General features: G+C 42.1%; 224 protein-coding genes, 2 tRNA genes and 1 pseudogene (2 of these 227 cut by a window edge). 111 read left to right on the forward strand and 116 right to left on the reverse strand.

What is annotated here, in order from left to right:
* The 5 genes from AC4MBN_RS09105 to AC4MBN_RS09125 all read left to right on the forward strand — a co-directional run.
* Positions 1-470 carry the 3' portion of a MetQ/NlpA family ABC transporter substrate-binding protein gene (locus AC4MBN_RS09105; RefSeq protein ID WP_419365534.1) on the forward strand. 361 nt of this gene lie to the left of the window's left edge, so the window shows 470 of its 831 coding nt (coding positions 362-831); the start codon falls outside the window, past its left edge; it ends in the stop codon at positions 468-470.
* A 10-nt stretch (positions 471-480) separates the two neighbouring features.
* Complete coding sequence (locus tag AC4MBN_RS09110) at positions 481-1,551, forward strand: methionine ABC transporter ATP-binding protein (protein WP_491880142.1); 1,071 nt, start codon at positions 481-483, stop codon at positions 1,549-1,551.
* The gene (locus tag AC4MBN_RS09115) at positions 1,532-2,191 is read left to right on the forward strand and encodes a methionine ABC transporter permease (RefSeq protein ID WP_159123258.1); all 660 of its coding nucleotides are present in this window, start codon (positions 1,532-1,534) and stop codon (positions 2,189-2,191) included. Before AC4MBN_RS09110 ends, AC4MBN_RS09115 begins: the two co-directional genes overlap by 20 nt.
* A 111-nt stretch (positions 2,192-2,302) precedes the next feature.
* Positions 2,303-3,394, forward strand: coding sequence for a redox-regulated ATPase YchF (ychF, locus tag AC4MBN_RS09120; protein ID WP_005236355.1), 1,092 nt, complete (start codon positions 2,303-2,305; stop codon positions 3,392-3,394).
* A 216-nt stretch (positions 3,395-3,610) separates the two neighbouring features.
* The gene (locus AC4MBN_RS09125; protein WP_312157597.1) at positions 3,611-4,225 is read left to right on the forward strand and encodes a superoxide dismutase; all 615 of its coding nucleotides are present in this window, start codon (positions 3,611-3,613) and stop codon (positions 4,223-4,225) included.
* Positions 4,226-4,434: 209 nt separating this feature from the next.
* On the opposite strand, the gene AC4MBN_RS09130 is transcribed toward AC4MBN_RS09125, so the two are convergent.
* Both AC4MBN_RS09130 and AC4MBN_RS09135 read right to left on the reverse strand, forming a co-directional pair.
* Entirely contained in the window at positions 4,435-4,569 is a 135-nt protein-coding gene (locus AC4MBN_RS09130) for a hypothetical protein (protein ID WP_340810753.1), read from the reverse strand.
* A gap of 184 nt (positions 4,570-4,753) precedes the next feature.
* Positions 4,754-5,248, reverse strand: a complete 495-nt coding sequence (locus AC4MBN_RS09135; RefSeq protein ID WP_419365531.1) for a hypothetical protein — start codon at positions 5,246-5,248, stop codon at positions 4,754-4,756.
* Between the two features lie 128 nt (positions 5,249-5,376).
* On the opposite strand from AC4MBN_RS09135, the gene AC4MBN_RS09140 reads away from it, so the two are divergent.
* The 6 genes from AC4MBN_RS09140 (at position 5,377) to dapC (ending at position 12,401) form a co-directional block, all read left to right on the forward strand.
* Entirely contained in the window at positions 5,377-6,105 is a 729-nt protein-coding gene (locus AC4MBN_RS09140; RefSeq protein ID WP_491880953.1) for an AzlC family ABC transporter permease, read from the forward strand.
* Positions 6,102-6,449, forward strand: coding sequence for an L-valine transporter subunit YgaH (ygaH, locus tag AC4MBN_RS09145; RefSeq protein WP_491880143.1), 348 nt, complete (start codon positions 6,102-6,104; stop codon positions 6,447-6,449). The genes AC4MBN_RS09140 and ygaH overlap by 4 nt, the downstream gene beginning before the upstream one ends.
* 95 nt (positions 6,450-6,544) lie before the next feature.
* Positions 6,545-7,177 (forward strand): hypothetical protein, encoded by a 633-nt coding sequence (locus AC4MBN_RS09150; protein WP_491880144.1) that lies wholly within the window; start codon positions 6,545-6,547, stop codon positions 7,175-7,177.
* Between the two features lie 127 nt (positions 7,178-7,304).
* Positions 7,305-8,519: a formate-dependent phosphoribosylglycinamide formyltransferase gene (gene purT / locus AC4MBN_RS09155; protein ID WP_419365561.1), complete on the forward strand. Its 1,215-nt coding sequence runs from the start codon at positions 7,305-7,307 to the stop codon at positions 8,517-8,519.
* Between the two features lie 23 nt (positions 8,520-8,542).
* Positions 8,543-11,209 (forward strand): [protein-PII] uridylyltransferase, encoded by a 2,667-nt coding sequence (gene glnD, locus AC4MBN_RS09160; protein WP_419365528.1) that lies wholly within the window; start codon positions 8,543-8,545, stop codon positions 11,207-11,209.
* A gap of 22 nt (positions 11,210-11,231) precedes the next feature.
* Positions 11,232-12,401, forward strand: a complete 1,170-nt coding sequence (gene dapC, locus AC4MBN_RS09165) for a succinyldiaminopimelate transaminase (protein ID WP_419374629.1) — start codon at positions 11,232-11,234, stop codon at positions 12,399-12,401.
* Between the two features lie 130 nt (positions 12,402-12,531).
* Here dapC and AC4MBN_RS09170 read toward each other — a convergent pair whose 3' ends face one another.
* Positions 12,532-13,008 carry a glutathione peroxidase gene (locus tag AC4MBN_RS09170; protein ID WP_491876707.1) on the reverse strand — a complete coding sequence of 159 codons (477 nt, stop codon included), beginning with the start codon at positions 13,006-13,008 and terminating at the stop codon, positions 12,532-12,534.
* Complete coding sequence (gene msrB, locus AC4MBN_RS09175; RefSeq protein WP_004784131.1) at positions 13,005-13,424, reverse strand: peptide-methionine (R)-S-oxide reductase MsrB; 420 nt, start codon at positions 13,422-13,424, stop codon at positions 13,005-13,007. The genes AC4MBN_RS09170 and msrB overlap by 4 nt, the downstream gene beginning before the upstream one ends.
* Before the next feature lie 152 nt (positions 13,425-13,576).
* Between msrB and AC4MBN_RS09180 the strand changes: the two genes are divergently transcribed.
* Both AC4MBN_RS09180 and AC4MBN_RS09185 read left to right on the forward strand, forming a co-directional pair.
* Positions 13,577-14,812, forward strand: a complete 1,236-nt coding sequence (locus AC4MBN_RS09180; protein WP_004784132.1) for a pyridoxal phosphate-dependent aminotransferase — start codon at positions 13,577-13,579, stop codon at positions 14,810-14,812.
* A gap of 209 nt (positions 14,813-15,021) precedes the next feature.
* Positions 15,022-16,230, forward strand: a complete 1,209-nt coding sequence (locus tag AC4MBN_RS09185; RefSeq protein WP_419374631.1) for a YbfB/YjiJ family MFS transporter — start codon at positions 15,022-15,024, stop codon at positions 16,228-16,230.
* A gap of 74 nt (positions 16,231-16,304) precedes the next feature.
* On the opposite strand, the gene AC4MBN_RS09190 is transcribed toward AC4MBN_RS09185, so the two are convergent.
* The 3 genes from AC4MBN_RS09190 to AC4MBN_RS09200 form a co-directional block, all read right to left on the reverse strand.
* Entirely contained in the window at positions 16,305-18,293 is a 1,989-nt protein-coding gene (locus AC4MBN_RS09190) for an acyltransferase family protein (RefSeq protein ID WP_491880145.1), read from the reverse strand.
* An 88-nt stretch (positions 18,294-18,381) separates the two neighbouring features.
* The gene (locus tag AC4MBN_RS09195) at positions 18,382-18,933 is read right to left on the reverse strand and encodes a M23 family metallopeptidase (protein WP_419365523.1); all 552 of its coding nucleotides are present in this window, start codon (positions 18,931-18,933) and stop codon (positions 18,382-18,384) included.
* Between the two features lie 173 nt (positions 18,934-19,106).
* Positions 19,107-19,235, reverse strand: coding sequence for a hypothetical protein (locus AC4MBN_RS09200; protein ID WP_491880146.1), 129 nt, complete (start codon positions 19,233-19,235; stop codon positions 19,107-19,109).
* Between the two features lie 880 nt (positions 19,236-20,115).
* Here AC4MBN_RS09200 and AC4MBN_RS09205 point away from each other — a divergent pair.
* Positions 20,116-20,280 carry a hypothetical protein gene (locus AC4MBN_RS09205; RefSeq protein ID WP_491876705.1) on the forward strand — a complete coding sequence of 55 codons (165 nt, stop codon included), beginning with the start codon at positions 20,116-20,118 and terminating at the stop codon, positions 20,278-20,280.
* 683 nt (positions 20,281-20,963) lie between these two features.
* Here the strand turns inward: AC4MBN_RS09205 and AC4MBN_RS09210 are convergent.
* On the reverse strand, positions 20,964-21,149 hold the full coding sequence (locus AC4MBN_RS09210) for a hypothetical protein (protein WP_419365520.1): 186 nt from the start codon (positions 21,147-21,149) through the stop codon (positions 20,964-20,966).
* 247 nt (positions 21,150-21,396) lie between these two features.
* Positions 21,397-21,537, reverse strand: a complete 141-nt coding sequence (locus AC4MBN_RS09215; RefSeq protein WP_373686382.1) for a hypothetical protein — start codon at positions 21,535-21,537, stop codon at positions 21,397-21,399.
* Positions 21,538-22,006: 469 nt separating this feature from the next.
* On the opposite strand from AC4MBN_RS09215, the gene AC4MBN_RS09220 reads away from it, so the two are divergent.
* Entirely contained in the window at positions 22,007-22,789 is a 783-nt protein-coding gene (locus AC4MBN_RS09220) for an rRNA large subunit pseudouridine synthase E (RefSeq protein ID WP_419374634.1), read from the forward strand.
* 8 nt (positions 22,790-22,797) lie between these two features.
* Here AC4MBN_RS09220 and AC4MBN_RS09225 read toward each other — a convergent pair whose 3' ends face one another.
* Positions 22,798-24,156: a heavy metal sensor histidine kinase gene (locus tag AC4MBN_RS09225; protein WP_419374635.1), complete on the reverse strand. Its 1,359-nt coding sequence runs from the start codon at positions 24,154-24,156 to the stop codon at positions 22,798-22,800.
* Complete coding sequence (locus AC4MBN_RS09230; protein WP_491880147.1) at positions 24,153-24,824, reverse strand: heavy metal response regulator transcription factor; 672 nt, start codon at positions 24,822-24,824, stop codon at positions 24,153-24,155. Before AC4MBN_RS09230 ends, AC4MBN_RS09225 begins: the two co-directional genes overlap by 4 nt.
* 174 nt (positions 24,825-24,998) lie before the next feature.
* Between AC4MBN_RS09230 and AC4MBN_RS09235 the strand changes: the two genes are divergently transcribed.
* The 3 genes from AC4MBN_RS09235 (at position 24,999) to paaI (ending at position 26,435) form a co-directional block, all read left to right on the forward strand.
* Positions 24,999-25,442 (forward strand): GlcG/HbpS family heme-binding protein, encoded by a 444-nt coding sequence (locus AC4MBN_RS09235; protein ID WP_491880954.1) that lies wholly within the window; start codon positions 24,999-25,001, stop codon positions 25,440-25,442.
* Between the two features lie 31 nt (positions 25,443-25,473).
* Positions 25,474-25,872 carry a hydroxyisourate hydrolase gene (gene uraH / locus AC4MBN_RS09240; protein ID WP_419374637.1) on the forward strand — a complete coding sequence of 133 codons (399 nt, stop codon included), beginning with the start codon at positions 25,474-25,476 and terminating at the stop codon, positions 25,870-25,872.
* Between the two features lie 170 nt (positions 25,873-26,042).
* Positions 26,043-26,435 carry a hydroxyphenylacetyl-CoA thioesterase PaaI gene (gene paaI / locus AC4MBN_RS09245; RefSeq protein ID WP_180004073.1) on the forward strand — a complete coding sequence of 131 codons (393 nt, stop codon included), beginning with the start codon at positions 26,043-26,045 and terminating at the stop codon, positions 26,433-26,435.
* Between the two features lie 72 nt (positions 26,436-26,507).
* On the opposite strand, the gene AC4MBN_RS09250 is transcribed toward paaI, so the two are convergent.
* A complete protein-coding gene (locus AC4MBN_RS09250; RefSeq protein WP_491880148.1) occupies positions 26,508-28,211 on the reverse strand; it encodes a M61 family metallopeptidase in 1,704 nt (567 codons plus the stop codon).
* 175 nt (positions 28,212-28,386) lie between these two features.
* Between AC4MBN_RS09250 and AC4MBN_RS09255 the strand changes: the two genes are divergently transcribed.
* The 3 genes from AC4MBN_RS09255 to slyD all read left to right on the forward strand — a co-directional run bounded on the left by AC4MBN_RS09255 (position 28,387) and on the right by slyD (position 31,820).
* Positions 28,387-29,700: a D-alanyl-D-alanine carboxypeptidase PBP6B gene (locus AC4MBN_RS09255; RefSeq protein WP_491880149.1), complete on the forward strand. Its 1,314-nt coding sequence runs from the start codon at positions 28,387-28,389 to the stop codon at positions 29,698-29,700.
* Between the two features lie 214 nt (positions 29,701-29,914).
* Positions 29,915-31,201 carry an NAD(P)/FAD-dependent oxidoreductase gene (locus tag AC4MBN_RS09260; protein ID WP_419374640.1) on the forward strand — a complete coding sequence of 429 codons (1,287 nt, stop codon included), beginning with the start codon at positions 29,915-29,917 and terminating at the stop codon, positions 31,199-31,201.
* 136 nt (positions 31,202-31,337) lie between these two features.
* Positions 31,338-31,820, forward strand: coding sequence for a peptidylprolyl isomerase (gene slyD / locus AC4MBN_RS09265; RefSeq protein WP_004784172.1), 483 nt, complete (start codon positions 31,338-31,340; stop codon positions 31,818-31,820).
* A 140-nt stretch (positions 31,821-31,960) separates the two neighbouring features.
* Here the strand turns inward: slyD and AC4MBN_RS09270 are convergent, their stop codons facing one another.
* From AC4MBN_RS09270 to AC4MBN_RS09290, 5 genes are all read right to left on the reverse strand, one after another.
* Positions 31,961-32,734 (reverse strand): M48 family metallopeptidase, encoded by a 774-nt coding sequence (locus tag AC4MBN_RS09270; protein ID WP_419365514.1) that lies wholly within the window; start codon positions 32,732-32,734, stop codon positions 31,961-31,963.
* A 112-nt stretch (positions 32,735-32,846) separates the two neighbouring features.
* Positions 32,847-33,155, reverse strand: a complete 309-nt coding sequence (locus AC4MBN_RS09275) for a hypothetical protein (protein ID WP_004784177.1) — start codon at positions 33,153-33,155, stop codon at positions 32,847-32,849.
* A 93-nt stretch (positions 33,156-33,248) separates the two neighbouring features.
* Positions 33,249-34,034, reverse strand: a complete 786-nt coding sequence (locus AC4MBN_RS09280) for a M48 family metallopeptidase (RefSeq protein WP_419374641.1) — start codon at positions 34,032-34,034, stop codon at positions 33,249-33,251.
* 129 nt (positions 34,035-34,163) lie between these two features.
* Positions 34,164-35,483 carry an adenylosuccinate synthase gene (locus tag AC4MBN_RS09285; RefSeq protein ID WP_004784184.1) on the reverse strand — a complete coding sequence of 440 codons (1,320 nt, stop codon included), beginning with the start codon at positions 35,481-35,483 and terminating at the stop codon, positions 34,164-34,166.
* Positions 35,484-35,562: 79 nt separating this feature from the next.
* On the reverse strand, positions 35,563-36,729 hold the full coding sequence (locus tag AC4MBN_RS09290; RefSeq protein WP_491880150.1) for an ATP phosphoribosyltransferase regulatory subunit: 1,167 nt from the start codon (positions 36,727-36,729) through the stop codon (positions 35,563-35,565).
* Between the two features lie 473 nt (positions 36,730-37,202).
* On the opposite strand from AC4MBN_RS09290, the gene AC4MBN_RS09295 reads away from it, so the two are divergent.
* Positions 37,203-37,949, forward strand: a complete 747-nt coding sequence (locus AC4MBN_RS09295; protein WP_491880151.1) for an AzlC family ABC transporter permease — start codon at positions 37,203-37,205, stop codon at positions 37,947-37,949.
* Entirely contained in the window at positions 37,946-38,245 is a 300-nt protein-coding gene (locus AC4MBN_RS09300; RefSeq protein ID WP_419374643.1) for an AzlD family protein, read from the forward strand. The genes AC4MBN_RS09295 and AC4MBN_RS09300 overlap by 4 nt, the downstream gene beginning before the upstream one ends.
* A 36-nt stretch (positions 38,246-38,281) precedes the next feature.
* On the opposite strand, the gene AC4MBN_RS09305 is transcribed toward AC4MBN_RS09300, so the two are convergent.
* Positions 38,282-38,578: a hypothetical protein gene (locus tag AC4MBN_RS09305; RefSeq protein WP_005236433.1), complete on the reverse strand. Its 297-nt coding sequence runs from the start codon at positions 38,576-38,578 to the stop codon at positions 38,282-38,284.
* Between the two features lie 179 nt (positions 38,579-38,757).
* A complete protein-coding gene (locus AC4MBN_RS09310) occupies positions 38,758-39,786 on the reverse strand; it encodes a type I glyceraldehyde-3-phosphate dehydrogenase (RefSeq protein WP_419374644.1) in 1,029 nt (342 codons plus the stop codon).
* Positions 39,787-40,195: 409 nt separating this feature from the next.
* On the opposite strand from AC4MBN_RS09310, the gene alaS reads away from it, so the two are divergent.
* From alaS to csrA, 3 genes are all read left to right on the forward strand, one after another.
* Positions 40,196-42,889 (forward strand): alanine--tRNA ligase, encoded by a 2,694-nt coding sequence (gene alaS, locus AC4MBN_RS09315; protein ID WP_491880152.1) that lies wholly within the window; start codon positions 40,196-40,198, stop codon positions 42,887-42,889.
* A 64-nt stretch (positions 42,890-42,953) separates the two neighbouring features.
* Positions 42,954-44,234 carry an aspartate kinase gene (locus tag AC4MBN_RS09320; RefSeq protein ID WP_419365509.1) on the forward strand — a complete coding sequence of 427 codons (1,281 nt, stop codon included), beginning with the start codon at positions 42,954-42,956 and terminating at the stop codon, positions 44,232-44,234.
* Between the two features lie 248 nt (positions 44,235-44,482).
* A complete protein-coding gene (gene csrA, locus AC4MBN_RS09325; RefSeq protein ID WP_004784202.1) occupies positions 44,483-44,740 on the forward strand; it encodes a carbon storage regulator CsrA in 258 nt (85 codons plus the stop codon).
* A gap of 79 nt (positions 44,741-44,819) precedes the next feature.
* On the opposite strand, the gene rnhB is transcribed toward csrA, so the two are convergent.
* The 6 genes from rnhB to yaaA all read right to left on the reverse strand — a co-directional run bounded on the left by rnhB (position 44,820) and on the right by yaaA (position 50,747).
* Entirely contained in the window at positions 44,820-45,410 is a 591-nt protein-coding gene (gene rnhB / locus AC4MBN_RS09330; RefSeq protein ID WP_004784204.1) for a ribonuclease HII, read from the reverse strand.
* 57 nt (positions 45,411-45,467) lie between these two features.
* Complete coding sequence (locus AC4MBN_RS09335; protein WP_208462779.1) at positions 45,468-45,848, reverse strand: hypothetical protein; 381 nt, start codon at positions 45,846-45,848, stop codon at positions 45,468-45,470.
* 184 nt (positions 45,849-46,032) lie between these two features.
* Positions 46,033-46,377 (reverse strand): hypothetical protein, encoded by a 345-nt coding sequence (locus AC4MBN_RS09340; RefSeq protein WP_491880153.1) that lies wholly within the window; start codon positions 46,375-46,377, stop codon positions 46,033-46,035.
* Between the two features lie 82 nt (positions 46,378-46,459).
* Positions 46,460-47,461, reverse strand: coding sequence for an adenosine deaminase (locus AC4MBN_RS09345; protein ID WP_491880154.1), 1,002 nt, complete (start codon positions 47,459-47,461; stop codon positions 46,460-46,462).
* 73 nt (positions 47,462-47,534) lie between these two features.
* On the reverse strand, positions 47,535-48,857 hold the full coding sequence (locus tag AC4MBN_RS09350) for an NCS2 family permease (protein WP_004815389.1): 1,323 nt from the start codon (positions 48,855-48,857) through the stop codon (positions 47,535-47,537).
* Positions 48,858-49,964: 1,107 nt separating this feature from the next.
* Positions 49,965-50,747: a peroxide stress protein YaaA gene (yaaA, locus tag AC4MBN_RS09355; protein ID WP_491880155.1), complete on the reverse strand. Its 783-nt coding sequence runs from the start codon at positions 50,745-50,747 to the stop codon at positions 49,965-49,967.
* A gap of 122 nt (positions 50,748-50,869) precedes the next feature.
* On the opposite strand from yaaA, the gene AC4MBN_RS09360 reads away from it, so the two are divergent.
* Positions 50,870-51,502, forward strand: coding sequence for an alpha/beta hydrolase (locus tag AC4MBN_RS09360; protein ID WP_419374649.1), 633 nt, complete (start codon positions 50,870-50,872; stop codon positions 51,500-51,502).
* A gap of 32 nt (positions 51,503-51,534) precedes the next feature.
* Here AC4MBN_RS09360 and AC4MBN_RS09365 read toward each other — a convergent pair whose 3' ends face one another.
* From AC4MBN_RS09365 to pheA, 5 genes are all read right to left on the reverse strand, one after another.
* Complete coding sequence (locus AC4MBN_RS09365; protein WP_491880156.1) at positions 51,535-52,080, reverse strand: GNAT family N-acetyltransferase; 546 nt, start codon at positions 52,078-52,080, stop codon at positions 51,535-51,537.
* The gene (locus tag AC4MBN_RS09370) at positions 52,068-52,433 is read right to left on the reverse strand and encodes a hypothetical protein (RefSeq protein ID WP_419374651.1); all 366 of its coding nucleotides are present in this window, start codon (positions 52,431-52,433) and stop codon (positions 52,068-52,070) included. Before AC4MBN_RS09370 ends, AC4MBN_RS09365 begins: the two co-directional genes overlap by 13 nt.
* 100 nt (positions 52,434-52,533) lie before the next feature.
* Positions 52,534-54,780 (reverse strand): bifunctional prephenate dehydrogenase/3-phosphoshikimate 1-carboxyvinyltransferase, encoded by a 2,247-nt coding sequence (locus AC4MBN_RS09375; RefSeq protein ID WP_491880157.1) that lies wholly within the window; start codon positions 54,778-54,780, stop codon positions 52,534-52,536.
* A 3-nt stretch (positions 54,781-54,783) separates the two neighbouring features.
* Positions 54,784-55,875 (reverse strand): histidinol-phosphate transaminase, encoded by a 1,092-nt coding sequence (gene hisC, locus AC4MBN_RS09380; protein ID WP_419365504.1) that lies wholly within the window; start codon positions 55,873-55,875, stop codon positions 54,784-54,786.
* Positions 55,876-55,941: 66 nt separating this feature from the next.
* Positions 55,942-57,051 (reverse strand): prephenate dehydratase, encoded by a 1,110-nt coding sequence (pheA, locus tag AC4MBN_RS09385; protein WP_034170724.1) that lies wholly within the window; start codon positions 57,049-57,051, stop codon positions 55,942-55,944.
* Between the two features lie 486 nt (positions 57,052-57,537).
* Here pheA and AC4MBN_RS09390 point away from each other — a divergent pair, with 486 nt between their 5' ends.
* Positions 57,538-58,056, forward strand: a complete 519-nt coding sequence (locus tag AC4MBN_RS09390) for a DJ-1/PfpI family protein (RefSeq protein WP_180179014.1) — start codon at positions 57,538-57,540, stop codon at positions 58,054-58,056.
* Between the two features lie 81 nt (positions 58,057-58,137).
* Here AC4MBN_RS09390 and AC4MBN_RS09395 read toward each other — a convergent pair whose 3' ends face one another.
* Both AC4MBN_RS09395 and AC4MBN_RS09400 read right to left on the reverse strand, forming a co-directional pair.
* Positions 58,138-59,280 carry an acyl-CoA dehydrogenase family protein gene (locus AC4MBN_RS09395; protein ID WP_005236468.1) on the reverse strand — a complete coding sequence of 381 codons (1,143 nt, stop codon included), beginning with the start codon at positions 59,278-59,280 and terminating at the stop codon, positions 58,138-58,140.
* Positions 59,281-59,446: 166 nt separating this feature from the next.
* Positions 59,447-60,790: a dicarboxylate/amino acid:cation symporter gene (locus AC4MBN_RS09400; protein ID WP_491880158.1), complete on the reverse strand. Its 1,344-nt coding sequence runs from the start codon at positions 60,788-60,790 to the stop codon at positions 59,447-59,449.
* A 414-nt stretch (positions 60,791-61,204) separates the two neighbouring features.
* Here AC4MBN_RS09400 and AC4MBN_RS09405 point away from each other — a divergent pair, with 414 nt between their 5' ends.
* On the forward strand, positions 61,205-62,206 hold the full coding sequence (locus AC4MBN_RS09405) for a glycosyl transferase family protein (protein WP_491876689.1): 1,002 nt from the start codon (positions 61,205-61,207) through the stop codon (positions 62,204-62,206).
* Between the two features lie 59 nt (positions 62,207-62,265).
* On the opposite strand, the gene AC4MBN_RS09410 is transcribed toward AC4MBN_RS09405, so the two are convergent.
* Together AC4MBN_RS09410 and AC4MBN_RS09415 are read right to left on the reverse strand one after the other, a co-directional pair.
* The gene (locus tag AC4MBN_RS09410; protein ID WP_484458619.1) at positions 62,266-62,538 is read right to left on the reverse strand and encodes a YeaC family protein; all 273 of its coding nucleotides are present in this window, start codon (positions 62,536-62,538) and stop codon (positions 62,266-62,268) included.
* Between the two features lie 2 nt (positions 62,539-62,540).
* Positions 62,541-63,479, reverse strand: coding sequence for an NAD(+) kinase (locus AC4MBN_RS09415; protein ID WP_125279078.1), 939 nt, complete (start codon positions 63,477-63,479; stop codon positions 62,541-62,543).
* A 191-nt stretch (positions 63,480-63,670) separates the two neighbouring features.
* On the opposite strand from AC4MBN_RS09415, the gene mrcB reads away from it, so the two are divergent.
* On the forward strand, positions 63,671-66,061 hold the full coding sequence (gene mrcB, locus AC4MBN_RS09420; protein ID WP_491880159.1) for a penicillin-binding protein 1B: 2,391 nt from the start codon (positions 63,671-63,673) through the stop codon (positions 66,059-66,061).
* 14 nt (positions 66,062-66,075) lie between these two features.
* A complete protein-coding gene (locus tag AC4MBN_RS09425) occupies positions 66,076-66,624 on the forward strand; it encodes a tetratricopeptide repeat protein (RefSeq protein WP_419374656.1) in 549 nt (182 codons plus the stop codon).
* A gap of 41 nt (positions 66,625-66,665) precedes the next feature.
* Here the strand turns inward: AC4MBN_RS09425 and AC4MBN_RS09430 are convergent, their stop codons facing one another.
* Positions 66,666-67,565 carry an NUDIX domain-containing protein gene (locus AC4MBN_RS09430; protein ID WP_491880160.1) on the reverse strand — a complete coding sequence of 300 codons (900 nt, stop codon included), beginning with the start codon at positions 67,563-67,565 and terminating at the stop codon, positions 66,666-66,668.
* 138 nt (positions 67,566-67,703) lie between these two features.
* On the opposite strand from AC4MBN_RS09430, the gene hemP reads away from it, so the two are divergent.
* Complete coding sequence (gene hemP, locus AC4MBN_RS09435) at positions 67,704-67,874, forward strand: hemin uptake protein HemP (protein WP_004784247.1); 171 nt, start codon at positions 67,704-67,706, stop codon at positions 67,872-67,874.
* An 88-nt stretch (positions 67,875-67,962) separates the two neighbouring features.
* Here the strand turns inward: hemP and AC4MBN_RS09440 are convergent, their stop codons facing one another.
* The 4 genes from AC4MBN_RS09440 to tfpB all read right to left on the reverse strand — a co-directional run bounded on the left by AC4MBN_RS09440 (position 67,963) and on the right by tfpB (position 72,308).
* Positions 67,963-69,285, reverse strand: a complete 1,323-nt coding sequence (locus AC4MBN_RS09440; RefSeq protein WP_491880161.1) for a sensor histidine kinase — start codon at positions 69,283-69,285, stop codon at positions 67,963-67,965.
* A complete protein-coding gene (locus AC4MBN_RS09445; protein ID WP_419365499.1) occupies positions 69,282-69,953 on the reverse strand; it encodes a response regulator transcription factor in 672 nt (223 codons plus the stop codon). Before AC4MBN_RS09445 ends, AC4MBN_RS09440 begins: the two co-directional genes overlap by 4 nt.
* A gap of 136 nt (positions 69,954-70,089) precedes the next feature.
* Positions 70,090-70,455: a NirD/YgiW/YdeI family stress tolerance protein gene (locus tag AC4MBN_RS09450; RefSeq protein WP_034170733.1), complete on the reverse strand. Its 366-nt coding sequence runs from the start codon at positions 70,453-70,455 to the stop codon at positions 70,090-70,092.
* Positions 70,456-70,550: 95 nt separating this feature from the next.
* A complete protein-coding gene (tfpB, locus tag AC4MBN_RS09455; RefSeq protein ID WP_491880162.1) occupies positions 70,551-72,308 on the reverse strand; it encodes a type IV pilus assembly ATPase TfpB in 1,758 nt (585 codons plus the stop codon).
* A gap of 213 nt (positions 72,309-72,521) precedes the next feature.
* Here tfpB and AC4MBN_RS09460 point away from each other — a divergent pair, with 213 nt between their 5' ends.
* Entirely contained in the window at positions 72,522-73,787 is a 1,266-nt protein-coding gene (locus tag AC4MBN_RS09460) for an MgtC/SapB family protein (RefSeq protein ID WP_491880163.1), read from the forward strand.
* A 129-nt stretch (positions 73,788-73,916) separates the two neighbouring features.
* The gene (locus AC4MBN_RS09465; protein ID WP_491880164.1) at positions 73,917-74,975 is read left to right on the forward strand and encodes a hypothetical protein; all 1,059 of its coding nucleotides are present in this window, start codon (positions 73,917-73,919) and stop codon (positions 74,973-74,975) included.
* 53 nt (positions 74,976-75,028) lie between these two features.
* On the opposite strand, the gene tsaA is transcribed toward AC4MBN_RS09465, so the two are convergent.
* Entirely contained in the window at positions 75,029-75,748 is a 720-nt protein-coding gene (tsaA, locus tag AC4MBN_RS09470) for a tRNA (N6-threonylcarbamoyladenosine(37)-N6)-methyltransferase TrmO (RefSeq protein ID WP_180033815.1), read from the reverse strand.
* Between the two features lie 105 nt (positions 75,749-75,853).
* Here tsaA and AC4MBN_RS09475 point away from each other — a divergent pair, with 105 nt between their 5' ends.
* Both AC4MBN_RS09475 and AC4MBN_RS09480 read left to right on the forward strand, forming a co-directional pair.
* Entirely contained in the window at positions 75,854-76,633 is a 780-nt protein-coding gene (locus AC4MBN_RS09475; protein WP_005236496.1) for a ferredoxin--NADP reductase, read from the forward strand.
* A gap of 370 nt (positions 76,634-77,003) precedes the next feature.
* Positions 77,004-79,418: a membrane-bound PQQ-dependent dehydrogenase, glucose/quinate/shikimate family gene (locus tag AC4MBN_RS09480; protein WP_491880165.1), complete on the forward strand. Its 2,415-nt coding sequence runs from the start codon at positions 77,004-77,006 to the stop codon at positions 79,416-79,418.
* A 70-nt stretch (positions 79,419-79,488) separates the two neighbouring features.
* Here AC4MBN_RS09480 and AC4MBN_RS09485 read toward each other — a convergent pair whose 3' ends face one another.
* The 3 genes from AC4MBN_RS09485 to AC4MBN_RS09495 form a co-directional block, all read right to left on the reverse strand.
* The gene (locus AC4MBN_RS09485; protein ID WP_180105119.1) at positions 79,489-79,671 is read right to left on the reverse strand and encodes a YgdI/YgdR family lipoprotein; all 183 of its coding nucleotides are present in this window, start codon (positions 79,669-79,671) and stop codon (positions 79,489-79,491) included.
* Between the two features lie 18 nt (positions 79,672-79,689).
* Positions 79,690-79,941, reverse strand: a complete 252-nt coding sequence (locus AC4MBN_RS09490; protein WP_180002853.1) for a hypothetical protein — start codon at positions 79,939-79,941, stop codon at positions 79,690-79,692.
* Positions 79,942-80,131: 190 nt separating this feature from the next.
* Positions 80,132-80,755, reverse strand: a complete 624-nt coding sequence (locus tag AC4MBN_RS09495) for a cation efflux transmembrane domain-containing protein (RefSeq protein ID WP_491880166.1) — start codon at positions 80,753-80,755, stop codon at positions 80,132-80,134.
* Between the two features lie 85 nt (positions 80,756-80,840).
* Between AC4MBN_RS09495 and AC4MBN_RS09500 the strand changes: the two genes are divergently transcribed.
* The 3 genes from AC4MBN_RS09500 to AC4MBN_RS09510 all read left to right on the forward strand — a co-directional run bounded on the left by AC4MBN_RS09500 (position 80,841) and on the right by AC4MBN_RS09510 (position 83,052).
* Positions 80,841-81,251 (forward strand): Cd(II)/Pb(II)-responsive transcriptional regulator, encoded by a 411-nt coding sequence (locus AC4MBN_RS09500; protein ID WP_312332070.1) that lies wholly within the window; start codon positions 80,841-80,843, stop codon positions 81,249-81,251.
* A gap of 133 nt (positions 81,252-81,384) precedes the next feature.
* Complete coding sequence (trhP, locus tag AC4MBN_RS09505; protein WP_491880167.1) at positions 81,385-82,794, forward strand: prephenate-dependent tRNA uridine(34) hydroxylase TrhP; 1,410 nt, start codon at positions 81,385-81,387, stop codon at positions 82,792-82,794.
* Positions 82,795-82,797: 3 nt separating this feature from the next.
* Positions 82,798-83,052, forward strand: a complete 255-nt coding sequence (locus tag AC4MBN_RS09510) for a YfhL family 4Fe-4S dicluster ferredoxin (protein ID WP_419374667.1) — start codon at positions 82,798-82,800, stop codon at positions 83,050-83,052.
* A 248-nt stretch (positions 83,053-83,300) separates the two neighbouring features.
* On the opposite strand, the gene ahpF is transcribed toward AC4MBN_RS09510, so the two are convergent.
* The 4 genes from ahpF to AC4MBN_RS09530 all read right to left on the reverse strand — a co-directional run bounded on the left by ahpF (position 83,301) and on the right by AC4MBN_RS09530 (position 87,988).
* Complete coding sequence (gene ahpF / locus AC4MBN_RS09515) at positions 83,301-84,866, reverse strand: alkyl hydroperoxide reductase subunit F (RefSeq protein WP_180131193.1); 1,566 nt, start codon at positions 84,864-84,866, stop codon at positions 83,301-83,303.
* A 225-nt stretch (positions 84,867-85,091) separates the two neighbouring features.
* Complete coding sequence (locus AC4MBN_RS09520; protein WP_491880168.1) at positions 85,092-86,009, reverse strand: hypothetical protein; 918 nt, start codon at positions 86,007-86,009, stop codon at positions 85,092-85,094.
* A 37-nt stretch (positions 86,010-86,046) separates the two neighbouring features.
* Entirely contained in the window at positions 86,047-87,180 is a 1,134-nt protein-coding gene (locus tag AC4MBN_RS09525) for a toxic anion resistance protein (RefSeq protein WP_005236518.1), read from the reverse strand.
* Between the two features lie 16 nt (positions 87,181-87,196).
* Complete coding sequence (locus AC4MBN_RS09530) at positions 87,197-87,988, reverse strand: tellurium resistance protein (RefSeq protein WP_491880169.1); 792 nt, start codon at positions 87,986-87,988, stop codon at positions 87,197-87,199.
* Between the two features lie 401 nt (positions 87,989-88,389).
* On the opposite strand from AC4MBN_RS09530, the gene AC4MBN_RS09535 reads away from it, so the two are divergent.
* On the forward strand, positions 88,390-88,878 hold the full coding sequence (locus AC4MBN_RS09535; RefSeq protein WP_005236522.1) for a TIGR00645 family protein: 489 nt from the start codon (positions 88,390-88,392) through the stop codon (positions 88,876-88,878).
* A gap of 63 nt (positions 88,879-88,941) precedes the next feature.
* Here the strand turns inward: AC4MBN_RS09535 and rnk are convergent, their stop codons facing one another.
* The 3 genes from rnk to AC4MBN_RS09550 all read right to left on the reverse strand — a co-directional run bounded on the left by rnk (position 88,942) and on the right by AC4MBN_RS09550 (position 92,375).
* Positions 88,942-89,346 (reverse strand): nucleoside diphosphate kinase regulator, encoded by a 405-nt coding sequence (gene rnk, locus AC4MBN_RS09540; RefSeq protein ID WP_034171243.1) that lies wholly within the window; start codon positions 89,344-89,346, stop codon positions 88,942-88,944.
* 391 nt (positions 89,347-89,737) lie between these two features.
* Positions 89,738-90,991, reverse strand: coding sequence for a serine hydroxymethyltransferase (glyA, locus tag AC4MBN_RS09545; RefSeq protein ID WP_004784306.1), 1,254 nt, complete (start codon positions 90,989-90,991; stop codon positions 89,738-89,740).
* Between the two features lie 154 nt (positions 90,992-91,145).
* The gene (locus tag AC4MBN_RS09550) at positions 91,146-92,375 is read right to left on the reverse strand and encodes an alpha/beta hydrolase (RefSeq protein WP_491880170.1); all 1,230 of its coding nucleotides are present in this window, start codon (positions 92,373-92,375) and stop codon (positions 91,146-91,148) included.
* 350 nt (positions 92,376-92,725) lie between these two features.
* Between AC4MBN_RS09550 and AC4MBN_RS09555 the strand changes: the two genes are divergently transcribed.
* On the forward strand, positions 92,726-93,424 hold the full coding sequence (locus AC4MBN_RS09555; protein WP_419365339.1) for a putative quorum-sensing-regulated virulence factor: 699 nt from the start codon (positions 92,726-92,728) through the stop codon (positions 93,422-93,424).
* Between the two features lie 294 nt (positions 93,425-93,718).
* Positions 93,719-94,069, forward strand: a complete 351-nt coding sequence (locus AC4MBN_RS09560) for a hypothetical protein (RefSeq protein WP_166135969.1) — start codon at positions 93,719-93,721, stop codon at positions 94,067-94,069.
* A 263-nt stretch (positions 94,070-94,332) separates the two neighbouring features.
* Here AC4MBN_RS09560 and AC4MBN_RS09565 read toward each other — a convergent pair whose 3' ends face one another.
* Entirely contained in the window at positions 94,333-94,557 is a 225-nt protein-coding gene (locus AC4MBN_RS09565) for a hypothetical protein (protein ID WP_419365342.1), read from the reverse strand.
* Between the two features lie 618 nt (positions 94,558-95,175).
* The gene (locus AC4MBN_RS09570) at positions 95,176-95,829 is read right to left on the reverse strand and encodes a hypothetical protein (RefSeq protein WP_419365344.1); all 654 of its coding nucleotides are present in this window, start codon (positions 95,827-95,829) and stop codon (positions 95,176-95,178) included.
* Between the two features lie 178 nt (positions 95,830-96,007).
* On the opposite strand from AC4MBN_RS09570, the gene AC4MBN_RS09575 reads away from it, so the two are divergent.
* Together AC4MBN_RS09575 and AC4MBN_RS09580 are read left to right on the forward strand one after the other, a co-directional pair.
* On the forward strand, positions 96,008-96,877 hold the full coding sequence (locus AC4MBN_RS09575) for an IS982 family transposase (protein WP_491880955.1): 870 nt from the start codon (positions 96,008-96,010) through the stop codon (positions 96,875-96,877).
* Positions 96,878-97,019: 142 nt separating this feature from the next.
* Positions 97,020-97,193: a hypothetical protein gene (locus AC4MBN_RS09580; RefSeq protein ID WP_179993406.1), complete on the forward strand. Its 174-nt coding sequence runs from the start codon at positions 97,020-97,022 to the stop codon at positions 97,191-97,193.
* A gap of 63 nt (positions 97,194-97,256) precedes the next feature.
* Here the strand turns inward: AC4MBN_RS09580 and AC4MBN_RS09585 are convergent.
* A tRNA-Arg gene (locus AC4MBN_RS09585) sits at positions 97,257-97,332 on the reverse strand.
* 189 nt (positions 97,333-97,521) lie between these two features.
* On the opposite strand from AC4MBN_RS09585, the gene AC4MBN_RS09590 reads away from it, so the two are divergent.
* From AC4MBN_RS09590 to AC4MBN_RS09620, 7 genes are all read left to right on the forward strand, one after another.
* Positions 97,522-98,457 (forward strand): ABC transporter ATP-binding protein, encoded by a 936-nt coding sequence (locus AC4MBN_RS09590; protein WP_323713398.1) that lies wholly within the window; start codon positions 97,522-97,524, stop codon positions 98,455-98,457.
* Positions 98,454-99,227: an ABC transporter permease gene (locus AC4MBN_RS09595; RefSeq protein ID WP_180179032.1), complete on the forward strand. Its 774-nt coding sequence runs from the start codon at positions 98,454-98,456 to the stop codon at positions 99,225-99,227. The genes AC4MBN_RS09590 and AC4MBN_RS09595 overlap by 4 nt, the downstream gene beginning before the upstream one ends.
* Positions 99,227-100,042, forward strand: a complete 816-nt coding sequence (gene queF, locus AC4MBN_RS09600) for an NADPH-dependent 7-cyano-7-deazaguanine reductase QueF (RefSeq protein WP_491880171.1) — start codon at positions 99,227-99,229, stop codon at positions 100,040-100,042. Before AC4MBN_RS09595 ends, queF begins: the two co-directional genes overlap by 1 nt.
* Before the next feature lie 19 nt (positions 100,043-100,061).
* Entirely contained in the window at positions 100,062-100,715 is a 654-nt protein-coding gene (locus AC4MBN_RS09605) for a hypothetical protein (protein WP_491876673.1), read from the forward strand.
* Between the two features lie 289 nt (positions 100,716-101,004).
* Complete coding sequence (mltB, locus tag AC4MBN_RS09610) at positions 101,005-102,006, forward strand: lytic murein transglycosylase B (protein WP_491880172.1); 1,002 nt, start codon at positions 101,005-101,007, stop codon at positions 102,004-102,006.
* A gap of 289 nt (positions 102,007-102,295) precedes the next feature.
* Positions 102,296-102,910 carry a septal ring lytic transglycosylase RlpA family protein gene (locus AC4MBN_RS09615; protein ID WP_491880173.1) on the forward strand — a complete coding sequence of 205 codons (615 nt, stop codon included), beginning with the start codon at positions 102,296-102,298 and terminating at the stop codon, positions 102,908-102,910.
* A gap of 232 nt (positions 102,911-103,142) precedes the next feature.
* Positions 103,143-103,598, forward strand: coding sequence for an Mpo1 family 2-hydroxy fatty acid dioxygenase (locus AC4MBN_RS09620; RefSeq protein ID WP_419365353.1), 456 nt, complete (start codon positions 103,143-103,145; stop codon positions 103,596-103,598).
* Positions 103,599-103,643: 45 nt separating this feature from the next.
* Here the strand turns inward: AC4MBN_RS09620 and AC4MBN_RS09625 are convergent, their stop codons facing one another.
* The 3 genes from AC4MBN_RS09625 to rpsB all read right to left on the reverse strand — a co-directional run bounded on the left by AC4MBN_RS09625 (position 103,644) and on the right by rpsB (position 105,989).
* Positions 103,644-104,150, reverse strand: coding sequence for a DUF3465 domain-containing protein (locus AC4MBN_RS09625; protein ID WP_491876670.1), 507 nt, complete (start codon positions 104,148-104,150; stop codon positions 103,644-103,646).
* Between the two features lie 75 nt (positions 104,151-104,225).
* Positions 104,226-105,101, reverse strand: coding sequence for a translation elongation factor Ts (tsf, locus tag AC4MBN_RS09630; RefSeq protein ID WP_004784491.1), 876 nt, complete (start codon positions 105,099-105,101; stop codon positions 104,226-104,228).
* A gap of 141 nt (positions 105,102-105,242) precedes the next feature.
* On the reverse strand, positions 105,243-105,989 hold the full coding sequence (gene rpsB, locus AC4MBN_RS09635; protein ID WP_004784492.1) for a 30S ribosomal protein S2: 747 nt from the start codon (positions 105,987-105,989) through the stop codon (positions 105,243-105,245).
* A gap of 207 nt (positions 105,990-106,196) precedes the next feature.
* On the opposite strand from rpsB, the gene map reads away from it, so the two are divergent.
* A complete protein-coding gene (gene map / locus AC4MBN_RS09640) occupies positions 106,197-107,024 on the forward strand; it encodes a type I methionyl aminopeptidase (RefSeq protein ID WP_004784494.1) in 828 nt (275 codons plus the stop codon).
* Between the two features lie 253 nt (positions 107,025-107,277).
* Positions 107,278-108,513, forward strand: coding sequence for a pyridoxal phosphate-dependent aminotransferase (locus tag AC4MBN_RS09645; RefSeq protein ID WP_005236666.1), 1,236 nt, complete (start codon positions 107,278-107,280; stop codon positions 108,511-108,513).
* A gap of 44 nt (positions 108,514-108,557) precedes the next feature.
* Here the strand turns inward: AC4MBN_RS09645 and AC4MBN_RS09650 are convergent, their stop codons facing one another.
* Together AC4MBN_RS09650 and AC4MBN_RS09655 are read right to left on the reverse strand one after the other, a co-directional pair.
* Complete coding sequence (locus AC4MBN_RS09650) at positions 108,558-109,895, reverse strand: MATE family efflux transporter (RefSeq protein WP_180002831.1); 1,338 nt, start codon at positions 109,893-109,895, stop codon at positions 108,558-108,560.
* Positions 109,896-110,240: 345 nt separating this feature from the next.
* Positions 110,241-110,651 (reverse strand): GFA family protein, encoded by a 411-nt coding sequence (locus AC4MBN_RS09655; RefSeq protein ID WP_491880174.1) that lies wholly within the window; start codon positions 110,649-110,651, stop codon positions 110,241-110,243.
* A gap of 161 nt (positions 110,652-110,812) precedes the next feature.
* On the opposite strand from AC4MBN_RS09655, the gene AC4MBN_RS09660 reads away from it, so the two are divergent.
* A complete protein-coding gene (locus tag AC4MBN_RS09660) occupies positions 110,813-111,256 on the forward strand; it encodes a PaaI family thioesterase (protein WP_419374676.1) in 444 nt (147 codons plus the stop codon).
* Between the two features lie 12 nt (positions 111,257-111,268).
* Here the strand turns inward: AC4MBN_RS09660 and AC4MBN_RS09665 are convergent, their stop codons facing one another.
* Complete coding sequence (locus AC4MBN_RS09665; RefSeq protein WP_491880175.1) at positions 111,269-111,712, reverse strand: hypothetical protein; 444 nt, start codon at positions 111,710-111,712, stop codon at positions 111,269-111,271.
* 236 nt (positions 111,713-111,948) lie between these two features.
* On the opposite strand from AC4MBN_RS09665, the gene AC4MBN_RS09670 reads away from it, so the two are divergent.
* Positions 111,949-112,024, forward strand: a tRNA-Asn gene (locus tag AC4MBN_RS09670).
* Positions 112,025-112,391: 367 nt separating this feature from the next.
* Here the strand turns inward: AC4MBN_RS09670 and AC4MBN_RS09675 are convergent.
* The 11 genes from AC4MBN_RS09675 to AC4MBN_RS09725 all read right to left on the reverse strand — a co-directional run bounded on the left by AC4MBN_RS09675 (position 112,392) and on the right by AC4MBN_RS09725 (position 121,752).
* Positions 112,392-113,045: a MiaE family protein gene (locus AC4MBN_RS09675; protein ID WP_491880176.1), complete on the reverse strand. Its 654-nt coding sequence runs from the start codon at positions 113,043-113,045 to the stop codon at positions 112,392-112,394.
* A 13-nt stretch (positions 113,046-113,058) separates the two neighbouring features.
* Entirely contained in the window at positions 113,059-113,784 is a 726-nt protein-coding gene (gene pdxJ / locus AC4MBN_RS09680; RefSeq protein WP_491880177.1) for a pyridoxine 5'-phosphate synthase, read from the reverse strand.
* A gap of 13 nt (positions 113,785-113,797) precedes the next feature.
* On the reverse strand, positions 113,798-114,508 hold the full coding sequence (gene recO / locus AC4MBN_RS09685; protein ID WP_208462209.1) for a DNA repair protein RecO: 711 nt from the start codon (positions 114,506-114,508) through the stop codon (positions 113,798-113,800).
* Positions 114,509-114,519: 11 nt separating this feature from the next.
* A complete protein-coding gene (locus AC4MBN_RS09690) occupies positions 114,520-114,717 on the reverse strand; it encodes an NF038104 family lipoprotein (protein ID WP_180139347.1) in 198 nt (65 codons plus the stop codon).
* An 18-nt stretch (positions 114,718-114,735) separates the two neighbouring features.
* Positions 114,736-115,764, reverse strand: a complete 1,029-nt coding sequence (gene era, locus AC4MBN_RS09695; protein ID WP_004784513.1) for a GTPase Era — start codon at positions 115,762-115,764, stop codon at positions 114,736-114,738.
* Positions 115,764-116,462 carry a ribonuclease III gene (gene rnc / locus AC4MBN_RS09700; RefSeq protein ID WP_004784515.1) on the reverse strand — a complete coding sequence of 233 codons (699 nt, stop codon included), beginning with the start codon at positions 116,460-116,462 and terminating at the stop codon, positions 115,764-115,766. The genes era and rnc overlap by 1 nt, the downstream gene beginning before the upstream one ends.
* Positions 116,434-116,805 (reverse strand): DUF4845 domain-containing protein, encoded by a 372-nt coding sequence (locus AC4MBN_RS09705; RefSeq protein WP_034171224.1) that lies wholly within the window; start codon positions 116,803-116,805, stop codon positions 116,434-116,436. Before AC4MBN_RS09705 ends, rnc begins: the two co-directional genes overlap by 29 nt.
* A gap of 24 nt (positions 116,806-116,829) precedes the next feature.
* Positions 116,830-117,657 carry a signal peptidase I gene (lepB, locus tag AC4MBN_RS09710; protein ID WP_159124070.1) on the reverse strand — a complete coding sequence of 276 codons (828 nt, stop codon included), beginning with the start codon at positions 117,655-117,657 and terminating at the stop codon, positions 116,830-116,832.
* Between the two features lie 21 nt (positions 117,658-117,678).
* Positions 117,679-119,496, reverse strand: coding sequence for a translation elongation factor 4 (gene lepA / locus AC4MBN_RS09715; protein WP_419365365.1), 1,818 nt, complete (start codon positions 119,494-119,496; stop codon positions 117,679-117,681).
* A gap of 260 nt (positions 119,497-119,756) precedes the next feature.
* Positions 119,757-120,242 carry an acyl-CoA thioesterase gene (locus tag AC4MBN_RS09720; protein ID WP_419365366.1) on the reverse strand — a complete coding sequence of 162 codons (486 nt, stop codon included), beginning with the start codon at positions 120,240-120,242 and terminating at the stop codon, positions 119,757-119,759.
* 124 nt (positions 120,243-120,366) lie between these two features.
* Entirely contained in the window at positions 120,367-121,752 is a 1,386-nt protein-coding gene (locus AC4MBN_RS09725; protein ID WP_034171221.1) for a Do family serine endopeptidase, read from the reverse strand.
* 236 nt (positions 121,753-121,988) lie between these two features.
* On the opposite strand from AC4MBN_RS09725, the gene nadB reads away from it, so the two are divergent.
* Positions 121,989-123,617 (forward strand): L-aspartate oxidase, encoded by a 1,629-nt coding sequence (nadB, locus tag AC4MBN_RS09730; protein WP_491880178.1) that lies wholly within the window; start codon positions 121,989-121,991, stop codon positions 123,615-123,617.
* 117 nt (positions 123,618-123,734) lie between these two features.
* Here the strand turns inward: nadB and AC4MBN_RS09735 are convergent, their stop codons facing one another.
* From AC4MBN_RS09735 to pabC, 4 genes are all read right to left on the reverse strand, one after another.
* Positions 123,735-124,175, reverse strand: a complete 441-nt coding sequence (locus tag AC4MBN_RS09735; RefSeq protein ID WP_171505604.1) for a PaaI family thioesterase — start codon at positions 124,173-124,175, stop codon at positions 123,735-123,737.
* Between the two features lie 91 nt (positions 124,176-124,266).
* Entirely contained in the window at positions 124,267-124,866 is a 600-nt protein-coding gene (tmk, locus tag AC4MBN_RS09740; protein ID WP_491880179.1) for a dTMP kinase, read from the reverse strand.
* A 2-nt stretch (positions 124,867-124,868) separates the two neighbouring features.
* A complete protein-coding gene (gene mltG / locus AC4MBN_RS09745; RefSeq protein WP_180139341.1) occupies positions 124,869-125,927 on the reverse strand; it encodes an endolytic transglycosylase MltG in 1,059 nt (352 codons plus the stop codon).
* Position 125,928: 1 nt separating this feature from the next.
* Positions 125,929-126,744 carry an aminodeoxychorismate lyase gene (gene pabC, locus AC4MBN_RS09750; protein WP_419365371.1) on the reverse strand — a complete coding sequence of 272 codons (816 nt, stop codon included), beginning with the start codon at positions 126,742-126,744 and terminating at the stop codon, positions 125,929-125,931.
* 161 nt (positions 126,745-126,905) lie between these two features.
* Here pabC and AC4MBN_RS09755 point away from each other — a divergent pair, with 161 nt between their 5' ends.
* From AC4MBN_RS09755 to AC4MBN_RS09790, 8 genes are all read left to right on the forward strand, one after another.
* Positions 126,906-127,916 (forward strand): sulfate ABC transporter substrate-binding protein, encoded by a 1,011-nt coding sequence (locus AC4MBN_RS09755; protein WP_491880180.1) that lies wholly within the window; start codon positions 126,906-126,908, stop codon positions 127,914-127,916.
* A 174-nt stretch (positions 127,917-128,090) separates the two neighbouring features.
* Positions 128,091-129,107: a sulfate ABC transporter substrate-binding protein gene (locus AC4MBN_RS09760; protein ID WP_491880181.1), complete on the forward strand. Its 1,017-nt coding sequence runs from the start codon at positions 128,091-128,093 to the stop codon at positions 129,105-129,107.
* A gap of 30 nt (positions 129,108-129,137) precedes the next feature.
* On the forward strand, positions 129,138-129,743 hold the full coding sequence (locus AC4MBN_RS09765; protein ID WP_340835989.1) for an RBBP9/YdeN family alpha/beta hydrolase: 606 nt from the start codon (positions 129,138-129,140) through the stop codon (positions 129,741-129,743).
* Positions 129,744-129,829: 86 nt separating this feature from the next.
* The gene (cysT, locus tag AC4MBN_RS09770) at positions 129,830-130,663 is read left to right on the forward strand and encodes a sulfate ABC transporter permease subunit CysT (protein ID WP_491880182.1); all 834 of its coding nucleotides are present in this window, start codon (positions 129,830-129,832) and stop codon (positions 130,661-130,663) included.
* Positions 130,660-131,553 (forward strand): sulfate ABC transporter permease subunit CysW, encoded by an 894-nt coding sequence (gene cysW / locus AC4MBN_RS09775; RefSeq protein ID WP_419365374.1) that lies wholly within the window; start codon positions 130,660-130,662, stop codon positions 131,551-131,553. Before cysT ends, cysW begins: the two co-directional genes overlap by 4 nt.
* 11 nt (positions 131,554-131,564) lie before the next feature.
* The gene (locus AC4MBN_RS09780; RefSeq protein WP_491880183.1) at positions 131,565-132,626 is read left to right on the forward strand and encodes a sulfate/molybdate ABC transporter ATP-binding protein; all 1,062 of its coding nucleotides are present in this window, start codon (positions 131,565-131,567) and stop codon (positions 132,624-132,626) included.
* Positions 132,627-132,678: 52 nt separating this feature from the next.
* Entirely contained in the window at positions 132,679-133,602 is a 924-nt protein-coding gene (locus tag AC4MBN_RS09785) for a CysB family HTH-type transcriptional regulator (RefSeq protein WP_419365375.1), read from the forward strand.
* Positions 133,603-133,721: 119 nt separating this feature from the next.
* Positions 133,722-134,924, forward strand: a complete 1,203-nt coding sequence (locus AC4MBN_RS09790) for an outer membrane protein transport protein (protein WP_491880184.1) — start codon at positions 133,722-133,724, stop codon at positions 134,922-134,924.
* A 60-nt stretch (positions 134,925-134,984) separates the two neighbouring features.
* On the opposite strand, the gene carO is transcribed toward AC4MBN_RS09790, so the two are convergent.
* Positions 134,985-135,719 (reverse strand): ornithine uptake porin CarO, encoded by a 735-nt coding sequence (carO, locus tag AC4MBN_RS09795; protein ID WP_491880185.1) that lies wholly within the window; start codon positions 135,717-135,719, stop codon positions 134,985-134,987.
* Between the two features lie 300 nt (positions 135,720-136,019).
* Between carO and dapD the strand changes: the two genes are divergently transcribed.
* The 5 genes from dapD to AC4MBN_RS09820 all read left to right on the forward strand — a co-directional run bounded on the left by dapD (position 136,020) and on the right by AC4MBN_RS09820 (position 139,413).
* On the forward strand, positions 136,020-136,841 hold the full coding sequence (gene dapD, locus AC4MBN_RS09800; RefSeq protein ID WP_004784553.1) for a 2,3,4,5-tetrahydropyridine-2,6-dicarboxylate N-succinyltransferase: 822 nt from the start codon (positions 136,020-136,022) through the stop codon (positions 136,839-136,841).
* Between the two features lie 131 nt (positions 136,842-136,972).
* Entirely contained in the window at positions 136,973-137,683 is a 711-nt protein-coding gene (gene queE, locus AC4MBN_RS09805; protein ID WP_419365377.1) for a 7-carboxy-7-deazaguanine synthase QueE, read from the forward strand.
* A 33-nt stretch (positions 137,684-137,716) separates the two neighbouring features.
* Positions 137,717-138,385 carry a 7-cyano-7-deazaguanine synthase QueC gene (queC, locus tag AC4MBN_RS09810; protein ID WP_034704975.1) on the forward strand — a complete coding sequence of 223 codons (669 nt, stop codon included), beginning with the start codon at positions 137,717-137,719 and terminating at the stop codon, positions 138,383-138,385.
* A 27-nt stretch (positions 138,386-138,412) separates the two neighbouring features.
* Positions 138,413-138,874 carry a hypothetical protein gene (locus AC4MBN_RS09815; RefSeq protein ID WP_419365378.1) on the forward strand — a complete coding sequence of 154 codons (462 nt, stop codon included), beginning with the start codon at positions 138,413-138,415 and terminating at the stop codon, positions 138,872-138,874.
* Between the two features lie 80 nt (positions 138,875-138,954).
* A complete protein-coding gene (locus AC4MBN_RS09820; RefSeq protein WP_419374692.1) occupies positions 138,955-139,413 on the forward strand; it encodes a peroxiredoxin in 459 nt (152 codons plus the stop codon).
* 76 nt (positions 139,414-139,489) lie between these two features.
* Here the strand turns inward: AC4MBN_RS09820 and AC4MBN_RS09825 are convergent, their stop codons facing one another.
* Positions 139,490-140,089 carry a LysE/ArgO family amino acid transporter gene (locus AC4MBN_RS09825; protein WP_180179053.1) on the reverse strand — a complete coding sequence of 200 codons (600 nt, stop codon included), beginning with the start codon at positions 140,087-140,089 and terminating at the stop codon, positions 139,490-139,492.
* 107 nt (positions 140,090-140,196) lie between these two features.
* On the opposite strand from AC4MBN_RS09825, the gene AC4MBN_RS09830 reads away from it, so the two are divergent.
* On the forward strand, positions 140,197-141,099 hold the full coding sequence (locus tag AC4MBN_RS09830) for a LysR family transcriptional regulator ArgP (RefSeq protein ID WP_419374693.1): 903 nt from the start codon (positions 140,197-140,199) through the stop codon (positions 141,097-141,099).
* 45 nt (positions 141,100-141,144) lie between these two features.
* Here the strand turns inward: AC4MBN_RS09830 and AC4MBN_RS09835 are convergent, their stop codons facing one another.
* Both AC4MBN_RS09835 and AC4MBN_RS09840 read right to left on the reverse strand, forming a co-directional pair.
* A complete protein-coding gene (locus tag AC4MBN_RS09835; RefSeq protein ID WP_419374694.1) occupies positions 141,145-141,708 on the reverse strand; it encodes a YceI family protein in 564 nt (187 codons plus the stop codon).
* Positions 141,709-141,755: 47 nt separating this feature from the next.
* Entirely contained in the window at positions 141,756-142,325 is a 570-nt protein-coding gene (locus AC4MBN_RS09840; RefSeq protein WP_180139317.1) for a nicotinate-nicotinamide nucleotide adenylyltransferase, read from the reverse strand.
* A 101-nt stretch (positions 142,326-142,426) separates the two neighbouring features.
* On the opposite strand from AC4MBN_RS09840, the gene AC4MBN_RS09845 reads away from it, so the two are divergent.
* The 3 genes and pseudogenes from AC4MBN_RS09845 (at position 142,427) to AC4MBN_RS09855 (ending at position 144,984) form a co-directional block, all read left to right on the forward strand.
* Positions 142,427-143,227 carry an enoyl-CoA hydratase gene (locus AC4MBN_RS09845; protein WP_419365380.1) on the forward strand — a complete coding sequence of 267 codons (801 nt, stop codon included), beginning with the start codon at positions 142,427-142,429 and terminating at the stop codon, positions 143,225-143,227.
* A 73-nt stretch (positions 143,228-143,300) separates the two neighbouring features.
* Positions 143,301-144,095, forward strand: coding sequence for a nitroreductase family protein (locus AC4MBN_RS09850; RefSeq protein WP_419374695.1), 795 nt, complete (start codon positions 143,301-143,303; stop codon positions 144,093-144,095).
* A gap of 258 nt (positions 144,096-144,353) precedes the next feature.
* Positions 144,354-144,984: pseudogene (locus AC4MBN_RS09855) on the forward strand (hypothetical protein).
* Between the two features lie 79 nt (positions 144,985-145,063).
* Here AC4MBN_RS09855 and AC4MBN_RS09860 read toward each other — a convergent pair.
* The 5 genes from AC4MBN_RS09860 to purL form a co-directional block, all read right to left on the reverse strand.
* Entirely contained in the window at positions 145,064-146,530 is a 1,467-nt protein-coding gene (locus AC4MBN_RS09860) for a carotenoid oxygenase family protein (RefSeq protein ID WP_419374696.1), read from the reverse strand.
* A 139-nt stretch (positions 146,531-146,669) separates the two neighbouring features.
* Positions 146,670-146,987 (reverse strand): YqfO family protein, encoded by a 318-nt coding sequence (locus AC4MBN_RS09865; protein ID WP_180104432.1) that lies wholly within the window; start codon positions 146,985-146,987, stop codon positions 146,670-146,672.
* A gap of 17 nt (positions 146,988-147,004) precedes the next feature.
* Positions 147,005-147,886: a LysR family transcriptional regulator gene (locus AC4MBN_RS09870; protein WP_419374697.1), complete on the reverse strand. Its 882-nt coding sequence runs from the start codon at positions 147,884-147,886 to the stop codon at positions 147,005-147,007.
* Between the two features lie 479 nt (positions 147,887-148,365).
* Positions 148,366-148,491: a KGW motif small protein gene (locus AC4MBN_RS09875; RefSeq protein ID WP_253144109.1), complete on the reverse strand. Its 126-nt coding sequence runs from the start codon at positions 148,489-148,491 to the stop codon at positions 148,366-148,368.
* Between the two features lie 314 nt (positions 148,492-148,805).
* The gene (gene purL, locus AC4MBN_RS09880) at positions 148,806-152,639 is read right to left on the reverse strand and encodes a phosphoribosylformylglycinamidine synthase (protein ID WP_491880186.1); all 3,834 of its coding nucleotides are present in this window, start codon (positions 152,637-152,639) and stop codon (positions 148,806-148,808) included.
* A 1,304-nt stretch (positions 152,640-153,943) separates the two neighbouring features.
* Here purL and AC4MBN_RS09885 point away from each other — a divergent pair.
* The 12 genes from AC4MBN_RS09885 (at position 153,944) to pal (ending at position 166,396) form a co-directional block, all read left to right on the forward strand.
* Positions 153,944-155,581: a sodium:solute symporter family transporter gene (locus AC4MBN_RS09885; protein WP_419374699.1), complete on the forward strand. Its 1,638-nt coding sequence runs from the start codon at positions 153,944-153,946 to the stop codon at positions 155,579-155,581.
* Between the two features lie 11 nt (positions 155,582-155,592).
* Positions 155,593-155,724, forward strand: a complete 132-nt coding sequence (locus AC4MBN_RS09890; RefSeq protein ID WP_004645659.1) for a putative transporter small subunit — start codon at positions 155,593-155,595, stop codon at positions 155,722-155,724.
* 196 nt (positions 155,725-155,920) lie between these two features.
* Positions 155,921-157,261, forward strand: coding sequence for a deoxyguanosinetriphosphate triphosphohydrolase (locus tag AC4MBN_RS09895; RefSeq protein ID WP_166138742.1), 1,341 nt, complete (start codon positions 155,921-155,923; stop codon positions 157,259-157,261).
* 120 nt (positions 157,262-157,381) lie between these two features.
* On the forward strand, positions 157,382-157,984 hold the full coding sequence (gene ruvA, locus AC4MBN_RS09900) for a Holliday junction branch migration protein RuvA (protein ID WP_180010680.1): 603 nt from the start codon (positions 157,382-157,384) through the stop codon (positions 157,982-157,984).
* Between the two features lie 221 nt (positions 157,985-158,205).
* The gene (ruvB, locus tag AC4MBN_RS09905) at positions 158,206-159,207 is read left to right on the forward strand and encodes a Holliday junction branch migration DNA helicase RuvB (RefSeq protein ID WP_034170977.1); all 1,002 of its coding nucleotides are present in this window, start codon (positions 158,206-158,208) and stop codon (positions 159,205-159,207) included.
* Between the two features lie 523 nt (positions 159,208-159,730).
* Positions 159,731-161,080 carry an amidohydrolase gene (locus tag AC4MBN_RS09910; protein WP_419374700.1) on the forward strand — a complete coding sequence of 450 codons (1,350 nt, stop codon included), beginning with the start codon at positions 159,731-159,733 and terminating at the stop codon, positions 161,078-161,080.
* 260 nt (positions 161,081-161,340) lie between these two features.
* Complete coding sequence (gene ybgC, locus AC4MBN_RS09915) at positions 161,341-161,748, forward strand: tol-pal system-associated acyl-CoA thioesterase (RefSeq protein WP_419374701.1); 408 nt, start codon at positions 161,341-161,343, stop codon at positions 161,746-161,748.
* A 27-nt stretch (positions 161,749-161,775) separates the two neighbouring features.
* The gene (gene tolQ / locus AC4MBN_RS09920) at positions 161,776-162,474 is read left to right on the forward strand and encodes a protein TolQ (RefSeq protein ID WP_166138751.1); all 699 of its coding nucleotides are present in this window, start codon (positions 161,776-161,778) and stop codon (positions 162,472-162,474) included.
* A complete protein-coding gene (tolR, locus tag AC4MBN_RS09925; RefSeq protein ID WP_159124030.1) occupies positions 162,474-162,923 on the forward strand; it encodes a protein TolR in 450 nt (149 codons plus the stop codon). Before tolQ ends, tolR begins: the two co-directional genes overlap by 1 nt.
* 3 nt (positions 162,924-162,926) lie before the next feature.
* The gene (gene tolA, locus AC4MBN_RS09930; protein ID WP_419374702.1) at positions 162,927-164,282 is read left to right on the forward strand and encodes a cell envelope integrity protein TolA; all 1,356 of its coding nucleotides are present in this window, start codon (positions 162,927-162,929) and stop codon (positions 164,280-164,282) included.
* Between the two features lie 202 nt (positions 164,283-164,484).
* Positions 164,485-165,768, forward strand: coding sequence for a Tol-Pal system beta propeller repeat protein TolB (tolB, locus tag AC4MBN_RS09935; RefSeq protein WP_419374721.1), 1,284 nt, complete (start codon positions 164,485-164,487; stop codon positions 165,766-165,768).
* Positions 165,769-165,823: 55 nt separating this feature from the next.
* Entirely contained in the window at positions 165,824-166,396 is a 573-nt protein-coding gene (gene pal, locus AC4MBN_RS09940) for a peptidoglycan-associated lipoprotein Pal (protein WP_004784608.1), read from the forward strand.
* A 90-nt stretch (positions 166,397-166,486) separates the two neighbouring features.
* Here pal and AC4MBN_RS09945 read toward each other — a convergent pair whose 3' ends face one another.
* Positions 166,487-166,672, reverse strand: coding sequence for an NF038105 family protein (locus tag AC4MBN_RS09945; RefSeq protein WP_159124034.1), 186 nt, complete (start codon positions 166,670-166,672; stop codon positions 166,487-166,489).
* Positions 166,673-166,855: 183 nt separating this feature from the next.
* On the opposite strand from AC4MBN_RS09945, the gene AC4MBN_RS09950 reads away from it, so the two are divergent.
* From AC4MBN_RS09950 to AC4MBN_RS09970, 5 genes are all read left to right on the forward strand, one after another.
* On the forward strand, positions 166,856-167,830 hold the full coding sequence (locus AC4MBN_RS09950) for a class 1 fructose-bisphosphatase (protein WP_419365392.1): 975 nt from the start codon (positions 166,856-166,858) through the stop codon (positions 167,828-167,830).
* Positions 167,831-167,879: 49 nt separating this feature from the next.
* Positions 167,880-168,656, forward strand: coding sequence for a TrmH family RNA methyltransferase (locus AC4MBN_RS09955; RefSeq protein ID WP_159124036.1), 777 nt, complete (start codon positions 167,880-167,882; stop codon positions 168,654-168,656).
* A gap of 167 nt (positions 168,657-168,823) precedes the next feature.
* Positions 168,824-169,438 carry an RNA polymerase sigma factor gene (locus tag AC4MBN_RS09960; protein WP_004784615.1) on the forward strand — a complete coding sequence of 205 codons (615 nt, stop codon included), beginning with the start codon at positions 168,824-168,826 and terminating at the stop codon, positions 169,436-169,438.
* Positions 169,435-169,752: a hypothetical protein gene (locus AC4MBN_RS09965; protein ID WP_004784617.1), complete on the forward strand. Its 318-nt coding sequence runs from the start codon at positions 169,435-169,437 to the stop codon at positions 169,750-169,752. The genes AC4MBN_RS09960 and AC4MBN_RS09965 overlap by 4 nt, the downstream gene beginning before the upstream one ends.
* On the forward strand, positions 169,742-170,149 hold the full coding sequence (locus AC4MBN_RS09970) for a DUF3106 domain-containing protein (RefSeq protein ID WP_159124038.1): 408 nt from the start codon (positions 169,742-169,744) through the stop codon (positions 170,147-170,149). Before AC4MBN_RS09965 ends, AC4MBN_RS09970 begins: the two co-directional genes overlap by 11 nt.
* Positions 170,150-170,199: 50 nt before the next feature.
* Here AC4MBN_RS09970 and AC4MBN_RS09975 read toward each other — a convergent pair whose 3' ends face one another.
* The 4 genes from AC4MBN_RS09975 to cxpE all read right to left on the reverse strand — a co-directional run bounded on the left by AC4MBN_RS09975 (position 170,200) and on the right by cxpE (position 176,482).
* Positions 170,200-172,611 carry a CSLREA domain-containing protein gene (locus tag AC4MBN_RS09975; protein WP_419374704.1) on the reverse strand — a complete coding sequence of 804 codons (2,412 nt, stop codon included), beginning with the start codon at positions 172,609-172,611 and terminating at the stop codon, positions 170,200-170,202.
* Positions 172,612-172,620: 9 nt separating this feature from the next.
* Entirely contained in the window at positions 172,621-174,420 is a 1,800-nt protein-coding gene (gene rbtA, locus AC4MBN_RS09980; protein ID WP_419374705.1) for a rhombotarget A, read from the reverse strand.
* Positions 174,421-174,541: 121 nt separating this feature from the next.
* Entirely contained in the window at positions 174,542-175,246 is a 705-nt protein-coding gene (gene hda, locus AC4MBN_RS09985) for a DnaA regulatory inactivator Hda (protein ID WP_159124042.1), read from the reverse strand.
* A gap of 15 nt (positions 175,247-175,261) precedes the next feature.
* Positions 175,262-176,482 (reverse strand): chloramphenicol efflux transporter CxpE, encoded by a 1,221-nt coding sequence (cxpE, locus tag AC4MBN_RS09990; protein WP_419374706.1) that lies wholly within the window; start codon positions 176,480-176,482, stop codon positions 175,262-175,264.
* Positions 176,483-176,617: 135 nt separating this feature from the next.
* Between cxpE and purM the strand changes: the two genes are divergently transcribed.
* Positions 176,618-177,688 carry a phosphoribosylformylglycinamidine cyclo-ligase gene (gene purM, locus AC4MBN_RS09995; protein ID WP_159124044.1) on the forward strand — a complete coding sequence of 357 codons (1,071 nt, stop codon included), beginning with the start codon at positions 176,618-176,620 and terminating at the stop codon, positions 177,686-177,688.
* Positions 177,689-177,694: 6 nt separating this feature from the next.
* Positions 177,695-178,324, forward strand: a complete 630-nt coding sequence (gene purN / locus AC4MBN_RS10000) for a phosphoribosylglycinamide formyltransferase (protein WP_419374707.1) — start codon at positions 177,695-177,697, stop codon at positions 178,322-178,324.
* A 64-nt stretch (positions 178,325-178,388) separates the two neighbouring features.
* Here the strand turns inward: purN and AC4MBN_RS10005 are convergent, their stop codons facing one another.
* Together AC4MBN_RS10005 and sppA are read right to left on the reverse strand one after the other, a co-directional pair.
* Positions 178,389-179,192 (reverse strand): alpha/beta fold hydrolase, encoded by an 804-nt coding sequence (locus tag AC4MBN_RS10005; RefSeq protein ID WP_419374708.1) that lies wholly within the window; start codon positions 179,190-179,192, stop codon positions 178,389-178,391.
* Positions 179,189-180,211, reverse strand: coding sequence for a signal peptide peptidase SppA (gene sppA / locus AC4MBN_RS10010; RefSeq protein WP_166137701.1), 1,023 nt, complete (start codon positions 180,209-180,211; stop codon positions 179,189-179,191). Before sppA ends, AC4MBN_RS10005 begins: the two co-directional genes overlap by 4 nt.
* Before the next feature lie 127 nt (positions 180,212-180,338).
* On the opposite strand from sppA, the gene AC4MBN_RS10015 reads away from it, so the two are divergent.
* On the forward strand, positions 180,339-181,313 hold the full coding sequence (locus tag AC4MBN_RS10015) for a lysophospholipid acyltransferase family protein (protein WP_419374709.1): 975 nt from the start codon (positions 180,339-180,341) through the stop codon (positions 181,311-181,313).
* Here AC4MBN_RS10015 and AC4MBN_RS10020 read toward each other — a convergent pair.
* The 3 genes from AC4MBN_RS10020 to AC4MBN_RS10030 form a co-directional block, all read right to left on the reverse strand.
* Positions 181,302-183,764: a DNA internalization-related competence protein ComEC/Rec2 gene (locus tag AC4MBN_RS10020; RefSeq protein WP_419374710.1), complete on the reverse strand. Its 2,463-nt coding sequence runs from the start codon at positions 183,762-183,764 to the stop codon at positions 181,302-181,304. The two genes, AC4MBN_RS10015 and AC4MBN_RS10020, sit on opposite strands and share 12 nt — an antisense overlap.
* An 84-nt stretch (positions 183,765-183,848) precedes the next feature.
* A complete protein-coding gene (lolD, locus tag AC4MBN_RS10025; RefSeq protein WP_419374711.1) occupies positions 183,849-184,532 on the reverse strand; it encodes a lipoprotein-releasing ABC transporter ATP-binding protein LolD in 684 nt (227 codons plus the stop codon).
* A complete protein-coding gene (locus AC4MBN_RS10030) occupies positions 184,525-185,760 on the reverse strand; it encodes a lipoprotein-releasing ABC transporter permease subunit (RefSeq protein ID WP_034170943.1) in 1,236 nt (411 codons plus the stop codon). Before AC4MBN_RS10030 ends, lolD begins: the two co-directional genes overlap by 8 nt.
* A gap of 26 nt (positions 185,761-185,786) precedes the next feature.
* Between AC4MBN_RS10030 and AC4MBN_RS10035 the strand changes: the two genes are divergently transcribed.
* Complete coding sequence (locus AC4MBN_RS10035) at positions 185,787-186,350, forward strand: PilZ domain-containing protein (RefSeq protein ID WP_180004111.1); 564 nt, start codon at positions 185,787-185,789, stop codon at positions 186,348-186,350.
* A 20-nt stretch (positions 186,351-186,370) separates the two neighbouring features.
* Here the strand turns inward: AC4MBN_RS10035 and AC4MBN_RS10040 are convergent, their stop codons facing one another.
* Positions 186,371-187,264 (reverse strand): DMT family transporter, encoded by an 894-nt coding sequence (locus AC4MBN_RS10040; RefSeq protein ID WP_180179069.1) that lies wholly within the window; start codon positions 187,262-187,264, stop codon positions 186,371-186,373.
* A gap of 14 nt (positions 187,265-187,278) precedes the next feature.
* Complete coding sequence (locus AC4MBN_RS10045; protein ID WP_159124052.1) at positions 187,279-187,764, reverse strand: YaiI/YqxD family protein; 486 nt, start codon at positions 187,762-187,764, stop codon at positions 187,279-187,281.
* A 248-nt stretch (positions 187,765-188,012) separates the two neighbouring features.
* On the opposite strand from AC4MBN_RS10045, the gene AC4MBN_RS10050 reads away from it, so the two are divergent.
* Complete coding sequence (locus AC4MBN_RS10050; protein WP_159124053.1) at positions 188,013-188,945, forward strand: hypothetical protein; 933 nt, start codon at positions 188,013-188,015, stop codon at positions 188,943-188,945.
* Between the two features lie 598 nt (positions 188,946-189,543).
* On the opposite strand, the gene serC is transcribed toward AC4MBN_RS10050, so the two are convergent.
* Complete coding sequence (serC, locus tag AC4MBN_RS10055; protein WP_180179070.1) at positions 189,544-190,626, reverse strand: 3-phosphoserine/phosphohydroxythreonine transaminase; 1,083 nt, start codon at positions 190,624-190,626, stop codon at positions 189,544-189,546.
* Between the two features lie 436 nt (positions 190,627-191,062).
* Here serC and AC4MBN_RS10060 point away from each other — a divergent pair, with 436 nt between their 5' ends.
* Genes AC4MBN_RS10060 through AC4MBN_RS10075 form a run of 4 tightly spaced genes read left to right on the forward strand, consistent with a single transcriptional unit; the run spans position 191,063 to position 195,866 of the window.
* Positions 191,063-192,544, forward strand: a complete 1,482-nt coding sequence (locus AC4MBN_RS10060; protein ID WP_419374712.1) for a TolC family protein — start codon at positions 191,063-191,065, stop codon at positions 192,542-192,544.
* A gap of 11 nt (positions 192,545-192,555) precedes the next feature.
* Complete coding sequence (locus tag AC4MBN_RS10065) at positions 192,556-193,635, forward strand: HlyD family secretion protein (protein WP_419374713.1); 1,080 nt, start codon at positions 192,556-192,558, stop codon at positions 193,633-193,635.
* Positions 193,636-194,778 (forward strand): ABC transporter permease, encoded by a 1,143-nt coding sequence (locus AC4MBN_RS10070; protein WP_168382332.1) that lies wholly within the window; start codon positions 193,636-193,638, stop codon positions 194,776-194,778.
* A complete protein-coding gene (locus tag AC4MBN_RS10075; RefSeq protein WP_491880187.1) occupies positions 194,775-195,866 on the forward strand; it encodes an ABC transporter permease in 1,092 nt (363 codons plus the stop codon). The genes AC4MBN_RS10070 and AC4MBN_RS10075 overlap by 4 nt, the downstream gene beginning before the upstream one ends.
* Positions 195,867-195,899: 33 nt before the next feature.
* Here AC4MBN_RS10075 and AC4MBN_RS10080 read toward each other — a convergent pair whose 3' ends face one another.
* From AC4MBN_RS10080 to AC4MBN_RS10110, 7 genes are all read right to left on the reverse strand, one after another.
* Positions 195,900-196,319: an outer membrane protein assembly factor BamD gene (locus tag AC4MBN_RS10080; RefSeq protein ID WP_168382334.1), complete on the reverse strand. Its 420-nt coding sequence runs from the start codon at positions 196,317-196,319 to the stop codon at positions 195,900-195,902.
* Between the two features lie 74 nt (positions 196,320-196,393).
* Positions 196,394-199,366, reverse strand: coding sequence for a DNA gyrase subunit A (gene gyrA / locus AC4MBN_RS10085; RefSeq protein ID WP_419374715.1), 2,973 nt, complete (start codon positions 199,364-199,366; stop codon positions 196,394-196,396).
* 295 nt (positions 199,367-199,661) lie between these two features.
* Entirely contained in the window at positions 199,662-200,279 is a 618-nt protein-coding gene (locus AC4MBN_RS10090; RefSeq protein WP_180010664.1) for a hypothetical protein, read from the reverse strand.
* 309 nt (positions 200,280-200,588) lie between these two features.
* Positions 200,589-200,981 carry a hypothetical protein gene (locus AC4MBN_RS10095; protein ID WP_419365408.1) on the reverse strand — a complete coding sequence of 131 codons (393 nt, stop codon included), beginning with the start codon at positions 200,979-200,981 and terminating at the stop codon, positions 200,589-200,591.
* A gap of 140 nt (positions 200,982-201,121) precedes the next feature.
* The gene (locus AC4MBN_RS10100; RefSeq protein WP_125278450.1) at positions 201,122-202,054 is read right to left on the reverse strand and encodes an electron transfer flavoprotein subunit alpha/FixB family protein; all 933 of its coding nucleotides are present in this window, start codon (positions 202,052-202,054) and stop codon (positions 201,122-201,124) included.
* A gap of 18 nt (positions 202,055-202,072) precedes the next feature.
* Positions 202,073-202,825, reverse strand: coding sequence for an electron transfer flavoprotein subunit beta/FixA family protein (locus AC4MBN_RS10105; protein ID WP_159124425.1), 753 nt, complete (start codon positions 202,823-202,825; stop codon positions 202,073-202,075).
* 514 nt (positions 202,826-203,339) lie between these two features.
* Positions 203,340-203,945 carry a LysE family translocator gene (locus AC4MBN_RS10110; RefSeq protein ID WP_419365410.1) on the reverse strand — a complete coding sequence of 202 codons (606 nt, stop codon included), beginning with the start codon at positions 203,943-203,945 and terminating at the stop codon, positions 203,340-203,342.
* Positions 203,946-204,057: 112 nt separating this feature from the next.
* Between AC4MBN_RS10110 and AC4MBN_RS10115 the strand changes: the two genes are divergently transcribed.
* Positions 204,058-204,552 (forward strand): Lrp/AsnC family transcriptional regulator, encoded by a 495-nt coding sequence (locus AC4MBN_RS10115; protein ID WP_005236726.1) that lies wholly within the window; start codon positions 204,058-204,060, stop codon positions 204,550-204,552.
* A gap of 48 nt (positions 204,553-204,600) precedes the next feature.
* Here the strand turns inward: AC4MBN_RS10115 and AC4MBN_RS10120 are convergent, their stop codons facing one another.
* The 7 genes from AC4MBN_RS10120 to AC4MBN_RS10150 form a co-directional block, all read right to left on the reverse strand.
* Positions 204,601-204,975, reverse strand: coding sequence for a hypothetical protein (locus tag AC4MBN_RS10120; protein WP_180012776.1), 375 nt, complete (start codon positions 204,973-204,975; stop codon positions 204,601-204,603).
* A 207-nt stretch (positions 204,976-205,182) separates the two neighbouring features.
* The gene (gene xerA / locus AC4MBN_RS10125; RefSeq protein WP_491880956.1) at positions 205,183-206,073 is read right to left on the reverse strand and encodes a site-specific tyrosine recombinase/integron integrase; all 891 of its coding nucleotides are present in this window, start codon (positions 206,071-206,073) and stop codon (positions 205,183-205,185) included.
* Positions 206,074-206,102: 29 nt separating this feature from the next.
* Positions 206,103-206,720, reverse strand: coding sequence for an alpha/beta fold hydrolase (locus AC4MBN_RS10130; RefSeq protein ID WP_419374716.1), 618 nt, complete (start codon positions 206,718-206,720; stop codon positions 206,103-206,105).
* 96 nt (positions 206,721-206,816) lie between these two features.
* Positions 206,817-207,662, reverse strand: a complete 846-nt coding sequence (dapF, locus tag AC4MBN_RS10135; RefSeq protein ID WP_491880188.1) for a diaminopimelate epimerase — start codon at positions 207,660-207,662, stop codon at positions 206,817-206,819.
* A 12-nt stretch (positions 207,663-207,674) separates the two neighbouring features.
* Complete coding sequence (gene lysA, locus AC4MBN_RS10140; protein WP_491880189.1) at positions 207,675-208,919, reverse strand: diaminopimelate decarboxylase; 1,245 nt, start codon at positions 208,917-208,919, stop codon at positions 207,675-207,677.
* A 24-nt stretch (positions 208,920-208,943) separates the two neighbouring features.
* Positions 208,944-209,177, reverse strand: coding sequence for an LPS translocon maturation chaperone LptM (gene lptM, locus AC4MBN_RS10145; RefSeq protein WP_419365431.1), 234 nt, complete (start codon positions 209,175-209,177; stop codon positions 208,944-208,946).
* Positions 209,178-209,308: 131 nt separating this feature from the next.
* Entirely contained in the window at positions 209,309-210,712 is a 1,404-nt protein-coding gene (locus tag AC4MBN_RS10150) for an amino acid permease (protein WP_166137739.1), read from the reverse strand.
* Positions 210,713-211,033: 321 nt separating this feature from the next.
* Between AC4MBN_RS10150 and AC4MBN_RS10155 the strand changes: the two genes are divergently transcribed.
* The gene (locus tag AC4MBN_RS10155; RefSeq protein WP_005236738.1) at positions 211,034-212,380 is read left to right on the forward strand and encodes an alanine/glycine:cation symporter family protein; all 1,347 of its coding nucleotides are present in this window, start codon (positions 211,034-211,036) and stop codon (positions 212,378-212,380) included.
* A gap of 72 nt (positions 212,381-212,452) precedes the next feature.
* Here AC4MBN_RS10155 and AC4MBN_RS10160 read toward each other — a convergent pair whose 3' ends face one another.
* On the reverse strand, positions 212,453-212,884 hold the full coding sequence (locus AC4MBN_RS10160; protein WP_419374718.1) for a hypothetical protein: 432 nt from the start codon (positions 212,882-212,884) through the stop codon (positions 212,453-212,455).
* A gap of 188 nt (positions 212,885-213,072) precedes the next feature.
* Here AC4MBN_RS10160 and radA point away from each other — a divergent pair, with 188 nt between their 5' ends.
* The 3 genes from radA to AC4MBN_RS10175 all read left to right on the forward strand — a co-directional run bounded on the left by radA (position 213,073) and on the right by AC4MBN_RS10175 (position 216,357).
* Complete coding sequence (radA, locus tag AC4MBN_RS10165; RefSeq protein WP_166137748.1) at positions 213,073-214,461, forward strand: DNA repair protein RadA; 1,389 nt, start codon at positions 213,073-213,075, stop codon at positions 214,459-214,461.
* 117 nt (positions 214,462-214,578) lie between these two features.
* Positions 214,579-215,583, forward strand: a complete 1,005-nt coding sequence (locus AC4MBN_RS10170) for a Tim44 domain-containing protein (RefSeq protein WP_166137751.1) — start codon at positions 214,579-214,581, stop codon at positions 215,581-215,583.
* Positions 215,584-215,832: 249 nt separating this feature from the next.
* Complete coding sequence (locus AC4MBN_RS10175; protein WP_419374719.1) at positions 215,833-216,357, forward strand: tetratricopeptide repeat protein; 525 nt, start codon at positions 215,833-215,835, stop codon at positions 216,355-216,357.
* Positions 216,358-216,391: 34 nt separating this feature from the next.
* Here AC4MBN_RS10175 and AC4MBN_RS10180 read toward each other — a convergent pair whose 3' ends face one another.
* The gene (locus AC4MBN_RS10180) at positions 216,392-216,970 is read right to left on the reverse strand and encodes a hypothetical protein (RefSeq protein WP_491880190.1); all 579 of its coding nucleotides are present in this window, start codon (positions 216,968-216,970) and stop codon (positions 216,392-216,394) included.
* Between the two features lie 233 nt (positions 216,971-217,203).
* On the opposite strand from AC4MBN_RS10180, the gene ahcY reads away from it, so the two are divergent.
* The 6 genes from ahcY (at position 217,204) to AC4MBN_RS10210 (ending at position 227,139) form a co-directional block, all read left to right on the forward strand.
* Positions 217,204-218,586 carry an adenosylhomocysteinase gene (gene ahcY / locus AC4MBN_RS10185; protein WP_419365418.1) on the forward strand — a complete coding sequence of 461 codons (1,383 nt, stop codon included), beginning with the start codon at positions 217,204-217,206 and terminating at the stop codon, positions 218,584-218,586.
* A gap of 183 nt (positions 218,587-218,769) precedes the next feature.
* Positions 218,770-219,606: a methylenetetrahydrofolate reductase [NAD(P)H] gene (gene metF, locus AC4MBN_RS10190; RefSeq protein ID WP_284879109.1), complete on the forward strand. Its 837-nt coding sequence runs from the start codon at positions 218,770-218,772 to the stop codon at positions 219,604-219,606.
* A 31-nt stretch (positions 219,607-219,637) separates the two neighbouring features.
* Positions 219,638-220,348 carry a 16S rRNA (uracil(1498)-N(3))-methyltransferase gene (locus tag AC4MBN_RS10195; RefSeq protein WP_159124482.1) on the forward strand — a complete coding sequence of 237 codons (711 nt, stop codon included), beginning with the start codon at positions 219,638-219,640 and terminating at the stop codon, positions 220,346-220,348.
* A gap of 177 nt (positions 220,349-220,525) precedes the next feature.
* A complete protein-coding gene (locus AC4MBN_RS10200; protein WP_419375307.1) occupies positions 220,526-223,402 on the forward strand; it encodes a putative bifunctional diguanylate cyclase/phosphodiesterase in 2,877 nt (958 codons plus the stop codon).
* Positions 223,403-223,543: 141 nt separating this feature from the next.
* A complete protein-coding gene (locus AC4MBN_RS10205; protein ID WP_419365421.1) occupies positions 223,544-225,823 on the forward strand; it encodes an NADP-dependent malic enzyme in 2,280 nt (759 codons plus the stop codon).
* 83 nt (positions 225,824-225,906) lie between these two features.
* Complete coding sequence (locus AC4MBN_RS10210; protein WP_004784716.1) at positions 225,907-227,139, forward strand: multifunctional CCA addition/repair protein; 1,233 nt, start codon at positions 225,907-225,909, stop codon at positions 227,137-227,139.
* A 159-nt stretch (positions 227,140-227,298) separates the two neighbouring features.
* Here AC4MBN_RS10210 and AC4MBN_RS10215 read toward each other — a convergent pair whose 3' ends face one another.
* On the reverse strand, positions 227,299-227,424 hold the full coding sequence (locus AC4MBN_RS10215; RefSeq protein WP_419375306.1) for a hypothetical protein: 126 nt from the start codon (positions 227,422-227,424) through the stop codon (positions 227,299-227,301).
* A gap of 123 nt (positions 227,425-227,547) precedes the next feature.
* Here AC4MBN_RS10215 and AC4MBN_RS10220 point away from each other — a divergent pair, with 123 nt between their 5' ends.
* A complete protein-coding gene (locus AC4MBN_RS10220) occupies positions 227,548-227,742 on the forward strand; it encodes a GNAT family N-acetyltransferase (protein WP_491880957.1) in 195 nt (64 codons plus the stop codon).
* A gap of 39 nt (positions 227,743-227,781) precedes the next feature.
* Here the strand turns inward: AC4MBN_RS10220 and epmA are convergent, their stop codons facing one another.
* The 3 genes from epmA to AC4MBN_RS10235 form a co-directional block, all read right to left on the reverse strand.
* Positions 227,782-228,762 carry an EF-P lysine aminoacylase EpmA gene (epmA, locus tag AC4MBN_RS10225; protein ID WP_419375305.1) on the reverse strand — a complete coding sequence of 327 codons (981 nt, stop codon included), beginning with the start codon at positions 228,760-228,762 and terminating at the stop codon, positions 227,782-227,784.
* On the reverse strand, positions 228,759-229,826 hold the full coding sequence (locus AC4MBN_RS10230; RefSeq protein WP_419375304.1) for a 4-phosphoerythronate dehydrogenase: 1,068 nt from the start codon (positions 229,824-229,826) through the stop codon (positions 228,759-228,761). Before AC4MBN_RS10230 ends, epmA begins: the two co-directional genes overlap by 4 nt.
* Positions 229,827-230,037: 211 nt before the next feature.
* Positions 230,038-230,686, reverse strand: the 3' portion of a protein-coding gene (locus AC4MBN_RS10235; protein ID WP_419375303.1) for an acyl-CoA dehydrogenase. It continues 575 nt past the right edge of the window; only the last 649 of its 1,224 coding nucleotides appear in the window; the start codon falls outside the window, past its right edge; its stop codon occupies positions 230,038-230,040.

The following is a 230,686-nucleotide window of genomic DNA, read 5'->3' on the forward strand; positions in this document are numbered from 1 at the left end:
AGAAAATTAACAGTCTGGATGAACTTAAAGACGGCGCGAAAGTTGTGGTACCAAACGATCCAGTCAATCAGGGACGTGCGCTACTGTTATTACAACAGGCGAATCTAGTGACATTGAAAGATCCAAACAACCACCTGTCAAGCCTGAAAGATATTGCAGTGAATCCGAAAAATCTTCAGTTTGTTGAAGTTGAAGGTCCACAAACCGCTCGTGCCATTGATGATGTTGATCTGGCATTCGGTTACCCGCATTACCTACGTCTGGCTAAAACAGCTGATCCAGAACAAGCATTGTTATTTGACTCTAACAAAGACAACCGTTATGCAATCCTGTTTGCCGTACGTGAGGACTATCAGGACAAAAATGACAAGCTGAAAAAATTTGTTGAAATCTATCAGAACTCACCTCGCGTGAAGGAAGCATTAGATGCTGACTTTGGTGCGAAGCTCTGGTTCCCGGGCTGGAAATAAGGAGAATACTATGGTGAGTTTTGGTTCTCAGGTGGCGTTTTCTGTCCCGCATATCAAGATCCGTAACCTGAACAAATATTATGAAGTACAAGGCAAATCGGTACATGCCTTAAAGAACATCAACCTAGATATTCCTGAAGGTAAAATTTTCGGGATTATCGGTAAAAGTGGCGCTGGTAAATCTTCACTGCTACTCACTCTAAATGGTCTGGAACAGATCAGTAAGGGTCATATCCATATCCACCAGCAGGATCTGGCAGGACTCACCCATGCTGAACTGATCCAGTTACGTCAGCGCATTGGCATGATCTTCCAGCACTTCAACCTGATGTCTGCCAAAACCGTCTGGGAAAATGTAGCTCTGCCTTTAAAAGTTGCAAATTATAAAAAATCAGACATTGATGCGCGTGTAAACGAAGTGCTGCAACTGGTCGGCTTAAGCGATAAGGCTCAGAACTACCCTTCTCAGCTATCCGGTGGCCAAAAACAGCGTGTCGGTATTGCCCGCGCGCTGGTGCATCACCCGAAAATTCTACTCTGTGATGAAGCCACTTCTGCACTGGATCCGGAAAGTACCTCAGTGGTGCTGTCTTTACTGAAAGAAATCAACCAGAAACTCGGCATCACTATTGTACTAATCACCCATGAAATGCAGGTCATTCGTGAAATCTGCGATCAAGTCGTCGTGATTGAAAAAGGTGAAATTGTTGAAGCGGGTGAAGTCTGGTCAGTGTTTTCCAATCCACAGCAGCAGATTACCCAGGAACTGCTGAATCTGGAACAGCTGGAACTGCCATTTTCGATCAGTCCTGAAGTGACAACAGATACCACGCATAGCATTATCAAACTGCGCTATGCCTCTAGTGTTCAGTATTCCCCAGATTTGAAAGTGATTTTCGAACAGTTCGAGCATCCGGTGCATCTCTATCAAAGTCATATCGACAGCATCCAGAATCATCTGGTCGGTAGCCTGATTGTCGCAGTTGCCGATCTAAATCTGGATACTGACTTACTTCAGCAAAAACTAAAACAACACATTGCACAGATTGAGGTGATTGGCTATGCACGACCAACTCATTGATTTATTACTAACAGGAACCACCGATACCCTCATCATGGTTGGTGTATCCGCAATCGTTGCCTTTCTGATTGGTTTACCGATGGCAGTAGTACTGGTCAGTACATCTGAACACGGGATCTATCCATCCAAACCCATTAATCAGGCTCTGGGCTGGATTGTAAATATTACCCGTTCGGTGCCTTTCCTGATTTTAATGGTCGCTTTAATTCCCCTTACCCGCTGGATTGTAGGCACCAGCTATGGCGTCTGGGCAGCAGTTGTACCTTTAACGTTGGCCGCGACTCCTTTCTTTGCGCGTATTGCTGAAGTGAGTTTACGTGAAGTCGATCAGGGACTGATTGAAGCGGCTCAAGCGATTGGCTGTAACCGTAAGCAAATTATCTGGCATGTGCTATTACCTGAAGCTTTACCAGGGATTGTGGCCGGTTTTACCGTCACTTTGGTGACCATGATTAACTCATCAGCAATTGCCGGTGCTATTGGTGCCGGTGGTCTGGGCGACATTGCCTACCGTTATGGTTATCAGCGTTTTGACATGCAGATCATGCTGGCAGTGATTGTGGTACTGGTGATTCTGGTCATGCTGGTTCAGGCCACTGGTGATACCCTGTCGAATCAGCTCGACAAACGTAAAATTTAAAAACATCTATTTCATAAGTTTTCAACAAAGCACCTAGCCATGACCTGACTTTGTCATGGCTTTCATGTAAAATCACTGGCAATTTTTATATAACGCTTTGTGAGTTATTTCATGGGTTTTAATTGTGGTATTGTAGGCCTGCCTAACGTTGGTAAATCTACGCTTTTCAATGCATTAACTAAAGCTGCAATTGCTGCGGAAAACTTCCCATTCTGTACGATTGAACCAAACACCGGTATCGTGCCTGTGCCTGATCCACGCCTGGACAAACTTGCTGAAATCGTAAAACCACAACGCGTGGTACCAACTACCATGGAATTCGTGGACATCGCGGGTCTGGTTGCTGGTGCTTCCAAAGGCGAAGGTCTGGGTAACCAGTTCCTGGCGAATATTCGTGAAACTGATGCAATTGCTCACGTTGTTCGTTGTTTCGAAGATGAAAACGTGATTCACGTCAACGGGAAAATTGATCCGCTTGATGACATCGCAACCATTAACACCGAACTTGCTCTGGCTGACCTTGAAACTGTGACTAAAGCAGTGACTCGTCTGGCGAAGTCTGCAAAAGGTGGCGATAAAGAAGCTGTAGCCACTAAAGCCGTTCTAGAAAAAATCTTACCTCTGCTTGATGAAGGCAAACCTGCCCGTGCAGCAAATCTGGATGATGACGAACGTAAACTGGTTCGTGGCTTTGGTCTATTAACACTTAAACCAACTATGTACATCGCTAATGTGGCAGAAGACGGTTTTGAAAACAACCCGCACCTCGATGCGGTACGTGAACTGGCAGCTGCTGAAAATGCAATCGTGGTTCCACTTTGCAACCAGATCGAAGCTGAAATTTCATTGCTTGAAGATGAAGACCGTGCCGAATTCCTGGAAGCAATGGATATGGAAGAGCCGGGTCTGAACGTGGTAATCCGCGCAGGCTATTCACTGCTAGGCTTGCAAACTTACTTCACTGCCGGTGTTCAGGAAGTTCGTGCCTGGACGGTTAAAGTCGGTGCTACTGCCCCTCAAGCAGCGGGTGTCATTCATACTGACTTCGAAAAAGGCTTTATCCGCGCAGAATGTATTGCTTATGATGACTTCGTACAGTACAACGGCGAAGCTGGCGCTAAAGAAGCTGGTAAATGGCGTCTAGAAGGTAAAACTTATATTGTTCAGGACGGTGACGTTCTGCACTTCCGTTTCAACGTATAAGTTTGAAACCAAAAAATAGCCCCGATCATTCGGGGCTTTTTTGTTACCAAATTTGGCTTCTTGCCATTTTCATACGCATATTTACATCCTATTTATAAAAATCTCATCCCATAACATAAATGATAATAATTCTCATTGTATTTAATGCAACTCAAGCGTATTTTAAAATTTAGTCGAAAATTCCACTCACTCAATCACGCTTAAGGACAATTAAAAATGAGCTATACCCTTCCCGAACTCCCTTATGCTTATGATGCATTGGAACCACATATTGATGCTAAAACCATGGAAATCCACCACACCAAACATCATCAAACTTATATCAACAACATCAATGCAGGTATTGAAGGCACAGAATGGGAAGATCTTTCTGTGGAAGAACTGGTGAGCAAAGCCAATCAGGTACCTGAAGATTTGAAAAATAATGTGATTAATAATGGCGGCGGTCATGCCAACCATTCCCTGTTCTGGACAGTAATGAGTCCAGATGGTGGTGGCAATCCTGAAGGTGAAATTGCACAGGCGATCGACAAGGAGCTTGGCGGCTTTGAAGCCTTTAAAGAAGCTTTTACCAAGGCAGCCCTGACCCGTTTTGGCAGTGGCTGGGCTTGGCTCAGCGTGGCACCTGATCAAACCATTATCATAGAAAGCAGCGCCAATCAGGACTCACCCCTCATGCATGGCAATACCCCGATTCTAGGTCTGGATGTCTGGGAACATGCCTACTACTTGAAATACCAGAACCGTCGTCCTGAATATATTGCCGCTTTCTTTAATGTAGTGAACTGGAAGGAAGTGAATCGCCGTTATCTGGAAGCACTTTCAACATAAATCAATACAGTAGGACGAAACATCATGTCTTGGCACTCTTTACGTTTGTTCTGCGGTCTCAGTATTCTTTTGGGCGGAGCAGTGTTGTATCTAGAACGTCTGTTCATGTTGCTTTAAGACATGATCGTCTAATGTATGGGAAGCCTTATTCTGAGGCTTCTTTTATTTTTTGCTGTTTAATTTTTTCTATAGGGAGATGGATTTAAAATTTAAGAACGCAATTCACAGACATTGACGCTATCGAAGCCATTGGTACATGGTGCCACTTCACACGCATGAGACGCTTGTACTGCACTTACTAAAACTGCACTCAAACTTATCGCTAAAAACAATTTATTAAACATTTAAAATGACTCCAAAAATTAACTTTTATCTCTAAATCGCTTGATTATGAGTCAATTATAGAACTTTTTTAATGATTCAGGGCAATCTTTCTTAATTTTAATTATTGTTTATTTATATAAATAGAATCGTTTTTTATAACAAAAAAGCGGAACCGAAGTCCCGCCTGAAGATTATAAAACCCGATTAAGACTGTTCAGCTACTGCATTACCTTTCTGCTTTGGATCAGTATTTCCCAGTTCAGGATGAGCAATTGCTCCCTGACATTGCTGTTTATCACGCTCATAGTCGGCCTGTTTCTGTGCCACGCTACTGCTATTTTCAACGGTGCTACGTGCCCAGATTTCCAGACTGGTTAAAGCTTTGCGACATAAGGCATATTTTCCTTCCGTCACTGAGTCAGTCATTTTCACATTAATGCGCCAGTCAGTACTCAATTTACGGGCCGGTTGACGTACCTGAGCATCGATCTGCTCCATTTCCTTGTTATAGACCAGCGGATCGACTTCATTCATGAATTGCCATGCAGTATTAGCATAAGTCGTTGCATCATTGGAGAGTTTAGGTGCCGCTTTAATTTCGGCCTTTGGCGCTTGACTGTCATTTCCACAAGCTTGAAGAAATAAGGTGCTGCCGATTAAAACACCGACCAGCATTGCACGTGTCTTGAACATCAACATATCAGAATCGCCAGTTAAACATTTCGGCACTATGCTAGTAAATTCGCGTACAATACACAATCTTGATTTAATCCCTGTTTTAACTCTCTCCCTCAAGGTGTTTTGTGTCTGACCACAATCCAGTAGCGATGCAACCTGCCGGTTTCTGGCAAGGTGCCAAAGATAGCCAGGCCATTATATTTACTTACCTTCCGGTCTCCTTTGCCTTTGGCGTTTCCGCCACCCAATTCGGCTTTACTGCCTGGGAAGCCTTATTTCTGTCCTGCTCCATGTATGCCGGTGCCAGTCAGTTTTTAGTTGTAGCACTACTTGGTAGCGGTACTTCGATCTGGATGACTGCACTGACCGTGATTGCTTTAGACATTCGTCATCTTTTATACGGCCCAGCTTTACAAAACCTGATTCAAGATCGTTTAAACCTGAAGAAAACCGCAGTCTGGGCTTGGGGTCTTACTGATGAAGTCTTTGCTTCAGGTATGATCAAGCTGTCACAACGGCGCCAAGAATGGTCAGAATCATGGATGCTCGGTCTGAGTCTGTTTAGCTGGCTGTCTTGGGCGACAGGTTCATTTCTAGGCGGCTTATTTGCTGATCAGGTCAGTCATCTGCCTCAATTCTTGCAGGCGGCTTTAGATTTCCTGCTACCTGCCCTGTTCTTGAGTTTCTTGTTAGCAGCCTTTGAAAAGAAACATACCTTTGTCGTGACCATCACGATTATTGTCTCAGCCATTGCCTGTTATTTTATCGATTTGTCTGCTGCGATTTTTATCGGCATCAGTTCCGGCATTTTGGCCGGCCTGTTCAAGCACTATGTACTGAAAAAACCAGATCCTGAATATGCAGGAGATCAATCATGAATCTTGAAATTATCTTGGTCGGGATTATTGTCGGGATTGCCAATTTCGCCTCGCGTTTTGGTCCATTTTATGTGATTCAAAAATTTCAGCAGGGTTCGCAAAAACGTGGTGCACTATGGCTTAAAATTGCCTTAGGTTCGATTGGAATTGCTGCCATCAGTTCCATGCTGGTTGTGGCGACCTTACCGCCCTTATTGGAAATGCCAGACAAAAGCTTTGCCATGCTGATCGGTTTTATTGTACTCGCTGGACTATATTTTAAGTTCAAGAAAATCGTCATGGCGACCTTAACTGCAGCCTTAACCTATGGCCTGATTTATACCTATATCCCCGTGCCTTTTTAAGCCTTTTAGAAAATTAGAAATCTCATTCAAGACTTATGCTAAATTAAATACATAAGTCTTTTTTATATAAGAAGAAAAATAAGGAAAGTATTGGCATGTTCGAGCCAAAGCAAATGATTGAAGGGAAAATATTTATTCATCATCGACGTGATGAAATGTTGGCTATTTTTAACCAGTATGAATTACCCGGCTGCTATTTTGAATGCTTTATTAATGCACAGAATTTTACTGGTCATTTTGTAGAAGTGGTTGCTGAACCCTCAGATCATGTCCGTGTCATTTATATTCAGAAGCATGGCAAAAATAAAATCATTGCCCTATATAATCAGACTCAACAGGTGATCCATCTGCATCCCAAACAAATCATTTTTAGCCGATGGAGCCTGCTACATAAAGGCATTCCAAATCTCATTTATGTATTTTGCTTTAGTATAATTTTACTGTTTTTATTCTTTGCACTTGTCGCAATGTCAAATCATCAATTCCATTTTTTCACTGTATTCCTCGATGCACTGCAATTTTCAGGATTTGGTTTATTGCTATGGATATTTGGTTTTATCTGTCCTTTTTTCATTCCCTTTTACGCCTTTAAGAGAATACAAAGTCTGAAACTTCTCCATCAACTTCAGCTCAATGACAAGCAAATTCTGCATATGGAAAAACTCAATCCGCAAAACCGGATTTATCATTTAAACCCTGTGAAAAATACAGTAAAGCAAACTGCCTGATTTCAGATGCGATTCTCTATAAACTTTTATAAATAAAACTGCTGGCCAATATCACAATTTTGTATGAAACTCGGCTTATCTCGGCATTGAGTTCTGTTATGCTAAAAGTCCATAAAATCAAGCATGGATAATACACATGAACGTGACTATTGGTACTCCTCTTCAATCTTCAGCTTTTAAAGTTCTATTGCTAGGTTCAGGAGAACTAGGTAAGGAAGTGGTGATTTCCTTGCAACGTTTAGGTGTAGAAGTTCATGCTGCAGATCGTTATGCAGATGCTCCGGCCATGCAGGTGGCACATTTTTCTTATGTCTTAAATATGGCAGATGCAGCGGAACTCAAACAGCTCATTCAAAAAATTCAGCCGCATCTCATTGTTCCTGAAATTGAAGCCATTGCAACAGAAGTATTGGTTGAAATCGAAGAACAGAATATTGCCACCGTGATTCCGTCTGCCAAAGCAGTTAACCTGACCATGAACCGTGAAGGCATTCGTCGTCTGGCAGCTGAAGAACTAGGCTTACCGACGTCTGCTTATCGCTTTGCCGATTCTCTGGAATCTTTTCGCGCAGCCTGTGATGACATTGGTTATCCAAACTTTGTGAAACCAGTGATGTCTTCTTCAGGTAAAGGCCAATCTCGCGTGAAAAGTTTTGAAGAAGTCGATGCTGCCTGGGAATATGCGCAAACAGGTGGTCGAGTTAATCAGGGCAAAGTGATTGTCGAATCACAGATTGATTTTGATTTTGAAATTACCCTGCTTACTGTACGGGCTAAGAATCCTAAAACTGGCGAAATCGAAACCTCTTACTGTGATCCAATCGGACACCGTCAGGACTCAGGCGACTATGTAGAAAGCTGGCAGCCTCAGCCAATGAGTCCCGCTGCTCTGGAAGAATCAAAACGTATCGCCAATAAAGTCACCACAGCATTGGGCGGTTGCGGTATTTTTGGTGTAGAACTCTTTGTCAAAGGCGACAAAGTATGGTTTAGTGAGGTTTCACCTCGCCCGCATGACACTGGTCTGGTCACTTTGGCTTCCCAGTTCCAGAGTGAATTTGAACTGCATGCCCGTGCTATTTTAGGCTTACCAGTCAATACAGCTCGCCATAGTGTGGCTGCTAGTGCCGTGATTTACGCAGGTGTCGATGATCGCAATCTTTCATTTTCTGGCCTGAATCTTGCTTTAGCCCATGCCGATACCGATTTACGTCTATTTGGTAAACCTGAAGGCTTTAAACGCCGCCGTATGGGTGTCGCGACTGCGCGTGCAGAAAACATTGAACAGGCTCGCGAGCTGGCTCAACAGGTTGCAGACCAAGTTAATGTGAATCAAAATTAAGTAAATACAACGGACCACTGTTCATGATCAATACCTCCCCGCTGCTGAATTACATTAAAAGTCACAATGACATCAAAGCGATCAATCAATGGCGTAGCGATGTAGAAAATCAGCTTCAGGAATGTTTTGAAAATGGACAATCCATCCGTGACATCATTCAGGCACGCTCTAACCTGATTGATGAGGCTCTGCAATTCTTGTGGAATCATGCTGGACTGGATCAGACTGATTTGGCGCTTTTCGCAGTCGGCGGTTATGGCCGCCGCGAAATGCTGCCATATTCAGATGTCGATATCATGATCCTCTCTGAAGATGATTTCACTCCAGAGCAGGAAAAGCTGATCTCCAGCTTTATTTCCTCTCTTTGGGATGTCGGTAATTTCCAACCGGGCATCAGTGTTCGTACCATCAATGAATGTGTCAATCAGGCCAGCAGCGACCTTACGGTAGCGACTTCCTTAATCGAAGCACGTCTGATTATTGGCAATGAAAATTTGACCAAATGGCCACGCCGGATCGTGTCACAAACTTGGACTGATAAAACCTTTTTTGATGCGAAAATGGATGAGCAGCACAAACGCTATGCTCAGCACAATAATACTGAAAGCAATCTGGAACCGGATATTAAAAATGCACCGGGCGGTATCCGTGATATTAACCAGATTGGCTGGATTGCCAAACGTCATTTCCGTGTCAACCGTATTTATGACTTGGTGCATCTGGGCTTTATCTCAGAGTTTGAACTTGCCGTACTCGAAGAAGCTGAAAGCTTCCTTTGGGAAATTCGTCATCATTTACACCGCCTGACCAAGCGCGATGAAAACCGCCTGCTGTTCGATTATCAACGCGATATTGCGGCGATGTTTGGCTATACCCGTGAAGAAGGTCAGTCACCGAACTATCCAATCGAACAGTTCATGAAGCGCTATTACCGTAGCGCGCAGCAGGTTTCGACCCTGAATGAAATGCTGCTGGCTTATTTTAATGAGTCCGTGATTACCCCACGTTTACCCCAATATGAACGCCAGATTGAGGAAATCAATGAAAATTTCAAACTGGTCGATGGCAAGTTAGCAGTTCAACATCACAAGATTTTCTCGGAAAAACCAAGTGCCATTCTGGAAATCTTCTATTTGCTGGCCAATCGTCCTGAAATTGAGGGTATTCGTGCTCGTACTTTACGTCTGCTCACGCTAGCAGCTAAACGTATTGATCAGGATTTTCGTGATAATCCGGTACACCAGGCCCTGTTTATGGCCATCATTCGTTCACCGCATCGCCTGTATGAAACCTTGGTGGCAATGAAACGTTATGGTGTTCTGGGCAAATATATTCCGGCTTTCGGACAGATTACCGGCCTAATGCAATATGACTTATTCCACATCTATACCGTGGATGCACATACCCTGCTCTTGATCCGCAATCTGAACCGCTTCAAGGAACCCGAATTCGCCAAAGAGTTCCCGGTCGTCAGCTCCGTGTTCCAGCGCTTAGCACGTCGTGACATTGTTTATCTAGCGGCTATTTTCCATGATATTGCCAAAGGTCGTGGCGGTGATCATAGTGAGCTTGGTGCAGCCGATGCGATTCAGTTCTGCCGGACGCATGGCTTTACCGAACGGGAATGCAATCTGGTTGCCTGGCTGATTGAAAACCATTTATCCATGTCAGTGACTTCACAGAAAAAAGACATTTCCGATCCGGATGTGGTCAAAGAATTTGCTGAAAAAATGGGAGATATGGAGCATCTGGATTATCTGTACACCTTGACTGTAGCAGATATCAACGCGACCAATCCAAAACTCTGGAATACCTGGCGTTCATCTTTGATGCGTCAACTCTATACTCATGCGCGTGATGTCATCCGTTCTGGCTTGGGCCGTCCGGTTGATTACCAGATGCTGATTGAAGATACCAAATTTGAAGCCAGTGAGCGTCTGGTAGAACATTTCTCACTTTATGATGTCGAAAAAGTCTGGCAGGAACTGGGCGATGACTACTTCCTGAAAGAATCTGCCGATGAAATCGCCTGGCATACCCGTGCCATTCTGGAACATGGGGATAATCCTGCACCATTGGTATTAATGCGTGCGCATCGTAAGTATGCGCAGGATGCCGTACAGATCTTCATCTATACCCAAGACAAACCAAATCTGTTCGCCACCACGGTTGCTGTTCTGGATCGCATGAACCTGGACGTTCAGGATGCCCGGATTATTACCGCAACCAAAGCCTTTAGTCTGGATACCTATGTCGTCCTTGACCGTTTTGGCACGCTCCTGACCGATCCGGAACGTGAGGCAACTGTCATTGAAGCCTTACAGGATGCTTTAAGTCATTCTGATGAATATCCAGGTCTGATGCAGCGCCGCATCCCGCGTCAGTTACGTCATTTTGATATTGAAAATACCGTCGATATCACCCTTAATGAAGCTTTAAACCAGAATATGGTTGAAATTGCGACACTTGACCATCCTGGTTTACTTGCGAAAATTGGCGGTTTATTTATGATGCAGGGTCTGGATATTCACTCTGCTAAAATTGCCACACTTGGCGAACGTGCTGAAGATATTTTCTTTGTCACCAAAAAAGATGGCAGCCCAATGACCCAAACAGAGTCTGACAATTTTGCAGCGGCATTAAAAGCTGCTCTGGATGAGGCCTCACATCAGGTCAATGCTCAACACTAACACACTGCTCGGTAACACATTCATGAACTCTAGCTTGTCTTTATTGCATCCATATCCGTTTGAAAAGTTGAATAAACTTTTCGCGGATATCCAGCCTGCGAATATGCCTTTGATTCCCCTTTCAATTGGTGAACCGAAGCATCCAGCACCCGAGTTTGTGAAACAGGCGATTATTGATAATTTTCAGCATCTATCAACTTATCCGAACAGCAAAGGTTTACCTGAATTACGTGAAAGCATTGCCAACTGGCTGACTCGCCGTTTTAAACTCAATAGCATCAGTGCAGACAGCAATGTATTACCGGTCTCTGGTACCCGTGAAGCGATCTTTTCTTTTGTCCAAGCTTTGATCAATCGTGAAGATGCGCCTTATGTGGTGATGCCAAACCCTTTCTATCAGATTTATGAAGGTGCTACCCTGCTTGCAGGTGCAAAACCTCATTTCATCAACTGTACTGAAGAAAATGATTACTTAGGCGACTTTGATACAGTTCCGGCTGAAGTCTGGGAAAAAACTGCCCTGTTATTTGTGTGTACACCGGGCAACCCAACAGGTGCCGTTCTTTCTAAAGAGCAGTTTAAAAAGCTGATTGCACTGTCAGACAAATATGATTTTGTCATTGCTTCTGATGAATGTTATTCAGAACTCTGGTTTGATGAAGCACCGACAGGTTTACTGGAAATGTGTGCCGAGATTGGCCGAGATGACTATAAAAACTGTGTCGTTTTCCACTCCCTGTCTAAACGTTCTAACCTGCCAGGTATGCGTTCAGGTTTTGTTGCAGGCGATGCCACTTTACTCAAACCTTATCTGCAATACCGTACTTATCATGGTGCAGCGATGCCGGTGCAACACCAATTAGCATCAATTGCAGCCTGGAATGATGAAGCGCATGTAGAAGAAAACCGGGTACAGTATCGTGCCAAGTTTGATTTGTTCCAGAAAGAATTGGGTCACTTGCTTCCGCTGAAAAAACCGGATGCCGGATTCTACTATTGGCTTAAAGTGGACAATGATGAAACTTTTGCCAAAATGTTGATGGAAAAAGCGCATATCAAAGTATTACCAGGCCGTTACCTGTCTCGTGAAACTACGCAAGGCAACCCGGGTGAAAACCATGTGCGTCTGGCATTAGTCGCTGATCTGGCACAATGTGAGCAGGTAATTCAGCGTTTAAAAGCGATTCTTTAATCTTTTTAGATCTAAACACAAATAAAAAACCCACTTTCCAGAAGTGGGTTTTTTATGGATATTGACTACAAATTATTTTTTTTATTTCACTTATTTTCTATTCATTAGAAATTAGACATTTCAAATAAACTTATAAAACCTTTTCAATTTCTGTTTCAAGATCTTCAGGTTTGGTGGTAGGTGCAAAACGGTTTAATACCTTGCCATCACGACCAATCAGGAATTTGGTGAAATTCCACTTAATGCCATTTCCTAGAATTCCTTTAGAATTATTGGTCAAGTAACGGAAGATCGCATGTGCTTCCGGACCTTTTACATCCACCTTGGAAAACATTGGGAAAGAAACCCCATAATTTTTCTGACAAAATTCACCGATCTGTTCATTTGAACCCGGATCCTGTCCGCCAAACTGGTTGCATGGAAAACCTAAAATTTCCAGTCCCTGCTCTTTATATTTCTGGTAAAGCTTTTCCAGACCTGCAAATTGTGGAGTGAAACCACATTTGCTCGCGGTATTTACGATTAAAAGTACTTTCCCTTCATAATCTGCAAGTCGTTTGTTTTTCCCATCTAACAATTCAGCTTCAAACTGATAAATGCTGGTCATGGATAAGTTTCCTCGTCAGTTTTTTCTTGTGTTTGTAATTCTAAAGAGGCCGAGTTTACACAATAACGTAAGCCAGTCGGTTCCGGACCATCCGGGAAAACGTGTCCCAAATGTGCATCACAATGATGACAAACAATTTCTGTTCTCACCATACCATGTGAAGTATCAGGTAATTCCTCTACAACTGAGCTGCTCACAGGACGATAGAAGCTTGGCCAGCCGCAACCGCTGTCATATTTGGTGGTTGAAGAAAACAGTGGTGTACCACAGCAACGGCAGACATAAGTCCCTTCCTGTTTTGTATTCCAGTACTTGCCTGTGAATGCCGGTTCAGTTCCTTTTTCACGCGTAATGCGAAACTCTTCTGGTGATAACTCTCTTTGCCATTCCCGGTCTGTTTTATTGAGTTTTCCCATCACTAACTCCTTTAAATCTTTGACATTCAATGTCATGCTTCAGTACTTCCATATTTACGCTAGAGATGAAAAAATTTCTAGCGAAATTTCAGCATAGATTGTGATATTTGCGTAATCTATAGGTTTAACTTAAAAATTAATTGGATGGAATTATGTCCGGTATTGGTAACACCCCCCCTCGCGAGATCAAGAAATCGTCTAAGCTTGAGCATGTTTGCTACGACATTCGCGGACCAGTGTTACGAGCGGCCAACGAGATGGAAGAAGCCGGACATAAAATTATCAAACTGAATATCGGAAATCCCGCCCCATTCGGCTTTGAAGCCCCGCAAGAAATCATTAATGATGTTGCACTGAACCTACCAAATGCGATTGGTTATACGGATTCCAAAGGGATTTTCCCGGCACGTAAAGCGATCTGCCAGTATTACCAGCAAAAAGGCATTCTGGATATGCACGTGAATGACGTGTATGTCGGCAATGGCGTATCTGAGCTGATCGTGATGGCGATGCAAGGCCTGCTGGATGACGGCGATGAAATGCTGATTCCAATGCCGGATTATCCATTATGGACTGCAGCAGTGAACCTGTCTGGCGGTACTGCGATTCACTATAAATGTGATGAAGAAGATCACTGGTATCCAGATATTGCGGATATGGAAAGCAAAATCACGCCAAATACCCGCGGGATCGTGATTATCAACCCGAATAATCCGACCGGTTCGGTTTATCCGCGTCATGTATTACAGCAAATCGTGGATCTGGCGAAGAAATATGACCTGATCCTGTTTGCTGACGAAATCTATGACAAGATTGTCTACGATGGCATTGAACATGTATCAGTAGCTTCGCTTGCAGGCAAGCAATTATGTGTATCGTTCAATGGTTTATCTAAGGCCTATCGTATTGCCGGCTACCGTTCAGGCTGGATGGCGATTACTGGTGATAAATCACGTGCAATGGACTATATTGAAGGCCTGGATATGCTAGCTTCAATGCGTCTTTGCGCGAATCATCAAGCACAATATGCAATTCAGACTGCACTCGGTGGCTATCAATCTATTAATGACTTGATCCGCCCAGGTGGCCGTCTATATGAACAACGCAATATTGCCTGGGAAATGCTAAACGAGATTCCAGGTGTATCTTGTGTAAAACCTGAAGGTGCAATGTACTGCTTCCCTCGTCTTGATCCTGAAATCTATCCGGTTGAGGATGACGAGAAACTGATGCTTGATCTGTTACGTGCCGAGAAAGTTCTATTGGTTCAAGGTACTGGTTTTAACTGGCCAACACCGGATCATTTCCGTGTGGTGTTCCTGCCAGCAGAAAATGAACTGCGTGAAGCCATTACCCGTTTAGGCCGTTTCCTGGCAAAAATGCGTTAATTTATAAAAGTTAACTCAAAAAACCGCATTCATGAATGCGGTTTTTTATTGTTTAAAAAATTTCCGCGACAAGCTTTATAGATATTTAAAAAGAGGCATGCTGTTAATCCAGCGTTTCTTTTTTCAATAAAATCTATTCAGCCTTTTCTCCTTTAGCTTGATGATTCATGCTATTTTTTGAACAAATATAAAACTCCAAGAGTACATGGATGTCCTCAAATACGGTCAAGCTTAGTCTTTTTCTCTGCCTGAGCATGTGCTTAGGCATCGGCATTCTGCGTTTTTCCTATACCGCATTGTTACCTGGTACACGGGAAGCCTTTGCCTGGAGCACGAGCTTTGCCAGTCTTTTGGGTAGTGCCAATCTACTGGGTTATTTAATCGGTGCTTTTGCAGCGATGCGCTTGCCCCAAGACCGAAGCATGAGCACTTATATTCAGCTTGCTGCAATAGCTGGAATGCTTAGCCTATTCTGTTGTGCCTTTGCAGGATTTTCTGAAATCTGGTATATCAGCTGGCGCGTGATTTCCGGTATTAGTGGTGGCCTGCTCATGATTTTGTCACCAAGTGTCGTGGCTCAGTGCTGTGATTTAAAAGACCGGTTTAAAATCAATTTTGTTGGTTTTAGCGGGATTGGATTAGGGGTTTTACTGGCTACCCTGTTTCTGCCTTATCTTGACCAGATTTCCATACGTACGGCCTGGCTGATCTTATGTGGGTTTGCCCTTATGATTTGTATCTGCTTAAGCCTACTGATACAACAATTTAAACCCTATCTAGCTAAACAATCTGTTTCTCATGCTGCTCAAGTCCCTTTAAATACAGTTTTTTATAGTTTACTGGTGGTTTATGCTTGTAGTGCATTTGCCTATATTCCGCATTCCCTGTTCTGGATTGACTATCTCAGCCATGAACTAGGATTAAGCTTATTTTGGATTAACTTTAACTGGATTCTATATGGCTTAGGCAGTGCCTTAGGAGCTTTCTCTGCCTATATTCTGGCAAGAAAATTTGGCAATTTTACTGCCTTGAAAATTCTTTATAGTGTATATATTCTGGCAATTTTTATCGCGACTCTAAATGCTAATCCATTCCTGACTTTTAGTTCTTCTTTTTTTACTGGAATGTTGAATCCCGCTGTGGTTTTCCTTACCTCTTATACCATTTTACAACTGTATGGACTGGCCTATAAAAAGCTTTGGAGCATTGCGACTCTATGTTTTGCCTCTGTTCAGCTGATTGGAGGATTGAGTTTTAGTGCCCTGCAATATCTTGGATTAAACTACCATCAACAGTTTATGCTGGCCGCTTTAGTTTTATTAGCCGGAACTTTGCAATTGGTCTGGAATACACGTTCTTCCAAATATAAGACAGATGAGCAACCGCAACCGGTTTCTGTTCAAGAAGAAAAGAATTAAATAAAAATTAAAGTCAGACAATGACCCAAATCCCAATTGATAAAACCACATCATTAAACGTGGTTTTATTCCATTTAATCTTTCTTCAAATCTTTAAGCGGGTTACCAAACTGTTTTAGATATTCAACACCCAATTGCCGTGAACCCTGATCATTAAGATGATTATCATCCTTAAAACGATACAAAGGCACATCATTCAGCATCGTTTTACATGCCTGCTGATCACAGATGACTTTGGTTGGATCAACGATTTTCAATTGCGGATATTTCAGTTTTGCTTCTGCCAAAATCTGATTGAATTGCTTTAAATGTGCTTCATAACTTTTTCGAGAAACTGTACATGAAGCGTCTCGATGAAGAATCTCTTTACGAATATTACAATCAGATGGAATCCCTTCCCAGTCTAGATGTGGGACATCATTAATTAGAATAACCTGATCACTAGATTGATGGGCAATTTCTAAGGCTTTCATCAAACCTGCTTTAAATATCTCTTCCTCAGTATGATGGACACTATCTTTAAGTTTCACATCATCGTCAAAGTACTGCGCATAAGAGCCCGCCAGAATAATCATTGGATAACGGGTTTCTGCCAGATGCGCAGTAATAGCATCATTACGTTTTTGGAATTTGGTCAATTCTTTCCATTGATTCAGCTTTAATTCAAATCGCTGCACACCTGGCAGATAAAAGGTAGAACTTTGTGTAACGTCATAACCGCGTAAATTGGCGTCCTTTGCCCATTCATCCAGCATTGCTGTATAGGCATTGGCATGGGAATCGCCAATCAACAGGAAATCAATATCTTCTTTAGATTGTCCTAAGATACAATCTTGAGCACTGGGCAAAACATCTGGATCCGCGGTATCCATGCAGTTACTACGAATCACATGTGCATACGTATGTAATGCTTCCTGTTTGTCATGCACCGACTTTGGAAAACGCTCCGGGAAACCTTCATGTGTTTTGATGGTTTGGGCGATCGCAATAAAACTGGCTGCAGGCAACAGAAACCCAAGAATAATCACTTTATAATTTGCAGCCATCACAAAGCGTTTCAGTGGTGTTTCAGCCAGTTTATAAGTCAGAAATGCACATATAAGTGACAGAAAAACAATAATAATCTGATTTTCCAGATTCAATGGCAGCATATAAATGCCAAAGAATACGATTATCGGCCAGTGCCATAGATACAGAGGATATGAAATTTTGCCAATCCATGTACTAAGACGATTACTCAGCAATAAATTACTTGAAGATATGGATTGCCCCAGATAAATAATTAGTGCCGTTGCAAGACATGGGATCAATGCCATCAGTCCCGGAAATGGGGTTTGCTGATCAAAATAAATTGCAGTTGCAAATAGAACACCCACTCCCGCCCAGACCAATCCCTGTAATAGTTTTTTTGGCACATTTGGTTTTGGCAAGCAGCTAATCAATGCGCCAATCAACAACTCAAACGCCCGTACCGGCATACTATAATAAGCTTTGGCCGGATTATGAGTCAGTTGTTGTTGGGCGTATATAACTAAAGTGACAATGAATACACTAATGACAAACCAAAGATATTTACGCGAGGTTTTACTCAAGAATAACCATAGTAAGAGTGGCCAGAAAATATAAAACTGCTCTTCTACGCCCAATGACCATAAATGTAATAAAGGCACATTTTCTACATTCGGACTGAAATAATCTCCTACCTCATTCCGCATATACAGATTGGCAATAAGCACAGTCGCATACATGACACTTTTGAAATATTCTATCAGTTCACCCGGCAACATCACCTGCCAGGTAATTAGACTGACAATTGCCAGTACAGTAAAATATGCAGGTGCCAGACGGATCACCCGTTTCTTATAAAACCGGGCAATTGAAAATTGCTGCAACTCAATATCGCGCGTCAGAATGGTCGTGATGAGATAACCGGAAATGACAAAGAAAATATCAACACCAATATAGCCGCCAGAAAATAATGACCAGCCGAGATGATTGAAAATGACCAATGATACTGCAATAGCTCTCAGGCCATCGATATCTGGTCGATAAGCAAAACTCATAAAAACACGAAAAGCGGGAGATACGCTATTTTATGCTTTTCACTCTTTAGATGGCGATCTTTTACATTTTTTTTACATTCACTTGCGCTTATTCCAATTCTTCTACCTTTAAATAAGGATAAGGATTGGTTGCACCTTCCCCACTGAGATAAATCCCATAATGCAAATGTGGTGGTGTATTTTTTGCATTACCGGTATTGCCGACATAGGCAATGATTTCACCTGCTTCTACCCAGTCTCCTTCCTGAATATGTTCAGCATAATCATCTAGATGAGCATAATAATGTTGGCTTAAATTCGGGCCAGTAATCCAGATAACTTTACCGCCCAAATTATTGGTTCCAATCTTGCGGACGATCCCTTGGGTCGCACTGACTACCGGTGTTCCCCGTTTAGCAAAAATATCAGTCCCCTCATGTTTGCGACCTTCACTCCTTGCTCCACCCCAGGTATCCTGAATCTGGCGAGCTGTTACTCCTTGTACAGGAATTTCTACTGGTCTAATCAGCTCAGCTTTTTTTAATTGCCAATAGAGGTACGGACTTTTCCAGCCCGCTGGCTCACCTGAGGGCGGTGGCTGACAGGCAGTGAGTAATATATTTAAGGAAAATATTAAAAGCAGGATTCTGGGAATTTTCACAATAGCTCACATAGCCGTTTAATGAGGGGTTCGTTTTATCTTAAGGAATACACAGAAATTTAAAGTCAAAATCCTGTTATTTTTAGTGATGTTTTTTCCAGATTATTTTTCAGAAACAGTCTTAAAAATAACAAAACCCTCAGCTGAGGGTTTTGTTAAATCAAGTCTAAATTTTATTTACGCTTTTTCGCACGGGATGGTTTAGAGGGTTGCTGCTGTTGCTGTTGTTGCTCTTCATTTTGAGCACTGTCCTTTTTATCCTTTTGCTGGACTTGCTTGTGTTTTGCTCTTGATTTAACCATAGCATAAACTCCTTTGAAGAACTGTCTCTATCACTGGAAGTTGCATTAATCACTCTAACCTTTATATAAAATAAGCCAATCACTGAGCTGTATCTAAATACGTCAATGTAAAAGCATCTTTATTAAGTGATTCAATTCTGATTAGATCTTTATTCAAGGTATTTACATCGCTTACATAGCGTTGCATGTTGATACCTGTTTTAACTCTGAGTATAGATCTGGTTTTCTGAATGAAACCTTTCAAAAAATCTAACAATAAATGCGGGTCCAATGTGATGAGCCAAATTCAGCATTGATTTATCAACGTTCACAAAGTTTCCAGTTCAGACTCAGACCAACACAGTAATAGTATATTTAGCATGAGAGGCTACAAAAATGTAGACCACAGTTTTCGCTATAAAGGAATAACTGCATGATAAGGTAAATTGAATATTAAATCTGTATTCAAAGTCATCTTGTCACTATCTTCAGGTTTAACAATTTATTAATTTCCGATTGTGGTGCTACTTCCATAGAATCTGCTAAGGTTCAAATATTCTTAGCTCTATAATATTTTCTATTGTTCTTATTTTAATTATTTTTTAATCCATATTATTTTATTCAATAAATGATTATATTTTCTTTAAAGGAATTAAATTTTAAGTTTATTAAATTTATATCATTCTAGTTATAAATTTAAGAAAATTTAATATTTTCAATTTCTAAAACATTTCTTTAATTAATTCTACAAAATAATTCATAAGATAATTGTTCTTACATAAGGTGAAAGGGTTTTCACGCTAAGCCCGAATATCTTACATAAGCAGATACCGCTCATACATGCCCACAGAGTTTTATCCCCTACACTGAAATCAAGTTTTAGAAAATTAGAGGATTTTATATGAAACAGTTTTCGAAAGTTCTAATACTCATCATGATGGGTTTTTATGGTACTTCTACTATTGCAGCAGATGCTATTCCTTTGGAAGCTAAAGCCGCCGCAGAAGCACAAAAAGCTGCACTAGAATATTCTGAAAATCAGAAGAGTGATTCAGACTCAGACTAAAAACAAAATAAAGCCCACGAAGGGCTTTATTTACATACGGGGAACCATTAGGAAAAGTTATTTTAATAACTTAATGATTGTCCTACTCCATAAACCATCAAGGTAATAAGGAATACGACCAATGCGGAGACAGCTAATTCTGCTTTAGTCATGTGTTTTACCCTCATGGAGAGCTGTATATTATTTATACACCATCTAAGCATAAAACTAAATAACAAAATATTACATAATCTTGAATAATTAAACTAAAGTAAAACAAAACATAAGAGATCAAGACTATAAATTAAAACATTTATTGTCAACCAATATCTATTTAATTTTCATAAATTTATAGAATTTCATTTGAAAAAATGAATAGATTATTTCTTTAAAACCATAAAATAATCTTTGTTTATAAAAAATTTTTCTATGTAATATATTGCCATTCCAAAATTTAAACTTTTGAACTTCATGTCTTTTTAAGTTATTTCATAGGTTTTAATTTTACTATTTCATAATGTATTTTCCTTATTTTCTATCAAATTAATACTAGACATCAGAACTATATTTTTAAATAATCAATAACTGCTAATTTACTCTCAATGAAATTATTTTTCTCTATAAAGATCATTTTTTATTATTTTTAAAAATATCAATTTATAAACTTAAAGATTCTTATAAAAGAATCTTTAAGTTTTGAATTACTACATAGATTTGAGTACTTCTAACTCGAAATCAAGCTCCATCATCTTTTCCAGATTTGGTACAATTGCATTCACCCAAGTGCCACTACTCCAGACTTTCAGAATTCCATTTTCTTCCTTATAGAATGCACAGTCCTGAGCTGATATATGATGAATAACCTGGGTTCCTTCTGGTATATTTCTCATACAAACCTCCACACATTTGGTTTATTTTTAATTTAGCAGAAGATTTGAATTTTTCGTTTACATTGCTTTATAGAGTTGTATTAATTGACTATTTAATAGATTAATCATGTAACTTTCATTTTGATATAAATTTTCTTACTCATCTTATCTAAAAATATTTAAATGATAAAAATAAAAAATCCCAACAGGATATGTTGAGATTCTCTATTTATAATTAGCTTAAGCTAACGGTAAATATGAATAATGCTCAGGCTATAAAATCTCGTAAAATGTGTTGATTTATTACTTCATCAAAACTTAGATTTGAAAGATTTTGCTTGTTATGTTTGACGGTTTTATAACAATAACTCGCTGCAATACCCATACTAATTAAAGTCAACAATTTCATTGTTCACCTCAAAATTAAAAATATTAGAAACTGTGAAATTAAAATATCAGCTTGCTTTGTAGTGGTCTAAGCCAGTTTGGAAAGCTTTTTGTATGGTATGTAAATTCGTCAAAACTATTTCAGGTCTATAAAAATCATTATCAATTTTTTGCTTTGCCTTGAATTACCTTATTTTCCCTTAACCGGCTCGACGAGTGCAGTAGAAAATAAGGATCATTGATGATTAACATTCTTAAACGGAAGATCATATTTGAATATAAAAAGTACATCATTTTAAAGCGGCATGGTCGCAATCAAATTTGATGCAAAACATAAATTCAAGGAAGATAAATCAGAATCTGCTATGATAGCTTCCACTTAGTGGACTCTTTTATGTTTTCCCTTATCTCCTACTTATAAGTAAAGGAGTATCACAATGGGCAACATGACTGCCACACCAGAATTATTTTATATATTTTAGTAGGTTAAAGTGAAAATTGTCATTCTTAACAAGCCTTATGACGTCCTCTCCCAATTTCGTCCAGATGAAAAACATCAGACTATGGCTGATTTCGTAGACGATCCGGATCTGCGTATTGCCGGTCGTCTGGACATGGATTCTGAAGGTTTGATGTTCCTGACCGATCATGGTGGTTTAAACCAATATATTACCAATCCAGCCAGCAAAAAATTCAAAACTTATCTGGTTCAGGTCGATGGCGATATAACCGACGAAGCTCTAGAACAGCTTCGTAAGGGTGTTGAACTGAATGACGGTATTACGCTGCCAGCCAAAGCAATTAAAGTCACTGAACCGGAATGGTTATGGGAACGCAATCCTCCTGTACGTTTCCGTGCTTCTGTTCCAACTTCATGGGTCGAAATTTCAATCTGTGAAGGCCGTAACCGTCAGGTACGTCGTATGACTGCAGCAGTCGGCTTTCCTACCTTACGCTTGATCCGCACTAAAATCGGTTCGATTGATCTGGTTCAATTAGGTTTACAGCCAGGTGAAACTAAAGAAATTGAACCCCTACTTTATCCAGACTTTAAAGATGTGCCTGCTCAAGAACCTTACCGCTCGCGCTCTTATGTGAAAAAACCGGGTGGCACCGGTGGTAAACCGATTAACAAGAAAGTAACGAAAGACGGCACCAAGAAAAAAACCGGTACACCGCGTATCTGGCAAATGGAAGAAGGTGAGAAACCACGTCGCAAGACCAATGGTACCACCCGTCCAAATACCAAGAGTCGTGGCCGTCGTACACGTTAAGCCACTGCTTAGATCGGGAAGATCAAACTAAAAACCACACCTTGAGGATGGTTATTCACCTGAACTTCCCCCTGATGCAACTGCATAATCGACTGCACAATCGCCAAGCCCAAACCACCCGTTTGGGCTTTTTGATGCCGGCTGCTATCAACTTGATAAAATCGTTCAAACAGATGGACTAAATGCTGTTCGCCAATATGTACACCTGCTGTCAGTACATCAATCCGGCAGCTATTTTCTGTAGTCATCGCCGTGATTCTGATCTCACCATTTTCCTTTCCATACTGCACTGCGTTGCTGAGTATATTGGCAAGCGCACGTTGCAGATGTTCCGGATGCGCAGATATATTCAGTTGAGCCGGAATATCCGTATAAATAGATATATTTTTTTCTTCTGCCAAGAACTCAAAATATGCCAGCAAATCCCCTATGATCTGGCTCAGTTCTAGTGTCTGTTTTTCTATCTGATATTGACCATGTTCCACCCGAGCAATAAACAGCATGTTTTCAATCATCTGGGTCAGACGTTCATATTCTTCCAAATGAGAATACAGCAGATTTTCTAATTCATCGCGACTGCGTGACTTCGACAAGGCAATCTGGGTTTGCCCCATCAAGTTATTTAGGGGCGTTCGTAATTCATGAGAAATATCTTCAGAAAATCGGGCCAGCTGTTCATAGCCTTGCTGGATTCGGTTCAGCATGGCATTCACGGCCTCTGTTAATTGCTGCACCTCAATAGTCCGGGCTGGCAACTTGATACGCTGATCCAACTGCTGCACACTGATCTGCTGAGTCGCGTAAATTAACTGACGCATGGATCGCAATAGATAGTGTCCCATCAGCCAGGCTAACAAGGTGGATAAAATAATACCAAGCAGAGTGTATATCACTAATTTTATCAAGTAATGCTTTAAAACCTGTTGCCCTGCTATGAGTTGCTTACCGGCAATCAGTTGATAAGTCTGTCCATTAAACTTCACTTGCTTAAATGCCAAACGGGTCGTGGGTTGTTCAAGCTTATTATTTTGATAATTCAGCTTGGTATGATAATCCAATAGAGGAATCGCGATATTTAGAGGATTAATATCAATTAATGTATTCTGCGCGTTTTTAAGGATCAGTAAATTATCTTCCTGTCCAAGCATATTCTCATAAAGCTCTGGATGTTCGATCAGCACCTGAAAGCTTTGCTGATCAGCCAGAAATATTTCAATCCTGGAAATCCGCAAGGCCAAGGCTTCATCCTGCTGTTGTTGCACCATCTGCTGCATATTATGATAGGACAACCCGCCGATGCTTAGAAAAACGATACAGGAAATGAGACCAAAGGCGATGCCGAGACGTGTGCCCAAATGCATTTTCATGCTTGCACATCCAGTTTATAGCCCATACCACGTACCGTATGAATAAGTTTTGGACTGAAATGGTCATCAATTTTAGAACGTAATCGGCGTACAGCAACATCAACGACATTGGTGTCAGTATTAAAATTAATATTCCAGACCAGTGAAGCAATTTGGGTACGGGTTAAAACTTCAGACTGGTGTTCCATCAGCAACTGTAAAAGCGCAAACTCTTTTTGGGTAAGATCAATTTTTTGCTGGTCTCGAAATACTTCCCGGGTTAAACGATTCAGCTCTAAATTGGCCACCTGATACACCTCATGTTCAGTTCGAGGTACACGGCGCAGCAAACTTTTGATTCGGGCCAAAAGTTCGATATAAGAGAAAGGCTTGGTTAAATAGTCATCTGCACCCAGTTCCAATCCTTTGACCCGGTCAAGCACATGATCTTTGGCAGTCAGCATGAGTACGGGAACTTTAGAGAAAGTACGCAAGGTTTTGAGGACTTGCCAGCCGTCCAGGTCGGGCAGCATCACATCCAGCAATACCAGATCAATCGGTTGCTGTTCCAGCACCGATAAGGCATGCAGGCCATTACCCACCTGTGTAGTTTGGTAGCCGGATTCATTTAAGCCTGTGGCCAAGAAGCCGGCAATTTTGGTTTCATCTTCTACAATTAAAATATGCATGGGCTGAGTTTAATCAATTTCATACAGCGCAAAGATTACAAATTGGTAATCTGATTGTCATCCATGGGCTTCAATTCTTTGATTATGATCTTCTCAATTTCTATATGATTGAACAGTATCATGAGAAGCAGATTGAATCAGAGAAAAATATTGTTATATCTAGCGAGCTTGGCGATGGTCAGCTTAAGCCATGCTGAATTAAAAACGGCCTATATTATGGAATTAAGCACAGCAAACCAACTTGCTGAGAACGTCATGCAGGCTTGTCAGAAAGCCAGCAAACCCGCTGCAGTCACAGTACTGGATCAAGGCGGCAATGTTCTGGCCAGCCAACGGCATGAATCTGTCGGAATTCACAATTTAACTGCATCACAGCGTAAAGCCTTTACTGCATACTCGACTAAGACAAGTACATTGGATTTTATGCGTCATGCACAAAAGAACCCAGATGCACAGAATTTAAATACCTTGGATGAATTGTTATTGCTTGGCGGCGGGGTACCTGTGGTTTATAAAAACCAGCTCATTGGCGCTGTTGGCGTTGCAGGCTCTGGTGGCTCTGAACAGGATCATCAGTGTGCCGTACAAGGCATTCAACATACTTTAAAACAACTTTAATTTTATCCATCTCTAGAGTAGGAACAGACAAATGAAAAAAATTATTTTTGGTACTCTTCTAGCAACGACAGCAAGCTTTTCTTTTGCACAGAATCCTTTAAGTGTGCATGTGCTGAATCAGGAAACTGGTCTGCCTTCCGCCAATGTCACGGTGATTCTGGAAGCTCAACAAGGTGACAAGTGGGTAAAACTGAATGAGTTAAAAACAGATGCCAATGGCCGTATCAAAGAGTTTTATCCTAAAGATACAGCTTTACAGAAAGGCATCTATAAAGTGACCTTCAAAACCGGTGACTGGTTTAAAGCCAATAATCAACGTACCTTCTTCCCTGAAGTACCTGTGGTATTTACGATTGACGGTACTCTAGAGCACTATCATATTCCGTTATTACTGAGCTCTTATGGCTATTCAACCTATCGTGGTAACTAATTCTTAGTTTCTGTAAGCGTCATTTCTATGGCGCTTTATTTTGATGTGTAAAACAGCTGCATTTCATCATTCATCTGGCTTTCGCTTGTTATTTATCTCCTGGAATGTTATTTATGATTCACATAATTAATATTTTTAAAACAAAGTGTATCCAAAAAAGGAGTTCTGCAATGGATCAGCAAGTGAACCAGATGTTTAATCAGGACCGATTAATTCAGTATCTCGGTGCACATCTAATTTCCTATAACCACAATCATGCGAAGATTGAACTTAAAGTGTCTGAACAACATTTACAGGGACATCAGACCTGTAACGGCGCTGTGATTTTTGCATTAGCTGATGCTGCATTTGCCATTGCCTGCAATACCGGCGAATACCCAGCAGTCGGCCAACATTGTGGTATTCATTATCTGAAACCGGCACTGCTCGGTGATACCCTTACCGCCATAGCTGAACATAAAGCCAGTAGCGGTCGCAGTGGGATTTACGATATTCAGATCCTGAATCAGGAAGATCAAATCGTGGCTGAATTCCGTGGAACCTCACGACTGATCGTTAAATAATTATTCTAAAACTTAATGCAATAAAAAAAACCGGTGCATCAACACCGGTTTTTTAAAACAGCAAATGCTAAATTAAGCTTTCAACCATTTCTCAGCTTTAGTTTGATCTTCAACTTTCAATTCAACTTCAGTCAGTTCAGAACCACCATTTTGAACGTCAAAAGTCATCAGCTCATCACGACGGAATGCATGGACAGTATAAGTACCTTCCTGTTTCGCATATTTCTCGACAAGTTTCGTCGTTGCTTTAAGTCCATCAATCGCCACAATCACATCATTCGCTGAAAGGCCCGCTTTCACCCCTGCTCCATCACGACGTGCAGACTGAACCAGCACACCTTCAGGCTTATCTACAAGTTTCAAACCAAATGGTAATGACTTGTCATTTTTCAGCGTATAGCTCACGCCAAATTCAGGTAATAACTGATCTAATGGCAATTCATCAGTAGTATTGATCAGGTGATTAATCTGTTCTAACCAGTTATCACCAGTCAATTCCTGACACAATTCGAAAATAGTGCGTTCATTGACCTGAATGCCATTTTGCGTATTTTCATATAGCTTACGCATCAAAGCGTCCAGACTTGAGCCACGCAGACGTAAACCTAGATCCAGACAAAGTGCAACTAAACAGCCTTTATTGTAGTAGCTGGTACCGGCATTATTTGAGTTTTCATCCTGACGATAGAATTTTACCCAGGCATCAAAGCTAGACTCAGATACTGACTGAATAAAACGTCCCGGGTTTTGCAAATAACGGTCAATCTGCGCTTTGAGCAATGCAATATAAGATTCCTGATTAATCACGCCACTACGTAGCAGAATCAGGTCATCATAATACGACGTAAACCCTTCAAAGATCCAAAGCAAAGAGGTATAGCCTTCTTTATTTAGATCATAATTCACGAAGTTTTCTGGACGAATAAATTTCACTAACCATGAATGGAAATACTCATGACTACATAGGCCAAGGAAACGCTGATAATCTTTCGATGGCTCTTCAGGCTCATCTACTTTAGGAAAGTCATCACGCGGTGTAATCAGACTGGTTGAGTTCGGATGCTCCAGACCGCCATAGCTGTTACCGGTTGCCATGGTCATAAAGGTATAATCATTAAACGGCGCAGAACCGAACATGGAAATTTCTGTCGCACAGATTTTCTCAATGTCCTGCTTCATACGCTGTTCATTCATCGCATGTTTGCCTGACACCACAAACTCATGCGGAATGCCATTGGCTTCAAAACTGAATCGGGTCTGCTCTGCCAGTTCAAACGGCGCATCAATCAGTTCAGCATAGTTTTTAGCTTTTAAGGTATAACGACCTTTGACCAGACTTTTGGCCTGCATACCCGTCGCAAGCTGGAAATGTTTCAGCTCATCCGGCAGGAATACTTCAACTTCAATTTCTTTATGTTCCTGACCTTCCAACCCCAAACATGCACAAGCCGGGTTCACATAGAGACGGTTTTGATCCACATATGCACCACGAACAGACAGGTCATACGCGTAGACATCGTATTCCACAGTAATCAGTTCATGATCCGTATTGAATAAACGCCATTTATTCTTTTCAAACTTCTGGATTTGTAGCTGGCGTCCATCCTCATCATAAGCCTTGACTGCTTCAATATGCTTTGAGAACTCGCGAATCAGGTAACTGCCCGGAATCCAGGTCGGTAAAGAAAGGACTTGTGTTGGGTCTGCTAAAAAGCGAAGAGTTACGTGAATAAGATGCTGACGATAATCGTCAAATTCGATTTGATAATGCAACATAATGGGCGATATAAAATACAAATAAATGAGTTATAGCTTAGCTTAGCATTTTTTAGGCCAGTATTGCTTAGCTGTCGCATTTGTCTACATTTCTGACTAGCTATCCTTAAAAAAAAGGCATAGCATGCGTGAAAATTAAATCGTTCATCGACCGGTTGGTTATTAAGGAACACCTTTGAAATACATCATCTCACTGCTTGCAGTTCTCAGCCTGTTTGTGCCTGCAATTTCATATGCTGCCCTTCTAAATATTGTGCCTGAAAGCGTTGAAGCAGAAGCCTGGACCATTCTTGACTCACAGTCAGGCCAAGTCATTGCCGAACACAATGCCGACGTTCAACGTGCACCAGCTTCCCTCACCAAAATGATGGTGGCTTATATTGCACTAAAGGAAATTCAGGCGGGTAAATTAGATAAAAGTGAAGTATTAACTGCAACACCGATTGTGAAAACAGTGATGTGGGATGAGTCACAAATGTATCTGAAAGAAGGTGAGCAGATTTCGATTGATCAGCTTCTAGCTGGCCTGATTATCATGTCGGCGAATGATGCTGCTGTGACATTGGCAGAAAAAATTTCAGGTGATATTCCAAGCTTTGTCGAGCGAATGAATCGGGAAGCAAAAGCTTTAGGTATGGTTCATACCCATTTCCAGAATCCGGCCGGTATTACCATGCCTGAGCACTATTCTACTGCAGCGGATCTGGCGCGTTTGTCGGCAGCTGTAGTCAATCAAACTCCGGACTATCTATATTATTCCAAACAGCCAAGTTTTACCTATAACAACCATTTCCACCGTGCCACTAACCGTGTGTTGCAAGTGGACTCAAGCGTGGATGGTTTAAAAACAGGCTTTACTCGCGCAGCCGGCTATAACCTGGCGCTTACCGCCAATCGTCCGACTTATGATATGGAACTACCCCACCGTCGTTTGATCGTGGTGGTTTTAGGTACCAAAAGTGCTGCCAAACGCGCTGAAGTGTCGCATAAGTTGATGAATCTGGCATATACCTATACCCGTAATGAAGTCGCCATTAAAGACAAACAGCTACTGGCTGAATTACCAGTGATCAAATCGACTTTGAAAATGTTTAAGGTAGAGACCAAGCAGCCGCAGATTATTACGACATCTTTATATGATCAGAATTATGCCATTGATCTGAACCAGTTCGATCAAAACCATCAACGGGTGATGTTGAATACAGGTGATGGTGTAATGCAAAGCATTGAACCGCTCCATGAAACCCAAACTCATATCAATGTAGAAATGACTGCTTCTGAGTTGATTGCACCTATGGCCAAAGTGATGCCATTAGCGACGATTCATGTCTATCAGAATAATCAGCTTATTCGTACCATCCAGATTGAAGATATGGTGGAACTTGAAGAAGCCAGTTTCTTCCAGAAATTTCTGAGCTGGTTATCCAGCTTCTTCGGTATCTTTGCAGAAAGTGCGCCAAGTGCCAAACTCTATCCAATCCAGAAATAAACACTGAATACAGTTAGAAGGCCTCTCATTTGCCTTCTAACTCCCCCCTTAAATTTCTCCCTTTTCTCTCGTCAATTTTACCTCCCCTGACATAATTGCTACGTTTTGTAATTTGTATAACAATTCTAATCAAGACGGCCTGCTGCCCATGCCATAGTATATTTGGTCTAAATTTCTCTTATTTTTATTAGAAAAATAAATAGGTTAATAATATATGACAGCACATCGAATCGTAATTGTAGGTGGTGGCGCAGGTGGGATGGAGCTGGCTACTCAACTGGGCGAAACCTTAGGCAAAAGTGGCAAAGCGCATATTACCCTAGTAGATCAGAAACTGACGCATATCTGGAAACCCTTATTGCATGAAATTGCTGCAGGTACGCTTAATCCGCATGCAGAAGAAACCAATTATTTTAGTCATGCTGCGGCTCATCATTATCACTTTGTGCTGGGAACATTTGTTGACCTAGACCGTGAGGCTAAAGAAATTATTCTGGAAACAGATTACTTTTCTAAAAAAGCCCAGCCTAAACAGAAGAAACACATCAGCTATGACACGCTAGTGCTGGCATTAGGTTCTACTTCCAATGATTTTAATACGGAAGGTGTTGCCCAATACTGTCATTTTCTCGACAGCCGCCAGCAGGCCGATGTCTTCCAGCAGGATCTGCTACATCTTTATCTCAATGCTCAAAATCAAACCTCTTCCCGTGAGCTTAAAATTGCCATTATTGGAGCCGGTGCAACTGGTGTAGAACTGGCTGCCGAGCTGGTGATCGCCAAACAAAACTTTTTTAAATATGGTCTGAACAAGATTGATCCAAATAAAGTCAAAATCACTTTGATTGAAGCTGCTGATCGGATCTTACCTGCCCTGTCTGAGACAATGGCTGAACACACTATGGAGCAACTCGATCGTCTAGGTATTGAGGTATTAACCAGTCATAGGGTCGCTAAAGTCGATGAAGACCAGATTTATTTTGCTGATGGTTCAAGCCTCGAAGCAGAAATTAAAGTCTGGGCTGCTGGAATTAAAGCACCTGAAGTTCTGGCCAAACTTAAAGAACTGGAAAAAGACAACATTAATCGCCTAAAAGTTTATGCAACTCTGCAAACTCTATCAGACCCGGATATTTTCGTTTTTGGTGATTGTGCTCATTGTCAGCCTGAAGCAGATCAACCGGTTTTAGGCCCACGTGCGCAGGTCGCCAGCCAGCAGGCTGCTTTTCTGGTCAGAGCCTTAAAAGCACGCATTAATGGCGAAAGCTATTTACCGATGTTCAAGTTTTCTGACAAAGGTTCATTAGTGTCTTTAAGTCAAAATAGCGCTGTCGGTGAATTATTGGGTCAGGTCAATGTTCAAGGCTTTGTCGCGAAATCTATGTATGTATCCCTGTACCGGATTCATCAGGCCACTATTCATGGCTATACCCATGCTGGCCTGTTAACTGCCAAAGACTTTGTTACACGAAAAATTGCACCCAAGCTGAAATTGCATTGAAATTGTAAATATTGTCCTCATATATGAAAAAATCGTCATTAAACATGTCAAATTGCATTTTTTTGCTATTTTTAGTCTACAAAAATACAATTTCACTTTATGATGTACCCTTAAAAAATTGAATGGATCAATTAATATGACTGCTATTGCAAATAACCTCGTGGTTTCTTTCCACTACACATTGACTAACGCAGAGGGTGAAACTCTCGACAAATCTCAAGGTGAACCACTTGCCTATTTGCACGGTGCAGGTAACATCATCCCTGGTTTAGAAAAAGCTTTAGAAGGCAAAACTGTTGGTGAAAAATTCACTGTAAATGTTCCTGCTGCTGAAGGCTATGGCGAATATAACCCAGAGCTAGTGCAAGAAGTGCCTAAACAAATGTTCCAAGGCGTAGACAACATCCAGGCAGGCATGCAATTCCAAGCACAAACTGATGACGGCGTTCAAATCGTAACTGTTAAAGCAGTTGAAGGTGACAACGTAGTTGTTGATGCTAACTTCCCGCTTGCTGGTCAAGATTTAACTTTCGAAGTTGAAATCGTGTCTATCCGTGAACCTTCTCAAGAAGAACTTGATCACGGTCACGTACACGGTGCAGGTGGTCACCACCACTAAGACTTCCCAGTCTTTAGCACAAAAAGGCAAAGTGAAAACTTTGCCTTTTTTATTGCCTTAAGATTTTAAATATAAAAAAAGCAGGACTACTGCCCTGCTTTTCATCATTAAAATCGCGAACTACTCAAATTACGCAATCATTAACGTTTGTTATAGATCTGCATTGCTGTTGGCAGATTTTGACGCATTGCTGCGATACGTTGACTGTTCGATGGGTGAGTAGACAGGAAAGTCACGCCAGTGCTGCCGCCTTCAAGCTTGTTCATTTTTTCCCAAAGGGTAATCGCTGCATTTGGATTATAGCCAGCGCGCGCCATAAGGGTTAAACCACCTTGGTCCGCACGACTTTCCAGATTGCGTGAGTAAGGTAAGCCGATACCAATCTGGCTACCCAATTGTGCCACTGCAGCACCACCCTGTCCTACGCCCGCTGCATTTAAACCTATGCCCAATGCCAGATCAGTCAGGGCTTGTGCACCAAGTTTCTGTTTCGCGTGCTCTTCCAGGGCATGGACCATTTCATGACCCATAATGGCTGCAATTTCAGCATCGGTCAGATTCAGCTTGTTCACGATACCGGTATAGAACACCACTTTACCACCAGGTGCCACAAAAGCGTTGACCTGATCAGATTTCAGTACGGCTAACTGCCATTGGAATGCAGTGCCTGTCTGGTTCAGCTGGTTGGCATAAGGTTTTAAACGGTTAAAAACAGCATTAATACGACTGTATGTCGCTGAACTGGTATCCAGCTGACCTTTCGCTTTAGCGTCTGCCACCATGGCATTGTAGCTTTGGCTGGCTGAAGCATTTAAAGTCGCAGTATCTGCACCTGCAATATCGGCAATAGTTGTACAACCAGACAAAGTAATGGCTGCGGCTGCGCCCATACCTAACAAGAATTTATTTTTCATTATAGTGACTCCACCATAAGCAAAAGGTTAATTTACATTGTAAAAAATTATAAGTTAAAGGCTGGAGCAACTAAATGTACAATTACTTCATCTTGTTATATTTTATGTAATTTTAACCCCAATACTGTATCGCAAGCCAATAAATCAGACAGACAATATTTAAACCTAAATATAAATGACACAAAGGTTTAATTTTTTCTTCTAAAATTTCACTTTTACGCTTAAAAAATAGAAAAGCATTCTGCAGCAAGATGACCGGTACCAATACACAGGCAATGATCACGCTCAAGCCAATGAATGCCCCATAAATAATGTCAGGATCCTGAGTTTGGGCACGGATGATCAGCATCGCAATGGTCGGTGCGCCACCCATCGCGAATAACAAGGAATAGAACATCGTTCCCGAGATATTTTTATGCATCCTGCATACTCATATTTTATTTTGTTTTATTCTAACAAGCGCCATGCCACTGCACAGCACTTGCCGTTAAGACTTTAGTCCTGAATTTCGAAATTATTTCTTAGTCTTGTATACCGTCATCGCTTCAGGCATCAGCTGTTGCAAGGCTGCAATTCGGTCATCATTCGTTGGATGCGTAGAAGTAAATTTATTCAGGACACTATTACCACGGCTGTCTTGTGCATTCATTTTTTGCCACAACGTAATCGCTGCATTCGGGTTATAGCCCGCACGTGCCATCAGCATGAGACCGCCTTTATCGGCACGGCTTTCCAGATTACGTGAGAATGGCAAACCCACACCAAATTGAGCACCCATATCCAGCAGTAGCCCACCATAACCACCCGCGGACTGCCCGACATACTTGCTACCGATACTTACTGCCAGATCAGTCAGTGCTTGCGCTCCTACCTTATTTTTTGAATGTTCCTCAAGCGCATGCACCATTTCATGCCCCATGATGGCAGCAACTTCATCGTCTGTGAGTTTTAGTGTATCAACAATACCCGTATAGAACACCACCTTGCCACCTGGTGCGACATAAGCATTAATCTCGTTGGATTTAATCACCGCCACTTGCCAGTCAAACTTCTGACCGGTCTGATTCAGTTGATCCGCATAAGGCTTCATTTTCAGGAAAACACGGTTTACTTTTTTATAGGTGGCAGAAGTCGTATCCAGAATCTGTTTCTGCTTGGCCTCTGTCAGCATCTGATTATAGCTTTGTGCTGCACTCAGATTTAATGTAGCTGAATCAGCTCCCATCAAATCTGCAACCGTAGTACACCCCGTTAATGTGGTCGCAATGACCATCCCCGCCAATAAATTTTTATATTTCATGACCTTCTCAAATATATAAGGTCAAAACATCATAAAGAATCCAAACAGGTTTTCAATCATTTTTATAAGCTTTTCCAAATAAAAAACCCTGTGAAATCACAGGGTTTTTATCATTTTCAACTTAAAGGATTAAGCATCAAACGGATGGCGAAGAATAATGGTTTCTTCACGGTCTGGACCAGTTGAAATGATGTCGATTGGACATTCAATCAATTGTTCAAGACGTTTCACATAGTTAATTGCCGCTTGTGGCAATTGATCTAGTGATTTCGCACCGAAAGTAGATTCTTTCCAGCCTGGCATAGTTTCGTAGATTGGTTTTAAAGTTTCAAATGCAAGCGCATCAGAAGAACCAACACAGCCAGAATCAGCAGCTTCGTAACCTACACAGATTTTCACTTCTTCTAAACCGTCAAGAACGTCAAGTTTAGTCAAGCAAATACCAGACAGTGAGTTCACTTCTACTGAACGACGCAGGATTTCAGCATCGAACCAGCCACAACGACGTTGACGACCAGTAGACGCACCAAATTCTGAACCTACAGTACCCAGGTGTTTACCAATTGCATCACCTGTATCTGTTGCAGCGTCATACACCAACTCAGTTGGGAATGGGCCTGAACCTACACGAGTGGTGTATGCTTTAGTAATACCCAGTACATAGTCAAGGTGTAATGGACCAAGACCTGAACCTGAACTTACGCCACCAGCAGTCGTGTTTGAAGATGTTACGTACGGATATGTACCGTGGTCAACGTCAAGCAATGAACCTTGCGCACCTTCGAACATGATTTTCTTGCCAGCTTTACGGTAAGCGTGAAGTTCACCAGTCACGTCCATAACCATAGGCTCGATCACTTTGCGCCATTCGTCGCAAAGCGCAAGTACGTCTTCAACTTTAACTGCTTCAACACCGAAGAATTGAGTCAATTGGAAGTTGTGGTATTCAAGCAATTCTTCAAGCTGAGCTTTCAGATGTTCGCCACCACGTACCAGGTCAGCAACACGGATTGCACGACGCGCCACTTTATCTTCATAAGCAGGCCCGATCCCACGACCAGTTGTACCGATTTTCGCATTACCACGTTTTTTCTCACGAGCTTGGTCAAGTGCGATGTGGTGCGGAAGAATCAATGGACAGTTTGGAGAAATGCGTAGACGTTCACGTACTGGCACGCCTTCTTTTTCAAGAATATCCATCTCTTTGATGAGCGCTTCAGGTGAAAGAACCACACCATTACCAATTAAGCACAATACGTTTTCACGTAAAATACCTGATGGAATGAGGTGTAATACAGTTTTCTTACCACCAACCACGAGAGTATGACCTGCGTTATGTCCGCCTTGATAACGAACTACTGCAGCCGCTTGATCTGTGAGCAGGTCGACGATCTTACCCTTACCTTCGTCGCCCCATTGGGTACCAAGTACCACAACATTCTTGCCCATAATAGCCTCATTACATCATGCTGTTAAAGTTGAAAGTCCCACTCAGCGACATGAACACTGAGTAAAACAATTAAAGCGATTAAATCGTTTTGATGGTCCACTCACCGTCCACATTCACCAGCTGGTGAGTTGCATACGGTACTGAGTTTAAATCATCATTACCTAATAACTGAATTACACTTAAGCCTTGTGCACGGGTTGCCTGAATCGCATTTAATAACGCAGCATCTGTACCCTTAGGTGCTACCACAACTTTAGCTGTAGCAAACTTGCCTGCACTTAAAGCATATAAGTCACAGGAGAAACCGGTTGCCGGACGTGCACGACCAAAATGCTCACCAATGCCATCATAACGGCCACCTTGTGCCAGTGCAGCAGCACGGTTCGGTGCATAAACGGCATACATCAGGCCGGTGTGATAATGGTATGAACGTAACTCGACGACATCAATCCCAATATGCAGATTCGGCCAGCGTGCCTGAACTTCATTTTTGGTGGTTTGCAGTGCATCAAATGCCTGTTTGAAGGCTGGATTTTCTAATACTTCAGCACTTAAATTCGTTTTTAAAGCATCCAGGTCACTTGCAAAGCGGCCAAGCGTATAAAAGTCTGAACCAAACTTAAGATTTGCAGTAAATTCAGCCAGTTCTGGCAATGCTTTACGTTGATAAAGATCAGACAATTGGCGTTCGGTTGCTTTACTTAAACCGGCTTGTGCAATCAGGCTACGGAACAGCCCCACATGACCTAAGTCAAGGTGGATGCCGTCGGCCAGATCTGCTTCCTGAATCAGGCTGATCATCAGGTCAACCATTTCCACGTCAGCATCAATGCTGTCTGAACCAAATAATTCTGCACCTAATTGCAATGGTGCACGTGTGGTATTAAATCCTTGAGGTTTCGTATGTAAAACCGTACCCGCATAACAATAACGAGCCACACCTTCCACTGGATGTACATGCGCATCGATACGAGCCACTTGTGGTGTCATATCGGCACGCACACCAAGCAAACGGCCAGACAGCTGGTCGATCACTTTAAAAGTGGCTAAGTCTAAATCCTGATTCGATTCTGAGAGAGAAGATAGAGATTCAATGTATTCAATAAATGGCGTGTACACCAGCTGATAACCTCGAGATGCGAGGAAATCCAGTGATTGACGGCGCAGGCTTTCGATGACTTGCGCTTGTTCTGGTAATACATCAGCTACACCATCAGGTAATAACCATGTCTCTGAAATGGGCATGTTGTAAACCTAAATTCTTGTCAGCGCGGAATAAACCGCATAAAAAAATCGGGAGCACACCCGATTTCTCCTAGTCTAGCACGATCGTTTAGGCTGTGCATCGCAATTTTGATAATTTTCTCTGACTGAACAAAGGACTTAGATAGATAAACCAAATCATCTCCCTCTTATTAAGAGAAGATAGGCTGAATAAAATTTAATAACCAACATATCAAATTGATTTTCTAATATATTTTCCCGACCAAAACAATGACGAAAAACTTATTCTTGATTCAATCCTTATCTATCCAAGGGTAAGAATTTATAAAATACCAGTACTAGATGCTTAAAAATAATCCTATACAAAAACCCAATATGGAGACTTAAATGACCAAGAAAACAGCATCATTCTGGTAGAGTTTAAAGGGACTGCAAAGACTCCAGTATTTCTTATAAACTTTCTTTCTCCTTCTAGAATAAAACCCGATCATCTCATGCCTCCCTTTCAGTCACGTATAACGCCTTCTGATGCCACTCCTCTGAGTGAATTCCAGCGTGGTGTGAAAGACTGCCTACCTTTATTATTAGGTGTAATTCCTCTGGCGCTGGTTTTGGGTGCAACAGCAGCACAAAAAGATTTTAGCCTGCTTGAAGTGCCTTTATTGACCGGGCTAAACTTTACTGGCGGTTCCGAGTTTGCAGTTTTAGAAGCCTGGACTGATCCACCGCATCTGCTTACCTTAATCTTTATTACTTTTCTCATTAACAGCCGCTATATTCTGCTCGGTGCCAGTCTGGTGCCTTATTTAAGACATCTTCCAAATCGAAAAATCTTTCCGGCATTATTTTTTATGGTCGATGAAAGCTGGGCCTTAAGCCTGACAGATGCACAGCGTCGACTGGCACAGTTTGGTTATCGATATGCTTTTAGTCTGCCTTATTATGCCGGGCTATGTATTGTTCTTTATCTGGCTTGGGTCGGCTTTACGACACTCGGTGCCCTGCTTGGACCCGTGCTAGGAGACATTAACCGTTTTGGTTTTGATATGGCTTTCCCCGCCATTATGCTGGTCTTACTGAAAGGTATGTGGAAAGGCTTTACTGAAGCCAGACCTTGGCTAATCAGTTTTATTTGTGCTGCACTGGCTTATAGCTATCTACCAGGCAACTGGTACGTACTAATCGGTGCATTTACAGGAATTGCCTCTGCCTTCTGGCTAATTCAGGAGGATGAAGCATGATCCAGATGAATACCTTAATCGCGATCATACTGGTTGCCCTAACCACTTATGCTACCCGCCTGCTCGGATATGTACTACTCAAAAATAAAACTTTGAGCAAACGTCAGCGTAAAATTCTGGAAGTGATTCCAGGCTGCGTACTGATTTCGATGATCACCCCATATTTTTTACGAGATGATCCGGCTGATCTGATCGCTATAATGGTGACACTATTCGTTGCATCATGCTTTGGCATGCTGCCGACCATTTTAATTAGCATGGCCTCGGCAGCTATTTTAAGAACGTTACTGGTTTAAATCCTTTATATAAGGCTAAGCCAGCATGAAAGAGTCTTATGACTTTGGTTCTACTACTTTAGCGAGCAGATTTACCAGTTCTGCATTTTGCAGCTCAACTTTTTGCAGTTTGGCTGTAGTCTGATCCAGTACTTCCTGCTGCACATGCATCTTTTTCGCCAGATCCTGCATAATTTCCAAGGTCTTTTTTAAATTTTCTTCCAGATGCGCCACTTTTTCCTCAACTGGCACGCCTTCCACACTTTGTGAACTCTCATTATTATTAAATTGCAGCCAGATCAAAAAAATCACAGCCAAGGTCAGTAATATAATAAATCCCCAGATCAACATCATGTGCTTGCTCTTATTCCATTTAATTATCTTTATCTTAACGAAAAAATATCCAGATCATAGAAATATTCGGCATAAATCCAGAGCTTTTCGATCAATTACGTCCAAGTTCTTATTCATTTTCCTCTAATTTTTTAATCTTGTATAAAAAAGCACCCCATTTGGGATGCTTTCAAAATAGCTTAATGTGTATAAAAGGAATCACAGAGATCCAGTAACCGGTTGGCATAACCCCATTCATTGTCATACCAGGCAAATACTTTGGCTTGATGCCCCACCACCATGGTCTGGGTCAAATCCACAATCAATGAATAAGGCGAATGATTAAAATCGCTAGAGACCAAAGGCTCATCTGTCACAGACATGATTTCAGCAAAATCCTGACGTGCAGCGTTCATTAATACTTCATTCAACTGATGATCAGTAATGGGTGACTGGGAGATAAAGGTTAAATCAATGGCCGCTACATTAATGGTTGGCACGCGAATCGAATAACCATCAATCCGGTTCTCCATCTTCGGCATTACGCGTTTGAGCGCACCCAAAGCTGAAGATGTGGTTGGAATAATATTTTGCCCGGAAGCACGGGCACGTCTTAAATCACGATGGGCATGATCCAGTACAGACTGATCCGCTGTCACCGCGTGAATTTCAGTCATCAGTGCAGTCTCAATCCCAAAGGCATCATCAATGATTTTGACTAGCGGTACCAATGCCTGCGTAGTACAGGAAACACTGGAAATAATCTGGTCACTTTCTTTGACATCTCGATGGTTGACGCCATAGACAATTGCGGCATCCACCGTATCAAATGGTGCAGCACCGATAATCACCCGTTTTGCCCCGGCAGTAATATGCTGAGTCGCAGCCTCACGCGAACGGAACAGGCCGGTACATTCCAATACCACATCAATATTCAATTCCCGCCATGGCATTTCCACCGGATTCGCCTGTCTTAACACCTGAACTTTCTGATAAGCATCGCGGTAAGTGACATGCAGGTAGGCATACTCATCTTCATAAGTCAGATCGACCTGCCCCGGGAAACGGCCATGAGTAGAATCATATTTAAATAGATGCAATAAGGTTTCAACGTCGGCAACGTCATTAATGGCAACGATGTCAAAATTAAAATCTTTCGGATTTTCAAACCATGCACGCAACACATTGCGTCCGATTCGTCCAAAACCATTAATTGCGATACGTTGCATCGACATTCCCTACTGCGGCATAAAACTTTGTGCGCCTATATTAATGGAATTATCCAGCTGACTGATAACTATTCAGCTAAATCCACTAAAAATTACACAGAATGTCCAATATTTCATCGAAAAATTCATGCTTTAATAAAGGCAATGCGAAGTTTCTGTTACCGAGATTTGAAATAAATTGCTGTAATGACAATAGCTTTTGATTTTGCAGGGCATTTTTCTGATTTTTCCAATATTCATTCCTTATAGTTTTATGATCTATAAATATGAAAATCATTGGTTGAACAGGCATTTTCCGTTATAATTTGGCGTTTTTAAATATTTAAGCCCCGCATTGCAGCAAAGAACCAACCTTCTTGTCAGACTGTGATGTTTTTAGCCAAATCGGAAATTATGGAGTGACTTGGTTGTGAGTACTCGTTTTATGACATCAGCTGAAATTCGCGAAGCTTTTTTAAGCTACTTTGAATCGCAAGGGCATACACGTGTCGCGTCGAGTTCTCTGGTTCCTGCCAACGACCCAACATTATTGTTTACCAATGCTGGTATGAACCAGTTTAAAGACTGCTTCCTGGGTCTGGAAAAACGTGACTATGTTCGCGCAACATCTTCACAAAAATGTGTACGTGCAGGTGGTAAACACAACGACTTAGATAACGTTGGCTACACAGCTCGTCACCACACATTCTTTGAAATGCTGGGTAACTTCTCGTTTGGTGATTACTTCAAACGTGATGCCATTAAATTTGCCTGGGAATTCCTGACCAGCGACAAATGGCTGGCGCTACCTAAAGACAAATTGTACGTAACTGTGTATCACACTGATGACGAAGCGTTTGATATCTGGAATAAAGAAGTTGGTCTAGATGCCAGCCGTATTATCCGCATTGGTGATAACAAAGGCGAAAAATACGCATCAGACAATTTCTGGGCAATGGGCGATACCGGTCCTTGTGGCCCATGTTCTGAAATCTTCTATGATCACGGTGAACACATCTGGGGTGGCCTGCCTGGCACGCCTGAAGAAGATGGCGACCGTTTCATTGAAATCTGGAACAACGTATTCATGCAGTTCAACCGTACTGCTGATAGTGTATTACACCCTCTTCCAGCACCTTCTGTTGATACAGGTATGGGCCTTGAGCGTATTTCAGCTGTTCTTCAGCATGTTAACTCGAACTATGAAATCGACCTGTTCCAAAACCTGTTAAAAGCTGCTGCTGAAATTATTGGTTTAGATACTTCAGATATTGAAGCGAAAGCACAAGCTGAAAACAAACCGGTTGAATACCCTGCTTCACTTAAAGTGGTTGCTGACCATGCACGTTCATGCTGCTTCCTGATTGCGGATGGTGTAAACCCATCGAATGAAGGTCGTGGTTATGTACTGCGTCGTATTATCCGTCGTGCAGTTCGTCATGGTAACAAACTGGGTGCAACTGGTTCATTCTTCCACAAAATGCTTCAGCCTTTAATTGATGTGATGGGCGCAGCTTATCCTGAACTTGAAGCAAACAAAGCACGTATCGAAGCTGCATTGCTGAAAGAAGAAGAACAGTTTGCTAAAACACTTGAGCAAGGCCTGAAATTGCTTGAAGGTGAATTGGCGAACCTGAAAGGTTCTGTGATTCCAGGCGAAGTGGTATTCAAACTTTATGACACTTACGGCTTCCCAACTGACTTAACTGCCGACATCGCACGTGAACGTGATTTAACGATTGACGAAGCTGGCTTTGAGAAAGAGATGGCTGCACAACGTCAACGCGCACGTGATGCAGGTAAATTCGCAATCGACTATAACAGCGTTGTTAAAGTTGAAGGCGAAACTCAGTTTGAAGGTTATGACGCAACTGCAGGTCAAGGTCAAATCATCGCGATCTATAAAGATGGCGAGCAAGTTGACGAAGTGGTTGAAGGCGACGAAGCACTGATCGTATTGAACCAAACTCCTTTCTATGCAGAAAGCGGTGGTCAAATCGGTGATACAGGTATCTTCAAAAACGATACGGGTATTTTCGAAGTTCAAGATACCAAAAAATCTGGTGGTGCGTTCGTACACCAAGGTATCGTGACTATGGGTAACCTGAAAGTTACTCAAAACGTTGAAGCAACGGTTAAAGCCGAGATTCGTGCTGCAACTGCACGTAACCACTCTGCAACTCACTTGCTACATGCTGCCCTACGTCAAATCCTGGGTTCACACGTACAGCAAAAAGGTTCATTGGTTGCGTCTGACGTTCTACGTTTCGACTTTGCAAACGACCAACCTGTAACTTTTGAACAGCTGCAAGAAATTGAACGTCTTGTCAATGCCGAAGTGATTGCCAACACAGCTGTAACCACTGAACTGCTCGACATCGAATCTGCGAAAGCCAAAGGTGCGATGATGCTGTTCGGTGAGAAATACGGTGAAGAAGTTCGCGTATTATCTATGGGTTCAGTAATTGACGAGAAAAACTTCTCAATCGAACTGTGTGGCGGTATTCACGTAAAACGTACGGGTGACATCGGTCTGTTCAAAATCACGTCTGAAGGTGGTGTCGCAGCGGGTGTACGTCGTATTGAAGCAGTAACCGGTACTAAAGCTGTTGAAGCCGTACAGAAAGTCGACCGTGATGTTCAATATATCAATGGTTTGTTAAAAGCACAGAACCATCAAACAGTCGAAAAAGTTGAAGCTGTGGTGGACACTGCGCATCAATTGCAAAAACAGATTGAACAATTGAATCAAAAATTGGCAAGCCTACAAGCCGGTGAACTTTTAAGTCAGGTTCAAGAGCTTGCTGGTCGTAAAACACTGATCACTACTGTTCAGGGTATGGATGCGAAAGCATTACGTAACCTACACGACGGTGTGAAATCAAAATTAGAAAATGCAGTCATTGTTCTTGCAGGTGTAGAGGGTGACAAGGTGAGCTTGATTGCATCTGTAGCGAAAGACTTTACTGCTTCTATTAAAGCGGGTGACATCATCAAACACTTGGCAACTGAGCTAGGTGGTAAAGGTGGTGGTAAACCTGACTTGGCACAAGGTGGCGCGCCACTTAACGAGAAGTTTGCTCCAGTGATGGCTGATTTAGCAGCTTGGCTTGAAGCAAAATAAAAACTTCATTTTGTGTAACTGACCCTGATCGGAAAATCAGGGTCATGGTTTATATGGAACAACTATGGCATTAATCGTTCAAAAATATGGCGGTACCTCAATGGGTACTCCCGAGCGCATTCTCAATGTTGCTCGTCGTGTGAAGCGCTGGCATGACCACGGCCACAAGGTAGTGGTTGTTGTATCAGCAATGAGTGGCGAAACCAATCGTCTGCTTGCTCTCGCGAAGGCCATTACCGAAACCCCTGACCCACGTGAACTTGACCAAATGGTTTCTACGGGTGAACAGGTAACGATTTCCATGCTCGCAATGGCGTTGAATTCGATCGGTGTTGAAGCTAAATCTTTGACTGGTCGCCAGGTTGGTATTAAAACCGACAGCTCATTTACCAAAGCCCGTATTGAATCAATTGATACTGATGTATTAACTGAAAATCTGGATGCAGGTCGTGTAATTGTGGTTGCTGGTTTCCAAGGCTTTGATGCTGATGGTAATACAACAACGCTTGGCCGTGGTGGTTCTGATACTTCAGGTGTTGCACTTGCTGCCGCCCTGAAAGCCGATGAATGCCAGATTTACACAGACGTAGATGGCGTATATACGACTGACCCTCGTGTTGCACCAAAAGCGAAAAAAGTAGACCGTATCTCTTTCGAAGAAATGCTGGAAATGGCATCTTTAGGTTCTAAAGTCCTGCAAATTCGTTCAGTAGAATTTGCTGGTAAGTACCAAGTACCTCTACGCGTACTCTCAAGCTTCGATAATGACAATGATGGCGCATTTGACGAAGACTTTAAAAACAACGTCGGAACTCTTATTACTACTGAACTGGAAGACAACATGGAACAGCCAATTATCTCTGGTATCGCGTTCAACCGCGACGAAGCTAAACTGACTATTCTGGGTGTTCCAGATGAGCCAGGTATTGCATCTAAAATTCTTAAACCAATTGGTAATGCCAATATCGAAGTGGATATGATTATCCAGAACGTTGAAGAAGATGGTACAACTGATTTCACGTTTACTGTAAACCGCGGTGAACTCGCTAAAGCTAAAAAAATCCTTGAAGAAACCGCTCAAGCGATTGGCGCACGTGAAGTTGCAACTCGTGATGACATCGTAAAAGTTTCGATCGTAGGTGTAGGTATGCGTTCTCACGCTGGTGTAGCGAGCAAAATGTTCACTGCACTTGCTGATGAAGGCATCAATATCCTGATGATCTCTACTTCTGAAATCAAGATTTCAGTAATTATCGAAGAGAATTATCTTGAGCTTGCAGTTCGCTCACTTCACACTGCGTTCGGTTTAGACCGTGAATATGGTGAATCTAGCACACGCGCTTAAGAGAACTACAAAATACCGTCATTGTCTGACAGTATTTCATTAAATCTCTACAAAAATGCAGGGCCACTATAGTTTTTTTTATAGTGGCTCTGTTATATTAAGCCTAAGGATTTTCAACAGTCTGGATAGTTAACCTCTTCATTTCATGGACAGGACTTTCTATTCAGACATTAATTATATAATTTTAGGTTGTGTTTTTTTATTACATTCAATAGATTGCAGGTTTTGCATTTTGCAAGGAGAGAAACATGCTGATTTTGACTCGACGCGTCGGGGAAACTTTAATGATCGGAGACCAAGTCAGCGTGACTGTACTTGGCGTAAAAGGCAACCAGGTTCGTATTGGGGTAAATGCTCCGAAAGAAGTCTCTGTACACCGTGAAGAGATTTACCAGCGTATCCAGCATGAACGTGCAATGCATGAACATCTTCAGCATATTGACCAGGATTATCAGCCTTCTTCTTATGAAGATGACAACCAGACACAAAATAACTTTAACCGTTAATTTTGTATGGCTATAAAAGCGGCTTTTAAGCCGCTTTTAATTTGTCTAATTTTCAACTGCATAGCAAAATAATCAGACTTTATCCCGCCTGCTGCTGATCAAGCAACGCTGCCAGCACTTTTTTCACCGGCCCAAAACTGCGACGGTGCTCATCAATCACCCCGTGTAAGGCAATCGCTTCAAAATGCGCTTTGGTCGGATACCCCTTATGCTTGGCAAAGCCAAATTGCGGATACTTTTGATCCATCTCCACCATCTGGCGATCACGGGTCACTTTTGCCAGAATACTGGCTGCCGAAATCTCAGGATGTAAGGCATCACCACCTACGACGGCATCACAGCTCATCGCAAGGCCCTGAGGAATCTTGTTACCATCGACCAGCACATGTTCCGGCTGAATGCTTAATGCTTCCACAGCGCGGCGCATTGCCAGTAAAGAGGCCTGCAAAATATTATGCTCGTCGATTTCTGCCGCAGAAGCTTCAGCAATCGCCCAAGCCAATGCTTTTTCCTGAATCTCAATAAAAAGTTTTTCGCGCTTCTTCTCGCTTAGCTTCTTGGAATCATTTAAGCCCTCAATCGGGTTATTCGGATCCAATATCACAGCCGCAGCGACCACCGATCCTACTAATGGCCCACGCCCTGCTTCATCTACACCAGCAATGTTCATTTTATTTCCCATAAAAAATAGGCTGAACCAGTCAGCCTATTCAAATTTGATTTTGACTTAGTTTACAGCTTCAGCCACACAAGCGTTAATAGTATTTGCAACAACATTGCCTACAATAGTCGCACGTGCTGTCGGATCAATTGCTGCAGTTGCCAAATCCACCGCAGTCACATTCTGTGGTGCTTTTTCACTCACACAACCACAGATTTCAGACTGGATATTCTGTTTTTGTGTTTCTGTCATTAAACGTGTTGCAGTTTGCCAAGCCGGAATATTATTCAGTTCAGTGACACATTTTGCATTGATGGCAATTTTAATGGCTGCAGAACCGAGCTGCTGACCTGTACTTGCTTGAGTGGTTGTACCCGTACCTTGTGGTGCTACGCAGGCAGAAAGAACAAGTGCTAATGGAGCAACAACAGCCAATAATTTTTTCACGGATTTTATCCTTTTTTCAGCTTTTAAAATATGCGGCTATTGTGCCGAATTTTATCGCAATAAGAAATCTAAAAATGAGTCATGATGTCTAATCTGCACGCAGCCAGACTCATAGCCATCACAGGAAAGAAGACTCACTACTAATCTAAAGGTAAAGTCTGGATAAGCCAGCACCCAAAAATCCTTAATTGATAAACTCACCCATACAGCCTTTTAAGCTATTGGCAATTGCTTTGCGGGTTAGCTCCTTTTTGGTTTCTTCATCAACAGTTGCTTTTAACAGAGTTTTGGCCGGCACACCTTGCAAAGCATGCTCACCCACACAGCCACATACTTTTTGCTGTAAATGCTGTTTATTGGCTTCAGCCATGAAATAAGTCCCCATTTTCCAGACTTTGGAATCTTTCAGCTCTTGGCCACACTGATATTCAATCACAGGTTTCAGGGCTTTCTGAGTCATTGAGGTATCTGCACAAGCAGGATTGATTAAGCTAACAGCCAGAACAGGCCACAGGAATTTTAATTTCATCTTCGGTTCATATATCAGATTAAATAAAAAGGCAGAGCGAACTCTACCCTCTTTGGGCTAACAAATTTGCTGAAATGATATTTTAAGCGAGTGCCTGAATCAGGCTGATCCATTTCTGTTTTTCAGCATCAGAAATAAATGAAGCTTCAAAAGAATTGATTGCCAGCTGTTTAAGTTCTTCATTGCTTAGATCCAAAGCTTCAGCAATGGCAATGAAATTGTCATTCATATAACCACCGAAATAGGATGGATCATCCGAATTCACTGTCACATGCACACCCTGCTGCAACAGGCGACGGATATTATGCTGCTGCATATCATCCACAACACACAGTTTTAGGTTTGATAAAGGACAAACAGTAAGTGGCATCTTCTCTGCAATCAAACGCTGCATCAATTCTGGATCTTCCTCAGAACGTACGCCATGATCAATACGGTTGACTTTTAATAAATCCAAAGCTTCCCAGACATATTCTGCCGGACCTTCTTCACCCGCATGTGCAACCACCAGAAAACCGGCTTCACGTGCTTTGGCGAAAACACGTTCAAACTTAGACGGTGGATGCCCGACTTCACTTGAATCCAGCCCTACTCCAATGATTTGATCTTTATAAGGCAGCGCTTGTTCTAATGTTTCAAATGCTGCTTCTTCACTAAGATGACGCAGGAAACACATGATCAGATGTGAAGTAATGCCTAATTTAGCTTTCGCATCATCACAGGCTTTCTGCAAGCCATTAATCACGGTTTCAAAGGCAATGCCACGCTCAGTATGCGTTTGCGGATCAAAGAACATTTCAGTATGCACGACATTATCATCTGCGCATTTTTCAAAATACGCCCAGGCCAGATCATAAAAGTCCTGTTCATGAATCAGAACATTGGCACCCGCGTAGTAGATATCCAGGAAAGATTGCAGATTATGGAAATTATAAGCCTGCTTCACTTCCTCAACCGATTTATAAGGAATGCTAATTTCATTACGCTGTGCAATCGCAAACATTAACTCAGGTTCAAAGGTACCTTCGATATGCACATGCAGCTCAGCCTTTGGCAAGGCCTGAATCAATTCAAGACGGTTCATCGCTACTCCTGATTAAACCTGAGAAAAAAAAGGGTGCAAACTGAGTTTACACCCTTTTGATATTCGACAAAAATTAGCCGCCAAACATCCAGAACTTCAATGCCCACAGTACTGCGATGATCCACACCATGTATGGCACAGTTTTCGCTTTACCTGTCAGCAGTTTAATCAGCGCATAGCTGATAAAACCCATTGCGATACCATCTGCAATTGAGTACGTAAATGGCATGAATACAATGGTCAGGAATGCTGGAACCGCTTCAGTAATATCATCCCATTCAATATGGACAATACCCTGAATCATCAATACACCGACAAATAGCAATGCAGGTGCAGTAGCAAAACCCGGTACAGATTGAGCCAATGGAGCCAGGAATAAGCAGGCAATGAATAGTAAGCCCACCACAACTGCAGTCAGACCAGTACGACCACCTGCTGCAACACCCGCTGATGATTCAATATAAGGTGTAGTTGAAGAAGTACCCAAAGCAGCACCTGCAACAATCGCAGAAGAATCGGCAAATAATGCTTTTTTCAGACGCGGCAATTTACCATCTTTTAACAGACCTGCACGATGTGAAACACCTACTAACGTACCCGTAGAGTCAAACAGATCGACCAGGAAGAATACGAAGATCACACCGATCAGGCTAGCTGTAAACAGACCTTGAAAGTCCATTTGCAGGAAGGTTGGTGCCAGAGAAGGAATTTGACCCACTACACCCTGGAACTGGTTATAACCTAAAGCAGTAGAAATTGCAGTGATTACCAGAATACTGATAATAATCGCACCACGTACTTTGAAGTGATGCATTACTACCACTAACAGGAAGCCAAGTAGCGCAAGCATAACTGTTGGCTGTTTCAAATCACCCAGACCCACCAAGGTCGCTTGATTATCAACAATAATGCCAGCATTTTTAAGTGCAACTAGGGCCAGGAACAGGCCAATACCACCACCAATTGCCAGTTTGAGTGACATTGGAATGGCATTGACAATCGCCTCACGTATTTTGAACATACTGATGGCAATGAAGACCAGACCAGATACAAATACTGCACCTAATGCAGTTTGCCAAGGCACACCCATTCCCAGACAGACTGAGTAAGTAAAGAAGGCATTCAGCCCCATACCCGGTGCAAGTGCAATTGGATAATTGGCAATAAGCCCCATTACCAAACAGCCAATTGCGGCTGCAAGACAGGTGGCTACAAAGACAGCCCCATGATCCATCCCGGTTTCGGATAAAATCATCGGATTAACAATAATGATGTAACACATTGTCAGGAACGTGGTTACACCTGCCAGAACTTCTGTACGGAAACTGGTTTTGTTTTCACTCAGTTTGAACAGACGTTCCAGCATATTTTCTGAAGATGGATTAGGAGTCGTCATGACCTAGCCCCTATTGAGTAAACTTTATGCTTTAAGCATGCCGCCGGATTCATGAAACTTTATAGAAAACTTCATGAATTTTAAGGATCTGTTAGCAACGAATATGCCAGCTTCGCCATTTAGCGGGTCAAAATGTTTCAATAGCGAACAGTAAGAAAACTGCGCTAGAAAAACTCAAAAAACAATCTAAACAAAAAAGCTGCATAACCCCTATGCAGCTTTTTTCATCATTAGAATCAAATACTTAATTTAAGTAAATTTGATCTAACTTTATCTTTTGCAAATTATAACACATTGATTTCTGATTGCTTCTTAGAATTTATATTTTATTAAAAATTAATATAAGTCAGTTTTATTATTATTAAATTTTCTTTTATTTATTATGATTTTATTTTTATTTTTTTACCTGATTCCTTAATCAAAACGCTTAGTTCAAATCTATTAAGGTCGGGGCCGATTTGCATTCAGCAATTTAGTTGAATGTTGTACTTCTCTCAGAATCTGATGAAGCTCTTCATGTTTTTTTGTTTCGGCCTGTTGGTGAACACAATAACCGAGTAAACCCACCATCAGCACAAAAATAGGAATTGTATAAATTTTCATTTTTGTAGTTGAGTTATGTAACAGCATTAAAGTTATGCTAACAAATTAACAATAAAATTGTGACATAGTCTACAAATAACCCGATAAAATGCAGTTTTTTCAATTATTTAGAGTTTTTATATTCTTCATTTTTCTATACTTCTTATTCAATTAATCATAATTTTTTGAGCCATATTTTTTTATTTTTTAGTCATTTTTTGAATATTAAAAGAAATTAATTGATTGATTCTATTTTTTATTTTTTTAGAAATTTGTCTTTACTATATAAATTTATCGAATGAAAAATATCTTTTAAAGCTCCCTATAGCTTTCATTATTTTATTTAGCTTTTCTTCTAAAAAATTCATCCATTTCCTGTTAAAAATTCTTCTAAATAAATGATATTTTGAAAGTTCCTTCCCTATTTTTTAATTTTTATTCAATTCAACCTAATATTGCTAAACTTAAATTTACCCAAGACTTTTAAGAAAATTTCTTCATTCAGTCTTGGGTGAATCTTTTACCTTAAGCAGCCAGCTGCTCATCACGTTTAAATACCAACTCACCTTTTAGTGAACTTTCAGCATCAAAATAATACCCATCGGTATTAAAGGCTTTTAAGTCTTCAGTTCGTTTGATCTGGTTTTCAATGATAAAGCGCGCCATTAAACCACGAGCTTTCTTGGCATAGAAGCTGATGACTTTATATTTGCCATTTTTCTGATCTAAAAATACCGGCTTGATGATTTCAGCCTGAATTTTGCTTTCTTTCACTGCCTTGTAATATTCATCGGAGGCGATATTGACCAGAATTTCAGACTCTGCTGTTGCCAGGTCATAATTGATCAGATCAGTAATAGTATGTCCCCAGAACTCATAAAGATGAGCACCACGTGGGTTAGTCAATTTGGTTCCCATTTCCAGACGGTAAGGCATCATCAGATCCAGCGGACGCAATAAGCCATATAGGCCGGATAACATACGCAGATGGTTCTGTGCATAATGAATCTGATCCTGCTTTAACTGGTAAGCATCTAGACCGGTATAAACATCCCCTTTAAAGGCAAAGATTGCCTGACGAGCATTGGAAAAATCAAAATCTGGCTGCCAGTCTCTAAAGCGTTCCGCATTCAGATTGGCAATTTTTTCACTGACGCTCATTAAGCTGGCAATTTCAGTTGCTGATAACTTGCGGGCAACTTCTATCAATTCCTGGGAATGTTCAAGCAATCTTGCCTGAGTAAATTGATCGGTAGGTAAAGGTGTTTCGTAATCTAAAGTCTTGGCTGGTGAAATTAAAGCAAGCATAGCAACCTGGTTAAAAAATGATTAATCAAACTATATCAGTAGACTTATTTTAATTCCAATTCATGTTTTTATTTATCATAATCGTTAAAATAGAAAATTCTCCTGCAATTTATCGGTTTTCTATGTCCGAACCAATCTTCCTCCAAGGCCCTGCTGGCCAACTTGAGGTTTTTGTGGATTATCCTCAGGGTGAAGTGAAAGGATTCGCGATTGTTTGTCATCCCCATCCATTACAAGGTGGCACACCACAACATAAGGTTCCGGTGTTACTGGCACAAATGTTTTTAGAGCGTGGTTGTGTTGTCTATCGTCCAAGTTTCCGTGGTTCTGGTCAAAGTGCCGGTCTGCATGATGAAGGCTTTGGTGAAACAGATGATATACTTGAAGTCATTAAATATGCGCGTCACCAGCATATTGGCCTGCCTTTCTTTGCAGGCGGTTTCAGTTTTGGTGCACATGTCATGGCCAAGTGTTACGCCGCCCTGCCAGTTGAACTGCAACCTTCAAAAGTGATTTTGTGTGGTTTACCGACTGCGACCGTAGCTGGCCTACGTCACTATGTTACCCCACCGATCAAAGGTGATATTTTATTTATCCATGGTGAAGCGGATGATGTCACACTTTTATCTGACATGATTGAATGGGCCAAGCCTCAACGTCATCTGGTCACGATCTTGCCCGGTGCAAACCATTTCTTTACTGGTTATTTAAAGCAGCTCCGGATTGCGATGAGCCGTTTCCTCGCATTAAGCTGATCAAGAAAAACCTCATCATTTGATGAGGTTTTTTATTCAGTCATTAAATCTTTAGCGTGTATTTCATAAATTACAGCCCGATATTTAGGCTTATCTAGGTGGCTGGTAATTTTTCCACCCAAGCGCTCTGCAATTTTCCGGCTAGACCAGTTTTCTTCTGCTACCGGATAGCTCAAAACCTTAATCCCTAATGTATTGAAAGCATAGGCCACAATACAACGTACTGCTTCATGTCCATAATGATGACCATGCGCCGTTTCACGAATCCAGATACCCACTTCAGGTATTTCATCATGCAGTCGATGCAAACCACATAGTCCGATAAATTCATGTCTTTCAATATGACGAATCACAAAGATATATTCTTTATGATCAGCCATATTGTTTAGCCAGTTTTGCCAGACTATTGCAAATACCTGTTCAGATTCCGGTGCATCCCATGCCATAAAACGGGTCAGACTCGGGGTAATCAAGGCATAGGCTTCCGCAGCATCGGATGGCTTAAAATAATCTAAAACAAGACGTTCGCTTTGCAGTATGGGCGAAAGTCTTTGAATCGGTTGAATTAGTTTTTCCACTCGAACTCACTAAAACTTTCTTGTTCTTTCAGCGATGCTTCAACGGCTTGTGCCAACTGATTTAATAAACTTTGTTCTGTAATCCGATCCAGCCAGTCCTGTTCTTCATCCGGGTAAGAGGCGATTTCACAAATCAGGTGCCCTTCCTGGTCTCGTGTCTCACAGCTCACTGATAATGGTAACTCGTGTTCATCGACACTTATGGCCACTTGTGCGCCACTTTGCGCCAAGGTTTTAAAGCCATATTTACCGAGCTCTTCCGTCAGCAGATGCGCCACATATTCCTGAGTCTGCTGACTGCCCTGTAATTGTTCCTGGCTCTGAGGGTTGGCCATAAATTTTAATTTTCGCATTGCTACATCCAAATGGCTTTTTTGTTGTATGGTTTTAGCATAAGCCAATATAAACAAAACAGCCAAGCAAAAGCTTGGCTGTTTCATGTAAATTTTAGAATTATTCTGTCACTTCAATCGCCAGACCCGCTTGAGCACTCAATTCAGTGAAGGTTGGGAAGCTGGTTGCGACGGTTTCAGTCCCAACAATCTTGATTTCACTTGAGTTACGCAGACCTGCAATCGAGAAGCTCATTGCGATACGATGGTCATGATGCGATTCAATTTCACCACCTGTGAAGATTGGTGACCAGTCACCTGCCTTACCCTTACCTTCGATAATGATGCCATCATCAGTTGGCGTACAGTCAATGCCCATGGTTTTCAGACCATCTGCCATCACTTGAATACGATCCGATTCTTTGACACGCAGTTCAGCAGCACCTGTCAGGATGGTTTGACCTTCAGCACAAGCTGCCGCTATAAACAATGCTGGGAATTCATCAATTGCTAGTGGCACTTGGTCTTCCGGCATATGAATGCCTTTTAACGTACGTGTACCACGGATCCGGATATCCGCAATCGGTTCACCGCCCGCAATACGTTCATTTTCAACTGTAATGTCAGCGCCCATCTGTTTCAGGATTTCGATGACACCAGTACGAGTCGGGTTAATCCCCACAGCTTCCAAAGTCACATCTGAATTTTCAGTGATCGCCGCACCGACCATAAAGAAGGCTGCAGATGAAATATCAGAAGGCACCTGAATGTTAGTACCTACCAGTTTTCCACCACCTTGCAGGGAAATACGGTTAGCTTCAGTTTTTACGTCATAACCAAAAGCACGCAACATACGTTCAGTATGGTCACGGGTTGGTTCAGGTTCAGTCACTGAAGTTTCACCTTCTGCCCAAAGACCCGCCAGTAGAATGCCTGATTTCACCTGAGCAGATGCCATTGGCAAGTCGTATTGAATACCTTTCAGGTTTTGATTACCAGTAATCGATACTGGTGGTGTACCACGTTCACCCGTAGTTTGAATCTGTGCACCCATTAAACGTAATGGTTTAGCAATACGCTCCATCGGACGTTTAGATAGTGAAGCATCACCAGTCATTACAGAATCAAATTTCTGTGCTGACAGCATGCCAGACAGCAGACGCATGGAAGTACCCGAGTTGCCCATGTAAAGCGCAGACTTCGGTGCTTTCAAGCCTTGCATACCCACGCCATGAATGGTCACTTCACCATTTTTAGGACCTTCAATGCTTACACCCATATCACGGAACGCCTGTAAAGTTGCAAGCGCATCTTCACCCTCAAGGAACCCGGTCACATGCGTTGTACCTTCAGCGATAGCACCAAACATGATGGAACGATGTGACACAGATTTGTCACCTGGCACGGTAAATTTACCCTGGAACGTCTTGGCACCTGGTTGAATGGTAAATTGTTGTGTCACTTTATTTTTCTCCATGAGAGGTTTCTTGGCGAGCATATGATTGAAGTGCTGACGCGCCGCCTGCGCATGCACCAACAAGCCCATTAAGGCTTGTGAATCTTCATCTTCAATCAGCTTGCGGATAATCGCGAGTTGAGCTTCAAAGCCGTCCACGGCATTGAGAATCGCCTTTTTATTGGCAAAAAAGATGTCATGCCACATTTGTGGATCGCTGGCGGCAATACGCGAGAAGTCGCGGAAGCCACCGGCAGCATAACGAAAAATATCCAGATTGTCTTCGCGTTTGGCCAGTTGTTCGACCAGGTTGAAGGCCATCAGATGCGGAAGATGGCTGGTATGGGCCAGCACTTCATCGTGCTTTTCCACATCCATACAAATCACTTCCGCTTTGGCCGCCTGCCACAGTTGAATCAGTTTATCGACCGCCCATTGTCCGCTGCTTGGTAACGGCGTCAAAATCACCTTGTGATTAGCGAACAGATCCACCTTACCCGCATGTACACCAGTATGTTCTGCACCAGCAATCGGGTGCCCCGGCACAAAACCGGCTGGCAGATTTTCACCAAATATGGCTTTGGCTGCATCCACCACATTGCCTTTGGTACTGCCAACATCAGTCAGGATGACATTTTCCGACAGATAAGGCTTGATGGTTTCCAATACCTTTTGCGTTGCACGCACAGGTAGTGCCAGCACCACTAGGTCTGCCCCCTTAACGGCTTCTACAGGATTTGCATAGCCGTTGGAAATCAGACCAAGTGCCTTGGCATCTTCCAAGGTTTTTTGTGAGCGGGTCGATGCCACGATGTCATTGGCTAAATGCTCGGCCTGAATGACACGCGCCAGACTTGAACCAATCAGTCCAAGTCCGATAAAGGCAACTTTTTCAAACAGTGGCTGCGACATAACTTAAGCTTTCGCCTCTAAGCCAAGTACTTTACCTAATGCAGCAAGGAATTTGGCATTTTCAGCTTCAGTACCAATTGATACGCGCAAGTGGTTTGGAATACCCACTGGACGTACGATCACGCCTTCTTTCAACAACTTGTTAAATGTTTCAGCTGGATCAGCCTGTACATCAACCAAGATGAAGTTTGTGCGTGAAGGTACATAGTTCAGGCCTAAAGCTTTGAAGCCAACTTCAAGCTGTGCCATACCTGCTTTATTTACTTGACGAGATTTCTCGATGAATGCTTCATCTTTCAGTGCAGCGACCGCCGCAACCATCGCTAAATGGTTCACGTTGAATGGCTGACGGATACGGTTTAAGAAGTCAGTCACTTCAACAGATGCCAGGGCAAAACCTACACGAAGCGCTGCCAGACCATAGCACTTAGACAGCGTACGGCTGACAATCAGATTTGGATACTGTTTCAGGAATTTCAGGCTATTGAAGTTCTCTGGGAAATATTCCACATAAGCTTCATCCAGTACCACAATCACGTTTGCAGGCACTTTCTGCATGAACGCTTCAAATTCGGCTTCTTCGAACCACGTCCCTGTCGGGTTGTTCGGGTTTGCAATAAAGATCAGCTTGGTGTTGTCTTTTACCGCAGCTGCCATCGCTTCAAGGTCATGCGAGAAACCTTTTGCTGGGACTTCAATTGCTTCTGCATTAATCGCTTGAGTGACCAATGCATATACCGCAAATGCGTGCTGGCTATAAATCACTGAATCTTTTTCAGAAACAAATGCACGGGCAAATATTTCAAGTAAGTCGTTTGAACCATTACCCAAAGTAATCTGGTTATGATCAAAACCGAATTGTGTCTTGATCTGATCTTTCAGGATAAAGCCACCGCCATCAGGATAACGGCCAATTTCCGCCAGTTCCGCAGCCACTGCTTCTTTGACTTTATCTGAACAGCCTAGCGGGTTTTCATTTGAAGCCAGTTTCACGATATCAGTGATGCCCAACTCACGCTCAAGTTCACTGATCGGTTTACCTGGTTGATATGGCTTTAATTTAGAGATGCCTTCATTGGCTGGGACAAACGACATTTTATACTTCCGATTTACAGATGAAACAGTGGCTAGCACCCTCGCACTAACCACGAAAGGCTGCTTTTATAAAACAGCTGCAGGATATGAACCAAGCACGCGGACTTCTTTCACAAGCGGACGAATTTCTTCAATCGCAGCTTTAACATTTTCCTGCTCAATATGACCTTCAAGATCGATAAAGAATACATAAGCCCATTTTTCAGGAAGTGCAGGTCGAGTTTCAATACTGGTTAGACTAATGTTGTGCTTGGCAAATGGAGCCAGAATTTCCAGCAATGCACCGGCACGGTCATGTGCAGACACCAGTAATGAAGTTTTATCATTACCGCTTTGTGGCACTTTTTCACGGCCAATCACCAGGAAGCGTGTCGTGTTCTCTGGGTTGTCTTCAATATTGCTGTGCATAATCTCAAGATTATAAATATTCGCAGCAATTTCAGAAGCGATCGCAGCAGAATGCCATTCATTCTGAATACGGCGTGCCGCTTCAGCATTTGAACTGAGTGCCACACGTTCTACACCTGGATAATGAGCATCCAGCCATTTACGGCATTGAGCCAGAGTCTGCTGGTGTGCGTAGATCTGCTTAATACTGTCTTTACGGGTATTTTCAGAGATCAGGAACTGGTGATGGATGGGTAATTCTACTTCGCCAATCACATTCAGATGCGAAGTCTTGAAACAGTCTAAAGTGTGGTTCACTACACCTTCAGAGGAGTTTTCAACAGGCACCAGACCATAATGCGCACTGCCCGCTTCTACTTCACGGAATACTTCATCAATGGTGGGTAATGGACGCACCACAGCATCATGACCAAAATGTTTCAATACTGCTGAGTGTGTGTAGGTACCAACAGGTCCCAAGAATGCAATACTTTGCGGTGCTTCGAGCGCCAAACAAGCTGACATGATCTCGCGGAACAGACGTGCCATCGTCGTATCTGACAATGGTCCTTCATTGCGCTCCATAACATTGCGCAAAACCTGTGCTTCACGTTCCGGACGGTAAAACAGCGGATTTTCTTCAGATGCGAATTTCGCTTTTGCTACAGCCTCAGCCAAACGTGCACGACGGTTAATCAATTGCTGGATTTGTTGATCAACTGAATCGATATCTTCACGAATTTTAGCCAAATCTAAAGAAGCCGTTGTGTTTTGATCGTCGTTGATCATCGTGATGTCGCCCTTCATAAACCTTATCTGTGCAGTATAACAATAGTGTGCCGTAAATGTTACACAATATAACTTTAGTAGATTAATTCTTAAAAACAGGGAGTTGATTTTAACCGTTCATCGCTTTAGTCATATCTGGTAACATTTCTTTCAGCATTTTCGCATGTTTTACATTATCAAATTGTAAACTTTGCCCGCTCATCTTAACTGATTTTTATCAAGATGAAATATCACTATTTCTTAATCTACATAACGATTTTAAGCATAAGAAAATAAAAATAAAGCCATCTCGATACCTCTAGTTTGACCAATTAAAATCTGAGTGACAGTTCACAATAAAATGCACATAGAAAACTGTTTTTTTAGTCATTTTCCTTTGATTTAATTGGATTTTTTACACTGAATCACTATTTGGTTACAAAGCAGAGACGTTTTTTAAACCTTAAATCGCTAGTCTAATTTAAAACTATATTGGGGGTGCCTATAATGCCAAAAAGAATAGCGGTACTTGTAACGAATAATTTTGAAGATCTTGAATATACTGAGCCTGTTGCGGCCTTACTCGCTGCAGAGCACAGTGTCTGTAATATTGAACTGCATGCCGGAAAAGTCGTACATGGACTACATGGCCAGTCGAGTGTAACCATTGATCGGGGAATTGATCATATCAGTATTGATGATTTTGATGCCTTACTCATTCCGGGCGGTGAATCACCAGTTTCCCTCGCCAACGATACGCGAGTCTTACATTTTATCCAGGCTTTTAATGAGGCCAAAAAGACCATCTTCAGTTTTTGTGATGCATCTTTATTACTCAGTGAAGCTGATGTTTTAAAAAACCGCATCATTACCAGTATCCGTGCACATGCTCCTCGGGTACAACATGCGGGTGCGACTTATTATGATGTCGAACTGGTCAATGACAATAATCAGCTGATTTCATCTCGAGTACCCAATGATTTGCCAATTTTTATTCATGAATGTCTGGATGTACTAAAATCTTAAAATAATAAAACATCTAGATTTCAAGAATATTCTTTCCATAAAAAAAGAGTCCATTTAGGACTCTTTTTTATCTGTTGATTTTTAACGTCCAAGCAGACCACGTGCAACAATTTCTTTCATGATTTCATTGGTACCGCCATAGATCCGTTGAATGCGGGCATCAACAAAGAAACGCGAAATCGGATATTCCGTCATATAGCCATAACCACCAAAGAGCTGAAGCAGATTATCAGCAACTTTCATCTGCATATCAGTAGAGAAACTCTTTAGCGCTGCTGCCGTTTCTACATCCAGCTTGCCTTGCATATACAACTCAACATTCTGGTTATAGAAAGCTGCTGTTGCCAGCTCGTCAATCTTGGCCTGTGCCAGTACAAAACGGGTATTCTGAAACTGGCCAATCGCCTGACCAAAGGCCTGACGCTCTTTGACATATTGAGTCGTTACATCAATCGAGCCACGAATGGCGCCTAGTGCAGTAGCAGCAATAGCAGTACGTTCACGTGGAAGTTCCTGCATCAGATAGACAAAGCCCTGACCTGGCTGACCCAGCAACTGGTCTTTCGGTACTTTGACATTATCAAAGAACAGCTCTGAAGTATCCTGTGAATGCAGACCAATCTTGTCCAGATTCTTGCCTTTTTTAAAGCCTTCCAGATGCGTATCCACCAGCATCAAAGACACACCTTTGGCGCGTGCTTGCGGATCGGTTTTCACGGCTAATACGACTAAGTCAGCATGCTGACCATTGGAGATAAAAGTTTTAGAACCATTCAACAGATAATGGTCATCCTGCAAGATGGCATTGGTTCGCATGGCTTGCAGATCAGAACCTGCACCCGGCTCAGTCATACCAATCGCACCCACTACTTCACCAGACACCATTTTCGGTAGCCAGTATTTTTTTTGTTCTTCAGTACCAATATGCAGGATATACGGCGCTGCGATATCCGAGTGACAAGACAGGCCGGTTGAAATGGCGCTATAACCTGCTCGAGCTGACTCTTCAATCAACATTAGGGAATAGTGGGTCGGAACACCATAGCCACCATATTCTTCCGGAACATCGACACACAAGAAGCCATTTTCGCCCATCGCATTCCAGACTGAACGCGGCATCATGCCTTCACGCTCCCACTCTTCATAGTAAGGCGCTACATGTTCATTCATAAAGCGTTTGAAATTGTCACGGAAAAGTTCCAGGTCAGCATCGTAAGCCAGCATTCTTTTATCCTTATCGTGTTTATCGTTTTATTTCCTGTGCACAGGCTAACTATTTTTAGAAAGGCTGTCATGTACCTGACTTATTTTTTCGCTAACTTCACAGTCAGATAAAAATAAAAAAGGAAGCCGAAGCTTCCTTTTTATGACCTATAAGACGAACTCAAACTTAATGAGCGTTGTTGCCTTCTTGCGCCATTTTTTCATCAATTTCAGCCGGATTTGCTAATGCATAGTTCAGCTTGTCCATGTCTAACTGACCGACCCATTTTGCTACAACCAGAGTCGCCAAAGAGTTCCCGACCAGATTGGTCAAGGCACGGGCTTCAGACATGAAGCGGTCAATACCGAGAATCAAGGCCAGACCTGCAACCGGAATATTACCTACAGCCGCCAAAGTTGCTGCCATCACGATAAAGCCTGAGCCAGTTACACCTGCTGCACCTTTAGAAGAAATAAGCAATACAAGAAGTAAAGTAATCTGGTGGGACAAATCAAGTTGCGTATTGGTTGCCTGTGCAATAAAGATTGCCGCCATTGTCAGATAAATCGAAGTACCATCCAGGTTAAATGAATAACCGGTTGGAATGACCAGACCTACCACTGACTTTTCAGCACCTGCAAGCTCGAGTTTTTTCAACATGCGTGGCAATACAGATTCAGACGATGAAGTACCGAGTACAATCAGTAACTCTTCACGAATCAGGCGAATCATCTTGACAATGCTAAAGCCGGTAAAGCGAGCAATTGAACCTAGCACAATAAAGATGAACAGCAAACAGGTGATATAGAAGCAGATGATCAACTGGGCCAATTGCGCCAGAGAACCGATCCCATATTTACCGATCGTGAAAGCCATCGCACCAAATGCACCAATAGGCGCAAGTTTCATAATCATGTTCACGATGTTAAAGAACACATGTGAAATCTGATCTACCAGTTTGAGAACTGGCTTACCTTGTGCACCCAATTTATGCAGCGCAAAACCGAACAGGATCGCGAATAAAAGCACTTGCAGGATTTCACCTTCAGCGAAAGCTCCCACTACCGTATTCGGAATAATATTCATCAGGAAATCAAGGGTAGACTGCGACTCGCCTGAAGTTACATACTTCGAGATTCCCGCAGTATCCAGACTGGCTGGATCAACATTCATGCCAACACCTGGCTTGGCAATATTAATTACCAGAAGACCAATGATCAGTGCCATCGTTGACACGATTTCGAAGTAAAGTAGAGCGACACCACCAGTTTTACCGACTGATTTCATGCTCTCCATACCTGCGATCCCGCTAACCACGGTACAGAAAATCACAGGTGCGATGATCATTTTAATTAAACGGATAAATGCATCACCCAGCGGCTTAAGCTGTTCGCCCAGACCTGGAACATATTGTTCTGCACCATTAATGATTTGTGTACCACTTGGCGAGAAATGTCCGACGAGGATACCCGCAATAATGGCTACAATCACTTGAAAATAAAGCGACTTATAAATTGGTTTTTTAGCCATAACCTTACTTCACGATATACTTCTAACCAGAAGCAATATTCAGTTTTCACTTATTTTTAAAAAACAAGCGTCCAATACTTCATTGTCTGAAACAAAAAAGTGCCTATGTATCAAGAAATTAATCTGATACTGAAATTAGAATGTGTATGTACGTTTAACAATCACAGGAACACCGATCTTCAAGAAAAATCAGTGCATTGATCAGGAGATGAAGCAAACACAAGAATTGCGTGAAATTTTAACCGCTTTTTAGACTTTTGTTTAACCCGAAATGTTAAATTTGCCTAAATACCAAACAATACTTCTTAGACTATAGTCTTATAAAACTATAATAATTCTGCAAAATAAGAAGGTGAAATACCAATATCAGCGTAAAATATGCCAATACTTGATGAACATGATTGATCTATGCCCATGACCACAAAGCGAAATATTTATAAAGATGCCGAACATCCTTTTGCCCAGTTTATTCGTATTATTGGCAAGGGAAAAAATGGTGCACGTTCTTTAAGCTATGAAGAAGCCTATCAGGCTTTTAGCATGATCCTGAAAAATGAAGTACTGGACGTACAACTGGGCGCTTTTCTGATGCTATTACGCGTCAAGGAAGAATCTGTTGATGAACTCGCAGGCTTTGTGCAGGCAACCCGTGACCAACTGAATTTTAAGGCGCTTGATGTTGATCTAGACTGGTCGTCTTATGCAGGCAAACGCAAACATTATCCTTGGTTCATTCTGGCTGCGCTTACCCTTGCTAAGCATGGCTATAATATCGTGATGCATGGTGCTTCAGGTCATACCTTGAATCGGGTCTATACAGAACAGGTACTTAACTACTTAGGCTATCCGATCTGCCAAAATGATGTTGAGGTGGAACAGCAGCTTAAAGACAAACATTTTGCTTACCTGCCATTGGAGGTGATCTCTCCAATTCTGGCTGAGTTGATCGGGCTACGTAATGTCATGGGCTTACGCTCTCCGATTCATACGCTGGCACGCCTGATTAATCCATTTAATGCCAAAGCAACTTTACAGGCTATTTTCCACCCTGCTTATCGTAGTTCACATCAGCAGTCCGCTTATAAATTAGGTTATCAAAATAGTGCGGTCATTAAAGGTGAAGGTGGCGAATTTGAACGTAACCCGGATGCCAAAACTTTAATCTGTGGAATTAAGAATGGCGAACTTTATGAGCACGAATTACCAAAACTGACTGACAACCGTAGTCCGATTGAAGAAGAGCTGGATCTGGCTGTGTTTAAGCAAGTATGGGAAGGTCAACGCTCACATGAATATGGGGAAATTGCAGTTGTCGAAACTATGGGCATTGCACTGTATACCATGGGTGAATGTGACAGCTATGAAGTAGCGATGCAAAAAGCCAGAGAACTCTGGAATAGCCGTCTTTCGGTTTGATCAGACCAGAAAACAGACATTAAAAAAGACCACATCTGTGGTCTTTTTTTCGGTTTCGATTAAACGAAACGGATCGGCTTGAATTCCGGCTCATTTTTGTGATGATCATCATCACATTGTTCGCCCTCTTCTTTAGTGCCACGATCGATATAACCGCTACGTTCGGTTTCTGGCAGGTTTTTCATTTCCCAGGCATAGACAGCCTGCATACAGGTGTGACGCTGCTCCTGAGTCAGCGCTACACCATTCGGCCATTTGCCAATTTCAATGGCTGTTCTTAAGCGTTCTACAATCTCAGGATTGAGTACGGCAAGCATTTGTTCAATATTCATATTTAATCCTGCTTAAGATAGTCGAAGTCCTGATTCCAGCCCAGTTTGGTTCGACATGCATTATAGAAGTCATAACCTGGCGGATGCAGAAGATTCAGTTTAAAGGGATGCTTACGAATATGGACGCTATCGCCAACATTCAAAGACACACTGTGTTGTCCATCCGCACTCACCATCGGCAGTACGCGATTTTCACGAATCATCAGTTTAATTTCACTATGCCCTCCGACCACAATCGGACGTGAAGACAAGGTATGCGGATGCATCGGCACCAGCACAATTGCATCCATACTTGGATGCACAATCGGTCCACCACCGGACAGTGCATAGGCTGTCGAACCGGTCGGTGTAGACACAATCAAGCCATCACTATGCTGGCGATAGACATATTGTCCATCAATATTCAGCTCGAAATCAATCATGTGTACCGATTTGCCCGAGTGCAAGACCACATCATTCAGGGCAATCGCATCATAGATGATTTCACCTTTGGAGCGAACTTCCATTTCCAGCAAGAAACGGCGTTCTGCCTGAAAATCACCTTTTAATACCTGATCCAGTTTGAAGATGACTTCAGTTGGCTTGATATCGGTCAGGAAGCCCAAACGACCACGGTTCACCCCGATCACTGGCGTATTGTATTTTACCAATGCCCGCGCTGCATGTAACAGTGAACCATCCCCACCCACCACAATGACCAGATCAACCACTTCGCCCAACAAGGCACGGCTAACTGTTTGGGTATTCTGATAAGGAACCAGTTCAGCTGTATCTGCATCAAAAACAGGATGTAGACCTAAATTGAGCAGATGATCGTGGATCAGGCATAAGGTTTCAACCACTGAAGATTTATCCGGGCGTCCAATCAACCCGATATTTCGAAATGTCTTGTGGGAAATTTGCACCAGTGTCGTCGCTCCGCTTCGAATCCTGCTTATCATAACATTAAGCTTGAATAGGATGACAATTTATAACATGACAAAGCTGTGCAGGATTGAATTGAAATAGATTGAAATTAAGGAGAAAATGTGAAGTTTAATTTTAATTTTAATCTCAATAATTGATTAAATATTGCAAAATAATGAAAAGCTTCGCATGATTAGCACAATTTCACAGGGTCTTATCGTCATTTATGAAATCTGAACGAGGTATGGGGTTCATTGCCTTAATCTTCTCCATTCTAGTCATTTCTGCATTTGTAGCATTTAGTATCTATTTGATTAAATTAGATAATATTGTGCGTGAAAAATTTGAGGGTCAACGCTGGGATATTCCGGCCAAGGTTTTCGCACGCCCGATGGAAGTGTATGTAAATGCCCCTGTCAGCCAGCAGGATTTCCAACAAGAATTAAAATTACTGGGTTATAAAGGTTCAGACAGCTATACCAAATCGGGCAGCTTTGTCAGCACTGGCAATACCATGTATGTGCATACCCGTGGCTTTGATTTTGGCGATCGCGTTGAACCTGAACAGGTATTGAAAGTTAGCTTTAATGGCGATCAGATTGCTGAAGTAAGTGCGACTAAACCCTCTTCTAGCGGGATTGCCCGTCTGGAACCTTTATTGATTGGTGGTATTTACCCGCAGCATAATGAAGACCGTGTGCTGATTAAGCTCAATAAAGTGCCTAAACCGTTAATTGATGCTTTAATTGCCACTGAAGACCGCAATTTCTACAATCACCATGGCGTATCTCCACGCGGGATCGCACGTGCGGTAGTGAGCAATATTACTGGTGGTAAGCGTCAAGGTGGTTCAACCCTCACCCAACAGTTGGTCAAGAATTTTTATTTAACGCCAGAACGTACCTTAAAACGTAAGGTAAATGAAGCCTTTATGGCGATGCTGATTGAATTGCATTATGGCAAAGATGAGATTCTGGAAGCCTATTTAAATGAAGTGAATCTGGGTCAGAACGGTAACTATTCCGTAAATGGTTATGGTCTGGCTTCACAATTTTATTTTGGCTTGCCACTACGTGAACTGAATATTTCCCAACAGGCCTTTTTAGTCGGTCTGGTCCAAGGTCCAAGCCTGTATAACCCATGGCGCAATCCTGAACTTGCGAAAAAACGTCGTGATGTGGTTCTGAATAATATGCTGGTAATGGGTAATCTGACTCAAGATCAATATGAAACAGAAACTGCCCGTCCGCTGAACGTGATTTCCAAGCCAACTTTAGGCCCTGCCCGCTTCCCGGATTTTCTGGACATCGTTCGCCGTCAGTTGCGTACCGAATATCAGGAAACTGATTTAACCAATCAGGGTCTGCGTATTTTCACCACCTTAGATCCATTGGCACAAACCCGAATTCAGGACAGCTTTAAGGAAAGCGTAGCCCGTTTAAGTAAAGGCAATCCAGGTCGTCTAAAAGATTTGCAAGGTGCTGTTCTGGTCGCACACCCTGAAAATGGCGAACTGGTTGCAGCGGTAGGTTCTACTCAGGACTTTACCGGTTTTAACCGGGCTTTAGATGCCAAGCGTCAGGTGGGTTCATTACTCAAACCGGTGATTTATCTGACAGCGCTAGAATCGAATCGTTACCACTGGGCCAGTCCAATTGAAGACAGCCAGATCACCATTCAAAGTGATGGCAAACCATGGACACCGAAAAATTATAGTGGTAGCGCACATGGTGTAGTACCGATGTCTCTTGCCCTGTCACAATCCTATAACCTGTCTGCGGTGCGTTTGGCACAGGAATTTGGCCTGTCGACCTTTATCAACCATCTGCAAAAATTTGGTGTGACTTCTGACATTCCATCTTATCCATCTATTTATTTAGGTGCAGTAGATATGTCACCGATGGAAGTGATGAATATTTACGGTAACTTCGCAACAGGTGGCTTTAAATATCCGGTGAAATCGATTCGTTCTGTAGTTGATGCGAATGGCCACTCGCTTGAACGTTACAGCTTAAGTGTTCAGCCGACGATTGATCCAGCATCAGCCTATGCTCTGAATTATGGTTTACAACAGGTCATGTCGAGTGGTACTGGTCGTTCTGCTTATAACAGTTTGCCACGCAACCTGAATCTGGCGGGTAAATCGGGTACGACAAACGATACCCGTGATTCATGGTTTGCAGGTTATTCTGGCAACTATATGGCAGTGGTCTGGTTAGGTCTGGATGACAACAAAGTCACTGGATTAACCGGTTCTTCAGGTGCACTTCCAGTTTGGACCAATGTCATGAAACAGCTCCGTCAGAAGTCGGTGAATCTGGCTCAGCCTAATGAAATCGAATGGCACTGGCTGGACCGTTCTACAGGTAAACTGACTGCCCAAGGCTGTGATGGTGCCATGTATATTCCGATTTCACGTCATGCCCTGCCAAATCAGGCGACTGCTTGTGGCATCTCACATTACGCCACTGAGCCTTATACGATTGATTCAGAACCTTCACCAGAAGATGAGGAAGAAGATGATCTCAGTCGTTATATACAAGAAAGTGAAACAGAAATAGAACGCGAAGTTGCTAAACAAACCCGTATTATCGCGAGTGGAAGTTATAGCCAATAATTGAGTCTATGTTTATGTTAAGAAAATTGATTCCTGGTCTGCTCATCCTCGGTTTGGTGGGCTGCCAAAGCATATCGGAGCCAGAACAGCCTGCGGCTCCGTCCAAACCTCCGGTTCAACAAAAACCAAAATCCTCTACACCTGATGGTGTAGTGATTACGCCCTATGATCGACCGGAGATTAAACGTCAGAAGATTGTGATCCCTGAGCAAAAGCCCCAGGCACAAAAATTTGATGATGGACGTAACTTGCCTGCATTTAAAAAATTGATGCAGCAAACTCAGCAAGCCTATAGCAAGCAGCAATATAATCAAGCTGAAACTTCTGCCGTACAGGCTCAGCGTTTGGCGCCTCAAGCTTCAGAAACTTATCTGTATCTTGGCTTGATCGCAAACCGTAAAAACCAGCCGGCCCGTGCTGATGCATTTGCCCTACGTGGTTTAAGCTATGCACAGACCAATGCAATGAAAAAGCAGCTCTGGCAGGTGCGCCTGAAAGCAGCTCAACTGCAAAAAAACACCAAAGCCATTCAGCAAGCTCAGCAGGCCTTAAAGAAATTTTAAGGCCCTGGCGTGAGCCCTGTTATTTATAATAAGTTTCTAACTTAAACATAACGGATCCCTGCAATCCCATAAGCATACTGGTTTTGAGCATGGTCTAGATCTTCAGCTTTCAAACCGCCTAAAGCAAATACAGGAATCTGTACCTGTTCAGCCATCTGTTTAAATTTTTCCCAGCCCAAAGCTGCAGTATCAGGATGTGTCTCTGTTGCCAGTACCGGGCTGAGTAAAGCTGCTTCACAGCCTATGTTTTCTGCATGTTTTAATGCTTCCAGATCATGACAGGCTGCAAGATAACGATAGCCACCAGTCAGCTCCCCTTTTTGCAGTTGCATCAATTGAGACTGTTTCAGGTGAATCGTGCGAATGGTTTGCTGCTGCAATTCATTCAGTTGTGACCAAAGTTCCTGATTGATGATCAATCTGGATAACTGATCGACTGGAATCTGCTGTAACTGGCTGATGTGTTCAGGGCTGGCCAATACTCGCCAATACAGCATCTGGTCTGTTTCCAGATTATTCAGGTGACTTAAGTCGTCAGAAATTTTGATCTTGCGCGGCCATTGCAGCTTTTGAATCATGGCCTGATTGGCTTTAGGAAAATTTAGTTCACTGAGTTCATCCCGGCTATACCAGCGCCATTGCTGCTTGATTCCAGCTAATTGTTCTGGCTGAACCGAAGCATGGAAAATATGTAGATTGACGATGACATCTTCATATTCATGCGAAATAAAATCAAAAGCCTGCCATTGCTCAATATCAATTCCGACTTCTTCAATCACTTCACGTCGACATGCCTCTATAGGCAATTCGCCCTGTTCTACTTTTCCGCCTGGAAACTCATATTTATTGCCCTGATGCTGTTTGGCTTCACGCCAGCCGACCAGCACCTGATTTTGATGAAATAAAATAGCGATTGCGACATGAATCGTGGCTTTGGACATAATGTTCTGAACCATTGAAGTTTTACAGATTGTAAGCAAATTAGAGTTTTTTATAAATGAAGCAATTATTCGTTGACAGATCTATTCGATAATGATTATCATTTAAATCAATCCAAAACACACCACGGAGTCGACGGAATGAACGCACCATTTAGCCTATTTACCCGTAATAATGATACTCAGCATGCGCTACCGATGTTGCATTCGAATAATTTATTTGCGCTTGGACGAGAAATCCGGATTATGCATGCGGGTGAAGAATACCGTCTACGTTTGACTCGTAATAACCGTCTCATTCTGACCAAGTAATTTAAATACTCCAAAAATAATAAACGTGGGAACAGGCAGTATGAATCAGCGCATACTGCTTTTTTAATTGCTAGATCCAATGACTATATTATTTAGATTGAAAAATTAATGAAACTTTAAGTCCACCCAAACCTGACGGCGCATAATCAATCTTGGCCGTATGTAACTGCATAATCTTTTGACAAATCGACAGCCCTAAACCTGAACCTTGTGTTCGTGTCCCCAAGGCCCGGTAAAAACGCTCGCCTAAACGTTGCAATACGTCGGCCTGAATCCCCTCTCCCGAATTTTCAATCACGAGTTGCATATTCTGGCTTTCAACTATCGTCCTGATTTCGACCTGTCCCTGCATAGGCGTATAACGAATGGCATTATCAACCAGATTGCGGATACAGCTAAAAATCAGCTCTGCATTTGCTTCAATCACTGCATCTTCAAGTTTTAGGTTCCAGTGGATCTCTTTTTCCGGAGCAAAAGGTTGTAAAGCTTGTAAAACATCCTGAATCAGAACTTTAAGATTAACTTGTTGTTTGGGCAGCTGCTCTGCATGTTCTGGATCAAGCCGAGCCAATAGCAATAAGTTTTCCAGAATCTGCGTTCCGCGGTTGACGTCATTCTGGATCATTTGTAACGCTTGCCTAAGTTGGGCATCTTCCTGATATTTACGTTTCAGCACCTGTAAACGCATTTGAATGGCAGACAATGGGGAACGCAACTCATGTGAAGCATCGGCAGTAAAACGTTGCTCGGCAGCCAATGACTTTTCCAGCCTGCTCAACATGGCATTCAGCTGACGGATAATCGGTTGCAATTCAGTAATCTCAGGATCAGGACTTTGAACCGGAGTGAGATCCTGTGCAGATTTAGAACCGATTTCTCGGGAAATTTTATTTAAAGGTCTTAATTGCCGCTTAATGGCAAAACGTAAAATCAGCCACTGTAATATCCATAGGATAAATAAAATCCCGGCGAAACCTAAAGTCGTTTGCCAAAGCTCATCAAAGCGTACCGAAAGCGGTTGTACCACTTTCACTTTCAAATCTTGATCTTCAGCAATCAGAATTCGAATAAAATGACCTTTTTCATAATCAAAGTGAAACCCGTTTTTTTGTGCAAGTGGTATCTCATTAATCAGTTCATCATCAATTGAAGTGGTCAGTACCCGCTGATTCAGCAATAAGGCATATTGAATATCAAACTGCTCACTGATTTCATCAACCTGCGTATTTTTGGCCTGGTTCACATCTCCTAAAAGTAACTCTGAAATTTCCTCCATCAGGTCATCATGCAGATCAATCGCCTGATAGCTGGAAATTCCCAATAACAGCAGCCACGCCAGAAATCCTGCCAGTATGGAACTGAACATGGCATGTTGAATCAGCCGGCTTTGCAGGGAAATGGGTGCCTTCATATGGAGGCCTCGGGTTTATGCATCCGGTAGCCCAAGCCACGAATGGTTTTAATCATCTGACTGCCAATTTTTTTACGTAGCTGATAAATAAAGACTTCAATCGCATTGCTTTCGATTTCATCTCCCCAGGCATAGAGTGATTCCTCCAGCTGCTCCCGGGTAATGATATGTTCTGGTTTTTGCATCAGCTTATATAAAATCTGGAATTCTTTTGCAGTCAGATTAATGCTCTGCCCCGCCTTCATTACAGTCTTGGCTTGGGTGTCCAGACTAAGATCCTGCCATTGCAGGATATGATTTGGCATTTGCTGTTTTTGTCTGAGCTGGGCACGCACGCGAGCGGAAAGTTCTTCCAGACTAAAGGGTTTTACCAGATAATCATTGGCCCCCAGATCGAGTCCTGCAACCCGATCATGAACACTGTCCTTGGCGGTGATAAATATAACGGGCGTATCTTTCTGTTTATTGCGCAAGCTTTTAAGAATGTCATCTCCAGTTGCATTCGGCAGGCCACGATCCAGCAAAATACAGTCATACTGATGCTGTTGAATCGCCAGAATGGCATGATCCCCTCGATCGACCCGATCAATTACATACCCGTCCATTTCCAGCCAGGTTTGAATACTTTCCGCCTGAGATTCATCATCCTCTGCCAAAAGAATACGCATGCTATGCTCCGCTTATTTTATCTTTCTATCTTGCCTTGAAAAAGTTCCAGACTCAAAAAAACCACATGCTTTTTGGTAACTTGCATGTGGTTTTTTGTTGCTGTCTTCAGATTCAGTTCAGGAAATCCTGCTGAAATTAGAACTGAACTTGGTCGACATCAATTTCAACACGTTTCGCAGGTTTATAGTCAATGTCCACTTCACCAATGATTACCACAGGTGTTTTAGCTGATACTGGTTTACCTTGCCAAAGTTCATCATCAATTTCGACAGTGATGGTGCCAGTATTGTCACGGAACTGGTATTTTTCATCACCGACAGCTTTTACTACATACCCTTTCAGCTGAACCTTGCTGTCATCTTTCATGGTCAACGCTTGCTTAACTGTAGTCGTTTTAGCAAATGCAGCCTGATTCACCGCAGTTTCACTACTCGCAACTGCGACAGTCCCAATTGAACCCATTAATGCAGCTGCTAAAACAGTATTCATCATCATTTTCATTGCAGTTACCTCTTTTTAAAGTCTTGCCCTGTTTCGATGATGCTATTAAAACAGCCGAAGATGAATTGAATCTTAAGATTGCTTCATCTTCAGAATTAATTTAATGGCACAACTCTCAAGACTTCTTCAAGCGTGGTGACCCCTTCCAGAATCTTGCGAGCACCGGCAATCCGTAAAGGTTCTACCCCTTCTTTTTTTGCCTGCTGACGTAACTGATTCAGGTTAGCATCCGCTCCGATTAATTGCTTGGTGGTCAGGCTAAGCGGCATAAACTCATAAATCCCGATTCGGCCTTTATAACCGGTATGACGACATTCTTCACAGCCAACTGCTTTAAAGACAAATTCCGGACGTGGTAAAGGATAGTCCACTGCCAGATGCTGCCATTCCTGCTCATCCAGGAAACTCTCTTGCTTGCAATGCGGACATAGCTTACGCACCAGACGCTGAGCCAAAACCCCCAAGATGGTGGCTGCTGTTAAAAATGGCTGTACACCCAGATCATGCAAACGGGTCAGACTCGACGGCGCATCATTGGTATGCAAGGTAGAAAGCACCAAGTGACCGGTTAATGCAGCCTGAATCGCCATATTGGCCGTATCTTGGTCACGAATCTCACCCACCATAATAATATCCGGATCCTGACGCATCAGTGCACGCACACCATCTGCAAAGCCCAGCTCAATCCCGTTATTGACCTGCATCTGGTTAAAGCTTGGTTCCAGCATCTCAATCGGATCTTCAATCGTACAGACGTTCACCTGCTCAGTCGCAAGCTGCTTTAAAGTGGAATACAGTGTGGTGGTTTTACCTGAGCCGGTCGGTCCGGTGACCAAAATAATACCGTGACTATGGCTGGTCAGATTATTCCAGTCATTGAGTAAATGTCCTTCGAAACCGAGCTGCTGAAAACTTCTGACTAGAACCTCCGGATCAAAAATACGCATTACCAGCTTTTCACCAAATGCGGTGGGTAAGGTCGATAAACGCAGTTCTGTTTCCTGCCCTTTTGGAGTCCGAGTTTTTAAACGACCATCCTGTGGTTTACGTTTTTCTGCCACATTCATCCGGCCCAGAATCTTGATTCGGGAAATAACTGCGGTCAAGGTATTGGCTGGCATATTATAGATGGTATGCAATACTCCATCAATCCGAAAACGGATCTTGCCGGTGTCTTTGCGCGGTTCCATATGAATATCACTGGCACCCTGCTCAAAGGCAAATTGCAGCACCCAGTCTACCAATTTCACGATATGCTGGTCATTGGCATCCGGATTCTGGGAATCACCCAGTTGCAGCAAGGCTTCTACACCTTTATTTTCCCGGTCATAAGCAGATGATTTTTGCGAGCCACTGACTGCACGACTGACCTGATAATACTCAACAATATAACGCTGGAGCTGTTCCGGATTGAGCAATACCCGTTCAATTTTTTTCGGTGCAATATTCTGTTCGAGGTTTGAGACCCATTCAGTTTTATAAGGCTGATCTGTGGCGATCAGAACTTTATCTGGTTGAATTTCTACTGCCAGAATACGGTTACGCAGTGCATATTCCTGTGACATCACATTGGTCAAGGCCTGCACATCAGCTTTGAGCAGATCGATGATATAGAACATTAAACCAGTTTTTTCTGCCAGCCACTGACATAAACGGTTGAGTGTCAAAGTACTTTGAGGATGGGACTGATCAACCAGACTAAAGTGCGCGATCCATTGCAAGGGATGCCATTTTATTTGTTCACGCTGACGATGTGTGGTCTGAACTCGCATCCGGTCACGTTCAGTTATTTTTCCGTCTTTTAAAAGCTGATCCAAACACCAGCCTGTATCAATTTCAAAATCAAATTTCATGATTGATGGTCCCCAAAACTGCCTCCACTATAACAAGTTTTTCCTGTTTTTCGCATTCCATCGCGACTTCTCAAACTAGAAAGCGGGTTTATCTTTCATGAACATTAAGCACATCACTTGGGTTTGAGTTCATAACCTTTTTCTGCTTGTCGATGTATCAATTTTTCGCCTATATTTCAATCAGGATATTTTATTCAATCGCTGAGGCCAGGTATGGATTTAAGCGTGGTTCCCTTAAGTGAAAGTAGTTCCTTTCATGAGTTGCTTACTATACTGACTGCTGCCTTAGGATGTGGTTTGCTAATCGGACTGGAACGTGAACGGCACAAACAGCGTGAAGAACAGGCCAGTTTTGCCGGGCTACGCTCTTTTGCGATCTGTGCTTTATTAGGCGCATTGTGCTTTTTATTAGGAATGGCAATGGGTCTGGCCGGTGCACTCATTATTGGCGGCATCGTCATTTTTTCTATCCGAAACCAGATAGAAGATCCGGGAATTACCACTGAATTGGCCTTTATCATGACCTATTTCATAGGGGCGATTTGTTTATGGAATATTCCTCTGGCTGCAGGGCTAGCAGTTCTGATCACGATAATTTTAATGGCCAAACACTCTATGCATAATATTGCCGGACAGTGGATTACTGAGGCTGAATTTAGGGATGGATTACTATTATTAGCCTTAATTCTGATTGGTTTACCGCTAACCCCTGACCAGCCTTTATGGGGTGAAGTGCTGAACCCTTATCTGATTTTAAAATTAGTAACTCTAATACTGGTAGTTCAAGCTTTGGCACATATCGCTAAACGTTTCTTCTCGACTAAAAATGCTTTGATGCTGTCTTCAATTGCTTCAGGTTTTGTTTCCAGTACCGCAACTATTGCTCAATTAGGTATACAGGTCCGTAAAGGTGAAATGGATGCAAAATCCAATGCCGGTGCTGCCCTAATGTCCTGTATTTCGACACTAGTTCTATTATTCATTGTAGTCGGAGGCGTTTCCTGGGACTGGCTAAAAATTCTTCTTCTACCGTCGTTGGTCGCTATGGTTATTCTGGCTGCATGTGCATTTATATTATTACATAAAGCCGAACCAGCCAAAAATCAGGAGTCTCCGGAATCTTCTGACAGTAAAATGTTTAGTCTCAAGGAAGCTGTGATTATCGCTGCCGCATTAACCCTGATTCAGGCTGGCGTTTATGGATTGGAAATATTACTGGGCAATGCTGGTCTTCTGGCGGGTACTTTATTTGCGTCCTTATTTGAAATTCATGCCGCAATGGCCAGTGTGGTCATTCAAGGAGATCCCTCCAATACCCGTTTGATCTATGCCTTACTCTTAGGTTTAGGCGCACATGCTTTGGCTAAATCGGTCAATGCAGCCTTAACAGGTGGTTTTAAATTCGCGTTGTATTTTGCACCGATACAGATTTTACATATGGCGGTGTTGATTGGTATTTTGTGGTGGATGACATTTTGATTGTTAAGTATATTTAAATAGTTAATTTTTATATATTTTGCAAATTTAATTTTGATATTTATTCGCTATAATTAGTCTGCTTTATTTTAAAAAACAATTTTATTACTACGATTTTTTATAGGGATTTTTATGAAATTTAAGAATTTATCACTCGCAGTTTTTAGTGCATTCATGCTAAGTGCTTGTGGTGGGGGCTCCTCTTCTTCTGATTCAAACCCTGGAACTGGAACTGGAACTGGAACTGGAACTGGAACTGGAACTGGAACTGGAACTGGAAATACTACAACAAATGATTCCGAATGGTCTGCCTATTCTCCTTCATATTTTACTGGCTCCGATTATTTATTCGACAAACTCACTTTTACGAGTAAAGGAGATACGCAGTATGTCCGTGTAGACTATTTAAGCAACCTAAAAGATATGGAAAATCTTGATATAAATGAACTGTATATTTTTGGTGATTACTTAACCAATGAAGGTCTGTACGAATTAGAGTTAAATAAAGATCCTGAATTAGGCTATAAAATTGGATCACTTCTAAAAAACTCGGTGACTGAGAAAACTTATATTCCATCCTCTAAAATTGGACATACAGGCCTTCAATTAACTGAAAAATATGAGTTAGTCGATCTATCTGGTAAACCATTGATTGAATACATAGACACTCATCTGTATCTAGTCTCTTCCGAACCCAAGCTAAATAATTATGGGGATTTCGGACAACTCTATCTTTCAAAACTTAAAGGCAAGACATTTCCAAGTGGCTCAAAATGCTTAAGAGGATTAAGTTTATCTTCGAGCAAAGACTTCATTATGATGTATCAAAATCCATACGATACTTTTGATAGTTTCCCAGACATATTCTCTGACGGATATAAAACTATAAACTTAGGTGGATATAACGCTTTCATCTCGAATTCAATTTACCCAAATGAATATGTTAGTGCCCTTGTGCAAATTGATAATAAATATCGAATGGGTGAATACAATAAATCAGGTACCTATTACTCTTTAAATAAAGAAATTGAAATTGAAAGACAAATTTTAAAAGAACTTAAGTCTGACAACCTTACAGATGCAGAGGATATTTTAGAACAAGAGTTATATATTCAATCTTTACAAAAAGAATGTACTGTTTTCAACTCTACTGCTAGTCAAGAAATTGATAAATATCGTAAATTGAAGTAAAAATATGACTAGAGATAAGCGTATATAAGATACGCTTATCTTAGTTTCTTCAATCACAATTCAGTATATTCTATTTCTGATATATAAACAGATAACTCTCTTACCAAAAACCTCACATCTAAATCCGCAAACTTCATTCCATAAACCCGTTCCTCATCATCCTGATAAGCAGGTCTCGGATCCAAAGAGAGAACTTTTTCGAGTTCTTGCAGTATTTGTGGAGAAACTTTTCCCTTACTCATGAACTGCTGTTTTTGCTGCTCCGCCTCTTCTGTCCAAATTACCGATTTACGTTGTGGCTCATCCTGTGCATAACCACTTTGTGCCTCAATCACGGCATCTGAATACTGAATATAGGGTTTAATGTCTATAATCGGCGTTCCATCTAACAGGTCACTTCCTGTGACATAAACCCGGACATTTTTACCGACTTTTTCGACACGATTTAATTTCACGACTGATAAACCAATGGGTGCAGGACGGTACATACTACGTGTCGCAAACACCCCGATTTTCTGGTTTCCGCCTAAACGGGGTGGACGAACCTGCGGACGAAATTGCTGGCTCTGCTGATTTTTATTATCATGAAACTGCCAGACTAACCAGAGATGACTAAACTCTTCGATGCCTTCAAATGCGAGTAAATCATTATATGGACCGGTCATTTCAATATAGCTTTCAACCTGTACCAAATTAGGCTGACGCGGGATGCCAAACTTTTCTTTATAGGGAGAATGCATATAGCCAATAATCGGCAGAGTGAGTTCGGTCATAATCACTTTTTTTGATAAGCTCAATTAAATATATTCAGTTTATAGAGAATGAATTTAGATTAGAATAGCAACCTGTTCTAATTTGATAACTTATTGAGACCTTTAATGGCTGCTTTTAACGTCGAAAAGATTACTCACGTCCACCATTGGAATGACACTTTATTCTCTTTTAAAACGACTCGTGACACTGCATTACGTTTTAAAAACGGTCAGTTTGTGATGATCGGCCTTGAGGTCAATGGCAAGCCTTTAATGCGTGCGTATTCAATCGCAAGTGCAAACTATGAAGAAGAGCTAGAGTTTTTCTCTATTAAAGTGCCAGATGGTCCTCTTACTTCTATTCTACAAAAAGTTAAAGTTGGCGACGAAATCCTGGTTTCTAAAAAACCTACAGGTACGCTGGTTCTTGATGATTTAAACCCAGGTAAAAACCTGTACCTGCTTTCTTCGGGTACTGGCCTTGCACCATTCCTTTCTGTGATTCGTGATCCAGAAACTTATGAACGTTTCGAAAAAATCATCGTCGTTCACGGTACACGTTTCATTTCAGAACTGGCTTATCAAGATTTGATTTTGAATGAAATTCCAAACCATGAATTCTTCGGTGAATTGGGCGCTAAAGAAAAATTAGTGTATTACCCAACTGTTACTCGTGAAGAGTTCCATACTCAAGGTCGTGTAACCACTGCGATTGAATCTGGTCAATTATTCGAGAAAATCGGTCTGCCACGTTTCAACCCTGAAACTGACCGTGCAATGCTTTGTGGTTCTCCTGCATTCCTGGACGACGTTGCTGCGCTTCTGGATCAACATGGTCTGAAAGAATCTCCACGTATGGGGGTTCTGGGCGATTACGTAATTGAACGTGCATTCGTTGAAAAATAAACTGCAAAAACCTTTTGCAATTCAAAACGCATGCTTAAAGCATGCGTTTTTTATATCTAGTAAGTCTTAATCTGAAAGAATTAACCCAAGCTATTCTTGACTTAAAATTTCTTATAATTAGGACACTTAGAAAAACACAATTGTTTAAAACAATAAAATAAATGATAAATATCAATACTCACATTATATTTTTTAGTCAAAAATTCCTTCTTAAATGTTAGAATATGTAACTGTAATTGATTTCTCCTGAGGATTTATCCTCGCTAAAGACTTAGTTACATAAACTCTGTAAACTTTAAATTCGATCTGTTTTGATCCCATTCTCCTGTTTCACCGTTTATGCAACCAAGCCGTTTTTTATAGGCAAGGTATGAGCACTGAACAACCCTCCTCTATCGAGCGTACAGGGTCTAAAGTCTATCGATATTTTGTAGTCGTACTGACTTTACTTGTTGCGCTGTACTTGATCATTCAAGGCGCTAAATTACTCAGCCTCGGTGGTACAAGTTATTATCTCATTGCAGGGATTGCCTATGTTGCAATCGCCATTTTCTATGCGATGAAAAAAGCCCTTGGTTTCTGGCTTTCTATTATTACTTTTATTGCAACCATCCTTTGGGCAATTGCTGAAGTTCAAGGTTTGAGCTTCTGGCAATATATTCCACGTCTGGTGGTTCCAACTATTCTGTTTGTCCTCAGCATGTGGGCAAGCAAAAGCCTGCCAGCACTCAATGCTGCAAAAATCAAAGCTGCCAATCTTGTTGGCTTTGCCGGTTTCTTTGCCTGTGTCGCAGCCCTGATTGCTGCTTTCTTCCCGCACGGCAAAATCCTCAATCCTGTTGATATCGTACAAGACCCTGCTCTGGCTAAACCGAATGCAGAAAACCCGGACAACTGGGAATATTTCGGTCGTAATGGTAACGGTACCCGCTTTGCGCCGTACACTGACATTACCCCTGAAAATGTCAAAGATCTGAAAGTCGCTTGGACTTATCACACTGGTCGTGATACCTCTGCCGGTGTCGATGAAAATACACCGATCCAAATTGGCAGCACATTGTACTCTTGTACACCGACTAACATCATTTCAGCGATTGATGGTGACAGCGGTAAAGCACTTTGGAAATATGATCCCCATGCGAAAACTGCAGAGCATATTACCTGCCGTGGTGTCGGTTACTATGATGCAACTACAGACAAATCTTTAACTGCAGCAGACCTACAAGCACCGGGTATTAAAGCTTGTCCACAACGTATCCTGACTTCTACTGTTGATGGTCGTTTAATTGCCTTAAATGCCAAAACTGGTGCTTTATGTCCAGAATTTGGTGTGAATGGTCAGGTCGATGTTCTGCATGACATGGGTCCTACTGAACAAAGTAAACGTTACCACCCAACATCTACTCCACTCATTGCAGGGCATGTCGCTGTATTAGGTGGCTGGGTACGTGATATCGTACATGGCGAACCTTCTGGTGTTGTACGTGCCTATGATGTACGTACTGGTAAATTGGCTTGGGCTTGGGATGTCGGTAATCCTGAACTGGTTGGTGAACCTAAAGATGGCAAAGGCTTTACTTTAGAAACACCAAACATGTGGACTATTCCTACTTATGACAAAGACCTGAATCTGGTTTACTTGCCTACAGGTAATGGCCCTCCTGACTACTGGGGTGGTGACCGTGACGCAGCCAAAGAAAAATTTGGTTCTGCCATTGTTGCGGTAAATGCCTTAACTGGTAAAACTGTTTGGTCTTATCAAACTGTTCACCATGATGTCTGGGATTATGACTTGCCGTCACAACCTGTGCTTTATGACATGACTGATGATCATGGCAAAAAAGTGCCTGCGTTGATTCAAACCACCAAAATGGGTCAAATCTTCGTTCTTGACCGCCGTACTGGTAAACCGATCACTAAAGTTGAAGAACGTCCAGTCGACACCAATGGTGCTGAAGGCGAAAAATTGTCTCCTACCCAACCATTCTCTGTTGGCATGCCACAAATTGGTAATGCGACATTGACTGAGCAGGATATGTGGGGCATCTCAACCTTTGACCAGCTGGCATGTCGTATCGACTTTAAAGACTCTGTCTACAACGGTTTATATACTGCACCTGGTGAAAAACCATATATCGAATGGCCTAGCCTGCTCGGTGGCTTCAACTGGGGCGGTATCTCCATTGATGAATCGACTGGTATGATGTACGTCAACGATATGCGTATGCCACTTCGTATGTCTCTTGTTCGTAAAGAAGATATGAGCAAATACCATATCTCAACTGACGAAGTTCCAGGATTCATGGGTACAGTACGTCCACAATTGGCTGGTCCTTATGCTGGTGTGAAAATTGACATCATGCAGTCTAAACTGGGTGTGCCTTGTAACAAGCCACCGTTTGGTACCATGACTGCCATCGACTTGAAATCTAAAAAAGTCGTTTGGGAAGTCCCAATGGGTACAGCGAAAGAATTGGGTCCATTAGGTGTTAAAACCCATATGCCAATTCCTTTAGGTATGCCAACACTCGGTGGTCCTACTTCAACTGCTTCTGGTCTGGTGTTCTTCGCAGGTACTCAGGATTATTACCTACGTGCGTTGGATTCAAAAACTGGTAAAGAAGTGTGGAAAGCTGAGCTTCCTGTTGCTGCTGTTGCTGCACCGCTGATTTATAAATCTCCAAAAACTGGCAAACAGTATGTTGTCATCTCTGCAGGTGGTGCAAGCCATTCTAAAGATGTTGGCGACTATATCATTGCCTTTGCTTTACCCGACCAAAAATAATTTTTTAATGGATAAAGAAAAAACCGAAGCTTAGGCTTCGGTTTTTTATATAAAGTGAATCAAAATCACATTAACGATTTGCACCTTCCTGGTTTGCAGAACCAGAACAGCCTGCACCACCACCGATAATAAAACCGCTTTCTGCTTTGCATGAACCGATCATACGGCCATGTGAGTCAAATGTAGTCACTGTTGATGCACAACCAGTTAGTACAATAGTCGCTGCTAATGCAATAAGTGCTGATAATTTCATAATATTCCCCTCTAAGATTTATGGTGCTAAATGAATCTGATTTTGACTTGGTGGTACTGGCAATAAACCTGTCTTGGCATCCACCGTATTGTAGTTCACGCCAATTGCATTGCCTGATCCATTACAATGAGCACTAGCAGTTGAAAGCAGACCACGTGTAGCTTTACATGATCCAATCACCTGACCAGATGCGTCATAAGTGACGACCATAGAACTACAGCCAGTCATCAGTACAATAGTTGAAAGTGAAAATAGTTTTATGAAGCTCATTGCTCCCCCTCAAAAACACTAAAAAATTTAAATTGTTTAGTTATATGAATCTTTTCTAAATTTCGCGCATGATTCTTCCTAAATTTATCGCATTTGTAAAGCTTTATTTTTCATCTATTTTTTAGACTTATGGCTAATAAAAAAGCTGCCTGATCAGCAGCTTTTTCATAATTAAATTTAATATTAAGAATCAGACTGACTCATGCTGCAATACTCGTTCAGCTAAAGCCTGTTTCACCACATGATATCCAGCACTTAAGCCTAGACTTGCCATAATGAATGCAACAATAACATCTGGCCATAGACTGCCAGTGCCAAACACTCCCACTGCTGCCAGAATGACAGCCACATTGCCAATGGCATCATTACGGCTACATAACCAGACCGATTTCATATTGGAATCCCCATCCCGGAAAGTATATAAAATTATGGCTGTGACAACGTTTGCGATTAAGGCCAATATCCCGATGATCCCCATCGTAATGGCTTCAGGTGGAATACCTTGCATAAAGGCATAAATCACTTTACCAATGACGACCAGACCAAATACTGCCATGGTCAATCCTTTAATCAGAGCAACTGTTGCACGCCAATACAGACTTGCACCAATCACCGCCAGAGAAATACCATAATTCACAGCATCTCCAAAGAAATCTAGCGCATCTGCCCATAAGGCCGATGAATGTGCATAGGCACCGCCGATCAGCTCTACACCAAATAAGGTCAGGTTAATCAACAATGCAATCCATAAAGCTGTTCTAAATTTGCTATTAGAGTTGTGCGGCGCGGGTTCATGACTACAACTACAGGCCATATTATTCTCCGATGATTTTTTATCCTGAATGCGATAAAGTCATTAGAAACTATGGAGTCACTCCAAGGTCAAGCCTGAGGTATTTATGTCACATTATTTGATTTCTGATATAGCCAAGAAAACTGATTTAAGTACTGATACCATTCGATTTTATGAGAAAAGAGGTTTGATTCAGCCGAATTTTCGAGCAAGTAACCAGTATCGTTATTATGGCGAAGATGCCTTAAAACGCTTGATTTTTATCAAACGCTGCCGTGCTTTAGGCATGTCTTTAAAAGAAATTGAATACCTGATTCAGCTGGAGCAGAATCCAGAACAGGATTGCTGTGAAGTTAACCAGATGATTGATCAGCACCTTATAGATATTTCAAATAAAATTAAAGAATTACAGTTATTTAAACAGCAGTTAATGGCGCTTCGCGAAAGCTGTAATACCCCAACCACGATTGATCATTGCCAGATTTTGAAAACACTGGAATCTATTGAAAATAGCTGAAATATTTATGGATATTTTAAATCGCTTACTGTTTATCTTTTAACTTGAAATTGAGTTGAATTATGCCAATTCCGAGTTATTTACTAGGTTGAATCCTGATTTTAGATGACTAGAATAAAGACGTACTTTTTATATGTCTTTCGATTTTATCATGAGCATTTCTCACGTTACCGAACTTCTCTCACCTGCTGGCTCCCTAAAAAACATGCGTTATGCCTTTGCTTATGGTGCAGATGCAGTCTATGCCGGCCAGCCGCGTTATAGCTTGCGTGTTCGTAATAATGAATTTGACCATGACAATCTGGCGATTGGTATCAAGGAAGCTCATGCGCTTGGAAAAAAATTCTATGTGGTTGTGAATATTCAGCCGCATAACTCCAAACTGAAACATTTTATTCGCGATCTTGAACCAGTTGTGGCGATGCAGCCAGATGCACTGATTATGTCTGATCCTGGCTTGATCATGATGGTGCGTGAGCACTTCCCGGATATGGATATTCATCTTTCAGTTCAAGCCAACGCAGTGAACTGGGCAACGGTGAAATTCTGGAAAAACATGGGCCTCACTCGCGTAATCCTGTCACGTGAGTTATCCATCGAAGAAATTGAAGAAATCAAACAGCAAGTCCCAGATATGGAGATTGAAGTCTTCGTTCATGGCGCACTGTGCATGGCCTATTCTGGCCGTTGCATGCTGTCTGGTTATATGAACAAGCGAGATGCCAATCAGGGTGCCTGCACTAATGCCTGCCGCTGGGAATACAAAGTACTGGATGCCAAGGAAGATGTGACTGGTGACGTGATCCCGGTTAAAAATATTAATTCTGGCTGTTGTTCAAAAGATGCTGATGAGTCACGTATGCAAGTACAACATCAGTTTGATGAACCCGTGTTATTGCAACGTAATGACGAGAATATGTTCGCTGCTGAAGAAGACGAGCACGGCACCTATTTTATGAATTCCAAAGACCTGCGTGCAGTGCAGCATGTAGAACGTCTGACTAAAATTGGCGTACATTCACTAAAAATTGAAGGTCGAACCAAATCTTATTTCTATTGTGCGCGTACTGCGCAGATTTACCGTAAAGCCATTGATGATGCGCTTGCTGGTAAACCATTCGACCCTTCATTGATGACTCAACTGGAAGGCTTGGCAAACCGTGGCTATACCGAAGGGTTCCTACGCCGTCATGTACATAGTGAATATCAAAACTATGAAAATGGTTCATCGAGTTTCGATCATCAGCAGTTCTGCGGGGAAGTGTTAGAGCGTAATGGCGACTATATCAAGATTGATGTGAAAAACCGTTTTGTCGTCGGTGATTCACTAGAGTTGATGACCACTAAAGGCAACATCACTTTTACCTTAACTGAGATCAAAGACCGTAAAGGCAATCTGATTGAAGATGCCAAAGGTTCAGGTCATATCGTTGAAATTCCAGTTCCAGCAGATGTGGATATGACTTATGCCCTGCTGATCCGTAATCTGCCGACATCGACTGCGGATATTTCTGCCTCTTCACTGGCTTATCAGGCGAGTTAAAAAATGGCGCTCTTGATTACCGATAAATGTATCAACTGTGATATGTGCTTACCGGAATGCCCAAATGAAGCAATTTATGAGGGCGATAAGGTCTATGAAATTGATGTCACTCGTTGTACCGAGTGTGTGGGTTTCTATGATCATCAAACCTGTATTGCCGTCTGTCCGATTGAATGCATTGTGCCGCATCCCGAGCATCGGGAAACGAAAGAACAGTTAATGGAGAAATTTAAAGGTTTAAATCTGTTCAAAGCTTGAATGATGCATGAAGTCTTATGACTTCATCTAAGAACAACCTTGGGGAAAGATAAAAATAAGGGTTGAAAACAAAAATTGTCCAGAGGAAAGGAACAGCTAAAAGCGATTGGGGACGCTTTTGGCTGATCTAACAATAACTAAAAAAAGGAACCCGGGTGTTAGCGTCCTGAGTTCCTATAAAGCGAAAATAATAATAGGTGTTTGAGATGAAGCACCTGGAATGTGGGGATTCCAGGTGCTCTTTTTTTTTACTGACCAGAGCGAATGATGTAATCAAAGGCAGATAATGATGCTTTGGCACCTTCACCAGTCGCGATGATGATCTGTTTGTAAGGCACAGTAGTACAGTCACCTGCAGCAAACACACCTTTCACATTGGTTTCATTACGTTCGTTAATCACGATCTCACCACGGTTGGTTAGCTCAACATCAGTTCCTTTCAGGAAATCCGTGTTTGGCAACAAACCGATCTGAACAAAGATCCCTGCTAACTCAACAGTGTGCTCTTCATCAGTTGCACGGTCTTTGTATTTCAACGCTGTAACTTGTGAACCGTCACCGATGACTTCGGTAGAAAGCGCATTTTTGATTACAGTGGTGTTTGGCAAGCTGTTCAGTTTGTCCTGCAATACCTGATCCGCACGCAGTTTGGTATCAAATTCAACCAGCGTTACATGCTCAACAATCCCCGCAAGGTCAATCGCAGCTTCTACACCCGAGTTACCACCACCAATCACCGCAACACGTTTGCCTTTGAACAATGGCCCATCACAGTGTGGGCAGTACGCTACCCCACGAGTTTTGTATTCTGCTTCACCTGGAACATTCATCTCTCTCCAGCGTGCACCGGTAGACAGAATGACTGTTTTAGATTCAAGTTTCGCACCATTCTCTAAAGTCACTTCTACCAGACCATTGGCTGTGCTATCTGCACCTTTGATGTCAGAGACACGTTGCAGGTTCATGATGTCAACACCGTATTCACGCACGTGTGCTTCCATTTCAGCGGCAAATTTCGGACCTTGAGTTTTTTGCACTGACGTATAGTTTTCGATGTCCATGGTATCCATCACCTGACCGCCCATGCGTTCAGCCACGATCCCAGTTTTGATACCTTTACGTGCTGCATAGATCGCTGCAGTATTACCAGCAGGTCCACCACCGATCACCAACACATCAAATGCATCTTTGGCATTCAGTTTTTCAGCATCTTTGGCTGCGGCATTGGTATCCAGTTTGGCAATGATTTCTTCCAAAGTCATACGACCCTGACCGATATGTTCATTGTCCTGGAAGACCATCGGTACGGCCATGATTTTGCGTTCTTCCACTTCGTCCTGGAAGAAGGCACCATCAATCATGGTTGCTGTTGTACCCGGGTTATAAATGGCAATCAGGTTCAATGCCTGCACCACATCCGGACAGTTATGACAGCTCAGTGATACGAATACATCAAAGTCAGATTTAATGCCCAAGCCTTTAATCGATTCCAGAACTTCAGCAGAAACTTTGGGTGCATAGCCTGAAGTTTGTAGCAATGCCAAAATCAAGGAAGTAAACTCATGGCCCATCGGCAAGCCTGCAAAGAACACACGAGGCTGTTCACCGGCTTTTGCAACACCAAAGCTTGGTGCACGTTTGTTGGTACCATCAAAACGGGCAGTGACTAAATCAGAAAGCTGAGCGATTTCCTCAACCAGTTCTTTGATTTTGGCTGATTTGTCAGAGCCATCCAGAGTTGCCACTAATTCAATCGGGCCTTCCAAACGTTCAAGTAGTGTTTTTAATTGAGCTGAAGTATTTTGATCTAACATTGCTAACGTCTCCAAGGGAGTAAATATTTATTCGATGAAGCTATATTAAGTGAATAAAAAAAATAGGTAAAACAGTTTGTTTTTATCTTAATGATCGTTTTTATAGATCTAAACCATCTCCTCATTTTATTTTTTATTATCGCTAGAATTTATGCCTTTTATCCCAAAGAAACCGAATATAGATTGGAAAATAAAAATGCTCCTTTTAACGGAGCATTTTTAAGTTTAGAAGATTCGCTGTTCAATACGTAGCGAACGCCCCTTAATTGAATTGGCCAGTGCATATATGATTAAGCTAAGCAAGGCAAATAAGATGGCAATGCCAATAATGATGACATTGGTAATCTTGCTGACTTGTTCTGCTTGCTGAGCTTGACGATCTACACTTTGTGCTACAGGCGTTAGGCTTTTACCATAGACCTGTTGCTGCATCGTCCAGATTTGTTCCGGTTTAAATCCGTATTGTTCAAACTTGCTATCCTGCCGCTCTGCCTTAACCACTTGTGCGACATAAGGTCGGGCTGCAGATAAATCGACGGGTTTATGCAAGAGTGCAGTTTGGGCGAGTAAATAAGATTTCACCGGTGAAGGGATATCGGAATCAACCAGATAACGTGCCACTTCACTATCATTGATATTACTATCGTAATAGACCACCTGCTGATAAGCATCTTCTCGGTCATTTCTCAAGTCATATTGCCAATAAGTCAGTCCTGACCAGATCACGATAAAGGAAATCAGCCAGCCTACAAACTTCAATATGAAAGACTGAAAGCGAACATAGAAGAAGCGAAACTTCTTCAGCAGCCCAACAAGAAAAAATGCACCAATAAAAGAGGCAAAGATTTTCAGGATCAGCCAGCCAAACCAGCTTAACAGAGCAAAGAAATAATCCGGACTATCCCCAATACTGGCCAGATTAGCATCGACACTAACTGGCAAATGCAGCTGCTGAAGCTGAGTACTCAGGCCAAAAAAGCCATAAACCAGTTCCTGCTGAAAGAACAGGCCTATCACAGATGCGATACAGACCGTAGAGGTGGTCAGCCCCAAAAGCATCAAATTACGTTGACGCTTTTTGAGTGCGACGACCCCTTGCTTGATTTCCTGAGGATTTACAGCATATTCATCTAAGGGCGGCAATCTCTACTCCTTTTTTTAGATCTTGGCCCTACTGGATTTAGTTGGGTTTAGATCCACTGGTACTTGATTCAATCACCAAATGATTCAGATTATCTTGCAAGGCTCTTAAACGTACCGTTGCTTCAGTACGTTTCTGTACACCTTCTTTCTGGATCTGAATCACATCATTAACAGTTTTAATGAGGGTATTTTGCACATGTTCAAGCGTTTCAATATCAATAACAGAACGCTGGTTGGCTTTTGCCGTATCGACTGAGTTCTGATGCAATAAATCTGCATTACGGCGTAATAGCTCATTGGTCGCATCATCAATGGTATTGGCTAGCTGTACGCTGTTCTTCTGTTCATTCAGTGAAATGGCCAGACTGATCTGGTTTTTCCATGCCGGTAACGTAATATTTTTAATGGCATAGAACTTATCGACCAGCATCAGGTTATTGGACTGGATAATGCGGATCATTGGCAAAGTCTGCATCGCAGATTGCTGCAGTACCTGTAAATCACTGATGCGTTTTTCCAGATTATTGGCTAGATGATTGAGGTCATAGATTTTTTGCGTGGTGCTCTGATCTTGTGGCAAAGCTGTGAGCGCAGCAATTTCCTGCTGCAATTCCTGTTCACGTAAACGTCCAGCTGCAATATGAATACCCAGCTGCTTGTATTCTTCCTGCACCCCATCGAACATTTTATCCAGCGTATCAACGCGGGCTTTTAATCCGGATTGCGAAGTTTCAATTTCCTTGACCAGCACATCAATCTGTTCTTTGGTGGTATTGAAATGCGAGTCAAAGTTATCTTTCACGCCCTTAAATTTGCTGATGATATTGCCAAGAAATCCTGAACTCTTTTTCTTGTTCAGGATACTGCTGGTATTCAGTTGCTGTGCCACTTGCACCACCTGATTCAGCTTTTGACCGGTTGCATCCAAATCTTTGTTCTGCACCAGATTCAGCAATTCATCGGTATAGCTTGAAGTTTTGGTGGCTATATTTTTGCCATATTCGGCCACACTATTATGACTCATATTTTGCAGTTCTTTACGTGCTGCCAAGACCTCCTGAAAATCGGCAGGCTGCAAGCCCAGCTCTTTCAGATCCATTTGCTGGAACTTCTGTTCAGTCAGTTCAGTTGAGCTTTCGACAGGTAAATTTACTACATCAGATTTGGTCATGTTTCACCTTATATTGTTATGTATTCGAGGGTTTCTCGAGTGACTTTTTTAACGTTTTAATCAGATTGTCTCGGCTATTATCAAGTTTTTCCAGATCACTTGTCGAGTGTTTCGTCTGGCTTTGTTTGACATGATATTGCCAGGCCGGAATCAGCACCTGTTGCGCTTCTTTAAATCGATCCAGCAGGCTATAAGACAGTTGCTGGGACAATTGCATCTGGGTAATGGCAATGTCATTACTGCTTTGCAAGGTTCTTAAGGTATGCACCTTTTTTGACAGCCGCTCAGAAAAATTATCCAGTGGATGCTGATTCCTGACAAACTGCGGATATTCAAATAAAAATTCTTCTGCTGCCACAATATGCTTGGCCATTTGCTCACGTAAACCGATCAGCTGCTGGAATCGCGATTGGGATTTCTGGATTTCAATTTGCAACTTACGGCTAAGGTGATCTGCCTGATCCAGTAAATAGTCCAGTTTTTTATAGTATTCAACCTGACTTGAGCCATAGTCCAGATCAATACCCAGCCATTTCTGCAAGGCATTAAATTTACGTTTTTTCAGATATTTTTTTGATTGAGCCAGCATGTGAATCAGCTGTTCAATCGTCTGGCTCAGTTGTTGGGTCAGATGCGGATCTACCCCATTTAATAGTACGGACTGCGCCTGAATAAGTGGGTCAGCATAATGATTCAGCTTGTATTGATCGTTGAGTAAAGGCACAAGTTCATTGCGCTTGATACTTAGAATCTCGCTCTGCTCTACTGCAATGTCTTGGATTGGAATCAAAACATCTATCTGTGACATGGCCCTTTAAACTCAGTGAATTCGATTTTTATAGTACGTCTTTTCATTCAACATAACATGTAGCATTTTGCAAAGGAATGCTTCAAGCCATAGAATTTTCTTTATATAAGTTGAAGATATTGTTGGAATTAAGTTTGGCCTACAGTCATTTCTTGTATGAATCATTTTACCTCTAGCCTGCTGTTGCTCTCTATAACCTTTCCCATCGGCCTCAAATAGGCTAATAACCAACTAAATAAGAATAAGCACAATAAATGCCAAGTTATTTTATGATCTTAATTAAGCTTTTTTTAAACTTAAGAATACTCATAAGACATTATAAAACATAAATAATTCTCGAATTTTAAGCATGAATTATTTATGATCAAGATCAACAATAAAGTAGGTAACCTGAGAATAAAATGGAACGTTTTTTTCATAATACGATGTATGCCGCACGCTGGATCTTAGCTCCTGTCTATTTTGGTTTATCATTCGCTTTATTATTGCTGGCCTTAAAATTCTTTCAGGAAGTGATTCATGTCCTGCCGCATATCTTTGAATATACTGAAGCTGACCTGATCCTGGTGATTCTATCCCTGGTTGATATGACCATGGTTGGTGGACTTATTGTGATGGTAATGTTTTCAGGTTATGAAAATTTCGTTTCACAACTCAAAATCGATGAAAATAAAACCCGCCTGAACTGGCTCGGTACTATGGATGCCAATTCGCTTAAACTCAAAGTTGCGGCTTCCATCGTAGCTATTTCTTCGATTCATTTACTGCGTATTTTTATGGATGCCCGCAACGTCGAGAATGACAAAATCATGTGGTACATCATTATGCATCTGACTTTTGTGATTTCTGCATTTATTATGGGTTATCTGGATAAACTCACAAAGCATTAAAACATGGATATTAAAAAGCCCCGATGATAGGGGCCTTTTTATATTGGCGAATTAACTAAAAAATTATAGATAGTCACCTTCTCGTTCCGGCTGATACAGCACTTTTTCAATCGTGACTTTCATCAACTGACCATCAGGTTGTGGCCATTCAATGGTCTGTCCTTCTGCCAAGCCCAAGATTGCAGTTCCAATCGGTGCTACGACATTCACTTGCCCTTTTTCACCTTTAAACTCATGCGGGTAGACTAAGGTGATTTCTACAGGCTCCGTTGATGGTGCAATCGTCAGCAATGCACGCGCATGCATGGTCACCACATTGCTTGGCATGTCCTCTGGCTTGACCACTTCAGCACGAGCCAGTTCATCTTCCAGTTGAAGCATGGTCTCACTGAGCTTGTCTTGATTTTCAAGCATGGTTTCGAGACGCTCCACATCCTGTTCAGATAAAATAATTTTTGGTTTAGCCATTCTTACTACCTTGATTAATGAATGATTGAATAGTCTTTAAAAAGCAAATGAATCTAGGTTCTAAGTGGTTAATCAGATTAAATTAAGTTCAAATGTAAAAAAATCTTTTTTAGCTGCTAAAAAATTGTGGCTTAACTCAGAAGCTGTAGCTGTTTTTTAAAGAATGTAACCAGTTTTAGAAAAACTCAATACTCTTTTCGAAATCAGATTTATAGGATCTGTATTTCTCAACTTTTTTATAAAAGTATAAGTATTTTATATACAGGATTGATTAGGCTTTGATCTTATCTTCTCTTTTAACTGATCATAAAAGTGAGCAGCAGAAGATGAGTCAGAAAAAATATCACCCAATAAAAAAAGCCCCCTTGAGGGGGCTTTTCTCAAGTTAGGCTTATTTAGCGTAAACAGGGAATTTAGCGCAAACAGCAGCAACTTTTTCTTTAACAGCAGCGATCACAGCTTCATCGCCTTTAGCATCAAGGATGTCAGCGATCCAACCAGCAAGTTCACGAACTTCTGATTCACCGAAACCACGAGTCGTTACAGCAGGTGTACCGATACGGATACCTGAAGTCACGAATGGAGAACGTGGATCGTTTGGTACAGAGTTTTTGTTCACAGTGATGTGAGCAGCACCTAACCAAGCGTCAGCATCTTTACCAGTGATGTCTTGTTTGATCAGAGACAACAAGAACAGGTGGTTTTTAGTGCCGCCAGATACAACGTCATAACCGCGTTCGATTAGAACTTCAGCCATTGCTTGAGCATTCTTAACCACTTGTTGTTGGTATGCTTTGTATTCTGGTGCCATTGCTTCTTTGAAGCAGATTGCTTTAGCAGCAACCGCGTGAACCAGAGGGCCACCTTGGTTACCTGGGAATACGGCTGATTGAAGTTTTTTCTCGATTTCTTCATTTGCTTTCGCAAGGATCAGACCTGAACGAGGACCACGAAGAGTTTTGTGAGTAGTCGTTGTTGTTACGTCAGCAATTTGAACTGGGCTTGGGTAAACGCCAGCAGCAACCAAACCAGCAACGTGAGCCATATCTACAAACAGGTAAGCGCCAACTTTATCCGCGATGTCACGGAAACGTTGCCAATCTACGATTTGGCTGTATGCAGAGAAACCAGCTACGATCATACGTGGTTTGTGTTCTACAGCTAAACGTTCAACTTCTTCATAATCGATCTCACCAGTTTCTGGGTTTAGACCGTATTGAATTGCATTGTAAGTTTTACCAGAGAAGCTTACTTTCGCACCGTGAGTCAAGTGACCACCGTGAGCCAAGCTCATACCCAATACTGTGTCGCCTGGGTTAAGAAGTGCTAGGTAAACTGCAGAGTTTGCTTGAGAACCAGCATGTGGCTGAACGTTAGCATAATCAGCACCAAATAATTCTTTAGCACGGTCAATTGCCAATTGTTCAATGACATCTACATATTCACAACCGCCATAGTAGCGTTTGCCTGGGTAGCCTTCTGCATATTTGTTAGTGAGTTTTGATCCTTGAGCTTCCATTACTGCTGGTGAGCAATAGTTTTCAGAAGCGATCAACTCGATGTGCGCTTCTTGGCGTGCATCTTCGTTAGAGATTGCTTGAGCGATTTCTGGATCAAATTCAGCAATAGAGATATTGGCAAACATTAGCGAGGTCCTATTAAATTAGGGCTTTTAAGCCGTGCTAAGATTGGCGCGTATTGTAACATGAACTTTGCCAATTTCGACCATGAACTTTATTCAGTTTGCAATAAAAAATAGCTCATGCTTAAAAAACATGAGCTATAGAGATAAAAATAAGTTATTGAATTGGCATTAGAGATTTTACATCTGAAATAATATTAGCAATATTCAGTGCATAGACGCTGCCATGGTCCCATGAACCGTCCGTAATATAGCGTACCGAGGTTTGTTTCTGATTCGCTAAGCTCACTAAAACATCTGTTGCAGCCTTTGGAACAGTAGGATCCGCCTCTCCTTGATAAATAATCACAGGTGTAGACACTTTAACCTGTAAAGGCTGAGAGTCTTTTTCCAGGAAATTCTTCACGACTGAAATAGTCATAAAATTAGCTTGAGTACGCGGATATCCTTCCAGATTTCCATTGGTTTGGGCATAAGTTCCCATTGCCATACCGAATTTGTTGCCTAATACATCATAACAATCTGTTTCAGCATTCTTGGCAATCTCGTCTGTTGGTGTTTTAAAAACCTGACTATATTGCAGATTTGGATTCGGATTACGCAATCCCGCGACGATCAGCGCGGTAAAAGTATCTAAAGATGCTAGAGTTTGAATCTTTTTATTCAGATCTGGTTCTTGTCCAGCTTGAGCTTCTCCACCGGCCAGAATCAGACTGAAATTAGAAGCAGGGGCTAAAGCTACCGTACCTTTATACGTCATTTGAGAAGCACGTGCTGCATATTGGGCAGCGCCTAAAGCCGCTTGACCACCTTGAGAATGACCGACAGCCATCCATTGATTAGAAGCATCCGAACCTAAATAGTCTTTTGCTGCGACTACAGCATCGGTAATCGAATAAGCTTCACTCTTAAGATTAAGGAAAGGATGAAGTTCTTTTCCACCCGGCTCTCCTAAACCTTCATAATCAGGTGCAACGACCACATATCCAGCTTGAAGAAATCCGGCAATCATATTTTTGATATAAGGATTTATTTCATTGCGACTTGGCGCACACTGATCGGCCACACCCGTTGTACCATGTGCCCATGCCACTATCGGCCAACCTTTTGCAGGAGGCGTTCCTTTTGGAGTGAAAAGCAGTGCCGTCGCTTGGGTTTCCTTATTATTAGTACCTAACATCTTATAGGTCATGACCACACTTTCATCAGCAACAGCAGACAAATCTGTTTTGTTATAGGCTACAGGTGTTGCCACTACAGGATTGTCGATATTATTTACGGGGATAGCAGGTTTGGATTCATAATAACGATCATCATCGCTATCATTACAGGCAGTTAAAGCTACGCTTAGCGCGAGTAGAGAACCAGTCAATACATGACGTTTCATCGATCTTATCCTTGTCTTAATTATTATCTCTCATGATTTTTATAGTTTTATCTTTATCCGTTGATAAAACTAGACATTAATTTCCCAAGTTATTTCATTAAATACAAGAGATTATTTTGTTATTTTTCTAATAAATAGTGATTTAATTTATGACCATTCCGATACGATAAATTTAAGTTTTGGAAATATTTACATAAACTTTAAAAACTATTATTTATGAGTCTAGATTACAAATGTTCTGTATCAGTCAAAAAGTCTGCAATTAAAGATGAAATCCGGCATTTCAATTGTCAGGATCGAAACAATAATGTTAGATTTTGATATCCACTTTTTTCAGGCATATTTTCGTCATGCAGGCTATCATTCTCGATACTGAAACCCATACCTTGAATGGTCAACCCATTGAAATTGCCTATGCGCCTGTAGAGATCATAGATCATAAAATCAGTCTGGATAAAAGCCGCTTGTTTGATCAGCTTTATTCATGCGACGAACCAATTTCCTTTGCAGCAATGGCTGTACACCATATTCTGCAGTCCGATTTGGAAGGACAACCGCACTACAGCAGCTTTGAACTTCCGCAAGAAACCACTTATATCATTGGCCATAATATTGATTATGATATTCGTGCCCTAGAAAAATGTGGCGTCGATTCATCGAATATTAAAGCAATTTGTACCCTTGCCCTCGCCCGCCGGGTTTGGCCAGAGGCAGAAGCACATAATATCTCTGCATTAATCTATATGATTACCAAAGGCAGTGAACGCGCTCGGGAAATGATCCGTAAAGCCCATCGCGCCGATATGGATATCATTTTGACAGCAAATATTCTGATGCATATTGTGCATCACCTGAAAATCAGCAGTATTGAAGAACTCTATGAGGCATCTGAAGATGCGCGTATTCCACGAACCATCAATTTTGGTAAGCACCGTGGCACTGCGATTGTTGATCTTCCTGCTGACTATGTTCAGTGGCTCCTTCGTCAGGATGATTTAGATCCCTATCTACGCAAAGCATTGGAAAATACGGCGATCCTTACACTGTAAATTAAATTTTTTCGTCCCTCTTTAAATATGGAGAGGGATTTTTAACTAATCATGTTTTGTTTTATTCAGCAAGGAAATAAAGTCTTTTATAGAAGAATACCTTAGTCTTTAAAGCTCTTAACTAATCGATATTCAGAATAAAAATAGATACAAATCAATATCAATTTATTGATTTTTAAAAGTTTAATATTTAATCCTTTCTCACACCTAACTGTTCTAATACTTTAGCGTGATAGAACACACCTCTAAACAGGTGCATATAGAAAATAATATAAATTAATACTCTTACTTCCCATGCAATATTATCTTGAATTCGATGCCTTTGATAATCCCATGCAACTCAGTAAAGTGGGTAATTGGGTGATCACCTTTTTAAGTCCAGCTGAAGAATTGGACACTATACAACTTGCGATTACTTATGTACTGCCACGCCAGATCAGTGACGCATTACAGCCACGACGGGTATTAATTCAAAAGAGTTCAATTGAACATCATTGGCTAATTCAAACAATTGAATGTTTTGACAGCGCGACCAATCAGGAAGTTCATATCAGGCCGGCAGATGAACTGGGACAGCAAACACTTCATCAAATTCTGGACGAGTTTGACCGTTATGATGTAAATGTCACATTAAAAGTTTTCTGAAATAATACTTTTCTCAGAGCGTATTTTTGAAGAAGTTCATTTAGATCATCTATGTAGATAGCTTGATGCTATATAACATAAAAAATTAAGAAACTGAGAAATGATAAGAATTTATCCAATCTCTTCGAATTAAATTCATCAGTTTTTATTCTGCATCAAACAATTTGATAAAAAAGTGAATTAATATATCAAAATCAAGCTCATCATTTGATGAGCTATATCTTTTTTAAGGGTCGCAAAGCAGCTTAATGAATCCCGGATCTTTATTTAGGATCCAAAACACGATAGATACAGTCAGTCTGCTCACTGGCAAATAACAGTTCAATCGTTGGCCTGATAATTTCATCATCCACTACAATATATTCAACTTGCTGTTCCAAACGCTGGGACGGATCACTATGCTGAGCACCAGCACGTAGTAATGCTTTTACATTCAGGATTTTGCCATACTGGTTTTTGACTCGCACTTCAATTAAATCTTCTGTCATCGTCATACCTCCCTTTATTGGCATTATTAAATTTGCTTGTCTGAATTCTTATAACATAGTTATTTGAAAGGCTTTCAAACGAATATGTAAGATTTTTTAGCGAGCACCTTTTATTGACTATATAGTCGCTAATGAAGAATGTGCTATACAAATAAATGAGTCAAAATTATTAATAAATCTCGCTTAAAATTTTGCATTAAAAAGCCCGCATCGCTGCGGGCTCTGTGTTGGATGGCTAGTGCTAGATTTATTGCCTGAACGTAAGTTCCAGCTCAACTAACTGTCATTGATCCGTCCAACTTATTGGTAGCGTCGTTTCGTTTTATGACCTACCATGAGTTCAATATAGCAGGATTTTTTTTACCTACAATACGCTTTTACACTTTTAAAAGAAGACTTATACAATATTTAAATTGTGCTTTTTCAAAAGCAGATTAGAATATTTTGGCTGGATCAATAGAGTACTACAAACAACTCTATTCTTTTCTATCTCTATACCCTATCTATTTAAATTTTAATAAAAATATTCTTTATTTATATGAAAAATGAATAATTTTATCTAGATGCAATTTCAAGTCTTAAGTAAACGAATTCGCTATTAAGGCGATTGATTAGCCACTAAAAGTAATAGCGAAAACCAAATTGATAAGTAACCCCATTTAAGTCCAGATCATCACTCTTGCCAGAGACACATGCGCCATTCATACAAATCTTGGCATCACGGTTAAACATCCATTGATAACCAAAAGATCCAAATAAATCTGCTTCAGGAGCAACTTTATAACCGACTTCCAGTGCAACAGGAATTGTAAAATAATCCAATTCAAGATCGATTCGACCAAGATCTGCATCCGTTTCACTTTCATCTACCCAGCTCATTCCCAAGCCTATAGAAACTGCTGAATAAAGCTGATCATTTTCCAGAAATTTATTTTTTATCCCAATTGCAACTTGATTGTAATCAATATCTGAACTTTGAAATTTGTATTCGGCCCATAAGCTGGCTGTCGGATGGGATTGATATTCACCATTAATAAACAGCCCATCGAATGATTCAGTACCAAAAAAACTGTCTGACCCTATTTTTGAACCGGCGTAGCCAAAAGCTAAAGAGTACTGACTTATTAGGTTTTCTTGAGCATGATAAGGTGTAGTCGTAATAACTGCTTTATCTATTGGAGCAGGATTACCATGTTGAATAGCTAAAGGTGTATTCGCTCCAGCTAATGAAGAAGCTCCAATCATCAACCCAATGAATAATAATTTTTTCATATCTATGTCTCATTTTTATTGTGAGCATAAGATACTAATTTTTTAGAAGAAAAACTACTCAGCACATCTATTTCACATCTATTTATAACCCGAATCGCGGATAAAAAATTGACTTGAAAAATAAGAGGACTAGAGCCATCAGTTGAGTTACCACACAAAACTTAAAACTCTAGTCCCGATGTTTAATAGTACCGAATTATTTTGCGTAATTGATGATTTCTTTCTTAAATTTGAAGCAACCTACTGGAATTTCCTTAAACAAAGTCGTCGTTTCTCCAGAGTCCGAACCGCTCACTTGAGTATCTCAGAAATCACTTTTATCGCGATCTGGTATAAATGTTCTCATTTCACTAATTTCAAAGCATTTTTCACATGGTTGAAACAGGATAAAAATCATTTATTTAAAAGCTTACCCTGTTACCAACGGATGATTCATCTGATTAATAGACATCAATTAGCTCTACACGCTTTACATGTGGCGCTAATGAAAGGCCAACGTACACAATATTTATGGATTGATTCAACAACTCTGCCAGTTTGTAAAAATCAACGTATTCAACGCCATAAATCATTAGTCCAAATTGCATCACGTGGTAGAAGCTCAATGGGCTGGTTTTATGGCTGTAAATTACATATTGTGATGAATCAATTTGGTGAAATTGCTTGTTCTACTTTATCCAATGGACATTTGGCTGATATCAAAATGGTTGAGAGACTCGTTAAAGAGATGGAAGCAAAGTTGTATGGAGATCGTGGCTATATTAGTCAAGAACTGAAGAGTAGGTTGAAAGAGCAAGGTATTGATTTAATTACCTATCATCGAAAAAACATGCAGGCTATACAACTTTCTGAGTCAGATAAATATCACTTAAAACAGCGCAATAAGATAGAGACTTTATTCAGTTTATTGAAAGGTCAGTACAATTTAGTGACAAGCAAAGCACGTAGTGTTCATGGATTTCTAGGAGGGATTTACGCGTCCTTGTGTGCATATCAACTGATCCATAAAAATAAGCCAACAATTCAAATTATGAAGTCATCGGCTTAAGCAGGATTCGGGTATTTATAGAAACAACAATTTATGAGATTAAACAGACTATAAATACAACAATGTAATTCATCCACTTTTATAGAATTAAAGGACTAGGGCGACTTATACATACATATATATTCCCAAGAGGTAATTCCCGATGGCTAAACCAGATGAAGAACTGAATGAAGAGTTTCCAGAAGAAGAATTAGATCCACAAGAGAAACAGGATCGAGAGATTCAACGCGGTCAGTTAGGCGTGAATCAAGACCCTCAGGTGAAAAGAGATCAAATACGTCAAAAACATCAGGATGAAGAAGAAGAGAATCCATAATTTATTTTATAAATCTGGAGTTGGGTTGCTTTTTGTTCAAAGTAAGAAAAATTTATAAAATGATGGTGCGGCCAGCGGGACTCGAACCCACGCCACAGGCTTCGGAGACCTGTACTCTATCCAGTTGAGCTATGGCCGCAGCTTTTTGGAATGCGCACATCATAACAAAAAAATGCATAAGGTAAAGCAACTATCTATAACTTCGTTATTTTTATGCCTATCCTTTATACAGTGTGCCAAAACAGCAACAGAGAATTCCATGTGAATGACTTGGTTTATTCTGCAAGATCACTCACAATATCTCAACTTTTCACCATTTGAGATCTCTATGACTGATGCGCTGACATTAAGGGATTTGTCGAAGACCTATGGAAATGGTTTTCAGGCACTTAAAGGAATTAACTTAACTGTACCTGAAGGTGAATTCTATGCCCTACTAGGACCTAATGGCGCGGGCAAGTCCACTACTATTGGTATTATCAGTTCATTAACAAGAAAAACCTCTGGAACCGTTGAAATTTTTGGTCACAATCTGGATACTCACCCTTCTGAAGCCAAACAATGTTTAGGCGTGGTACCCCAAGAATTTAACTTCGCCCAGTTTGAAAAAACCTTTGATATTCTAGTCACTCAAGCCGGTTATTACGGTATTCCTAAAAAAATTGCCCAAGCGCGTGCTGAAGAATATTTAAATAAACTGGGTCTTTGGGAAAAACGTTCTACTCAAGCTCGCATGCTTTCAGGGGGTATGAAACGTCGCCTGATGATCGCTCGTGCGATGATGCATGAACCAAAATTATTGATTCTGGATGAACCAACAGCCGGTGTGGATATCGAATTGCGTCGTTCCATGTGGGATTTTCTTAATGAAATGAACGGTAATGGTACTTCTATTATTTTAACGACTCATTATCTGGAAGAAGCAGAGATGTTGTGTCGTCAAATTGCGATTATCGATCGTGGTGTGATCAAAGAAGATACCACCATGAAGAATTTCCTGAATCAGCTCAATGAAGAATCCTTTATCTTCGATCTGGCTGCACCTATTGAGCCATTAAATATTGAAATTATTGGTGTGAAATTTAATTTAGTAGATCCAATGACCTTAGAAGTGACACTGGATAAAGCCCATTCCATGAATGATTTGTTCCAGTTACTGGAATCACAGAACATTCAGGTACGCAGTATGCGTAACAAGTCAAACCGCTTAGAAGAACTATTTGTGAAAATGGTCGAGAAAAATCTGGATGGAGCTGCACAATGAATATAAATCAGCTCGGCGTCGCCTTATATACCATCGTTCATAAAGAAGTTCGCCGCTTTATGCGGATCTGGCCGCAAACTTTACTGCCACCTGCCATTACCATGAGTCTATATTTCGTGATCTTCGGTAATCTGGTCGGTTCACGTATTGGGGAAATGGGCGGGTATAGCTATATGGAGTTTATTGTCCCCGGTCTGATCATGATGGCGGTGATTACCAATAGTTATGCCAACGTCTCCTCCAGTTTCTTTAGCTCAAAATTTCAGAAAAGCATTGAAGAGCTAATCATGAGTCCAGTACCTTTACATGCCATTTTATGGGGATATGTATTGGGTGGTGTAATTCGTGGTCTGTTGGTTGCGATTATTGTCAGTGCCATGAGCCTGTTTTTTGCAGACCTTTATATTACCAACTGGTTTGTGACTATATATACAGTACTCATTACCTCGCTATTATTCTCTCTAGGCGGTTTTATTAATGCTGTCTATGCCAAATCTTTTGATGATATCTCGATCATCCCGACTTTTGTACTCACACCACTGACCTATTTAGGCGGTGTGTTTTATGCGATTTCAGCCTTAAGTCCGTTCTGGCAAAATCTCTCTTTAGTTAACCCGATCGTATATATGGTCAATGCGTTCCGTTTCGGCATTTTAGGTCATAGCGATGTCAATGTTTCCATTTCATTGGTCGTGATTACTTTCTGGTGTGCCGTGCTTTACGGTATTGCTTACTATTTATTGTCTCGTGGTTCAGGAATGCGTGAATAATGAGTGTAGAACATTCTCTCCTTGGTAAAGACACCAACTACCCAACAGAATATCAGCCCGATATTTTGTTCCCGATTTCCCGTGCGCCTGCCCGTGAAAAATATGCCCATGTTGAAGCTATTCAGCAAGGCAAAGACTGGTGGCATGTTTTTGAAATTTCTTGGTTAAATGCTATCGGCGTGCCTCAAGTGGCGATTGGTCGGATTACCCTGCCAGCATTTTCCCCAAATCTCATTGAATCAAAATCTTTAAAGCTGTATTTCAATAGCCTGAACTTTGCCAAGTTTGATTCGAAAGAGGCTTTTATTACAACTGTTGAAAAAGACCTCTCAAAAGCTGCTGGTGCTGAAATCACACTGGATCTTTTCCATGTTGATGAACTTGAAATTTCTAAGCCTGAGGGTATCTGTATTGATGACCTGACTCCGGAACGCCTGGAAAATCATCCGGACGCTTCTTTATTGTCTTTAGATCAGCAAAGCGATGAAAATATCGAAGTGCAACTCTATTCACATTTATTAAGAAGTAACTGCCCAGTCACTGGACAACCGGACTGGGGTACAGTATTTATACGCTATCAGGGCAAAAAACCTTGTTATAAGAGTATTTTGGCTTATATTATTTCGTATCGTCAGCACAACGGTTTTCACGAACAATGTGTGGAACAGATGTTTGCCGATATCTGGCAAAATCTGAAACCGGAAAAGCTGATGGTATATGCGACCTATACACGCCGTGGTGGATTGGATATCAACCCTTGTCGTGTATCGGATTCCACATGGATGCCTCGCCCTATTCGTTTAGCGCGACAATAAAAAACATTGAGGTTTAAGAATGCCTTTTTTTGGTTTTATTCCTTCTGCAGAACTATTAAATACAATTCAGACTGCACAGAAAAATAAAAACTCGAGTGAACCGCTTTATCCACTGCGTGATAAAACCGCATTAATGATTAATGATGAAATTATTGATGCAATTCTCACGGAACTGGTACGCCGTTTTCCTGCGAGCGAAAAACGCGATACGGCAGAAAAACTGGCGGGCTATATCAAGTCCACTGTGGCAGTGTTACTGAAACAGTTGCTGGGTAAAGCGCCAAATGAAGTCGTCAAAGAGTCGATTGCTTTTTCTGAACGCAGCCTGTTTAAAGATCCGGAAGGAAACTTCCGTATTGGTGAGTCTCTGGATGCCAATCTGGTCACCAACCTAAAACACCATTATGCAGCATTAAAAGCTGGCCAAAGTGTCGATAAGCAGAGTCTCAGCAATCTGTACAAACAGTTTGGTGAAGCAACTGTACGTCATTTTATGGTCGACTTTAATAAAACCTTAGATTTAGGCATGATTAAACGCAAGGCTGCTGATATTGGTGCTTCAGCTGTAATCAAAGCGATTAATATTGCAGCAGATAAAATCATCCTGAATTTAAATAAGGATGAGTTGCAGGCGATGGCAGAATATCACGACACTTTATTCTTTACTGAATAAAGCCGCATATTTATTCAAAAAATGCAGATTAAGCCTGACTTCGGTCAGGCTTTTTTGTGGCTTAAGAAATAGCTTGTTACAGTTATTGTGAACTAAAATACAAAATGCTGAAAAAACAACCAACCTTTTCCTGTTTTTAAGGGAGTTTATATGACTCCTATTCATCAGAATGTTATCTTTAATATTGCCTCTAATGCCAGAAAATTGAGAAAAGTGAATTGATCTTTTTCATGGCACGATTCAAATGACATAGCCACAAACCTACCAAAAAATTGGAAATCATACCAAGATGTTGAAATCGAATTTTTATAAAAAATTGAAGCAGCTTTCGATCCTTGTCAGTGCATTCGGACTCAGTAGTTTAAGCCTGGCCAACGATTTTCAATATCATCCCTCTTATGCCAGTTTCAAACAGAACACTATGCAGACCTATGGTCTAAGTGCTCAGCAAGTAGACAGTGCAATGACGGGAGCAAAAAATCTTCCAAATATTATCAATATCATGAATCGCCCAGGTGAAAGTAAGCCATGGTATGCCTATAAGACCAATTTTTTGTCTGAAGGCACGATTCAACGCGGTGTACGTTTCAAGCAGCAATATGCTGCAACATTAAATCGCGCCGAGCAGCAGTTTGGTGTACCACAATCGATCATTTTGGGTATTTTGGGGGTTGAGACCGGTTTTGGCAGCAACAAGGGTTCATTTGTGACCCGTGATGCACTGGCAACTCTTGGCTTTGGTTATGAACGTCGTGCGCAATACTTCCAGGATGAACTGGCGGCATTGATCGCATGGTCATATAAGGATGGTGTGTCAGCATCCTCAATCGTCGGTTCTTATGCAGGTGCTGTCGGCTATCCGCAGTTTATGCCAAGTAATATTCCAAAGTATGGGGTCGACTATGATGGTAATGGCCATATCGATCTACGTAATTCTGCGGTAGATGCGATTGGTTCAATTGCAAACTATCTGGCTCAAAATGGCTGGCAACGAGATCAGCCAATTGCCTTTCCTGCCCGTTATAGCGGTTCGAATCCTGATTCTGTCATCGCCAAGGATCTCACACAGCCAACGCCTTATGGAGTAGTCAAAACCCAAGGGATCAGTCCGATGAATCCGATTGTTCGTATTGATGATCTTGATATGGTCAATGTCATTCAATTACAAGAAAATTATGGACCGATTTACTATATTACTTATCCGAATTTTCAAGTGATTACCACGTACAATCGTAGTCGTATGTATGCCACTGCATTGTGGCTTTTAGGTACAGAAATTACGAGCCGATAACAGTAAAAATTACTACATACTATTAAAGTCAAGATTTTTATTAAACAAAATGCCTAAATTTTAGGCATTTTTTACGCCTTGTTACAATATTGATTATTTTTTAATCACTCATTGTTTATTTTGCGTACTTTTTTTAACTATTTTAATTAAACACTAGACAGCCAGTTGCCAGCATGAATATTATCCAATTCGTTAAATGTAGTTGCATAAGTTAAATATCAGGCATGTTTATAGGGTTATCAGCTACTTAGGCCCAATCTAATGAAACATGCTGTTAGGAGTTGATTCAATGCATTCTTCTTTTCTGAAGTATTTTATGGCCATCGCCGTGACCGTTACCCTAACGCAATCGCAAGCAGATATGGTTCAGTCATCATCATTCAATAATGATCATGACAATTCGCGTCTTGCAGCGCGTGTATTAAACAAAGAAGCTCAAAGCTTCAATTCAAATTTCACAAATTTGAACAGCCTTTCAATCACTGAGCGTTCTGGCGATAAAGTTCGTCGTCAAACCATTGCAGCAAAAATTGCAATTCCTGCAGAAGAGCCTTCAGTGATTGAGAAACTGAACAATGTTGCTTCAAACACAGTTCGTAAATTCAGTCAGACAGGTACAGCATCTTGGTATGGTCGTCAGTTCCATGGCCGTAAAACTGCCAGTGGTGAAACATTCGATATGAATGCAATGACTGCTGCACACCGTAGCCTGCCATTAAACTGCTTTATCCGCGTGACCAACAAAAACAATGGTAAGAGCGTGGTTGTGAAGGTGAATGACCGTGGTCCATTCCATGGCAATCGTGTTCTAGATTTATCTTACGGTGCTGCTAAACAGCTTGGTATTACCAATGCTGGTACTGCACATGTCAATATTGAGCGTGTAGATGGTCCAAACTCATAAGATTTGACCGCTCTACATTTAACTCAAAAGCCACAGTCATGTGGCTTTTTTATTTGGTGATGTAGAGCAGGAATTCGAACTGCTTTTATCCTTAATACTGTCGATGTTATTCCATTCAGGTATAAGCCTTCTCTAACCCTTATCAACCCACTATCGATTTCATTTTGACCATACCTCCAAACTGTTTTATATTTTGAAAACTAACAGTACGTTCATGGATGGGAGCGATAGAATGAAAACAATATCCGAATGGTTAGATGAATATAGTGAAAGTCATCAAAACAAAACCAACAAACTGATCCATTGGGTCTGCGTGCCTACCATCTATTTTTCCATTATTGGAATCATGGCGCACTTTAGCGCTTTACTGACTGCCCTGCTCTTGGTTCTGGCTTTTGTGTTTTATGCACGTTTAGATATCGTACTGGCTGTAGCAATGGCAGCGCTAACCCTGATGATGGCCTGGTTCATCTGGGTTTTACCTGTAGGTGTCGGTTTCTTTATAGCCTTGTTTGTTTTTGCCTGGATTGGGCAATTTTATGGACACAAAGTCGAAGGTAAAAAGCCTTCTTTCTTTAAAGACCTTCAATTCCTTCTCATTGGCCCGTTATGGTGCATGGATGCCTATTTAGGCAAAGTCCTACCTAAATGGAAATCTCGTCAATCTGAGGCAATACAGTGCGCTTAAAGCGTATGTAATATCATTACATTTATAAAACCAAGGAAAATTCCCTTATTGATAGGTTTTTCCTTGGTGTTTTAACCAACCGCTGATGTGCTTATTGGATGGATCATGATGGGTCCAATGAATCACCCCACCTTTGTCGCTATATTCATATTCACCAAAAAACTCAACCTGATCACCTTTTTGAATATTCTGGATGCGTGGCGCCAGATCAATATTGTGCGCAACCAATACAGTTTGACCAGTAGATAATTCCAGAATAAATTTCTGATGACGGGAACCTTCATTATCATCTTTTAATAACGCTACCACCTTACCGCTCGCCTGAACCTGAAGATCACTTTGTCTTTGCTGGTAAGCTTGCTCTATACGCTGGGTATCATCAGAAACCTTATGCGTACTTTTTTGAACATTAGGCTGCTCTTGAATCGCAACTTCTGCTGAAGGTACAAAAGTATTGGTCTGTTGTTTAGATTCTGATAAATCCAGACCTAAATAAGCAGCCACCAAAAGTGCAATGACAGCCCCGATCCCCATATTGGTTTTATTTGCCATAATTTCTCCTTGATCATTCTTTATTTAGTCATAAAAAAAGCCCCATTCGGGGCTTTTTTCTAATTCGTTACCGAATTATTTTGCAGCAGCCTGAGCAGCAGCAACTTCTTCAGCGAAAGAAAGCTCAGCTTTCTTCTCGATACCTTCACCCACTTCGAAACGAACGAAGTTAGCAACAGTAGTACCAGTCGCTTTAAGAACTTCAGCAACTTTCTTGTCGTTGTCGATTACGTATTGTTGACGCTCAAGAACAACTTCGTTCAGGTATTTCTCAACAGAACCTACAACCATTTTCTCAACGATGTTTGCTGGTTTGCCAGATTCAAGTGCTTTAGCTTCAGCGATTTCTTTTTCTTTCGCGATAAGGTCAGCAGGAACTTGTTCAGCGTTTACAGCAACCGGATTGAATGCAGCAATGTGCATTGCCAAGCCTTTACCAGTTTCAGCATCACCTGAGTAAGATACAACAACACCGATACGAAGACCGTGTTTGTAAACAGCAAGGTTTTCACCTTCAACAATTTTCGCACGACGTACTTGGATGTTTTCACCGATTTTTTGAACTAGCGCAATACGAGCTTCTTCTACAGTAGCACCATCTTCAAGTTTAAGTTCAGCGATTTTAGCAGCGTCAGTTTCGTTTGCAGCAAGTGCAGCAGCAGCAACTTTCGCAGAGAAACCAGCAAAGTTTTCGTCTTTAGCAACGAAGTCAGTTTGGCAGTTTACTTCTAGAAGGATTGCTTTGTTGCCTTCTTGAGCAATTGTGATCGCACCGTCAGCAGCAATGTTACCAGCTTTTTTAGCTGCTTTTGCTTGACCAGATTTACGAAGGTTGTCGATCGCTAATTCGATGTCACCACCAGCTTCTGTCAAAGCTTTTTTACATTCCATCATTGCTAGACCAGTACGATCACGCAGTTCTTTAACCATGCTTGCTGTAACTGCAGTCATGTTTATCTCCTAAATTCGGTAGAAAATGAATTCTTTTTAGAACAGAAACGGCCCAGAGGATTCTCATGGGCCGCCTGCATACATAACGCTTACTTTGCCACCATCACGTGTCGCAAAAATGACAAGCTAGCGTCTAACGCATTAAGCCTCAGAAGCAGGAGCTTCTTCTGCTTTAGCTTGTGCATTTGCTTGTGATTGAGCATATTCTTTACCAGCAAGAATCGCATCAGCCATAGCAGAAGCATAAAGTGTTACTGCACGGATCGCATCGTCGTTACCCGGAATAACGTAGTCTACGTTGTCTGGGTTAGAGTTAGTATCAACGATACCGATTACAGGAATACCAAGGTTTTTAGCTTCTTTAATTGCAATCGCTTCGTGATCAACGTCGATTACGAATAATGCGTCAGGTAAACCACCCATGTTTTTAACGCCGCCTAAAGCACGTTCAAGTTTTTCCATCTCGCGGCTACGTTCTAAAGCTTCACGTTTAGTCAGCTTAGCGAAAGTACCGTCTTGAGATTGAGTTTGAAGGTCTTTTAAACGGTTGATAGATTGGCGAAGAGTTTTCCAGTTCGTCAACATACCACCTAACCAACGGTGATCTACGTATGGTTGACCAGCGCGTTGAGCTTGTTCACGGATGATTGCAGAAGCAGCACGTTTAGTACCAACGAACAAAACTTTGTTCTTTTTGCTAGCCAATTGGTTAGCGAAGTTCAAAGCATCATTTAACGCAGGAACAGTGTGCTCAAGGTTGATGATGTGAATTTTGTTACGCGCGCCAAAGATGTATTGACGCATTTTTGGGTTCCAGAAACGAGTTTGGTGACCAAAGTGCGCGCCAGCTTGTAGAAGGTCGCGCATGCTTACGTTGTAATCTGCCATTTTCTTTACCTTAAAGTTTGGGTTAGGCCTCCATATATCCGCATTCTCCACCCTTGCGGGCACCCAGAGTAATGTGACGATATATGTGCGGATTTTTAATACACCATTCCATCAGCCTCGCAAATATATTCACGAAAAAGCATTTGATAAAATGGGCGGCTATTTATACCATAGTCACATACAAATTTCCAAAAGTTTTTAGAGATCATGAACACTACTTATCAAGCTCCCCGTCGTTTAATCAAATCCGCAGAAGATATCGAAAAGATGCGTATCGCTGGACGACTGGCTGCAGAAGTGTTGGATATGATCAAACCGCATATCAAACCCGGCGTAACGACACTGGAATTGGATACGATTTGTCATGACTATATTGTAAATGTGCAGAATGCTATTCCTGCATGTTTAGGTTATGGTGCAGCGCCTGGCCGCCCTGCTTTCCAGCATACAATCTGTACATCTGTAAACCATGTGGTCTGTCACGGGATCCCATCTGAAAACAAGATCCTGAAAAAAGGCGATATTTTAAATATTGATGTCACTGTCATCAAAGATGGTTTCCATGGCGACACCAATATGATGTACATCGTGGGTGGTGAAACTTCAATTCTGGCCAACCGTCTGTGCAAAGTCGCTCAAGAAGCCATGTATCGTGGTATGGCTGTAGTTAAACCCGGTGCAACGATTGGTGATATTGGTCATGCGATTCAAAAATATGTTGAATCTGAACGTTTTAGCGTTGTTCGTGAATACTGTGGCCACGGAATCGGTACAACTTTCCATGATGAACCACAGGTGCTGCATTATGGTCAGCCAGATACCGGGATGGTTCTTGAAGAAGGTATGACTTTTACGATTGAACCTATGGTGAATGCGGGTGTTTGGCAAACCAAACTGTTGGGTGATAAATGGACTGTGGTCACTAAAGACCATAAATTATCGGCTCAATATGAGCACACTCTTTTAGTAACAAAAAATGGCATTGAAGTGCTGACTGCTCGTCCTGAAGAAGATTTGTCACGTTTTAGTGCATAACAACAACACTTTCTCATATAAATGGTCACTTTAAAGTGGCCATTTTTAGTTTATATTTCCCCTATTATTCTCATCCTCAAAGCATATTCTTAGTTCCTGTCTATCTAAACTACCTATCGATGTTCAAGATAAGGTTGCACTGATTCAGCATTTTTTTCGTATATTTTTCCAAATTCTTTTGCCCAATGTGCACCATTTTAGGCTAAGATAATGTGCTTTTTATTTTTTAATCCCTATAAGAAGGAATACTGCCGTGGACGTACGTCTCTCTGATCGTGTGAATGCCATCAAACCGTCCCCTACGCTTGCTGTGACAAACAAGGCTGCTGAACTGAAAGCTGCTGGTCACAACGTTATTGGTTTGGGCGCAGGTGAGCCAGATTTTGATACCCCTCAACACATCAAAGATGCAGCAATTGCAGCAATTAACAACGGTTTCACCAAATACACCGCTGTTGATGGTACGCCAGGTCTTAAAAAAGCAATTATTGCTAAATTAAAACGTGACAATAACCTTGACTATCAAGCAAACCAAATTCTGGTTTCTTGTGGTGGTAAACAGTCTTTCTTTAACTTGGCACTTGCTTTGTTAAACAAAGGTGATGAAGTGATCATCCCTGCTCCATTCTGGGTGAGCTATCCAGACATGGTGATCATTGCTGAAGGTACACCAGTAATCGTGAAATGTGGTGAAGAACAACGTTTTAAAATTACTCCTGAGCAATTAGAAGCTGCGATCACTGACAAAACTCGTCTAGTGGTATTAAACAGCCCTTCTAACCCGACTGGCATGATCTACACTAAAGCTGAATTAGAAGCTTTAGCTGCAGTACTGCGTAAATACCCAGAAGTATTCATCGCATCTGATGACATGTACGAACCAATCCGTTGGGAAGATGAATTCTACAACATCGCAACTGTTGCCCCAGACCTTTACGACCGCACTATCGTATTAAACGGTGTGTCTAAGGCATATGCGATGACAGGCTGGCGTATCGGCTATGCAGCAGGTCCTGCTAAACTGATCGGTGCGATGAAAAAAATCCAGTCTCAATCAACTTCTAACCCAACTTCTATTTCACAAGTTGCTGCAGAAGCTGCATTGAATGGTCCTCAAGACGTTCTTGTACCAATGGTTGAAGCGTTTAAACGTCGTCATGACCTAGTTGTGAATGGCTTGAATGACATTAAAGGTATTTCTTGCCTACCTGCTGACGGTGCATTCTATGCATACGCAAACATCAAACCATTGATCCGTGCGAAAGGTCTGAACTCTTGCACAGAATTCTCTGCTTGGTTACTGGAAGAAACTGGTGTTGCAGTCGTTCCTGGTGATGCATTCGGTCTAGGCGGTTTCATGCGTATCTCTTACGCAACTGCTGACGAAGTATTAGTTGATGCACTTGCACGTATCAAAAAAGCTGCTGATTCTATCGAAGGCGTTGATGAGGCGATTGCTTCGATCGAAGCTGAAAAAGCTGCAAAATAATCTAATTGATTAGATGAAAAAACCCGCGATGATCGCGGGTTTTTTTATGCAGTTTGTATATGCTTACGGTATTTAAGTGCCAAGCACAGCAAGCACATCAATGCAGCGAAGGTATATGAAATAGCCAGCATCCACCAAAAGCCATGAATTCCCAATGCATTGAAACCAATATTCATAAATGAAATAGGATGATAGGCAACATACCAACCTCCACCTAAACCAAGTACCAAAACTGCACCTGTAAAAATAAACATGGGCAATACCACTTCTTTCCAGCAGCGCAGCATATTGACACTAATTACCAGAATGGCATCAAAGATATGCATCCAACACACGAGCATCATCAAACTGAATGCCACAGCCAATACCTGCTGATCACCACTAAATAAAGTAATAATCCCACTCTGAAAAATCCATACAAAACTAGCGAGGCAGAATCCAATCGACACAACAACTACAACTGCTTTTTTGCTTAATTGCCATGCTGAATCAATATGTTCTGCGCCAATTTTTGTCGATACCAAAATACTAAAAGCAGACCCCATTGACATCGGCACCATAAACATCAATCCCGTCAAGCCCAGCATAATTTGATGAGAATTTATAACGATGTCCCCCAAGGGTAAAATCAGCAATGCAATCGCACTTATGGCAAATACATCCACAAACGTGACAACACCATTAGGCACACCAATTCTGAGAATTTTGAGCAAGGTAGCCCAATGTAAAAATGTGCCTGACCACTGTATTTGTAATTTCTTCTCTAGAAATACAAAATAATAAACAAATAACAATAACCACTGTGCAACCAAACTTGAAATGAAAGCACCTTGCACACCATAAGCAGCGATATAACCTTCAACACCAAAAATCAGGCAATACCCTAATAACCCCTTGATGATTAAATACAAAATATTGGCATAAAATACACGTTTAGCCTGCCCACAAGTTTGCGTCAGAATATATAGAATACGTAATAAAAGATGTCCTGGAATTACCCATGCCATTAACCACAAACAGGGTGTAATCAGGGCTTGCAGTTCAGCATCAGCTTTTAAAAGATTCAATAAGGGTGTGGCATGGGTAAATAACCAAGCTGCCAAAACAGATAGTGTAAGTACAATCAAAATACTTTGTTTCACAATCTGCTGTATTTCAGAAAAAGCCTGACGCCCATTGGCTTCAGCCAGTTCTTGCATCATGCCTTGCAGAACTCCGACCCCTGAAACAAAACACAATGAATAAATTGAAACACACACAGCCATAGCAGCAACATGCTGGGGTGAAAAATGTGACAGGAAGATCACATCGAATAAACCACCCAGCATAATAATGGCATTACTCAGAAAAATAGGCACCCAAAGATGCAAAAACTGTTTCATTGCAAGATCACTCTATTATTAATTCTTTTCTCGAAATTTATTTTCAAACTGAATTATTTGAGGCTTCGACATACAATGAAAATTACATACAATCCTTGTGCCATAAATCATTATATTTATTATCCTTTATAAAAAAATTACTCACATGCTTTCAATTTTCAGACTATTTACCAGTCCAAAAATTGAAATTCCCTCCTTAAGTTTTTTAATAATGATATAAAAAAGAAAAAATGATAATGACAGGAATAGTATTTCTATTGCATGAAAAGCATACTGATAATACCTTTGCTTTAAACATATAGGATTCTTTAATTAAATAAGAGGAACCAGACATTATGCTCATTTTCAGGAATCAGGTTGCTGAAACATGGCAATGACTTCAGCTTCTGTCATTTTTTGGGTTTGATTGTTAAATGAATAAAATGCTGGCTGATGATCGACATAAATCTCCAAATTAAAATCCAGATCCTCTGGCAGTTGCTCTAAAGTAAATACATTAATATTGGCAAAGGAATGGTCTTTGGTCCGCCAGAAAATAAAAGTACCGCAGGCATTGCAAAAACCACGCTCTGCCCATTCAGAAGTACTTGCAACAGATAAATGCTGCTGATCAATAAAGTGAATATTTTCTATATCAATAGACATGAGAGGCCCACTTGTCTGGCGGCGGCACATTGAGCAATGACAGGTGGTCACTTCATGATTTCTAAGCTGCACTTCAAATCGAGTCGCACCACATAAACATCTCGCTTTCATGATTATTCTTCCTCGATATTATTATTTTTAATCATTTTACCGGATTCATTATAAGTAAAAGGCTTTGTACATTTCCTCATACAATTTTTTATTGCTGATCGAAGCACCATCTGCCTAAACTTGTCATTCAAATCCAGTATTTAAAATAATAAGGACAAGCTATGGATCTCAAGAATCTTTCAGGTTTGCAGATTATGCAAGAGATGCTTAAGGGCAACCTGCCTATGCCTTCTATGGCAACCACTATTCCCATGTCTGCAAGCGAAGTTGAACCGGGACATGTGACCTTTCTTGTAAAAGCTGATGAACGCCATCTGAATCCTATGGGAGGTGTACATGGCGGTTTTGCTGCAACTGTTTTAGATACAGTAACAGGCTGCGCGATTCATACTTTACTTGAAGCAGGTGTCGGTTATGGCACAATTGATTTGAATGTAAAAATGTGTCGTCCAATTCCTCACAACCAAGAACTAAAAGCAATCGGAAAATCAATTAATCTCAGTAAAAATCTAGGTATTTCTGAAGGTCAAATTCTGGATGACGAAGGTCGCATTTATGCCCATGCCACAGCAACCTGCATGATTTTTCGCAATTCTGACCATTAAGGTGTTTAAGACTTAAAGTACGCTCCATTTCCCTTGCAGTGCTTTTACCAGTTTCGGTTGGGTCAAAGCCCGATATTCGAAATAGTGCTTGGAAACATTCGCCACACTCAATTCCCGAGTTTCTTTAGCAGAAGCTTGCCACACTTTAGACTGGTTCGATCCGGTCAGAAGATTGCCAGCAAGCGCATAAATATAAAGATCTTTTTTCTGAGCTTTAGGCGTATTTAGGAATATTTCAAAACTAAATTGGCGTTCTTGTTCGACCAGCCACTTTTCTGCAAACCATAATTGCAGCAAGTCACCCAGATACAATTGTTTGATCGCTAAGGGCCATAAACGGATTTCTGCACCAGCCACAGGGGTAAAGTATTGAGCTGAATCTTGAATAATATCGAGATAATGATCTTGATAAAAAGGCAGCTGAGAGAAGATTTGAGGGATAGTGAGCGTATTCATTCGCTTTCTCCGGTTTAGCCATTTTTGTGCTGGCAAGTAGGTTTAAATCCACACTGTTTGACCATTTGGTCAAACGACTTTATGTTTTCAATCTAACAAGTGAAATTTGTTTTGACAAGCATTTTTTAAGAATTTAATGCAATCGTTTAAATTAAAATCAGATAAGTGCAATTTGTAATAAATATGACAGTTTTTGCTTGACCCTTGGTAAAATCTCTCTATAATCGCATTCAGATTCTCCCATAGCTCAGTCGGTAGAGCGACGGACTGTTAATCCGCAGGTCCCTGGTTCGAGCCCAGGTGGGAGAGCCAAATTCAAGAAAGCCCGCAGCATTAAAGCGGGCTTTTTTATTGCCTGAAATTTCATTTATAAAATGATTCAATTCTTTTTTCTCTTATATATTCTCACCTTGCCCTTTTATTTACCTAGTTAGATTGGCTTATATTTTCATTTAATCAAATGTGTTTATACATACTTATTTTTAGTTGATAGCACCGTTTACTATCTTGCATGATACTAATTTCTCCACTCTTACTGTAATAAACATCAGATTAAATTCTATATTGCTTAGGCTATTTTAAATTCTTTTAATAAATAAGTTAGCTACAGATTCTTTATATTTATAAAAAAATCCCCCAATTTGGAGGATCTTTTTTGATGTCTTAATTAAGTAGCTTCTTAAGCTGCTTTTGCAGGCACACCACTATGGAAACGAAATATTTCATCTGGACTGAGAATCAGATTCTTTTCCACTTCCCGAATATGATCAATACGACTCTGAATATCTTCTTGCGGATTTTTCAGTTTTGCAGTTTTGGCTACATCTAAAGCTAAGGCCAAGTAGTCCTCAAAATGACGAGATTCAGATTTTAGTAGATAACGGTAGTAACGCCCTAGTTCTTCATCTACCAGCGGTGCAAGCGCATAGAAACGCTCACAAGAACGTGCTTCTACAAAAGCACCTATCACCAGCACATCAATCAGCGCCTCTGGCTCATAGGTCCGGATTTCCTTACGCAAACCACCCGCATAACGCCCTGCACTGAGTCCAATCCATTGCTGGCCACGCTTATTCATGAATTCCAGCACTTGCTCATAGTGCAGCATTTCTTCACGTACCAGTTGCGCCAGTTTCACCTGTAAATCTACGAAGAAGCTATAGCGGAACATTAGGTTCATTGCTGTACTGGCTGCTTTCTTCTCACAGTTGGCATGATCCTGCATCAGGATCTCCAGATTCTGTAATGCCTCATCGAGCCATGCTTTTGGTGTTTCACAACCTAAGAAGCCAATGACAGGCTTCATCAGTTCATCATAATCAATATTTGACATATGTTTCGCAATCTTAACGCGCAGCTTTAATTACAGCTTTCATTTGTTGAACCGCTTGCGCCAGTCCAACAAAAACTGCATCAGCAATAATCGAGTGACCAATATTTAATTCATGAATTTGAGGGATCGCAGCAATTGGAGTGACATTATCCAGGTTCAGACCATGACCTGCATTGACCACCAAACCTTTAGATGCTGCATACTCTGCCCCTTTGATAATACGCTCTAGTTCAACCTGCTGTGCTTCAGGCGTTGCTGCATCGGCATAAGCACCTGTATGAAGCTCAATTGTAGGTGCACCACACGCCACTGCCGCATCAATCTGGGCAATATCTGCATCAATAAATAGCGACACGTCACAGCCAATCGCAGATAATTCCTGAGTGGCTTTTTTCACATCTTCAAAATGACCAACGACATCCAGACCACCTTCAGTTGTCACTTCCTGACGCTTTTCTGGCACAAAGCAGACATGCTGTGGCTGGATTTCTTTAGCAATCGCAACCATTTCATCAGTTACGGCCATTTCCAGATTCATATGGGTAGTTAATACCGGACGCATACGACGTACATCTTCATCCTGAATATGTCGGCGGTCTTCACGCAAATGCAGGGTAATTCCCTCTGCACCGGCCTGCTCACAGATCAATGCAGCATTGACTGGGTCTGGGTACGTCGTACCACGTGCTTGTCTTAAAGTTGCGACATGGTCAATATTGACACCAAGTAATGCAGCCATAATATTTTCCTAACTACGATTGAGATTGAGAATTTTGGATCCACAATTGTCGACTTTTCAGTGGTCGGTCACCGAGTAAAGCAGTGATCACCTGTCGATATAGCTTCGTCAGTAATTGTAACTGTTCTGGATTAAAATCCCTACCATTTTCATAGTGCTGCATTGTTAAAATCTGCTGACCTGACATGGTTGAGCGCAAGGCTTTAGCCGAAGGCATAAAACCTTCATTCAACTGAAAATAGTAATGTTGCAAGGGATTGATCTGTGCCTGATTGGCATCGACCGAAAAATCCAGTTCATAGCCAAGTTCTTCTAATAAGATATGTTCAAACTGGCGTAAAACCTGTTTTAAATAAGTATTGGGATTTTCTTGATCGGAGAGTTTTTGCAAGGCATTCAATGTTTCGCCATATTTGGCAAAGGTCAGCGGCATTTGCACTTCAAGCGGACATAAACGCAACAGGATTTCATTCAGATAAAAGCCAGAAAAAAAGGCATCGCCGAAAAAAAAGATCGGCTGATTAACAATTTCTAATTTGGTGAAGTTTTTCAGTTCAGATTTGCCTGAGGCTAGCAAGCTGATGGGTTGATATTGGGGTGGTGGATTTTGTCTTAATATCCCATCGATACGGCCATATTCCTGGGTAAATAAATGCACAATATGACTGCGATCGCGATATTTACGATGATGAATCAGGTATCCATGCAGCACTTCATTACGCATAGGCTGCTTCTTTAGTCTTTATTCTTTTTTGATTTTTTCTCTTCTTCTTCATCATCCCCATCAGGAATGGCGGCACCCACAACAGCCGCGGTCCCTTTGACCGCGTACTTTGTGGTTTTATAGGCAACTTTGGCAGGAACGGTCACTACTTTATGAATACAGCCCTGCAAAAATAAAACACATGCAATGACTGCCAGAAATTTCATCATGATCCGTTCCCGTCCAATTTAAATGTCGCTATAACCTAGACTTTTCAGTGCCCGCTCATCATCAGACCAGCCGCCTTTGACTTTCACCCAAAGCGTTAGCATGATTTTCTGCTCGAACATTTTTTCCATGTCGACACGAGCATCCATACCGATTTTTTTCAGCTTGGAGCCTTTTTCACCAATCACAATGGCTTTCTGGCCAGCACGATCAACGAAAATAGTCGCATCAATATAAGTACATGCCGGCTTCATACGACCTGTTTTTTCGTTCAGGGTCGGCTCTTCAGTTTTGAAAGATTCGATCTGAACAGTTAAATCGTATGGTAGTTCTTCACCTAACTGACGCATGATCTTTTCACGGATAATTTCAGAGGCCAGGAAACGCTCTGAACGATCAGTGAGCTGATCCAGTGAATATAGCGGTGGCTGGAATGGCAGGTACTTGGCAATCGTATCGCGTAAGTGTTCGAGGTTGGCACCACGAAGTGCAGACACTGGTACGATTTCAGCAAAGTTCATCAGTTTGGCACGTTCACGAATCAGCGGTAAGGCCTCATTCTTGTTCTCGAACGTGTCCAGCTTGTTGATTACCAGAATCACCGGCATATCCGCATTTTTTAATTTCTCCAGAACAAGCTCATCGTTCTGGGTCCATTTTTGTGCATCAACTACAAACAGCACCAGGTTCACGTCACGCAATGCAGAGTGCGCAGCTCGATTCATCATTTTATTGATGGCACGCACTTCTTTCTTATGCATCCCCGGTGTATCAACAAATACTGCCTGAGATTTTTCACGTGAATCAATCCCTACGATTTTATGACGTGTGGTTTGTGGCTTACGTGAAGTAATCGAAAGTTTCTGGCCCAGTAAGTGGTTCATCAAGGTTGATTTACCCACGTTTGGGCGTCCGACAATCGCCACGAAACCGCTGCGATAATCAGAAGGAATTTCAGTACCCTGTGCACTGAAAAATTGACTAATCAAGTCATTGCTGTCGCTTTGCGACTCGTGATCAGCATCAATGTGATCGGAATGAGTAGTCATTAAGACTTATGCTCCAAATGTTTTAAAATATCTGCCGCAACCGCCTGTTCAGCGAATCGTCGGCTTGAACCTTCACCGGCCATGACCGGTAAGCCTTCTACCTGGCATTCCACTTTGAAATGCTGGTTCGGGGCATCACCCTGAATATCTACAACCTCGTAAACTGGGAGAGGTTTTTTACGTGCTTGTAAATATTCCTGTAGGCGTGATTTAGGGTCTTTCAGCTGGTCAGTTGGTTCTATATTGTCTAAATACGGTTCGTACCATTTTAGCACAATCGCCTGTAGTACAGTGAGATCACCGCAATCCACATAGATCGCACCAATAATGGCTTCGACCGTATCCGCAAGTATAGACTCACGATGATGACCACCCGATTTCAGCTCACCCGTACTGAGAATCAGGTTCTGACTCAATTTTAGATCATTAGCAATTTTCCCTAACGCTTCCTGTCGGACAAGAGTCGCACGCATACGCGTCAGACGGCCCTCGTTTTCCTGCGGGTAAGCAGTAAAGAGATAATTGGCTATGATCATCCCTAAAAGAGAATCGCCTAGAAATTCTAGGCGTTCATAGTTGTGTTTATGACTGACTGAACGATGGGTCAATGCCAGTTTTAACAGATCAGCTTGTTTAAACTGATAGCCGATCCGTTTGGCAAGACGCTCATCATTTAGTTTTGACTGTGCTTTGATCAAAATCTTTCTCAAACTTCATCACTAAATCGATATTCATTATAAAATTCTTGCGAATTTCATAATTCTTGTGCACCTGTAAACCATCAGTGTTGGTTACCTTGGCAATTTCATCAAACTTCAGATCGCGAATATTGTTCATTTCTAAACGCTGACCCATCTGCTGACGAAATTTTTCTGGTGCAATATTTGCCGGAGAACTCTTTAAAAGTTCCTCAATCTGATTGTCCACCATACGATCATCAAAGTATGGCCCCCAAACTGCAATCGCCACTTTGGCAAGAAAAGCAAACCCCACGATTGCAAATAAAATTCCAATATACGAAGCACCTTGTTGATGTTTCATTTTTTATTTTCCTGACTGAAATAATTAATCGATTATTCCGTTTCGACTAAACGATGGCAGTTTAAAGCCAGGTTCTTTATGCATCCAGATATAGAATGCGCGACCTGTTAAGTTTTCTTCCGGAACAAAGCCCCAGAAACGACTGTCAGCACTTTGATCGCGATTATCCCCCATCGCAAAGTAATGACCTTCTGGAACTTTCACTTCCCAATATAAACCATTTTCAGTTGAAAACTTACCATTTTCTATATAGTTAAGGAATGGAGCCTGACGAGCTACATTTACTCCTTCCAGTTCACGCATAGTGAAAGTATGTTCGCCAATGGTTTCTTTATGATAAATCGAATTTGGCGTATCCAGGCGATCTTTTTCACGGCTGAATTCTACTGGAACTTTTGCTACTTTCTCACCATTAATGGTTAACTGGCCATGATCATAAACAATATGATCACCTGGCAAACCAATTACACGTTTGATATAGCTAATCGTTGGTTGTGGCGGATAGCGGAAGACCACGACATCACCACGTTCCGGGCTACCTGTATCCAGAATTTTTGTATTTACAATTGGTAATTTCACACCATAGTCAAATTTATTGACCAGGATAAAATCACCGGTTTCCAGTGTTGGAACCATGGAGTCTGATGGAATATTGAAAGGTTCGTACAGGAAAGAACGCAATACTAAAACGACGGCCAAAACCGGCCAGAAATCATAAGCCCAGGTAATAATGAAGTTTTCATTGCCCTTGCCTTTGGTCTGTCGTTGTTTCAGAACAAACTTATCCAGCAACCAGACCGCGACGAAAAATAAGGTCGCAGGAACAAGAATCAAATTAAAATCAAAATCCATGGGCTTATTATCCTTATAGTATTAGCGTTCGACTTTCAGTACAGCTAAGAACGCTTCTTGTGGAATTTCAACACTACCCACCTGTTTCATACGTTTCTTACCTTCTTTCTGTTTTGCAAGAAGTTTCTTCTTACGTGATACGTCACCACCATAACATTTTGCCAATACGTTTTTACGCATTGCTTTTACGGTAGAACGGGCAATAATTTGCGCACCAATGGCCGCCTGAATTGCCACATCAAACATCTGACGAGGAATTAGATCTTTCATTTTTTCAACCAGTGCGATCCCACGATGACGTGCATCCTGACGGTGGCAGATCATTGCTAAAGCATCGACTTTTTCACCATTGATCAGGACATCCACTTTCACCAGTGATGAACTTTCAAAACGCACAAAGTTGTAATCTAGTGACGCAAAACCGCGTGAACAAGATTTCAATTTATCAAAGAAATCCATCACCACTTCGGCCATTGGAATTTCAAAAGTAACAGATACCTGATTCGCCATGAACTTCATGTCTTTTTGTACGCCACGGCGCTCAATACATAGGGTCATGACATTACCCAGGTATTCCTGTGGCACGAGGATATGACATTCTGCAATTGGTTCACGCAGGTCTTCAACAGTTGAACCATCTGGCATTTTTGACGGGCTGTCGATGTAAATGGTATTGCCATTCTTCATCACTGCTTCATAAATTACTGTTGGTGCTGAAGAAATCAGATCCAGATCGTATTCACGTTCTAAACGCTCTTGTACGATCTCCATGTGCAGCATACCTAAGAAGCCACAGCGGAAACCGAAGCCTAGAGCATCAGAACTTTCTGGTTCAAAGAACAGCGCAGAGTCATTAATTTGCAGTTTATGCAATGCTTCACGGAAAGGTTCAAAATCACTGGAATCAATTGGAAACAAGCCTGCATATACCTGTGGTTTTACTTTTTTGAAACCAGGTAATGTTGGAACTTCTGGAGTAGTTGCCAGTGTAATGGTATCACCCACTGGTGCACCAAAAATGTCTTTAATACCGGCAATCACGAAACCAACTTCACCCGCTTCAAGGATATCGGTTTCAGTATGCTTCGGATTAAAAATACCGACTGAAGTGATGATATGTGTCTGACCAGTCGATTTCACCAGCATCTTGTCGCCCTTGCGAACACGACCCTGTTTCACACGAACCAGAGATACTACGCCCAGGTAATTATCGAACCACGAGTCCACAATCAGTGCTTGTAGCGGTGCATCACGATCACCTGTAGGAGCCGGAATCGTATCTACCAAGGTTTCTAATACACTTTCAATACCTAGACCGGTTTTTGCTGAACAGGTCGGTGCTTCAGTCGCTTCGATACCAATAATATCTTCAATTTCCTGAATTACACGTTCAGGCTCGGCCTGCGGTAAATCAATCTTGTTCAGTACAGGAAGAACTTCAAGCCCCTGTTCAATCGCAGTATAGCAGTTTGCTACAGACTGGGCTTCTACCCCCTGGGCAGCATCTACCACCAACAGTGCACCTTCACACGCAGCAAGAGAGCGCGACACTTCATAAGAGAAATCCACGTGTCCCGGCGTATCAATGAAGTTCAACTGATATTCCTGACCATTAGGATGCTTATAGTTCAAGGTCACAGAAGTGGCTTTAATAGTAATCCCACGTTCGCGTTCAAGCTCCATGGAATCGAGTACCTGTGCCTGCATTTCACGATCCTGCAAACCACCACAAGTTTGAATGAACCGATCCGCCAGAGTCGATTTACCGTGGTCAATATGCGCAATAATCGAGAAGTTACGAATGTTTTTAATATCAACAGATTTTTTAGCTTGCGCCATGGGCTACCTTGAGAAAAAAACGCGCCATGCAATTTAAAAAGTCATTGCATAACAAAAGCCGAATAGAAATTGCCGAGGATTATAGCAGAATGGAGATACAGAAAAAGAATTATCTTTCTTCTCTCTTAGCTGTCTTAAGCACATGACCAGTTTTTTCTTATTTTTCTTTTCCTCAGCTTTTATCCAAGAAAACAGCTTGTTAAATGGGCTGCTTCCTATTTGGTAGCTCCCCTCTATTCAATCTCGATATCATCACCTTATTAGATTGATTCTTCTCTTATCGCCTTTGCTTCTTCTCTCAAATATAAATTAGAAAAATCATAAGGATTAATACTGTCTGAGAGGGGCTGATAGGCTTGGGTAAAACTTGGCGACATACGCTTCGGGCGACCCGACGCAATTTCGATACAGGCCCACTGCGTGCTACCGGTAAATAGGACATTCTGATCCTGTGGACGATAAAAAGCATACTGTCTGAATGAGTACAAGGCATTCAGATCACTTAACCAGGTTCTTAAAATCAGCTCATCCCCTTCAAATGCCGCTTTGCGATACTGGACATGATGTTCAACTGCAACCATGGCATGTTTAAGTTGCAAATATTCATTTAAACCGAGTCCTAATTGCTCGATATGGGCCGAGGCCACATCCTGCATCCACTGCACATAAACTACGTTATTCACATGTCCTAGACGATCAATATGTTCAGGTTGTACCTTCAAAACTTGGTCAAAAATACCGGTCACTTTTCTCTAATCCTTTATCGCAATTTTTTCTATGTACAGAGTCTACAGAAATTATGCCTCGGGTAAATTGTGAAGAATAAAAAACCGCCTATACAAGCGGTCTTTTATTGAAGATTCATTTATTTTATGAAATGCGCATCCCGACAATGGCACGTTGACCCTGACGAATCAGACCGACACGAGCAACACTGCCTTTTTTTAGATCTGCCACAGCTTCCACAAACTGGTTACTGTTCAATATCGCTTTACCATTGATTTGAGTCACGACATCATTTGGCATAATCCGTGCCTGAGCTGCGATCCCGTCTCTGCGAACATCCTGAATGACTACACCACCCTTAATCTCTAAACGTTCTTTTTCAGCCGGGCTTAATTCACGAATAGTAACGCCTAATACCGGACCTTTATTTGGCTGAGCCTGGTTGCCTGCTTTGGCTGGCGTTTCATCTGGCGCAGTCGTTAGAGTTGCATTGATATTACGGCGTTTATCATCACGTAATACTTCTAACTGGATCTGCTGTTTAGGTGCAGAACGGTTCAAATAGTTCAGCAACTGACTAGTGCGTGAAATATCAGTACCATTGTATTTTAAAATCACGTCACCGGCTTGTAGACCCGCTTTAGCCGCTGGCGAGTTTGGTGCCACCTGGGTAATTAAAGAACCTTCTGGCTTAGATAATTTATAAGATTCAGCCAAAGTACGGTCGATATCTTGCAGGCTTACACCCAGATAAGAACGGGTCACTTTACCATCGCGTTTCAGCTGGTCAGCGACTTCCATAGCGACATCAATGGGAATCGAAAATGACAGCCCCATATAACCGCCAGTACCACTGAAGATTCGTGAGTTCACCCCAACCACTTCACCGCGCTGGTTAAATAGCGGCCCACCCGAGTTACCTGGATTCAGGGCCACATCAGTCTGAATAAATGGGACTGCGGTTTCGCCCATCATATTACGCATCTTGGCACTGACAATCCCGGCAGAAGCGGAGTAGTCAAAACCAAAAGGTGAACCGATTGCTAATACGGGTTCACCTACACGTAATTTATCAACATCACCAGTACGCAGTTCCGGGAAACCTGAACCATTGACTTTCAACAAAGCGACGTCGGTACGCTCGTCGCTTCCCACGACTGTCGCATCAATTTCCCGACGATCATTCAAGGTAATTGTCACTTTAGACGCATCTTCAACTACGTGGTGGTTGGTCAGCAGATAGCCATCCTTACTAATAAAGAAGGCACTCCCATATCCGGTTTTTTCCTGCGGTACACGTGGCTGCGGAATAATCACCTGATTACCAAAGAAACGGCGTAAAATTTCAGGAACCTGTTGTTGCAAGAGCTCTTCTTCGCTCATTTTCTTGACAACACTCACACTGACAACTGCCGGACTGACCTGATCAACCAGGTTAGAAAAATCGACGGGTGTTACTGCCTGTAACTGAGCAGCACTCATGGTAACAGTCGCTGCAAATAATCCTTTTTTTAAATCCAGAATTTTCATATAAATTATTCACCCAAATTGTTGATAAATTTATGTAAATAGGTTTTATCACAAACTTCATATATTTTAAGTAACAATATGTTCGAAAGCTTGAATGTTGGCAACCTTTAATTTTTCTAAAGCATTAAGTTAAAGCTTTTATTAATTTTTTTCATCAATAAATGAGCACTTAAACGCTTGCCTTTTGTACAAAAAAGCGCTCTGATTAACGGACTTTTTTCAATTAGCTGATGGACATGTCTAATTTTCCCCTTACCCATCATTTTGACGTGATCATTGTGGGCAGTGGTGGTGCCGGTCTTAGTCTAGCACTTTCTTTGCCTGAACATTTTAATATTGCAGTTCTTGCCAAATCCACCCTGACCGATGCCAGTACCTATTATGCACAAGGCGGCGTTGCAGCAGTACTGGATGAGACAGACTCGATTGAACAGCATATTGATGACACCATGATTGCAGGTGTACATCTGTGTGAAATGGATGCGGTGAAGCAGACGGTTGAAGGTGGTAAGCCTTCGGTGGATTTTCTGCTGAAACACGGCGTCCAATTTACCCTGGATGAGCAGGAACAATTACATTTGACCCGTGAAGGCGGCCATTCACAGCGCCGAATCATTCACGCAGCTGATGCGACTGGGCGTGCCATTTCTACCACGTTGGTACAGCGCGCTCAGGAAAAAGAAAATATTACCATCTTTGAAAATTACATTGCGATCGACCTGATCTGCTCACAAAAACTGGGCTTAGATGGTGAAAATCGCGCTTTAGGTTTATATGCACTCAATGAAGCAAGTGCACAAGTCCATACTTTCTTAGCACCATTTACTGCCCTGGCTTGTGGCGGTGCGATGAAAGCCTATCTTTATACCTCGAACCCTGATATCGCGACCGGTGATGGGATTGCGATGGCTTATCGTGCCGGTTGCCGGGTTGCCAATATGGAATTCAACCAGTTCCATCCGACCTGTTTATATCATCCGCAAGCCCGTTCATTCCTGATTACAGAAGCTATGCGTGGTGAAGGTGCGTATTTGCGCCTTCCTGATGGTGAGCGCTTTATGCTGCGTTTTGATGAGCGCGCAGAGCTGGCACCACGTGATATTGTGGCACGCGCGATTGACTATGAGATTAAACGTCTGGGCATCCGTCATGTCTGGCTAGACATTACCCATAAAGATGAAAGCTTCATTAAGGAACATTTCCCGACCCTTTATGCACGTCTGCTAGAGCTTGGCATCGACATCACTAAGGAAATGATTCCTGTGGTTCCTGCTGCGCATTATACCTGTGGTGGTGTGGTCGTAGATGAAAATAGCCAAACCGATATTGCCGGACTCTATGCCATTGGTGAAACTTCTTATACTGGCTTGCACGGTGCTAACCGCATGGCCAGTAACTCACTTTTAGAATGTTTTGTATATGGCATGAGTGCTGCCAAACATATTCAGGAAAATTTCAAGGCAGATCAAGCACTCCCTGAGGTACCAGAATGGGATGATTCTCAGGTCACTAATCCTGATGAAGATGTAGTTATTTTGCAAAACTGGGACGAGCTGCGTCAGACCATGTGGAACTATGTCGGTATTGTGCGTACCACTAAACGCCTGGAACGTGCCCTGCACCGGATTGAGATGTTGAAGAAAGAAATTACCGAGTACTATCAGGATTATCAGGTGAGCAAAAACCTGATCGAGCTGCGTAATCTGGTACTCGTTTCAGAGATGATCGTGCGTTGTGCCATGCAACGTAAGGAATCCCGTGGCCTGCATTTCACCCTGGATTATCCAGAATTACTGCCTGAGCTACGCAAAACTGTACTGATTCCACCAAGTTTTGAAGTAGAAACTCCTTTGGTGAATGCTTAAAGATATAAATAAGGCAGATAATATTTTTAAATGTTATCTGCCTTTTCTTTGGCCCTAATTTTTTAAGTTTTTAGAATAATCAGGATTTAAATAAAGCATATGATTTGTATGAGTTAATCAGCATTTTAAGGAATGCACGTGTTCTTTACGTGGTGGAACCGAATAGGTCGCTGTCACATGGGCAACCGGCTCTTCCTGATCAATCGAATAAATCCAGACTTCTCCCACAATGAGTGCCTTCCCCACTTTCATCAATTTACTTTCCCCTCGCAGATCGACTCCGCCTGAAGGCTTACGCAGAAAATTAATATTCAAGTTCGTGGTCACTGCCAGACCAACCAGTCCAATCTCACCAAGGATCGCGATATATAAAGCCAGATCAGCCAAGGTCATCATGGTGGGTCCAGACACTGTGCCGCCGGGACGTAATTCCTGCTCACTCACGCGATACAGCACGGTTGCGCCCTGAGGCACTACAGCCTCGATTTGGCACTTTTCCAGGCTCTGCGGAAATTCCTGCTGTAAAAACTGGATGATTTCTTCTCTTGTACTTTTCATCATGTTTTATCTTCCTGATTTATTCCAATATAGAAGATTCTTCCTTGAAATAACTAGAGAAAAGTATGCCAAAAATGTCTTTAGAATAAAATTATTTTAAATAAGACAGCGCCTGTTCAAACACCTGATCCGGTGTTTGAGTCGCATCCAGACGTTTAATCCGCTTTGGATGACGCTGGCATAGCGTGGCATACCCGGCGCGAACTTTCTCAAAGAAAGTAACTTTCTCTTGCTCAAACCGATCCAGAGCACCTCGGGCACGAGCGCGATTCATACCCAGTTCAATCGGTGCATCCAGCCAGAACGTAATATCCGGCATACGTTCCACAAAATTTTGATTTAACAGATTCAGCTTGTCTTCACTGAGTCCACGTCCTGCACATTGATAGGCAAAACTGGCATCACTAAAGCGATCACATAAGACAATTTTTCCAGCATTTAAAGCGGGTAAAATCACTTGTGCCAGATGCTGGGCACGTGCCGCATACATCAACAATAACTCTGTATCATGGCACATCGCTTCTTCGTGGTTTACGGCCAATAACAGCGAACGAATCTGTTCTGCCATTGGTGTGCCACCCGGCTCGCGGGTCAACACGACCTCTTTACCTTGAGCAATAAAATCATCATAGATACGACGAATGAGTGTGGTTTTCCCTACACCCTCAGTGCCTTCAAAGCTGATAAACATGCTCATTCCTTATTTTTTGAACGTAAAACAGAGAGATATTCTTGCACTGCTCTATTGTGGTCTTGCAGACTACTGCTGAATTTATGCCCACCATTACCCGTTGCAACAAAATAAATATTTTGTGAATTGTCCGGATGCATCGCTGCTTCAATGGCTTTCTTGCTTGGCAAGGCAATCGGTGTCGGTGGCAAGCCAGCCATGGTATAGGTGTTATAAGGTGTTGGATTGCGTAGATCCTGACGGGTGATATTCCCTTTGTAATTCTCACCCATACCATAAATTACGGTTGGATCTGTCTGTAGGCGCATGCCGATTTTCAAACGGCGCACAAATACACCAGATACCTGTTGTAACTCGCTATCCAGACTGGTTTCTTTTTCAATGATCGATGCCATGATCAGCGCTTCATATTTATTCTGATATGGCAGATCTGAAGCACGTTTTTCCCAAGCCTGATCCAGAGACTTCATCTGGCGCTGATAAAGATCAGTCAGAATCTTGCGATCCGTTTCGCCTTTGGCAAAGAAATAGGTATCTGGAGCGAACAGACCTTCAGGATGATTAAATGGAATATTGAGTTCTTTGAGCAATTGATCGGTTGGCAAATTCACCACTTCTTTAGTCACCAGATCATCTTTCTTTAAGGCATCAATCAGCTGTTTAAAAGTCGTGCCTTCGATGACCAAGATCCGGTTCATCTGAGCATTTTCTGCATTGGAAATCATGTCCAGTACTGCACGGATGCTCATACCTTGAGGAATTTCATAGACACCCGCCTTCATGGTGTCATGAATCATGATGCGCTGATACAGTTTTAAAATAATCGGAAAGCTGACATGATTTTCTTTGGCGAGCCGATCAATAAATCCAGAATAGGTTTCACCGTTACTAATTGCCAGTAACTGTTTTTGACCTTCTACAGGATAATCTTTCCATAGGCTAGCTTTCAGGATCAACCCTAGAACCAGGAGTATCCCGATTAGAAATAGAACTATCCCTTTCATGAAACCAGGGCGTTTGGCATTATTTTTCTTTTTGGTTTTAGACTTGGAAGCTGACATATTAATAAGGCATCTGATTCAATCGAAGACGGTTAAAAAGTTCAATACAAGCATCTACATTTAAAGCACGCTGCTCAAATTGAGTGGCAATTTTCATCGGACTGAGCGCATTGCAGAAAAACAGGCTGTCGATATGAGGAATTTCATCCATTTCCACATCACGCTGCTGACAGATAATGCCCTGATCCTGCATACGTTGCAAAATTTCTGCACGCATTACACCGAAGACGCCATTATAACGAAGTTCTGGTGTAATCCATGTATTGTTTATACGAATGAAGCAATTACTGCTCACCCCTTCAACAATTGTACCTTGCACATCCGTGACCAGTGCTTCCGGCCAGCCATGCTGATCCGCTTCCTGTTTAAGCAAAACCTGTTCCAGACGGTTTAAGGTTTTCAGCCCCACCAGATTCGGCATACTGAGGCCAATGGCCTGTTGCAATACACCCGCCTGAATATGCTCATAACTGAAGTCCTGTACAGTTTTCGGATAATAGAACACCCAAAGATCTGCCGGATGGTCTGGCAGGCTATAACCACGCTGTCCTATACCACGACTCAGTACAATCTTTAAGGTTCCGTTCAATTCAGCTTCTGATTTCAGTAACGCTTGCAAACTTTTTTCAATCAGGTCCAGATTAGCCTGCAAACTTAATTTTTGCTGGCTCATTCTTAAACGGGCTAGATGACGGTCTGCTAACTCGATCCGGTTTCGACGGATGCGCGCGGTAGTAAAGCAGCCATCTCCATAATGAAAGGCACGATCCAGCACATCTATATCTTTGACGGGTTGAGCATTTTTTAAATACAGCATGCTTTTAAGGCCTCTCTGGTGACGGATAGAGCGATGAAATATAAGCTCTGCCTATATATCTGTTTTACTCACATAAAATTCGTTTTTAATTATTTTTTATGCAAAAAATCTCCAGCTATTCTTGCCCCATCCAACAAAACAAAGAAACATTTGAGGCAAATATGAACATCCGTAAATTAAAAATTGGGGTATTGGCAGCACTGATTTCGGCAACCGCTTTTAGCGTATCTGCAAAAGACTTCCTGAACGTGTCTTATGACCCAACTCGCGAATTGTACGATAACTTTAATAAAGAATTCAGTGCTTACTGGAAAAAATCTACTGGCCAAGATGTGAACTTTAAACAGTCACATGGCGGTTCAGGCAAACAGGCACGTGCTGTCATTGATGGTCTGAATGCGGACGTCGTGACTTTGGCTCTAGCTGCAGATATCGATGAGATTGCAGCACGCGGCCTGCTACCAAAAGACTGGCAGAAAAAATTCCCACAAAACTCGACACCTTATACCTCAACCATCGTTTTCCTGGTGAAAAAAGGTAATCCTAAAGGCATTAAAGACTGGGGCGATTTGGTGAAACCGGGCGTAGAAATCATTACACCAAACCCAAAAACTTCTGGTGGCGCGCGCTGGAACTATTTGGCAGCGTGGACTTGGGCGAAACACCAACCAAGCGGTAATGATACTAAAGCTCAAGAATTTGTTCGCCAGATCTACAAGCAAACTAAAGTACTCGACTCAGGTGCACGTGGTTCAACCACCACTTTTGCTGAACGTGGGATCGGTGATGTATTGCTGGCTTGGGAAAATGAAGCACATTTAGCCATTCGTGAACAGCCAGGCAAGTTCGAAATCATTACCCCTTCTTTGTCGATTCTGGCTGAACCACCAGTAGCAATCGTTGAAAAGAATGCTAAAAAGGACGGTAATGAAAATCTGGCTAAAGCTTATTTGAACTACCTGTACTCACCTGCGGGTCAAACGGTTGCTGCAAAGAATTTCTATCGCCCACGTAATGCGGCAGTATTAAAACAATACAGTAATGTCTTTAAATCGCTGAAGCTGGTGACCATTGATAAAGAGTTTGGTGGCTGGGACAAGGTACAGAAAAAACACTTTGCCAATGGCGGTATCTTTGACCAGATTGTAAAAGCCAATAGTTCAAAATCTTGATAAGAAAGAATTCAAACAATGGCCTTATTGAATAAGGCCATTGTCATATCAGAGACTTACCAAACCACTTATCTTATATTTTCATATAAAATTCATTTTTAATTATTTTTTATGCATAAAGAATAGGTTTATTCTGCACTCATGTTACAAAACGTGTAAGAGTTTGAGGTTCACATGAGCATTTCAACAAAACTAAAACTAGGGGTTCTGGCGGCTGTTATTTCAGCAACTTCATTTTCTGCTGCAGCACGCGACTTTCTGAATGTCTCTTATGATCCGACGCGTGAACTCTATGAAGACGTCAACAAAGAATTTGGTAAATACTGGAAAAGCCGTACTGGCCAAAGCATCAACTTCAAACAGTCACATGGTGGTTCAGGTAAACAGGCACGTGCCGTGATTGATGGTTTGGATGCCGATGTCGTAACTTTGGCATTAGCCGCTGACATTGATGTACTGGTCGAAAAAGCCAAACTGTTACCTTCAGACTGGCAGAAAAAATTACCACAAAACTCGACACCATATACTTCTACCATCGTATTCCTGGTACGTAAAGGCAATCCAAAGGGTATCAAGGATTGGGGTGATCTGGTAAAACCAGGTGTAGCGATTATCACACCAAATCCTAAAACTTCAGGCGGTGCACGCTGGAACTATTTAGCAGCTTGGGCATATGCCAAACACTTACCGGGTGGTAACGACAAAACTGCACAAGAATTTGTTCGTAAAATCTATAAACAAACCAAAGTACTTGATTCAGGTGCGCGTGGTTCAACCACCACTTTTGCTGAACGTGGCATCGGTGACGTACTACTGGCTTGGGAAAATGAAGCACATTTAGCCCTTCGTGAACAACCGGGCAAGTTTGAAATTGTGACTCCTTCCCTATCAATTCTGGCTGAGCCACCCGTGGCGATTGTTGAAAAGAATGCTAATAAAAAAGGCAACAAATACCTGGCTCAAGGTTATCTGAACTTCTTGTATTCACCACTGGGTCAGGAAATCTCAGCACGTAACTTCTATCGCCCACGTAATGAAAAAGTGCTGGCGAAATACAACCAAGTCTTTAAGCCATTAAAACTGGTAACTATTGATCAGGAGTTTGGTGGCTGGGATAAAGTACAGAAAGCCCACTTTGAAAATGGTGGTGTTTTTGACCAGATCGTTAAAGCTAACAACGCAAAAAAATAATTTAAGCTGATTTCATACAGGAGCATCGACATGACTCATACGCTTATTGTTCCCGGTGTAGGTGGCAGTGAATACAATCACTGGCAAACCTGCCTGCAACACCGGCTCATGCGTTGCTCCCGTGTGCAGCAAAAAGACTGGAATCATCCGGTACTGGATGTATGGGTCGCAGAATTTGTTAAAACTCTGCAAGCCATTCCAGATGATGTACAAATTGTGGCACATAGCTTTGGCTGTTTGACCAGCGTGGCAGCACTGGCCCAGCATCCTGAACTGAATACTAAAGTCAAAAATCTGGTTCTGGTTGCACCTGCCAATCCGGCACGTTTTGGGGAAAATGGTTTTGCCCGTGATAGCCAGACAGATTACAGCGCCTATTTTCAGCAGCTCAAGATTCAGGCTCCAACGACTTTGTTGATCAGTGAAAATGATCCATGGCTAAGTTTTGAAGATGCTCAGGTTCTGGCGAAAGCCTGGAAGATCAAACCGATTAATCTGGGAGCTGTAGGTCATGTCAATGTTGCTTCCGGTTTTGGTCCTTTCCCTGAAATTGAACAATATTTAATTTCAGAAAAGGCTATGCACCATATCAGCAAAGTTGATGAGAGCAAGTATTATTTTAAATTTGCATTTTAGTCCCTGCAAATTATGCTTGTGCCGATTCTATTTTCTAATTTTCGCTGGTTAACTTTAACCAGCATTCTCTCTTTTGAGGAGTAATCATGTCGCAGCGATCCCGAGTGCTGCCAGGATTTGGTCTTTCTCTAGGCTTTACCCTAGCGTATTTGTCATTAATCGTTCTGATCCCGCTATCTGCCGTTTTTATTAAATCACTCGGCATTGGCTGGGAAGGCTTATGGGAAATTCTGAGCTCTGAACGTATCTTGAAATCATTACAGCTAAGCTTTAGTTCAGCCATTATTGCTGCTTTGATTAATGTAGTTTTTGGCCTGTTACTGGCATGGTGTCTGGTGCGTTATAGCTTTCCGGGCAAACGTATTGTCGATGCACTGGTCGATCTGCCTTTTGCCCTGCCAACCGCAGTTGCCGGTATTGCTCTGACTTCTTTATATGCACCGACTGGCTGGATTGGTCAGTATTTAGATCCAATCGGTATCAAGGTAGCTTATACCCCGATCGGTATTACCTTGGCTTTGATCTTTATCGGTATTCCTTTTGTGGTCCGTACGGTACAGCCGGTTCTCTCTGATTTAGAAACCGAACTGGAAGAAGCGGCATCTGCACTTGGTGCAAACCGTTTCCAGATCGTCACCAAAGTCATTTTCCCAATTCTGCTGCCAGCACTGATCACAGGTTTTGCATTGGCCTTTGCACGTGGTGTCGGTGAATATGGCTCGGTCATTTTCATTGCCGGTAATCAGCCCTTTGAAACTGAAATTGCACCCTTAATGATCATTTCCCGTCTGGAAGAATATGACTATGCCGGTGCGACCACAATTGCTGTAGTGATGCTGCTCATTTCCTTTGGAATGCTCTTCCTGATTAACTTATTGCAAGCTTGGGCGAGCCGTCGTACCGGGAGAACTGCACGATGAGTTTAAATACCAACAGCAATGCGCTGGCTGAAAAATTACAATCCCGCGATGCGACTCGTGAGCCGACCTGGGTACGTTATACCCTGATTGCGATTGCACTGATCTTTTTTTTAAGCTGCCTGATTCTGCCTTTAGTTCTGGTCTTTGTTGAAGCGTTTAAACAAGGCGTTGGCGTATATACGCAAGCCCTTGTTCATCCAGATACTTTATCTGCGGTCAAACTGACCTTGCTAACGGCTGTGATCGCGGTACCGATGAATGTAGTATTCGGCGTAGCTGCAGCCTGGTCAGTGGCGAAGTTTAACTTCCCGGGTAAATCAATTTTGACCACCATTATCGATATGCCTTTCTCGGTATCACCTGTTATTGCAGGTTTGATGCTGGTACTGATTTTCGGTACTCAAGGCTGGATGGGTGGCTGGTTGATGGATAATGACATCAAGATCCTTTACGCCGTTCCTGCGATTGTTTTAGCAACTGTATTTATTACCGTGCCTTTTGTAGCACGTGAGCTGATCCCTTTAATGGAAGCGCAAGGTACTGAAGAAGAAGAAGCTGCGATTGTACTCGGTGCATCTGGCTGGCAAACCTTCTGGAAAGTGACCCTGCCAAATATCAAATGGGGTCTGATTTACGGCGTAATTCTGTGTAATGCCCGCGCCATGGGTGAGTTCGGTGCAGTATCAGTGGTTTCTGGCCATATCCGTGGTGAAACCAATACTTTGCCGCTACACGTCGAAATTCTATATAACGAATATACCTTTAGTGCTGCGTTTGCCGTGTCATCGCTCCTGGCTCTCCTCGCAATTGTGACTCTGGTTCTGAAAACCTGGGTTGAACTGCGCCAGGAAAAACAAGACAAACGTAATGATGATTCAACAGTTTCTTAAGGAATGCCCACATGAGTATTCAAGTTAAAAATATTGAAAAACACTTTGGTGCATTCCATGCACTGAAAAACATTTCACTGGATTTCCCGGATGGTCAGCTGGTTGCCCTGCTCGGCCCTTCAGGCTGCGGTAAAACGACTCTACTACGTATCATTGCGGGTCTGGAATCTGCTGACGGTGGTCAGGTGATTCTGGAAGGTCAGGATGCAACCAATGTTCACGTTCGTGAACGTGAAGTGGGTTTTGTATTCCAGCACTATGCCCTGTTCCGTCATATGACCGTATTCGATAACGTGGCTTTTGGTCTACGTGTCCGTCCACGTTCAACCCGTCCATCGGAAGCAGAAATCAAAAAGCGCGTGACTCGTTTGTTAGACCTGGTTCAATTGGGCTTCCTGGCAGACCGTTATCCGGCTCAATTGTCTGGTGGTCAGCGTCAGCGTATTGCACTAGCACGTGCACTAGCCGTTGAACCGCGTGTACTGTTACTAGATGAACCGTTCGGTGCACTAGATGCCAAAGTCCGTAAAGAACTGCGCCGCTGGTTACGTACCCTGCATGATGAACTGCACATTACTTCAATTTTCGTAACTCACGATCAGGAAGAAGCCTTAGAAGTTGCTGATCAGATCGTAGTGATGAACAAAGGCAATGTGGAACAGATCGGTTCACCACGTGAAGTGTATGAAACACCAAAAACACCATTCGTGTTTGACTTCCTGGGACAAGCCAACCGCTTCGAAGGCCAGAATAATGGCGGCATACTTCAGCTAGGTGAAGACCGTATCCAGTTCGATGCCGCCAAACAGGCAACTCAGGGTAATGTCATTGTCTTCGCTCGCCCGGATGAACTGCGTATTCATGCCCAACCACAAGAGAATGCGATTCAGGCCACGTTTATTCGTGAACTCTGGATTGCAGGAAAAGTCGTTGCAGAATTGAATGACCGCCAAGGCAATCTGATTGAAATTTCACTGACACCAGAAGAAGCCCGCGCTCATCAATTCCGTCCGGATCAAACTGTTTGGTTGAGTGCATTAAATCTGCATTTATTTGAAAACCAGGTCGCGTAAGACTGCAAGATGGGGCTTTAAAATGCCCCATCCTCTTATAGGGTAAAGAATTATGAATTTCCAACAATTAAGAATTATTCGAGAAACTGTTAGACAGAATTTTAATTTAACTGAAGCTTCTGCCGCGCTTTACACTTCGCAGTCAGGTGTCAGTAAGCATATTAAAGACTTGGAAGATGAGCTTGGTGTACAGCTATTTATCCGTAAAGGTAAACGCTTATTAGGATTAACTGAACCAGGCCAGGCACTTCTTGGCATTGTAGAGCGTATGCTGGTTGATGCAGACAATATCAAACGTCTTGCAGATGACTTTAACAAGGTCGATGAAGGTACATTAACGATTGCAACGACGCATACCCAAGCACGTTATGTATTACCGCCGATCGTGAATCAGTTCAAAAAAGAATTTCCGAAAGTTCATCTGATTTTGCAACAAGCCAGTCCAATGGAAATTACTGAAATGCTACTTCAGGGTGAAGCAGATATCGGGATTGCGACTGAAGCCTTAACGACTGAAGAAAATCTGGCGAGTGTGCCTTATTATAACTGGCAGCACAGTATTATTACGCCGCAAAATCACCCGCTAAATAGCAAAGAACAGGTTCGTATTGAAGACCTCGCTGGCTATCCGATTATTACTTATCATGGTGGTTTCACAGGCCGTTCTAAAATCGACTCAGCCTTTGAAGAAGCCGGTGTAGATGTGGATATCGTAATGTCAGCTCTCGATGCCGATGTGATTAAAACTTATGTCGAACTCAACATGGGTGTCGGTATTGTCAATGATCTGGCTTATGATCCAGAACGCGACTATCGTCTGAAACAGATTAAAACCGATATTTTCGGAGTAAATACTACCTGGATTGCCGTACGTAAAGGCCATTTATTACGTGGTTATGGTTATGAGTTTATTTCTTTATGCTCACCAGATGCAGATATTAAGGTACTGAAAAAAGTGGCTTATCCAGATGAATAATATGGATTGTACTTTCTAAATTGAAGAGGCCTATCGCCTCTTTTTTTAATTTTAACGGTAGATTATTTCAATAAAAATCAAGCATAATCACAGTATAATTCAATAAATAAATTATATTAATGATGAGCTACAAATTTTCCCTCTTGGGATCTGGACTGATTTTTTCCGGGACAAGTTTTGCTGCCGCTTTTGAACAATCCAATCAAACCATCCAGTCCTTTTTTAAAAAGGATCATTATGCCGAAGTCTCATTTGCCTGGACGAATCCTAATGTTAGCGGTCAAGTACAGCATACCGAAATATTAGAACAATTAGGTATTCAAGATTTTTCTACGGGTCAGCTTGCGAATAATCAGCTGGTTGCGAATGCTGCATTAAAATTACAACCTCATCCACAGATCTCTTGGGGTCTTATTTACGATCAGCCCTTCCATGTCGATGTTGCATATCAATATAGTCCAATTTTTGCAGGTAAGCCTACAGAGATTGAAGCAGCCGATATTGAGTTTGATAGTCATAATCTGACTTCCATTCTTGGATATCAGCCTGATCCAAACTGGAATCTCTATGCAGGACTGAGTTATCAGACCTTAGAAGGTAATTTAAGTTTGGTAGGTGAATCTTTTTCTGTCTTTAATGGTTATCACGTTCAGCTTGAACAAAATGCTGACTGGGGGTGGCTCGCTGGAATGAGCTATCAAACTCCTGAGTATTTCTTTAGAAGTTCGCTGACTTATCGTTCAGCCATAAATCATCAACTGCAAACCACAGAATCAATTGCAGTCGGTATACCTACGTCAAACTTTACGAAAGTACAAACACCGCAGTCTATTAATTTAGATATTCAGACCGGACTTCCCTCTCAGAATATTTTTTACGCGAGTTTACGCTGGGTAAATTGGCAAGATTTTGTCATTCAACCGCCGAAATTCGGTACAGTGATTGATTATGCCGCTTTGGAGTTTCCTGAAGTGAAAGATATCAAGATGATCGATTATCAGGAGGATCAATGGTCAGCCAAACTTGGAATCGCACATCAATGGCCTTCCTCTATGATTAATTCTTTCGAAATCTTATGGGACTCAGGTACGGTAAATCCAGCTTCTACCTTGAATCCGAGTGATGGTTCTTGGGGAGTGGGTGTGGGCTATTTTAAGAATTTTCAAAAACACTGGGATATTGCTACAGGACTGTATTATTTAAAATTCCAGAAGCCTAAAACAGATACAAACGCTGCTATACCCCAGTTCGTGGGCTTATCCGCAGTAGATGATAACGATGTTTGGGTGGTCGGTATAAAGTTGGGCTATCATTTTCAATAGCTTTTAATAAATAAAAAAACGAGCCGAAGCTCGTTTTTTATTTGGTTAAGCAGCTATGATTTAGAAGCGGAAGCTTACACCCAGTTTTGCTACTGGAAGCCATTCGTATTTATTATCTTCACGAATTTCACGACGTTCTTCAGCTAATGCTTCTGCTAAAGTACGGCCATCATCACCAACCAAACCTAAAGCTGCTGTATTAGCATCTAAACTTACAGTAGGATTACCATTGTAGTATGCACCGATTTCACCAAATACACCCCAACGGTTAGTGATTGCTGGAGAGAAACCAAGTCCTACATAAGGTGCGATATTGTTTTTGTAAGATAAATCACCATTAATACGAACATCTGTTGTGCCTGCATTAAAACGTGAACCATCTACAGTAAATGACGCATTAGTACCCGGACGACGTTCTAGACCATAATCATTATCGATATAAGCCACACCTGCTGCCATATAGAACCAGTTCGCCCAAGGACGAATTTCAGCGTTCAAATAAGTCAGATTATTGTCCATATCTAGGTCATATTTATTACCGTTGATTGATAAATCATCTGACCATGAAATATCACCACCATTATAACCTAGAGTAACACCTACATAAGGGTTAGCATTCCAAGAGATCGCGCCACCGTAACCGGTAGTACCGACTTCAGCACGAACAGCTGCAGGTTTAAAGAAAGAGAATTCAGCTACGCCTTCATCTGTTACGATTGTTTCATCAGCAGCCATGACAGATCCAGCTGTGGCAGCTAGAACGGATACTGCTAAAAGTTTATATAAAGCTTTCATTATTTCTCTCCTCAAAAGAACTTTTTTTTTCATCATTAGTTATTTGTGATGAGCTCAATATAAAGGAGCCAATGAATATTTTTTATTCGTGTTTTGCTGAGCTTTTGTTATTTTTTGATACATATTAATTTTTCTTGTTGAATGATAAGCCTTTTTTAAACAATGTTTGTACATATCTAAAATACGAAAAGGATACTAATCACTTTACTTGCGAATTTAATTCAGCACCCTTCCTAGTTTTCCATCTTTTTAGAGCAATATAGTGTAAAATATCGGAAATTTTTTTCTGGAAGGAAGATCATGTCTCAGCTTTCAACAATCATTGAACAAGCGTTTGAAGACCGTGCGAATTTCACAGCAGCAGACTGTCCTGCTGAAATCCGTCAAGCAGTTGAGGAAGTAATTGCTGGCCTGGACAATGGTACTTTACGTGTTGCTGAAAAAATCGAAGGTGAATGGGTTGTTCATCAATGGATTAAGAAAGCGGTATTGTTATCATTTAAATTAAACGATAACAAACCAATGGAAGCTTGTGATCTTCGCTTCTACGACAAAGTAGATACTAAATTCTCTGACTGGACTGACGAGCAGTTTAAAGCTGCTGGCGTACGTGTTGTTCCTCCGGCGGTAGCACGTAAAGGTTCTTTCCAGGCGAAAAACGTGGTACTGATGCCTTCTTATGTGAACATCGGTGCTTATGTAGATGAAGGTACGATGGTCGATACTTGGGCAACTGTAGGTTCATGTGCTCAAATCGGTAAAAATGTTCACTTGTCTGGTGGTGTAGGGATCGGTGGTGTTCTTGAACCGCTTCAAGCTAACCCAACTATTATTGAAGACAACTGTTTCATCGGTGCACGTTCTGAAATCGTTGAAGGCGTAATCGTTGAAGAAGGTTCTGTCATTTCAATGGGCGTATTCATTGGTCAATCTACCAAGATTTATGACCGTGAAACTGGCGAAATCCATTATGGCCGCGTACCTGCTGGTTCTGTGGTGGTTTCAGGCAGCCTGCCATCTAAATGCGGTAAATACAGCTTATATGCAGCTGTAATCGTGAAAAAAGTAGATGCGAAAACTCGTGCTAAAACTAGCCTGAACGATCTGCTACGCGAAGACTAAGATGTCTTAACTTAGAGGACACATTTGTGTTCCTCGGAGCTTCAACCGCTCCTCGTCTCTACGGTCAGCAATGATCGTAGGGATTTTTATTTTTATACATTGTTATTTATTTTTCAGTGGTTAATGTTGTTATGAATACGCTTCGATCTTCCGCAATTCCAGTTTCTGATCCGTCTGCGGGCTTACGCATTACGGAGATCTTCTATTCATTACAAGGTGAAGCCAATACTGCAGGTTTACCAACCGTATTTATCCGCTTAACCGGATGTCCACTGCGCTGTACCTATTGTGATACTACGTATTCTTTTGAAGGAGGCGAACGCAAATCTTTAGATGACATCATCCAGACCACGCTTGATTTTGAAACGCCTTATGTCTGTGTGACCGGTGGTGAACCATTGGCTCAACCGAACGCCCTACCTCTGATGCAACGACTTGCAGATTTAGGCTGTGAAGTCTCTTTAGAAACCAGCGGTGCGTTAGATGTTTCTAAAGTGGATGCACGGGTATCCAAAGTTCTGGATTTAAAAACACCAACTTCAGGTGAAGTTGCACGAAATTTGCTTACAAATCTGGATCATTTAACTCAGCATGACCAGATTAAGTTTGTGATCTGTAATCGTGAAGATTATGAATGGTCAAAACAGCAGGTAGAACAGTACCAGTTGAATGAAAAAGTCAGTACGGTCTGGTTCTCCCCTGCATTTGCAGTTGAAAAAGGAGCTGCGCGCTTGCCACAATTGGCACGTGATCTGGCTCAATGGATTTTAGAAGACCATCTCCCTGTTCGTTTCCAGCTGCAGCTGCACAAGTTGTTATGGAATGATGAAACTGGTCGTTAATTTTTGTAAATTTACTATATTGGAGTATTTGTTATGCGCCCTCGTGCCATTGTATTGTTATCTGGCGGATTAGATTCAACAACCTGTCTGGCTTGGGCGCAGGCACGCTATGAATGTATCGCACTGAGTTTTATGTATGGCCAACGTTCCACTACAGAACTTGATGCAGCTCGTGCGCTGGCTCAACGCTCGGGTGTAGAACATCGTGTCATCAATATTGATTTAGGTAACCTGGGCGGCTCAGCCCTTACTGATCATAGCATTGAGGTACCGGATCAATTGCAGGAAGGTATCCCGGTAACCTATGTGCCTGCACGAAATACCATCTTCTTATCTTATGCTTTGGCCGCTGCAGAAGTGTTTGGTGCCGAGGCAATTGTGATCGGGATTAATGCGGTGGATTATTCAGGTTATCCAGACTGTCGCCCGGAATTTATCGAAGCTTTTGCCAACATGGCACGCCTTGCAACCAAGGTTGGTGTCGAAGGTCAGGCCCTGAAATTTGAAACACCTTTGTTACATTTATCCAAAGCAAATATCATTCGCTTAGGCCTAGAACATGGCGTAGACTACAGTCAAACGGTATCTTGCTACCAAGCAGATGACCAAGGACGTGCGTGTGGAACATGTGACAGTTGTCGTTTACGCAAGCAAGGTTTTGCTGATGCAGGTGTTGAAGACCCGACACGTTATTACCTTTAAAATCGATCAAGGTTATAAATCCATATTATGAATATTAAAGCCAAATTACTTGCGACTAGCCTACTCTCTTTGTCTGCCCTATTTTCAACTGCATCTTTTGCAAATAATGATCAAGCTAAGGCAAAAGCAGAATTTGAGGCAATGAAAAAAGAATACACAAGTGCCATGAAAAATGCTGGAAGCAGTTCAAATGTACGTGACGGTTTAATTAAAGCCTGTGCTATTCCATACAAACAGGCAGTGAAGTACAAAAAACTGACTCAGTCTGATGTGAATAAGCTTTGTACATGTGAAGTAGATGCAGAAGGTAAATTGACTCAAGCTCAGAAATGGCAGATTCAAAGCACCATTAACCAGAAGAAAAACCCTGCAACTTTAGACTTTGTTAAAAAACAAAGCCAGAATGTGCAGTCTTGTGTAGGCCCACAGCTCGCAGGTAAATTAAATTCACTTGCTGCAGAAGCCAATAAAGCCGCTCAAAAGAAATAATCCTGACGGATGTTTTTCTAGGATAAGCCACTATAATGTGGCTTATTTTTTTGAAAAAATTTAGAAAAATTGGAGAGATCATGTCTGAGATCAGCTTACTTGAGCACACTTTTCCTACCACTACAGGTGAAATTAATCTAGCCCAATTAAATGCAGAATGGTTAATTATCTATTTTTATCCTAAAGATTCGACACCTGGCTGTACTACTCAGGCAGTCGGTTTCTCTTGTTTAAAAGATCAGTTTGATGCACTTAAGACGACTATTCTGGGCGTATCACGTGATTCGGTTAAAGCGCACCAGAACTTTACTGAAAAACAGAATCTGACTATCAATCTGATCAGTGATAAAGAGGAAGTGTTATGCAAACACTTTGATGTCATTAAAGAAAAGAATATGTATGGCAAGAAAGTCATGGGCATTGAACGCTCTACCTTCATTTTCCATAATGGCAAGCTGGTCAAAGAATACCGCAAGGTAAAAGCTGCTGGCCATGCTGAACAGGTTTTAGAAGATTTGAAAGCATTACAAGCTGCTTAAGATCTTTCATAAAATCAAAAAAAGGCATGAATAGAAATATCATGCCTTTTTCTTTAGAGGTACTACAAAGAATAATTCAGTTCACTAAAGAAACTGCAATTGACCACATTACACAGCCAATGAGTACATCCAGTATTTTCCAGGCTTTTGGACGCTGAAAAATAGGTTGCAAATAACGTGCTGCATAGCCCAGTCCAAAAAAGAATACAAAGGACGCACTAATCGCTCCTAAGGCAAATTGTATCTGTGCATTGGAATATTGAGTGGAGATGGAACCAATCAAGACCAAAGCATCCAGATACACATGCGGATTGAGCCAGGTTAGCATCAAACAGATCAGCAAAACTTTATATAAAGAAGGCACATCTTTTTGATCTGTGTCCAGACGCTGCTCATTCTTCCAGGCCTGATAAAAATGCTGAGCCCCATAGATCACCAGAAAAGTCGCACCCAGATATTTTGCCATGTTGATCCAGTGTGGATTAACCAGCATTAATTGTGAAAATCCCAAAACACCGGCAAAAATTAAAATCGCATCAGATAAGGCACAACACATACAGATCGCAAAGACATACTGCTGTTTCAAGCCCTGTTTTAATACAAAAGCATTTTGTGCACCAATGGCAATAATCAGGCTAAAGCCTACCGCCAGACCTTGTATATATGCATTTAACATTGGAATATCATGGAATTATAAAGATGGAGATCATTATCTATGTTATTCTTTTCAATTAAATATAATTAAGAAAATATCATTCAGACTAAATTTTATTTAGGTAAGCTATGCCACTTAATTCTAAAAACTGTGATGCTTTTCTGGCTGTTGCAGAAACCCAAAGTTTTGATGCTGCCGCAAAAGTATTAAATATTACGGCTTCGGCAGTTACTTTAAGAGTGCAAAATCTGGAAAGAGATTTGGGGCAAGTTCTGGTGCTACGTGAGCGTCCTTGTAAAGTGACCAATGCTGGTCAAACCTTACTGAATTATTTGCAGCATCAACGCCTGTTACAGCAGCAATTGATCCAGCAATTAAATGGTCAAAATAAAGCAGAATTTAGCTCGATTCATATTGCGGTAAATGCGGATTCTCTTGCGACCTGGTTATTTCCCTGTCTGAACACTACCCTGCTTGTAGAAAAAATCACGTTGAATCTTCAGGTTGCTGTTCAAAGTGAAACTCATAAGCTTCTGGAGCAGGGCCAAGTCAATGCATGTATTAGCAGTGAAATTGAAGCCATGCCGGGCTGTAAGGCTCATTTTATTGGCCAGATGCATTACAGAATGGTCGCAACACCTGCTTTTGTGCATTCTTGGTTTAGACAAGGCATTCACCGGGAATCACTACGTAAGGCACCTGCTGTGATTTACAATGATCAGGATCATCTACACAGCCATCTACTGTTAGCTCAATTTGGCTTAAACCAGCAATGTTTTCCTTTTCACTATATCCCCTCCTCAACCGCCTTTGCTGATGCTATTTTTTCTGGATTAGGATACGGTTTAGTGCCAGACTATCAAATTGCGGACCGGATTCAAAATGGGACACTGATCGAAATACTGCCTGAATGCAGTTGTGATGTACCTTTATATTGGCATCACTGGAAACAGCAGTCTCCCGCTCTAAAACAGTTAACCAAAGTCATTCTGGAGCAGGCAGAACAGTGCATGAATAGTCCAATTCAATAAACAGTTCTATATGTCCTGCCGAATTCACAGAAATTGAATATCACATTATTGGGTTTTCCACTGCCCCATTAAATGAATATTAACCTTTTCACCTACGCCTGCAGTGGCCTTCTTCATCCCAAAATCTGAGCGATTAATTACCGTGGTGGATTTCACATCGAGTAGATTAGGATTACCCTTGTTCGGTGTCAGCGTGGTATCGAATACCACTGGTCGAGTAACCCCTCTTAGAGTGAGTTGACCCATGACCTGATAGCGATTCGTACCATTTGGCTTAAACTGGGTACTTTTGAAATTGACCGTTTTATAGTGCGATGCATGAAACAGGTCCTCACCCATAATCATATTTTTAAGGCTAGGTTTAGAAACTTCCAGGCTATCCACCTGCATAGTGAACTCAGTAGATGACTGTTGTGGCTGATCAGGATCAAACTGCATGGTTGCCTTGAACTCTTGAAAATTTCCCTTTACCACATTCAAACCCAAGGAGTTAATGCTAAAGCCGACACTACTTTGAGGCGTCAATGTCCAGCTTTTAGCATACGCAGCCGATATACACATAGCAGATAGAGCACCCGCATAGGCTATATTTTTCAGGAATAGATTCATTGTGTTCATCCTTAACAATCAAATGAACTCACTACCTTAAAACGGTTTTAGCCCAGATTTGTTTTATCATTTAGTTCAAACTTGTTGACCAATTGTTGAAAAATCTCATTATTTTTAAATTTATGTAAAAACTCACTAGTGCCTAAAGGAAAAGCTGATTCCACTACTTCACCGCGATAATACGCTTCACGTAAAGGAGTCGCTGAAATTGCACCGACCAAGCTATCGAGTTCCACCATTTCCCACTCCGGGAACAAACTTAAATAATAAGAAGATTCATCTTTAAAGTGTCCAATCAGACCAACTTTTGCTTCTGGTTCAACTACTTCAGACACCAGCGATTTCACCAGTTTTTGCCATTTTTCATCATTATAGACATCAATGACATGGACAAATTTAATACGCTTCTGATCTGCTTCAGAAAAGTTCGACAGGATCATTTCTTCACGTTCAGTGGCCAGAAATGGATTTTTAATATTGCGTTCTTGCTGTGCCGAGCCTAATGCCAGAATCACCTGTTGGCTCTGCTGCAAGGCAATTTTAATCGTTTGCATATGGGCCAGATGGAAAGGTTGAAAACGACCAATAAACACCAGGTAATCAAATTTATACTTCATAGCACATCTTACTTTTATGAACGCATCAGTTATGCCGCAGGGAATTTTTTGCGACATAATAAGCGCCAATAAATTCATATTAATAAAGCAAGGATAGTACGATGACACTGAGCTGTATTCAACAACCGCATCAGCATTTAAATGCGAATTTAGACAATGGCGTACTGACCTTAGCCATTCACCGCCCTGAGGCAAAAAATGCGCTTTACGGCGAACTATATCTATGGATCGCACAGGCACTGGATGAAGCAGATCAGGATAGTAGTGTGCGTGTCGTGATTCTACGTGGTCAAGACGCAGACTTTAGTGCCGGCAATGACATGCAGGACTTCATGAAGTTTATTCAGACGCCTCTGCAAGCTAAGGCTGGCGATACTCCTCCTTTTGTGCTGTTGAAGTCCGCTGCAAAATTTTCCAAGCCTTTAATTGCTGCCGTTCGTGGCGTTGCGATTGGGATCGGGGTAACGATTCTGCTGCATGCTGATCTGGTTTATAGTGACAATACTGCCCTGTTCCAGATTCCATTTGTTAGCCTTGGCCTGTCGCCTGAAGGCGCTTCAAGCAAGCTGCTCGTACAACAAGCTGGCTATCATAAAGCGGCTGAGTTACTGCTTACTGCACAGCGATTTAATAGTGAAAAAGCATTGGGTGCAGGTCTGGTAAATAGCATTGAAGAAGATGTCTATGCTGCTGCTGAAAAACAGGCAAAAACTCTTGCCGCTTTACCGCTGGCTTCTATTAAACAAACCAAAGCACTGATGAAGCATGATCTGGCTGAAATTATTGACTGTATTGATGATGAAGCTGAGATATTTATGAAGCGTGTCGGTTCACCTGAAATGACGGAAGCCGTTCAGGCGTTTATGCAAAAACGGAAACCTGATTTCACACAATTCAACTAATTCTGAAACTTATCTTTTAATTGAGGCAGTTTAGACTGCCTCAATCTTTTATTTTTTTGAAAGAATCTAGCTTATGACTAATGAAAACTCCCAAACGACTTCTCAAACAACCGATAGTTCAAATCCTGAAAAGAAACGTTACTACGAACCTGCTCCTCAGGATATTGATGTAGATAATTTCCGCAAGGTCATCGAAAGCCGCCGTTCAGTGCGTAAATTTACCAAGAAGCCAATTCCTACTGAAGTACTGGATGCCTGTCTGGATTTAGCCTTGCTGGCACCAAACTCTTCAAACCTGCAGCCGTGGACATTTTATGTGGTGCAGAACCCCTCCAAGAAAAAACGTCTGGTTAAAGCATGTATGAGCCAGCTTGCTGCTAAAACAGCTTCAGAACTGATTGTCTGTGTGGCACGTACTGACCGTGTAGATGAAATGGCAAAACTGAATATCAGCGAGTTTCCATTTCCTGAGGCTCCACCAGCCATTAAAAAGTACTATAAGTACATTCCATACAACTACAAAACCGGTTATTTAAATGCCTTTGGTAACTTTAAGAAAGTTGCTTTCAAAGTAGCACGTACATTCGATAAACAAATGCCAGTGTCTGCATTTAGCCCTGCTGATGCGAAACTTTGGGCAAGTAAAACCACAGCATTAGCCTGTGAAAACCTGGTACTGGCTTTACGTGCTTATGGTTTTGATAGCTGTATGATGGAAGGTTTCGATGAACCAATGGTTCGTGAAATTCTGGACCTGAATGATCAGCAATATCCGGTGATGGTGATTGGTGCTGGTGAACGTGCCAAAGATGGTGTGTTCTTCCCGCAGTATCGTTTTGATCGTGAGCTGTTTATTCAGAAGGTTTGAGTTTAAAAGTAGTATGTGAAGGATTTAAGAATATTAATTTACTTAATATTTGATGACATGGATGTCGCTTAATTAAGTATATTAGAAAAATCTAAATAATAATTTTATAGTTTCCTCATATAAGTATTTCATAATGATTTTATTCTTATGAAGAAGCATTTAAAACAAAAAATTTTAAATCATAAATTATCTTAACTGGATCAAAGCCAATTACGGGACAACACTTACTTTTAATGAAGGAAATGGAATTAAAGCAAAATGAAAATAAAATTTTTAATAATTATTAGCTTATTTCTTTTAAATGGTTGCCAAGCAAAGGCACCCCTTATGAAGAATAGTATTACTTTTGTGGCAGGGCCATCAGACTTCGAGCATAACTTTGTTTTTAAAAATAATTGGCCATTGTGCGGTAATTTTTATGATAGTGATGGAAATATGCCTGTAAAAAGAAAAACTAAATATTTAACTACAGATAACACTTGCAGAGTCGAGCCAGAAGGCTATGTACCTCAACAAATTATTATTGAGTATGCACCTTGGTTAACTTATCAAGAACAGGTAAAAGCTGGATTGGGGAATGTTAGATCTTTCTTTAATTTGGATGAACTGCCTCGAGATAAATGGCCATCAAAAGAGGTCTTACATGCCTATGCGGACAATATAGAAAAAAATGGCTTCTATCGATAAACTCCCCTCTACCGCTTGGAAACATATTGTACTCACTCCCCCTAAAGAAGTAGAAAAATACAAATATCAAGTTCCCGAAGGAAAAGGCAATCGAAGTCGAGGTAAAAATATCCACTACATTATTTCCCTTAATCCTGATGGTAGCTATGATATAAAAACCAAATTATACTGGGTCTCCAAATATCAAGAAAATTGGAATTGAAGGTTTATTTAAGCATGTAGTAAAGTTTTTTTGATTTCAAACGGACTTAAATAAACTAAAATTTTTCCTAAATATAATTTTATTTTACTTTCAACTTCCGATAATCAGTCCAATTACAATGAAAACCAACTGGCACTCGAACGGGTAAATAAATCGTGGCAATTGGGCCATCCTTAATATGCTGTGCATCCAAAATCACAACTTTCGAAGGGCCACAATCTAAAGCATGCACATAAGACATGAGCCAACCCTCATTTTCAGCTTGTGCACCCTCTTTTTCGACAAATATAGCCTCACCTGTGACCCAATTTTCTCCAAATGAATAACTTTCTATGGTCGTAGTTTCTAAATCATGACCCAACAGGCTATTACTGCTGACATGGTAAGGATCATCAAATTCGCCAAAGGAAATGCTATAAGCATAACGATAAGGCCGCCCGGTATAAGCTTCATTAATGCGTGGGAATTCCTGTTTAACATCCGATAAGATTGTTCGCTTTACTTTCCCTGTTTCTTTTTCAAAGACAAATCGTTCTAATCGAAGATCCTGATCTTCAATTGGGCCCTGAATCGAATGCACCATTGCTTTGGAATGTACCACTGCATCCATGACCACATTCCCTGTATCCAGATCATAAGCATTCATGGTATGAAAAATAAAACAGGGATCGATGTTGTACCAGCGTATATCCTGAGCACTTCCACCAAAAGATAACAGACCAATACGTGCCTGATGTTTCGGGTTCCATTGATATGGCAGCAGCGAACCTTTTAAGGCACTCTGCACCGAGAAATTTACATTTAAGTCCAAAATTAAGACCTGAGATTCGGTAATCGCACAGTCATGTACCATCGGACCATGTTTGACTGGAATTTCAACATGATTTTTCAGTTTGCCCTGTACATCGATATGCAGATAAAAGACTTTATTATGGGTTAGCCCATCATAACAAACCGCATGAATATCGCCGGTATCCGGATCAATATGTGGATGTGCAGTAAATGGCAAGTCTAGATCATCATTCTCAAACAGATGATGGCGCTTAGATTCCAGTTCACTATTCACTTCGATTGGATAAGCACCCGCTTCGACCAATGCCCAGATTTTCCCAGCAAAATTGATGATATTGGTATTTACTGGATCAGCTACACCACGACTTTTCCCCGGAATCACTGAGCGATGTAATTTCTTCTGTACACTATCCGCACCTACATATTGGTTTTTGTACCAGTGTGCTTCACCTTCTTTAAGCCGTAACGCATGAATCATCCCATCACCGGTAAACCAGTGATAAATTTTTGGATTTTTCACTGTAATGGGGTTCGGGCCAATTCGCATCAAGGCGCCATCTAATTCTTTCGGGATTTGCCCTTCTACCTTCAATTGAGTTGAAAAATGCTCCTGCCGCTGCGGTGCAAAAATACCATCCAGATAAGGATTATCATGGGAATATGGAATACGGTTATGTAGGATTTCTGCGCCGTATTGAATAGATTTATTCAGCGTATTTTTGAACATGCTGCTCAGCGGTTTTGGCAACGGCATTGTTATATTCCTTGTTTTATTCTTTTATTTGAGTTGTTCTGACGAATTTTATAATAATAAAAGCAGATTGGGTGTTTTTATATATAGATAGACGGCACATTAACACTAATGCACCGTCGGTTTATATCACTTCTAAAATTTAAACTTTTATATCTAAAAGCTGGATAAATTCAAATGCCGGTTCTTCATAAGGATGACTTTCTTTTAGAGCCTTAGCCACTTCAACCGCCTTTTCATCAGGCACAAGAATTTCGACCCGCCATTCTTCCACTTTTTCTAGCTGGCCAATTTCCCCAATATGAGGATCTGCGCCTTGCTGTGGCTTAAATTGTCCAGTTCCCAGAATTTGCCAGGCACAATCGGTATACTCCCCAATACCACCCGCACCTGCTGCAAAGACGGCTTTCTTGGTTTCCTCTAGGTTTTCATCTGGTACGTAATAAATCAGTTTAAGCATATATCCCTACAAGTTTTTCAAGCATTTACCGTATTGTTAAGAGCTTCGGTAATAATATTCAATGCTGGATTTTGAGAGTTCTTGTTAAATGTTGCATATAGTTCGACTTGAGGTAAAGGTCGATCTGTCTGGATCACTTTCACTTCATCATTCAGGAAACGTAATAAATAATCGGGAGCAAAACTAAAACCCATACCCATATTGATCAGGTTAATATGCTGTAGCACATTGGTCGCCCACAGCACTTGATCGTGCTTTAGCTGATCAAAGGACATCAAGGCATTGAGTCTTTCATAAAATATGGGTGATGCATTCTGATCACACATAATAATTGTATGATTTTTCAGTTCCTGTAATTTCAGTATTCGATCGGTTGGGTACAAATGCTTGGCTGCAACCAAGTGAATTTGTTCTGTCAACAAATGGATGTTTTCAAAATCTGGATGATCCAGCTGAAAACGGGTAATACTTAGATCTAGTTCGGCGTTTTTCAGATGTTGGAGCTGTTCCAGACAGAACAGGCTATGCAGATGAATTTTCAGATCTGGCATGGTCTTTTTCAGCTTGGCCAAAATATGTGGCATAACTTTTAGTTCGGCAACATTCAGAAAGCCAATATGAATCTGGTTATTTTTCTGCTGCGCCACCTGTCGTGCTGATGCAACAGCCAATTTGGCATTTTCTAGAGCTTTTTCTGCATAGATTAAAAAGGCTTGGCCTTCATCGGTTAACTGTATTTTCCGTGAAGAACGCTCAAACAGGTTAACGCCAACTTCCTGCTCCAGATCTTTAATCTGCTGGCTTAAAGAAGGTTGAGCCGTAAACAGCTTTTCAGCAGCCCTAGTGAAACTCTGCTCCTGCGCCACGGTGATAAAATAGCGTAAATGTCGAAGTTCCATAGATTGCTCACTTCAAAAAATAGGTGCTTATCATACGATTTAGGCCAACGTATTGAAAATATTAATAGATCAATAGCTTATACGAAAACTCATATAATTACCTTCTATGCATGACCAGACTTTTCCCCTCATACATTTATTCCTGTTTCAGGTATACACATGGTGTCTTGCATGACGCAGTATTCGACATTGAGCTCAGATTAAAGTTGGAAACAGGCAGCAGAATCGCTGAACTTGCCATATCTGGATGTGATTCAGATTGCTTCTCATGATGTGTATAGCACCTGGATTGCCAACTCTGAAATTCATGAATCTGTGTAATTCTGGTTCGTCCGGATGGTTATGTGGCATGGCGTTATCAGGACAGTATTAATAATGCTTTTGATTTTGTGAATACGCAGAAGGTAACACTAAAGCAGATTCAGCTCACTGTTTGGCGATAAAAAGCCACCTCTCGGTGGCTTTTTTAAATCTGTTGATCAAGAACCCTGTAGCAAATAACTACCTACCAAGAACAACACCTGTAGGCCAACAACAAAACCAAATAACCACCAACCTTTCTGACGTAATTCTGTTCTATCCATTATTCTGAGCGTCTTAGCCATGTCATCACCTCATTCTTGAGTGTTGATACTGAACTGATCTATACCATCTTTCCTTTAAAGTGCATAAATATTGTGCATTATTTACACAATATCACTTCTATACAGATATAAAAGCAAAATCTAAACCAGTTCAGCGGGAGAAAATTAAATAAATGTTTCAAACTGCTTAAAAAGCAAAAAGCCACCCACTGGTGGCAATTGATGAAGCTAGTCTAAACAAAAGTAAATGATTTTTCTAGTTTTACTAATTTCCCATAAGTTCAAATTATAAAAAAGGGTCGCTACTGCAACCCATTTTTTGAAGCTAAATCAGATTAGCCAATGAACTTACGCGCATTACGGAACATGCGTAACCATGCACCGTCCTGATCCCAGTCTTCAGGTTTCCAAGAGTGCTGGATCGCACGGAAGTTACGCTCAGGGTGTGGCATCAAGATAGTCGCACGACCATCTTTCGAAGTTACACCAGAAATCCCTTCAGGCGAACCATTCGGGTTCAATGGATATTGCTCAGTCGCATTACCTTGGCTATCGACATAACGCATGATCACCTGGTTATTGGCATTCAATGCAGCAATGCTTTCAGCTGATGCAACCACACGACCTTCACCATGTGCCACAGCGATTGGAAGAATTGAACCTTCCATACCTTCTAGCAATACAGAATGAGATTTCTCTACACGAACATTGACGCTACGTGCTTCAAATACTTCTGATTTGTTGCGATGGAAACGTGGCCAAGCATCTGCACCTGGAATCAGTGGAGCCAATTGAGACAACATTTGACAACCGTTACAGATCCCTAAAGAGAAGGTTTCTTGACGGTTAAAGAATTTCTCGAACTGGTCACGGAGTTGCTGGTTAAACAATACTGATTTTGCCCAGCCACCGCCTGCGCCTAATACGTCACCGTAAGAGAAACCACCACATGTCACCAGACCTTCGAAGTCATCCAAGCTGATACGACCAGCAAGCAAGTCACTCATGTGTACGTCAACTGTATTGAAGCCGACTTTGTCGAATGCTGCTGCCATTTCTACATGACCATTTACACCCTGCTCACGCAGAATCGCCATATTTGGACGACGTGAGTTAATGTATGGTGCTTCGATTTGCTCGTTCAGATCAAATGTCGGTTGAGCAATTAAACCTTTGTGTGATTTGTCTGTAACTAACGCAAATTCTTGATCTGCAGTTTCTACGTTGTCACGCAGACGCTGGATTTGATGAGAAACTTCAGTCCAAGCTACTTGCAGGTCAGCACGTTCCAGTACCAGACCATTTACAGATAACTGGTCAGAGTTGTTCACTGTACCTACTACAGAGATCGCATCTTTCAGAGTAGAAGTAGCGATTTCTGCTTGTAATGCATCCCAATCTGCTTTCGCGATTTGCAGAACTGCACCGATTTCTTCAGCAAATAATGCTTCAACTGATTGATCTTCTAGCGCCACACCTAGACGTGCAGCAAACATCATTTCGGCAATAGTTGCCAGCAAACCACCATCACCGATGTCATGGTAAGCCTTGATCAGGCCACGGTTGTTCCAGTCTTGAACCAGTGCGAAGAATGCTTTGAAGTCATCGAAGCTGTCGACATCTGGAGTGACAGAACCGATGGCTTTGTATACCTGAGCCAGGATCGAACCGCCTAGACGGAACTGACCTTTAGACAGATCAATACGAACCAGTACAGATTCAATATTTTTCAGCTCAGGGGTTAATGTCTTACGAACATCAGTTACAGGTGCAAATGCAGTGATCACGCCTGACATCGGAGAAGTTACGGACTTGTCTTCGCCTTCGTCATTCCAGGTGGTACGCATTGACAATGAGTCTTTACCAACTGGAATTGCAATGCCCAGTGCTGGACACATTTCCATACCAATGGCTTTTACGCCTTCAAACAAGGCTTGGTCTTCGCCCGGTTGACCAGCCGCCGCCATCCAGTTTGCAGACAGTTTGATGTCGCTGATCTGATCAATCTTCGCAGACATGATGTTCGAGATCGATTCAGCAACTGATAAACGTGCAGAAGCCGCTGGGTTTAACAATGCCACTGGTGGACGTTCACCCATCGCCATTGCTTCACCAGTGTAACCTTGCAGGCTAGTCGTGGTTACTGCAGCATCAGCCACTGGTACTTGCCATGGACCCACCATCTGGTCACGTGCAACCATACCGGTAATCGAACGGTCACCAATGGTGATCAGGAATGACTTAGAAGCCACAGTCGGATTCTTGATGACGCGATAAATCGCATCTTTCAGATCAGTCACTTTAGACGCATCAAAGTCATCGCCTTTACGCGGAGCAGTTTCATATGAACGGCTCATACGTGGTGTACCACCAAGCATCACTTGCATTGGCATATCCACTGGCTTGTTGCCGAACAATGGATCTTCAACGGTTAAGTGACGCGCTTCAGTCGCTTCACCGAGTACTGCAAACGGACAACGTTCACGCGCACAGATCGATTCGAATAACGGTAGAGATTCTGGACGGATCGCAAGCACATAACGCTCTTGCGCTTCGTTTGACCAGATTTCCATTGGTGACATGCCTGGCTCAAGCGATGGGATCTTACGCAGATCAAGCACCGCACCAAGCTCGTGGTCATTAACTAGTTCAGGCATAGCATTCGAGATACCGCCCGCACCGACGTCATGTACAGAAACGATCGGGTTCTCATCTTCCATGCGCCAGCAAGTATCAATCACTTCCTGACAACGACGTTCCATTTCCGGGTTTTCACGTTGTACAGAAGCGAAGTCCAGGTTTTCACCCAGTTTACCGCTGTCTACAGAAGATGCTGCACCGCCACCAAGACCGATCAGCATGGCTGGACCACCAAGCACGATCAGTAAGTCACCTGGTTGAATCGCATCTTTTTCAACGTGGTCCGGACGAATGTTACCGTAACCACCCGCGATCATGATTGGCTTATGGAAGCCTTTCACTTCGCCATTGACGTTTTGTTCGAAGGTACGGAAATAACCCGTCAGCGCTGGACGACCAAATTCGTTGTTAAACGCTGCGCCGCCTAATGGACCTTCAATCATGATTTGAAGTGGAGATGCCATACGTGAAGGTTTGCCATAGTTTTCTTCCCAAGGCTGTTCGAAGCCAGGAATATTCAGGTTAGATACGGTGAAACCCGTTAAACCAGCTTTCGGTTTACCACCACGACCAGTCGCGCCTTCGTCACGAATCTCACCGCCTGAACCTGTCGCAGCACCGGCAAATGGTGCAATCGCTGTTGGGTGGTTGTGAGTTTCCACTTTCATCAAGATGTGAGCGGCCTGGCTTTTGTATTTATAAACGTGTTGACCGTTATCTTCTTGAGTTGGATAGAAACGTTGCGTATCAAAACCAACAATCACCGATGCGTTGTCTTTATAAGCCGACAATACGTCTGTTGGTGATTCTTTATAGGTATTTTTGATCATCTGGAACAATGACAATGGTTGAACTTCACCATCAATCGTCCATTCAGAACCGAAGATTTTATGACGGCAGTGCTCTGAGTTTGCCTGAGCAAACATCATCAGTTCGATGTCGTTCGGGTTACGATCCAGTTTAGTAAATGCCTCTGTCAGGTAATCAATTTCCTGTTCAGACAGCGCAAAGCCAAATTCATTGTTGGCTTTTACCAGTGCTTCTTTACCTTGACCCAAGATATCAATCGAGTTCAAAGGTTTCGGAGCAGTTTCAGTAAATAATACTGCAGCATCTTCAATCGCATTGAAAACGCTTTCAGTCATGCGGTCATGCAAGATCTGTAATGCTTCTTTAGAAAGCTCTTTTTCGCCTTTCAAAGTAAACAAAACACCGCGTTCTAAACGATGAACCGGTGTATTACAGTTGGCAAAAATATCAGTTGCCTTTGATGACCACGGTGAAATCGTGCCGACACGCGGTGTCACCAGAATCTGGACTTCATCACTTGCAGCCTGGCGCAGTTCAAATGATTGACCATCGTTGAGAAGCTGTAAAGCGGATTGCTGTTGTTGCTCGTTGAGCGCTTGGTCAAAAAGATAAACAAATTGACTTTCTAGTGATTGAACAGAACTAATTGACGATAAACGTGTGAGTAGTTGAGCTTTCTTAAAAGAAGAATGTGCAGGTGCACCGGCAACGATAAACATGCTGATTTTGGCTCCACGGGATGGTCTGAACAACCATGCCACAATGTGACTTGAGAGAGCGCATATTCTACTGTGAAATAAGGAAATCGGCTAGATGCCAAATCAGAAAACTACGCCTGAAATATCCTGGACTTTTAAAATATTCCGTTTATTTTCAGTTAGGAAAATTGAATGTAGTCGCACAGGTTAACACATTTTTTTCAAGAAAAATCAAAACCGCTTCAGAATAATTTTCTGCATAAAAATTGTATTATTTTTCAACAACAATCGGGACAAAATCAAATTCAGGTTTTATTGTCATGACCTGCCAAAACTCCTATTTAGGCCAAAATGAAATACTTGATTACAAGATTTAATGAAGTCGTATTTTTTGCAGACTGTTTTTGATTCTTTTGATTGACTCTTAACTTTGACTTCTAAGATTAGAAAACTGGTTAAAGGTCTTCTGCCGTTTTCTGTACTACAAGGAACAGTTCTCCGCTGATCTCCGCCATTATACAGTAACAGAGGCAAATTACTCCTCTCTATGAAAGAATAATTAATACTGAGTGGTATTTTAATCTGACATCATCTGCGGGGGAAAAACCGGACATCTATTCTCACCTTCTAAAAGAATAAAAATAAAGTTTCTTATTTGGGCCTTTTATTTTTTTATATTTGATTTTTATCTTCTCAGATCATAATTAAGCGAAATTTACTCATCTAAAAGACCAAAAAATATATCGACAAAATCCCCACCATATCCAATATTTTGAAATTTCATCATTTATTCATGAGCTCTATTATGTGTAAAAAACACAATATAAATAGCAAAATACCACTTATATTTATGAGGAAATTTACCAGGAATTATGAGGTTTATATAAAAAAATAATGAAGAAATGATTAATAATAAAATTTTGTTACCTTTTTTATTTAAGCCGTATTCTCAGGTTTTATTTAACTCGAAAAGTTTAAAATAAATATTTGTAATTGTTGAAAAATATAGAAAATTTTCTTTTTTATTCAACTAATGGAATAACAGGCCCACACGTCTATATCAGCTAAGAATCTTACCAAATAGACACTTCATCAGTAAATTTGATGATTTTATGTTAAGCTCTAGCCGAATTGCTGAGAAATTGTCTAAATTCTGGGCCTGGCAATGGTTTTTCCTTTCTGCTGTAGAGATGAATATAAATTCTATATTCGGACACTAATTTTTGATGTTCTATAGCTTCACTGCTCTGTCTATTTTAGAGCCTTAATCTGTCACCAATGATTTAATTTTCAAAAACAAAAGGTGACTCGCTTAAGGAGTATGTATGTTTCAATTCACTAGTACAGCAACTGTACTATTGATGGTGCTTTTCTATGGCATCACTTTTTTACTATCGTTACGTATTAAACAGAAAAATGAAAATGTTGATGGCTACATGGTCTCGAATGGCTCCATCGGATTTGGAATGTCTGCGGCCAGTATGACCGCTACCTGGATTTGGGCCGCATCATTTTATGCAGCAGCTTCATCCGGATATACATACGGCGTTTCCGGTGCCCTCCACTATGGTTTATGGGGTGCGCTGATGATTTTATTTATCTATCCCTTTGGCAAGCGCTTTCGTGAACTGGCGCCTAATGCACATACTCTGGCAGAAATCATGCATGCCCGGCATGGCAATCAAAGCCAGATGATTCTGGCGGGTTCCAATATTGTGGGTAGCGTGATCAGCCTGATGGTGAACTTTACCGCCGCTGGGGCACTGGTTGAGATTTTATCTCCTTTAAGCTTTATCCATGGCGTGCTGATTACCGGCATCGGTGTGCTGTCCTATACCCTTTGGTCGGGGTTCCGTTCCTCGGTCTTTACCGATTTCGGTCAGCTGGTGGCAATGATTGTCGCGGCTGTGATCATTATTCCAACCTTGTTCTTTACCTTAGGCGGACCCTCCCTGTTTCAAAGCGGGATTCATTACCTGCAACCAGAACAGCTGGATTTTTTCTCTAAAACAGCCTTTCTGGAACAAGGTGCACCGTTTTTTGTTGCCGTATTGGCCTACGCGATTGGTAATCAGACCATTGCCCAGCGCCTGTTTGCAGTCCGTGAAGACCTGATCAAACCAAGTTTTATCACTGCAACCATTGGTTATGCTGCAATTGTCATTGGTCTAGGCATGCTGGGGTTATTGGCACTATTTGCAGGTATTCAACCTATTGATGGCAACCTGAATAACCTGATTCCGCAAATGGCAGCGACTTATCTTTCTCCATTTATGGTCGCGCTGTTATTCATCATGGTGATTGGAGCCCTGTCTTCTACCGCTGACTCGGATCTGTCTGCCCTGTCTGCGATTGTCATGACAGACATTTATGGCAAACAGATTGCGAAAAACCGTCCTGATCCAAAGAAAATGCTATTTATTGGCCGTATGACCATGATCGTTGCCACCATGCTGGGAATTGTGATTGCCACCTTGAAGTTTGACATTTTGTCGATGCTGATTTTTGTGGGTGCGCTTTGGGGTTCTATTGTATTCCCGGTGATTGTCAGCCTGTATTGGGACAAGGTGAATGCCCGGGCCTTTAACTGGTCAGTGGGCCTCGCATTTTTAAGCTTTCTGATTGTACGTTTTGAATGGCTTCCGATTCAGGGATTGATCGCACTTGGCTTTGAACTCGTTGCGACCTTGGGTATTGGTGTGGTGCTGGGTCTGATGACCTTTGGTTTCTTCGGTAAAAAAGTGGGTCTGGTCGTTGGCATATTGGCCAGTATTGGTTTCATGCCATGGACCATCGGCTTCCTGCGTGAATACGGCACCTTGTTAAGCTCACTGACAGCTTATGGCAGTAGTGCGTTGGTATGTACTGTGTTGACGCTACTCTACAGCAAAGAAAAATTTGATTTTAAGCAAATCAACAAGATGGTGATTGAATTTCACCAGCTATCTGAGAAAAGTAAATAAGGAGATTTCAGATGACAAGTCAATTATTGACCCTATATGTACTTTTTTGGCCATTGGTGGCAAGCCTGGTCTTGTTCACGATTTGCCTGAATGTCTATAAAGACACACAACAGGCCAAGAAAAATGGCGAAGAGCTAATCTGATTCTTCGCTTTAAACAAAAAGCAGGCCATTGAGCCTGCTTTTTTATCGTTCATTTAATGATTTTGATTTTTAATTTTCAGTCTTTTCCAGCTGACTGAAATAACAATATGCAGCATGACAATTCATGTCGCACTGCCCTAGTGCTTTACGCTCTTTTTTGGCATGATGCAGAAAGTAGAGAACTGAATAATGATAAATGACTCAAATGCGTTGGTTGGAACTGCTTTCGACAGTTCGGATTGGTAGTAAAAAGCAGAGTACAGAACTGGCCCGTAGCCCGTTCCACAAAGATTATGACCGTATTATTTTTTCCCAGAGCTTCCGGCAGCTCAACCGTAAAACCCAGGTGCATCCTTTAACCCAGCACGATGGTATTCATACGCGCCTGACGCATTCACTGGAAGTCTCCTGTATTGGCCGCTCGCTAGGGATGTTGGCCGCAGAGAAAATTAAAGACCAGCTTCCACCCTGGGTGTCTCCAGCGGATGTGGGCGCCATCATTCAAGCCGCTTGTCTGGCCCATGATATTGGCAACCCGCCTTTTGGCCATGCCGGTGAATATGCGATCCGCGAATGGTTTGATGATGTATCACATACTGACTTCTTAAAAGATTTAAGTCCTGAACAGGAAGCAGATGTACGTCAGTTTGAAGGCAATGCCCAAGGCCTGCGGCTTCTAACCAAGATTGACTATCATCCAAATGATGGCGGCATGCGCCTGACCTATGCCACTTTGGGTGCTTATTTAAAATATCCGTGGCTGTCAAAAACCATGGCATCGCAGGTAGATTTACCTGCCAGTAGCCGTGCCAAGTTTGGCTGCTATCAGGCAGAAAAAGAGATTTTAAAGCAGATCGCGGAAGAGCTTGGATTGATCCAGCTCGGCGAGTATCGATATTGTCGTCATCCACTGACTTACTTACTCGAAGCAGCTGATGATATTTGTTATGCCCTCATTGATCTAGAAGATGGCATCAGCTTGAACATGCTCAGCTATGCTGAAGTGGAACCGGTATTTTTAAATCTGCTCGGAGATTATGGCACGCCTTCCGAGATTGGTATGCCTGACACGACCTGGCAACAGAAAATTGCTGCCCTGCGTGGCCGTGTGATGAAACGTCTAGTGAATGAAGTGACGACTGCTTTTGCACGCCATCATGACCAGATTCTGTCTGGCCAGTTACAAGGCACCTTACTACAGTATTGTTCCTCAGATATTGAAAGTGGTATTAATCGTGCCAAAGAACTGGCACGTGACAAGATATTTGAACATCCGCAGAAAGCAGGTCTAGAGATCATTGCCCATCAAAGTCTGCAAAATATTCTGGATGCCTTTATTCCCCTGACTACACCGCATAAAAACCTGAGCTTTAAGGAACAACGTTTAATGTCGATTCTGCAACGTTCAGGAGCGAATTTTAAAGACAGCCATTATGACAATATCATGCAGGTGCTGGATATTATCTCGAAATTCTCGGACCATCAGGCTTATAACCTGTCACAGGAATTGCAAGGCAATAAAGCCGGATTGTTATAAAACATCTTGCTGGATTAGATGCTTATTGCAGCAAAATCACCTGTTTTGCAGAAGGAGATTTTGCCTTTCCTGAAAATGCTGACTACTATGCTGCAAAACTGAATTGAGTAATGATAAAAGATGATTGGATGTCTGATTGGTGAAGTGCTGGCGCTGGAAGCACCGACTGTATTATTAAATGTGAATGGTGTGGGTTATGAAATTGATACACCACTCACCACTTTTTGCCAGTTGCAAAAAGGCCAGAAAATTACCTTGTGGACGCATCTGGCTGTACGTGAAGATGCACAATTACTGTATGGTTTTTTAAATGCTCAGGAAAAAACCATTTTCCGCACTTTATTAAAAGTGAACGGCGTTGGCCCGAAAATGGCACTCGGCATTCTTTCAACTTTAAGTGTGGAGATGCTGATCCATACTGTTGAAAATGAAGATGTAAATACCTTGGTTAAAGTCCCCGGTGTCGGCAAGAAAACGGCTGAACGTTTGATGATTGAACTGCGCGACCGCTTTAAAGCCATGTCTGCGGGCACTGCTCCAAGCAATTCGACAGCTCCACAAATTCAGTTTATGGGTAATTCAGCTGTAGCTGAAGCTGAAGCTGCACTACAGTCCTTAGGTTATAAACCGGCTGAGGCACAAAAACTGGTGAATGCAGCCAAAGGTGAGTTTACTGAAGCCAGCGACATTATCCGTGCTGCATTAAAGTCGATGAACCGTTAAGACCTATATAAACCTCATCGAAAAACAAATAGCAGGAGGCAGCATGGATGCTGCCGCAGAAATATGGCATAGGATGTGCCATTATTTCTGCAAAGGGTTTTGTTACTTTTGCCCTGTCAAAAGTAAGGTAATGCCTTCACAATGGCATCTGAATTTTTAATGCATTTTGAGGCTATGACTTTATTCACCTCAAATAAACCATAGAGATTGACTCAAAAGATATGCAAGACCGTCTCATCAGTGGTTCTGAAAAACCCGAAGATCATTTTGATCGTGCCATCCGCCCGACTTCCCTCGATGACTATATCGGTCAGCCCGTGGTACGTGAGCAAATGGAAATCTTTATTGGCGCTGCTCGTGGCCGTGCTGAAGCTCTCGATCATACTTTGATCTTTGGACCTCCAGGTCTAGGTAAAACGACGTTAGCGAATATTATTGCCCGTGAAATGGGTGGTAACCTGAAATCGACTTCAGGTCCAGTACTAGAACGCGCGGGTGATCTGGCAGCAATGCTGACCAATCTTGAGGAAGGTGATGTCCTGTTTATTGACGAGATTCACCGCCTGTCACCCGTGATTGAAGAAATCCTTTATCCAGCAATGGAAGACTACCAGCTAGATATCATGATTGGTGAAGGTCCTGCTGCCCGTTCGATTAAACTGGACTTACCACCATTTACATTGGTCGCTGCAACCACACGTGCTGGTCTACTCACCTCTCCGCTTCGTGACCGTTTCGGGATTGTGCAGCGTCTGGAATTCTATTCGGTTGATGATCTGACCCATATCGTAAAACGTTCTGCGAGTCTGATGGATGTGCCAATGACCGAAGATGGTGCGAAAGAAATTGCACGTCGTTCACGTGGTACGCCGCGTATTGCCAACCGTTTATTACGTCGTGTACGTGACTATGCTCAAGTCAAAGGCACAGGTGAAGTCACTCAGGAAATGGCTCAACGTGCATTAGATATGTTGAACGTGGATAAAGATGGCCTGGATACGCTTGACCGTCGTTACCTGTCGATGTTATTGGAACGCTTTGATGGCGGCCCGGCTGGTGTAGAAGCTTTAGCTGCAGCAATGGCAGAAGATTCAGGTACTCTGGAAGATGTGATTGAGCCTTATCTGATTCAGCAAGGTTATGTGATGCGTACTGCGCGGGGCCGTATTGCGACCAATATGGCTTATTTACAGTTTGGCATGACGCCGCCTGAACCGAAGTAAAGGTTGAAGCTCTTTTGGCTTGACCCTTGTTTATCGCAAAGAAAAAGAGCTAATTGACTACTGCAATCAATTAGCTCCAAAAGCACAAACTCAAATCTTTATTATTAAGTAATTTATTTTGCTATATAGTTCTTGCCCTTCAAACAAATACTTAGGCTATTTCTTTTAGAATTCTATCAATAATAATTATGAAATAACCAAAGCAACTTTGATGCCAAAATAGTATTTAACTTAGAGAAATAGTTGAAACTCAGATAATGAGAAATTTTTAATCAGATATAAATTCCTTTTAATAATTCCCTATTAATTTGAATTTTTTAAAGAAAATAGACTATCAAATCTTATAATTACATAATTTTACAATGTTTAGCTCTGTAAAATCCCCTTTATCAGCAAGTACTAAAAATGAATATACCAAAAAGGTATGAAACCCATACTCAGAGGGTTTTGGTCAAATGTAGTGCATTATGTAATGCTCAGGCATCACTTTAACTCTATTCAGATTTTTAAGGTTCTCCCTGATATGAACATGCATAAGACGCTTTCACTTTGTCTCCCTCTTCTATTCTGTAGTCAGCTGGCTTTAGCAGATTGGGTAGATGATTCAGTTAAAGCAGCCGAAGCGCATACCATCAAACTGCGCCAGCATATTCACCAGTATCCTGAACTGGGCAATATGGAATTCAAAACCTCGGAATTAGTACAAAAAGAATTAAAGTCCTATGGTATTGAAGTACGTAAAGGCTATGCCAAAACAGGTGTGATCGGCGTTCTAAAAGGTTCAAAACCTGGCCCCGTCATGGCATTACGTGCAGATATGGATGCCTTGCCGATTCAGGAAACGGCAGCTGTACCTTTTGCCAGCAAGCAGAAAGGTATTTATCAAGGCAAGGAAACTTATGTGATGCATGCCTGCGGTCATGATGCGCATACTGCAATGCTATTAGGTGCAGCCAAAGTGCTCGCTACCAATAAAGATAAGATTGCCGGAACCGTAGTTTTTGTATTCCAGCCAGCAGAAGAAGGCGGTGCAGATATTGATAACTTTAGTCAAGGTGATCAGATCGGCTCACGTAAAATGCTGGCTGATGGCGCACTCAAGAATCCTCAGCCTGAAGTGATTTTTGGAATGCATGTGATGGCGGGTATGCCAAGCGGCAATATTTTCTATAAAGATGGTGCAATTCTCAATAGCGCGGATCATTTACGTATACAGGTAGATGGCCATCAGGTACATGGTTCAATGCCTTGGGCAGGTCGCGATCCAATTTATGCTTCTGCACAGATGATTAATAATTTACAAAGTCTGGTGAGCCGTAAAGCAGATCTGACCAAAGGCATGGGCGTGGTCAGTATTGGAAGTATTCAGGGTGGTACCACAGGAAATGTGATTCCTAATCAGGTGAATATGGTCGGTACGATTCGTTCTAACAGTGAAGATGTCCGTCAAGGCATTTTAAAAGACTTGCCGGAAATGCTGGAACACAATGCCGCAGCCAATGATGTCAAAGTCAAAGTAGAAATTGCACCCTATGCACCTGTTACCACCAATGACAAAACCTTGACCGAATTGATGCGTCCGACTCTGGCTAAGGTGAATGGTGAAAATAAACTGCATCTGCTTGATAACAATGCTAGTGCCAGTGAAGACTTTGCTTATTATGGCAAGCTGATGCCATCATTGTTTGTCTTCGTCGGTGCAACGCCAGCCGATCAGGACCCAGCCAAAGCAGCACCGAACCATAACCCGAATTTTATAGTCGATGATGCGACATTAAAAATCGGAGTAGAAAGTCATGTCCGTTTTATTCTGGATTATCCAAAAGTGGCTAATCAGGTACAAGCAAGCTGGAAACAAAATAACAAAAGCTGATTCTTAGTTCCTCAAGCATGAGTGACTGGTCTCATTCATGCTTTTACTTCGCCTTATTAATAAGCAATTGGCCATTCCGTACTGGCTTAGCCCCTACTCCATCCAGATTTGACATCTTGTGCCATTGGTCTCAAAGCTCACAGTGCTAAACTTTGACGCGCTAAATTGCTTGACTTTTGGAATGAATAAGGCAAATTCTAAGCCTGCTCCAGCCTCTAAAAACAAGCAATAATTTCGTAAAATCTGCATGGAACAAAACTATGGCGAATCACTTTGAATTCAATATCCGCGTCTATATTGAAGATACTGATGCGGGTGGCATTGTCTACCACGCTAACCATATTCGCTATATGGAACGTACCCGTACTGAATGGTTACGTGCTTCCGGAGTGAGTCACTACTGGCATCAATCCGACTATAACTTTGTTGTGCACAAAATTAACGTCAAATATATGCGCCCAATCCTCATGGATGACCTGATTACCGTGACTGCACGTGTCATTTCATGTAAAGCTTCATCATTTGTATTGCAACAAAATATTTATCGTGGTGAAATCATGCTTGCATCTGGTGAGGTCGAGTTGGCATGTATTAGTGCAGACATGAAACCACGTCGACTCCCGGATGAAATCCGCGAACTAATTCAAAAAGAATTGGAACAAGACTAAAAAAATTATTTGGCACACGTAACAGCTATGGCAACTCAGTTAGAATCATCTCTTCAAGTCTCAGATCTTATTTTACAAGCAAGCCCTGTCGTACAACTGGTGATGCTTTCTCTCCTGTTAGCCTCGTTGTACAGCTGGTACCTGATTGCTAAGTTAACCATGAGCTATAAAAAGGCTCAGGCTGACGACGATCATTTCCAGAAAATTTTCTGGTCAGGTGCCGAACTCAAGACGCTTTATAACAATGCCCAGCTCAATTCCAAACGTACTGGTCTGGAAGATATCTTCTATCAGGGTCTGGGCGAGTTCCTTAAACTTAAAAAACGCCATGCTCTAACTGCCCAGTCAATTGAAGGAACCGAACGTATTCTGCGGGTAGGTTTAAGTCGTGATCAGGGACATCTGGAACAAGGCTTGGGTGCGCTGGCCAGTATTGGTTCAGTCGCTCCTTATGTCGGTCTGTTTGGTACCGTCTGGGGCATCATGAATGCCTTTATTGGTCTGGCAGATGTGGATCAGGTCACTTTGGCCACTGTCGCACCTGGTATTGCAGAGGCCCTGATTGCAACGGCGATTGGTTTATTTGCTGCAATTCCTGCGGTTTTAGCCTTTAACCATTTCACATCTAAAGGTGAAGCACTGTACTCTGACCGTGCCCTATTCGCTGAAGAAATGGTGGCGCTGCTGCAACGTCAATCTGTGGGCGCTACGCAGGACAATGACTAATGGCCATTCAACGTTCAGGACGCTTCGAGCGCATTAAAAAACCACTGAAAAGTGACATGAATGTGGTGCCCTACATCGATGTGATGCTGGTACTTCTGGTCATTTTCATGGTGACTGCCCCAATGATTACCAGTGGCATCAAGGTCGATTTGCCGCAGGCCAATGGCTTACCGATCGAATCCAAAGATGCGCCTACTATCGTCACTTTAAAAGAAGATGGTACTTATTTTCTGGAATATAAAAATCAGACCACAGGTCCTGTCACCCTAGAGGCTTTGACGCAGACTTTGATAGAAGCGCAAAGCACTGCGGAAAGTGAAAACAAGGTCCTCAATGTCGTGATCAATGGTCATACCACCCGCCCTTATGGCGATGTGATGGCCTTAATGTCAAGCCTGCAGGATGCGGGTTTGTCCCAAGTGGGTTTACTGACCAAGCCATTAGAATAAAGTATGAAAAATTATCAGAAACCACCGTTTCAGAAGAAAGCAATTGCGATTGGGTTTACGCTAGGAATCCATGCAGTTGCTTTGGTGGGCCTGCTTTTTCTGGGGATGAGTAAGCCACCTGAACCGCCAAAACAGATTAAAACGGTCTTAATTAAACCTGAAGACCTCAAGCCGGTGACTCGTGAAGAAACTGAGTTTGAAGAAACTGCACATGAAAATATTGCAGAAGAAATTACCCAAACTGCTGAACCGAGTGTAGAGCCTGCGCCTGTAGTGCCAACAGCAGCTGCACCGACACCTCCGGCACCGCAGCCTGCACCAGCACCCCCACAGATCGATATTCAAAAAGCTCAGCAAGAAGCCAAAGCAGCAGAGCTTGCTCAAGCCAAAGCCGCCCAGCAAGCAGCCGAAGCAGCAAAACGTGCTGAAGCTGCTGACCAGGCAAAACAGGCTGCTGCCAAAGCCAAAGCAGAGGCTGCACAAAAATCTAAAGCCGAAGCTGAAGCAGCGCGTAAGGCTGAAGTAGAAGCACAGCGTAAAGCCGATGCTGCGCAAAAAGCCAAACTTGAAGCGCAGAAAAAGGCTGATTTAGCCGCCAAGCAAAAAGCAGAGGCTCAAGCCAAGGCAAAAGCGGATGCTGCTGCAAAAGCCAAGGCAGATGCCGAAGCTAAACGTAAAGCCGATGCGGCTGCAAAAGCTAAAGCAGAGGCGGATACTAAACATAAAGCTGACGCTGCGGCAAAAGCCAAAGCAGAGGCTGAAGCTAAACGTAAAGCTGACGCGGCTGCGAAGGCTAAAGCGGAAGCAGATGCCAAGCACAAAGCTGACGCTGCGGCGAAAGCTAAAGCAGAGGCCGAAGTTAAACGTAAAGCTGATGCCGCTGCGAAGGCCAAAGCGGATGCTGATGCCAAGCATAAAGCTGACGCTGCGGCGAAAGCTAAAGCAGAGGCCGAAGCTAAACGTAAAGCTGATGCGGCTGCGAAGGCCAAAGCGGATGCAGATGCGAAAGCCAAGGCAGAAGCTGATGCCAAAGCCTCTGCAGCCAAACAGGCTGCTGAAGAAGCTGCACAGAAAAAAGCGGAATCTAAGCGAATTGCCTCTACTGCAAAACGTGATTTCGAAAATAAAATCAGACGTGCCTGGGATACCCCTGTGGGTTCTTCAGGCCAGAAAGCGACTGCCCGGGTCACTTTGAGCGATAGTGGTTCTGTAGTTTCTGTGGTGGTGAGTGCCAGTGATCCAGATATGAAAGCTAGTGTAGAAGCGGCAGTACGTGCTGCTGCACCTTATCCAATGCCTTCAGATCGGGATGCACGCCGTGAAGCACGAAGTTTTACTTCAACCTTTACAGCTCATTAATGAAAAACAGCCATAATAAAGAAAAAGTGTTATGGCTGTTTTTTTGAGTTAAACTTCAATTGAAACAGATTAAATAATAATCACTCCCCATAGTGATATAACAGTTTGATGATAAATTCGTGGTCCATTTCGCATAAATCCATGCGATGATGTAGCCCAATCACTTATAAATAACTCCGTTGATTTGAGTAAATAACGAATGATGGAAAAGACACGCAAACACCTACTCTGCCTTGCAATCATGACCACTTTGGGTGCGGTCACTGCGACCCAGTCTCAGGCTCAACTGCATCTGGAAATTACCAAAGCTCCTGAGGCTGCTCCTAAAATTGCCATTGTGCCTTTTAGCCAGGATCAGAGTATTTATCCGGTGGTGGAAAATGACCTGAATCGTTCTGGAAAATTTGCCAGTGCCTCGAAGAATTTACCTGCTACAGCACAACTGAATTCGCCAAATGCTGAAGCATGGGCAGCTGTAGGCGTACCTTATGTGGTGACCGGTTCATCCAAGACCAATCCGGATGGTTCTTATAGCATTCAGTATCAATTGTATGATGTCGAAAAACGTCAATACTTACTGAATGAGTTGCTGACTGTTCCTGCTTCACGTACCCGTCAGGCAGCCCATATGATCAGTGATGCCATCTATCAGGCATTAACCGGTATTCCGGGAGATTTCACTGGCCGTATTGCTTACGTCTTACGTAACCCGGCAACGCCTGATCAGCGTTATACCTTGCAGATTGCCGATACGGATGGTGAACAGCCAAAGACCATTTTGACTTCGCGTGATCCAATCCTGTCACCTGCCTGGACACCGGATGCGAAAAAAATTGCATATGTGTCTTTTGAGACCAAACGTCCGGCCATTTATGTACAGGATTTGGCGACTGGTCAACGTGAAAAGCTGGCCAGCTTCCGTGGTTTAAACGGTGCGCCAAGCTTCTCTCCAGATGGCAAGAGCATGCTGTTCACTGCGTCTATGCACGGTAACCCGGAAATCTATCAGATGAATCTGGAAACACGTCAGTTAAAACGCATGACCAACGATAGCGCAATTGATACAGAAGCACGTTATGCGCCGGATGGAAAATCATTTATCTTTACTTCAGATCGTGGTGGTTCTCCGCAGATTTACCGCTATGATTTTAATAATGGAAGTACCAAACGTCTGACTTTCCGTGGCGCATTTAATGCCCGCGCGACCTTAAGTGCAGATGGTAAGAAACTTGCATTGGTTCATCGTCCAAGTGGCAGTAACTATAAAGTGGCTGTACAGGATATTAGCTCAGGTGTGACCAATATCCTGACGCCAACCAGCCTGGATGAATCACCTAGCTTCTCGCCAAATGGTCAGATGGTGGTTTATGCCACTCGCGAAGGTAATCGTGGATTGTTATCCATCATGTCTCTTGATGGCCGGTTCCGCATGAATCTGCCAAGTGAAACAGGTGAAGTTCGCGAACCTGCCTGGGCACCAAAATAATAGTTCAATATTTATAAATGCTTTACCCCATAATCAACCTTCATGGAGATGAAGAATGAACAAAGTAAAATTATTTGCACTTCCTTTACTTGCAGCCGCAGTCGTAATGACTGGTTGTGCCAGCCGTAAACCAGCAGCTGAAGTCCAAACTGGCAACCTCGACACCAGTGGCACCACCACTGTAAGCACTGAAGGTCTAAGTGAAGATGCAGCTCTAAGCGCCCAAAATATGGCGGGTGCATCTGCTAAAGGTGTAACTGCGGAAAATAAGGCTTATTTAGCTAAACGTGTGGTTCACTTTGACTATGACAGTAGCGAACTGAGCAATGACGATATTCGTACTCTGCAAGCACATGCCCAGTTCCTGATGGCAAATGCCAATTCTCGTGTAGCTTTAACCGGTCATACAGATGAACGCGGTACACGTGAATACAACATGGCGCTTGGTGAGCGTCGTGCCAAAGCAGTAGAAAGCTTCCTGATCACTTCTGGTGTAAATGCGGGCCAACTTGAAGCAGTGAGCTATGGTAAAGAAATGCCAGTTAATCCTGGCCATGATGAAAGTGCGTGGAAAGAAAACCGCCGTGTAGAAATCAACTACGAAGCTGTTCCACCACTACTAAAATAAGTGATCATTTAAATAATGCATCATTCATAAAAAAGCACTCAATTGAGTGCTTTTTTATTAGGAAGATATTTGAAAGATCAAAGAATAAGATTATTCTTTGCCTTCACCTTCTTCTGCAGTTTGCATGGATTCAATCATGTCGTGTTTATTGAATTTTTTGTATTCAGGTTTTGCTTCGTAATCTTTCCACGCTTCTTTCATCTTGTCTTCAGAAATTTCATCGAGATTAATCGCTTCGCTCGGCGTTGGAGTCGCATCAAACTTTAATGTTGTCATCTCTGTGCTCCTATGATCATTTTTTCCTTTGATTCAACATAGCACTTTCCACAGGAGTTGCAAGGGCAAAATCACAACAAATAATTCAGTTTAATTGTCCTTTTCGAACGTTCTCATCTAAAATATAGCCGTATATCGTTTTGATCTTTTTCCCCCGATTATAAGTCTTGGAGTTTTTCCCTTATGTCATACCGCACCTTATCCCAATTTCTACAACAACAAAGCGGGAACCTCACACCTGAACTTGCACAAGTAATTGAAACAATTGGAAATACCTGCAAGCGTATTGACCAACTCCTGCAAAAAGGTGCTCTAGCGGGTGTATTAGGTAGTGCTCAGCATGAAAATGTTCAAGGCGAAGAGCAAAAGAAACTGGACGTGATTTCTAATGATTATCTGATTGATGCATTAAAAGTACATCCACATGTAGGCGGTTTAGCGTCTGAAGAACTGGATGAATTCACTTCAGCACAGGAAAATGGTCAATATCTAGTATTGTTCGATCCACTTGATGGCTCAAGCAATATTGATATCAACATGTGTGTGGGCACTATCTTTTCGATTCTTCCTGCAAAAAATAGTGTAACTCAGGCAGAAGACTTCATGCAGGCTGGTGTCAATCAGGTTGCTGCTGGTTATGTGCTGTATGGCCCATCAACCATGATGGCACTGACTGTGGGTGCTGGTGTGGTATTCTTTACTTTTGATCCTGAAACTCAAGAGTTTCTGTTGACTTCTGAAGTGATTCAGGTCGCTGCTGATACTAAAGAATATGCAATCAATGCATCGAATCAGCGTCACTGGGAAGCGCCTGTACAGCGCTATATCGATGAGTTGCTAGCAGGTAAAACAGGTCCTCGCGCCAAAGATTTCAATATGCGCTGGGTCGCTTGTATGGTTGGCGATATTCACCGTATTCTGTGCCGTAGCGGGATCTTCATGTACCCGTACGACTTGAAAGACCCAACTAAAGCAGGTCGTTTACGTTTAATGTATGAAGCCAATCCAATGAGTATGCTGATGGAACAGGCTGGCGGTGCATCAACGACTGGTCGTGTCCGCATTCTTGAAATCGAACCTACAAATCTGCATCAACGTGTTCCTGTCATCATTGGTTCAAAAAATGAAGTTGAGCTTGTGACCAGCTACCACCACTAATTTTTAAACGGCAGTTGATCCTTGATTGACTGCCGTGGACTTTCTTCTTATGCCAACCATCTTCCTTGAATCCAAAGACAATCCTAAAATTAAACACTTACGCGGTTTAATTGAACAGAATTCTTATCGAAAAAAACAAGGACAAACTGTGCTTGAAGGCACGCACCTGTGTCTTGCATGGTTACATGAAAACAAGAAAATCAATTCGATCTTCACGACTGAACATGCTTTAGCGCATCCTGATTTTGACATTATTTTAAACAAATATACCGGTGTGGTCTTTGTCATTGGTGAATCGCTTTATAAGGACCTGAGTACCTTAGGCACTTCGATTGCCTGTATGGCGATTGTCGATATTCCAAGCTCAAGCCAGGCACTTGATTTTACGGCTGATACCCTGATCCTTGAAAATGTGCAGGATCCCGGCAATGTCGGCACCTTGCTACGTTCAGCAGCAGCTGCCGGTATTGATCAAGTCATTTGTACCAAGGGTTCAGCGTCTCTTTGGTCACCACGCGTATTACGTGCAGGTATGGGTGCACATTTTTCTTTGCAAACTTTTGAAAATATCGCACTGGAAGACCTTTTACCGCAATTCAAGATTCCGGTATATGTCACCAGCTCACATCGTTCTAGCAGCCTGTATAGCAAGGACTTGCGTAAAGCCTGCGTCTGGATTCTGGGCAATGAAGGTCAAGGCGTATCTGACTATGCACTGCAACATGCCGAAGCGGTGACTATTCCACAGCCAGGTGGACAGGAATCCCTGAATGTTGCAATTGCAGGCTCTATCTGTTTCTTTGAGATGGTGCGTCAACGTATCTAATACGGTATTTAGGTTACATTGTTTTAATTCCAGTCAGTGTATTTATAAAATAGATTACACTACAAAAATAATAAGTTTTATTGTCAACCAAATCGTTATTCCCAACGTTATATGCACATGAACTTGGGAATAATGGTGGGTATCCAATGACAGGATTTTCCATCTCTATGGATTTAGCACCGAAACCGTTGCAGTCACAAGATGCGAGTATTCTAAAGAGTACGGCTGAGTCTCGCCTGAAAAATTTCATGCAGGATGTGACTGGGCGTGCTTTGGTGATGATGGAAAGTGCGACTCAAGGACAACATGGGATCGCAATGGATCTGGTTCAGGAAGCTTTTATTTCTCTACATAAATCTTATGCAGAGAAAAGCACTGAAGAGTGGTATCCCCTGTTCTATACGATTCTGAATAACAAATTACAGGATTGGCGTCGTAAAGAAGCACGTCGCAACCAGCCATTTTCCTTTTTCAAAAAAGTCAGCCTCGATGACGACGAAGTTGAATTTGACAATCTTGTAGATGAATCTACGCCCTCACCTTTAGAATTTCTGGATCAGGCAGTGACTGCTGAAGAAATTCAGGAGGCGATTGCCAAATTACCTGTGCGTCAGCAGCAAGCATTTATGCTCAGAGCCTGGGAAGGCTTTGATACTCAAACTACAGCGCAAATTATGAACTGTACAGAAGGCAGTGTGAAAACCCATTATCACCGTGCTATTCAAGGTCTACGTGCCTCTCTAGCACACTTAAATCCATATCTGGGAGGATCATCCGAATGAAGCAAGATGATTTCTTAAAGCAAGTAACTTCCAAACTTGATGGACTGGCACAGCACCACAAAGATAAACCGGTGGTGATGAATCATGTGCTGGAGCACATTCAGGACGCACAACATTCACGCTTTGCATTTCTAAAAATGTCTGGCTTTGCTTTGGCTGCTGCGATTGCTGGTGTGGTAGTGCTACCGAATATTGTCAGCCATAACGAACCTCAGACTCAGGCAGTATCCACCCCCAAACTCTCCCCACAGATGCTTGAAGATCTGGAAATGTTAATGGTTTTAGGTGAGGACAAAGTTCCACATGGCAGCTAAAAGATTAGCAATTGCATTTTGCGCATTCAGCTTCCTGCAAACCAGCTTTGCGGGATTTGAACGTTTTTGGATTTTTTCCAAAGATGCCAATACGCAGGTCAACGAAACCTGGGATACACTTTCTGATTCCGAGCAACTGGCATTAATCAAACGTTATCAGTCTTTAAAAGAGATGCCTGAACAACAGCGTATTAATTTACAGCAACGCATGGACTGGTTCACTCAGCTTCCTGAAGCTGAAAAGCAGCGTATGCGTGAAACCTGGCAAATGATGAGCAGCCAGGAACGTAAGGAGTTAGGTGCACGAATGCAAAAAGCAACGCCAGAAGAACGACTGGCGATCCGTGAAGAATATATCCAGAAATACCAGCAACTCACTCAACCTAAAACTCATTAATTTAAGTTAAATAAAAAAGCCTCCATCTGGAGGCTTTTTTCATGCTGCAATTATTTTCTAACTCGGCGATATCCTGCCAGACCTAATAATCCGAACAATCCCCAAATTCCAAACGAGCCACCGCCACTTGATGATGTATTGGTATTTTTAGCCGTATTTTTTAAGTTAATTCTTGCTGTATCTGACATCAACTCATCTGCATCAAAAACATGATACTGCATATCATAATCTGACTGACTAAAAGTGTTTTTCACACTAAAGGTCAATTTTCCACCATAACAGGTTTCACCGGCAAAATTCCCTGGGCATGGTCCTTCTCGCTCTGCAGAAAGGTTTACTCCGGCAGGAAGCTTGACAATACGAATTGGAATCTCACGACCATCTTTATCACGATAGAAAGCGGCCTTGCCATTCATCCGTGGACCATCGCCATCATCACTGTCATTCTCTAATGGATTCACAGTCACAGTCAGATTGTTTTCTGCGCTAATTCTATATTCGTCATTTTTTACAATCGGCTTAATATTTACAAATGCGCCCTGCAAAATACCTGTACTGCTGGCACCAGTCTGCTTGTCTTTAATTGTATAACGACAATACTCCGTATCCGAGAGACTTGTTACTTTGCCATCAGTACGATACATCATGATACGGTTTAAATCAGGCTTCCATTCACATTTTAAATTTGGATCATTAGGCGCACCTTGAACAATTAATGAACTGCCTGATCCAGATAAAGACCCTACACCTAAAGATTGCACTGTAATTTCATAATTTTGTGAATTTAATGCTTTAGCTTGTACTTGAGTATTATTTAAAGTTTCTTGAGGCATGACCAAACTAAATGGATTAACGTATATGGCACGATATTTCTGGTATTGCTTGGTATATTTTAAAAGATCCTCATATTCTTTTAGCTCTTCCTTTAAGCCCTGTATTTCCTCAGGTTTTGTATTCTTATCGGCCAGAATAGAATTAATATCACCAATATTTTCCTGATAATAATCCAGCAACTCTGTTAAAGAACTATTTTTTAGACCAGAAATATCTGCTGCAGTTAAGTTCCGGATTTCGACCGACCCAATTTCACAGGAATTTTTTGCGTCCGGATTAAATAACAATGTTGCCTTAGTTAACCGCTCAATTCCACGCTGATCAATTTCTTCACAACTTTCTGTACCGATATTGACCAGATCCGTATTTGATTGTCGATCAATTGGATAATACATGCCTAAATAACGGTTATTTACAGAAGGTTCGATATAAGTAGTTAACAGATCTGTGATCTGATTACTGGATACATCAATATTCGTTGAAACACTGTTTTCTGCCAGTTCAGGTAATACACAGCGTGAGGAACCACTTGTATGAATCGCATTATAAGCAGTAAATAAGTCTACATCCTGTTCTTTACTTGGATTTCCACCATTTAAGGCATATTCACAAGATAGGCCCTGGTTAAAGGCCAACACATTATAAGCCAGACTCGAATTACCAGTATTGTCATAAAAGATGGTAGAGCGAGCAGTATTCTCGACAATCGTGTTATTAATGGCACTAAAAGTGAAGAAAGAACTTAATGGACGGCTAATTTCATTGGCCATTCGGAAAATATGACCTGTGGCACTGGTCGTATTTTTTGCAATTGTAGAGTTACTAATATCCGCTTTGGCATAACCACAAAAGTCCAGAATACTGGCCGTATCAGTAGAACCATTTTTGACAATGCTGCTTGCGCTAATTTCTAGCTTTGTCTCTGTACTGCCCAGATTCCCCACACAATCCATGGCCAAGACACTGCCATATGTAGCTGCTTTATTCTGATGAATTAAGGAATCCTGAATCTTGATAATTTTTTCATTATTCATCGCCACTGCATAAATTGCTCCGCCTTCTGCAGCCGCTCGTGAATTTACAATTTCACTATTCACGAGGCTTAGAGGGCCAGCGACATAAAATGTTCCACCATTACCTTTATCCAGACTGGTTTTTGCAGCATAACCATCTTTCAGGATGACACCATTTACCACCATGCTGGCTTGGCTAGCGACCGTATTAAATAAGCGGGTTTTCCCTTGGCCTGAAAGGGTGGTGGTTAAAGCCTCACGTGTTGGATATAAAAAGGTAATAGGACTTCTTTGAGTATAATTGAAGGGTGATTTTCCCAAAATATTGACATGGGATTCAACAATAATTTCACTATTGAGTTTATATTCCCCAGCTTCAAGCTGGATGACATCTGGAGCGGAACCGTCATTACGCAATGTACGGCCAACATTACACCCTCCATAGGATTTATCCAGCTTGGCTGTCTTAATGGCTTCACGCAAGGAACAGGCACTGGTATTTTCCCCATCCTCGTCAGCAAATGTAGTGACATATATGGTTTTATCTTCGGCTGCCATTAAACTCATGGCAGATAAAATCATGGCTGCAAGCAGTCCTTTTTTATAATTTTTCATGATTTTTCCTTAATCTTTTAATCTGCGACGTAGGCCGATCAACCCTATCAAGCCCATTAAGCCAGCGATTCCCCATGCCCCACCCGAGGTTTTCACAGACTTGTCTTTCATTTCATTTTTAGGTTCCTGTACAATCTGGGTACTTAAAACCAGATAAGGTTTGGACTTATTAAATCGTGTAGATGAAGTAACTACCTGAATTTCAAAAATGTCAGCACCATGCCATTGTGAATCTGGGGTATAAACTACATTCCCATCAATATCAATGACTGTTTTGCCCTTGGAAACAGTTTTTGTTTGGATAACCTGTAAGCAGCCATCTTGCCAAGGCTCACCCTTTGGATTCTCTCCAATAATGTTATTGCATTGTTCTTTAGGAATTAAATCACTATCTCCTAAAACAGATTCAATTGAAAACTTTGCAGTCTCTCCTTTTAGAAGATCCTGTCCAACCAGACTGGTAGATGTTGGAACTGTAATTTCAATCGCGCCACGATCACAAAATAAGTTATCCAGTAAACGGTCTACACCGCGTTGGTCTGCCGCTTCACAGCTGACTGAAGGATTGCTGCTATTGTAGCTAGTCCCTCTATTTACAATCGGTGAATCACTGACCTGATTATAATTCAACAGGATCCGAGGACGTAGATAGCCCAAAAACTGATCTTTAGGAACGCTATAAGGACATAGAATAGCATCGCTATTTTGTTTTAAATTTAGACAGACACCTTCACTTTGATCTGAAGCCTCTGCAAACAAGCGAGTACCTGTCCAGATCTGGTTTGGATACGCAGCATCACCTGTACCACAAGATGCTGTTACCAGGTTATTGTGAATCGTACTTTTATCCGTAGTTTCAATCTGACAATCCTGCGTACCATTTCTTAAAATAATACTGTTCGCCACATAGGCTTTACCATTCGGAGCATTAATACGTAGTGCTGTACCTGTATTATCCACTATAGTCAGGTTGTTGATTCCCACCCCATCAATCACATTGATCAGTGCTCCCTTATTTTTTAACAGGGTACTGCTTAGGACTTCAGCATTAATGGATTGAATATCGGCAGGATTATCGACTTGGCCCGCTGTATAAATATTGGTAGCATTATTATTAAGCGTCTGGTTATTCTTTAAAACGCTTTGATAAACCAGAAAGTATGGAAGCTGGCTATAGAGTATGCCACCCTGTTGCGCCTGATTATTTTCAACCAGGCTGGTTTTTATTTCGGCAAAAGCAATCAGATTCTGGCCGAATTTCCCCACATTATAAATGGCACCACCTTGACTCGCAGCCCCCTTATATAAGCGGCTGTAATCAATTATCAATTTACCTTTATTATGAATTAGGCCACCTTGTTCGGCACAGCTGCTTTTACCGCAACCTTCAAGGTCGAGTTCTTTTAAATTGACTTGAATCAGCTCTTCATCATTGCTAATACGGAAGAGATTATCTGTCCCTTTCATTTGAATATGAGCGTTATATAACCCCATTACCTTATCGGTACTACTAAATTCACCATCTACTTCTGCGATAGATTTAATCGTCACTGATTTCTTGATCGGGATATGTTTATTCAGAACATAGGTCGTTTTTTCTTTTAAGATAATGGTGCCAATAGCATTTTCGCCACCACAGCCCATATAACCTTCTTTAGCCAGGCCACGATTCACATATTCAACAGCTTCTCGAAGTGAACATTCCTTGTCATCTTTTTCAATATCTTCTGTGGTAGTTACAATAATTTCTGCACTATATGCCTGCCCCGCCATACATAGCAAAGCCATGCCTATGCTCTTCTTGAGCATACCCTTCTCCTTAATTTTTTATTTCTTTCTTTTTCTTCTAAAGTTGCATCTTCCTTGCAACAGCGAATTATTTTGCCTTACTTTCGCATAGACTGAGTAATTACTCAAGATGTTTTATAATTTAACGATATTCATCAATTAATGCATAAATCTGCCGCAGGTTAGCATTGCTGACCTTCAGCTTTTCGCCTTTAAGTAATTGAATAATCTGTTCTAATGTTTGTAGAAGCACGGAAGTTTGATGTGGTCCGTGATTCAGCAAATAATCAAAAATCTGTGGATCAAGATGAATACCGCGTCGGTCCAATACCGAGGATACCAAGGCAAATCGGTCCGCATAAAGACTGCCATTTGGGACACGGACACTGACTGCCTGCGTAAGTCGGGACTGCAAATCAGGTAATTCAAGCTTTAATTCAATGGGCGCAAAACGGGAAGAAAATACCAGTTGACCACCACCTTCATCATTATAATTAATCAAGTGAAAAACGGCGCGTTGCCAATGCGGAACCCCGCTAATGGCTTCAATATCATCCAGTGCGATCAGGTCAAACCGGTCCAGCGAAGTAATCGCTTCAGTGGGTGCATCCAGAAGTTCCAGCAAAGACACCTGTATAGCGGTTTTGCCGATTTCCAGATAAGAATCACAGATGGCAGAGAGTAAGTGACTTTTACCTGTTCCAGCTCCGCCATACACATAAAAGCGGCTGATTAGGCCTGCATGCAGCTGTCGGACTGCATCAATTACATGCCCCCATCCCGGACCCGAAAAATCACTAATTCGAGCATCGAGTTGAGGTTCTATATCTAGCTGCAATTGACGCATATGATTCTGATGGCCTTATGAGTCTTTATGAAGAGGTACATCCATCTTACTTGATTTCTCTCCCTCTTGCAGTGGTTTTGCTTCTGACTTTTTCATTTCAATATCAACATTTAAGTCTGAAGTTTCTACACTTATGGAACCTGTAGCCGGATCATTCATGACGACTGCCTGATTTCCATAAAATGATGTGCATTCATAATATTCCCGTGCATGTCTCAGCAGAACCACAATTACCGCTGCAACTGGGAGAGCAATCAGCATTCCCAGGAAGCCAGCCAGTTGTGCGCCCGCCAATACCGCAAAAACCACAGCAACTGGAGATAAACCTATTTTATCGCCGAGCAGGAATGGCTGTAATACATAGCCTTCTACCGCCTGACCGACCATAAACACGACACCCACCAGAACCAGTTGCCACCAGTCAATCCCGAATTGCAGGAAGGTCGCAATGACCGCTGCAATGATCCCGACCGCAAATCCCAGATAAGGAATAATACTGGCCAGACCTGCCACCATGCCAATAATCAGACCAACTTCAAGACCAATCAATTGCAAACCAATCGCATAAACGATTCCCAGCAGAATCATCACCAGAAATTGTCCTTTCACAAAGGCCCCAAGTACACTGTGACATTCACCGACGATTCTTAATGTACTTTGTTCATAAGGACGTGGAATTAGGCGACGTAAGCTTTCCAGCATACGATCCCAATCCAGCAGGAAATAGAATGCAATAATTGGAATCAGGACAATCGTACCGCCAATCTGCAAGAAGTTAATTCCAGATTGTGCAAGGCGTAGCAGGAAGGCCTGAATACTGTCAGCACTATAATTGGTTTGCACATAGTCCATGACCACATCAGAAATCTGTGTGGTATCAATTTCCATTTCAACGACATTGAAGGTATTCGACAGCCACGGTAAAAAGGTTGAATTAATCCAGCCAATGACCGCAGGTATATTGTCACGCGCATAAATCAGCTGCTGCCAGATCAACGGCACCAGATACCAGATTGCCAGGATCATAACGATCCCGATTCCAGTAAAAACGATACTAATAGAGAGCCAACGCGGCAGACCGATATCGTGCAGTTTATCTACCAGCGGGCTGAACAGATAAGCCATTAAAAACGCTGCAACAAATGGAATTACAACGGGTTTTAGTAAATATAGAAGCCACAACAACAAAGCTATCCCAGCTAGGATAAACACGCGACGCAATGTGCGATCTACCATAAAGTTTCGCCTTCTCTCTATTAATCGTTATAAAAAGTAAAATATTTTAATAAAGATAGCATTTTAGGGCATAAATACCATAAGAGTTTTGCATATTCAGGTTATAATCCCCCGCGCGAATGCGGAGACTTCATTATGAGCAACTCAACTTCTACCCCAAACACTGGTTTAAGCTACAAAGATGCAGGTGTCGATATTGAAGCGGGAGACGCGTTAGTCGACCGAATCAAGTCCGTCGCTAAGCGTACTAAACGTCCTGAAGTAATGGGCGGATTAGGCGGTTTCGGCGCCCTTTGTAAAATCCCTAAAGGTTATGAAGAACCTGTTCTCGTATCAGGCACAGATGGTGTTGGTACAAAATTACGTCTGGCACTGAATTTGAACCGTCATGACACCATTGGTCAAGATCTGGTTGCAATGTGTGTGAACGACCTTCTCGTTTGTGGTGCTGAACCACTCTTCTTCCTGGACTATTATGCGACTGGTCACCTAAATGTGGACGTAGCTGCAAATGTCGTAACAGGAATCGGTGCTGGCTGTGAACTTGCTGGCTGTGCACTGGTTGGTGGTGAAACTGCTGAAATGCCAGGCATGTACGAAGGTGAAGATTACGATCTTGCAGGCTTCTGTGTCGGTGTAGTTGAGCAAAGCAAAATTATTGATGGCTCTAAAGTAAAAGCGGGTGATGTACTTATTGGTGTTGCATCTTCTGGTGCACATTCAAACGGTTATTCGTTGCTTCGTAAAATTCTTGAAGTTAAAAATGTTGACCTGAATCAAATCGTTGATGGTCGTCCACTTGCAGATGTTGCAATGGAACCAACACGCATTTATGTGAAATCGATTCTTGAGCTGCTAAAACAAGTTGATGTACATGCAATGGCACACATCACTGGTGGCGGTTTACCTGGCAACCTGCCTCGCGTATTACCAAACGGTGCTCAAGCAGTCGTAAATGAATCTTCTTGGGAATGGCCTGAGCTGTTCAAACTTCTTCAACGCGAAGGTGGTGTAGAACAGTTTGAAATGTATCGTACCTTTAACTGTGGCGTAGGTATGGTTCTTGTTGTTGATGCAGCAGAAGCAGACAAAACTGTAGAGTTACTCAACGGTTTGGGCGAAAAAGCATGGACCATGGGTCACATTGCAGATAATGCTGAATCTGTTGAAGGGGCAGACGAAAAAATTCGTGTGATCTTCGCGTAATTTCGCATGATTAAAATTGCTGTACTTGTTTCAGGCAGTGGATCGAACCTGCAAGCCCTGATTGATGCCAATCTGTCAGGGAAAATTGTCGGGGTGCTTTCCAACAAGCCTGAAGCATTTGCTTTAGAGCGCGCTCATAAAGCAGGAATTCCAACTGCAGTCATTGAACATAAACAATATCCAAGCCGGGAAGCTTTTGATGATGTCATGCATCAGCAGCTTCTGGACTGGGATGTTGATCTAGTGGTACTTGCGGGCTTTATGCGAATTTTAAGTGAAAAATTTGTGAAAGCCTGGGAAGGGAAAATGCTGAATATTCACCCTTCTCTTTTGCCACATTACAAAGGCATGCATACCCATCAGCGCGTCCTGAATACCGGTGATGTTCTGCATGGTTGCACAGTGCATTATGTCACTCCAGAACTGGATGCCGGCCAAGCCTTAGCACAGGGTATGTTAAAAGTATCGCATCAAGATACGACTCACACTTTAGCTCAGCGGGTACATATACTGGAACATCTGATTTACCCACAAGTGGTAGAATGGATCTGTAATGGGACAATTCAGCATACTGAACAAGGTGTGTTGTACCATAATGCAAAAATGCAAGAACCTGTTCAATTCTGCAAATTCTAAAAGTCCAAATATAAAAAAACGCATCCGAGGATGCGTTTTTTTACTTCTTTAGATGGGATGAACTTTAAGCAGACTGTTGCTGAATCAGCTTTTTGACCAGACTCGCGACTTGCTCAGGCTGCTCCAATGGGAACATATGCCCACCATCTACCACTGTAAATGGAATGCCAAATTTCTTTTGCACTTGCTGCGGAAATCTGCGCGCCAAAAATGGACCTTTCTTGGCAACCACCAGATGTACTGGTACTTTTGGTTTAGCCTGAGGTAACCACCATAGTGATGGATTGGTTCTAAAGATATTCACTTCATCCATTTTAGGAATGGTGAGTTCAACTCCACCTCGAACCGGATCATCCTTTAAGGCATAGTCAATATAAGCCTGGAAGCAATCTGCATCAAAATCCTGATAAAAGCCTTTCGGTCGCAGCAGTTCAGCTGCCTGTTCCCGAGACTCCCAATGATCACGACGGCGTTTCGACAAACCTGCAGGTGACATCTGGTCCAGTGCTTTTAAGCGCAAAGTTTTTGCAATATGCAATGCAAAGGCTTCTTTGCCCATGATCATTGGTGGATCAAGCATAATCATTTGCGAAAAAAGTTCCGGACGCTGTAAGGAGGCCTGAAAACTCAGGACTGAACCTAATGAATGCCCCAAACCAATCACCGGACGTCCATGAGACTGGCGCACGATACTATCAATCACCTGCTGAGTCAGACTTTTCCAGTGATTATCAATCGGATAACGCTTATCAGGCCCTAATAACGGCACATAGATAATATCGTAATCATCTTGCAGTCCTTCAAACAGCTTTTGATAGACTTTAGATGGCACGCCATTGGCGTGCGCAAAATGAATCAATGGTTTCATTGTAAGGTCGTTTTATTTTCTGACTGAAGTTTTTGTGCCACTGAAGTTGCAATTCCTTCACCAATCGATGAGCCCATACGACCCAGTACTGACTCAAATGGGCTATATTCAATGGTGTAGTTAAGTGCTTTTTCAGTTTTTAGTTCGCGCTTCAAAGTATTTAAACTGCCAATACGGTCTGCAATACCCAATTTCACCGCCTGTTCACCGGTCCAGAACAGACCAGAGAAAATAGCAGGATCAGTCGATTTTAATTTCGCTCCACGCCCCTGCTTTACAGCATTAATAAAGTGACCATGCACATTATCCAGTACGCCTTGTACATGCGCTTTTTGCGCAGGATCAACCGGCTGTGTCATGGACAGCAAAGCTTTATTTTCCCCTGAAGTCATGGTGCGGTCTTCAACTCCAAGTTTTTGCAGCAGGTTATTCACACCATAGTTCGGCATGATCACACCAATTGAACCGACCAGACTCGATGGATTGACAATGATTTCATCTGCAGCGGATGCAATATAATAAGCACCAGAAGCCCCAGTATCACCAATCACGGCATAGAGTTTTTTCTCAGGATGCTGTTTTTTCAGATACTGGATTTCCTGCCAGATTTCATCTGACTGGACTGGTGAACCACCCGGTGAATTAATATTTAGAACAACAGCCTTACTCTGTTTGTTTTCGAAGGCTTTTTTGAGTGATTTGATGGTATTGCTACTGTTCACGCTTTGCTTGTCTGCGGCAATCGTACCAATAATATCAACTACAGCAATGTGTGCACCTGCGCCTGCACTCGGATCAGAAGCACTCATGCTACAGCCTTTACCCAGCGCAAGAATGACAACCAGCAGATAAGCAAAGGTTAGAAATTTAAAGAAGATCCCCCAGCGACGTGCCCGTCGTTGCTCTTCTACTGAAGCTAAAACTGCTTTTTCCAGCAGTTTCCATTCTGGGCCAGTCGGCTGAACTGGTTGTTGCGTATTTTGTATTTGATTTTCAGGTTTTGGTGGCCAATCGGACATAAATAATCCAATAAATTAATTTATATTGAACCCATTATATACACCGAAAAGGGTAATTCTGTCTAAAGAAACCGTTTTCGCCTATAATAAATGCTATTCTTTTTTATTTTATCAATATTACAACTCAATGACTGAACGCAGCTCAAAGAATTCAGCTTACGGTTTACTCAAATATATTAGCCGCCAACCGCTTTCAGTTTCCCGATGGATTGCGCGTATTCTTGCCTTAATCGTTAATATTTTTAAAGTTTCTAAAACTTCTGATGTAATTCGCCTGAACCTTGAGATCAGTTTGTCTGAACTGTCGACACAGGAAAGAGAACGGATTACCCGTGCCGCGATTCGCAATGAACTGATGTCTTATTTTGAATTTTTTAGTATTTGGGGTTCGAGTAATCAGAAAAATATTGAGAGAGTGCATAAAGTTATAGGCGAAGATTTACTGCATGATGCCTTGGCACAAAATAAAGGTCTAGTGCTGATTGTGCCGCACTTTGGCACTTGGGAAATTATGAATGCCTATGTTGCGCAATTCACTTCAATGACCATTATGTATAAACCTGTAAAAAATCAGGCAGCGGATCAATTTGTCCGTGCAGCTCGTAGCCGCGAACAGGCCAATCTGGTGCCGACAGATGAGTCTGGCGTAAGACAGATTTTCAAGGCCTTGAAGCAAGGTGGTACTACTGTCATTCTGCCGGATCATACACCTAACGTTGGCGGTGAATATATTCCTTACTTTGGCGTTCCTTTGGCCACCAGCAACCTAAGTGCCAAGCTGATCCAGAAAACCAAAGCCCGTGCGCTGTTTCTTTATGCCCTGCGTAATGAGGGTGCTGGCTTTGATATTCATATCGAAGCCATAGATGAAGAAATTTATCAGGGAGATGCCAATCAGGGTACAGGCATCATCATCAAAACGATTGAGAACCTGATTCAGCGTCATCCTGAACATTATCACTGGAGCTATAAACGCTTTAGAGCTCACGAAGATCTGGGAAATATTTATAAGCTTGATCATGACCAAGCTTTGTCCAAAGTGAACCAGTTAAGAACTTCTAATCCGGCTCCTATCGAACCATCTCTAGAATCAGTCATTTAGATTTTGTTTTTGTAACCATTTCCAGCGACTTCTTTCAGTTTCTAGAATGATTTGAGTTCCTTGCTGATGAAAATGCAGGCTGCCATGCTCTGCTGTAGTCAATAAAGGAATTTTCAATTCTTTGAGCCGCTGTTGAGTCAACTGACTTGGATGTCCATAACGATTAAATTTTCCCGCAGACGCAATCGCCAGCTTAGGACGATAATGCTGCAAAAAATGATAAGCTGAACTATGCTGACTGCCATGATGGCCTAATACCAAAACATCCACTTTTAAATCAGGATAGTCTTTGAGTAACTGATATTCAGTCTGCCAACCTGCATCTCCCATCAGCAGAAAATTCTGATAAGGCCAGACATCTTTGAGCTGCAAATACACCACGCAAGACAGGTCATTTTTATTGAAATTAGCGGTATTTAATTGTTCTAGTTTTGGTGCAATGACCTTAATCTGCAGATCATTCTGCCATTGCCACTGCTGTCCCTGATAACATAATTGAAAGTTTGAAGAAGCTACAGTTTCGGTCACTTCATTGGCATAGATATTCTTAATCTTGAGCTGGTCTTTAATGCTGTGATAAGCACCGCTATGGTCCTGATCCAGATGCGTTAAGATCACCTGCTCTAGTTGAGACACACCTTGTACCGACAGAAATGGCAGGATCAGCTGCTTTCCAATACTAAATTTTTCCTCATCATAATAACCGCCCATATCGATCATCATGTTATGAGTTCCATAACGAAAGAATATCGCCTGCCCTTGCCCGACGTCCAGCACCGAAAGCTGAAATGGCGGATGATAGAATTGAGGAATACAAATTGGTACCGCCGCGACAGCTATCCAGGATTTTGGTAATACGCCTCGTGGTAAGAATAAAATCAGCAAAGACAGGATAGATAGCTCAATCATCCAGAGATTCATTGCAACTGGGATTAACTGTGGTTTAAACCAGTGATCTAGCAAATTTAAGAATCCTAACAGGATATTCAGCAACAGATCATTAAGCTGAAATAACATGCTTGAGACCGGTTCAGCGATAAAAAATAGAATCGCTGCCAAAATATCGATCGGTACAATCAGCAAACCAATCCAAGGAATTGCAACCAGATTACTGAACGGCGTGATCCAGGCAATCTGCTTAAAAAATAGCATCATTAAAGGAAATAAAGCGAGAAAGATTTTCCACTGTGATTCCACCAGTACGTTAGCTGCAAAATACAGTTTTTGTATTGCTGTCTGATTTTGCTCGGATGGTCGCTGTTGAATGGTCTGATAAATTCTGAGCAATACAAAACAGGCCCCAAAGGACAGCCAGAAAGCCGCGGACAAGATACTAAAGGGATCAATGAATAACAGTAAGGCAGCGCTCAGAATCAGAAGTTTTAAAGCCTGCAAATTTTGCCGGAGCAGCATGAGAAGAACGCCAATCATACAGATCAGCAGAGTGCGGATTGCCGGGATTTCAAAACCCACAAAGGCACAGTACAGCACCACACAAAACAGAAAAGGCAAGGCCAGAAAATACTGGCGTGGCCATCTTAGATAAAGCTGAGACATACTTTGTGCGACGAGTAGCCGAAGCATGGCACAGACCATCAGGGCAAAGATCAGCACATGTGGACCCGAAATCGCCAATAAGTGACTCATACCCATACGTCGAAATTGCTGCCCAGTTGCGGGATTTAAAAGGCTTTCATCTCCAGTGAGCAAAGCCAGAAGCAAACCTTTATTTTGTACAGGTTGCCTTGCTATGAACTCTCTTAATTCCAGCCGTTTCTGTTCTACCCAAAGTAAAAATTGCTGAGTTAAAGCTCTTTGCTCTCGAATATACTGACTATGCCCCAGTGTAGAAACATTAGCTGAATCAAGTTGCTCTATCTGTTTGATCCGGAAACCTGCCATCACATTCTGTTGCAGTGCCCACTTTTCCACATCAAAAGCACCGGGCGTTGCATAACTGTGATTAGGACGTACCTGCCCTTGCAACCGATAATAATGCCCCAGTTTAAGTGTATTTAAATTTTCATGATTCGCTGATAGTTGTGAAGTATTCGGAGGTTTTACAGATAGAAAACCCATCCAGGTTACGGTGCGTCCATTAAGATTTAATACTTCCAAAGGCTGCTGGATGGATTGATCACCGAGTTTATTCAAGCGTTTGACATAAACGATAATGTCTTTTTGCTGTACTTCATGCTCGACATTCAATAGCCGTTGGCTAAGCTGTTGATTGGCATAACCATGTCCCAGAAATATCCCGATTAGAATGCAGATGCCTACTAGCGATCCTTTATGTAAAGGCTTTTTCAGAACCGCATTACATTTAGAACTACACAGATAGCAAAGTACTGCGAGAAATATGACTATTACTGAATTTAACTGGATATTGAGAAAATTTTTTCCCATACAGGCCAGGCCTAAAATCCAGCCCAGACACAGCCATTGCAACATGAAGTTTTTCTTTTTTATTATTATGTGCAGACAATAATAAAGCCCACCGAGGTGAGCTTCAATTAAAGAGGATTATTCCTGCAATTAGTCATTCATCCATAGACCGTCACGCATATGTAGAATCCGGTCTGCCGAATGTGCCAATTGCTCATCATGAGTCACAATTAACATGGCCATATTGAATTCACTACGTAATTCAGTCAGCAACTCAAAGATTTTATCGGCTGTTTTACGGTCCAAGTTACCTGTTGGCTCATCTGCCATCATTAACTTCGGCTTGGTCACCACGGCACGAGCCAGTGCTACACGCTGACGCTCACCACCAGAGAGTTCGCCCGGTTGATGGGTTAAACGATGGGTTAATCCAACACGCTCCAGTAAGTATTCTGCCTGCTGTTTAGCCTCTTTAAACTTGACGTTTCTACGCAGCATTAAAGGCATCGCGACATTTTCTAGTGCAGTAAACTCTGGCAATAAATGGTGGAATTGATATACAAAGCCCAAATTTTCATTACGGACATAGCCACGTTCTGCTTCAGATAAATTGTCAAAACGGCGGCCATTGACCATCACTTGTCCGGCAGAAGGACGGTCAAGTCCTCCCAGAATATGTAATAAGGTACTTTTACCGGAACCACTTGAACCGACAATAGAAACAAATTCCCCGGCGTTTACCTGCAATGAAATCCCTTTGATCACATCAACCGTAGATTTTCCATCTGTAAAAGATTTCTCGATATTTTGGGCATCTAGAACCAAACTACTCATAACGCAATGCCTCCGCCGGTTGAATTTTAGCAGCACGGAATGCTGGATAAATAGTGGCCAGGAAACTTAAAGCAAGTGACAGACCTACAATCACGACCACATCCTGCCAGCGCAGATAAGAAGGTAAATAGTTGATGAAGTAAGCATCAAACATATTCAGGCCAAGTGAATTGTTTAACCAGCCAATAAAACTACTAATACTGGTGGCGGCAATAATCCCGAGAATGGCACCCGCACAAGTTCCAATTACGCCAATCACAGTACCTTGAACCATAAAGATACGGGTAATCGTGGCAGGTGAAGCACCCAAAGTACGTAAAATTGCGATGTCGGATTTTTTATCTGTGACCACCATCACCAGCGAAGATACGATATTAAATGCTGCGACCAGAACAATCAGGAATAGCAATAAGCTGACCATTGCTTTTTCCATCTGGATTGCGCTGAACAGATTACCATGAGTATAAGTCCAGTCAGAGGCATAGAAGTTGCCCGGTAAATCACGCACAATTTCTTGAGAAACCTGAGGGGCAGCAAAAATGTCATCCAGCTTCATACGCACGCCCTGCGCACCATCTGGCAGACGTAACAAGGTTGAAGCATCATTCAGAGCAATATAACCCATCATCGAATCAACTTCTGCACCAATACTGAAGATCCCGACCACTTTAAAGCGTTTAAAACGAGGTACGACCCCTGCTGGTGAAGGCGTCGCTTCGGGCAGAACCAAGGTAATATTGTCGTTCAAGCCTACGCCCATGGCATCTGCCATTTGCTTGCCTAAAACAATCCCAAATTCACCTTTTTTCAGGTTATCAATACTACCCTCGACCATATGGTTCTGGATGATCGAAACTTTCTTCTCATACTTTGGTTCAATCCCGCTGACCATAATTCCGGCAACTTGCCCTTGAGCCGTCAGCATCCCCTGTAACTGGGTAAACGGAGCCACACCTTGAACGTGTTCATGCCGTTCAATCTGCTTTGCAAGTTCAGGCCAATTTGTTAGAATTTGCGTCGAAGAAACAGTGGCTTGAGGAACCATCCCCAAGACACGATTTTTCAACTCTCGGTCAAAACCATTCATCACAGACAAAACTGTAATGAGGACTGCTACACCGAGCGTGAGACCGATCATTGAGACCAATGCGATAAAAGAAATGAAGTGGTTACTACGCCGTGCGCGAGTATATTTCAACCCTATATACAGCGAGATTGGTTTGAACATAACCATCTAGTCCGAGGTAATAAATTATGGAAAATGTACAGCATCCAAACGGATTCACTGAAAGACGAGTCATGTCTCGAATCGATGCTGCTTTACGAATCAATTATCAGATTATTTCCGATGATGTTGCCTTGAATGATCCTTACGATGCTAATTTCGTATTGCCCCGCTATTTTCTACTACTTGCAGAGCTAGATCAATTTGATCATGCTGTTAACTACGAATTAGAACAATTATCTGAAAAAGATCAACAAATTGCTCGAATCTTATCCTTATTCAACCAAAAATTAAACCTTATTACCGGTTCTTTGTATGACGCAATTGTACAAAGCATGTTACCTGTACCGGAACATGTGAACTTTTCAGAGACCGGTTTTAGCTTCTTTAGTGATCAGCCGATTAGCGAAGGCACCTATCTGCATGTGACTTTAAGTCACCCGGAAAACTTCTTCCACATCGCGGCAACCGCTCAGGTGGCCTACAGTCGTGCAGAAGAAAACGGGAAATATCGTACGGGTGCTTATTTCATTACCCTGCACCCTCAGGATCGCGTCAAACTGGGCGAATGTGTGAAAGCCAGCTTTGCTTAAGACTGGCATCTATCTTTTTATTAAAGGCGGGCTTTATAGCTCGCCTTAATTTCTTTAGCAAAATAAACCACTAAGCCGAACAATAAAATTACTACACCCACCAAAGCAATGAGTGGCAATTTTTCATTATTCAATAATACACCTACCAGCAAGGCCAGCATTGGTGTCAGGACTGTGGTTAAAGACAAAGTCGTCGGTTTAATTTTCTGTACCAGCTTGAAATAACAGAACATCGCAATCAGCGAAGCCATAATTACCGCATATACCAGACCAAATAAGGACTTGGCATGTGGCATAGCAGTGGGTGCGTATTGCCAGATAAATGGCAACATACCCAGAGAAAAAACGACTGACAAGCCAATCGAACCGGCCGCCTGTGCCATAGGATCAATTGGTGCATTAATTTTCTTCACCCAGAACATGGATACGCAATAAACTAATACCCCAACCAGAGCGATCACAATTCCAATTGGCTGTATATGCTGATCTGCATCGCCTAGACAGACCACCGAAAGTCCGGTTAAAGCAATTCCCATCCCCAGCCATTGATTCAGGGAAAGCTGCATCTGAAAAACAAAACGCCCAATCAGGCCTGAAATTAAGGGTGCCAAGCCGAACATTAAGGCAATAATACCAGAGCTTAAATAATCCGTAGACCAGTAAGTAAAAATTTGCGAGCCGATAAAACTGCAAGCACCCGCCAAGTAACTATGCAGAGAAACACGATCAAGCGGTAATCTGGTTTTAAATAACCACAACATTCCTAAGGCCAGAGGCAAGGCCAAAAAGAAGCGTATCGCCAATGCCCACATCGGATGCAAATCTTCCACACTCCACACAATCGCCAGTGGTGTGGTGGACCAGATGAAAACCAGCAAGGCATAGGTCAACATCAGGTTACTTTTTGGGGGCATACTTGATCTCGTTTTTATTTAATCGCAGTTTTGCGTTTCTGTTTTTGAATGGTTTGATCTAGAGAGCTGGAAAACTCACGTTTATCGCGTTCAGAAATCGGCGGTGGGCCACCAGTTTGTACACCAGCACCACGCAAGGTATCCATAAAATCACGTAAATGCAGACGTGCTTTGACGTTCGCCACTGTATAGATTTCACCACGCGGGTGAATCGCGATACCGCCCTTCTCGATGACTTGAGCAGCCAAAGGAATATCCTGCGTCACCACAATGTCATGCTCTTTCATACGGTCGACAATTTCCTGATCCGCCGCATCTGCTCCGCTCATGACCTGAATAGAATTGATGCGAATCGACGGTGTAATTCCTACCGGCTGATTGGCCACAAAAGTGACTTCAAGCTGGTAACGATCGGAGGCACGAATAATCACATCTTTCAGAATACGAGGTAATGCATCTGCATCGACCCAAAGTTTGAATGGCAACACACAGCTTTCCATAAGGGAGAAATTTGGACTAGTGTAGCAAATCAGAGGATACAGGTTGATGCCTAAAACCGCTCTTTCTCTGAATATCCTGATATTTAAATACTCAGCTCAGCCGTATTAAATGAGTCAGCTATCCACAATCTAAAAAAATTTGACTTCACATGATTTGCATTTTAATTTTTAAATTCATTCGAGTGACTTGAAAAATCGCAATGACCCTCGATTAACTATACATAAGTCATCCAAGATCAATTGTGCATATGAAAAAACAGAATAGCCCAGAGATCATCACTATTGATGATCAGAATTTCGGTAGTCATGTCGAACATTGGACCTTGCTTACTGAAAACCCAGGCACAGATGTTCCCCAATGGTTAGGCAAAGCCCTTGATGCACCTGTAATGCCGATGGGCTTGTGTACACAAGAATGCGATATGGATGAAACCACCTGGCTGATTCAGGGACCGAGCAAAGCTGCGGTACAATTAAGCCAAGTGATTGCCGTAGAAAATAACAAGCCACAGGCTGTGAAAACCGCATTTCCGGGTTTTGACAGTCCCTACCAGGTGAAAGCCACGATTGACCGGATTATTTCTTGTAAATCCGACACCCAAGCTGTGTTGCGTCTCAATCTGGGTGCCAACAATATCATCTATGCCTTTGATACGCTGTACAGCGTCAATCGGTCGCATTATGAAAAAGACCAGTCTTATATCGTCAACTTAAATGCCTGGGCTTATGAACTGGAAGTGGTGACTGACCATGAACATTTAGTCGTGGATGATCCTGCCTCTATCAAACATCACCGTGCCCTGAATGCAATTCTTGCGGAAAATAATGGTGTTGCACCGGATAATTTACAGGAACAGATCGATGCCTGGGAGCCGAAATCTGAAGAAGACAAAGAACCGGTAACGGTCGATTTCTCCAAAATGGTCGCTTATCTCTATGGTGAGACCATGGGTCAGGAAGATGAAGCCTGGTTCCAGGGCAATATTGTCGGTAAAACTTCAATGCAATTCATGGATCAGGACTACATGCTCTATGATGTCACCCTGATTCATGATGAAGGCCAGCCGGCTACCTTGATCCGTGTAGCCACCCGCAATGACAAGCATAAAGATTTCCAGATTGGTCAATATATTCGGGGCAATCTGTGGATTCAGGCCAATATCTATCGAAAAGCAGCTTAAGCTGAATATCCAGATCGGAGACTCATATTTTTATATGAGTCTCCTGTTTTTTATTTATTTTACTGCGATATTCTCTCAATTCTGATTATTTTTTATCCACAATTAAAATCAGAATTAATGGATTTTGAATTCATTAAAAATAGATTTATCCACAGATTTAAATTCAAATGAATTCATTTTCAATGTTATCTTAAACTGAATAATCATTTTAAAAACATCGTAAAAATAATGACTTAATATAATAGTCTGTTATTTCTCAATATATTGAAGCCAGTTATTTAAATAAAATTAAGACTTTATGAAGTTTAGTTAAGAATGGACTTTATTTAATCAATTTTTTATGGTAAAAATACGATCAACAAATAATCATTTACGATAAATAGATCGGATAATAAATATCTATGAAAATCGTTCAAGAAGAAAATTTACAGCAGGTTGAGCATCATCTTGGCTCGCGTTATCAGCTTGATATGATGTCATGCCTATTTTTCGTATTAGGTATGCTCATTTGCGGCTATATCTTACATAGCTTTGTTTTTTAACCCGAATTAAATGATAAAAAACCCGGCCAATTGCCGGGTTTTTTAATCCTCAGGAATTAAGCATTGCGTTTAGCAAAGTCATCCATGAAGTTTACCAATGCCTGTACACCTTCTAACGGTACGGCATTGTAAATGCTGGCACGCATACCGCCTACTGAACGGTGGCCGGCAAGGTTAAGCAAATGGTTTTCTTTTGCTTCTTTCAGGAACTGTTTTTCAAGTTCAGGATTTGCCAAGGTAAATGGAACATTCATGATTGAACGGTTTTCTTTGGCAATCGGATTTGCATAGAAGTCGCTAGAATCGATATAGCCATAAAGCAATTCAGCTTTTTGCAGGTTCACTTTATGAATCGCGTCTACACCGCCCTGTTCCAGTAACCATTCAAATACCAGACCAGATAGATACCATGCATAAGTTGATGGTGTGTTGACCATCGAACCATTTTTCGCTTGATCTGCATATTTCAGGATGCTTGGAATTTCAGGTTTAGCCTGATCAAGCAGATCTTCACGGATAATAACCAGTGTTAAACCTGCAGGGCCAATATTCTTTTGCGCACCGGCATAGATCAGACCGAATTTAGAAACATCAATCGGTGCAGACAGAATGCTTGAAGAGAAATCACATACGAGTGGCTTATCAGTTTCTGGCACATGGGCAAATTGCAGACCGCCAATAGTTTCGTTATCTGCATAATGCACATAAGCGGCATCATCAGAAAGATTCCAGGTGCTTTGATCAGCAATCGCTAATTTACCATCTTCAGTTTTAATGCCTGCTTCAACCACATTGATATCGCCATAGCGTTTAGCTTCTTTCAATGCTTTTTCAGACCAGATACCGGTACGGATATAGTCAGCTTTGTTGTTTTTACCCAGCAAGTTCAATGGAATTGCCGAGAATTGCAAAGATGCACCACCCTGCAAGAACAGTACTTTATAGTTCTCAGGAATATTCATGAGTTTGCGAAGGTCTGCTTCTGCCTTTTCCGCAACTGCAACATAGTCTGCACTACGGTGGCTCATTTCCATGATCGAAAGACCTTTGCCCTGCCAGTCAAGCATTTCAGCTTGAGCCTTTTCAAGTACGGCAGTAGGTAATGCAGCAGGACCAGCACAGAAGTTGTACGCGCGCATGATTTTTCCTTTCAGAGTGAAACACAATAAAATGATGGCATTTAACCATATCTGGACGCCGCTTGCACAAAATTATTTCTATCCAAGAATGAAGATAGAGTCAAAAAACCAATCTAGATTCGAGGGATAATTTGAATATCTTTGATTTTTTTGTTCTAACTCGGTGATTTCATTTATGAGAAATTGTACAGCTAAAAATATTCAATCTCATCCAATGCTTAGAAGATGTTGAATCGGCCGCTAATATAAAATAATTGAAAAATGAATTTAAACTCGGCTCAAGTTTTAGAGTGACATAGAACTATCAGCTTGAAACTTGAGAAGTGAATTGTTTCAAATTACAACAATACTACAACTTAACCCACCCCTGCACTGCAAGCAATTGATTTATAATGCAGCTTAGACTGAATTAATGTGACTTTTACATTACCACTTTATGAATATGAAGAAAAATAAACAATGTGTCTGCTGGGGTCTGACTGTGCTTGCATCCATGATGTATGGCAGTTTTGCTTATGCACAAACCATCAGCTTTCAGGATGCAGAACAACAATTGTTGCAACGTTCCTATAGTAGCCAGGCTTTTCAAAGTCTGGAGCAAGCTTCTAAACTTGAGGCCGAAGCTGTGAAAGGCATTGGTCTGCCTCGTGTTGACCTGAATGTTCGTGCCTATGCCTTTCACAGTGAAGTCGATATTCCATTAAAGCAGTTTAAAAATAATCTGGAAAATTCACTCTCCCAAGGCGTGAATGGCCGGCTTAATGAGTGGGAGGCCAGTAATGGTGTGGATTTACCCGCAGGTATTACCGATCCACTGCGTGAAGGACTTAATAATACTATTCATAGCGGAGTTGGCCTGATTCCGGATACGTCTAATGTCGTCCTTGAAGATCAGGTGATTCGTCCCACTGTTTCCGTGATGATGCCACTATATACCGGAGGCCTCACCCGTAGCGCCAAAGAAATTGCCAATATTCAGTCAGGACGTAGCGAACTTAGTAATCAGCAGCAACAGGACACGCAGCGTTTTGAGCTGATTCAGTCCTATTTTAATGTTCAACTACAAAAACAGTTACTGGATGCGGCACTTTTTAATTCAAATGCCATGCAGCAACATTATCGTAATGCTTTGAAGCTGGAACAGCAGGGTTTTATCAGTAAAGGTCAACGCATGCAGTTTGAAGTGGCACGCAATAATGCTGAACGCGCACAACAAAATGCCCAAGCCAATCTAAATGCTGCCCTATTTCAGCTGAATAACCTGTTGCTGGATAGCAATATCACCGAGCTAAGCACACCTTTGTTTGTGAATCGTGCTGAACCACAAAATGTGAATATTCTGCTCAGCAGTTTTAGCCAGAACTCTCCCCTGATCAAAAAAATGCAGATGGATACCGAGCTGGCCAAAGCCAATGTCAAAGCCCAGCAGGCCGCTAAAAAGCCAAATGTTTTTGCGTTTGGTGAATATAGTCTAGATCAACATCAAAACTGGATTGTAGGGGTTGCAGCACGCTATAACCTGTTCTCAGGTATTGATAAAAACAAGAATATTCAGGCTGCTGAACTAAAACGCTATGCCGCTGAACTCATGACGGCGCGTACCCAGCAGGAGATTGAAAACCTGATTTATAAATCATTTAGTGAAGCAGTCAGCGCCCAGCAAAGTGATGCTCTACTTCAGCAGAACCTGAAAGCAGCTCAGGAAAATCTGCGTATTCAGGAATTATCCTTTAAGGAAGATTTCGGGACAGCGACCCAGGTCATCGATGCCCAAAACATGCTCAGCAGTTTAAAAGCAGAAATGGCATTAAATGCTTTTAAATATGTGATGTCTCTTGCGACCTTATTACAGAGCCATGGCTCAATTGTTGAATTTCCAAATTACATGCAACATGCCAATACCCACTATATTCGTTAATGGAGCCAGACATGACAGATGAGCAAAAGCCAGAACATCCTGTTGATGAACCGGCTTCAGAAATCAATTACAGTGAATCAGAGCCAGATAATCCTGAAAGCACAGAAAAAAAATCGCGCAAAAAATATCTGCTTTTAGCTTTAATTCCAGTGATTCTTGCTTTGATTGGGTTTGGCCTATGGAAAACCTATCAACCCAAAGAAATCGAGCTACAAGGCCGGGTTGAGGCAGAAACCGTTCAAATGGCCACTAAAGTTCCAAGCCGGATTGAAAAGATTTATGTACAGGAAGGCGATAACGTCAAGAAAGGCCAGGCGCTGGTAAAATTGCATAGTCCTGAAATTGAGGCGAAAAAGCAGCAGGCTTTAGCCACTTTACAGTCTGCATTAGCACTTCAGTCCACCGCAGAACGTGGTTCTCAGGAAGAAAATATCGCTTCTCTGTATGCCAATTGGCAGTCACTAAAAGCACAGGAGCAACTCGCTAAAACTTCCTATCAACGTGGAGCCAATCTATTTAAGGAAGGCGTCATTTCCCGCCAGCGCCGAGATGAACTGTTTGCAGCTTCACAATCTGCGTCGCAAATGACAGAAGCCGCTTATCAGCAATATGTTCGGGCTAAACGCGGCAGTACACCAGAACAGAAAAGTTCAGCAGATGCTCAGGTCGATATAGCCCGTGCAGCAGTCGCTGAAGCCAACGCATTAGAAGCTGAAACTGAATTACTGGCACCGATTGATGGTACCGTCTCCAAAACCTATGGCAATGCCACTGAACTGGTGGCAACCGCAGTGCCAGTGGTCAGCCTGATCTCGGCAGAACGCTGGATCAGCCTGAATATTCGTGAAGACCAATATGCCGCTTTAGGTAAACAGCAACAGCTTGAAGGTTTTATTCCGGCACTGAATCAATCAGCCACTTTTAAAGTGAAAAATATTAGTGCTGAAGGTGAATTTGCCACCATTAAAACTACGCGCCAAACCGGTGGTTATGATGTCCGCAGTTTTAAAGTTCATCTTGTGCCAGTCACTGAAATGCCTGAGTTAAAAGTCGGCATGAGCGTGCTGTTTAAATTGAAAGAGCCGAAATAAATGGCTTCTGGATTCTGGGCGGGTATTCAGCGTGAAATACGCTATTTATGTAGAGAGAAATGGGATCTGGCTCTGGTCCTACTCGCCCCTGCCTGTATTCTGATTTTACTTGGCAGCATGTTTGCCAAAGGCAAACCGGATCATCTACCAGTCGCCATTATTGATCAGGATCAAAGTAGCCTGAGCAGCAAGATTTATGATCATTTATCTTTGAATCATACCCTACAAGTGCATACCATTTCTGATCAAACGGTCGAAATCGAAAAGCTATTAAACGAAAATAAAATCTGGGGCTATATTCATATTCCTGCCGGAGCCGAGCAACGACTGGTCAAAGCTCAGGATGCTGAAATTAGTATTGCTTTTAATCAGAGTTATTTTAGTATCGGTAATACCATTTCTTCAGCCATGCTACTCAGTACCTTACAGGCTCTGGCTGAATTTACTGGTAAGCAGTATCTAGGTAACACGCTCCCCTATCTGGAAGCACCTACACCGAATATTAAAATTTCCCCACTGTATAATCCGCAGCTGAATTATGAATTTTATCTGGAACCTTACATGGTGCCGGCAATTTTGCACTTGCTGTTATGTTGCTGTGTAGCTTTTGCTGTGGGTCAGGAAATTAAACGACATACTGTTAGTCATTGGATTGCCCAAAAAAACTTGTGGTCGGCACTGCTGTCTAAAAATCTGGTTTATGTAGCAATCTTTTGTTGCTGGACCTGGGCTTGGATGTTTTGGCTGGTCGAAATTCGTGGCTGGTTTATTGCCGGGTCATTATGGCTAATTCTTCTGGCTCAAATACTGTTCTATAGTGCTTATGCCTTTATTAGCAGTGCGGTGGTTCTGGCCACTCAGGACCTGACTAAATCTTTTGGTCTACTAGCAGTCTATGGTGGTTCATCGCTCAGTTTTGCTGGGGTGACTTTGCCCCTTAATAATGCTCCACTATTTACCCAGTTCTGGGCCAATATTATTCCCTATACACCCTATGCCAAGTTACAGACTGAACAATGGGTGATTGGTAGTCCGTTCTATCTTTCATTGCAACCGATGTTCGTACTTATCATTTATGTCGTACTTTATGCTGTGTTGGCCTATGTCTTTCTCAAAAAAACAGCCAAAGGAGTGTCAGCATGAAATCACTCTGGAACGCTTATTGCCAAACTTTTAAAGACATTATTAGCAATACCAGTATTTTTACCACGCTGATTTTATCGGTTCTGTTTTACAGTTTTTTTTATCCGACCGCATATAAGGCAGAACAGGCAGAAGCCTTGCCGATTATTATTGTCGACGAAGAGCAAAGTGCTTTAACCAATACCATTATCAGTCATGTCAGCCAAAGCCCCAATGTACAAATCAAGGCGGTGACTGGAAATTTTGCTGAAGCCAAATATTGGGTGGAAACTCAAAAAGCCGACGGGATTTTATTATTACCAGATAATCTTTCTCAATCTATCCGGCATGGTGAAAATGGCGGGATTGGGCTGTACTTAAGTGCTGCCAACTTTTTAATTACCAAACAGATTGGTTTAGGCTTGGTCTCTTCAGTAGAAAATACCTTAAGTGAATATGCTGAACGTTTTAGCGAGATTTCACACTTCTCTCCTGCCCTATCCATTCACCAGATTCCATTATTTAATACGCTTTCTGGCTATGGCAGCTATGTGTTTCCGGCTGTTGCGCCACTGATTATTCATCAGACTATTTTTCTAGGCCTGAGTATGTTGATTGCGTTGTATCGGGAAAATAGACAGGTGATTAATCTGACCACCTTAAGTGGCATCAGTTTGGCGATTCTGACCATTGGCTGTCTGGGCTGTTACTATCTGTTTGGTTTTACTTTCTGGTATTTTGATTATCCCCGTGGCGGAAATTTTTGGGGCATGCTGCTTGCTGTACCTGTCTTTGTATTCTGCATGATCGGTATCACAGTGCTGTTCGCCAGTTTTCTGGACATGCCAGAACGAGCCGGCCATATCATTGTTTTTACCTCGATTCCGCTATTCATGCTGTCAGGAGTCGCCTGGCCCCATGCTGCTATGCCAGTCTGGGTCCAACTCATTGGGCAAGCCTTACCTTCGACCCAAATCGTGCAGATGTTTATTCAACTCAATCAGATGGGCGTGCCTACTTATATGGTGCTAGGAAAGCTTGCTTATCTATTGGTGATCGGCACCATTTGTATAAGCTTAGGGTATTATCGGCTACGCCCACGTTCTTAACTCTGGATTTACTCAGTCTACTCACATCGAAAATTATTCGCCAAATACCTGAATATTAAAGTTGCGGATTTTAGTACTGCCATTCGGCTGGTCAAAACTCACATCATACTGAACCAGATTTTTTGGATAGGCAATTTCATAACTCACCTTGTATTCACTCGGTTTGCCATTATTTTCTTCGAAGTTCTTCCTCATGATAGTTTTGGACTTATATTCACCTTGCGGAATTGAACGTGAAAAACGCTTCATGATTTTTTCGTTATTTTGAAATTCTGCCTGCAACTTCGGCTCAAGCTGAGCTAAAAATTCGTCATATTTTCCATCACGCAAATCTTCATAAGCCACCTGTGCTGCCTTTTCCTGTTCAGGGCTAGGATCAGGCATACTATCCATTGCATTATTACAGCCGCTGAGTGCAATAGCTGCGGACAAAAGCATCAATCTGGTTTTCATTATTTAATTTACCTCTCATTTAGTCGATGTGTAAAAAAGGACGCCGAAGCGCCCTTTTTCATCAGTAGCAGAACTTATTCCTCTACTGTATTGTCATCATCTTTTTCAGCTGCTTGTGCATCAGTCACATCATCAGCTGCAGATTCAGTATTTTCAATATCTTCCAATATTTCCAACTCATCTTCAACTGCTTCAATCGCTTCCACACCGACCAGTTTTTCATCTTCAGCCAGACGGATCAGACGAACACCTTGTGCATTACGGCCAGTCTGTGCCACTTCAGAAGCACGGGTACGAACCAGAGTGCCGCCATCAGAAATTAGCATCAGTTCTTTAGATGCGTCAATCGCAACTGCACCGACCAGCTCACCGTTACGTTCTGAGGTCTTAATCGCAATTACGCCCTTACCGCCACGTTTCTTAGTTGGGAAGTCATCTACCGGGGTACGTTTACCATAACCATTTGCAGAAGCACACAGCACTTCACCGGTTTCAGGTACAACCACTAGAGATACGATACGGCTAATGAAGTTAGCTTCAGTTGCATCTTCATCATCAGATTCAATATCTGCATCTTCTGCATCTTCAACCTGAGAAGCACCGATGGTCACGCGCATACCGCGTACACCTTTAGCTGAACGACCCATTGAACGTACGTCAGTCTCTGCGAAACGAATTGCTTTACCTTCGTTCGAGAACAACATGATTTGCTGTTCACCATCAGTAATCGCAACACCAATTAAGGTGTCATCGCCATTCAGTTCAATCGCACGTAAACCATTTGAACGAACGTTCGAGAATTGTTCCAGTTCAACACGTTTAATCGTACCGTACTCAGTCGCCATAAACACATAGAAGTTTTTACGAACAGCTTCAGCCTGCTGAGCAAAGTCATTGATGATGTCATCATCAAGATCAGTGGTTGAAAGCGCTAAGCCCAATTCTTTCAATTGAACACGCAGTGCATCAGAAATATCATCTGCGCCATCTTCAGATTCAGCAAGCGCAGCTTCTAGTGCCGCAAAGTGACTATTGATCACTTCATTGGTTTGTAGCTGTGCAGCATTGGTTTTTACAAATACTTTGAAATCAGCCAGACGTTCTTTGAATTTCTTCGGTGCGTCAATCACTGGCAAGATTGCAGTAATGGTTTCATTGTCATCTAGCGGCAACAAGTTCACCATTGGACGACCTTTGGCACCACGCGAAGCTTGTGGCACTTCGTAAACTTTCAGACGGTAAACCTTACCGACATTGGTAAAGCAAAGCACAGTGGCATGATTCGATGTCACCACCATATGCTGGATGTAATCATCTTCTTTCATGCTGGTTGCAGACTTACCACGACCACCACGACGCTGAGCAGCATAATCAGATAATGGTTGAGTTTTCGCATAACCAGTTTTTGAAACGGTCAGAACCATCTGTTCTTCAGGAATCAAATCTTCACGAGAGAAGTCGATACGTGATTCAACGATATCTGTTTTACGCGCATCGCCATATTGCTGAAGAATTAGTGCTAGCTCTTCTTTAATCACGTTCATCAATAAGTTGAAGTCATTTAAGATGGCTGTGTATTCAGCAATTTGACCTAAGATTTCAGAATATTCAGCTTGAAGTTTATCCTGCTCAAGACCGGTCAAACGGTGCAAACGCAGTTCCATGATCGCGTTGACTTGAGTCGGAGATAAGCGATACACATCACCATCAATACCAAATGGACGCTCTGGATCTTCGCCTTCAATTTCGTCCGGACGTACAGAAACAGCACCCGCTTTTTCGAGCAAGGCTGCCACACCGCCTGCTGCCCACTCACCTGCTTGCAAACGCTCACGCGCTTCAGCCGGGTTGGCAGAAGTTTTGATGGTTTCGATGATGGCATCAATATTTGCCAGAGCAACGGTTAAACCTTCTAAAATATGACCACGTTCACGTGCTTTGCGCAGTTCATACATGGTACGACGTGTCACGACTTCTTGACGGTGACGAATAAACGCAGCGATGATGTCTTTCAAGTTCATCAATTTCGGCTGGCCATTGTCCAGGCAAACCATATTAATGCTGAAAGAGTTTTCTAACTGCGTATTCTGGAACAGGTTATTGACGATGACTTCAGCATTTTCACCACGCTTTAGGTCAATCGCAATACGCATCCCTTCCTTGTCAGATTCATCACGAAGTTCAGAAATGCCTTCAAGTTTTTTCTCTTTGACCAGCTCGGCAATACGTTCAATCGTTTTCGCTTTGTTGACCTGATAAGGAATTTCAGTGAAGACAATCGTAGTACGGCCAGATTTAGCATCTTCTTCAAAGTGATATTTACCACGAATATGCAAACGGCCTTTACCGGTACGATAGGCATCCACGATACCTGATTTACCGTAAATAATGCCACCTGTCGGGAAATCTGGACCGGAAATGTATTCCATCAGACCTTCGATGCTGATATTAGGATTATCTGCATAAGCCAGACATGCATTCACCACTTCAGTCATGTTGTGTGGCGCCATATTGGTCGCCATACCAACTGCGATACCGGCCGCACCATTCACCAACAGGTTTGGAATACGGGTTGGCATAACTTGCGGAATACGCTCAGAACCGTCGTAGTTATCTTCCCAGTCAACTGTATCTTTTTCCAGATCAGCCAATAACTCATGGGTCAGCTTACGCATACGAACTTCGGTATAACGCATTGCCGCAGCGCTATCGCCGTCGATTGAACCAAAGTTCCCTTGACCATCAACCAGTTGGTAACGCAGACTAAAGTCCTGAGCCATACGGACAATGGTTTCATAAACAGCAGAATCACCATGTGGGTGATATTTACCGATGACATCACCTACAACACGGGCAGACTTCTTGTAAGCTTTGTTGTAGTCATTGCCCAATTCGTGCATTGCGAAAAGCACACGACGATGAACAGGTTTTAGACCATCTCGTACATCTGGCAAGGCACGTGACACAATCACGCTCATTGCATAGTCTAAATACGAGTGCTTGAGTTCATCCTCAATGGCAATCGGTCTAATTTCCGATACGCTCATGCATACTCCTTATTCTACAAGCCAAATTTGGCTTGCATTTATATGTCGTAAAACTTGCAAAATAATTAACTCAAACGACAGAGTTAAAAACTAAAATACAGCCCTAAATTATAGCATAAACACTTGTATTTTTGTGTCGAAATATTGAGCTTAACCTTGTTAATTATCTTCATTTTAGTGATCATTTTCCTGTTATTTTTAACGACGAAAAAATTATAAAATCAACAGGCGTAAAAAAAAGATGCTGCAAAAATTTGAGCATCTTTTTTGGGCTTAGAATTGGCTAAAAGTGATCTTAATTAGATACTTTTCGGTAATTCAATACTGCCACAATCAGCAAGATCGGCAGCAGCATCTCTACCCCTTCTTCAATAGTCATAATCATGACTTGTGTTTGGGGCAGCAGTTTTATACTAAACTCTTCACTAAGTGTTGATGTCGTACGGTCTAGTACTTTACTAATCCCACCACAGGCAATCGTCAAAAAGACAAAAAAGTATGCTGTGTTCCAGGTGTTTTTAGCCGTACGTACAGTAGTGATTAACTTTTTCAACAGTACAATGAAAACAAAAGCGATGCCTGACAACAAGATAAATCCAAGCACTTTATCCATCATGGGAATTTCAGCACTGCGATAGAAATTGGTTTTAATGAAACTGACTTCAAACACACGCTTATGAAAATCCATTTCCCGCATTCCCAGCAGAATTGCGGCTACTGCCATAAAAATTCGGGTATTTAGCTTGATTTCAATATTGAGCAGACACAAAAGTGCAAGCAAATACCATAACCACGGACTAAGCACCTCAAAAGCGCCTGATTCACTAAATAAGTACCGCGTCACTTCAAGTGGTGCATTCCAGGCAGTATGAATACAGATACTCAGATAGAGAGCAATAAGCAGAAAGCTCATTGACAGGAGACGGCTAGTTTTGGAAAAGAACATGATTCAAAGCAGGAGGAAAAGCAAAGTCGAATTTTATCACTTTTCACCCAAATGAAATAGTCATGATCTGACTGCAAAGTATTTTCCAGCCAGAAAACTGATTTTGTATTTTTTCTGAGCAGCATTAAAAATACTTATTCAATAACTCGACCCGTCATCAGCGATTCAGTGAATGGATGCTTATTTATCTTTGTTGATGAATCAGTCCTAGGGCATATCTATGTATGATCCTAAAAAACTTAGGTTTTCATAGGTAAATTTTTAACCCCAACTGCTTTAATACTTCTGATACCGCAGCACCAATCTAATCAAAAACGTTAAAATCAGCGCAATGACGCCAATGACTAATCCAACAGTAATTATAAATAAGATATATATCACCAGCCCAATGGGATCAGCTGAAGGTCCCTCAAATAGCCAACCGGTCCTTCGATTAAGTATTTCAGTATCAGCGAATGCTGCCAACATAAATAGCATCCCGACATAAGCAAAACAGCCACATATTAAAAAGAAAGCGACTAAACCAAAAGATAGACTTGACTGGATGCAATAGACCAAGCCTCCTAAACTTAGGAGAAAGATGATCAAACCAATAATCAGAATAAAAATACGCTGAAATAAAGGATCATTAAAAATCATATTTTTTTCAGGTAGCTGTAAGGCTGACATTTATTATCTTATTTAATTTTTTATCATTTTAATTTATTTCATATACCTATGAAAATAAATTATATTTTAGAAAAAAATAGACAATAAAAAACGCCTCTTAGTACAAAGACAAGAGGCGTTTTTCGAACCTGATTCAGGAATTAGATTTTAGAAACCAATTCAGGAATTACAGTGTTCAGGTCACCTACTAACCAGTAGTCTGCTACTGCATTAATTGGAGCTTCTTCATCTTTGTTGATCGCAACGATCACTTTAGACTCTTTCATACCTGCCAAGTGCTGAATCGCACCAGAGATACCTACAGCGATGTACAGGTCAGGTGCAACGATCTTACCAGTTTGACCAACCTGCATATCGTTAGGAACGAAACCAGCATCAACTGCAGCACGTGAAGCACCCTGAGCAGCGCCAAGTTTGTCAGCTAGTGGATCAAGGATTTTGTGGTAGTTCTCACCAGAACCAACACCACGACCACCAGAAACGACGATACGAGCAGCCGTCAATTCAGGACGTTCAGATTTAACGATTTCTTCATTAATGAACTTAGAAATACCAGCATCACCAGTAGAAGCAGCAGCTTCAACCGCAGCAGAACCACCTTCAGCAGCAACCGCATCAAATGCAGTACCACGAACAGTTGCAACGATTACTGATTCAGAAGATTCAACAGTTGCAATCGCGTTACCTGCATAGATCGGACGCTTGAATGTATTTGCAGAATCAACAGCGATGATGTCTGTGATCATGCTGACATCAAGAAGTGCAGCAGCGCGTGGCAAAATGTTTTTGCCAGTTGTAGTAGAAGCAGCAAGGATATGGCTATAGCCTTTACCTAATTCTGCAACCAGTTTCGCTACATTTTCAGCCAGTTGATTTGCATAAGCAGCGTCGTCAGCAAGTAAAACTTTGCTTACGCCCGCAACTTTAGCTGCCTGATCAGCAACTGCTTGAGCGCCAGAACCAGCAACCAATACAGTGATATCACCACCGATTTTTTGCGCCGCAGCAACAACGTTTAAAGTAGCAGCATTAAGTGCTTTGTTGTCGTGCTCAGCGATTACTAAAATACTCATGATTTTTATCCTTCTGTATTAGATCACTTTCGCTTCGTTTTTCAATTTTTCTACAAGCTCGTCTACAGACTTCACTTGTACGCCAGCTTTACGCTCTGCAGGAGATTCAACTTTTACTGTTTTCAGTTTAGTTGTAGTAGTTACACCGAAATCTGCAGGTGACTTAGTATCAAGCGGTTTTTTACGCGCTTTCATGATGTTTGGAAGAGCTGCATAACGTGGCTCGTTCAAACGTAAGTCAGTAGTTACGATCGCTGGAAGTGATAATTCAACAGTTTGTAGACCACCGTCGATTTCACGAGTCACTTGTACTTTGTCGCCTTCAACTTTAACTTCTGAAGCGAATGTACCTTGACCTGCACCTAAAAGTGCACCAAGCATCTGACCAACCTGGTTAGAGTCGTCATCAATTGCTTGTTTACCAAGAAGGATCAATTGTGGTTGTTCAGCTTCAACAACGCCTTTTAGAATTTTAGCAACTTCTAGCGCACCCAGTTGGCTGTCATCAGCTTCAACCAGAATACCGCGGTCAGCACCAAGCGCCATTGCAGAACGGATTTGTTCTTGAGCTTCTTTAGGACCAATAGAAACAACAACGATTTCTGAAACAGTTCCTTTTTCTTTTAAACGAACCGCTTCTTCCACCGCGATTTCACAGAATGGGTTAATTGACATTTTAACGTTTGTTAAGTCAACACCACTGTTGTCCGGCTTAACGCGAACCTTAACGTTGGCATCAACCACACGTTTTACAGCAACAAGAGCCTTCATGTAATCCTCGGCTGTTTTAGCAAATGTAAATGTTGAGAAAAGTTATAATAACTCTTCACTTAAATTTTTTTAGGTGCCCTATCTTGCAATGTGCACGGCATTTCGGTCAAGTCACAATTCAGCAAAGAGCTGTAAAAATGCGTAATTTTCCTTGAACGATGCGTTCACAATTAATCCGTATCGATTTATTACAATGAATTTTATCAATATTTAATAAAATTTAACCTTTGATTTTTATTATGTTTTTATTTGATGAAACACATCAGAACTTTTGATTTTTGCTTATTAAATGCACAAATCCGTCCTTGGATTTGTGGAAAATGACTTATATTTAAAAATGACCGCTTTGGTCAGTTTGGACATAAAGCAAAATTAATCAGGATTTATTCTGCATATCTGCTCAATTTACTCCGCTTTATTTTGTTGGGCAGGTCTAAAAATCGGGTTGTCATCAATCTATAAATATAAAAAAAGCATACCGGGAACAGTATGCTTTTTTAAAATACGCCATTGCTTAATTAATAATTAACCAGCTTGCGGCAAGGGCAAGTAAACCACCTGAGGTGCCATCCACCCATTTTTGTTTACGCTCATCAATTTGTGTGTTGCGGGTGATTCTGCTGAACAAGATGCTGAGAGCGCAGTAGACTATGAAAATCATGCCGATAAAAATAAAAGACAGAATCAGGCCTTGGCTCACCGTATTTCCACTTTTATCGATAAACTGCGGCAAGATTGCAAAATAGATCAGCATGCCTTTGGGATTAAGTAAGGCCGTAAAGAAGCCCTTTTTCACCGGATTAGCAGTGGTCTTTTTCTCAATTTTCATTGAGTTTTTGCTAAATACTGATTTCAACAGGCTACAAGCCAGATAGAGCAAATAAGCAATACCCAACCAGCGAATTGCTTCAAACAATACCGGAAAAGACACGATAATGGCTGCGATTCCTAATGCTACCAAAATGGAATGTACCAGATAGCCTGAACAGATCCCGATGGTTGCCATCATGCCTGCTTTTGCATTTTTACCCATCACTTGAGACAAGATAAACAGCATATCTGGTCCAGGTGTAAAAATCAGGGGAAGCACGGTTAGTGCAAAAAGTGCAAATACAGACATTTCCTTTTCCTTTAAATCTTCGGAAAGTGGAATTAGTATCTGCGAATTTTTACAAAATAGGATTTCAATTTATTTTATAATAAGTATTATTTTTCGAATTATATTCTAATTTATGAAAATATCTTCCAAGTCTGTGCGAGTAAAACTTGATCGAATTGATAAAAATATCATTCATCACTTGCAAGCCAATGGCCGTATTCAGAATAACGATCTGGCGCGGGAAATTGGACTATCCCCTTCTTCCTGTCTGCGTCGGGTAAAATTGCTTGAAGATGCGGGCGTAATCCAGAATTACACCACCATCGTTGATTCACAGAAAATTGGTTTTCAGTTGATTCTCTTTTCACGGATCTGGCTGGTGGGTCAGGATGCAGAGACGATTGATACCTTTATTGAAGCGATGAAGGAACTACCGCAAGTGATGGAGTGTTATATCATTCTGGGTGAATGTGATGCGATGTTAAAAGTTGTGGTGCCTGATCTGGAAAGTTACCGTAAATTCCAGTCCACACATTTGACCAAGAAAAATGGTATTACCAGTGTCAAAACAGATTTACCCAGCCAGATCATCAAGCAAAGTTTTCAGTTACCGCTGGATGACTTGTAAAATATTTTAGCAATAAAAAAGGATGACCTTAGTCATCCTCCATATACATTAAACTTGTAAAAAGTCACGATGCACATGACTCAGTTCAATCAGTTCATAAGATTTCAGATCGAAAATATTCCAGATTTCGAGCGCATCTTCTTTTAGGTCAACAGCTTTACTGGCACGCTGCGTAGTCTGCCATTGCAGATCAGAAATCCATAGATAATACTGACCTGTCTCAGGATTATAAGCCTGCATTTTCCCTTCCGCATTAATCCCCTGCACAATTGCTCCTTCAGGAAGAACGGCTTCGATAGTGGGCAAGCTAATCTCAACAAAATGTTTAATCTGGCGTAAACCATAACCCGCAAACATATCTTTTTGGGCTGGGCTTAACTGCGCATACTTTTGTTGTATATCCGGGATAATTGCTGTGTCCATAAAAATTCCAGTATCGAGATCGCTGATTTTCTTTTAAAAATTGATTACTATTTATACTTATATCCGAAAACAGCCATTTGAAAAATAAGACAATAGTGAAATATCTTTCCAACAGTCTGTTCAGGTCATATTTTGAGCATGATACATGAAAGTTTTGTGCCATGAATCCTCATCATCCGACAAGCGGATGAAAATTTTATATTTTACCTATTCTTTATGCTGTGCCCGCGGATGCGCCTGATCATAAATCTGTGCCAAACGATCAAAATCAATATGAGTATAAATTTGTGTAGTACTCAAATTACTATGCCCCAACATTTCCTGAACGGCTCGAAGGTCACCGCTATTTGACAGCATATGACTGGCAAAACAATGCCGCAATAAATGCGGATGCAGGTCAACATTAACCCCTGCACGCTGCGCCTGAAACTTGACCCGGTTTTCAATTTGCCGTGCACCGAGCGGATTGCCTTTTTGGGTGATAAATACATTCGCGTCAGGTACAAAATCACCATTCCAGCACGGATAAATTTTTAGCCATTCCATCAGACTGTCTTTTGCTTTTGAACCAAAAGGCACCACCCGGGTTTTATTGCCTTTACCGGTAATCCGCAGGAGCTGACGATTAAAATCAACATCCTTGATTCTTAAGCTCTGAATTTCTGCCAGTCGCAAACCACTGGAATAGAGTAATTCCAGAATTGCCTTGTCTCTCAACCACATTTGTTGCTGCGCTTCGGTTTCTGGAGCCGGCTGGTCCAGAATCTGGTTCACAGTTTCGATATCGACCATACCCGGCAAAGGACGTGATTGACGTTTCAACTGAAAATCATCAGTCGGATTAAATGCCAGATACTGCGCCTGCTCTGCCCATTTCATGAACTGGCGAATCGAAGAGAGCATCCGTTGCAAGCTACTCGAACTTAATCCGTGCTGCTCGACTTTTTCAGCCAGAAATTGACGTAAATCTGTGGCTTCCACATCATTGAGTGCAAGTTGTTGTACTGCGCAGAATTCCAGAAAATCAGCCACATCACGTTCATAGGCCTGTAAGGTATGTTTAGACTGGTTCTGGATCTCACGTTCTTTGAGCCAGATTTCGAGCAAGTCTTTTGCAGAAAGGTTTATTACTTGCTCCATTCAATTGACTCCAGCCAGGCTTCAATCAGTTCTGCGGTCTGTACTGGATGAGTCGCCGCAAAGAAATGATCCCCACCTTGAATTATATGCAAATTTGCATGTTTAAAATTTTGCTTTAAGCATTTCCCCACCTGAACGGTACTTAAAGAGTCTTGGTCACCCCAGATCAATAGAATAGGAATCTCAAGACTGCTTAACTGTTTCAGGCCAAATACGGTTTGATCTTGTAAAAACCAATCAGGGACATCTTTAAACTGCTCGCGATAATCTATCCGCCAGTCAGCACAACTGAACTGTGATAGATCCACACCACCAGAAGTTGCCAATAAAACCAGTCCTTTGACTTTCTCTGGATGTTCGAGGGCAAGCCCAACTGCAAGAACTCCCCCCATGGACTGGGCAACCAGAATCGAATCATCCTCAATCTGCTCTGTGATGAGTTCCTGCAGATCATGAAGATTTTGAATAGTTGAATTTGGTTCTACCCCATCGAAGCCCGGATATGCCAATATTTTTGTAGATTGACCTGTTTTTAAATGAGCCAACAAGGGCTGCCAGAAAGCTTGGCTGCCTGATGCACCCGGTAAAAACACAAGCTGATTCATAGCAGTGTTGTGATATCAATTAAATATGGAATTCATCCTATCATAAAAAAAGCACCGTACTATGTGCGGTGCTTTTTAGAGAAATAAATGTTGGGATTAACCTTGGAAGTAGCGCAAGTCCAGACGGCCTTCATAAACATTGGCGGTTGGACCCGTCATCCAGACCACATCACCTTCTTTCCATTCAATCTGCAATTTGCCACCCGCAAGTTCAATTTCGACCTTGCTAGATAACAAACCACGGCGCATACCAGACACTGCTGCCGCACAGGCACCGGTGCCACAAGCCAGTGTTTCGCCTACACCACGCTCATAAACACGTAAACGTGCATGCTTTTCATCAATGATCTGCATAAAGCCAGCATTAACACGTGCCGGGAAACGCACATGGGATTCTACCTGTGGACCAATTTTAGCCACATCGGCAGTTAGCACATCCGGAACAATCGTCACTGCATGTGGATTTCCCATATTCACCACATCAATCGTCAGTTTCTCTCCACCCGCCAGATCGATGTCATACAGATTTTCCGGTTCTTCCGCCACAAATGGAATTTCCTGAGGCAGGAATTTTGGATAACCCATATTCACTCGCACCCAGCCGTTGGCACCAAGTTCAGGCTCTACAATTCCAGCTTTGGTCTGTACCTTGATTTTGGTTTTTGTGGTCAATTGACGCTCATGCACAAAACGGGCAAAACAGCGCACACCATTTCCGCACTGCTCAACTTCAGAACCATCCGCATTAAAGATACGGTATTTAAAATCTGCACTTGGAATATCAGGCGGTTCAACAATCAAGAGCTGGTCAAAACCCACACCAAAGCTACGATTTGCCAAGCGCTGAATAGTGAGAGTATCCAGATAAGCACGCTGGCTAATCAGGTCTACCACCATAAAATCATTGCCCAGGCCATGCATCTTGGTAAATTCAAGCAACATTATTTATTCTCCTTAAGGCAATAAACGCTCACGTTCCCAAAGTGATTCAATCGTTTCGCGTTCACGAATCAGATGCACCTGATCACCATCCACCATTACTTCAGCAGCACGACCACGGCTGTTGTAGTTCGAACTCATTACGAAACCGTATGCACCTGCACCAAGAACTGCCAGCACATCATTTTCTTTAATGGCAAGCTCACGTTCCTTACCCAGAAAATCCCCAGTTTCACAGATCGCGCCCACCACATCCCATTCTTTTGTTTCCACATCTGTACGCGGTGTCACGGATTGAATATCCATCCATGCTTCATATAAAGCAGGACGAATCAGGTCATTCATCGCGGCATCAATGATGGCAAAGTTACGGTGATTGGTTGGTTTCAGTAAATCCACTTTGGTTAATAACACGCCTGCATTGGCAGAGATACTACGACCCGGCTCCATATAAACTTTCAGACCCAGTTTTTCTAAAGCAGGACGCATGGCATTGGCATATTCTTCAACCGATGGCGGTGTTTCATCTTTATATGTCACACCCAGACCACCACCGATATCGATGTGTTTCAAGTTGATGCCCATGTCTTTAAGCTTATCGATCATGACAATGACACGATCCAGCGCATCAACAAAAGGCTGGGTTTCAGTCAACTGCGAACCGATATGACAGTCAATCCCGACCACTTCAAGATTTGGCAATGACGCTGCATATTGATAAGTTTCAAATACGCTGTCGGATGGAATACCGAATTTGTTTTCTTTTAAACCAGTGGAAATATATGGATGGGTTTTGGCATCGACATCCGGATTAACACGTAGTGAAATAGGCGCTTTAACATTAAGTTCAGCCGCTACTTTCTGAATACGATCCAGTTCGGCATATGACTCGACATTAAAACAGGCGATGCCTACTTCTAATGCCTTTTTAATATCTGCTTCTGATTTACCCAGGCCCGAGAATACGATTTTCGAAGGTTCACCGCCGGCTTTCAAGACACGAGCCAGTTCACCACCAGTCACGATATCGAAACCAGCACCCTGCTTGGCCAATACATTCAATACCGCAAGATTAGAGTTTGACTTTACCGCAAAACAGATTTGATGATCGATAAAGCTAAAAGCACGGTCCATGTCCAGATAATGCTTTTCAAAAGTTGCTTTTGAATAAACATAAAGTGGTGTGCCAAATTGCTCTGCGAGCTGTTGCAGTGAACATTGCTCAGCATGCAATACCCCATTAATGCGGGTGAAACTCATGAATGTATCCTTTCTCTGAAAGTCTTAAGGAGATGGTGTTGAATCGGATTCAGCAGGTGCTTCAAACTGCTGCTTGACCGGCGCATCCTGTTGTTCATCTGATACTTGCGGTGCAGATTCAGTATTTTTATAGAGTAAATACTTGGCACGTTTATCGTAGTTTGGATCATTTGGAAGATGTAAAGCTCCCGACTGTCCACAACCGACCAAGGCAAAACCGACTGTAATTAAACTGATGCAGCAAATGACCTGACGCATCTGACCACCTATATGAGTATTTTCGATGAAGTATAACGCGATCATCCGTATGACCAAAGCGCTAAACGCTAGAGAGTATATTCAGACATAAAAAAACGCCAGCAGATCGCTGACGTTTTTATTGATATGGATTATTTATGTTTCTGTTTATAGAAGCCTAAATATCCAATAATCAGCAAAATGAACCAGACCGGGCTGACCATCAAGGCACGGCGGGTATCGTCTTCCAGCGATAACACACCAATCATACCGACAAAGAAAATAATCACGATCCAGCAAGTCACCAATCCACCAGGCAGCTTGAATATGGATTTAGCATGCAATTCTGGACGGGTACGGTAATAGATCATATAACTCCAGATAATAATCAGCCATACACAGATAAACAGAATAGTCGATAGAGTCGTTGCTAAGGTAAATGCTTCAACCGTATTCGGCACGAAGTACTGTAATGCTGCACCCAACAATAAACAGATCGCAGAGAAATACAAAGCATTCGCTGGAACGGCGCGCGAATTCAAACGACCAAAGGCTTTAGGTGCCTGTTCTTCACGAGATAAACCGAACAGCATACGGCTGGTTGAGAACACCCCACTGTTCATTGATGACATTACTGATGACAACACTACCAGGTTCATGATGATCGCAGCCGCGGCAATACCAGCTTGACTGAACAGATTCACAAACGGAGAAACATTTGGATTGATCTGATCCCATGGTGTTACTGACATCACAATGATCAGAGCCAGCACATAGAAAATAATAATACGGATCGGAATCGAGTTCACCGCTTTAGGCAGGTTACGCTCTGGATCTTTGGTTTCAGCAGCCGTAGTACCAACCAGCTCTACACCTACAAAGGCAAAAATCGCAATCTGGAAACCAGCTAGGAAGCCCATAGTCCCTGTCGGGAATAAACCACCATGATCCCAGATATGAGCAAATGAAGCGACCGTACCTGCATCATTAGTAAAGCCAGTAAAGATCATCCACAGACCCACACCAATCAAAACGATAATGGCGATAATCTTGATCAAAGCAAACCAGAATTCCATTTCACCAAACAGTTTCACGGTTGCCAGGTTCAAGCCCATGATGAATACAATAGAGGCAATACTGATCAGCACGCCTTCGCCCGGAGTAAATGGCAGGCCGTTATTAAAGAATTGCAAGTAATAGATAATGGCTGACAGATCCGCGATACCAATCGTGATCCAGCATAACCAATACGTCCAGCCGACAAAATAACCTGCCCACGGCCCGATCAGATCGGTGGCAAAATCGATAAAAGATTTATATTGCAGATTGGATAACAGTAATTCACCCAACGCGCGCATGACTAGAAACACCATAAAACCGATGATCATATAAATCACCAGAATGGATGGTCCTGCCAAGCTAATGGTTTTCCCTGAACCCATAAAAAGGCCGGTGCCAATCGCACCCCCAATGGCAATTAACTGCAGGTGCCGGTTGGATAAACTACGCTGTAGCTCACCATCTTCCGATGATGAGTGACTATATTTTTCTGACATTATTTCATTTCAACTTTGAGTTTTAATCGCGACAAATTAACGTAAAAAACCCGGAATACAAAAAGAAAATTCGCATCATTTGTATTTTCCAACTAATCTTGCAAATTAATTTATTTTTCTTATATCAATATTCATTTATCTTTAGTCTTGGTTTTAAGGCGTAATGAATACAGGATTTTTCTTGTCAAAGCGCTGAAACTATGTAAAAAATAGAATACAAATCCGCCAATATTCGCATTTAGGATGAGCGCGCATGGCATAGCAATTGCTTTTCAATCAACATCTCAAATAAAGCTGACACGGATAAATAAGAAGAAATTTATGCAAAATTTACAAAGCATCATGGAAACCGTCAGTGGCTGGGTCTGGGGCCCATATATGCTGGTTCTCATTGTCGGTACCGGTATATTCCTGACTTTCCGCCTGCTGTTCTGGCAGTTCCGCATGTTGCCACTGGCCTTTAAACAGGTTTTTGGCAAACACCCTTCGCATGAAGGTGATATTTCCCAGTTTGGCTCACTCATGACCGCACTGTCAGCTACCATCGGTACCGGTAATATTGCCGGTGTCGCAACTGCCTGTGTACTGGGTGGCCCAGGGGCCGTATTCTGGATGTGGATGACTGCCCTGTTCGGAATGGCAACCAAATATGGCGAAGGTGTACTGGCCGTCAAATACCGAGTTAAAAATGAACGCGGTGAAATGTCTGGCGGTCCAATGTATTACATCGAGCGTGGCCTGAAATGGAAATGGCTGGCGCTGATCTTTGCATTCTTTGGCGCTGTCGCATCTTTCGGAATTGGTAGTTCAGTTCAGTCCAACACTGTTGCACTCGCGGTAGAAAATGGTTTCGGTCTGGAAACCTGGGTTACAGGTATCGTGATTACTGCATTTTCGGCACTAGTGATTCTGGGCGGGATTAAGTGGATTTCTAGAGCTGCCTCTTTCATCGTTCCAATTATGGCGATTGGTTATGTAGCGGGCGGTTTGATCATTATTTTCACCCATCTCGATTTAGTGGGCCCTGCACTGAAAATGATTTTCACCTATGCCTTTACTGGTGAAGCTGCTGTAGGTGGTGCGATTGGTGCGGCGATTCGTTATGGTGTCGCGCGTGGTGTCTTCTCGAATGAAGCTGGTATGGGTTCGGCACCGATTGCCGCTGCTGCTGCAAAAACCGATCATCCTGCACGTCAAGGCCTGGTGTCCATGACCGGAACTTTTATTGACACAATTATTGTCTGTTCGATTACGGGTATTGTCCTGGTAATGGGCTTCATCATGGCCGGCAGTGATTTTGGTGGACAAACCGGTGCTGTTCTGACCGTTTCTACATTTAACAAACTGCTGCCAGGTGTCGGTGGCTGGATCGTGACCTTCGGTATTATCTTCTTCGCCTATTCTACCATTTTGGGCTGGAGCTACTACGGGGAAAAATGTGCCACCTATCTGCTCGGTGAAAAATTTGTATTCCCTTATCGCATCATTTATATCGCTTCAGTATTTATTGGCTGTGTAGCAACACTGGATCTGGTCTGGCTGTTCGCAGACACATTCAACGGTTTGATGGCGATTCCAAACTTGATCGGCCTGCTACTGCTGTCTGGGGTGATCGTGAAAGAATCCAAAGATTTTATTGCTCGCCGTAAATCAGGTGAACTGTATTAATAAAATTTAAAACCCTTAATAAAAAAGCCACTTTCTTAGTGGCTTTTTTATTATTTAAGTTTTCTAAAAATATCAGTTTACACGGCCAGAAAATTCATCGTCATCATCATGAGCTTGACTTAGATTTAAGAACTCTTCACGATCGGCTTCAATTTCCAGCGCAGTTTCTAGGGATAATACAAAGAACAGCACACCTGGAATCTTCATCTCCCCGTCAGCATCTTCAAGATGTTCACTGACCATTTGGTAAATTGGATTGGCTTCATCAAATGGCACATCGATATAAAGATCGCCTGAATAACTTTCAATCACACCAGGCTGTTCTATCCCCATGCAAGGTGCAAAGTCAACTTGGCGTTGCTCCAGCCATTCCATCAGGTTCTGACGTAAATGATAGGACTCAGCATCGGCATTTTCATGTTCATAATTTTCAAAATGTACAAATAATACATCACGGTCTTTTTCACGTGCGATCGCATCGATATGTTTTAAAAGTTGTGGCATGTCAGGTTTCCTATACCCGTGATGAATTTTCTCATTATAGAAGGTATTTCACTTTCATGTAGAAAGGTGAATTCATAAGCGTCATATGCTGACGTAAATCACTGACTTTTTCAGCGAAAGGTCTTGGTTTTCAGTCTCATTCACCGCTATGCTGTAGCCCCCATTCCCAATATTTATTTTCGGAAATTATGGCTAAAGCAAAAAGTGTGTATCGTTGTGAGCAATGTGGAGCCGACCATCCCAAATGGGCGGGTCAGTGTTCTGAATGTGGGGAATGGAACAGCCTGGTAGAAGTCAGTATTGCGCCTGCAACCACACATCGTGCTCAGCCAAAAATTGGCGGCTATGCCGGTCAGGCAGCTGCGATTACCACTTTAAATAAAGTCTCCGTTTCACATGAAACCCGGCTGCAAACAGGGATTGGCGAATTTGACCGGGTACTCGGTGGTGGTCTCGTTACAGGTTCTGTGGTTCTGATTGGTGGTGATCCGGGGATTGGTAAATCAACTATTCTGCTGCAAACCGCAACCCATATGGCAGCAGGCAATAGCTCTGCCCTATATGTGACAGGTGAAGAGTCTTTATCTCAGGTGGCATTACGCGCCCAGCGTCTGGACTTACCAACTGACCAACTGAAAGTCATGGCAGAAACCTGTGTGGAACGTATTTGTGAAGTGCTGGCTCAGGAACGTCCTGCTGTTGCGATTTTGGACTCGATTCAGACTTTATATACCGAAACCTTGCAGTCTGCGCCAGGTGGTGTATCACAGATCCGTGAGTCTGCCGCCCTATTGACCCGTTTCGCCAAAAATAGCGGCACTGCCCTGTTTATTGTCGGTCATGTGACTAAAGAAGGTGCCTTAGCAGGTCCGCGTGTACTGGAACATATGGTGGACTGTGTGCTGTATTTTGAAGGCCAGTCGGATTCTCGTTACCGTATGATCCGCGCAGTCAAAAACCGTTTCGGTGCAGTCAATGAACTTGGCGTCTTTGGCATGACCGATAAAGGTCTGCGTGAAGTCGCCAATCCATCTGCCATTTTCCTCAGTCGTTATGATGAAGCGATTCCAGGTTCCATCGTCATGATTAGCCGTGAAGGAACTCGCCCACTCCTGGTTGAAGTTCAGGCTTTGGTCGATGATGCTCATGGCCAGCCACGCCGTGTAGCGTTGGGTTTAGAGCAAAACCGTCTGAATATGCTGCTTGCTGTGATGCACCGTCATGGTGGCGTACAAACATCCGGACAGGATGTCTATGTCAATATCGTCGGTGGTTTAAAGATTACCGAAACTGGTTCTGACCTGGCTGTACTTTTAGCGTGTGCATCCAGTATCCGGACCAAAGCCTTGCCTCAGCAACTGGCTGTTTTTGGTGAAGTTGGTCTTTCTGGTGAAATTCGTCCAGTGCCGAATGGTCAGGAACGTCTGAAAGAGGCAGTCAAACATGGTTTTAAATATATTATTTTACCGCGTGCCAATGCACCGCAAAAACCGATTCCCGGCGTACAGGTCATTGCTGTAGCCCGATTGCATGAAGCCCTGAGTGAAGCCATGAGCCTAAGTGATGAACTCAGTTAGTTTTAATCGATAAATCTTGCAAAAAGCTTAAAAAAATACACATTTTTGATTGAAATCCCCTATAAAGCCTATATAAATAGAGTATTCAAATAAGTTTTTTTCACATAGGAAAATTGAATGGAAGTTCGACAGCGTGGTTTGATTGCAGGTCTTTTAACAGCAGCATTACTGGTTGCTCCTTTAACTGCTGAAGCAAAACGTGCCGGTGGCGGTAAAAGCCATGGTATGCAACGTTCTGCTGCGCCTACTCAATCTTATCAACAACCTCGTCAAGCTGCGCCAGCACAACAGGCTCCAGCCGCTGGTGCTGCAACTCAGCAAAGATCTGGCCCAGGCGTAGGTAGTATGGTTGCTGCCGGTGTAGCAGGTGCTGCAGTGGGTGCCGTTGCTGCCAATGCGCTGGCTGATGACAAAGAAGTACAAGCGGCTTCTGAAGCTCAAGCAGCTCAACAGCAACAAGAGGAAAAAGGTGGTATTCCTGGCTGGATCTGGATTTTACTTGCTGCCGCTGTTGCCTTCTTCATTTTCCGTAAGATGGGCGCAAAAAAAAAAGTAGCTTCTAATCCATATGCTCCAAATAGTGGTGCTGGTCATTCAGCACCATTTGGTCAGACACCTCCTCGCGGTGGTGACAACACCAATATTTTTGGTCAGAACGTGGGTGGTAGCACGCCAAGCACGAATGCTCCGTTTGGTTCAGCTCCGGTAAATAACGCCCCATTTGGTGCAGCCTATACCAATAGCGGCAACCAGCTTCCGGATGGTACAGAGCCTGCGACTTTCTTACGTGTGGCACGTCAGCGCTTCAACCACATTCAGTCAATGAATACGGCGAGCAACATTTCAGAAATTAAACGTTACCTGACCCCTGATCTTTACCAGTCGATGTATAACGACATTATGGCGAATCAGGATCAGGACGTAGCTGAGTTCTCTAACCTGAATGCAATGGTTGTGGATTCATCGAATGAGAATGGTCAATACGTAGTAAGCGTACGCTTCACTGGTACTGTAAGTGAAGACCTGAATAGCCAACCTCAACCGTTTGCTGAAATCTGGCACTTTGTCAAACCTGCCGGCTCTCAGCAAGATTGGGTGGTTGCAGGAATCCAGCAAGACTAAGTTTCTAGCTAATTAATCGTATATCAACAGCGGCTTTCGAGCCGCTGTTTTGCTTTCTGAAGCATTGAAAAATATTTAAATTTATTTTTGTTCTCTTTCTATTCGTTTTATTGTTATTTCTCTAAACAAATAGCTTAGTTTGCGTGTTTTAAACACTATCAGTCGACTTTTATAAAAAAGCCAATTTTCGGATTGGCTTTTTTATTTTGAACCTTTTAATCTAGATACAAAGATATTTGAGATACTGACATGACTGAGCGTGTTTCTCCCCCTGCCACGCTGGCAAACCGCGCACTGGCAGGCAATGCTGAAGCCCAATTTGAGCTTGCCGAACTCTATATGCAAAGCGAGCATGATGATGACATCATGCTCGCTGAAGAATGGGCATTGAAAGCAGCCAATGGCGGCTGGGTTGAAGCCATGTACTGGCTCGGTGAGGGTTATACGGTTTATGCTAAAGAAATCGCTGAGGAAGACCCTGAAGATTCCAAAGCTCACTTTGAGTTAGCCTATTACTGGTTGAGTAAAGCCAATTTCGAAAAACACCCTGCGGCAACTTTGGAGCTGGCTGGCTTTTACCGACGTGGTGATGTGGTAGAAAAAGATGTCGAAAAATCCATTGCTCTGGTGAAACAAGCAGCTGAATGGGGCGAAGTTCAAGCCATGCGTGATCTTGCCTTTATTTATGCCAATGGTCTTGGTGTGGTCGCTGATGACATACAGGCAGATTACTGGACTAAGAAAGCAGATGAAATTGAGCAAGACATAGAATAAAGAATAAGCCCATCAGATGATGGGCTTTTTATTATTAAATTTTATTTACTATACTTTCTACTTGTTCAATTAAATCATCTAGCATTTCATTTAAACGAATAAGATCATGAAACCTCATTACACTAAAATTACTATGATCAATTTTTTCTTGCTGTCTCAATAAGACTTTTGTTCTTTGAGTTTTAGAATATTTATAGTCTTCACGTGTAAGATTCGCACGTATTTTTCTTAACTCACTTATATCATGTGAGAGGAATACAATATATTTATCATCTATTAGACTTGGTATAGAGTGTGCTATTAAATTCCTAATGTATAGATTCTTTTTTATTTTTTCAAATAATATATTTGTTATAGGAGTAAAGAACTCTTGTATTTCATGACACTCCATCAGCTGTGCCAATGGTAAAGTTTTTACTTGACCTTTATAGGTTGCAATTTCCATATAAGTTACTAATCTTTTTAAATGTACCTCTAATTTATTAAAGTTGATTAACAGATCCATTATTAATAATTTGTGACCTGCTTTTAGTTCATTCTCCCCCAAGAAAACCAATGGATTCTCTTGCATAAGTACATCTATATATTTAGTAACCTCTTCTAAATCATCCATAATATTTCCTTAGTTTAATTTTAGAACAATATATTTTTATTACCTTGTTTACAACTTGGCTATCACTTTAAATCCAAGTACAATACCCCGCTAGTCGAGGGATGCTGCGACGTTTTACAGGTACGAAATGTAAAAGCGCCAGGCTCGACGATCGGTCCAACTTTTTCTAGACAGACCAACAACGGCATCCGCGAACTGAATGATCAATTATTGTTTTTTATAAGGAGATCGTGATGAACGCGGTTAATGCTTCATTTACAGATTATAAAGTTGCTGATATTTCCCTAGCTGACTACGGCCGTAAAGAAATCAAACTTGCAGAAGCTGAAATGCCTGCCCTCATGGGTCTGCGTAAGCGCTACTCAGCTGCTAAACCGCTTGCTGGTGCCAAAATCCTTGGCTGTATTCACATGACTATTCAAACTGCGGTTTTAATTGAAACTCTGGTTGAATTAGGCGCTGAAGTTCGCTGGACTTCTTGTAACATCTTCTCTACTCAAGACCACGCTGCTGCTGCAATTGCTGCTCGCGGTATTCCTGTATTTGCTTGGAAAGGTGAAACAGAAGAAGAATACATGTGGTGTCTTGAGCAACAGATCAATGTAAATGGCAAACCTTGGGATGCCAACATGATTCTGGATGATGGCGGTGACTTGACTGCTGTTGTTCACGAAAAATATCCTGAACTGATTGCAAAAATCCACGGTATTACTGAAGAAACCACTACAGGTGTAGCACGTCTTCTAGAAATGTGGAAAGACGGCTCTCTGAAAGTTCCTGCAATCAATGTCAACGATTCAGTAACCAAGTCTAAAAACGACAACAAATACGGTTGCCGTCACTCACTAAACGATGCGATCAAACGTGCAACTGACATGCTGCTTTCTGGCCGTCGTGCGTTAGTGATCGGCTATGGTGACGTAGGTAAAGGTTCTGCTCAGTCTCTTCGTCAAGAAGGTATGATCGTACGTGTATCTGAAATCGATCCAATCTGTGCGATGCAAGCATGCATGGACGGTTATGAAGTGGTTTCTCCATACAAAAACGGCGTTCAAACAGGCAAAAAAGAAGATGTGAACGTTGATCTTCTTCAAAATACCGACCTGATCGTGACTACGACTGGTAACTACCACGTATGTGACGCTGCGATGCTAGATACACTAAAAGCTGGTGCAGTAGTTTGTAACATTGGTCACTTCGATACTGAAATCGATACCAATTACCTACGTGGTTACAAATGGGTTGAAGTGAAGCCTCAAGTACACCAAGTGTATCGTTCAGAAAATGAAAATGATTACCTGATCCTGCTTTCTGAAGGTCGTCTGGTGAACCTGGGTAATGCAACTGGTCACCCTTCACGTGTTATGGACGGTTCTTTTGCCAACCAAGTATTGGGTCAAATGCACCTGTTCGCTGAGAAATTTGCTGATCTTCCAGAAGATCAAAAACAAGCAGCGATTCGTGTAGAACTACTTCCTAAGAAATTAGACGAAGAAGTTGCTGCTGCAATGGTTGCCGGTTTTGGTGGTGTTCTGACTCAATTGACTTCAGAACAAGCAGACTACCTAGGCGTACCTGTTGAAGGTCCATTCAAGTCTGATGCTTATAAATACTAATTTTTGATTTCCACCTCACCCCGGCCCTCTCCTATAAGGAGAGGGAGATTTCCATTGTGAAAATTGTTATAGGGTAAATCTTAAAGACTTTAACTATCACAATGGTAGTCCCTTCTCCCTCTGGGAGAAGGTTAGGATGAGGGTAATCTATAAAATACAAGTATTTATAAAAAGGATTTGAACATGTCTAAACAGATTCCAATTTCTTTTGAGTTTTTCCCGACTAAAACTGATGCGGGTGCGGAAAAACTCAAAGTGGTTCACCAAGAACTGCAACAGTTGAATCCAGAATTCTTCTCTGTGACTTATGGGGCTGGCGGTTCAACACGTGAACGTACTTTATCTACGATTAATGATTTTAACGGTAAAGGCACACCCGTTGCTCCTCACCTGTCTTGTATCGGCGATGACAAAGCGCGTATCGCTGAACTACTTGATTTGTATAAAGCACAAGGGATTGATCGTATTGTCGCACTGCGTGGTGACTTGCCATCTGGTCAGGTGGGCCTAGGTGAATTGCCTTATGCACAGGATCTGGTTCGCTTTATCCGTGAACATTCAGGTGATCATTTCCATATCGAAGTTGCTGCTTATCCTGAAATGCATCCACAAGCAGATAGCTTTGACAAAGACATTCAGCACTTTGTGGATAAAGTAAATGCAGGTGCCAATGCTGCATTGACCCAATTCTTCTTTAATCCAGATGCATACTTCTACTTTGTAGACCGCATTCAGAAAGCTGGAATCGATATTCCGGTTGCGCCAGGTATTATGCCAATTACCAATGCCAGCAACCTGATTCGCTTCGCAGATGGTACAGGTGCTGAAATTCCACGCTGGATTCGCAAGCAACTGGCGACCTATGGGGATGACACTGCAAGCATTAAAGCCTTTGGTCATGAAGTCGTGGTGAAATTCTGCGAACGCCTGATTGCTGGTGGTGCACCGAGCCTGCATTTCTACACCATGAATACCACTGATCCAACCCGTCAACTTGTTAAAGACCTCGGTCTTGCATAAGTAAAATACCTGATTTGAGAGTAAAACTTTAATGCCACGTTTTTTTATTGAAGCTGATTTAGCAGTAGATACCACTGTAGAACTGACTGAAACAGTGTTTCATCATTGGGTTAAAGTTTTACGTGCTCAAGTCGGCGAAAAAGCCACCCTGTTTAATGGACAAGGTGGTGAATATGAAGTTGAACTGGTCGAAGTTTCCAAAAAGTCGGCTGCTGTACAGGTCAATAGTTACAATCCTACTGATCGCACACCTAAATTTAAAGCCTTGCTTGGCCAGGTCATGAGTAAAGGTGACCGCATGGATTATGCGATCCAGAAAGCAGTTGAACTGGGTGTATCTGAAATTCAACTTCTAACCTCTGAACGCTGTGAAATGCGCCTGAAATACGATCGTGATCAAAAGAAACTGGATCACTGGCAAGGTGTAGCCATTGCCGCCTGTGAACAGTGTGGAATGAATATTGTTCCTAAAATTTTAGCGCCAATGTCACTTGAAAAATGGCTGGAAACTGATCTTCCTACTACCAAACTGGTGCTAGCGCCAAATAAAGAAGAAATTGATGTTCTGGCGAATGCCACGCCGGATATTGCCTTGCTGATTGGCCCTGAAGGCGGCTTGAGTGAAGCAGAAATCCTAGCGGCGAATTCCCAAGGCTTTGTTAACTGGTGTATTGGTGAACGTGTCCTGCGTACCGAAACTGCTCCTGTCGTTGCCCTCTCAATTTTGAATTACACTATTTAAGCGGTCAAAATTGTAAAATTTAGTTATTAATTTTATTGATTTTTATTTATAAGCGCTCTACTCTTGAGTCAATAATAATGAAACACATATTGATTGATTTAAGAATCATTCAGGCTTGAATAAAAATTAAAATCTAGGGTAAGAACCGTTCAGGACGAATACAAGGCACTTAATTATATGATTGATAATCAAGAGGCTTATATCAAAGAGCACTTACATCGTGCTCAGATTGCGAACACGCTTCGACATAGCCGATATTTTCTGTTAAGTATCATGATTATTTGCCTCTATATTTTTTGTGTTTATCACATTCAATATAGCTTATCGAATACTTATTTTAATCTTTGGTTTATCTTGACTGAAATTACCGTCAGCATGTGCTGGCTCATCAATACCCTGTATTTTAAGCCTGAACAATATCAACTGAAAAATGCACATTACTGGTTACAGATTCAGAGCCTTGCGGTAGGTTGCTGTATCGCTTCCGGTATTTCCCTGATTTATTATTACTTGCCGCAGGCCAATATCAATTTTGATGAAATAGAAGCACTGACTCTATCAGCCTTGCTGTTAATTGTTACCCAAGCTTTTGGTTTGACTTATTTAACTCAGAAGCTCAGTTACTTTTCACTGGTATTTTTACCTTCATTAGTACCCTTTTTGCTCTTTCAGTTTTTTCATATTTCTGGTGCTAATCCTGTCTTTGGCCTGGCCTTAAATTTTGCAGTTATTGTGATCCTGCTCTGTGCCAATAGTACCTATCGTATTCACACCCGTACTTCCCGCCTTTATGCGGAAAATGAATTACTGGTGAGCAATGCCGAACAGCAGGTCGCCTGGACGGATGAACTGTGCAAACAGTTACAGACTGAAGTCAATAAATCAAAAGATATCGAACTGGAGCTACAGCTCAGCAATCAGTTACTGGAACAGAAAGTTCGTGAACGTACTTATGATATTGAACAGATAAATATTGATCTGAAAAACCAGCAGCAAAACCTTGAGCTGACTCATGAAATCGCCGGTATCCGTCCATGGGACTGGAATATCAAAGACCGCAGTATTTTGCTGACCAATCATAAAGATGAGAAGGTACAACGGAAATCCAGCGAACATCATCTGCAGTTACAGCATATGATTCATCCCGATGATCTGGCTGCGTTCAAAAGCAATATGAAACAGCATCTGCGTGGGAAAACTGAGCGCTATGAAGTAACTTACCGGATTCAGCAAGCGCCGGGAGTCTGGAGCTGGGTACATGATGTAGGCAGGGTGATCAGTCGCGATCCCGAAACTCACCGTCCTTTACGCATGGTTGGAATTTTGCGTGATATTCAGCAGGAACGCAGTTCTCAAGAACGCCTGAAACTGGCAGCAAGTGTGATCGAGCAGGCAGCTGAAGGAATTTTCATTTTAAATGATGAATTACGTTATATCGAAGTGAATCCTTATTTCGAGAATTTGTCCGGTTTTGAACGTAATGATATCTTGGGTAAATATCTGTTTGATATCACTGCAAGCCATAAATCACAGCAACGCAGCATTCATTCCAATATCATCAAGCAAGTCGTGAAAATCGGATCCTTTGATGGCGAACTGAGTGAAAAATTCCTGTCCGGCAAAGAAATGCCACTCTGGTTGCATATCAATGCGATTACCGATGATGAAGGCCGTATCACCCACTATATCGGCATTGTCTCTGATCTGACTGAGCGTAAATTACAGGAACAGCGCCTGTCTTATCTGGAAAATTATGACACGCTAACTGATTTGCCAAACCGTTTTTACTATAACTACCAGCTGCATCAGTATCTGATGACGCAAAAAGATTCCATCAAGAAAATGGCGGTGATTCGACTCAATATCGATCGTTTCCGTCCATTGAATGAATACTTGTCTAATAATGGTGGTGATGAGCTGTTGCGTCAGGTGGCACAGCGCTTACGTCTGACCAATGCTGAAGCCCTGTTTGTAGCCCATCTAAATGGCGATGACTTTGCGATTTTGTATGAAATCTCGCATATTCGCCCATCTGTACAGGAACACTGTCAACGAATTGCTGAAGCCTTCCAGGCTCCTTTCCATATTTTTGGACAAGATTATGTGATTACTCTATCGATGGGCGTGGCCTTCTATCCGGATCATGGTCGTCAGCTAGATTATTTAAATAACTGTGCTGAACAGGCGCTGAGTGAAGCCAAAAATCTTGGTGGGAATACTATCCATTTCTACTCCAATGAAAATACGGCTTTGCTAGAGCAAGGAATTTTCATTGAACGTGATCTGCGTAAAGCTATTCAGAATGGCGAACTAGTAGTCTACTATCAGCCGAAAATTAATTTCAATGACCAGCACATTTATGGCTTTGAAGCTTTAGTGCGCTGGAAACATCCAGAAAAAGGCATCATCCCACCGGGCCTGTTTATTCCTTTAGCCGAACAGACCAGCCTGATTTCCGAGATCGGCCGTCTAGTGATTCAGCAAACTGCCAAACAGATTCGTGAATGGAATGATCTTGGCTTTCATAATATCTGTGTCTCTGTGAATATCGTGGCACAGCAATTGCGTCGTGGTCAGTTACTTGATGATCTGGATCAGGCCATTACCGAAAACCAGATTTCTGGCACCAGTCTGGAACTGGAAATTACTGAATCTTCACTGATTGAAAACTCTGAATCTGTCAAAAATCTGCTGAACCAGATCAAGCAGCGCCAGATTAATATTTCTTTAGATGACTTTGGAACCGGTTATTCTTCTTTATCCTATCTTGCCGATTTTCCTATTGACATTCTCAAAATTGACCGCAGTTTTGTCTCTAAAATTGGCGAACATAAACAGGAAGCGATTGTCAGTGCCATGGTCGCGATGGGTAAAGCCATGGGCATGACTGTCGTCGCTGAAGGTATTGAAACTGAAGAACAGCTGCAATATCTACGTGATTTAGATTGTGATATTGCCCAAGGCTACTTCTTCTCCAAACCATTGCCTGAACTGGAAGCAACTGCATATTTAGAACAGAATCGCGTTGCTGAAACTTATATATATCAAGTCTAAGTCTATATCTACCTCGAATAAGATTGTCGCAAAAATGGTCGACTTTGACTGGGCTAAGTGCTTAACAAATGTTATATTCAGAGCCATAAATGCAATTTTTTACCCGCTTTCTGGGTAATCTTTACAACGATAGAGATACAGATGGACGAACAATCTTTAAAGCAGCAGGCTCTTTACTATCACGAATTCCCTACTCCAGGAAAAATCAGCGTTACACCAAGCAAACAATTGGTCAACCAACGTGACTTAGCCCTTGCTTACTCGCCTGGCGTTGCCGCACCATGTCTTGAGATTGAACGCGATCCTTCAACAGCTGCACTTTATACCGCACGCGGTAACCTGGTTGCAGTGGTCAGTAACGGTACAGCAGTTCTTGGTTTGGGTAATATTGGCCCACTGGCGTCTAAACCAGTCATGGAAGGTAAAGGCGTACTGTTCAAAAAATTTGCGGGTGTTGATGTATTCGATATCGAAATTGCTGAAAATGATCCAGACAAGATTGTTGATATTGTCGCTTCTCTAGAACCCACTTTTGGCGGGATCAACCTGGAAGATATCAAGGCTCCAGAATGTTTCTATATTGAACAGAAACTTCGTGAACGCATGAAAATTCCTGTGTTCCACGATGACCAGCATGGTACTTCAATCATTGTAGGTTCTGCTCTTCTTAATGCTTTGCAATTAAACGGCAAAAAAATTGATGAAATCAAGATCATTGCTTCAGGTGCCGGCGCTGCTGCCCTGTCTTGCTTGAACTTGCTTTGTGCTCTTGGTGCGAAAAAAGAAAATATCATCGTTGCTGACTCACGTGGTTTATTAACAACTAAACGTGAAGGTCTGGACGAATCTAAAAAAGCATATGTACAAGACATTGATGCCTCTCAGATCGGTGACGTGATTGCAGGTGCAGACATGTTCCTGGGTCTTTCTGCAGCCGGTATTCTCACCAAAGAAATGGTGAAACTGATGGCTAAAGATCCAATTATCTTTGCCTTGGCGAACCCAGATCCAGAAATTCTGCCTGAACATGCACACGAAGTTCGTGATGACGTGATCATGGCAACTGGCCGTTCTGACTATCCAAACCAGGTGAACAACGCACTGTGCTTCCCTTATATCTTCCGTGGTGCATTAGACGTTGGTGCCACCACCATTAATGAAGAGATGAAAATTGCCTGCGTACACGCAATTGCACGCATGGCACATGTAGAAGCAGATGCTGCATCTTATGGTGAAAAATCAGTTTCTTTCGGTCGTGATTACCTGATTCCTGGTCCACTGGATCAACGTCTGATTCTGGAAATTGCGCCTGCAGTTGCACAAGCTGCAATGGATTCTGGCGTAGCGACTCGTCCTATTCAGGATTTCTCGGCATATCGTCAACGTCTATCTGAGTTTGTTTATAACTCAGCTTTCATGATGAAACCAATCTTTGCACAAGCCAAAACAGATCCTAAACGTATCGCTTATGCAGAAGGTGAAGACCTGCGTGTACTTCGTGCTGCACAAATTGCAGTGGATGAAGGCTTAGCTAAACCGATTCTGGTCGGTCGTCCAGCAGTCATCGAAGCCAATATCAAGAAATTGGGCTTACGTCTTGAAGATGGTGTCAACATCACCATCGTGGATCAAGAAAAGAACCCGGATTACGAAAAATTTGCAGACGACTATTACAACCTGATGCAACGTAAAGGTGTAACGCCTGAATATGCACACCGTGAAGCGCGTCGCCGCTCTACTTTGATCGCTGCGATGCTGGTTCGTCATGGCATGGCGGACGGTATGTTATGTGGTACTTACTCAAGCTACGACATCCATCTGGACTTTGTCAGCAATGTCATCGGCAAACAGGATGGCCATAATACCTTCTTCACCTTAAACGCATTAATGCTGGAAGAGCGTAACCTGTTCATCGCAGATACTTACATCAACCGTAATCCAACGGCTGAACAGCTTGCTGAGATGACGATTCTGGCTGCTGAAGAAGTGCGTCGTTTCGGTATTACACCGCGTGTTGCCCTACTTTCTCACTCTAGTTTCGGTTCAGACCAGCACGATGCCAGCGCACAAAAAATGCGTCGCGTATATGAAATTCTTTCTGAAACTGCACCTGAGCTTGAAGTTGAAGGTGAAATGCATGGTGATGCAGCATTAGACGAAAATATCCGTCAGTTTGCATTCCCTAATTCTCGTTTCAAAGGTTCTGCAAACCTGCTGATCATGCCAAATCTGGATGCAGCCAATATTTCGTTTAACCTGTTAAAAGCAACTTCAGGTAACAACGTGACCATTGGTCCTATCCTGCTTGGTGCTGCGAAACCTGTTCATATCCTGACACCAACTGCAACGACTCGTCGCGTAGTGAATATGACTGCATTAACTGTCGCTGAAATTCAGGAAGCAGAAAAAAACGCGCTCTAAGGAATGTACGCATCAGCGTAACTTCTTGACTTGAGAAAACCTCTATTCTGTAGCATGATGCTTGTAAGAATAGAGGTTTTTTCATGCAAGTTTATTTAGTAGGCGGTGCAGTTCGGGATCATTTACTTGGACACCCCTATCACGAAAAAGATTATGTGGTTGTCGGCGCGACGCCGGAACAATTGCTTGCTGAAGGTTTTCAACCTGTTGGCAAGGACTTCCCTGTTTTTCTTCATCCTGAAACCAAAGACGAATATGCTCTGGCACGTACCGAACGCAAGTCTGGCTATGGTTATCATGGTTTTGAATTTTATACCGATATCAATGTCACCTTGGAAGAGGATCTGATCCGCCGTGACCTGACCATCAATGCCATGGCCATGGATGATTCAGGCAAGATTTATGATCCTTATGGTGGTCAAAAAGATCTGGCTGATCGTGTACTGCGTCATGTATCAGAAGCTTTTGTCGAAGATCCTTTACGTGTTTTAAGGATTGCCCGCTTTGCTGCGCGTTATCAACATCAGGGTTTTAGCATTGCAGAAGAAACGTTGGTGCTGATGAAGCAGCTGGCGGAATCGGGCGAGCTTAATGCATTGACACCTGAGCGGGTCTGGAAAGAAACCACACGCGCACTGATGGAACAAGATGCAGATGTGTATTTTGAAGTATTACGTAGTTGTGGTGCTTTAAAAGTACTGTTCCCGGAACTGGATGCCTTATATGGCATTCCGCAACGTCCTGAATATCATCCTGAAATTGACTGTGGTATTCATACCATGATGTCTTTACAGCAAGCTTGTCGCCAAAATTATAGTCTGGATGTACGTTTTGCGGTTCTGGTTCATGACCTTGGTAAGGCATTAACCCCTGTGGAAGAATTACCACGCCATATCATGCATGAAGAACGTGGGATCAAACCGGTGAATGAGCTGTGTGAACGCTTAAGAGTTCCAACTCATACCAAACAGCTGGCGTTGGCTGTCTGTAAAGAACACTTAAAATGCCATCAGGCTTTTAACTTAAAACCTGGCACGTTATGGCGTTTATTGCAGCGTCTAGATGTATTGCGTCGTCCTGAACGTGTTGAAGCTTTTGTACAGGCCTGTGAATGTGACTCTCGCGGCCGCTTGGGGTTGGAAAATCGTGCTTATCCTCAGGCTCAATATGTGCTGGATGCCATGCAGGTCGTACGTAGCATTAAAGCTCAAGATTTGCCTCCAGAGATTCAAGGTCCGGATATTGGTGAAATGCTGATTGAACGACGGATTGCAGCTCTGGCAGAACTGAAAGAACAGCACAGTGCTATACTTTAAACATCAGGCTCCTTCGGGAGCCTTTTTAATATCTCAAATCTCACTCATCTCGATTTTCTATATAAATAGCAATAATTCTTTGAAGCTATCATGTAATTTCAACACTTAAGCAAATTAAATATTAATTATGATTGATATTATTTTTAGCTAAGACCATGTCTAATGACTTATCTCATCCGTCCACTGGATCTTGAAAAAGACCTGCATGACGTTCATCAACTCACGATTCAGCTTGGCTAACCATCTACGCTGGAAAATATCAAACAGCGTTGGGAGCATCTCCATCAAGACAGTCATTATCAAACACTGGTTATAGAACAGGATTTACATGTGATCGGCTATGCAGGTTTTATTCAGGAATAGACCTGGGAATTTGACGGTGGATATTTAAGGATTCAGGCTTTTGTAATTGATCAGGCCCATCGTGGAAAAGGCGTTGGCAAGCAACTGATGGCTGCTATTGAACAGATTGCAAAAGAACAAGGCTTCAAGATGATTCAGCTCAACAGCGGAAATCGCGAAGAACGCTACCCTGCACATGCCTTTTATCAAGGACTAGGATTTGACACTTACAGTATTGGATTTCGTAAGCATCTGGAATGATCAGCCAGTCATAACCAGCTGATCAATCGTAGATTTAATTTATGAAATTTCAGCAGGGAAAGTAATCACTTTTTCTAATTTCATCTGATTGGTTGCAATCATCAACAAGCGATCAAGACCTAGGGCAATACCTGAACATTCCGGCATTTGTGGCAATGCCGCCAGCAAATACTCATCAATCGGCATGACATGCAAGCCGAGCGCTGTCCGTTCCGCATTATCTGCTTCAAAGCGGGAACGCAAAACTTCAGCATCCATCAGCTCATCATACGCGTTGGCCAGTTCCAGTCCTTCGATATACAGTTCGAAACGTGCCGCAACCAGCTCCCCATCTTCATCGATTCTAGTTTTAGCCAACGATGCCAGTTCCGGTGGAAAATCTGTCAAAAATACAGCCGTATCGAAACCCAGGCTTGGCTCAACCATATGCGAGAACAAAAGGTCGATATACCCTAAACGGTCATCACCCAAGTCCAAATTGAGACCTACCCGGCGACAGCAATCTTTGAGTTGCTGCAAAGTGGCCTGTAAAGGATTGAGATCCAGGCGATCCATAAAGGCATGCTTATAGCTGAGTACAGTGGGACGGATTTCCCCAAAACGAGCCTTAAGTGTCACATTTAATAAATCTGTCACTTCAAACATCAGATCTTTCAGACTAAAGCCCGGTCGATACCATTCCAGCATGCTGAATTCACTGTTGTGCTTACGGCCGTGTTCATCATCCCGAAACACTTTACAGACCTGGTAAATCGGCCCACTACCACTAGCCAATAAACGTTTCATGGCAAATTCGGGTGAGGTCTGTAGATAATGTGTGCCGAGCTTGCCCATGACATGACGCTGGGCCTGAATCGAAGCCAGATGCACATCGGTCACACCAGCCTGAGATAAAATCGGGGTTTCCACTTCCAGCACTTCACGTTCAGCAAAAAACTGACGGAGCTGGGTATACATATTGGCACGCGCTTTAATAGCTTTTAAGTCACAGGTCGGTTGATAAGATACTGTTTGACTCATGCCTTTGGCCCTCCATGAGCGGCCCATTCACGGCGTAAAGGATAAGTCTTGCGTAAATGATCAAATGCTTTCTGATCGACTTTGCCATCTTTTAAACAAGCACGCAGATTGGCATCATCACGGGCGATATCATAGATCTGGGTTAAATGCTGTTGTAGCGCCAGTTTTAAATCCTGATTCTGGAAAAGCTGTTCACAGACAGGCAACTGGCTTTCAAACTGCTTATTAATCTCAAAGCCAAAAGTCTGGCAAAATGCCTCGTAAATCATTTGAGTACCGCGTGCCTTACCTTCCAGACTATAACCTGCAATATGCGGCGTCACCAAAGTAATCAGATTCAGCAGCTGTTCAGAAATTTCCGGTTCATGCTCAAAGACATCCAGTACAACCTGACGTTGAGTTGCCTGAATATCGGTAATTAGTGCCGCTTCTTCAATAACTGGCCCACGCGCTGAATTAATTAAAATGGCTTCTGGCTTCATTTGTCCAAGAGCATTAGCATTAATTAAATGATAAGTCGGATGCTGACCTGTTTTGGTTAAAGGTACATGAATGGAAATAGCATCTGCGGTTTTTAGCAGTTGTTCAAATTCAACCTGATGAACCTGATCGCGCTGTACAAAGGGATCGTAGGCAATCACATTCCAGCCCAGCAATTTGGCCATTGTTGCTAAACGCGAACCGACATTTCCTAGACCAACAATGCCCAAGGTGAATTCTTTATTTGCATTGATCAATTGGGGTTGTAAATATAATAGAGCCGTAATCACATATTCAGCTACCGCCTGTGCATTACAACCGGGTGCATTGCTCCAGCGGATGTTCTGTTGTTCTAGTGCAGCAATGTCCAGATGATCTGTACCAATGGTGGCACTGCCGACGAATTTAATCTGACTATCCTGTACGAGTGCTGCATTGACTTTGGTCACGGAACGGACCAATAAAGCCTCTGTATCTTTTACATCTTCTGCAGTGAGAGTTCTTCCTGCACGATGCTGAATATCGCCAAATTCTGCAAAGAAATAATCGGTAAATGCCAGATTTTCATCTGCGACAATTTTCATAATCTGTTCCAATGACTGAATCTGTCTATCATACCGCGTCAACCGAAATGTGACTATTTTCACTCAAGTTTTAGATGAATTCTTGCAAACATAGAGATATAAAAAATGCCAAAGTCAAACATCACTTCGGCAAAGGAATGTAATTGGAGTAAGAAAATGATGCAGGGTTAGGCGATTGAAAGCCATACCCTGCACGAAAAATTTTCTTCTTTTAATTGGAGAATGCAGCAATACCTGTTTGCGCACGACCTAGAATCAAGGCGTGTACATCGTGTGTACCTTCGTAAGTATTGACCACTTCCAGGTTCACCAAATGACGCGCCACACCAAATTCATCAGAGATCCCGTTACCACCCATCATGTCACGCGCTAAACGGGCAATGTCTAAAGCTTTACCACAGTTATTACGTTTGATCAGTGAAGTGCCTTCAACTGATGCAATGCCTTCATCTTTCATACGACCAAAACGTAAAGCCACTTGCAGACCCAACGCAATTTCAGTTTGCATGTCTGCCAGTTTTTTCTGAACCAGCTGATTCGCAGCCAATGGACGACCAAACTGTTTACGATCCATGGTGTATTGATGCGCTGTATGCCAACAGAATTCAGCTGCACCCATCGCACCCCAGGCAATACCATAACGCGCACTGTTCAGACAGGTAAATGGACCTTTTAGACCACGAATTTCCGGGAACGCATTTTCTTCTGGTACAAATACATTATCCATCACGATTTCACCGGTGATCGAAGCACGTAAGCCAACCTTACCGTGAATCGCTGGTGCAGAAAGCCCTTCCCAGCCTTTTTCTAAAATAAAGCCGCGAATATCACCAACATTGCCTTCAGGAGACACTTCTTTT

The sequence above is a fragment of the Acinetobacter sp. CAU_H_60 genome, assembly GCF_058599385.1.

Coding starts and splice junctions, on each gene's coding strand:
- AC4MBN_RS10200 (WP_419375307.1), top strand. CDS start 220,526: ATGATTGATAATCAAGAGGCTTATATCAAAGAGCACTTACATCGTGCT.
- pal (WP_004784608.1), top strand. CDS start 165,824: ATGAACAAAGTAAAATTATTTGCACTTCCTTTACTTGCAGCCGCAGTC.
- AC4MBN_RS09785 (WP_419365375.1), top strand. CDS start 132,679: ATGAATTTCCAACAATTAAGAATTATTCGAGAAACTGTTAGACAGAAT.
- AC4MBN_RS09125 (WP_312157597.1), top strand. CDS start 3,611: ATGAGCTATACCCTTCCCGAACTCCCTTATGCTTATGATGCATTGGAA.
- AC4MBN_RS09590 (WP_323713398.1), top strand. CDS start 97,522: ATGACTGATGCGCTGACATTAAGGGATTTGTCGAAGACCTATGGAAAT.
- rnk (WP_034171243.1), bottom strand. CDS start 89,346: ATGGCTAAACCAAAAATTATTTTATCTGAACAGGATGTGGAGCGTCTC.
- tmk (WP_491880179.1), bottom strand. CDS start 124,866: ATGTTTATCAGCTTTGAAGGCACTGAGGGTGTAGGGAAAACCACACTC.
- tfpB (WP_491880162.1), bottom strand. CDS start 72,308: ATGAAATTTGATTTTGAAATTGATACAGGCTGGTGTTTGGATCAGCTT.
- AC4MBN_RS09140 (WP_491880953.1), top strand. CDS start 5,377: ATGCAACCTGCCGGTTTCTGGCAAGGTGCCAAAGATAGCCAGGCCATT.
- msrB (WP_004784131.1), bottom strand. CDS start 13,424: ATGGGAAAACTCAATAAAACAGACCGGGAATGGCAAAGAGAGTTATCA.
- lepB (WP_159124070.1), bottom strand. CDS start 117,657: ATGGATTTTGATTTTAATTTGATTCTTGTTCCTGCGACCTTATTTTTC.
- AC4MBN_RS09825 (WP_180179053.1), bottom strand. CDS start 140,089: ATGTTAAATGCATATATACAAGGTCTGGCGGTAGGCTTTAGCCTGATT.
- AC4MBN_RS09690 (WP_180139347.1), bottom strand. CDS start 114,717: ATGATGAAATTTCTGGCAGTCATTGCATGTGTTTTATTTTTGCAGGGC.
- AC4MBN_RS09895 (WP_166138742.1), top strand. CDS start 155,921: ATGACTCAAATGCGTTGGTTGGAACTGCTTTCGACAGTTCGGATTGGT.
- ygaH (WP_491880143.1), top strand. CDS start 6,102: ATGAATCTTGAAATTATCTTGGTCGGGATTATTGTCGGGATTGCCAAT.
- AC4MBN_RS09975 (WP_419374704.1), bottom strand. CDS start 172,611: ATGAAAAATTATAAAAAAGGACTGCTTGCAGCCATGATTTTATCTGCC.
- AC4MBN_RS09310 (WP_419374644.1), bottom strand. CDS start 39,786: ATGCAACGTATCGCAATTAATGGTTTTGGACGAATCGGACGCAATGTG.
- AC4MBN_RS09885 (WP_419374699.1), top strand. CDS start 153,944: ATGTTTCAATTCACTAGTACAGCAACTGTACTATTGATGGTGCTTTTC.
- AC4MBN_RS09135 (WP_419365531.1), bottom strand. CDS start 5,248: ATGTTGATGTTCAAGACACGTGCAATGCTGGTCGGTGTTTTAATCGGC.
- AC4MBN_RS09260 (WP_419374640.1), top strand. CDS start 29,915: ATGACAGCACATCGAATCGTAATTGTAGGTGGTGGCGCAGGTGGGATG.
- dapD (WP_004784553.1), top strand. CDS start 136,020: ATGTCTCAGCTTTCAACAATCATTGAACAAGCGTTTGAAGACCGTGCG.
- AC4MBN_RS10210 (WP_004784716.1), top strand. CDS start 225,907: ATGCAAGTTTATTTAGTAGGCGGTGCAGTTCGGGATCATTTACTTGGA.
- AC4MBN_RS09860 (WP_419374696.1), bottom strand. CDS start 146,530: ATGCCGTTGCCAAAACCGCTGAGCAGCATGTTCAAAAATACGCTGAAT.
- AC4MBN_RS09890 (WP_004645659.1), top strand. CDS start 155,593: ATGACAAGTCAATTATTGACCCTATATGTACTTTTTTGGCCATTGGTG.
- AC4MBN_RS09840 (WP_180139317.1), bottom strand. CDS start 142,325: ATGAAGTATAAATTTGATTACCTGGTGTTTATTGGTCGTTTTCAACCT.
- AC4MBN_RS09575 (WP_491880955.1), top strand. CDS start 96,008: ATGTTTAATAGTACCGAATTATTTTGCGTAATTGATGATTTCTTTCTT.
- AC4MBN_RS09250 (WP_491880148.1), bottom strand. CDS start 28,211: ATGTTGCATTATCAAATCGAATTTGACGATTATCGTCAGCATCTTATT.
- AC4MBN_RS10070 (WP_168382332.1), top strand. CDS start 193,636: ATGGCTTCTGGATTCTGGGCGGGTATTCAGCGTGAAATACGCTATTTA.
- AC4MBN_RS09755 (WP_491880180.1), top strand. CDS start 126,906: ATGAACATCCGTAAATTAAAAATTGGGGTATTGGCAGCACTGATTTCG.
- AC4MBN_RS09410 (WP_484458619.1), bottom strand. CDS start 62,538: ATGAATATTGAACAAATGCTTGCCGTACTCAATCCTGAGATTGTAGAA.
- AC4MBN_RS09530 (WP_491880169.1), bottom strand. CDS start 87,988: ATGTCACAGATAGATGTTTTGATTCCAATCCAAGACATTGCAGTAGAG.
- AC4MBN_RS10030 (WP_034170943.1), bottom strand. CDS start 185,760: ATGTTCAAACCAATCTCGCTGTATATAGGGTTGAAATATACTCGCGCA.
- AC4MBN_RS09305 (WP_005236433.1), bottom strand. CDS start 38,578: ATGATGTTGATCTGGGGATTTATTATATTACTGACCTTGGCTGTGATT.
- csrA (WP_004784202.1), top strand. CDS start 44,483: ATGCTGATTTTGACTCGACGCGTCGGGGAAACTTTAATGATCGGAGAC.
- AC4MBN_RS09780 (WP_491880183.1), top strand. CDS start 131,565: ATGAGTATTCAAGTTAAAAATATTGAAAAACACTTTGGTGCATTCCAT.
- AC4MBN_RS10130 (WP_419374716.1), bottom strand. CDS start 206,720: ATGAATCAGCTTGTGTTTTTACCGGGTGCATCAGGCAGCCAAGCTTTC.
- AC4MBN_RS09225 (WP_419374635.1), bottom strand. CDS start 24,156: ATGAAAATGCATTTGGGCACACGTCTCGGCATCGCCTTTGGTCTCATT.
- AC4MBN_RS09550 (WP_491880170.1), bottom strand. CDS start 92,375: ATGAAACGTCATGTATTGACTGGTTCTCTACTCGCGCTAAGCGTAGCT.
- AC4MBN_RS09475 (WP_005236496.1), top strand. CDS start 75,854: ATGGCTGCTTTTAACGTCGAAAAGATTACTCACGTCCACCATTGGAAT.
- AC4MBN_RS10045 (WP_159124052.1), bottom strand. CDS start 187,764: ATGGAAAGCTGTGTGTTGCCATTCAAACTTTGGGTCGATGCAGATGCA.
- AC4MBN_RS10005 (WP_419374708.1), bottom strand. CDS start 179,192: ATGAAACCATTGATTCATTTTGCGCACGCCAATGGCGTGCCATCTAAA.
- AC4MBN_RS09430 (WP_491880160.1), bottom strand. CDS start 67,565: ATGTCCAAAGCCACGATTCATGTCGCAATCGCTATTTTATTTCATCAA.
- glyA (WP_004784306.1), bottom strand. CDS start 90,991: ATGTTTGCCAATATCTCTATTGCTGAATTTGATCCAGAAATCGCTCAA.
- tsf (WP_004784491.1), bottom strand. CDS start 105,101: ATGACTGCAGTTACAGCAAGCATGGTTAAAGAACTGCGTGATCGTACT.
- AC4MBN_RS09955 (WP_159124036.1), top strand. CDS start 167,880: ATGCCAACCATCTTCCTTGAATCCAAAGACAATCCTAAAATTAAACAC.
- AC4MBN_RS09760 (WP_491880181.1), top strand. CDS start 128,091: ATGAGCATTTCAACAAAACTAAAACTAGGGGTTCTGGCGGCTGTTATT.
- AC4MBN_RS09870 (WP_419374697.1), bottom strand. CDS start 147,886: ATGGAACTTCGACATTTACGCTATTTTATCACCGTGGCGCAGGAGCAG.
- AC4MBN_RS09555 (WP_419365339.1), top strand. CDS start 92,726: ATGCAGGCTATCATTCTCGATACTGAAACCCATACCTTGAATGGTCAA.
- AC4MBN_RS09535 (WP_005236522.1), top strand. CDS start 88,390: ATGGAACGTTTTTTTCATAATACGATGTATGCCGCACGCTGGATCTTA.
- AC4MBN_RS09625 (WP_491876670.1), bottom strand. CDS start 104,150: ATGGCAAATAAAACCAATATGGGGATCGGGGCTGTCATTGCACTTTTG.
- mltB (WP_491880172.1), top strand. CDS start 101,005: ATGTTGAAATCGAATTTTTATAAAAAATTGAAGCAGCTTTCGATCCTT.
- ychF (WP_005236355.1), top strand. CDS start 2,303: ATGGGTTTTAATTGTGGTATTGTAGGCCTGCCTAACGTTGGTAAATCT.
- AC4MBN_RS10095 (WP_419365408.1), bottom strand. CDS start 200,981: ATGTCAGCCTTACAGCTACCTGAAAAAAATATGATTTTTAATGATCCT.
- AC4MBN_RS09130 (WP_340810753.1), bottom strand. CDS start 4,569: ATGTTTAATAAATTGTTTTTAGCGATAAGTTTGAGTGCAGTTTTAGTA.
- tolA (WP_419374702.1), top strand. CDS start 162,927: ATGAAAAATTATCAGAAACCACCGTTTCAGAAGAAAGCAATTGCGATT.
- purL (WP_491880186.1), bottom strand. CDS start 152,639: ATGTTTATCGTTGCCGGTGCACCTGCACATTCTTCTTTTAAGAAAGCT.
- AC4MBN_RS10035 (WP_180004111.1), top strand. CDS start 185,787: ATGGAAAATGTACAGCATCCAAACGGATTCACTGAAAGACGAGTCATG.
- AC4MBN_RS09280 (WP_419374641.1), bottom strand. CDS start 34,034: ATGAAATATAAAAATTTATTGGCGGGGATGGTCATTGCGACCACATTA.
- AC4MBN_RS09300 (WP_419374643.1), top strand. CDS start 37,946: ATGATCCAGATGAATACCTTAATCGCGATCATACTGGTTGCCCTAACC.
- lepA (WP_419365365.1), bottom strand. CDS start 119,496: ATGGCGCAAGCTAAAAAATCTGTTGATATTAAAAACATTCGTAACTTC.
- rbtA (WP_419374705.1), bottom strand. CDS start 174,420: ATGCTCAAGAAGAGCATAGGCATGGCTTTGCTATGTATGGCGGGGCAG.
- AC4MBN_RS09440 (WP_491880161.1), bottom strand. CDS start 69,285: ATGAAGGCACCCATTTCCCTGCAAAGCCGGCTGATTCAACATGCCATG.
- uraH (WP_419374637.1), top strand. CDS start 25,474: ATGAAAAAAATTATTTTTGGTACTCTTCTAGCAACGACAGCAAGCTTT.
- tolR (WP_159124030.1), top strand. CDS start 162,474: ATGGCCATTCAACGTTCAGGACGCTTCGAGCGCATTAAAAAACCACTG.
- purM (WP_159124044.1), top strand. CDS start 176,618: ATGAGCAACTCAACTTCTACCCCAAACACTGGTTTAAGCTACAAAGAT.
- AC4MBN_RS10090 (WP_180010664.1), bottom strand. CDS start 200,279: ATGAGCTTTCTGCTTATTGCTCTCTATCTGAGTATCTGTATTCATACT.
- purN (WP_419374707.1), top strand. CDS start 177,695: ATGATTAAAATTGCTGTACTTGTTTCAGGCAGTGGATCGAACCTGCAA.
- AC4MBN_RS10205 (WP_419365421.1), top strand. CDS start 223,544: ATGGACGAACAATCTTTAAAGCAGCAGGCTCTTTACTATCACGAATTC.
- AC4MBN_RS09875 (WP_253144109.1), bottom strand. CDS start 148,491: ATGGCTAAGACGCTCAGAATAATGGATAGAACAGAATTACGTCAGAAA.
- carO (WP_491880185.1), bottom strand. CDS start 135,719: ATGAAAGCTTTATATAAACTTTTAGCAGTATCCGTTCTAGCTGCCACA.
- AC4MBN_RS09765 (WP_340835989.1), top strand. CDS start 129,138: ATGACTCATACGCTTATTGTTCCCGGTGTAGGTGGCAGTGAATACAAT.
- AC4MBN_RS10115 (WP_005236726.1), top strand. CDS start 204,058: ATGAAAATATCTTCCAAGTCTGTGCGAGTAAAACTTGATCGAATTGAT.
- AC4MBN_RS09705 (WP_034171224.1), bottom strand. CDS start 116,805: ATGAAACATCAACAAGGTGCTTCGTATATTGGAATTTTATTTGCAATC.
- AC4MBN_RS09525 (WP_005236518.1), bottom strand. CDS start 87,180: ATGACCAAATCTGATGTAGTAAATTTACCTGTCGAAAGCTCAACTGAA.
- AC4MBN_RS09820 (WP_419374692.1), top strand. CDS start 138,955: ATGTCTGAGATCAGCTTACTTGAGCACACTTTTCCTACCACTACAGGT.
- AC4MBN_RS09190 (WP_491880145.1), bottom strand. CDS start 18,293: ATGAGTTTTGCTTATCGACCAGATATCGATGGCCTGAGAGCTATTGCA.
- AC4MBN_RS09395 (WP_005236468.1), bottom strand. CDS start 59,280: ATGCTGGCTTACGATGCTGACCTGGAACTTTTCCGTGACAATTTCAAA.
- metF (WP_284879109.1), top strand. CDS start 218,770: ATGTCTAAACAGATTCCAATTTCTTTTGAGTTTTTCCCGACTAAAACT.
- slyD (WP_004784172.1), top strand. CDS start 31,338: ATGACTGCTATTGCAAATAACCTCGTGGTTTCTTTCCACTACACATTG.
- AC4MBN_RS09965 (WP_004784617.1), top strand. CDS start 169,435: ATGAAGCAAGATGATTTCTTAAAGCAAGTAACTTCCAAACTTGATGGA.
- hda (WP_159124042.1), bottom strand. CDS start 175,246: ATGCGTCAATTGCAGCTAGATATAGAACCTCAACTCGATGCTCGAATT.
- AC4MBN_RS09480 (WP_491880165.1), top strand. CDS start 77,004: ATGAGCACTGAACAACCCTCCTCTATCGAGCGTACAGGGTCTAAAGTC.
- AC4MBN_RS09655 (WP_491880174.1), bottom strand. CDS start 110,651: ATGAAAGCGAGATGTTTATGTGGTGCGACTCGATTTGAAGTGCAGCTT.
- rnhB (WP_004784204.1), bottom strand. CDS start 45,410: ATGAACATTGCTGGTGTAGATGAAGCAGGGCGTGGGCCATTAGTAGGA.
- AC4MBN_RS09185 (WP_419374631.1), top strand. CDS start 15,022: ATGTCCTCAAATACGGTCAAGCTTAGTCTTTTTCTCTGCCTGAGCATG.
- AC4MBN_RS09270 (WP_419365514.1), bottom strand. CDS start 32,734: ATGAAAAATAAATTCTTGTTAGGTATGGGCGCAGCCGCAGCCATTACT.
- pheA (WP_034170724.1), bottom strand. CDS start 57,051: ATGATCAACGACGATCAAAACACAACGGCTTCTTTAGATTTGGCTAAA.
- AC4MBN_RS09180 (WP_004784132.1), top strand. CDS start 13,577: ATGTCCGGTATTGGTAACACCCCCCCTCGCGAGATCAAGAAATCGTCT.
- sppA (WP_166137701.1), bottom strand. CDS start 180,211: ATGTCCGATTGGCCACCAAAACCTGAAAATCAAATACAAAATACGCAA.
- era (WP_004784513.1), bottom strand. CDS start 115,764: ATGACTACTCATTCCGATCACATTGATGCTGATCACGAGTCGCAAAGC.
- AC4MBN_RS10230 (WP_419375304.1), bottom strand. CDS start 229,826: ATGAAAATTGTCGCAGATGAAAATCTGGCATTTACCGATTATTTCTTT.
- AC4MBN_RS10060 (WP_419374712.1), top strand. CDS start 191,063: ATGAATATGAAGAAAAATAAACAATGTGTCTGCTGGGGTCTGACTGTG.
- AC4MBN_RS09910 (WP_419374700.1), top strand. CDS start 159,731: ATGAACATGCATAAGACGCTTTCACTTTGTCTCCCTCTTCTATTCTGT.
- AC4MBN_RS09660 (WP_419374676.1), top strand. CDS start 110,813: ATGGATCTCAAGAATCTTTCAGGTTTGCAGATTATGCAAGAGATGCTT.
- AC4MBN_RS09650 (WP_180002831.1), bottom strand. CDS start 109,895: ATGAAACAGTTTTTGCATCTTTGGGTGCCTATTTTTCTGAGTAATGCC.
- paaI (WP_180004073.1), top strand. CDS start 26,043: ATGGATCAGCAAGTGAACCAGATGTTTAATCAGGACCGATTAATTCAG.
- AC4MBN_RS09565 (WP_419365342.1), bottom strand. CDS start 94,557: ATGACAGAAGATTTAATTGAAGTGCGAGTCAAAAACCAGTATGGCAAA.
- AC4MBN_RS10065 (WP_419374713.1), top strand. CDS start 192,556: ATGACAGATGAGCAAAAGCCAGAACATCCTGTTGATGAACCGGCTTCA.
- AC4MBN_RS09865 (WP_180104432.1), bottom strand. CDS start 146,987: ATGCTTAAACTGATTTATTACGTACCAGATGAAAACCTAGAGGAAACC.
- cysT (WP_491880182.1), top strand. CDS start 129,830: ATGTCGCAGCGATCCCGAGTGCTGCCAGGATTTGGTCTTTCTCTAGGC.
- hemP (WP_004784247.1), top strand. CDS start 67,704: ATGAACGCACCATTTAGCCTATTTACCCGTAATAATGATACTCAGCAT.
- map (WP_004784494.1), top strand. CDS start 106,197: ATGAACACTACTTATCAAGCTCCCCGTCGTTTAATCAAATCCGCAGAA.
- AC4MBN_RS09580 (WP_179993406.1), top strand. CDS start 97,020: ATGGCTAAACCAGATGAAGAACTGAATGAAGAGTTTCCAGAAGAAGAA.
- AC4MBN_RS10160 (WP_419374718.1), bottom strand. CDS start 212,884: ATGCCACAACTTTTAAAACATATCGATGCGATCGCACGTGAAAAAGAC.
- AC4MBN_RS09340 (WP_491880153.1), bottom strand. CDS start 46,377: ATGAAATTAAAATTCCTGTGGCCTGTTCTGGCTGTTAGCTTAATCAAT.
- AC4MBN_RS10175 (WP_419374719.1), top strand. CDS start 215,833: ATGACTGAGCGTGTTTCTCCCCCTGCCACGCTGGCAAACCGCGCACTG.
- AC4MBN_RS09615 (WP_491880173.1), top strand. CDS start 102,296: ATGCATTCTTCTTTTCTGAAGTATTTTATGGCCATCGCCGTGACCGTT.
- glnD (WP_419365528.1), top strand. CDS start 8,543: ATGATCAATACCTCCCCGCTGCTGAATTACATTAAAAGTCACAATGAC.
- lolD (WP_419374711.1), bottom strand. CDS start 184,532: ATGAGTAGTTTGGTTCTAGATGCCCAAAATATCGAGAAATCTTTTACA.
- AC4MBN_RS09390 (WP_180179014.1), top strand. CDS start 57,538: ATGCCAAAAAGAATAGCGGTACTTGTAACGAATAATTTTGAAGATCTT.
- AC4MBN_RS10050 (WP_159124053.1), top strand. CDS start 188,013: ATGAAAAAACAGAATAGCCCAGAGATCATCACTATTGATGATCAGAAT.
- lptM (WP_419365431.1), bottom strand. CDS start 209,177: ATGCGTCAGGTCATTTGCTGCATCAGTTTAATTACAGTCGGTTTTGCC.
- AC4MBN_RS09200 (WP_491880146.1), bottom strand. CDS start 19,235: ATGGTTAAATCAAGAGCAAAACACAAGCAAGTCCAGCAAAAGGATAAA.
- AC4MBN_RS10020 (WP_419374710.1), bottom strand. CDS start 183,764: ATGTTGCAATGGCTGTGTCTGGGCTGGATTTTAGGCCTGGCCTGTATG.
- AC4MBN_RS09620 (WP_419365353.1), top strand. CDS start 103,143: ATGAAAACAATATCCGAATGGTTAGATGAATATAGTGAAAGTCATCAA.
- AC4MBN_RS09285 (WP_004784184.1), bottom strand. CDS start 35,483: ATGGGCAAGAATGTTGTGGTACTTGGTACCCAATGGGGCGACGAAGGT.
- AC4MBN_RS10155 (WP_005236738.1), top strand. CDS start 211,034: ATGCAAAATTTACAAAGCATCATGGAAACCGTCAGTGGCTGGGTCTGG.
- AC4MBN_RS09465 (WP_491880164.1), top strand. CDS start 73,917: ATGAAATTTAAGAATTTATCACTCGCAGTTTTTAGTGCATTCATGCTA.
- AC4MBN_RS10120 (WP_180012776.1), bottom strand. CDS start 204,975: ATGGACACAGCAATTATCCCGGATATACAACAAAAGTATGCGCAGTTA.
- AC4MBN_RS09360 (WP_419374649.1), top strand. CDS start 50,870: ATGTCCGAACCAATCTTCCTCCAAGGCCCTGCTGGCCAACTTGAGGTT.
- AC4MBN_RS09350 (WP_004815389.1), bottom strand. CDS start 48,857: ATGACGACTCCTAATCCATCTTCAGAAAATATGCTGGAACGTCTGTTC.
- hisC (WP_419365504.1), bottom strand. CDS start 55,875: ATGTCGTTTGTCCCAGCCAATGAAGGCATCTCTAAATTAAAGCCATAT.
- AC4MBN_RS09460 (WP_491880163.1), top strand. CDS start 72,522: ATGGATTTAAGCGTGGTTCCCTTAAGTGAAAGTAGTTCCTTTCATGAG.
- AC4MBN_RS09500 (WP_312332070.1), top strand. CDS start 80,841: ATGTCACATTATTTGATTTCTGATATAGCCAAGAAAACTGATTTAAGT.
- AC4MBN_RS09675 (WP_491880176.1), bottom strand. CDS start 113,045: ATGTCAAATATTGATTATGATGAACTGATGAAGCCTGTCATTGGCTTC.
- AC4MBN_RS10180 (WP_491880190.1), bottom strand. CDS start 216,970: ATGGATGATTTAGAAGAGGTTACTAAATATATAGATGTACTTATGCAA.
- AC4MBN_RS09490 (WP_180002853.1), bottom strand. CDS start 79,941: ATGAGCTTCATAAAACTATTTTCACTTTCAACTATTGTACTGATGACT.
- AC4MBN_RS09595 (WP_180179032.1), top strand. CDS start 98,454: ATGAATATAAATCAGCTCGGCGTCGCCTTATATACCATCGTTCATAAA.
- AC4MBN_RS09345 (WP_491880154.1), bottom strand. CDS start 47,461: ATGAACCGTCTTGAATTGATTCAGGCCTTGCCAAAGGCTGAGCTGCAT.
- AC4MBN_RS09950 (WP_419365392.1), top strand. CDS start 166,856: ATGTCATACCGCACCTTATCCCAATTTCTACAACAACAAAGCGGGAAC.
- pabC (WP_419365371.1), bottom strand. CDS start 126,744: ATGCTGTATTTAAAAAATGCTCAACCCGTCAAAGATATAGATGTGCTG.
- AC4MBN_RS09170 (WP_491876707.1), bottom strand. CDS start 13,008: ATGACCAGCATTTATCAGTTTGAAGCTGAATTGTTAGATGGGAAAAAC.
- ruvB (WP_034170977.1), top strand. CDS start 158,206: ATGCAAGACCGTCTCATCAGTGGTTCTGAAAAACCCGAAGATCATTTT.
- AC4MBN_RS09735 (WP_171505604.1), bottom strand. CDS start 124,175: ATGAAAAGTACAAGAGAAGAAATCATCCAGTTTTTACAGCAGGAATTT.
- AC4MBN_RS09835 (WP_419374694.1), bottom strand. CDS start 141,708: ATGAATCTATTCCTGAAAAATATAGCCTATGCGGGTGCTCTATCTGCT.
- dapC (WP_419374629.1), top strand. CDS start 11,232: ATGAACTCTAGCTTGTCTTTATTGCATCCATATCCGTTTGAAAAGTTG.
- ahpF (WP_180131193.1), bottom strand. CDS start 84,866: ATGTTAGATCAAAATACTTCAGCTCAATTAAAAACACTACTTGAACGT.
- AC4MBN_RS10105 (WP_159124425.1), bottom strand. CDS start 202,825: ATGAAGGCTCTTGTTGCTGTAAAACGTGTGGTTGATGCCAACGTTAAG.
- AC4MBN_RS10170 (WP_166137751.1), top strand. CDS start 214,579: ATGGAAGTTCGACAGCGTGGTTTGATTGCAGGTCTTTTAACAGCAGCA.
- ruvA (WP_180010680.1), top strand. CDS start 157,382: ATGATTGGATGTCTGATTGGTGAAGTGCTGGCGCTGGAAGCACCGACT.
- queF (WP_491880171.1), top strand. CDS start 99,227: ATGAGTGTAGAACATTCTCTCCTTGGTAAAGACACCAACTACCCAACA.
- AC4MBN_RS09425 (WP_419374656.1), top strand. CDS start 66,076: ATGTTAAGAAAATTGATTCCTGGTCTGCTCATCCTCGGTTTGGTGGGC.
- AC4MBN_RS09970 (WP_159124038.1), top strand. CDS start 169,742: ATGGCAGCTAAAAGATTAGCAATTGCATTTTGCGCATTCAGCTTCCTG.
- ahcY (WP_419365418.1), top strand. CDS start 217,204: ATGAACGCGGTTAATGCTTCATTTACAGATTATAAAGTTGCTGATATT.
- AC4MBN_RS09215 (WP_373686382.1), bottom strand. CDS start 21,537: ATGAAATTGTTGACTTTAATTAGTATGGGTATTGCAGCGAGTTATTGT.
- AC4MBN_RS09945 (WP_159124034.1), bottom strand. CDS start 166,672: ATGACAACATTAAAGTTTGATGCGACTCCAACGCCGAGCGAAGCGATT.
- AC4MBN_RS09110 (WP_491880142.1), top strand. CDS start 481: ATGGTGAGTTTTGGTTCTCAGGTGGCGTTTTCTGTCCCGCATATCAAG.
- AC4MBN_RS09510 (WP_419374667.1), top strand. CDS start 82,798: ATGGCGCTCTTGATTACCGATAAATGTATCAACTGTGATATGTGCTTA.
- AC4MBN_RS09790 (WP_491880184.1), top strand. CDS start 133,722: ATGATGAGCTACAAATTTTCCCTCTTGGGATCTGGACTGATTTTTTCC.
- AC4MBN_RS09275 (WP_004784177.1), bottom strand. CDS start 33,155: ATGCATAAAAATATCTCGGGAACGATGTTCTATTCCTTGTTATTCGCG.
- AC4MBN_RS09495 (WP_491880166.1), bottom strand. CDS start 80,755: ATGGCCTGTAGTTGTAGTCATGAACCCGCGCCGCACAACTCTAATAGC.
- AC4MBN_RS09295 (WP_491880151.1), top strand. CDS start 37,203: ATGCCTCCCTTTCAGTCACGTATAACGCCTTCTGATGCCACTCCTCTG.
- serC (WP_180179070.1), bottom strand. CDS start 190,626: ATGCGCGCGTACAACTTCTGTGCTGGTCCTGCTGCATTACCTACTGCC.
- AC4MBN_RS09150 (WP_491880144.1), top strand. CDS start 6,545: ATGTTCGAGCCAAAGCAAATGATTGAAGGGAAAATATTTATTCATCAT.
- AC4MBN_RS09375 (WP_491880157.1), bottom strand. CDS start 54,780: ATGTCGCAGCCACTGTTTGAAAAAGTTGCCTTTATCGGACTTGGACTG.
- AC4MBN_RS09605 (WP_491876673.1), top strand. CDS start 100,062: ATGCCTTTTTTTGGTTTTATTCCTTCTGCAGAACTATTAAATACAATT.
- AC4MBN_RS09290 (WP_491880150.1), bottom strand. CDS start 36,729: ATGCCCATTTCAGAGACATGGTTATTACCTGATGGTGTAGCTGATGTA.
- AC4MBN_RS09830 (WP_419374693.1), top strand. CDS start 140,197: ATGCCACTTAATTCTAAAAACTGTGATGCTTTTCTGGCTGTTGCAGAA.
- AC4MBN_RS09560 (WP_166135969.1), top strand. CDS start 93,719: ATGCAATATTATCTTGAATTCGATGCCTTTGATAATCCCATGCAACTC.
- AC4MBN_RS09320 (WP_419365509.1), top strand. CDS start 42,954: ATGGCATTAATCGTTCAAAAATATGGCGGTACCTCAATGGGTACTCCC.
- cysW (WP_419365374.1), top strand. CDS start 130,660: ATGAGTTTAAATACCAACAGCAATGCGCTGGCTGAAAAATTACAATCC.
- AC4MBN_RS09485 (WP_180105119.1), bottom strand. CDS start 79,671: ATGAAATTATCAGCACTTATTGCATTAGCAGCGACTATTGTACTAACT.
- AC4MBN_RS09115 (WP_159123258.1), top strand. CDS start 1,532: ATGCACGACCAACTCATTGATTTATTACTAACAGGAACCACCGATACC.
- mltG (WP_180139341.1), bottom strand. CDS start 125,927: ATGTCAGCTTCCAAGTCTAAAACCAAAAAGAAAAATAATGCCAAACGC.
- AC4MBN_RS10075 (WP_491880187.1), top strand. CDS start 194,775: ATGAAATCACTCTGGAACGCTTATTGCCAAACTTTTAAAGACATTATT.
- AC4MBN_RS09415 (WP_125279078.1), bottom strand. CDS start 63,479: ATGATAAGCAGGATTCGAAGCGGAGCGACGACACTGGTGCAAATTTCC.
- epmA (WP_419375305.1), bottom strand. CDS start 228,762: ATGAGTCAAACAGTATCTTATCAACCGACCTGTGACTTAAAAGCTATT.
- AC4MBN_RS09370 (WP_419374651.1), bottom strand. CDS start 52,433: ATGCGAAAATTAAAATTTATGGCCAACCCTCAGAGCCAGGAACAATTA.
- trhP (WP_491880167.1), top strand. CDS start 81,385: ATGTCTTTCGATTTTATCATGAGCATTTCTCACGTTACCGAACTTCTC.
- AC4MBN_RS09210 (WP_419365520.1), bottom strand. CDS start 21,149: ATGAGAAATATACCAGAAGGAACCCAGGTTATTCATCATATATCAGCT.
- dapF (WP_491880188.1), bottom strand. CDS start 207,662: ATGTTGCTTGAATTTACCAAGATGCATGGCCTGGGCAATGATTTTATG.
- rpsB (WP_004784492.1), bottom strand. CDS start 105,989: ATGGCAGATTACAACGTAAGCATGCGCGACCTTCTACAAGCTGGCGCG.
- AC4MBN_RS10040 (WP_180179069.1), bottom strand. CDS start 187,264: ATGCCCCCAAAAAGTAACCTGATGTTGACCTATGCCTTGCTGGTTTTC.
- AC4MBN_RS09960 (WP_004784615.1), top strand. CDS start 168,824: ATGGATTTAGCACCGAAACCGTTGCAGTCACAAGATGCGAGTATTCTA.
- recO (WP_208462209.1), bottom strand. CDS start 114,508: ATGCGTAATGAAGTGCTGCATGGATACCTGATTCATCATCGTAAATAT.
- tolB (WP_419374721.1), top strand. CDS start 164,485: ATGGAAAAGACACGCAAACACCTACTCTGCCTTGCAATCATGACCACT.
- yaaA (WP_491880155.1), bottom strand. CDS start 50,747: ATGCTTGCTTTAATTTCACCAGCCAAGACTTTAGATTACGAAACACCT.
- AC4MBN_RS09405 (WP_491876689.1), top strand. CDS start 61,205: ATGACCACAAAGCGAAATATTTATAAAGATGCCGAACATCCTTTTGCC.
- AC4MBN_RS09230 (WP_491880147.1), bottom strand. CDS start 24,824: ATGCATATTTTAATTGTAGAAGATGAAACCAAAATTGCCGGCTTCTTG.
- queC (WP_034704975.1), top strand. CDS start 137,717: ATGCGCCCTCGTGCCATTGTATTGTTATCTGGCGGATTAGATTCAACA.
- ybgC (WP_419374701.1), top strand. CDS start 161,341: ATGGCGAATCACTTTGAATTCAATATCCGCGTCTATATTGAAGATACT.
- AC4MBN_RS09450 (WP_034170733.1), bottom strand. CDS start 70,455: ATGAAAATGATGATGAATACTGTTTTAGCAGCTGCATTAATGGGTTCA.
- AC4MBN_RS10150 (WP_166137739.1), bottom strand. CDS start 210,712: ATGTCAGAAAAATATAGTCACTCATCATCGGAAGATGGTGAGCTACAG.
- lysA (WP_491880189.1), bottom strand. CDS start 208,919: ATGAGTTTCACCCGCATTAATGGGGTATTGCATGCTGAGCAATGTTCA.
- pdxJ (WP_491880177.1), bottom strand. CDS start 113,784: ATGGCTGCATTACTTGGTGTCAATATTGACCATGTCGCAACTTTAAGA.
- AC4MBN_RS10100 (WP_125278450.1), bottom strand. CDS start 202,054: ATGAGTATTTTAGTAATCGCTGAGCACGACAACAAAGCACTTAATGCT.
- AC4MBN_RS09570 (WP_419365344.1), bottom strand. CDS start 95,829: ATGAAAAAATTATTATTCATTGGGTTGATGATTGGAGCTTCTTCATTA.
- AC4MBN_RS09725 (WP_034171221.1), bottom strand. CDS start 121,752: ATGAAAATTCTGGATTTAAAAAAAGGATTATTTGCAGCGACTGTTACC.
- AC4MBN_RS10195 (WP_159124482.1), top strand. CDS start 219,638: ATGCCACGTTTTTTTATTGAAGCTGATTTAGCAGTAGATACCACTGTA.
- AC4MBN_RS09665 (WP_491880175.1), bottom strand. CDS start 111,712: ATGAATACGCTCACTATCCCTCAAATCTTCTCTCAGCTGCCTTTTTAT.
- AC4MBN_RS10015 (WP_419374709.1), top strand. CDS start 180,339: ATGACTGAACGCAGCTCAAAGAATTCAGCTTACGGTTTACTCAAATAT.
- AC4MBN_RS09815 (WP_419365378.1), top strand. CDS start 138,413: ATGAATATTAAAGCCAAATTACTTGCGACTAGCCTACTCTCTTTGTCT.
- AC4MBN_RS09845 (WP_419365380.1), top strand. CDS start 142,427: ATGACACTGAGCTGTATTCAACAACCGCATCAGCATTTAAATGCGAAT.
- AC4MBN_RS10080 (WP_168382334.1), bottom strand. CDS start 196,319: ATGAAAACCAGATTGATGCTTTTGTCCGCAGCTATTGCACTCAGCGGC.
- AC4MBN_RS10110 (WP_419365410.1), bottom strand. CDS start 203,945: ATGTCTGTATTTGCACTTTTTGCACTAACCGTGCTTCCCCTGATTTTT.
- nadB (WP_491880178.1), top strand. CDS start 121,989: ATGTCTAATTTTCCCCTTACCCATCATTTTGACGTGATCATTGTGGGC.
- tolQ (WP_166138751.1), top strand. CDS start 161,776: ATGGCAACTCAGTTAGAATCATCTCTTCAAGTCTCAGATCTTATTTTA.
- AC4MBN_RS09235 (WP_491880954.1), top strand. CDS start 24,999: ATGGTCAGCTTAAGCCATGCTGAATTAAAAACGGCCTATATTATGGAA.
- tsaA (WP_180033815.1), bottom strand. CDS start 75,748: ATGACCGAACTCACTCTGCCGATTATTGGCTATATGCATTCTCCCTAT.
- AC4MBN_RS10215 (WP_419375306.1), bottom strand. CDS start 227,424: ATGGAGATGCTCCCAACGCTGTTTGATATTTTCCAGCGTAGATGGTTA.
- radA (WP_166137748.1), top strand. CDS start 213,073: ATGGCTAAAGCAAAAAGTGTGTATCGTTGTGAGCAATGTGGAGCCGAC.
- AC4MBN_RS09445 (WP_419365499.1), bottom strand. CDS start 69,953: ATGCGTATTCTTTTGGCAGAGGATGATGAATCTCAGGCGGAAAGTATT.
- AC4MBN_RS09205 (WP_491876705.1), top strand. CDS start 20,116: ATGAAACAGTTTTCGAAAGTTCTAATACTCATCATGATGGGTTTTTAT.
- AC4MBN_RS09850 (WP_419374695.1), top strand. CDS start 143,301: ATGACTAATGAAAACTCCCAAACGACTTCTCAAACAACCGATAGTTCA.
- AC4MBN_RS09400 (WP_491880158.1), bottom strand. CDS start 60,790: ATGGCTAAAAAACCAATTTATAAGTCGCTTTATTTTCAAGTGATTGTA.
- queE (WP_419365377.1), top strand. CDS start 136,973: ATGAATACGCTTCGATCTTCCGCAATTCCAGTTTCTGATCCGTCTGCG.
- mrcB (WP_491880159.1), top strand. CDS start 63,671: ATGAAATCTGAACGAGGTATGGGGTTCATTGCCTTAATCTTCTCCATT.
- cxpE (WP_419374706.1), bottom strand. CDS start 176,482: ATGGTAGATCGCACATTGCGTCGCGTGTTTATCCTAGCTGGGATAGCT.
- gyrA (WP_419374715.1), bottom strand. CDS start 199,366: ATGAGCGTATCGGAAATTAGACCGATTGCCATTGAGGATGAACTCAAG.